The following is a 196,162-nucleotide window of genomic DNA, read 5'->3' on the forward strand; positions in this document are numbered from 1 at the left end:
GTTTTTAAAAGCTGTATTTCTAAAGTGTAATTTTTGCTAGTTGCACTATAATTGTTGACTCCGATCTTTAAAGCAACACTATCCAAGATATCACACCAAGTTCACCTTCCATTAAGCTTCTTAAAACAACTTACCTCTTATGAATTTGAAGTTAACTCTTCAGGGAGAAGTTGATTTATTTATATAATTCATAATAAATCTGCGAAATTGTTTAAAATATAAACATTTGGTTCTTACATAGTAACATATTGCTTTTCACTCTAAATTTAATAACCTTGTTAATATTAATATAAGATAACGGACCAATACAAATTACACACAAAAATATACGGGATTAAATTTTGCAATTAAGAGGAAAACTCAACTTCCTGAGTTATTTCCACCCAAGACTCCTGCATCATAGTTCAGCTTTTCACCAGAATTTAAAATGCTTTAGTAGTAAATACCGCCAAGCTTTATTATGCATTTAAACTTGATGATTTAATTGAAAGGCAGATTATGACGAGAGGCAGTTTAACCGCTAGACCACTTGTACAATGCGCACCTATAAACTCAAATAATTCTATGTAAAATTTCAACAATACCCCCATGAAAAAAAGCGACCTTCTACTGTTCTTCTTTTTATTTTTTATGGGGATTAGTCCCATATATGCTCAAAAGCCTGTCTACTTAGGCAAAACGAAAGACATGGTTACATCTTTCAAAAACAAAGGATTGAAATCAGGCAACAACGCAGGAAGGTCTGAGGTAAAAATCAGCCATTTACTACCTGGCGAAAAGCCCTTGGTACTACAACTAAACTCAAGTAAAAAGGAAGGTACTGCAGAACATTTTTTTGGAAAAATTGAGAGTAGCCCCTTAAGTAATTTCTATCTGAAAATAAACGGCAAAGAGGCAACGGGGGCAATCATTGATCTTAAACAAAAGAAATTTTACAGGTACTCTTCCAACGCTGAAGGTTCTGTCTTTTTAACCGAAGAAGACATTAACAAGGTACTCTGTGTGGATTTTCAGCATAAGGATCCTTCTCCTGCCTCATCAGAAGTAGAAACAGGGACGGTGGCAGCTGCACCACCTTCCCTTGAAAGCTTGCCAGGGGCTGGGGCTGTTCTTTACCTAGATTTTGATGGGCAGACCGTCATCAACACTTTTTGGAATTCATCTTTCAACAGTGGTAATCCAATTGTGGCCGCCCCTGCTGATTTATCTCAGACAGAGATGGTAGAGGTGTGGAAAATGATGAGTGAAGACTTTAGGCCTTTCAACCTGAATGTAACTACAAGTGAAGCAGTTTTCAATAACGCTCCTATCAACCGTAGAATGAGAGTAATCTTTACTCCCACAAAATATTTTTATCCAAATGCAGGAGGCGTAGCGTACATAGGTTCTTTCACTTGGGGAGGTACCTCGTATGGTGAAACTCCCTGCTGGGTATTTAACCCAACCAGCAAGTATGCAGGGGAAGCAGGGTCGCATGAAGCTGGGCACACCTTTAATCTAGCACATGACGGAAGGATCTCACCTGCTGAACCCTACTACCAAGGCCATGCCTCCTGGGCTCCCATCATGGGCACCGCTTATTACAGGCCACTTGCCCAATGGAGTAATGGCGAATACCTGTCGGCCAACAACAAGGAAGATGATGTGGTGAGAATCGGTACCTTGAATGGTTTCGGGTTCCGGCCAGATGACCACGGAGACGTGAGTAGCACGGCAACCTCCCTAACGGTAGATACCAACGGCAACGTGTCAGGGGCTGCAACCAAAGGCATTATCACCACCAGAAATGATGTGGATGTGTTTTCTTTTAAAACAGGCAACGGTGTTATGGCGCTCACTGTTACTCCTAATCCAGATTATCCAAACCTTGATGTACTGCTCACCCTCCGGGATGGCTCTGGTAATGTAATTGCAACGGCTGATCCTTCCAGCATGTCAGCCTCCCTGAATGTAACCCTTACCACCGGAATGTATTTCCTGACCATAGATGGCACCAAGGGAAACTTGGGAGCAGATTCTGATTATTCTTCGCTTGGGGAATACACTATTTCTGGAACTACCCCCATCAACCAGCCCCCAGTAGTGGCACTGACCTCGCCTGCTGATGGGGCCACCTTCACTGCGCCAGCCTCCCTCATCCTAGCAGCCCAAGCCAGTGACGATGGCGGTATTGTGAGGGTAGAGTTCTTCCAAGGCACCACTAAGCTGGGCGAAGACACCGATGCGCCTTACTCCTTCACCTGGTCTGGGGTAGCCGCCGGCACCTACAGCCTCTCCGCCAAAGCCATAGACCATGGTGGCCTGACTACCGGCTCTACGGCCGTTCAGGTAACGGTCAACGCAAGCGCGATAGCCTGCGAGAACACGGGCTCCATCACCCGGGAATACTGGGCGGAGGTGGCGGGCACCTCCATCTCCGACATTCCCCTGGGCACTCCCCCCACCTCCACAAGCCAGCTCCCCTCCTTCGAGGCGCCCTCGTACGTGGCCGACAACTACGCCCAGCGCCTGAGGGGCTTCCTCTGCGTGCCCGCCACCGGCGAGTACACCTTCTACCTGGCCGGCGACGACCAGTGCGAGCTGTGGCTGGGCACGGGGGCCGACCCCGCCTCCCGCCAGCGCATCGCCTTCGTCAGCGAGTGGAACCACCCCCGCGAGTGGGAGAAGTACGCCTCCCAGCGCGCGGCCACCCTCACCCTGCAGGCCAACACCAGGTACTACCTAGAGGCCCTGCACAAGGAGGCCGGCGGGGGCGACAACCTGGCCGTGGGCTGGCTCACCCCCGGCTCCTCGGCCATCGAGGTCATCCCCGGCTCTAACCTCGCCCCCTTCCACTCACCCGGCAATCAGCTCCCAATTGTCGCCTTAACTTCTCCTAGCCAGGGAGCCACCTTTAACGTGCCGGCTTCCATCACCCTTGCTGCCGAGGCCAGTGACCCAGACGGCACCATTGCCAAGGTGGAGTTCTTCCAGGGCACCTCAAAGTTGGGGGAGGATACGATGGCGCCTTATACCATTGACTGGTTGGTAAATACCACCGGAACCCACGCGCTCATGGCCAGGGCCACTGACAACCTAGGCCACACAAAGGACTCTGAAGTAATCTGGGTGAACACCGTTAATCCAAGCTACTGCATCCCTGACTATGCTTTCATTGGTTGCAACTATTTAACCATCATCAACAACTTCAGCTTTCACACCTTGGCCAACAACGGGTCAGGTTGTAGCAATGGAACAGCCGTTGCTTACACTATCTATACCCCTACGGGTTCCCTAACCACTACGGTAAACCAAGGGCAGAGCTATCCTATCAGTTTGCAAGCGGGAACGGAACATCCGCAGTCCTTTGGGGTATGGATAGACTTTAACCAGGACAAGGACTTTGATGATGCGGGTGAATTTGTGTATGCCTCGCCCACTTCCTCCAAAGACCAGTACACCGCCACTATTTCTATTCCCACCTCTGCAACGCTGGGCGCTACCCGTATGCGGGTGAGAAGTAAGTATGACGGCACCTTTACCAATACTGAATCCTGTAGCTCAGCCCTTTACGGCGAGGCAGAGGATTACACCATTACCATAGCTCCTGCCCTACCTACCGTAGCCTGCGAGAACACGGGCTCCATCACCCGGGAGTACTGGGCGGACGTGGCGGGCACCTCCATCTCTGACATCCCCCTGGGCACCGCCCCCACCTCCACGGGCCAGCTTTCCTCCCTCGAGGCGCCCTCCTACGTGGCCGACAACTACGCCCAGCGCCTGCGGGGCTTTCTCTGCGTGCCCGCCACCGGCGAGTACACCTTCTACCTGGCCGGCGACGACCAGTGCGAGCTGTGGCTGGGCACCGGCCCCGACCCCGCCTCCCGCCAGCGCATCGCCTTCGTCAGCGAGTGGACCCACCCCCGCGAATGGGAGAAGTACGCTTCCCAGCGCTCCGTCTCCGTCACCCTGCAGGCCAACACCAAATATTACATCGAGGCCCTGCACAAGGAGGCCGGCGGGGGCGACAACCTGGCCGTGGGCTGGCTCACCCCCGGCTCCTCGGCCATCGAGGTCATCCCCGGCTCTAACCTCGCCCCCTTCCACTCCCCCGGCAACCAGCCCCCAACCGTCGCCCTCACTTCATTTGCTAGCAAGGCAACTAGCTTAGGAACTGGAAAAACATTCATTAGTCATCCTAATCCATTCTCAGACAAAGTCACTTTCCAGTTTCCTTTAAAAAAGGACGAGGAATACGCATTGAAGATCTATCATGTAAATGGCACCTTGGTCAAAAATCTCACCTCTGGTAAAGCAAAAGCGAACAGCTTAACAGAGGTGGATTGGACAGATGAAAAAATACCCGCAGGGGTTTATCTGGCGCGCCTGATTAGTGCCAATAGGATACAAACCATTCGCGTTATCAGGCAGTAATTATTGATACTCCTTAAAAGTAAAAGCCCCTTGCTCAACCAGCAAGGGGCTTTTTGTTCTGCTTTTCCCAAACAATGCTGGAAATGGCTTAGCGGTTCTATTTTCATTCTGAAGCGCCTTTCTTAATAACAGGCTATTAATGCCACGCTTTCACCATCTGGTACACCAAAGAGGCAGCCAGCTTGGCGGTTTGATGGTCCAGGTCAAACTTGGGGTTCAGCTCTACCACGTCCACAGACATGACTTTGCCTGAGCCGATGATTTCCTTCAAGAGCTGCACCACCACCGGCGGCGTAAGGCCCAGCGCGTTGGGGGCGCTTACCCCGGGGGCGTACGCGGCGGCGAACACATCCAAGTCAATGCTGAGGTACAGTTTGTCTACCTTGGCCATGAACGCCTGAAGCCGTTGCTGCACGTCTGGCGTAATGCCCCCGTGCAGGTCATCGGCTAAGATATAGTCCACCTGGCGTTCCTGGGCGGTCTGGAAAAGCTTGCGGGTGTTGCCCTGTTCCTGTATGCCCAAGCACAGGTAATGGAAGTCACGCCCGGCTGCGGCCAGGTCATCCGCGATCTGCAGGAAAGGCGTGCCCGAGCTGGAATGTTGGGCGTAACTGCGCAGGTCAAAGTGGGCATCTAAATTGATGATCCCAAGTGTCTCCTCTGGTCCTAATCGGTGGCGCAGGCCCAGAAAATGACCGTATGCCGTTTCATGCCCCCCACCCAATACAATGGTTTTGTATCCTTTCCGGAGGAGCATCTCTACTTTCCGGCCCAGTTGTTCCTGGGCCTCTTCCAGGCGCTGGTTCGCGCAGATTACATCACCGCCCCCGTACAGGTGCACGTCTTCGGGCAGATGGTCAGCGAAGCCGGACATGGCTTGCCTGATGGCGGCCGGACCGCCCGCGGCCCCTACCCGGCCCTGGTTTCGCCGTACGCCTTCATCACAACTGAAGCCCAGGAAAGCGAAGTTCCCTTCGCCATCGGTTACTTCTCTGGAAAGGTCTACCATATGCACCACCTGGTGCCACCGCAGGCCCAGTTCCCCATCCTGCGGGTCCATTCTGCCCTGCCAGGTTGTTTTATCTGATGGTTTGTACATGCCGGAAGTTACTCAATGATTTAGAAAGGTGACCTGCCCCAGGGTTATTTTTGGTTTTGCAGTTGCCCGCGCTTCCAGATGAACTGGGGTTTTAATTGGCCCTGGTGGTACAGGATTTCCTGGTAATTATCCGCTGGGAAGGCGATCATATCCGCTAAAGAAGCCGGCACCAGTTGCCCCCGGTCTTCCAACCGAAGGGCGTGGGCCGCCCGAAAGGTGATGCCGGCCAAGGTTTCTGCCAGGGTGAGTTTCTGGCCAGCGCCCAGCAAAGCAGCCTGTAGCAGCAAATCCCCCATGGGTGCTGAACCGGGGTTCCAATCCGTAGCGATGGCCACGCAAAGCCCGGCATCCAGCATCTGGCGGGCAGGCGCATAGTGCATGCCCAGCCCCAAAGAGGCTCCGGGCAAGACCGTGGCGACTACGCCTGCCTCTTTCAACTGAGCCATCTCTGGGGTGCCGCTGGCCTCCAAATGGTCGGCACTGGTAGCTTTTACTTTAGCGGCTATGCTGCTGCCGCCCGTGCTGAACTGATCTGCGTGCACGGTAAGGGCAAAGCCCAATTCCTGGGCGGCGATGAGGTAGTGTTCGGCCTCTTCTTCTGAGAAGGCGGTTTCTTCAATGAAGATATCCACCCGCTGGGCCAACCCTTGCGCCTTGACCTGGGGCAAAAGCTCTTGGATCAGGTGCTGGAGGTAAACGCCAGCCTCAGAGAATTCTGGCGGCCGCATATGGGCCGCCAAACAGGTTGGGATCAAATCAAGGGCGTGCTGGCGGTTCACCTGGTCAATGGCCTGCAACATTTTTAGCTCCTCTTCCACGGTGAGACCGTAGCCGCTTTTCACCTCACAGGTGGTTACGCCCTGGGCCAGGTGCCGGTCGCACCGGGTTTGGAGGGAGGCTACTAGGTCCGGTAAAGAAGCGGCCCGGGTTTTGGACACGGTGTCCAGGATGCCGCCGCCGCTGCGGGCAATCTCCAGGTAGCTTTTCCCCGCCACCCGCAAGGCATAGTCGTTGGCGCGCGAGCCGGCAAAACACAGGTGCGTATGGGCGTCAATGAACCCAGGTACCAGCACCAGGGGCTGATCTATTTTATGGAGGAGGTACTGGTTGGCTTCGGCTTCCTGCAAAAGCGCTTGATAAGGCCCCACCTGCACCACCTTTTCTCCTTGAATGACAACCCCTGCCTCCGCTTTTATTTCCAGTTGATCATCGGTGAGAGGTCCTGCCAGGGGTAAACCGGCCATGGTCAGGACTTGGGAAAAGGGACCTACCAGCGTGCGTGGTTCAGGAGTTGAATTCATTTGGTCAGGTTTCAGAAAGCGTGGAGAGCGGTAATTTATACCAGGCGAAGATACCCGGCTTTTGGGTTGTTTCCCGAAAAACAGACCAAAAGCCGGGTATCAAAAATCTTACTTGGGTTAAAGGCTTAAGCCAAACGTGTCGCTGTTTTCCTGGGCGGTCTCATACCCGGCATCGGCGTGCCGGAAGATACCCATGGCCGGATCATTGTGCAAGACGCGCCGGATGCAGCGGTCGGCCCGGTCAGTGCCATCTGCCACGATTACCATGCCCGCGTGCTGGGAATAACCCATGCCCACACCTCCGCCGTGGTGGAAGGAAACCCAGGTGGCCCCGCCGCTGGTATTGGCCATGAGGTTGAGCAGCGGCCAGTCAGACACAGCGTCAGACCCATCCAGCATGCCCTCGGTTTCGCGGTAAGGCGAGGCTACCGAGCCGCAGTCCAGATGGTCGCGGCCAATGACAATGGGGGCCTTCACCTTGCCCTCGCGCACCAGCTGGTTGAACAGGAGACCGGCTTTCTCACGGTCGCCCATGCCTAGCCAGCAGATGCGACTGGGCAGCCCCTGAAAGGCTACTCTCACCGCTGCCTGCTGGAGCCAATGAATCATGTGCTTGTCCTGGGGGAAAAGCTTTTTGAGGGCCTCGTCGGTTACTTTGATGTCCTCCGGGTCACCGGAAAGGGCTACCCACCGGAACGGCCCTTTGCCTTCGCAGAAAAGGGGTCTGATGTACTCGGGAACGAAGCCAGGGATCTGGAAAGCCTGGGTTTCCCCGCCCTGCTTGGCGAACTCCCGCAGGTTGTTGCCATAGTCAAAGGTGCGGCTGCCGCGGCGCTGCAATTCCAGCATGAACCCCACATGGCGGGCCATGCTTTTAAGGGAAAGTTGGCGGTATTGCTCCGGGTCGCTTTTCCGGAGGGCGAGCGCCTGGGGCAGGCACATGCCATGGGGCACGTAGCCGTTGATAGGGTCATGCGCCGAGGTCTGGTCGGTGAGAATATCTGGGGTGATGCCGTCCTGGAGGAGTTTCTCCAGCACGTCGCCTATGTCGCCCACCAACCCGATGGACACGGCCTCGCCTTTGTCTTTGGCGGCCAGGGCCAGGCGCACGGCCTCCCGGTAGTCATAGGTCATTTTGTCTATGTAGCGGGTCTCCAGGCGTTTCCTGATGCGCTCCGGGTCAATGTCTACCCCCAGAAAAGTGGCCCCGGCCATGGTAGCCGCCAGCGGTTGGGCCCCACCCATGCCGCCTAAACCGCCGCTCACCAGCAGTTTGTGGCGTAGATCCCCGTTGAAGTGAATCCGGCCGCAGGCGGCAAAGGTTTCATACGTGCCCTGTAATATCCCCTGCGTGCCAATGTAAATCCAGGAACCGGCGGTCATCTGTCCGTACATCATCAGCCCCCGCTCGCGCAGCTGGTTGAAATGCTCCCAGGTAGCCCAGTGCGGCACCAGGTTACTGTTGGCGATGAGGACGCGGGGCGCCTCGGCGTGGCTCCTGATCTTGCCCACCGGCTTGCCCGACTGGATCAGCAGGCTCTCGTCCTCTTCCAGGGTGAGCAACAGCTCAACAATCTTTCGCGCATCCTGGGGGGTACGAGCCGCTTGCCCTATGCCCCCGTACACCACCAACCGTTCCGGGTCTTCGGCCACTTCCTCGCTCAGGTTGTTCAGGAACATTCTGAGCGCGGCCTCTGCCTGCCAGCTTTTGGCGTGCAGCTGCGGACCCCGGGGCGCCAGGTACATGGGGTGGTTGGCGTAGGTCTGAATGAACTGGTCTGTTGTGAGCGCAGACGGAAGGGCTACGTGGGGTTGGGCAAGGGTATCCATAGACGAAGCTTCTGAGGGTTAAGGGTACAAGGCAGAAGGAGCCAAAAAGTTCTTTAAGATACTAAATAATCTTTACAGGATGCCACTTCTTAAGAGGAAATTGCTCCTCTCCTGAAAAGGACCCGGTTTTTGGATTCTAACGTAAAACCAGGAGGTTCTGGTGGAAGCTTTCCCGGATAAGGATAGGGTAAAAAGAAGGTACTTGCGGCGTGGCCTTCTTCCCTCGCGCCAGGCCAGTGCCTCCCGCCTCCAGGCCATGCAGGAAGTTGAGCACCTCTTGGCGGGCTGCCGCGTAAAACTCAGGGAGAAAGACTACCTTTGTGGCTGGAACTATGGAAGAACAGAAAAATAATCCACTGCACGGCAAAACCCTGGAGATGATTCTGGTGCAGTTGGTAGACCACTACGGATGGGAAGAACTGAGTGAGCGCATCAGGATCAACAGCTTTACCCATGACCCCACCATCAAGTCAAGCCTCACGTTTCTGCGCAAAACGCAGTGGGCGCGCCAGAAGGTGGAAGACTTGTACGTGCGCACCTTTGCCTGAGGCGTCCTTTTTTCCAGCGCCCGCCCCCTCCTGCGGGGCGTATTCTTAGCAGGGCACGTATCGTATTCAGAATCAGCAACCACATGTCAACAGATAACAGCATCCGGCTTAACAAATTCATCAGCGACTCGGGCTTCTGCTCGCGCCGGGAGGCCGACCAATACATAGAAGAAGGCCGCGTGACCATCAACAACCGCGACGCCAGGAAAGGCGCCACCGTGAAACCCGGCGACAAAGTAGCCGTGGACGGCGAGCCCATCAAGGCGAAGAAACCGAGTGACCGGCCCATTTACCTGGCCTTCAACAAGCCCACCGGCATCACCACCACCACTGATTCCAAAGACAAGAAGAACATCATTGACTTCATTGGTTTCCCCAAGCGCATCTTCCCTATTGGCCGTTTAGACAACGCCTCTGAAGGGCTTATCTTCCTGACCAACGACGGCGACATCGTGAACAAGATCCTCCGCGCTGACAACAACCACGAGAAGGAATACGTGGTGATGGTGGACAAACCGGTGACCGAGGAGTTCATCAGGCAAATGAGCAACGGTGTGCGGCTGTTTGAGGGGATGACCAAAAAGTGCTTTGTGCAACAGCAGGGCCATAAGGTATTCCGGTTGGTGCTCACCCAAGGCTGGAACCGCCAGATCCGGCGCATGTGCGAGGCCCTGGGCTACAAAGTGGAAAAGCTCAAGCGCGTGCGCATCATGAGCGTGAAGTTAGACGATCTGCCCACCGGCCACTGGCGTTACCTTACCCTGGAAGAGATCAAATCCATCAATGAACTGGTGGCCGGCTCTTCCAAAACCGAGGAAGCCTCTTCCAAAGCCCGGGAATCTTCTAAAGCCGTCAAGAAAACCGCCGACGAAGAGTACGAAGACCTGCTCACCGATGAGGAGTTTGGGGTGAAGGTGCACAGCGTGAAGAAATCTGCGCCCAAAGAACCCCGTGAAGCCCCCTTGCGCGATCCTAAACTTCGCCGGGCCGAGCGGTTCAGCAAACCCAAAGCAGATGGTGACGGACCTGCCAAGGCAGACCAGGCCTCAACGGGCAAACCCATGCGCAAGACAAAACCGGCCAGCGGCAAAAACCTGAAGACCAAATCTGAGCACGTTTCCAAGAAAACCGACCGGTCGCCCAAAGGCTCACTCGCGCCCAGGAACGCCAAACCCGGTGCGGGCAGAAAACCGAAACCCGGTGGCAGCGAAGGCTCCAAGAGAACGGCTGGCACCCGCGGCAAAGGCCGCCGCTAGTCTAAAGCATCAATTCAATCCACTTTCTTTGGGCTGGAACGGAGGGATTTGGGTTTGTTTTTATTAAAACGCGCCCGAATCCCTTCTTCTGTTTTGGCGAGCCCGGAATGACTATGAGGGGGTTTTCCCCTAACCGGAGAAGAGAACCCATTTCTTAGCCCTTTTCCCAAAAACAGGACAAAATCTGCTGCTAACAAAGAAATCCTACCATTGCCTTAACCAAACCGGGATCAGCCCGAAGGTTTCAGGCTTCTTTCCTAAAAAGAACATTGAAACAGAGCCTGACGAACTGCCGGCAGGTTTAGGCTCTAAGGAAGTTGCGGCTTCCGGCAAGAAACCCGTTCTTCGTGCAGAGAGAACCTACCCTAATCCCGTTCCCTATGGCCCTGACCGCTTACGAAGAAAGAATTCTGCTGGAACTTCAGGAGTGGAAGCTGCAAATGCAGAAGGAACCGTCGCTCATGAACCACCTTTCCAGGGGCATGCAGCAGAAACTGAACAGCTATATCCCGGAGAAGGTACACCAGGCTCTTACCGCCACCATCAAGCAAATGATCAGGGCAGTGCTGTTTGGGGCCACCCACACCACGGGCAAGACCCTGGCTCCAGTCACGCTGGAACAGAAAGAGGCGACGGTGCTGGACCGCATCGCCTTCTACAAGAAAACCGCCGCCGCCGAAGGGGGCATCACTGGGGCGGGCGGCTTTTTGCTGGGCCTGGCCGATTTCCCGCTGCTTTTAGGAATCAAGCTGAAAATGCTCTTCGACATTGCGGCGCTGTACGGCCACTCCGTGGATGATTACCGCGAGCGGCTCTACCTCCTGCATATCTTTCAACTGGCGTTCAGCGGGCAGCAGCAGCGGCGCGAGGTGTACGGGCAAATAGCAGATTGGGAAACTAAGAAAGACCACCTGCCCCAGGACATCCATGAGTTTGACTGGCGCACTTTCCAGCAGGAGTACCGTGACTACATTGACCTGGCCAAGATGGCCCAACTCATCCCCATCATTGGGGCTCCGGTGGGTGCAGTGGTCAATTACCGGTTGCTGCAGAAACTGGGCACCACCGCCATGAACGCCTACCGCATGCGGTGGCAGGAGACAAGGCTTTTACAATAAGTAACCTCATAGGCCCACCCGCCAGAAAGGCCTTCTCCTTTTGCCCCAAACCTGCAGCACCTTTGCAGCCAAATTATTTTGAATCGCCTCTGATTTCTTAAAAACAGTCACTTTTCGGCCCTACCTCCCTTATTTGAGGCTCCTTGGTTTTATCCAATTACCAGGCCATGCAACCAACTTTTCCTAAGCACGTTGCTATGAGCACTCTGAAACAGTTTGGCCTGATTTCTGAGTATGTACCTACGCCCCTAAACCTTACCTCTATGAGACAACTACTTTCATGCAGCCTGGCTACCGCAGCCCTGCTTTTATTCAATTCCTGCGCTACCAATCCGGTTACCGGGAAAAAGAACCTCAACTTCATGTCTGAAGAACAAGAGGTGGCCCTGGGCCTGCAATCTGACCCGCAGATTGTGGCGCAGTTCGGGCTGGTGGAGAACCCTGCCCTGCAGCGGTTCATCCAGGAGAAAGGCACCCAGATGGCGTCCATCTCGCACCGGCCTAACCTTAAATACCAGTTCAAGATCGTGGACTCCCCCGTACTCAACGCCTTTGCCGTGCCCGGTGGGTTTGTGTACTTTACCCGCGGCATTATGGCGCACTTCAACAGCGAGGCGCAGTTTGCCGGGGTGTTGGGCCATGAGATTGGGCATATCACTGCCCGGCATTCGGCGCAGCAGCAAAGCAAATCTACCCTAGCGCAGGTCCTGCTCATGGGTGGTATGATCGCCTCTCCTACCCTGGCGCAATACGGCAACGAGTTGTCTCAGGGCGCGAGCCTGCTTTTCCTCAAGTTCGGGCGTGATGACGAGCGCCAGTCAGATGAACTGGGCGTGGAATACTCCACCAAGATTGGCTATGACGCCACCCACATGGCCGACTTTTTCCAGACCCTGCAACGGCAGTCGCAGCAGAGCGGCCAGGAGGAATTGCCTAATTTCCTTTCCAGCCACCCCAACCCCGGTGACCGGTACAACACGGTGCACCAACTGGCGGCCCAATGGAAAACCCAAACCAATGCCACCAACCTTAAGGAAGGCCGTGACAGTTACCTGCGCATGATTGACGGCTTGATCTACGGCGAAGACCCCAAGCAGGGCTTTGTGGAGAACAGCATATTCTACCACCCAGAGCTGAAGTTCCAGTTCCCTATCCCGGCGGGTTGGCAACACCAAAATACGCCCCAGCAGGTACAGATGGCGCCGCAAGACGGCAAGGCCATGATGTTCCTGCGCCTGGCCCAAGGTACCTCTCTGCAAGCAGCGGCCCAAAAAATGCTTACTGATAACCAACTGCAGGCCATAGAGTCTAAGCAGGTGACCGTGAATGGATTGCCTGCGCTGGCGGTGATCGCGCAACAGGCGCCCCAACAACAGCAGCAACAGCAGGCCCAGCAGCAGCAAGCGCCCCCCATTCAGGTGTTGAGTTACTTTATCCAGCACGGGGGCAACATCTACAACATCACCGGGGTGACTGCCGCTACTACGTTTAATGCCTATTTCCCGGCTTTCAGCGCCACCGCGCAGAACTTCAAGCCGCTCACCGACCCAGAGAAAATCAACCGGAAGCCAGAGGTGGTGAGAATCAAAACCATAAGAACGCCCACCACCCTGCAACAGGCGCTGAGAACCTACAACGTTCCTGACAAACGGATGGAAGAAATGGCAATCCTGAACGGCATGACCCTAACTGACCGCCTGGAAGCCAACACGCTGATCAAGGTGATAGAAAAATAAGCCTTAAATAATCAGGCATTCACCAAAAGAGCCACTCCTGTGAAAAGGGGTGGCTCTTTTGGTTTGGCATATTCTCAGTTCCTGAAATTCTGGGTGATCATGAGGCGCCGGTCACTGCCTTGCAGAACACCAATGCCCACCCGCCCGAACCGGTCGCGGAGGATGTTGGCCCGGTGGCCGGGTGAATTCATGAGTCCGTTGTGGGCAATCTCCAAGGTAGGAGCCAACGCCAGATTTTCTCCCGCCAGCCGGAAGGGTACTTTGGCTTTTCTGATGCGGTCAAAGGGACCATAACCCTCTGGCGTGTAGTGGGAGAAATAGCCGCGCCGGAACATGTCTTCTGAGTGCAGGCGGGCCACCCGCCGCAAAGATGTGTCAGCGGCCAAAGGGGCCAGATTGGCTTTGGCCCGCTCCTGGTTCAGCAAGGTGAGCATTTCGGCTTCCAAGTCAGGGCGGGGTTTCATGGAGGTGACTTTATAGGGCAATTGGATGACCTCGTCAGATCCCGGCCGTACCGTCAGTTTGCTCATGGTACGGTTCAGCGCTTTGTCAAAGACGGGAGAGAGCGCCATCTCGGCTTTTTCTGCGTACCTGGAAAACCGGGGCGCGAAGGCGCTGCCCTGCACCTCGTCCTGTACCCACAGGGGCAGCGGGAAAGCCGTCAGGAGCACCACCACCAGCATGCCCGTCACCAATCCGCTCAGGAACCCCGGCAGCAACCCTAGTACCTGGTTGCCCTTGTGGGCATGCACCCTGGCGGGAAGCCTGGAAATAGCCCAGGTACCCAGAGCCTGCAGCAGCACACTGGCCAGAACCGCCACCAGAAAAAAGGAGATAGGCAAAAGCCAGAGCTCGTTCCAGTCAAACACCTTTCCCAGTCCTTCGGCCACCAGCGGGTAAAGGCTCAACCCAATGAGCAGGCTCCCCACCCAGCGCACCAGGTCCAGCACACCGTAGATAAAGCCCCGGTGCCATCCCGTGAAAAGGCTGGTGGCCATGATGAACAGAAGCAGTAGGTCTACAAAATTCATAGAATGGGGATTAGATCTGTGGGAGGATAGGTTCCGGGGAATCCTGCCTGCTTCCTTTTACCGGCCCATTCTGTATTCTGTTACCGGCTTCCTTAGGTTTCTGCGCGGGAAAACTACTGAATTCCACCTCTTTTACGTGGGGCTGCGTATACCCTCTCCCACCTGAACCAATCTTTATCTTATGACCAAGCCAGAAATAATACACGACGCAGATGACCTCCGTTTCTATGCAGACCTGAACGGCGAAGAAGCAGAGCTCACGTATTCCCTCACAGACAAGGAAGAACTGGACTTAGACTACACCTACGTACCGGAAGAACACCGGGGCCAGGGCATTGCCGACCAGTTGGTGAACACCGCCCTGGAATACGTGAAGCAGAACCAGCTGACTTTTGTGGCCTCCTGCCCCGTGGTGGAAGCCTACGTGAAACGGCACCCGGAATACGAGCCCTTCATGGTTCAATACTAAGCGCTTTCCTCCGTAACGGTGCGTCCCGGTTTCCGGGTTATTTTGCAGAATTGCCCGGTAAACCGGGACGCACCGGTACTATTCCTCCTTCCTTGGAATTTACCCCCAGTCCAACTACCGCTGTGGGCCATTGCCGTATTCAACCGGACCTTGCCTGCTACCAGAGGACTTCCCAGCCGGTTCAGGTCCAAATACTGGTTTTATCGGCTTGCTACTTGCCTCTTCCTTAGTACCTTCGCCGGGCCAAAGGGCGTACTTTTACCGCATGCACACCATTACCATCATTGGAGCCGGGCTTATAGGCGGTTCTGCCGCATTAGACATCAGAAAAGCAGGGTTCGCGCAGGAACTTATTGGGGTGGAACAGAACCCTGAGAATGCCACCCGCGCCGTGGAATTAGGCCTGGTAGACCGCGTGCTGCCGCTGGAACAGGCCGCTACCCTGTCAGATCTGATCCTGGTAGCCATTCCGGTTACCGCCATTCAGCAATTGCTGCCTTCCCTGTTAGATTTGGTGCCGCCGCACACGGTAGTCATTGACCTGGGCTCCACCAAAAGCCTTCTGTGCGAAGCCGTGAAAACGCACCCCAACCGCGCGCAGTTCGTGGCCGCGCACCCCATTGCCGGTACGGAGAACTCGGGCCCTGCCGCCGCGCTGGAAGGTTTGTACCAGGGCAAGATGAACATCATCTGTGAGAAAGAGCTTTCCTCGGCCCACGCCCTCTCCACTGCGGAGGAGTTATTTTCCCTACTGGGTCTGAAAACCATTTACATGCAGCCCGAGGAGCACGACAAGCACGTGGCCTACGTGTCGCACCTCTCGCACGTGAGCTCGTTTCTGCTGGGCTTGACCGTACTGGACGTGGAGAAAGACGAGCGCAATATCTTCGCCCTGGCCGGCTCTGGGTTTGCCTCTACGGTACGCCTAGCCAAGAGCTCTCCTGATATGTGGGCACCCATTTTTGAGCAGAACGCCCATTTCCTGAGCCACGCCCTGGAAGAATACATCAAGCACCTGCAGCACTTCCAGCAGTGCCTCCAGAACGGCCAAACCGACCAGCTTTACCAGATGATGCAGCAAGCCAACCAGATCAGACCTGTGCTGGACGGTATCGCCCAGATTGCGCCCGGGAAGTAAGCATTTAGGAGCCTTTTTATCGAAAACAGCCCGGAAAAGTCCTTTCCTTCTGCGCCTTTCCTTAGCCGAGGAAGGTTCCTGGTTAAGCCATAGCCTCAGTTGCCTTTTAGGCCTGTTTTATCAAAAACAGCTTTGAAAAGCCGCCTTTCCTCCTTCCCCAAATGGGGGTTTCAGCTGTGTTTTTCTGATTTCAGGCGTTTTTGCTGGATCAGCTTTTGGTAGGTGGCCATCAGCGTGTGCTGCGGGAAACCCAGGTAATACATGACCAGAATGAGGGAGAATACCAGTTGCAGCCGGATTACCCCGTTCTCCAAGTATTTTCGAGCCGAGGAGATTACGCGTTGCGGCAGCACCACAAAAGTCGTCTTCCGGTGCAGGCGCCACACAATCTCCTGGTCTTCCATCACCCGCAGCGTTTCTTGGAACCCGTTCACTTCCCAGAAAAGCGCCCGTTCCACAAACAGGCTCTGGTCCCCGAACCGGAAAAACGTAGTAGTCAGCCGCGTACACCAGCCCATGAGCTTCAGAAACCAGTGGGGGTGGTCAAATTCAAGCCGGAAACAGCCCGCTTTTTTCCCTGCTGCTATTGGTGTAAGAATGGCCGCGGCAAAGTCGGCGGGCGGGTACGTGTCGGCGTGCAGGAAGTACAGCACCTGGCCGGTGGCCTGCCGGGCGCCTTCGTTCATCTGGCGGGCTCGGGAGGTATGCTGGCTTGTAAGAACGGTGGCCCCCGCTGCCTGGGCTAGGGCGGCCGTGCCATCAGGGCTCTGGGCATCTACCACCAGAATCTCGGTGGGAATTCCCTGGGTCTGGGCCCGCAGGTACGTCACCAGGTGGGCAATGCCCCTGGCCTCCTGAAACGTGGGAATGATGATGCTGAGGGTCATGCTGGAAGGTGTGGTCCTAGGCGCGCCAGGCGAAAGCCACCGGGCGCCGCTTCTGAAGGTACGAAACTTTTCTGCCTCCGTATTTCCCCTGAATTCACTAAATAAGGCCAAAAATCACCTCATTTCGCCTTACGGGACTTAACCTCGGCCCTGCCAGCCCGTACGTTTCATGGGAACACCTATTTACACCACTTAATCTGCAACACGATGGCTCTCACTGATTTTCTGAACAAGATCAAAAAAGAATGGGAAGTACTGAAGGGGGAGAACTCCAAAGACAAGTTCTTCTACAACGAGAACACCTACCCAGATGAAGCCACCGCGCAGCGGGAATTCGCGCGCACCAAAGAGAAACTGTTTAACGTGAACAGCTGGTCTTTGCTCACGGGCATCAACTCCACCTTCCAGCTTTTTGATGCGCAGGGAAACCCCTCAGACGCGCCCAGAATCCAAGAGGGCGATTACATGCAGATCATTTTACCCGCCACCTCTATTGAGAACTGGGTGACCGCCATTGAGGTGACGGAGGAAGAAGAAGCCGCCCAATTGGTGGTGCGCCCCTGCCCCAAACCCGAGGCGCAGAAAAACGACCAGGAAGGCAATGAGGTGAAGCATTTCTTTTCTGAAGAGGCGACCAGTACGTTCAGGGTGGTGCGCGAGGGCACCAAGATCATGGGTATGGAGATAGGCCGCAATGAGGTCATCAACAACACGGGAGAACAGGCCGGTAACCGCCCTATCCTGAACACGCTCATCTCAGAAGGCGGCTGGGCCGGATTCCAGGCTTTGCAATGGGATAAGATCACGCGGTACTACGTGCACCTGGAAGAAGCGAAGGCATAACTGGGCAGCTAGTTGCCTAATGGGCTCCCTTAGTTGGACACCGCTCTCCCGCCTATAATAATGCCCAGGTTCAAGCCCCAGGAGGTGAGTTTCCGGTTCCAGTGCACCAACCCTCCCACGCTCACGCCAATGTTTTTCTCATAGTTGCTACTACTCCCCTGGGTTCCCAGTTTTATAGGAAAAAAGGCAAAATCGGCTTGGGCGGTCCCTCCTAACATGAGGTAGGTTCTGGTATCATAGGTTAAACCTGTGGAGCCCCACCAGCCGCTGGAAGGCGTCTGCGTGATGTTGTAAGGCATATCATATTTGACAAACGAAGGCCCCACAAAGAAAGACCCAAAGGAAGTCTTGCCCATGCTGGCTATTTTCCCCACAGAAAAGTAGAACCCGCCTAGTTCATGAATAGGCCTTTGTTCATCTCTGTACTTTAGCCCGGAAAGGTGCCGGTCTGTAAAACTCAACCCGTATAGACCGGTGGAAAAATCCAGGAGGTTCTCCTTGCTTCCCGTTTTGATAGAGCCAGTAATAGAAAGCTGGAAGATATAGGTTTGATCTGAGGCAAGAGGTACCGTGCTGCTTACCTGAAAATACAGCCGTTGCAAAGCTGTGGAGGTAGAATCCTGGGCAGAGACAACCTGGATACTACAGAACCATAAAAACACAAGCAGGCTAGGCTTCATCTATTCCTTGTTTGGTGAAACGCATGGAAAAGGCAGGTGCTTGGCGGTTATTCCTTTTTGGCAGAAAATCGATCTCCTCTTGAAATCTCTTGGTTTAAAACCAGCTAAACCAAGAGGCACTACTTACCCTGGCAAAAGGCAAACTAACAACAGAAGCAGGAACTCACTTCTTTTTAGGGCCCAATTTCCCTACCAGAAAGTTCAGGTTCAGGCCTCCGTTGGGCATTTTGCTATTGTAGTTGAACACGCCTCCAATACTCAGGCCAAAGGCATGGTTGGCCGCTAGAACCATATCACCTCTAATGCTCCAACCAGGCAGCCAATACGTCCTGACGTCATATTCATAATAGCTACTGTTGAGAATACCTCCCCACCCGCCGCTGGTCACTGTTTTGATATTGTGTGGCATCTGGTACCGCACCAGCGAAGGTCCGGTGGAAAGGGAAAGGGCGATTCTTTGGTGGACGTCCCTGGATTTTCCTACGGTGAGGTTGAGTTCCTCCACGTTGTGCATGGGCAGGTTGCTGCCATACCAGGCCGTATTCTTCAGCTGCCCATCATCGGTTTCCTCATATCCGTGGCTGTAGCTCCTCAGAGCCAGGAGGTAGTTCTGCCGGGTTTCTACCACCAAAGAACCGTTTACCACCCAATGCGATGCCTTGGTAACAGGAATAGCAGCGCCTGCCATGAGGTAAAATTTCCTGATAAGCACAGAATCCGGGGCCGTTTGCCCCCTAGAAGAAAGGCTATAAAGAAGAAGAAGGGCAAAAAAGGCGGAAGTTTTCAAGGCTTATCCAGTTTGAGTACACGCATATACTTCCTCACCCCATCAGCCAAGCGCTCTACAAGATAGCGTTTTTCCACCCAAAACCTATCATTCCCAATAAGTTAGCTTATTGCACCACCCGCAACAAGAGGAGCGTTTAGAGGCTGTTTTCAGAGAAACATTCCTCAAAGGCACGACTTCTCCTGCTCATTTAATCATAAACTGCCGCCAAAAGCTTCTGCAATTCCTGGAACAGCACCGCATTTCCCTCCTGCCGGTACTCCTTCAACTGCTCCTGAAAACGCGGCACCTCATACAGGAACGCCTTCAGGCCGTCTGGGGTGAATTCAGGGAAGTAGCGACCGAAGCCTAGTTTCTCCACGTAAGCGGCATTCAGGTACTGTTCAAACTGTTTGGGAATGGGCACCGAGCAGATGGGTTTGCGCAGGTACACCGCCTCACTCAGCAAAGAAAAGCCCCCATTGGCTACCACGGCCTTGGCCGAAGCCAGGTCCTGGATAAACCCGTCTTCGCTGAAAGCCTTTAGGTAGACGTTGCCGTGCTGCTCTTCTTTGTTGAAGCCATAGACATAGAACGTTTCCTGCGGCAGCGCCTGCAATACCTGCAACAGGTTTTTCTGGTTCGTGCTGGACTGGTACACCAACACGTGGTTTCCCTGCCGGGGCATAGCTTGGAGAATAGCCTCCCGGATGATGGGCGGCACCACCGTGGTCTTCTCCTTGCAGGGAACGGCTTCAAAAAACGAGGCCACCAGATAATGCGCCGAGCGCGGCACCTTTGCCTTCACCACGCTCTTGGCCACCTGGTAACTGCCTTTCCACTCGGGCAGGACGGGGATGTCCAGTTGGCAGCGGTTGATCACCTGCATGTTGTCTATGCTGATGATGGGCAGGCCGTGGTGCTTCGCGAAGAAATAGCTGAACGACTCAAAATCAGAGATCACTACCTGGGGGCTGAACTGTTCCATGAGTTCGCGGTAGCGGGTGAAGTTCATCTTGAGGCTGGCCGGAGCCGTGCGCAGCGTGAGCATAGCGGTGTTCACGGTAGAAACGGCGGCGTTGCGGTAGGCAATGTGGAAGCCTTTGATCTCGTGCACCCGCCCCGGAAACGCCTGGTGCAGGAATTGGAAAGCGCGCGCACTGGACACCACCTGCACGTCATGCCCCTGCGCCAGCAGAAACGAGATGATCACCTTGCTGCGGGTGGCGTGGCCCATGCCCTCACCGGGTACTCCGTATAGAATTTTCATGCTTAGGAAGAAAGGTTAACAGGGTGGGTAGCCTCCCGGAAGGCCTTGCGCAACACCCCTGACAAAGAAAACAAATAGGCCAGCAACAACCCCACCCCAGACCCTAAGGTGACGTCCAGTTCTGAGTGCACGCCCAGCGCCACCCGTGACAGGCATACCAGCACCGCCCACACCAAAGGCAGAGCCAACCACGGCCGGTGTCTGCGCGGTACCTGCAGACCCAACCACATGGTGAGCAACGAGCCCAGCAGGAAGGCATTCTGGGAATGGCCAGATGGGAAGGAATATCCGGCTTCGTTCACCCAATGCTCCAGCACCAACGGCGAGATCTGGGCGTACTTTTCGGGCTCCTTTTTCAAAAACTCGGCTAAATAAGCCCGGCGCGAGGGGGCATCCTGCAGGTAGAAGGTATCCAGCAAAGAGGCTTCCTCCCCTTTGGGCCCCAACAGGAACTGGTGGCTGGGGCGCGGCACATGGGCCAAAGGCTTGATGACGTACTCGTTCAGCAAGGCCATGCTGCCCAAGGTGGCCAGCAGAAACAAAAAAGCGACGGTAAAGGATTGCACCCGCAATTTAAGGCCGGCCTGCCGTTTGGCTACCAATAAACACAGCAGCACGCCTAGCACCGGCGTGCCGTACACGCCCCCAGACTCCGACAAGGCGTACCAGAAAAGGGTATCCGGGTCATGTTGCAGGTAACCGCTGAACGAGACGGGTAAGAGCCAAACCAACAGCACCATCAATAGCCAACTTGCGCCGGTGAGCAGCAAGGCAAACCTGTTCAGGCCGTAGTGTTTCCTCATAGGTGAAGCTTCGCGGAAAAGGGGATGAATGATTGGCTACAAAAGGGCAAGATACGGTTTTGCTACATGATACCTAGCTTTTCTCCTGCACCCTTCCCTGCTCCAGCCGCAGCACCTTGGTCACACAGTTGGGGATCTCGGCCGGGTAATGGGTCACGTACAGCAAAGTGGTGGAACTATGGGCGCAGATGGCCTCTAACAGCTGCTTGAACTGGTGCTGTTGCTGCGGGTCAAGGCCCTGGCAGGGCTCGTCCAGGATGAGCAGCGGCGGATGTTTGATGAGCGCCCGGGCCAGGAGGCAAAGCCGTTGCGTACTGGCTGAGGTCTGACGGAGCTTGGTACCGGCGTGCTGGGCAATTTCCAACAGCTCTAACCAGCGCATGGCTTTCGCTTCTTGCTGAGGCTGGCTTTCTTTGAACAAGCCCAACGTGTCATATAGCCCAGACTCTACCACCTGCAGGCAAGTGTTCTGGTACGGAAAAAACTGGAACAGCTCCGGCGACACGAACCCGATCTTCTTTTTCAAGTCCCAGATGGTTTCACCGGTTCCGCGCCGGCGGTCAAACAGCGTGATGTCCTGCGCGAACGCCTGCGGGTTGTCGCCGTTGAGCAGACTCAGCAGCGTGGTTTTGCCCGAGCCGTTCGGGCCCAGCAAAGCCCATCGCTCGCCGGGGAATACCAACCAATTCACCCCGTCCAGTACGGTCTTGTCGCCGTACCGGATGGTCACATTTTTCAGGTCCAGAATGGTCTGGAATGAAGTAGGCACCGGTGCAGATTCAGCGAGTAAGTTGGCAATCTCCGCCGCCTGGCGCTCAGGGTCTTCGCTTAGATGCGTGGCCCGGGGGATAAACTCTTCTTTGGTTTGCGTGGATAGGAGGCGGCCCTGCTGAAGCACCGCCACATGGGTGATTGCCTTGGGTATTTCCAGCGCCGAGGTAGCCATGACCACCGTGATGCCAGAGGCGGTAATCTCGGCTAGTATTTCTTCAAAATGGGCGCGAGCTTCTCCGTCCAGACCCGTAAGGGGCATATCCAGGAGCAGCAATCTGGGGTTCCGCAGCAGGGCTGCCGCCAGCAGCAACCGCTTGGTCTCGCCATTGGAGAGTTTAATCAGTTGCTGGGAGCCTAGCTCCGCTAACCGGAATGTCTGAACCAGTTTCTCGCGAGTCCAAACCGGACTTTCCTGCGCCGGGGCACCCAGCGCCTCCAGGTACTGGTCTACTGTGGGGGCGTCTGCCGCGTCTGCCGCGTGGTACCGCTGCTGGTAGTAAAAGTCTGCTGTGTTGGAAGAAACGTTTCTGAAGGAGTGCTTCTGCCCCACTTCGGCCACCAGGTTCTGGAAAGAGAAGAAAACATCTGGTTTAGGGTGCGTTTTCAGAAAATCGTCATAGAAACCGTATACCACGTTCCCGCCCACAATGCTCAACCTACCCGCCATGGCCTGGAGCAAACTGGTCTTGCCCGCGCCGCTTTCCCCTACCAGCGCCCAGTGCTGCCCGCGTTTTACTTCAAAATCCAGGTTGGTGAACAAGAGCTGGTCCCGGTGCCAGGCGGTGACGTTCTGGAAGGAAAGAAAAGAAGAAGTCATACGAGCTTTACTGATTCAGGTACCCAAGCCGAAGCCCATGGAGTGGGAAATTTACTACTCCAAGGGTGGCTAATCAAGTTTATTGTCAGCCTTTGTCTATAAAACAAATCCGGCCTGCTTTGGGAAAAGCAGGCCGGATTCAGGACAGATAGGTGCCTAGAAAAACACAGGATTTAGTACTGCAGGAAGCGCATCACCCAGTTCTCCTTTTGGGTTTTCCGTATTTAATTGTCCCCTGCAAGGGCAGAATAGTAGGATAGGTGAACGTTCTAACCCCATAAGGTCACCCCCAGGTTGCCCATTGGCTAATGGCAGTAGGACAAGAGGAAAAAAATCCAATCCTTCTACTTCACCTAGGCTCCCCCCTACTTACACTGACAACGCGTCCACATACACTTTCCCAAACCTGTCTGTCACTTCTATTTTGATTTGCTTGGCTCCCGCTGATGGCTTGGCCCAGAACAAATGGTCTGTAAGCGTAGTATCCACGAATTTATGTTTGGCGGGTAGATCAGGTCCGGCATGCAGCTGCACAGAGAGCGGGTCATACCCCATTTCCTGCTTCATCTCGCCTTTGCGCACACCGTCTTCAAACCAAACCACTTTCCAGGCTGAGTCCCAGTTCCAGACATTGGCCACCACTTCCTCGGGGCGTTCTTTCACTGTTCCCTTGGGGTACATCCTGAACTGGTGTTCGCGGTCATGCCCTACAGATTTGTAATACCATTTCATTTCTGAGCCGTCCACCTCGTACACGCCGTAGCCGCTGGGGGAGCCGTCTGTGCAAATAGGGCCCGTCCACCAGGCGCCGCACACCGCACCATGGGTGTGTTCTATGATGTCGCCCTCTATCACCTTTTCACAGATGTGCGTATGGCCCGACATGATGTGCGCTTTGAAAGGTTTGAGCAACCGGTACAATTCCTTACGGTTAGACACCACCCCGCCCAGCGAATCGTCTTTCAATCTGGCCCTTCTTTTCTCCCCGCTGTTCACCGGAATATGCACGGACACCACCACCATGCTGCCTGGCTTCACGTAGGCCAGATCCTGCTCCAGCCATTGCAGCTGTTTTTCTGTGAGGTAGCCAATGTACCGTTTGGCCGTGCCAAGGAAGAAGACATCATCCAAGACCACGTAATGCACCTCGCCCCGGTTGAAGGAATAATACGTTGGCCCAAACAGCTTTTTAAAGGTTTCAGCAGACCCTTCATCCGTACGGGCCGTCAGATCCATGTCATGGTTCCCGATCACCTGGAAAAATGGAATACTGGAGACTTCCACCGCTTTCTTGTAGTCTTCAAACAACTCAAACTTATCCCATACCAGATCACCGCACCCAATACCATGGAAGAGCGAGTCTTGGCCGTACCCATCCACCAGTTTCTTCAGATCATGGGCCGAGGTCTTGACCAGCTCATCCGCGTCATTCTTATTGATCATCTGGGGGTCTGCCCACACCACAAAATTATGTCTGGTATCATCTTGCGGCAGTTTCTGCAACTCAAAATCAGCGGTAAAACTGGATTTGCCTTTGGGCATTGGTTTAAAGAATTGAGCCACACCTTTCTCCTGCGGAATGGCATAGCCCCTGGGCACGGAGAGGTACACAAAATCAGCGGAAGTATTGCTTTCCAGGCTGTATTTCCCGGCTTTGTCTGTGGTTACCAACGTATGGCCATCAGTTACCACCACCCCGGCAACCCCTTTGCCGCCGGACTGTACTTTTCCTTTAATGGCAATAAGCGAAAGTCCGGTTTTCTGATCAGTGGATTTGCCAAGGTTCTGGGCTTGTACGGCACCAATGGGCAAGGTGATTCCTACCCCTAAGGTACCAAGGCTTTGGAGGAATTTTCTTCTAAACATGAAGGTATGGGATGATTAAGAGAAAGTATTTTGGAGTAGTTCAGGCAAAACCTGACGGGATCCTGGCTTCTTTTGCCGCTTACGTATGAGGGGTGATTTAATGGATTCAGGCAATAAACGGAAGTAGCCCCTGGTAGAAAACTGATCTAGTTGGCTACAAGGCCTTTCCAGAAGGACAAAAGGGAAAGGAGGTTTGAAAAAAGAAATGAAAAAGATATGATATGGTGAACAGATAATAGGAGAGTTCACAAAATTGAAAAATGTCAGAAGGAAAAAAGGGAACGCAGAGGAAGAAGGATTGTTTTAGGGTTCACCTTTCCTTTTATGCTTCCTTTTCGGTTGATTTCTCCTGAGGCCAAGGGTTATTTGGTTTTCAGCTTCTTTACCTTTTCCAGCAGGATCTCGGGCTCGTTGGTAGTGATAAAGTCAGCCCTGCGTTCCAGAAGCCAGTCCATCATCTCTGGGGAATTCACAGTCCAGGCGTTCACGGTTAGACCAAGGCGGTGGGCCTCCTTTATCCAGTGTGGGTTCTTTTGCAACACGGCCAGGTTGTAGTCAAGCCCATATAGGTTGTCTTTGGCCAGTTCAGCAGGGGCTTTTTCTCCGTTCAGGTACGCCACCTTGGCATACGGCTCCAGTTCCAGCACTTTCTTCAGGATGTCATAGTCAAAGCTGATGTAATCCACCCAGCCCTGGGCCTGGTGTTTCTGCACCAGTTCCACCACTTTTTGCGCCAAAGCCTGTCCGCGTGCTTTACTGATGGCCGAGGGCTTGATCTCCAGAATCAACTTGGTTTTGTTTTGGTTAAGCCCGGTTAACAGATAGGCCTTTAAGGTGGGCAGATATTCTCCGTTAGGTAACTTCAGTTTGGCCAAATCTGCAGCCGGGGTTTTCTCGATATGAATGCCGTTCACGTCGTGGTCATGGTGCACAAACAGCACTGAGTCTGATGACATGTGCACGTCAAACTCACTGCCGGCGCAGCCTAACCTGATAGCGTGTTGCAAAGCACCAATAGAATTCTCAGTGGCCCCGGTATTTTTGAAGGCGCCCCGGTGGGCAATGACGCCGTTGGCTAAGAACTCGTCTTTCACAATCCGGAAGGTTTCTTGCCTGGTGCTTTGTTCCTGCTCTATGGCCAATACCACGTCTACCCAAGGTTCAGAAAGGGGTTTCTTTGCTATCAGGGTATTGTCTTTATCTAGCGTGAACGAATTAGCAGAAGCACCTTTCAATATAACCTTCCCCTTGGTACCAGGCAGAACGACTACCTTACCAACCTCTATTGAGCCGGGTTTAAAGGTATAATTGGTAAGGGTGATTTGCTGTTGAGCCATAGCCTGAGGAAATAAGCCTATGAAGAAGAAGCAGAATAGCAACGTGAAAGGTGTTACGGTTCTCATAGTTGGCTTGGTTGATATTGGTAGTTGGTTCTTAAAACTAGGAAAAATTCTTAAGCCTTCTGGCACTAAACTTCAGGCCCTACAGGCTGACCCACTTTCCATTGGTCTAATCAGAAAACAAGCCGAGGAAGCGAGGGAAACCGGTTCTCCTCGTTTAAAGCCCCTTTTCCGAAAAGCAGGCTCTAAAAGGGAGAGCACCCCCACCGGTCTTCAGAGGATCTATACTCTGTAAGACACCTGGCGGGGAGAGTCCCAGCCCCCTTCTTTTGCTTGTGGCTTCCAACCGGTACCTTGTTAGGGTGGCTTACTCCATAACAAAAATCACCGTGAGGAAGCTGCAGGACACCTCCCCAGGCTTATTTTTCCCACCAAACTTTGGTGTTGATGTCATCTCCACCCATCATCGCCACGGCTTGCTTGTAGTTCTCCCCGTTGTGGGTTTGCACCGAGGTAGGGTATCTGAAGCGGACTGGTACCACTTTGTTGTTCATCATGGCATTGGAGGTAGGAAGTACCGGAAACCCAGTCCGGCGATACTCAAACCATTGCTGATAATCCACGAAGAACAAAGCCAGGTACTTCTGCAGCATGATCTGCTCTAAGGTTCCCTTGTAAGCCGCGGCTGGGTTGGTAAAGTAGTCAGCGGGCATCACGGCTCCCCACTGCTCTATGGCGGCTTTCACTCCTTTTTCATACGCGGCTTTGGCATCACCTGCCACCACTCCTTTCTGTGCAAGTTCCGCTTTGATAAATTCCACCTCCGCGTAAGGCATGATCACCGTGACCATTGGTGCGGTAACCAGGGCAATGTTGAAGGTAGAAGGAATATAGTTGAATTGGGTATCACTTCCTTCATACCCGCCAGGTATACCCTTGTACCCTACCTGCGTTCTTCCGTCTTTTGAGGTGGCTTGGGTAAAAAACTTTGCCCGGCGCGGGTCATTCAGGGCATTCAGGTGGTCAATGAAGAAAGAAGAGGCAGCCCGGCCGGTTCTGAAATCCACGGCCCTTCCCCAGGGGGAAACCATGGGCGGAATACCTGATATCTGCAGAATGGCCGCATCTGCGTTGGAAGTAAAAATGGGATATTTTGCAGGGTTGTTGAGCATCTCTGCCATTTTAGCACCAGCGTTCATCTCTTCTCTTTTTGATACCCGCAGCAGTAATCTCAGACGCAGGGAATTGCAGAACTTGCGCCATTTGTTAACATCTTTCCGGTACAGGATATCATCACCGTAAACCATGGCTTTGGCAGGATCAAACTTGCCGTTAGCAGTTTCAAGGTCGGCCAGGATCTTGGCGTAAATTGCTTTCTGCGGATCAAAAGTAGGATACATGATGCCCTCATCCCCGCGGGTGGCCTCTACCATGGGTACGTCACCGAAGCTATCCGTGAGCAGGGAATATCCCCAGGCGTTCAAGGTAAGCGCGATGGCCTCATAATTGGGGTCATTCGCTTTTACTGCTGCGGCGTGCATTTCCTTGATGTTGGTTAACCAGCGGTAGTAGGTGTTCCAGGTGGAGCTACCGGCGTTCTCCGTCACGTCATAGCGGTGTATGCCGCCGGAAGCACTTGGAAACGGCAGGGCCACCTGCATGAGGTCAAAGGTGAAGTCATCGCTCCGGTTCGCGTTGAAGCTGCTCATCTCATAGATGATAGGGTTCAGCAACGTTCCCGGACTGATCAGCTCTATTCGGTTGGGGTCTGTGTTCACCTCCTCAAAATCATCGGTACAAGCGGTGGTGAAACAGCCAAGGGCAACAAGTAAAACAAGGGTTTTCTTTATGGATAACATGATTCTTAATTCTTTGGGTGGAGTGCCGGCAGACGAAGGAGGCCTGCCGGCAGTTGTGACACGTAGAGGGAGAATGGATATTCTGTGGGATGCTTAGAATTTAAGAGTCACGTTCATGCCCATGGTTCTGGTAGAAGGCATCTGGCCCATTTCAATACCAGGCATGATGTTGTTCCCGTTCAGGGCAGCCGTTTCCGGATCAAACATGGGGAAGTTGGTCAGCATGGCCAGATCACGACCATAGAGGGCAATGCTGGCGCCGTTGAAGAATTTGGCCCTAGCCAGAAGCGCAGGCGGAAGGTTGTATTCCAGGCGGACTTCTCTCAGTTTCAGGTAAGAAGCATCAAAGGAGTTGGATTCCACGTTCGCGCGGCGGTAGTATCTTCCATAATAATCAGCAGGATTCACTTTCTTGGTATTCTGGGTGTAGGTACCATCCCCGTTCAACACCACCCCGTCGCCAATGATAAAGCCGTCTTCCCGTCCCATCAGGGTGTGCTCTAATTTCCCTTGCTCAGACATTTTGTGGTGGGTCTGGGAGTAGATGATGCCTCCGTAAGAACCATCCAGCAGGAAACTGAACCTGAAATTCTTGTAAGAGAACTCATTCAGGAAACCGCCTTTCCAGTCGGCGTAGGCGTTCCCAATGTATTGTACCTCTGCCGGGTACGCGGGCAAACCGCTGTTGTCATACACAATCTCCCCTTCTGGGCTTCTCACAAACCCGAAGCCGTAGATGTCACCGGTGGTTCCACCCACTTTGGCAATGATAGAGGCCTGACCACCTACGCCCAATACCTGCTGATCATCCATCCCATCAGCTAATTTCAGCACCTTGTTGCTGTTTTTAGACCAGGTAACGGTAGATCTCCATTTGAAATCTGCAAAATCAATGGGCTTGGCGTTCAACACCAACTCTACCCCTTGGTTTCTTACTTTACCCGCGTTCAAGACTGCTCTGGAATAGCCGGTGGTAGGGTCTACCGGAATCTCCAGGATCTGGTTCTTGGTGTAGTTCCGGTACACGGTTGCATCTACCCCAATCCTGCCCTTGAAGAGCATAAATTCCATACCTGCCTCATAGCTGGTGGTGATCTCGGGCTTGAAGTCTATGTTGTGGAGCGTGGTAGGAACCGAGCCCGAGCCTGCAAAATCGCTTTGCCCGTAGTATTTCCTGGTTCTGTAAGGATCGGTGTCACTCCCCACCTGCGCGGCAGAAAGTCTGAGCTTGGCAAAAGAGATAGCGGTAGGCAGCCTGAACAGATCGCTTAAGATAAAGCTGGAGCTGATAGACGGGTAGAAGAAGGAGCTGTTCTGCAACGGCAACGTACTAGACCAGTCATTACGGGCGGTAAGATCCACAAAGATCTTGTCTTCATAAGAGAAGGCTGCCAGCGCATACAAACTGTTGACTTTTCTGTTTCTGTGCCGCGTGGTCATCATGGCGTTGCCCACCCCATTAGACAGTTTGTACACTGCCGGAATCACCAATCCATCCACTACCCCATCGGTAGCCCGGAATCTCTGGTTTCTCAGGTTCCCCCCCACCGAAGTCCTTAAATCAATCTTGCTTCCTAACTTCTCCCTGTAAGTAAGCAAGGCGTCTGTGTTGATCTCATAATCAAAGATGTTCTGCTCCTTGTAGTACCCGTATGGGAAGTTGGCCGTGTTGAAAGGCCGCCGCATGGCCCGGTCTTCTGAGGTTAAATCAATTCCGGAACGCACCATTAGGTCTAACTTGGGAGAAAACTCGTAGGTAGCGGCCATGTTACCCACCATTGAATAGTTATTCAGGGAGTTGGTCATCTCGTAGGCAATCACATACGGGTTGTCTATGAATGAACTGAACGGGTGGATTTGCTGAAGTTGTTCTTGCCCGGCTTTCCACCGGGGCTTGTACCAGGCCAGGTCTACATTGGGATTCTGGAAGATCATGAAGTAGGCAATAGACTGGTTACTGTAGCCAGTGCCCGGCAGGTTATCGCTCTTCTTGTTGGTGAAGTTAACTTTAGAGGAAAGCTTTAATCTCTTGGAGATGTTTTGGTTAACGCTCAAAGCGGCTGTCAGGCGCTCAAACCCTGTATTAGGCATGATCCACTCGTTTTTAGAATGGGTAAGGGAAGCTCTCACTGAACCATTCTCGCCTCCGCCTTCCAGGGCCACGTTATTGGTAAGGGTATAGCCGGTTCTGAAAAAGCCCTTGATGTTGTCTTTGTATGGCCTCCAAAGCTGCCGTTCAGCCGACTGCCCTTCCAGCGTTGGGTCATACTGGTAAAAAGATTGGCCATCAAACCTAGGCCCGAAGGCGCTGCTCGTTCCTCCCGTATTGGCTCCGTCTGCAGACGCCCCATACGAGTAATAGGGTTGCCCTGCCGCGTTAAAGGATTTACCGGTTCCCTGGCCATATTCATACTGGTAATCAGGCCATTTCAGAACATCGTTGAAACTGAGGTTGGTATTCACGGTCACGCCAATTCCTCTGTCTTTCCGGGCACCGGATTTGGTGGTGATAATCAGGGCCCCGTTGGCCGCGCGGCTTCCGTAAAGGGCGGCGGCGCTTGGGCCTTTGAGTACGGTTATGCTTTCAATATCATTGGGGTTGATGTCGGCAATGCCATTCCCGAAGTCAACGGGGATATCATTCCCGGAACCGGCTCCATAGGCGTTGTCTACCCCGGAGCTGGTCATTTCACTGCTCATTGGTACCCCGTCCAATACAATCAGAGCATTGTTACCGCCCGGATTAAGCGAGTTATCCCCTCTCAGGCTGATCCTGGTGGAATTCACGGGTCCAGAACCCGGAGAAACCAGGTTCAAACCGGCTACTTTCCCAGATAAGGCCTGCGCGAAGTTATTGGGCATGGCATCTGTCAAGGCTTCGCTGTTGATGGTTTGGGTGGCGTACCCCAGCGCTTTCTGCTCTCTTTTGATACCAAGGGCCGTCACCACTACCTCAGAAAGCTGCTGGCTGTCTTGCACCAAAGTCACGGCTACGTTTGACTCCTGCTGGGCGAAGGTTTTTTTAAGGGAGGTGTAGCCCACAAAAGAGAAAATCACTTCCGCCCCTTTAGGTACTTGAATGGAGAAAGTCCCGTCACTGTTGGTAGCACCCAGGGCAGTTCCGTTAGACGTGATCACCACGCCTGGCATCACGCCCATCTCCGCGGAGGTCACGGTACCCGTAATCTTTACTCTTTCGCTTTCCTGGGTTCGTTCGTTTGCCGTGGATGGGGTCATGGGCAACATCTTGCCTGTTTCTTTCATCCCATCGTGGCTGGCTAAGACCTGCGCTTCGGCCATTGGCCCCAGCGTCAACAATGAAATTCCCAGAAGCATCTTTCTGGGGAAATGGATTAACCTCTTCTTAGCGGGAGGCAGTAAAGGTGTTCTCATAGTCATGGTTTCTGTGTAGGATGTAGTGCAGTAGAAGTTCGCGCGGGAATGGGATTCCCGCTGAAGTGGACGGCGTGCGTAAAGCGATTTGTCAAGGCGTTTTCACCTTTTTGCCCTGAGGTTGGGTACTCTTGCGTCAACATGTCTTGAACAAAGTTTTTGCTGTACAAAAGTACCTTGCTTGTTCCTGAGACGGGGCAGACAAGGCGTTACCTTATCATCAACCTTTCGTTACCGCATTGTTTTGTGGAGCACGAAATGGCTTTCTGATTTCAGCCTATTTCCCAGAAAAAAGGCTGAAATCAGAAAGCTGCGGCGTGAGTTCCTTAGAGGAGGAGCTTCCCTGCAGGAAAACCTAGCCTACTATTTACAAGCCCCCTTTGACGAGTAGGGCTGATTCATTCACCTCCAACTATGGTTCAAGTTTTCAACTTAGACCTAAACTTTTTGGAAGGTTGAAACTTCCGGGAGGCAAATGCTACCAATCAGGTTCTGGAGACGCCACCAAACAAGTATCTTCCAGAATGACAAAACCCTGCCTTTGAAATGGCAGGGAGATGACAATGCAGTTGAAAGAAGCAATAGCAGTTGCTAATGGGTTTATTGAAAAAAATCTCGGGATACTTGATCAGCAGGAGCAATACTGCTCCTATAAAGGGGACGCAAGGCGTTTAACATGTTTTGCGAAGAACTAACAACTTAAAACTGAAGCAGGGAGAATCCTCCTATCTAAAACAAAGGCCTTTTCTAAAAAAGGGGCTAAAAACAGAATCTACCTAAAAAGCGAATGCCCCGCCACCTTCACAGGGGCGGGGCACTCAACTTGGACAAACAAAACGAACTATAAACTAATTAAAAAGCCTCTACACAAACAGGTTTAGGAAGTCTTGCCGGCCATTGAGGTACTCAAAGGCGAAGCCTTCCTCCAACATGCGGGCTTTGATGGTCTCCACATCATGCGGGCGCTTCACCTCTACCCCAATAAAGACCGGCCCCTTTTCCTTGTTGTTTTTCTTGATGTACTGGAAATGGATAATGTCATCTTCGGGGTGCAGCACCCGGTTCACGAAGGTGCGTAAGGCCCCAGGCTTCTGGTTGAACGTCACCATGAAATAGTGCTTGAGGCCCTGGTGCTGCAGGGCGCGCTCCTTGATATCTTCCATGCGGGTGATATCATTGTTGCTGCCGCTGATGATGCACACCACGTTTTTGCCTTTGATCTCCTGGGCAAAGCCCTTCAACGCCGAGATGGACAACGTGCCCGCCGGTTCCAGCACCACGCCTTCCTCGTTGTACATCTTCAGGATGTCTTCACAGACCTGGCCTTCGGGCACCAGCACAATGTCATTCAGCAGCTCGCGGCAGATCTCAAAGTTCAGGACGCCCGGGCATTTCACCGCGGCCCCGTCTACAAAAGAATCAATGGTTTTGAGGGTTTGGCGCTGGTTCGCCTTGATGGAGTTGAACATAGACGGCGCCCCCAAAGGCTGCACGCCGATGAGTTTGGTCTGTGGGCTCAATTGCTTGAACACGCTGGAAACGCCAGAGGCCAGTCCGCCGCCGCCTATGGGCATGAACAGGTAATCAATGGCAAAATCCGCGTCTTTGAACACCTCCAACCCCACGGTGGCCTGGCCTTCAATCACCGCCAGGTCATCAAAGGGAGCAATGAAGGTACTGCCGCGACCGTCGCAGAAATCTTTGGCTGCCGCAAAGGTGTCATCATACGTGGCCCCAGTGAGCACCACCTCTACCCATTCCTTCCCAAACAGGCGCACTTTGTTCACCTTCTGGGCCGGGGTTTGGGCAGGCATAAAGATGTATCCTTTGATCCCGAGGAGCTGGCAGGCATAGGCCACGCCTTGCGCATGGTTTCCGGCACTGGAGCAGACAATCTCCCGGCCGCTTTCTTCTTTGGTAAGGGAGGAAAGCTTGTGGTACGCACCCCTGATCTTGTAAGAACGCACCACCTGCAGGTCTTCCCGCTTGAGGTGAACCTCGGCCCCGTAGGTCTGCGACAGCCACATGTTCTTCATCAAGGGCGTCTTGTAAATCACTCCTTTGAGGATGTTGGCCGCCTTCTCTACGTTCCCCAGGGCAACCACGGTTTCTAAGGAAGCTGTCTCTTTCTGCATGATGTCAACCATTAATCTATAAACCCGCCCAGAGAAGCCCGAAGGTTCTTCCAGGCGGGGTATTTCCGGCCTGTTTTCAGAGAAACAGGCCCGAAAAGCAATCTATTTAGAGCGCAGTTTTCTTACTACCGCGCCGGTCTGCCATAATTCTGACTCACGTACTTCTTTCAGTTCGGCTTCCAGCTCCTGGCGGTAGCCGGGGGTAGAACCACGCTGAATGGTACGGGCCGCTTCTTTACCAGAGGCCACGCTGTCATACAGGTCGTTCAGTACCGGAAGCGTGGCCTCACGGAACTTGCCTTTCCAGTCCAGGGCGCCCCGCTGGGCGGTTACGGAGCAGTTGCTGAACATCCAGTCCATGCCGTTCTCGCCTACCAAAGGCACTAGGCTCTGAGTCAGTTCTTCCACGGTCTCGTTGAACGCCTCAGACGGAGAGTGGCCGCGCTGACGCAACACCTGATATTGGGCCTCAATGATTCCGGCCAAAGCCCCCATCAACACGCCGCGCTCCCCGGTCAGGTCAGAGTACACTTCTTTTTTGAAATCGGTCTCAAACAGGTAGCCGGAACCTACGCCAATGCCCATGGCAATGGCTTTCTCGTAGGCCTTGCCCGTGGCATCCTGGAATACTGCGAAGGAAGAGTTCAGTCCACCGCCTTCTAAGAACAGACGACGCAGGCTGGTGCCGCTGCCTTTAGGGGCCACCAAGATCACATCCACATCGGCTGGGGGCACAATCTGGGTTTGCTCTTTGAACGTGATCCCGAACCCGTGCGAGAAGTACAGCGTTTTACCGGCGGTCAGTCTTTCTTTCAGGGTAGGCCACACGGCAATCTGGCCGGCGTCTGACAACAGGTTGCAGATGATGGTTCCGCGCTCAGCGGCTTCCTCAATGGAGAAAAGGGTTTCTCCTTCCACAAAGCCGTCTTGCTTGGCTCTTTCAAACGAGGGGGAATCTTTACGCTGGCCAACAATCACGTTGAAGCCATTGTCGCGCATGTTCAGTGCCTGGCCTGGGCCTTGCACGCCGTAGCCGATCACGGCTATAACTTCGTCCTTCAGGGTTTCCTGGGCTTTCGCCAACGGATATTCTTCGCGGGTTACCACGGTTTCTTCTACACCGCCGAAATTGATCTTTGCCATTTTACTTTTTGTTAATATGGGTTGTTAGTTAATTTTCTGATGTTCTGTTTTTGGAGCTTATTTTGAAAACAAGCCCCAAAACAATAGTTGTTTTCTTCTCCTTCCTTATTCGCTGGCTAAAGTTTGCAACTCGTCAGGGAGAAGACCTCGCAGCGTCCAGAGGACCTGCGAGCGTCTGAAAGCTTTTCCCCTTAGTTCCCGGTGAGTCTTTAGACTCGCGCCAGAGGAAAGCCATGTTTCAAGGCTCCTTTTCAAAAAAACAGCCTTGAAACACCGTTACATAGTGAACACCTTTTCCCTACTATTCAGGTACTCGTTCTCCACTACCTCGTGGCCTGGCTCAGTGCGCTCAAACTCGCGCAGTTTGCGGTTGAAACCGTCGCTGTCTTTGATGATGGCGATGCGGGCGCTGCGCACGAATTCAATGAGGCCGTAAGGTTGCAGGATCTTGATCAGGTTGTCGGTTTCCTCGCGGTGGCCGGTGGTCTCAAACACGGTGTAATCTTTCCGGATCACCACCGCCCGGGCGCCGTTCTCGCGCAGCAGGCGCTCTACCTTCACCTTCTCAGCGATCACATCAGTTGGCACTTTGTAGAGGGCCATCTCCTGCCAGATCACGTCTTCGTTGGTGTTGTAGTAGACCTTTAGCACCTCTACCTGCTTCTCAATCTGGCGGGCAATCTTGCTCACCACCTCCTCGGTCTCGTTGATCACGATGTTGAAGCGGTGGATGCCCTCAATCTCAGAGGGCGAGGTGTTGAGGCTGTCAATGTTGATTTTGCGGCGGGAAAAAATCATGGCGATCCGGTTGAGCAACCCTATGTGGTTCTCAGTGTACACCGTGATGTTGTGTTCTTCCCGTGCTATGGGCGCTTGCTCAGGCATATTCTTGATTTGTTAGGCACCGTTATTTCAATCTGATTTCGCTCACGCTGCACCCCTGCGGCACCATGGGGAACACGTTGTTCTCTTTGGTCACCATTACTTCCAGCAGGAAAGAGCCGGGGTGCGCCAGCATCTGCTGCAAGGCATTGGTCAGGTCTTCGCGTTGGTCTATCTTGCGGCCCGAGATGCCGTAGCCCTGGGCCACCATCACGTAATCTGGGCTGGTGATGTCCACGAAGGAGTACCGGCGCTCATGGAACAGTTCCTGCCACTGGCGTACCATGCCCAGGAACTGGTTGTTCAGGATCAGGATTTTCACGTCAATGCCGCTCTGCATGATGGTACCCAATTCCTGGATGGTCATCTGCACGCCACCGTCGCCAATCACGGCCACTACGGTTCTGTGGGGTGCCCCGAACTTGGCGCCAATGGCAGCCGGCAAGGCGAAGCCCATGGTGCCCAAACCACCGCTGGTGATGTTGCTGCGGGTCTGGTTCAGTTTGGCGTAGCGGCAGGCCACCATCTGGTGCTGCCCCACGTCGGTCACAATGATGGCCTCGCCCTGGGTGAGTTCGTTCAGTTGCTGAATCACCTCGCCCATGGTCATCTCAGCGGAGGTAGGGAACAGTTCTTCTCTGATGACGGCGTCTATTTCCTTCTGCTCAAACTCGCGGAACTTGGCCAGCCATTCTGAATGCTGCTTTTGTTCTACCAGTTGCGTGAGCAGCGGCAGGGTCTCTTTGCAGTCTCCCCACACCGGCACGGTGGTTTTCACGTTCTTGTCAATCTCGGCGGGATCAATGTCCAGGTGGATGACTTTGGCTTGCTTGGCGTATTTGTCCAGGCGGCCGGTCACGCGGTCGTCAAAGCGCATGCCTATGGCAATCAGAACATCACACTCATTCGTCATCACGTTGGGGCCGTAGTTCCCGTGCATGCCCAGCATGCCCACATTCTGCGGATGGTCGGTAGGCAAGGCGCCCGCGCCCATGATGGTCCAGGCCGCCGGAATACCTGATTTTTCCAGAAACGCCTTGAATTCCTGTTCCGCAGAGCCGAGCATCACGCCCTGGCCCCACAGCACAAACGGCTTTTGGGCACTGTTGATGAGGTCTGCGGCCTGCTTAATGTATTCCTGGCGCACAATGGGCTTAGGCCGGTAACTGCGGATGTGGTCACAAGGGGTATAGCCCTGGAAGTTGAATTTCTGTAGCTGCGCGTTCTTAGTGATGTCAATCAACACCGGGCCGGGTCTACCCGTGCGGGCAATATGGAACGCCTTGGCCAGCACCTCCGGAATCTCCGTGGCGTCTGTGATCTGGTAGTTCCATTTGGTGACCGGGGTGGTGATGCCAATCACATCGGCTTCCTGAAACGCATCAGTGCCCAACAGGTGCGCGAACACCTGACCGGTGATACACACCAGTGGCGTGGAGTCAATCTGGGCATCGGCGAGGCCGGTTACCAGGTTGGTGGCCCCGGGGCCGCTGGTAGCGAACACCACGCCCACTTTGCCCGAGGCTCTCGCGTAGCCTTGGCCGGCATGGATCCCGCCCTGCTCATGGCGCACCAGCACGTGCTTCAGGTCTCCCTCAAAGTCATAAAGGGCATCATAGATGGGCATGATGGCCCCGCCCGGATACCCGAAAATGGTATCTACACCCTCTACCTGGAGGGCATGCAGTAAGGCTTGGCTTCCGCTGATCACGGTGTCCGTCTCAGGCAAGGTGGGGGCTTGTTTCTCTTGCGTTAACATAGGCTTCCTCTTGTAAATCTGTGATACAACCGTGGCTGGCATCACTCACGGTTCTTAAATATTTCAGCAACACTCCCTGTGAAGCATTGGGTTTTGGTCTCTTCCAGTTCTCGCGCCGTACGGTTAACTCGGCTTCAGATACCTGCACGTTCATGGTGTTGTTGGCGGCGTCCAGTACAATCCAGTCTCCGTCTTCCACCAGCGCTATGGTGCCGCCCTCATATGCCTCAGGGCACACGTGCCCGATCACAAAGCCGTGGGTTCCGCCCGAGAAGCGGCCATCGGTAATGAGGGCCACTTTATCGCCTAAGCCCGCGCCAATGATGGCCGAAGTCGGTTTCAGCATCTCAGGCATGCCCGGGCCGCCTTTGGGGCCCACGTACCGGATCACGACCACGTGACCGGGCTGGATTTTACCCAGCGTGATGCCTTCGTTCAGTTCTTCTTCAGAGTTGAACACCACCGCCGGACCTTCAAACCGGGTGCCTTCCTTGCCGGTGATCTTGGCCACGGCGCCTTTGGTGGCCAGGTTGCCGTACAGCACCTGAATGTGGCCGTCGGGTTTCATGGGGTTGGAAAGCGGGCGCAGCAGGTCTTGTTCCTCACCCAGGGGTTGCACGTTCTCGAGGTTCTGAGCGATGGTATTTCCCGTCACGGTGAGCAGGTCACCGTTCAGGAGGCCTTCGTTCAGGAGGGTTTTCATCACGGCCGGTATTCCGCCCACGGCGGAAAGGTCTTCCATGAGGTACTTGCCGCTGGGTTTCAGATCTGCCCGGAAGGCTACTCTGTCGCTCACCGCCTGGAAATCTTCCAGGGTCAGGGACACGCCGGCCGCGTGGGCAATGGCGATCAGGTGAATGACCGCGTTGGTAGAACCGCCCAGCACCGTGATGAGCACCATGGCGTTCTCAAAAGCTTCGCGGGTTAAGATGTCACGGGGCTTGATGTCTTTCTCCAGCAGGTTGCGGAGGTATTCGCCGGTGTGCAGGCATTCTGCTCTTTTCTCCTCACTAACCGCCACCAAAGAAGAGGAATACGGCAGCGACATGCCCAGCGCCTCGGCCGCCGAGGCCATGGTATTGGCAGTGTACATGCCCCCGCAGGCCCCCGGCCCCGGACAGGCGTTCCGGATGATGCCGCGGTAATCCTCGTCTGAGATGTTGCCGTTCAGCTTCTGGCCGTAGGCCTCAAAGCAGGACACGATATTGAGCTTCTGGCCTTTGAAGTTGCCGCCTTTGATGGTACCGCCGTACACCATCATGCCTGGTCGGTTCAGGCGCGCCATGGCGATCAAGGCACCCGGCATGTTTTTGTCGCAGCCCACCACGCAGGCCAAAGCATCATAGTAGTGGGCGCCGGCCATAGCTTCAATAGAATCAGCGATGATCTCCCGTGACACAAGCGAATAGCGCATGCCCGCGTTGCCGTTGGTGATGCCGTCACTCACGCCAATGGTGTTGAACCGCAAGCCTACCAAATCCTGCGCCTGCACGCCTTCCTTCACCACATCAGCGAGGTCATTGAGGTGCATGTTACAGGTGTTGCCTTCAAAACCGGTGGAGACAATGCCCACGAACGGTTTCCGGAGATCAGCCTCTGGGATACCTGATCCGATCAGCATGGCCTGGGAAGCCGGCAGGCTGTCGTCTTTGGTATAGATGCTGCTAAATTTATTTAAAGCCATGGTGTACTGGTTTGTTTTTCTGGTGATTACAAAAAAAAGAGCCTTTCTTACCGGGTGGTAAGAAAGGCTCTATAAGGATATAGGGAACCGATCCTAACTACCCGGTGGTAGAGGAGAGATGATAATGCTAATAATGACTAATAGGTGGTACATAGCGTTGGAATGAGCCCTAAAGGTATGTGTTCATCACAACTCCTGCAAAAACTCCACCGCCTTTGCCTGTTATTTTTTATCATGCTCTGCTTTCATCTATCTAATTTCAGGCCCTGAAAAAGGCCGATTCTCTGTCTTGGCCTGGCTTTTTCGGCCTCTTCCCTCCTATGCCGTTTTCTGCGTCTTTTCGCAAAACAGGCGGTAAACCTGGTGAAGGAAGGTCCATCTGTTTAAGGCCTTTTCCTGTTTTCAGCCCCTTTGTAAAAAAGCCGGCCAAAAACGTTTTTATACTCTGGTGCAAGTCTGCAGACTCGCGCTAGTTGGTTTCCAGACCTGTGAGGTTTTCAAAACCTCACAGGTCTTCGTTCCGTGCTTTCAGGCATTCTCTGTTTGAAGGCTGCTTTGCTGAAAACAGGCCCAAAAAGCCCCTCCTAGATAATGGTGCTCAGACCAATTTCCAGGTTCTTCAGGTGCCGGAAGCATTCCCCGCCCTCCTGCACGTAGTCAGCGATGAAGCCGCCTACCTGCTCGGTTCTGAAGGGGTTCTTCTGGTTCAGCTCCGGGGTAAGCACTTTTTTGTCTAAAGCGTACTGCACAGCTTCTTTCACCAGATTCGCCTCTTCCTGCATGCCAAAATGCTCCAGCATCATGGCCACCGACAGGATGGTGGCAATTGGGTTGGCGATGCCCAGGCCTTTGCCCTGCGGGAAAGAACCATGGATGGGCTCAAATAACGCAGCGGTCTCGCCAATGGAGGCCGAAGGCAGCAAGCCCAGTGAACCGGCAATCACAGAGGCTTCATCTGAGATAATATCCCCGAACATGTTCTCCGTGAGGATCACGTCAAATTGCTTGGGGTTCAGGATCATCTGCATGGCGGCGTTGTCCACGAACAGGAAATCCACGGCCACACTGGGGTATTCCAGCGCAATCTCCTGCACCACTTCGCGCCACAGGCGGGAGGTTTCCAGCACGTTGGCCTTATCTACCAGGGTTAGTTTGTTCCGGCGGGTGGTAGCTGCCTGAAACGCCACATGCGCCACCCGCGTGATCTCCTCGCGGGAGTAGAAGCAGTTGTCAAAGGCTCCGTCTGCGGTGCGGCCTTTCTCCCCGAAGTAGATACCGCCCGTCAGTTCCCGGTAAATGAGCATGTCGGCGCCGGCAATGCGGTCAGCTTTGAGCGGGGAATGGCTCAGCAACACATCATAGGCGGTTACAGGCCGGATGTTGGCGAACAACCCCAGCGATTTGCGCAGGCGCAGCAGCCCTTGCTCAGGGCGTACCTGGGCGGCAGGGTTGTTATCATATTTAGGATCCCCGATGGCGCCTAAGAGAATGGCATCTGCTTCAAAGCAGGCTTGCAGGGTAGATTCTGGCAAAGGATCGCCGGTGGCGTCAATGGCGCAGGCACCCATGAGTTGCACATCCAGTTCAAATTGGTGCCCAAAGCGCTCCGACACGGCTTCCAGTACTTTCAAGGCTTCGGCCACCACTTCTGGTCCAATTCCGTCGCCGGGTAATACAGCTATTCTTTTCGTTAATACGCCCATGGTCTGCTCTTTTCGTATTGCTCTATCGCGTCTTTCTGATTCGTTAAAAAATCAATGTCATCATAGCCATTGATCATGCATTCCTTTTTGTAAGCATCAATGGCAAACGGAATGCGGGCTTCCCACACGGGCACCTGTAATTCCTGGTTTACCAGATCCACTACCAAGGTGGTCTGCGGGTCTTCCTCTATCTGGGCAAACAACCGGGCCAGCACGTCATCACTCACCTGTAAAGGCAACAGGCCGTTGTTCAGGGCATTGCCTTTGAAGATATCAGCGAAAAAGCTGGAGATCACTACTTTAAAGCCCGCATCATGAATAGCCCAGGCGGCGTGCTCGCGGCTAGACCCGCACCCGAAGTTCTTTCCAGCCACCAATATCTGCCCGCTGTACCGGCTATTGTTCAGCACGAAATCTGCCTTGGGCTGACCTGTGTTGTCAAAACGCCAATCCCGGAACAGGTTCTCCCCGAAACCCTCGCGAGAGGTAGCCTTTAAAAAACGGGCCGGGATGATCTGGTCGGTATCTATGTTCTCAATCGGGAGCGGAACCGCGGTGGATTGAAGTATCTCAAACTTTTCCATTCTCTCTCTTTTTAGTCCTCCTTGGAAGGGGGGATGATTACTCGTGCTGATTAAGCATTCCCGAGAATCATCTTTGTACTCTTTTTTTTTTGCTCATCCGGATTTATAAAACCGGATGTCACCTGTTGGGGATTTATCAATCCCCGTTTTTGTGCATCTCATGTCTTGGGGATTTAAAAATCCCTGACAGAGTGGTTCGGGATTGGTAAATCCCGAACAGCATTAGGATTCATCTTTTATAAGGTTCGTAGCTGTTGTCTTGGCTACTTTTCACGTCCTTTTCATCCCCCTACCCCCTTCAAAGGGGGACGGAATGCGCTCCTTTTTCTAGTTCAGGTATTGGGTAATGTCCACAATCTTACCCTCCACGGCTGTGATGGCGGCTACCAGCGGACTGGCCAGCAAGGTGCGGGAACCAGGACCCTGACGGCCTTCAAAATTGCGGTTAGAGGTAGAGACGCAGTAGGCTCCGGCCGGGATCTTGTCTTCGTTCATGGCCAGACAGGCGCTGCAACCGGGCTCTCTCAGTTCAAAACCGGCGGCGGCCAATACTTTGTCAAGCCCCTCTTCCATGGCCTGTTTTTCTACCAGTTTAGAACCGGGAACAATGATGGCCTCTACATGCGGTGCCTTCTGCTTGCCTTTCACGTAGTTGGCAACCTGGCGAAGGTCTTCAATGCGGGAGTTGGTGCAAGACCCGATGAACACGTAATCAATCTTCTTGCCCAGCAAAGATTCGCCGGGGACGAACCCCATGTACTGCAAAGACTTGCTGTAGCTCGCCTGCTCACTCGCCGGAACCTGGGTAGGAATCAGCGCATCAAGGGCCATGCCCATGCCGGGGTTCGTACCAAAGGTGATCATGGGCGCGATGTCCTGCGCGTCAAAGGTGTATTCTTTGTCAAACGTGGCGGTCTCGTCGGTATACAGGGTAGACCAGTAGGCCAAGGCCTGCTCCCACCGCTCGCCTTGCGGCGCGAACGGACGGCCTTTCAGGTAGTCAAAGGTGGTTTGGTCTGGGGCCATGGTGCCGCCGCGGGCGCCCATCTCAATGCTCATGTTGCACACGGTCATGCGGCCTTCCATGCTCAAAGCCCGGAACGCGCTGCCGGCGTACTCCACAAAGTAGCCCGTGGCCCCGCCGGTACCCAGTTTAGAAATCACGTACAGGATGAGGTCTTTGGCCGTTACGCCGGGTCTCACCTCTCCTTCTACCGTGATGCGCATGCTCTTTGGCTTGCTCAACAAGAGACACTGCGAAGCCATGACCTGCGCCACCTGGCTCGTGCCAATCCCGAAGGCGATGGCCCCGAAAGCGCCGTGCGTAGAGGTGTGGCTGTCGCCGCACACGATGGTCATGCCGGGTTGGGTGATGCCCAGTTCCGGCCCTATCACGTGCACGATGCCCTGGCGCTGATGGCCCAGGCCGTAGAGCTCTATGTTGTGTTTGGCGCAGTTCTCTGTGAGTTTATCTACCTGGAAACGGGAAAGCGGTTCCTGAATAGGGAGATGTTGGTTTTTAGTGGGTACATTATGGTCAGCGGTAGCCACCATCTGCTCTTTGCGGAACAACGGCAAACCACGCGCTTCAATCTCGTCAAAGGCCTGCGGGCTGGTAACTTCATGTATTAAGTGTCTGTCAATGTAAAACACATCTAATCCCGCCCCCGGAATGGGCTTCACTACGTGGGCATCCCATATCTTATCTACTAATGTCTTTGCCATAGCATGTTCTCTTTGGTCAATTCTGATGGTCTTGGACTATCTTACAAGCCCTCACCTTTCAAAAAGACAGAGAAGGGTTAATTATCAGTTTGCCGAAACCAGGTTGTCTTGTTCTACCAATAAATGGAGGTCGGCGTCTACTACTTCTTTCTTTTTGTCGGCCACTTCTAAAAAAGCGGCGTAGGCTTTGTCTAAGGTGAATTTATCAAACGCGTAGCCGATCTTCTGCAACCTATAAGCCAAAGCGGCACGGCCAGAACGGGCCGTTAAAACGATGGAAGAATCCTCGGCGCCCACTTCTTTGGGATCAATGATCTCATAGGTTTCGCGGTGCTTGATCACCCCGTCCTGGTGAATGCCGCTGGAGTGCGCGAAGGCATTGGCGCCCACAATGGCCTTGTTAGGCTGCACGTGCATGCGCATCATGTGCGACACCAGGTGCGACGTCTCGGTTAACAGACGGGTATTCACGCTGGTATCCAGGTTCAGGTACGGGTGCTGGCGCAAGATCATGACGACTTCCTCCAGGGCTGTATTGCCGGCGCGCTCTCCTACCCCGTTGATGGTACACTCAATCTGACGGGCTCCGTTCACCACCCCGGAAATGGAATTGGCCGTAGCCAGACCCAAATCATTGTGGCAATGGGTAGAAAGGGTCACGTTCTGGACGCCGCGCACGTTTTCATAGAGATATTTGATTTTCGCGCCGTATTCCTGGGGCAGGCAATAGCCCGTAGTATCTGGAATGTTGAGCACCGTGGCTCCGGCTTTGATGGCGGCTTCGCACACCCGGGCCAGAAACTCATTGTCGGTGCGGCCCGCGTCTTCGGCGTAGAATTCCACGTCTTCCACAAAGCTTTTGGCGTATTTCACGGCCCAAACGGCGCGTTCCAGCACATCTGCCTGGGTGGTGCGCAGCTTGAACTTGATATGGGATTCTGAAGTACCGATGCCGGTATGGATTCTGGGATAACGGGCGGGTTTCAAGGCCTCGGCCGCTACTTTGATGTCGTTTTCCACGGCGCGCGAAAGGCCGCACACGGTGGCTTCTTTGGTTTGGGCCGCAATGGCCCGGATGGCCTCAAAGTCGCCGGGACTTGATACCGCAAAGCCCGCCTCAATCACGTTCACGCCCAGAAGTTCCAGTTGCCGCGCGATTACCAGTTTCTCGTCCATGTTTAACTTGCAACCGGGCACCTGCTCGCCATCGCGCAACGTTGTATCAAATATTTGTATCTTCTGAGCTGACATCGTTATTTTGGCTTCTTTCTTAGATACAAAGAAGGACGTATTAGTACGCAACCAAAAAACTTTTTTTGCGGTGTCTACTATTTCCAACGGTCTACTTTTTTCTTTCAACCTGCTGAAAATCAATATTTTACCTGTTTTTCTTTTACAATGCCTAACCAAAATATTGATCCTATATTTCAGTTAATAAAATCGCTGACCCCCTCTGAGAAACGCCATTTCAGGCTGTTCACCAACCGGAGCGGCTCCAGCGAAGACTTGAAATTCCTGCAGTTGTTTGACGCCCTGGACCAGCAGGAGACCTTGAACGAGGAGAAGATCCTGAAGCAGGTGCCTAGCCTGAAGAAGGCCCAGCTGGCCAACTTGAAGAACAACCTGTACAAGCACCTGCTCTCCAGCCTGAGGGCCTACCACACGCCCCAGAACCTGGACATCCAGCTCCATGAGCAATTGGATTACGCCCGCGTGCTCTATAACAAAGGCTTTTACCAGCAGAGCCTCAAGATGCTGGACAAAGTGAAGGTGACGGCACAGGAGTACGAGCTGCCCCATATTGCCCTTACTGCCCTGGATTTCGAGAAGCTGATTGAGTCACAGTACATCACGCGCAGTTTAAGTGGCCGGGCCGAAGACCTGAGCCAGGAGGCGACGGCTCTTTCAGCGCACCTCTCGCAAATGCACCAGCTTTCTAATGTGGCATTGCGGCTGTACGGTCTGTACCTGAAGGTGGGTCTGGCCCGCAACCAGGAAGACTATGACTCTATCACTGGTTTCTTTCAGGAGAACCTGCCGCCTCTGGACATCCGGCACGCCAGCTTTTATGAGAAGCTTTATTATTACCAAGCGCACGTGTGGTATTACCTCATGATCCAGGATTTCAAGGCCTGTTACCGCTATGCCCAAAAGTGGGTGGATCTTTTTGACGAATACCCCCACATGAAGGAGCGGCGGCCGGTGCTTTACATCAAGGGCATGCACAACCTGCTCAACGCGCTCTACAACCTCTTCTACCATTCCAAGTTCACGCAGGTACTCCAGCAACTGGAAGCCTTTGCCGCTGATCCCTCGCGGCGGTCAAACCCTAACATTGACACGCTCCTGTTCCTGTATATCTACACGAACAAGATCAACTCCTATTTTCTGGAGGGCAAGTTCACCGAGGGCCTCCAGGTTATCCCCGGCATCCTGAAAAACCTGGAGGGATTTCAGGCGCAGTTAGACCCGCACCGCATGCTGGTGTTCTATTACAAGATCGCCAGCCTGTACTTTGGCAGTGGTGATTTCAAGAAGGCCATTGAGTATCTGAACAAGGTGATCCACCATCGCAATACCAGCCTGCGCGAAGACCTGCAATGTTTTGCCCGCATCCTGAACCTGATTGCCCACTATGAAGCCGGCTACGACGATGATACCCTGGATTACCAGATCAGGACGGTGTACCATTTCCTGGGCAAAATGGACAACCAGCAGCAAATGCAGGTGGAGATCTTCAAGTTCCTGCGCACCGTTGGCAACATTACCCCCTACCAATTGAAAGACGCGTTCACCACCCTCAAAGAAAAGCTGATCTCCATCTCCCAAAACCCGTATGAGCGGCGCCCCTTCCTGTACCTGGACATCATCTCCTGGCTGGAGAGCAAGATTGAGAATGTGCCCGTACAGGAGATTATGCAACGAAAAGTAGGAAGGCTGAAGTAACAAGCCGTTTTAAGGTTGTTTTTGTATAAAAGCGCTTGAATCCTGTTTCATGCGCTTTTTATTTTAATTAGGTAAGAACTATATAGTATATTCGGTAGTCCAGTTACGGTTATCTGTCAAAAACGACAATAAACCGTAGGTTTACCTCCGCCCATAGTGCAGATAAGCGTAAGTTCACGTTTATCCATTAGTTAGGGGCAATTAATAATAATTAAATGAATAAAAAGCTTCAACTAGTTTTGTTTAACCTTGGACTTGCATTGGCGATTTTCGGAGCTTTATATTGGTTTGGCCAAAAATGGGATAGAGATATTCAAGCAAGAATCGATACAGTCAACAAAGATTACGGTTATGGAAAAGGAATAATCACCGATTTACACTCATACAAGGGACGTAGTGTTGAAATTAAATACTTCGTTAAAAATAAACAGTTTAAATTTTCTGGAGGCTGGGACAAAAATCCCAGTGGACTAGGAGAAGGAGACTCGATAAGGTTTAGATATTCGACAGAAAACCCAGAATTAATAATATCTGAATTAGAAGAAGAGTATTAATAAATCATTAGAAAAATAACTGCCCCTAACCACGTGTAAACGTCACCCTTCGGCCGACGGCCTTGCACATCTTTTACACGAGTCCGTTGGGGTTAATTAAAAATATAAATGTTCGGACTATTTAATAAAAGAACTTATAAAACAGAATTCACAGAAGAAAATAAAGAGAAGTTCAACGACCTGTTGACAGAAATTTATGTAATCCTTCGTGATTCAGCATATACATCTCAGGCGAACTGGATAAAAGAAATATTGTTCGCGGTTCAAAAAGAGAACCCCGATTTATTTAAGCAAAAAGTAATTTCTGCAGGACTACTTGGCGGTGCTGGTTCTGTAGTGGACGTTTGGATTGAAGAAGAAGAGAAAAGGAACAGATTAGATTCTTTAATTAACGACTTCTTTGAATTGACTTTTAAATCGGGATTGACACACAGTGCTTTAAAAGCAAGAATGACTAGAATAATAAAAAAATAACTAACCCCAACATTGTGTAAAAGTCATGCTACGGCCGACGGCCTTGCACATCTTTTACACGAGTCCGTTACCCGCAATTGAGAAAAATTAAAATATTAACGTTTGTAAAGAATATTTCTGTTAGATAAAAAAAATATAATTAGTAAGGTCGTGGAATATATAATGAACTCTCAAAAGTTATTAATCGGGATAATTATACACTTCTTTTTCTATTTATTTTATTATTGGTTATTAAAATCAAGCAATCAGCCAACTATATTCCATAACTTTATTTTTGAAAACCCAAACTTTGCAAGGATTATCCATATTGGATTAGCACTTTGTATGCTGTATTTAAATAGGTTTATAAATTTATTTTTTTTACAATTACTACTAATTTTGATTATAGTATACGTTTTTTTTCATGGATTTATTAGTACTTTTTATTTTAATTTTAACTATGATTTATAGTGAGATTTTCAACTGGCATATCGGGAAATCTAAACCAATTATTGCCTTAAAGCCGTAATATTATCTAGCTGTTTTCCGCAATTGAAAAATAAAAATCTAAAGTCACAGCTGAAATAATAATCGGCTGGAGCAGCAAAAAACTGGAAATACGGAAAATAGAATTGCGTTTCCGGCATGTTTACCTGAAAACGTAGCAAAAACAAGATTTAGATAAAACGGCTATAGAAGCAGAAGCAAAGAAACAACAGCGGGTAACATGGTATAAACATCATGCCACGGCCGACGGCCTAGCACGTTTTTTATACTAACCGTTGTATGGTATTATTAACCAATTAAGATTATATTCTTAAAATTAAACCCCCTAATGAATCATAATATCCTTCGAGTAAGTTCAGAACCCAAAGTAATTGGTGTTAACAATGGGATTTATCAAATCGAACTTGACAAGTCCTGTTTTTCTGACTACAAAGAACTTGAAAGATTTAAACTAGGATTTCCAGAAGACAGTACAATTGACCTCAACTATCCACAGCCACTGATATATAAAGTTCTAAAGAAGGCTAAACTTACTGACTTCATGGGGTATTCACAGTACCTTAAAGGAGTTCCCTTTGTTTTATCAGGAAAGGCCGTAAACGTTTTCAAGGAGTTTTCCTTAAAAGAGCATTCATTAATTGAAATCACATTAAGGGAAAATCAAGACGTCTGTTACTACCTCTTTAGGTATCCTTTTACAGAGAACAGCAAGATAAATTTTGAGGAGTCCGTGTTTTACACGCAAATACCAGGTCAAGACAAGGTCTACCACAAAATCCATGACGAAGATGAGTTTAGGGCTTTCTGGAAGCAGAACGCACTTTGGAAGGCTGAGAAGTTTGTGCTTGATGAAGCTGAAGCGAAATATGATTGCATAAGATTACGGATAGGTGGAGTTTTCATATCAGAAAGGCTTCAGAAAGCAATAGAGACAAGCAATTTAATCGGACAAAATATCCCAAGAACTAATGCACCTTTTATAACATTTAGTTAATAATAGTAAGGCTGAATGTTTTCTAGGCTAATCATTGAGATAAGAATAACACCATACAACAACAGCTAAACGTCATCATCGGCCGGCGGCCTCGCCCGTCGTTTAGCCAAGAACGTTGTATGCAAGCTTAAAAATGGAAGAATCTGCAAGAAAGGTAAAATCGAATATTTTTGAGACGGCTCTTGCAGTTTTGGTTCTGTTTGCCATCATCTTCTCAATAATCGACTTCATTGATACAGGAAGCCCGAATACACGGATAGGCAATCCGTTTGCTGAATACTACTCAAATCCAGGAATAAAAAGAATCTTGACTCTCAAGTTTATTTCCTATTGTAGCTTTCTGGTATTCTTTATACTTCTATGTTTTGACAAGTACAGAAAGAAAATTACCGTTCTAATAACCTACTTGGCATCAGCTCTTACAATTGCGACATTGCAATGGTATGAATTATATTATGGTTCAACCTTTTATTATGGGGAAGTAAGAGACAAGCAAGGTTTGGGGTTTCCTGTTCTCAGCACGTTCATGGTTACTCTAATAATTTGGAAAATAAATTACTCCAAAAGCAGAGATAAAGATTTAACTATAAAGCTCATATTGACAGGAATTTTGAACTTTGGTTTGTACCAGTTCTACGGACAGGTTTACGAATCATGGAATTTATCGCAATCGTAAAAAAAAGCCTACAAACAACATTGTATAAAAATCATGCTACGGCCGACGGCCTCACCCGTCGTTTAGCCCAGAACGTTAGCAACAGTTTAAAAACGAACCTACAAATCATCACCTACAGAAATCCAGATAATGAACAAACTAAATATTCAAACAGAACGGCTTAAAATTCGGCACATCGATTTAGCAGACCTTTCTGACTTTCATCTATATCGCTCAAACCCAAAAATTACAAAATACCAAGGTTTCGATGTGATGACAATTGAGCAAGCTCAGGAGTTTATTAAGGACAATTCTACAAAGCATTTTGGAAAAGCTGGAGAATGGGTACAATATGGAATTGAAAATAGTGAAACAAGCCAACTTATTGGCGATTGTGCCATCAAACTCGATTCCTATGATACAAGAATTGCAGAAATTGGTATTACTATTTCACACCTTGAACAGAAAAAGGGTTATGCGAAAGAAGTGATGCTTAGTGTTTTGAGTCTTCTTTTTGACAAAAAAGAAATACACAGGGTAGTTGAAATTGTAGACGCTGAAAATATTGCTTCGATTAATCTATTGAAAAGCATAGGGTTTAGGCAGGAAGGACATTTCATAGAAAACATTTTTTCAAAGGAAAATGGGGAAGCGAGTTCCAGTATGCCATGTTGAGACGGGAGTGGGAAGAGACCAAGATTGGGTAGAACAGAAGCATGGAACTCACACCTAGATAAGAACAACAGCAGCTAACAGCAACTAAACGTTAGTCTTCGGCCGACGGCCTTGTGCGTCGTTTATACGAGACCGTTAGAAGGCATTTGAATTGACAGCTTTAACATACTCAGGCTTAAATGTTCATGTAACTTTTGACGCAAATAACATATTTTTTACCGTGATTACACCTTATATTATTTTATTGTTTAGCAGTACGTTTGGACCCTAAAGACCCATTTAATACTTATGGCACTAATCAACCCTCACATTAACTTCAACGGAAATGCTGAAGAAGCATTCAATTTTTACAAATCAGTATTTGGCGGAGAGTTCGTAAAGATTTTGCGCTTCAAAGATATTTCAAATCCCGAATATCCAGTAACTAAAAATGAGGCAAATAAGGTTATGCACATTGCTTTGCCAATTGGCAAAAACGTTTTAATTGGCAATGATGTCCCCGAATTTATGGGAAAAGTTAATGAAAATGAAAACAGGTCTAAAATATCTATAAGTGCGGAAAGCCGTGAAGAAGCTGAAAAATTATTTAATGGACTTTCTGCAGGTGGGAGTATAGAAGTTCCCATTGGAGACAACCCTGAAGGTGCATGCTTTGGAATGTTTAGAGACAAATTCGGTATCGAATGGATAGTGGATTTTGATTCAAAGTACTAGAGAAAATATAAAAAGCACCGAACGCCTAACAATGGCTAAAAGGCAGCTGGGGTTACTCCAGGCCGACATTCCATAGCAATCTGCAAGCAGTCATCCAGTCAACAAGTCCTGCGGACTGTCGCCCCAGCCGACCGTAAAGACCACTTCATTGCATTTAGGATGAAACGTCACAAAAAAAAGTTAATTGAGAGGTACTAACAGGTCTTGAGTCATAAAGGTCAAATAAATACCAGCACAGTATCGCCATCACAGCTTATTGGTGAGCCATCTAAATGACCTTAAATAATCGGGTTTTTTCACTTAAAATAATTTTATGTTTAAAGTACATAATACCCTTTTGTTATTGGTGACTTGCTCGGTGGTGATGTGGGCATGCTCAAACAACCGTATGAGCAGAATTAAGAATACAGTCTCCGCTGCTGTGGTAGATGAAAAATCTAACAGGAAAGCCATTGCCCAGGCAGCCATCTACACGGAGTGGTTTTTTACAGGGCAGGTGGATAGCCTGTGGCATTCAGTAAGTGAGAAAGGGCGTAAACGTTTCCCAAATACTGAAAGCATTTCCACCCTCCGGCAACGGGTTATTCCGGTAATCACAGGCTTCGAAAAAGTGCTCAGCGACAGCGTCGTGCAAAATGATACGCTCGTAAGCGTTTGGCGCTATGGTATCAATAAAGGAGATGGAGTGATCTACTATGTAAAATGGAGCTTGACTCCAAATGATCATCGCATAGTTGGCTTTTCTGCTTCTGATGCTGGGCGAGTGGCAGTAAACCCAAAGAAAAATTACAAGGTACGAACGAAGCTGCAGCTACCTGTCAAAGGGGAATGGATCGTCTTTTGGGGTGGCCCCACGGTTAAGCAGAACTACCATGCCGCCTACTCCACGCAACAATTTGCCTTAGACCTGATGCCAGCGGCGGACAGTGCAAGAACATGGCAGGCAGCTAAAGGTGAGGCTTTAGCCTTAACCGACTTCGCCTGTTACGGCTCCCCTGTTTTTGCACCTGCGGCAGGCAAAGTTGTGGTGGCAATTGACTCTATCCCAGACAACCAGGTAGGTAAGTTTCACCCTACTTCTGAGAAGGGGAATTATCTGATTATTGAGCATCAGAAGGGGGAATTCTCCTTACTCGGCCATTTAAAACAGAACAGTATTAAAGTGAAGGTCGGGGATGAAGTAAAAGCGGGCGCTGAGGTGGCCCAGTGTGGGAATAGTGGCCGTACAACTTCGCCACATCTACATTTCGACCTAATTGATAAACCGAATATTGGGCGAGGCACCTTAAGCCTTCCTGCAAAATTCTACCATTACAAGGCTGATTCTGTACTTATCAAAATTGGACAGCCCCTTCAATGGCAAAGGATTAAACCTGCCTTTGAATAGAACTGATGAAATATGGAGTAAAGTACTTAGAACGTAAGACGTCCATTTTGACTAAAACGACATCTAGAATGCCCAATACTAAATAATCATCCCTTGTCGCTCTGCTCTGGACACGGAGAGGAAATTATCAGCAAAATAAAATCCGCGAAACCAGAGGAGAGTTTTTTCTACAAGGAACAACAACCCTACTTGCTATAACCCGACTTCAGCCTTATTGGCTTGCTTTTCATAAACCAGGGCAAAAACAGATGGACTTTAAAATATTTGATTTGGGTCTGGAGGGTGTTTTCGGGCTCTTTTGGTTACATCAGGCTAAGAACAGAAAAGGACAAGAAGTCTTTGTAGAGAAAAACTAGACCTAACATCAGCTAAACAGCATCTCGGGCGACTGCCTCCGCCGCCGTTTTGCCAAGTACATTGTAAAGAATCTCTAACTGAATGAAAAACCTGTGCATCACCTTTTTTCTTATTACTGGGCTATTTATAGGCATCTCTTACAAAATCAAGAATGACTACTTTCACTTACCTTACCCAAATGCCATGGAGTATGCATTGGCTTTGCTACTACTGCTATTCACAGCAGTTGCTTTGATTTGGAAGAAGCATCGGCGAGAAAAAATGCTTCTTGGCTTGGCATCAGCAGCCACTTTATTGATAGTAGTCAATGGCCTGAACTATTTCCTGGAATGGCATCCGCTCAACCTGTCACTTCCCTTTACAAAATCCCAGTCTTTTGAAGTCAGCCATGAGCCTTACAACTGGCCGACTGCCACTCCAGTAAGTGCAGGATATAAAGAGGAAGAAATAGAGCAGTACCTTAAGGAAATTGAGAACTGGGAGAGGCTAAGGGGACTGGTAGTGATCAAAGATGGGAGTTTAGTGGTGGAGAAATATCAGAAAGGCGCTACCAGGTTTAGTGCGTTCAATGTTCATTCTGTTACCAAGAGCATTACCTCAGCCCTGATGGGCTTATCCATTCAAGAAGGTTATCTGGAATCCGAAGACAATTATGTGATGTCCTTCTTCCCACAGTACCAGAAGAGCGAACAAGGCCTACATAAAGAGAAATTAACGGTAGCCCATCTGTTGTCCATGCGGGGTGGCTTTACCGGTTGGGATGGACCACAGAACGTGGAGCAAGTGCTATTGAAGGAAAAAGTTTCTGAAAGTAAACTTGGGCAGGAATTCAACTACTTCACAGGCGCTCAGATGGTTCTTTCGGCTTTAATCACGAAGGCTTCCAAAACAACTACCAAAGAATTCGCCCAGGAAAAGCTGTTTAAGCCGCTTGGCATCCAATGTGGCTTCTGGCGGAAAGTGGACGGCTACTATGCCGGCGGAGACGAGACGTATTTCACGGCCAGGGACCTCGCCAGATTCGGAGAGTTGTACCTTAACAAGGGAAAGGTCAATGGGGCACAGCTGCTGGATTCTTCATGGGTGGAAAAGAGCTTCACCAATTATACACGTGCAAGTAACGCTTTCCGGACCTTAGATTGCTATCAGGAAGTTGGGTATGGCTACTCCTGGTGGTTGTTAAACTACAATAATAAAACAGTGTACACCGCGAGAGGGAAAGGGGGCCAATACATCTTGATATTGCCCGAAGAAAAAGTTGTGGCTGTTATTCTGCAGGAATGGAATCTGCAGAAAGACTTTGGAAAGGAAAATGCCTATTTATGCAAGTTACTTTCTATTTTAACGAAAGGAAATAAAAGGACTTCTTACCAAATGGCACATAAGTAAAGCTGTGGCTACCCCTCGCTCTCCTCATGTACCAGGCCTTTACTATTCCTTTTGAAGCAACACTCAACCCAGGCAAATCATAAATCTGAAATTTATGCTCCTCGACGATTTTAACAATACCATTGATAAATGGCTTACCGATTTACAACGTTATGACCTGGATAAATTACGCACAAAGCCTGACACTGCAGGTTGGTCAATGGGACAACTATACATGCACCTCATAGAAGAAACCACTTGGTACCTTGAACAAATTGAAGTGTGCTTTATCAGCAAAGTGAACCCTGCATTAACCATGAAAGAAAATGCAAAGCCCATCTTTTACAACAACTCCTTTCCAAATGAAATAATCAAAGGAGACCCCTTCATTTCTGACCATGTAAAGCAACCAACTGACTGGAAGACGGTACAGGCAGACTTTCAGAAATTAAAAGAGGAGGTAAATGAAATTTGGTTGAAAATTGAAACGGCGGAGTCTCCAGGTAAGGCAGAGCATCCGGGCCTTGGATTTTTTAGCCCAGTAGAGTGGTTTCAGTATGCTGAAATGCACATGCAGCATCACTTAAAACAGAAAGAACGAATCCATAACTTTTTGAGCACAAAGACTGCCCAGTGACTTACTAGTATGACCTGGACCAAATGGAGAACAACATAATCCGCCATCTGGGGTCTTCCTTGAAGCGGCTTCCATGGCAACTTAAACCTTTTTTCAGCGATCCAGACGCAGGAGGGCAAACAGGTTCGGTTCTAAAACCTAGCAGAACAAAATACTAAATCCGTTGATACTATACGTTAGACTAAGATGGTAGAACAGGGTTAACCATCTTATCTGAAAATATCCCTAGCGACAAAAGAAGAACAATGAGTATACAGATTGAACTTGCATTATTGGTGTTATCTGTTCTGTTTTTCCTGAGTATCATGGCAGGAAAAGCTAGTTCAAAATTTGGGGTTCCTGCCTTACTCTTATTTTTAGGGGTAGGCATGGTCTGCGGCAGTGACGGCTTGGGCATCCAATTTGAGAACATTCACATAGCCCAAACCATTGGCACCATCGCGCTTTGTATCATCCTGTTCTCTGGCGGCCTGGATACCAAAATATCAGAAATACGGCCTATCATGGCCCAAGGCGTGGTACTGGCAACGGTTGGGGTACTTTTGACGGCCATTCTTACGGGAGTGATTATCTGGTGGGTGTTTGACATGACCATGATGGCCAGCGGTATTGGGCTATTAACGGCTTTGCTGTTGGCTTCCACCATGGCCTCCACAGATTCCGCATCGGTTTTCTCAATTCTGCGGTCAAAGGGATTACACCTGAAAAATAACCTTAGGCCTATGCTGGAGCTGGAAAGCGGTAGCAACGACCCAATGGCGTATGTGCTGGTGATTACCTTGATTGAGATAATCAAGCTGGATAATGTGCCAAACTATTGGCTAACCGCCGGCACCTTGCTCTTGCAACTTGGCGTGGGGGCTGTTTTAGGCTTTGTTTTAGGGAAACTGGCCGTAAGGGTAATCAACCACATCAAAATAGGGAACGACTCTTTGTACCCTATCTTGGTGTTCACCTTCTGCATCTTTATTTTTTCAGTTACCTATTTTGTCAAAGGGAATGGCTTTCTCTCTGTGTACATAGCAGGCCTGGTGATTGGGAATTCCAAGTTTGTACATAAACGGTCTGCCCTCAATTTCTTTGATGGGTTGGCCTGGATGTCACAGTTAATCATGTTTTTGATGTTAGGGTTGCTGGTAAACCCCCACGAGCTATTACCCATCATGGTGCCTGGGCTGTTCGTTAGCTTTCTGATGATTTTTATTTCCCGCCCCCTGTCGGTCTTTTTAAGTTTGCTTCCTTTCCGCAAAATGCCCTTTAAGGATAAAACCTATATTTCATGGGTTGGCTTAAGAGGCGCGGTACCTATCATATTTGCCATATTCCCACTGGTAGAAGATGTGCCCCATGCCAGGTTCATTTTCAATATCGTTTTTTTCTGCACCTTAGTGTCTCTGATTGTGCAAGGCACCTCCCTTTCCTTAGTAGCTAAATGGCTTAACCTGGCAGAAAAACCAAAACATATAAATAAATTGAGAGCTTTTGATGTAGATTTCTCAAATGATATAAAATCTGCCACCACAGAAATTGAAGTCACCCCTAAAATGCTGGAGAAGGGAAATCAGCTAATGAACCTGGCTTTCCCTGAAAAAACCCTCGCCGTTCTGGTCATGCGCGATGATAAATATTTCGTACCCACCGGGAAAACTATCCTAAAAGAGAAAGATAAAATCTTGATTATTACCGACGACCAGGAAGCGTTAATTGAAACGTATAAAAATCTGGGAATAGAACCTGCTTGAAAAGAAAAACACCAGACGTCAATAAAGAAGATAATCGATAAATGGCACAGGGTTAATTTGAAAAGCTTATCCAATTATGAGCATTTAATACAGTAAAAATTATTGAAGGCTCTTGCTCTTCTCCATTAGTAGTAGAAATAAAGAAAAACTTCCCCACCTTACATATTCCTTCTGCTATTGCTGGAACCCAAGGTTATTTCTTCACCTGTTGGCCAACGTCAATGGGATTGGGAAGCAGTTTGCAAAGTTGGTTGAAATACAAAAAAGGCCTGCCCTTAAAAAAGGATAAACGCCAGCGTCGGCGGCCGTCCCAAGGAAGGCGTCTATCTATAAGTTAATGGACCATGAGGTTAATATGGCTTTACTATAAAGAAATCCTAAGTTTCAATCTCCCCTTCTCTTTGTTCATGGGGATGTTAGGAGCTAAGAATGGGTTCTTGCAGGGTTTCTTATTATCCTTCATGACCGGAGGGTTCCTGCTTTCCTTGTACTTTTATGAAAAGAGGTACAAAGCCAGGTATTACTTCTATTTTAACAAAGGCCTCTCCCGGCCTTTTCTCATTGGGGCTATCTATGCAGTAAATACGCTCTTGTTGCTGACCTACTTTATTTTAAAGAAATCCACCGGATGGTAGTACATGAATTAGAAGTAGACAGCGTTCTCAAGAGCTACGGGAATGTAAAGATATTGTCTAATGTCTACCTGACCTGCAAAACCGGCGACGTGGTGGGAATCCTGGGCAGAAACGGCTGTGGCAAGTCTACCTTGCTGAAAATCATCTTTGGGTCAGAAGACACGTATGATAAAAGTATCAGGATTGATAAAGAAGTGTATGCCAAGCCGTACCAGCACAAAAACCTGATCGCCTACCTGCCGCAACATGACTTCCTGCCCAAGAGGGTTCGCCTGAGAAAGATAGCTGCGCTTTTCCTTGAAGACCACGAAGCCCGGGAACGGGTACTTCTTGATCCCCGCATCAAAGAACACCTGGACAAACCCATCACAGAATTATCGGGCGGCCAGCGCCGGTATTTTGAAGTACTCTTGTTGGTGAACCTACCGGTGAAATTCATCCTGCTAGACGAACCCTTCTCTGGCATTGAGCCCCTTTACAAAGATGAAATCAAGGAGTTGATAAACCGCCACCGGCCAGAGAAAGGGTTTATCATCACAGACCATGACTATTCCAATATCATATCGGCCAGTGACCGCCTGCTATTGATCGTTGACGGGGTCTGCAAACCCGTAAGCAGGCTGGAGGAGTTGGAGGAATTGAATTACCTGCCCAAAGGAACCTTGACTGCGGAGGGTGATACAGAATTGGGGGATCAGGCAACTGAGGAACACCCCCCTTTTGAGGCAGACACCCAAACCCTGAAGGATTTAGATCTGTTTGACCCAAACAAAGCGGGTTCGCTCTATTCCATTTTTGAGAGTCCGCAGACCAAGGGCGGCAAGTACAAGTTAGATGAGTTGCTCAAGTCCCCCGTTCAGCAGCCAAGGGTATTGGAAGCCCGAAGGGACGCGATCCGTTATCTACAGGAAAGCGGGATAAGGCTACAGATAGACCGGAAACAGGTAGATTTTGCAGAGTACTACCTTACTTCCACCATTACCTCTGCCCGCCGGAATTACCTTGACGCGGCCTTGTCCAGTATCAGAAGGAGCTACAAGCCTTCCAATGATGATTATATCATAGAAACGGGCATCAAACAGACGGGGGGCTTCCTAACGTATTTGACCAGCTTGCTGCCCGTCCTTCAAAATGGAAGTGCTCCCCTGTATCTGTCGCAGCTATGTTTCAAGGTAGCAGAAACGCTTGCTAAGCCGGAGATAAGGGAGGTTATTCAATCTACTACTAACCGGAAAACGCTCTTCTTCCGCACAGGCGAATATGACCATTTATTCCGAAAGTTGGTTAAAAACGACCTTCTGGAGCTTCTCAACATCCTCTATGAATTGGATGCCTATGCCGCTGTGGCCAGTACGGCAGAGAAGTTGGGCTTCTCGTATCCTGACTACCTAAGGAAGGAAGAGCCAGAAGTGGAGATCAAGGGGTTGTTTCATCCATTGCTGGACAAGCCGGTGGCCAATGACTTTGCCATAGACCAATGGCACAACGTGTGCTTTTTGACCGGGGCCAACATGTCTGGGAAATCCACCTTCCTGAAGGCCTTCGGGATATCTATGTACCTGGCCCATGCCGGGTTCCCTGTGCCGGCCGCTAGCATGAAGACGACTATTTTCAGCGGCATAATTACCACCATCAACCTAGCAGACAATATCAACAAAGGCTATAGCCATTTCTATAGCGAGGTAAGAAGGGTGCGGGAAACGGCTCTGAAAATCAAAAAAGACAAGAAACTGATTGTGATTTTTGATGAGCTCTTCAGGGGCACCAATGTAAAAGACGCGTCAGAAGCCTCTTTGCTGATTACCTCCGCCTTTTCAAAAATCAACACCAGTCTGTTCCTTATCTCCACCCATATCGTAGAAATAGCAGAAGAGCTGAAAGGCCAGCAGAATATTTTTTTCAGCTGCTTTGACACGAAACTACAACAAGACATCCCTGTCTATGACTATCAGCTGGTGCCAGGGGTATCTAAGGAAAGTCTAGGCCTCTATATTGTCCGGAAGGAGGGGATAGTTGATATACTGGGGGAAGCGGTGAAGGAGCAGATTTGTAAGGTAGAAAGCGCGCCCCTCCATTAACAGAAATAGGACCCTTGACCAGCCAGTATCCTATGCCAAGGCCTTATCAAAGAAGAAAATTAAATTTGCGGTAGAAAAGGGTAATTACAAGGAGGCAGACAATCAACTCATGTTTCCATGGCTAGCAGTAGCCTGTAAAGAGGGACTTAAAACAAAAGCGGAGAAACCTTTCCTAAACTCAACCAGATCAGACAAATAGCACCTAACGCAAAAGGCCCTCCCTTCGGAATGCGTCCTACCCCAGCCGAATAACGACTGCTCCCCACCTCTAAACGGCCACTGGGTTTTCTCGGGCTCCCGCTCCCTTGCTCGGCCGCATTAAATCCCAAAGGCAGGTGTCGTAGGCAATGTGTAGTACTGTAAGTCATAGCCCCTACTAATATGAAACGAATCCACTTGTTTGAATTCGAAGACCAGCCTTGGTTCCCTGATTGGATTAGGATTAGTTTGACCAGACTCATAGTGGTCATGCACGGCCTTTTAGGCACCACCAAAGATGTAGCCCAGTTGGTGCATAAAATCCTCAGGTATTCTCCCAACCCCTCTATCATAGATCTATGCTCAGGAAGCGGAGGGCCCATGGTAGAAGTTGCGGAGACGTTGAAGGAAGACTACCAGGTAAAGGAGGTAACCCTTACGTTAACCGATTTATACCCCAATCTGGATTTAGCTGACAACATCAACCGGCAGGGAACTACTGCCCTATCTTATCTAACCCAGCCCATAGATGCCGCCAACGTACCCTCTGCTCTAACCGGTATCAGAACCATGGTCTGTAGTTTTCATCACATGAAACCTGCTACAGCCAGGCGCATTCTGGTCAATGCCAAGGAAGCGAAGCAGCCCCTCTGCATCTATGAAATAAGCGACAACAGCTTCCCTACCTTTTTGTGGTGGATAGCCCTGCCCTTGAACTTCATCATGGCCTTTCTGATCACTCCCTTTGTGCGGCCCTTGACCTGGAAGCAAATCGTTTTCACCTACCTGGTACCCCTTATCCCCGTCTTTTTTGCCTGGGACGGGGCTGTCTCTAATGTCAGGACGTACACATTGAAGGATTTGGATGTGCTTTTAGAGGGCTTGACCTCTGAAGAGTACCAGTGGGAGAAAGGAACCCTCCCCGGCAAAGCAAAAAAGCTCTACCTCCTTGGCTTTCCCACGGCACGCCCATAAAGCACCGGCTACTAACCCCTTACACTGAATAATTCAAATCCTGTTTAGCCCCTCTTTTCAGGAAAGACTCCTAAAACCAGCTTCAGGAACACAGGGAATAAACTAACCTTTCCCTTAAGAACTTGGATTCTCTCCAGGGCCGCCCTACTTTTTTTGTCAATTCTACACTTAACTTTCTTCGGAAGGCGCTAACGCTGAATGGATTTCTTATATTGATCCGTAATTTAAAGACGGCGGACAACCTGAAGACATTCCTGCACCATCCTAACCCAAGAATATAGAATCCTATGACTGCAAAAAAATGGAGGCTCGCCCTGCTGCTCCTGCTTTCCCTCACGCTGAATCTTTCGGCCTCCCCAAAGGAAGTTTTTCCGGACGGAACCCCCATTCCAGACTGGTTCCGGCAAAACAAACTCACTGACATTACCAAACTGGGGAAACAGTACCGTATCACGGACCATAACCTCAGAAACGACAGTACCCTTATCCAGACAAGCCTCTTACAGGCTGTCATAGACAAAGCCCACGAGAATGGCGGCGGCGTGGTCATCGTGCCCAAAGGGACGTTCCTGAGTGGTTCGCTGTTTTTCAAGAAGGGCACGCACCTGCACCTGGAAGAAGGCGCCAGACTGAAAGGCAGTGATGATATCAGCAACTTCCCCCTGGTTATGACCCGCATGGAAGGCCAAACCCTGAAATACTTTGCCGCCTTGGTGAACGCTGATGGCCTGGATGGCTTTACTATATCCGGAAAAGGAACCATAGACGGCAACGGGCTCCGCTACTGGAAATCATTCTGGCTCCGGCGGCAATTCAACCCAGCCACCACCAACATGGATGAAATGCGGCCCAGGCTGGTGTACATCTCCAACAGCAAGAACGTGCAGCTGTCGGGCGTGAGGCTGGTGAACTCCCCTTTCTGGACCACCCACCTGTACAAATGCGAAAACGTGAAGCTGCTGGACCTGTACATCTACTCGCCCAAAGAACCCGTGAAAGCCCCCAGTTCTGATGCCGTGGACATTGACGGCTGTAAGAACGTGCTCATCAAAAACTGCTACATGTCAGTGAATGACGATGCCGTCGCCCTGAAAGGCGGAAAAGGGCCCAAGGCCGACAAAGACCCCAACAACGCAGGCAACCAGAACATCATCATTGAAGACTGCACCTACGGTTTCTGCCACGGCGCCTTGACCTTCGGCAGTGAGTCTATCCATAACCGCAACATCATTCTGCGCCGCATCAAGGTCAACCACGCTGAACGGTTGCTTTGGCTTAAAATGCGCCCAGACACTCCCCAGAATTATGAATATGTGCTGGTAGAAGACATAGAAGGCAAAGACATTGGCAATTTCATCTTCATCCGCCCCTGGACCCAGTTCTTCGACCTCAAAGGAGAACAAATAACCGGAACGTCTACCGCTCACCACATTACCATGCGCAACATCAAACTGGAATGTGATAACTTCTTCAACGTAGGCATTGCCGACAAGAACAGCCCCGCCCAAGGGTACAAAGCCAAGTTATCTGACTTCCGGTTTGAAAACATTGAGGTAACCGCCAAGAAATTCCTGGAGATAGACACGTCTCTTATTGAGAACTTCCAACTGAAGAACGTAAAGGTTAACGGGAAGAAGATTTTTTAACCTCATCGAATCCCCGTAGCCTAAGTCGGCTGAAAAGAACCAGGCGTCTCTTTTCAGCCGACTTTTTTGTTGGAATTAAAAACGCATCTACCGTTCTTGAGTTGGTTTAAAGACGAAGCTCCTTCCCGCCTATGGCCTTCCGCCTCGTTTACCAGAAGCGGTTGGGTTGCCAAAAGAAAGGCGGGGTTAGTTTTGTTCCCTACATGTGTTCACAAAGCCTACTATCGCCTTATGAAACCAGGAAATACCTCCGCCTTAGCACCAGAACAAAGGCAAGAACTCTTCCAAATTCTAGAAAAACGGTTTGAGAAAAACATGCGCCGCCATAAAGGGCTCACCTGGGTTGAGGTACAGGCAAAGCTGGAGGCGGCTCCGGGAAAACTATGGTCCTTGTTTGAGATGGAAAGAACGGGAGGCGAGCCAGATGTGGTGGGGCAGGATGAGAAGACAGGCGAATACCTCTTTTTTGACTGTGCCTCGGAAAGCCCCAAAGGCCGCCGAAGTGTCTGTTATGACCAGGCTGCGCTAGACGCCAGGAAAGAGCATAAACCAGCGAATAACGCCCTGGAAATGGCCCGCGCCATGGGCATTGAGCTCCTCACCGAACAGCAATACCGGGACTTGCAGCAACTAGGCCAGTTTGACGCCAAGACTTCCAGCTGGATTGCCACTCCACCAGCCATCAGAGAACTAGGGGGTGCCCTCTTCGCGGATTTCCGCTACGGCCAGGTCTTCGTGTACCACAACGGAGCCCAATCTTACTATGCCGCCAGGGGATTCAGAGGTGTTCTGCGGGTGTGATGATTCCTCTAAAAACCTGCTGGGTACGGTAGAATAGATAACAGACGTCTGGAAACTTACCACCCACCCAAGGGGCAGTTTTTGCCTTTATTCTGTAAAAGAGGCCTGAAACCAGCAGGTGTGGGGTCTTTCACAACTCCTGCCCCACCCGGTTCCTACCTGTTTTCCTCCTATCTTTGCCCTACCGTTTAAAAGGCCAGGTGATAGCACCTTAAGGCCAGGAAAAGAATCCTGCTTTCCTGCCATTGCCCAGCCCCCCGGAGAAAGCTGTTTTGCCCATAGGGCGAGGAAGAAAAAGAAACCGTACCACCTGCACGCGCGCCCATGTTGCCCAAGAAGAAAGAACACCCCAGAGAGAAAGCGGGCCTGCACCCCAGAAACCGGCACCGGGAGCGGTATGATTTCCAACAACTGATCAAAACGTACCCACCCTTGGGTTCCTTAGTCCGGCTGAACGAGTACCGGGACGCGTCTATTGACTTTTTCAACCCGGAGGCGGTGAAAACCCTGAACAAGGCCCTGCTGAAGCACTTTTACGGCATCCAGTACTGGGACATCCCGCCCAACTACCTATGCCCGCCTATTCCCGGCAGGGCAGATTACCTCCATTACCTCGCCGACTTGCTGGCTTCCGGAAACCCCAAAGGCAAAGGCAACCAGGTCCCCAAGGGAGCCCGCATCAAATGCCTGGACATTGGCGTGGGGGCGAATTGCGTTTACCCTATTATCGGGGTTAAGGAGTACGGCTGGTCGTTTGTAGGCGCAGACATTGACCCTGTCTCTATTGCCTCGGCCCAAAAGATCATTGACCAGAACCCTACCTTGAAAGGACAGATTGAGTGCCGTTTACAGCCCAACCACCAGAACATCTTCCAGGGCATCATCCAGCCAGGCGAACAGTTTGACCTGACGCTGTGCAACCCGCCTTTCCATGCCTCCCGCGCCGCGGCCCAGGCCGGCACCACCCGCAAAGTCCGGAACCTGACCCAGGGAAAGTCTACCAAGCCGGTGCTGAACTTCGGGGGGCAGTCCAATGAGCTATGGTGCGAAGGCGGGGAAGCCGCCTTCATTGCGAACATGATCCGGCAAAGCAAAGACTTTGCAGACTCCTGCTTGTGGTTTTCCACCTTGGTCTCTAAAAGCGAGCACCTGAAAAACACCTACAAAGCCCTGGAAAAAGCGCAAGCCGCAGAGGTCAAGACCATTCCCATGCACCAAGGGAACAAGAGTAGCCGCCTGGTTGCCTGGACTTTTCTGGACCCGGCCCAGCAAAACGACTGGCGAAGCAGCCGGTGGTAGCAAGCCTTGCTCTTTCAAAGCTACTTTTCCAGAAACAGACCTAAAACACCTCTCCTGGTCTTCCTGCATTTATCTGGCTAGATCCCATTCTTATCGCTTCGTCCTTTTCTTTCCTAAGCCGCTCCTTCTCCAGGGAAACAGATTTCCTGTTACCTTAGGGTTCTCATACCGCCCATTACAGGAGCGGTTTTCTGTTCTACCCTTACCCAACGATTTATGGCACAAGCACCCATTGTGGTCACCTGCACCTTACCCGCCTCCCCGGAAAAAGTCTGGCAAGCCCTCACTGACCGGGATCAAATGAAAGAATGGTACTTTGATCTGGCGGCCTTCAAACCAGAAGTAGGCTTTACTTTCCAGTTCACAGGAGGTACGGAAGAAAACAGCTACCTCCACCTGTGCGAGGTCACCGAGGTAATCCCCCGGCAGAAACTGACCTACAGTTGGCGCTATGAAGGCTACCCCGGCATTACCTACGTCACCTTCGCCCTCTTGCCCGTGGAAGGAAAAACCCAGTTAACCCTTACCCACACCGGCCTGGAGACGTTCCCCCAAGACAACCCAGATTTCGCCGCGGAGAATTTTGTAGCGGGTTGGCAGGAGATCATTGGCCAGTTGTTGCCCGCCTATCTGGAAAAAGATCCTTCCCCTGCCTCCTGAGGTGGCACATTCGGTAGCCGCTTCTGTTTTTCCGGTACTTTTCTAAAAAAGCCTCTAAAACCGCTTACTTCCAGCTGCCCAATATTTCTTTTAGAAAAAAATGGGGCAGCTTTTTCATGGGCTTCAGGCACGCATGATTCCAAGCCTTGCCAGGGAGCCCTGGAGGTCAGCCTTCACCCACCAGGAAAGTGGATTTAAAATTTCAGCCTTAGTGCAATCCGTTTAAAAAAGCCCGTCGTAGGTCTTGCTTTCAACCTTTTAAACGATGACGGCATGAAAAACAACCACCAATTTCTGTTATGGGCTTCCGGCCTGCTTTGCCTCTCCACCCTTTTCACTTCTTGTAGCCAAGATATCCTGGAGTCTGAAGACCAGCTTCCTTCCAGCCATATCACCCAAGAAGCAAAAGCGCCCGCTAACCTGACTTTTTACGCCCTCACAGACAACAACCAATTGGTGGAATATTCCACAAACAAAATCGGGAAGGAAACAGATGTGGTCTCTATCACGGGCCTCAAAAGTGGCGAGAGGCTGCTGGCCATTGATTTCAGACCGGCTACGGGGCAGCTCTATGGGGTGAGCAACCAGAGCAACCTGTACGTCATCAACCAAAACACCGGGCGGGCCACGCAAGTAGGTACTGCTCCTTTCTCCCCAGCTTTAGAAGGTACCCAGGTGGGCTTTGACTTTAACCCTACCGTTGACCGCATCAGGCTGGTGACCAATACCACGCAGAACCTGCGCCTGAACCCAGAAACTGGCGCCGTTGTGGCCATTGACGGCAACCTGAACCCCGGCAGCCCAGAGGTAGTGGCGGTTGCCTATACCAACAGCATGGCCGGGGCCACTTCTACCGCCTTGTATGACATAGACGTGGCCACCGACAAGCTTTACCTCCAGAATCCGCCCAATGCCGGTACTTTGGTAGAAGTGGGCCGCTTAAACGTGCAGGCCGTTGGGGAAGGCGGGTTTGATATTTCCCCAGATAATTCGCTGGCCATTGCGGCTTTGTTTGGCCGGGGCGGGGGCACAGAAAACCAGAAAGAAGATTCACCCGGAAACAAATACCGTTTTTACCGCATTGACCTGGCTTCCGGCAAAGCAACTAACCTGGGCAAGACAGACCGCACCATCATTGGGGTGGCCATCCCCACCAATCCGGTGGCCTATGGCGTAGACGCGGCGAACAACTTGCTGATCTTCAATCCTTATGCGGCGGGCACCATCCTGACCAAGGCCATTACGGGCCTGCAACCCGGAGAAAGGGTGCTGGGCATTGATATGCGCCCGGCAACTTCCCAGCTGTATGCCTTGGGCAGCACCAACCGCCTGTACACCGTGAACTTAGCCACCGGCGCGTTTACCGCGGTGGGCGGTCCGTTTACCCCGGCCCTGTCTGGGGAATTCTTCGGCTTTGACTTCAACCCCACCGTTGACAGAATACGGGTAGTAAGCAATACCGGGCAAAACCTGCGTCTGAACCCCATCACCGGCCAAGTGGCCGCCGAAGATGGACCTTTAAACCCGGGCAGCCCGCAGATAGATGCAAGCGCCTATACGAACAATTTTGCCGGGGCCACCTCTACCGCCCTGTATAATATTGATTTTGGAACGGATGCCTTGTACCTGCAGAATCCACCCAATACAGGCACGCAGGTGCTGATTGGCCGTTTAGGGGTAATGACCGGCCCGAATAACGGATTTGATATTGGTGGTGTAAGCGGCAACGCCTTGGCTCTGCTTCAGGCGGGGAGTCAATCTGGAATTTACCAGATCAACCTGAGCACGGGCCAGGCAAGTCTGTTGTCTTCTTTATCCAGAACCCCCTTGAGTTTCGCCCTAGGCTTAGGCTTCTAAGGGTCGTGCCCACCGTAGTTTTTGCAGGTCCTGCCATGCGTTCCCGTGGCAGGACCTGCTGCGTTTTAGGGGTTCTGAAAACAGGTCGTTTTCAGGAAAACAGGCCATAAAACCCAGATGAGAAGCCCTCTGAAAGGATAAGGTTCTAGAACACCTTTCCATTCCTGCGTATATTTGGGGCCTGCGGGTAGACCTTTTGCCTGTTAGCGCACCAAGCTCCCTTCTTGCCTTTATGATCAACTACAACCCCAAAGACTGGTTCATCTTCATTTTCAGGTTCTCCAAATCAGATACGTTCAGGCGGTTACTGCCGCTGTTAGGGGCTGTGGGTCTCTATGCCGGACTGGTAGCCTACGTGGAATTGAATTACCTAGCCAAGTCTGAGTATTATGACAGCATCAAAAATGTGGGGCTCATGCACAGTGTATTGGGGTTCGTGCTATCGTTGCTGCTGGTGTTTCGGACCAATACGGCTTACGACCGGTGGTGGGAAGGCCGCAAAGTCTGGGGCAGCCTCACCAACAGCTCGCGCAACCTGGCCCTGAAACTGAGCGCTTGCGTCCCCGACTCCCAGGACCGGCTCTTCTTCCAACAGATGATCCCGCAGTATGCCTACGCCCTCAAGAGCACCCTGCGCCACAACGAGGACTTCCAGCAGCTGGACCCGGTTCTGGACCTGGACCGTGAGGCCCATCTTCCTAACCAGATAGCCGCCGCCCTTTTCCAGCGGGTACATGCCTTGCATCAGGCCGGCAGTCTCACCATGGCCCAGTTCCTGGTGCTGGACCGGGAGATAAGCACTTTCACGGAAGTCACCGGCGCCGCCGAAAGGATCAAGAACACGCCCATTCCTTTCACCTACAGTGTATTCATAAAGAAGTTCATCTTTTTCTACGTCATGACCCTCCCCTTCGGCTGGGTGTTCAGCATGGGGTATTTTGTGGTGCCGGTGGTCATGCTCATTCTGTACGCCATGGCCAGCCTGGAGCTTATTGCCGAGGAGATCGAGAACCCCTTCGGCACCGATGACAATGACCTGCCCCTGGACCAGATCTGCCAGAACATCAGAAAGCACGTGGGTGAACTCCTGGGTTAGCCCGGTTTTTTTACAGGGTTCTCTTTAGGGCGAAGGGGCTGCCAGGCGTTTCCGGCCCCTTTTTAAGAAAAAGCGGGTAGAAGGCAATGAAGAACCTCATAAGGCTACCCATTTCCTCCTAACCGCTTTGGCGCTGTTTGGCCTATAACGGCCCTGAATCTTTGTCTATGTTTCTGGTAAGGTACCGGGTGAGCAAGCTGCCTACGGCCCCTGAACCCGCGTATTTGGCCAGGTTATCCAGCAGGCCCACCTGCTCTTTGTCCAGCCATTTGTATTCTTCGGCGGCAATCAGGTGGAAACCCCGCACCGCAATGCAGACCGCAATGATGAACCCTGCCACAATGATGTTGCCCTGAATAGCCCAGTGGATGATGGTACGGGCTCCCTGCTCGCGTTGGTGTTCCCGCTTGCGGCGGTCACTGGCAAACCATTCATCTTCTTCTTTGGCCTTCCGTAGCCCGGCCGTGGGTGGTGGCGAGGCCCTGATCGCGTCCAGGTCCAGGTGCGAGGAGGGACTGCTAGGCGGACTGGACTGCATGGGGGGCATTGACTAGCTTTTCATAGTACTCTTTGATCAGGTCATTGGGGATGATCACGTTATTGCTGTGCTTTCCTTGGCTGTCCCAGACCTTTTTCCAGGGAGTATGGTCTTGATGGGTCATGGCAGACAAGTCAATGCCGGAGAACTGGCCATACACTTCCCAGATTTTCTCCAGGAACGGCACCAACTCCGGATCTGTGAGGGTGACCGGTGCCAGTTCATTCGTATTGGAGGCAGTGGCCATTTGCCTTATCTCATCGCCCCCAAAATCCTTGAAACTGTAATACACCGAGGGCACCACCGGCCCGTATTTCCAGGCTTCTACCGGTTCACTCAACAGCGGCTGGCCCGATAAACCCAGGTACCACCCATGCGCAATGTAGACCAGTTTCACCAGTTTCATATTGGTCACGGGTTCACCGGTATCAAAAGACTTCTTGATGAAGAAGTTGGCAATTGCGAGAGGACTCTCCATGAATGTAATTAAAAGTACTTCCTATAATGGTACGCCCCGGCAAAAAAGAAAGTTGGGCAGGAACCAGTACAAAAATAACACAAAGGGCTGGTTTAACCAACTCCTTTTCCATCATTAACCCCTCAAACACAAAGAGATACACCCGCCCTACCAAAACCACGGGCCCTGCCTCTACCAGGAACAGGTGATGCCTTTACACGCCAAAGCCTGAGAAACAAGGTCTCTCAGGCTTTGGCTTTAGACCTGCCACAGGATGGCGGCCAGAAGGGGAATAATGGATTGCGAAAGGGGGAAACTGGTGATCAGGCCTGGGCTTGGGAGTAGAGGTGGCATTTCCAGAGCTCCAGTTCATCCATGACCAACTGGCCCATGTATTCTAAGGTGATCTGGTCATCTGCTGAGAACTCTCTGGGTTCTTTGTCTACAATGCACACCGAACCCAACATAAAGCCGTCATGGGTTTTCAGGGGAACCCCGGCGTAAAACCGAAGACCGAATTCGCCCGCCACCAAGGGATTGGCCAACAGGCAGGGTTCATTTAAGGCATCATTGAAAACGGTGATTTCTTCCCGCATGATGGCCAGAGAGCAAATACTCTCCCCACGGCTGATTTCCTTCACTCCTTCCATGCCCACATTGCCCTTGAACCACACCCGGTCGGCGTCAACAAACGACACCAAGGCAATGGGCACTTTGAAAAGATGGGCCGCCAAGGCCGCTATGTGCCTAAAAGGCCCTTCGGTTTCTGAATCTAAAATCTTGTAATTATGAAGCTTTTTAACCCGGTCTTCCTCATTTCCGGGGATGATGTTTATCCCAAAGCTATTCTTTGAATTCATACGCTACGCTCACTATACTTAAGCTACCTACTTAAGCAGATGTACACTATACGTACACGTTTTTCGCTAGTTAATGAAAAATATAACTAATTACCGGATTCTTTATAAAATACCAAACTCTGCTGTTGTCCCGTCCCAGCGCCAGAAAAAGTGCTATTTTTGGGAAAATACTGATAAAACACTCGCAAGCAACCGTATAAATATCTGCTTTTGAAACAGTTAAAAAGGAAATTCGCCCGGAAGGAAGCCACCTACATAATGAATCTACAAGTACGTTTTTAGGACGAAAGACAGGGCGGGCGCTGGCAGGAAGGGGAAAGCTTCTTGATTTAAGACTTCTTTTAATTTTATAGCCTGAAAAGGCTTAGCCCTTTCCCGGAAAAGCGCTAAAAGAAAGCTACTATCCAGGAAAGGGCTAAGAAAGGAAGTTAATTCTGTTTCACCAGCTGGATCTCAGCTTGCAGCCTGATGTCATCGCTAACCACCACGCTACCGGCCTCGGTCACGGCGTTCCATGTAAGGCCAAACTCTTTGCGGCTGATCTTGCCAGACACGGTGAAGCCGGCTTTGGTTTGCCCATAAGGGTCTACCACAATGCCCCCGAACTCCACGTCAACCGTCACGGGCTTAGAAACGCCTTTGATGGTGAGCGTACCGTGCAGTTTGGCAGCATCACTGCCGGTTTGCTCATAGTTGGTTCCTTCAAACCTGATATCTTCATGGGTGTCTGAATCAAAGAAATCAGCGGACTTAAGGTGTGTGTCGCGCTGCTCATTGTTGGTGCTGATGGAATTCACATCAGCGGTGAACAGGATACGGGTAGCCTTGGAGAAGTCTTCGTCCTCGGTCTCCACCTCTACGTGAAAGGTTTGGAAGTATCCGGTCACGGTGGTGATCATCAAGTGCTTTACTTTGAACTGCACTTCTGAGTGCATGGGGTCAATGGACCATTTGGTAGTTGCCATAGGTTTTTCGTTAATGGTAAAAAAGCGCCACTTTTTCAGGAGGTATACGCAGGGCTACCGGAGGGGTTAAGCCGCGATACTTACATTAAATGTATCTACATATAGGCAAAAACCAAACTCTTTCCGGGGTGTTTTTCCATTTTTGACGCAAAACCGGCCTGAAAAATAATCAAACGGTGGCAGCGGCAACGGCCTTCCGCTTGCCTTTTCCTGGCAGGTCCCCTTGGAGCGCATGGGTGGTTTTAAGGATCTCAGCGCTTATTTTCCTGATCAGCTCCAGCTGGTCCCTCAGCAACTGGTCCTCTGAGGAAAGCTCCTTTTTCTCCAGGATCTCTGGTTCCGGGCCTTTCTGCGCCGCCTCCGGAGCCTTAAAGGACGGGTCCAGGGTCTGGAGGGCTTCCGTTAGGGAAAGGGTAGCGCGCCGCAAGGGCCTGAGGAAGCCCCGAGGGAAGAATTCCGGCTCCCGTCCTATCCTGGCGTAGACTATGGTGGCGATGTACGAGGGCAATATGTGGTTGAGCACCACAAACTGGTAAATGTCTTCGCCGTGGAGCTGTTTGCTCTTTGGTTCACCGGTCATGCGCTGGAACGCCGCCGACAGGTTGGCCGAGCTCACATACACCTCTTTGCGAGCCAGCTTGTAGTCCAATTCTGAGATGCGCTTGCCGCTGAGCAAATCCAGGAGCACGTGCAGGTACTGTTGGTTCGCTTTGAGCACCGCCTGCATGAACTGCCCCACCTGCTTAGACTCCCAGTTAGGGAACACCACATAAGTAGCCGCAAACGCGATGCTACAGCCCACCACCGTATCTATGACCCGCTCCTGCACAATGGATAGGCTACCGCCCCCCAGAAAATGGAAAAGGATGAGCATGAAAGGCGTCATGAAGATCACACTGAGCACATAATTGATCCGCTGCACACTGTAGAACCCGGTCATGAAAAGCAGCATGAACACAAACTGCCACCGCTCATCCCGCACCACATACAGCACCAAGAGCCCTACCGCGCCGCCCACTACCGTACCAATAACCCGCTGGATATTGCGTTGCTTGGTCAGGCTGAAGGCGGGCTTGAGCAGGAAGATCACCGTGAGCAGGACCCAGTAGCTGTGCTGCCCATAGGGGAACAGTAAGGTAAGGACATACGCGAACAAGGCCACCAGGGCCACCCGCACAGAGAACCGGAAGATTGAGGAAGCCATGGTGAGATTGCTCCAGAACAGCTTGGGATCCACCGTCTGCCGTGAGACAAACTGCGAAAGCTCCAGCTCCCGTACCCGCCGGTGCACCAGTTCTGAATGCGCCTTGAAGTACGACAGGATATCTGACAGCCGCTGGGCGATGGACCTGATGTTCACGTAGATTTTCCTGAGCACAAGGTTTCCTTGCTGGCCTCCCTGCTCCCCTACCGCTTCAATTTTGGCTTTGAGGGCTTCCAGCCGGGCGGTGGTATCTACCCGGTTCTTGGGCCTCAGATTCCCCTGCACGGCAAAACCCAGGTGGTCCAACTCTTCGGCCAGGTACTCTACCAAATGGGCTATTTCAAGGAGAATGCCAGAGCTTCCATACCGCTCCCTGATGGCATCATAATCATAATGGATGGCGGTCACCTGCTCATATAAGTCTACCAGGTCTACAAAGGTCATCACCAGGGTACGACCGGCCTGGGTAGACTCCTTCACCATTTGCCGGCTTCTGAACAGGAGTTCGCGCACGGCCGCCTGTTTCTCGTTCACCAGAATCTGCTGGGAGATCAACTGCCGGTACCCTTCGTCCAGATCAGTGTTGGGTTGGTAAAAGGCGGCTTTGAGCCGAAGGAACTTGGCTACTTCCCTGATGCACTCCCCCAAGGCCTGCTGGGCCGGTCGGTAAGGCATGACCTTGTTGGTAAGCAGACTCAGCAACAGGTACCACACCCCACCGGCCATGGTCAGACCGCTGTTCACCAGCACCAGTTCAGGGGGCAGGGGTTGGTCCATGGTCAAAACCAGCACCAGCAGACCGCCCATGCCAATAAGCGAGGCCCGCATGCCATAGACCAGGAACATGGAGAACAAAAAACTGAGCACGAGAATCTCCAGCCCCATGGTCACCACGTGCATGCGTGCAAATCCCGTGATCAGGGTTACCAGGGTACACACGCCAATGCCCACCAGCATGCCGTTGCGCTTGTGGAGCAGCGGCCCCGGCGAATCGGCCAGGCTTACCCCTATGGCTCCCAATGACATGGCAATTCCTCTTTCCAGGTGCCCAAAGTAAGCGAACACCAGGGCCGGCAGAAGCGCCGCCACGGTCACCCTTATGCCATCATGGAAGTTCTGGCTGTAGAAAAAATACTGTAACTCCCGTACTTTACTGTTCATGCCGCTAAGACGGATTGTTGTGTTTGTAAATGGTCCCTCCCTATACGTACTACCGCTTTTAAGGCTGGTTTTAGAAAAACAGCCTCACAACACCAGAACCTTCCCTTTTATTTTTAAAGGTAAAGGATCATTTTCAAACTCAAAGGAACCTGCCTCCGCCGGGGCGTGAGTTTCGGTCTTCCCCAATGGAACGGATTCTCTGAAATCACTTCCATAGATAAGCTTTCTACCTAGGCCTACCACGAGCGTTTCCTGCCTACAAAAGAGAAGCCAGCCCGTCTCTCCTAGACAAGCTGGCTTTTAATTACAGGTACCAAGCAGTGGGCGGCTTCTGTACCTGGGCAGGAATATCCTGGGTGGTCCGCTTAGTCGGTGCCCTGGGTTCTCACCACCACTATTTCCACTCTTCTATTCTGTTGCCTTCCCTGGGCGGTTGAATTAGAAGCGATGGGGTCCTGCTGGCCTTTGGAGATGACTTTGATGCGGTCGGCGTCAAAACCGGCGGTAGAGGTTAGCCATTCTTCTACTGCTTTGGCCCGTTCCCGCCCTAGTTCCAGGTTGTGTTCTTTGCTGGCAGTGGAGTCTGTGAAGCCAAACACCCGTATCATTCCCTCGCCTTGGGTACGGCTTTTTATGTTGTCAGCTATTTTCTGCAGACTTTCTTTCCCTGTGGCCTTGATCTCGGCTTTGTCTATGTCAAAAAGGATGTCCTGGCTGGCCTGGTAAATGGTAACGGAGTCGTTGCCGCGCACCGTCACGTTGGCGCTAACCAGTTCCGGTACCACTACAATAGGAGCATCAAAATCAATGTTGTCCCACACGGCATCGTCGCGGTAAAGCACGGCGGTATCATTGGTGGCCATCTCAGCCACAGAATCGGCGTTTTCAATTCGTTTACCAGATTCGCTGCACGCAACGGTAAGTCCAGCTAACATCAGAAGGAAAAAGACGGTATTGTTTTTCATAGCAAGTAGCATATGGTAGTTTAGTATAAGTACGAAGTGCATGAGTATTAGTTAGTTGAACAGCCTATACCTCCGCTACAAGACCCCATCTTTGCGTCATCGGTTGCTACTCTTTGCATTATCCCTCGTAGATTTGCAGCATGGTTACTTCCTCTGCACTGGACATTGTCATAATTGGCGCGGGCCCCATTGGCCTGACGTGCGGCATTGAAGCCCAGAAAGCCGGCCTCTCTTACGTGATCCTGGACAAAGGCGCCCTGGTGAACTCGCTCTACAACTACCCGGTGACCATGACCTTTTTCTCCACGTCTCAGAAACTGGAGATTGGCGGCGTGCCTTTTATCTCAGACAACCCCAAACCCCGCCGCAACGAGGCCCTGGAGTATTACCGCCGCGTTGCCCTGGCTTTTAACCTGCACGTGCGGTTGTTTGAGGAGGTGTTTTCGGTGCAGAAAAAAGAAAACGGGTTTGAAGTGCAGACCGCCAAGGGAACCTACCTGGCGCGCAAAGTCATCATCTCCACCGGGTTCTATGACCTGCCCGCTACCATGGAGGTACCGGGTGAGAACCTGCCGCACGTGACGCACTACTACAAAGACCCGCATTACTATGCGTTGCAGAAAGTGGTGGTGGTAGGCGCCAGCAACTCCTCTGTAGATGCCGCCCTGGAAACGTACCGCAAAGGCGCCCAGGTGACCATGGTGGTGCGTGGCCCCGCGATAGGCCGGCGCGTGAAATACTGGGTAAAACCGGATATTGAGAACCGCATAGCCGAGGGCAGCATCACGGCGCATTTCAACTCCTGTATTACCGCTATCCGCCCGGGCGAAGTGGATATTGTCACCCCCGATGGACCGCTCACCCTGGAGAACGACTTTGTCCTGGCGCTCACCGGGTACAAACCCAACTTTGACCTGCTTCGGAAGTTTGGGGTTCGCCTGTCAGAAGATGAGAAACTCTACCCGCAGCACGACCCCCAAACCATGGAAACCAATGAACCGGGCCTGTACCTGGCGGGCGTGGTCTGTGGCGGTATGGATACCCACCTGTGGTTCATTGAGAACTCCCGTGACCATGCTGAGAAGATAGTACGCCATATCCTGGCCCAAGACCAGGCCTGACCTTCTTCCTGTTTCAAAAGTGAATTTCCAAAAACACCCCTGAAATACCGCTCTAACCAAGGGGGCTCCTTCCTCTTTCAACGCTTAGGCTTTATTCAAGGCCCCCGGTTCTTATTGTGCCCTGGTAGGTTTCCTGAAGGATACCTTAATCACATACTAACCTGCAATTAGCTTATAATCAGTTATTTATAGCTTACATTATTTTATTGTTATCAAGGACAATTCCCATTTTCTCACACTTTTCTCCTTCTGTCTGGGCTAATATCCGTTACTTTGCACCACCGAATGAACGTTCATAACAAAGAAAAACACTGACTTGGAGATAATTGCAGAGAAGAAAAAGGCTATTCTGGAAAGTACGCTGAAGCTGATCAAGGAGAATGGGTTCCATGGCACCCCTATGAGTCTGGTCGCCAAAAAAGCGGGAGTAGCCGCCGGCACCATCTATCATTACTTTGATAGCAAAGACACCCTCATCATGGAGTTGTTTGAGTATACCCAGTTCCGGCTGCAGCAGGCCATGCTGAAAAACCTTCGCGAGGACATGGATTTCAAGGAAGGCTTTTTCCTGCGGTGGACCAGCCGGTACCATTTCTTCATTCAGAACCCAGACGTCTTGTTCTTCATTGAACAGTTCGTGAACTCCCCTTACTTCCCAAGGTGCCCGCAGGAACGGAATGAGCGCATCCAGAATGAAATCAAACAATTTATCGGGATCGGTAAAGAGCAGGGCGTCTTCCGGGACCTGGACCAGAACCTCATGTCCATCATGGTCCATAGCAGCATAATCACAGCCGCCAAAATTCAGATTGACGGCAAATTGGTTTTAGGAGAAAACGAGATTTCCCAACTGGCCCAGATGATGTGGGACAGCATTCGCAAACAGTAACCCAGAGAATACACCCTTTCACCAGATTAGAAAAATTACCAGGACCTATGAGAAAAAACAAATACCTGCTTCCGCTGCTGCTGAGTTGCCTGCTGGCACCTTGGGCGTTGTGGGCCCAGGTAACCCCAGATAGCACCGCTGGCCGGTTATCACTGGAGCAATGCGTGGAGTACGCGTTGAAAAACCAGGCCCAGGTGCAGCAGGCCCAACTAGAAGAGGAAATCGGAGAGCGCCAGATCAGAGCGCAGTTGTCGGGTTGGCTGCCGCAGGTATCAGCCAATTATGCATTGACCCACAATTTGAAAAGACCCCAGACCGTGTTTGGGGATCAGGTCATTACCGTAGGCCAGAAATATACCTCTAACCTCAACCTGCAGGCGAACCAGACCCTGTACAGCAATGACCTGCTATTGGCCAGCCGGGCCGCCCGGTTCACCAGAACCGCGCTGGACCTTAATACCCAATCCACCAAAATCAACACGGTGGTAGAGGTGAGCAAGGCTTTCTACAACGTGTTGCTGAGCCAGGAGCAGCTGCGCATCCTGAACGAGAACATCACCCGGCAGGAAAAGCAGTACCGTGACGCCCGCGCCCAGTATGAGCAGGGCCTGGTAGACAAAACCGACTACCAGCGCGCCAGCATCACCCTCAACAGCATCAAAGCCGACCGTAAAAGAACCCAGGAAGCCATCAAAGCCAGTACCGCCCTGCTTCAGGAGCTCATGGGCTTACCGCTGGGTTCATCGCTCTCCCTGGCCTATGACTACAACCAGATGCAACAGAACATCCTGGTAGACACCACGCAGAACGTGACCTTCGCCAACCGGGTAGAGTTTCAGCAGCTGCGGACCCAACGGCAGATCCAGGACCTGAACACCCGTTATTACCGCTGGGGCTTTCTGCCCACGGCTTCGGCGTTTGTCAACTACAACCCTACCTATTTCAGCTCCACCTTCTCAGACATCTACCGCCAGGCCTACCCCACCTCGGCCGTAGGCCTGCAAGTAGGCATCCCTATTTTTCAGGGAGGGAGAAGGCTGCAGAACGTGCGCATCTCTGAACTGCAGGCCCAAAGCCTGGACGTGGAACTCACCAACATCCAGCGCCGCATCAACACTGAGTACCAACGGGCTCTTGCCAACTACAAGAGTGATTACAATGACTGGCTCACCCTGCAGGAAAACGTGCGGCTAGCCGAAGAAGTCTACAACGTGATCCGGCTGCAGTACAATGAGGGCATCAAAACCTACCTGGAACTGATTGTGGCCGAAACTGACCTCAGAACCGCCCAGCTCAATTATTACAATTCCCTGTACAACGTGCTGGCCAGCAAACTGGACGTGCAGCGCGCCCTGGGTACCATAGCAGTTAACTAATCAGCGAGAAAAACCATTAGCACCATGAAGTTACATCTATCCATCGTGGCGGGGCTATCCCTGTCTACCGCTCTGCTGGTTTCCTGCGGCAAGAAAGAGGCGCCCCAGCAGAATCCCATGAACGCCGCCGTCCCCGTGAACACCTATACCGTGACCCAAGAGCATGTCACGGGCACCGACACCTACCCTGGCACCGTGGTTCCGCTGAACGAGGTGGAATTACGCCCCCAGGTAAGTGGCTACATCAGCCAGATCTTTGTCAAAGACGGCCAGAAAGTGACCAAAGGGCAGAAACTATACGAGATTGACCGCTCCAAATACCAGGCCGCCTACAACCAGGCCCAGGCCAACGTTCGCAGCGCCCAGGCCAATCTGAACCGGGTACAGAAAGACCTGGAGCGGTATGAGAACCTGGCCAAGCAAGACGCCATTGCCCGCCAACGCGTAGACTACGCCCGCGCCGATGTGGAGACCGCCCGCGCCAATGTGGCGGTAGCCCGCGCCCAAGTAGCCAGCGCCTCCACAGATTTAGGGTATTCCATCATCAAGGCGCCATTCAGCGGTACCATTGGCATTTCACAGGTACGGGTGGGCTCTCAGGTGTCTCCGGGGCAAACGCTCCTGAACACTATTTCCTCAGAAGGCCCTACCGGCGTGGACTTTGTGATCAATGAGCAGGAACTGCCGCGCTTTAACCGCCTGCGCCAGGGCAAGCAGCCTGATTCGCTGTTCACGCTTACTCTTTCTGGTGGCTCCACTTATCCGCATACCGGTAAACTTACGGCCATTGACCGGGCTGTTGGCTTGCAGAGCGGTACCATTACCGTACGTGTCAGCTTCCCTAATCCAGACCGCCAGCTGGTGGCCGGCATGACCGTGAGCGTGAACGTGCTGAACCAGGACATTGGGCAGCAACTCACCCTGCCTTACCGGGCCGTGACCGAGCAATTGGGCGAATACTTTGTGTACAAGGTCTTAGGAGACTCCGTGCAGCAGCAGAATGTGTTACTGGGAACCCGCTTCCAGGATAAGATCGTGGCCCGCGAAGGCTTGAAAGAAGGCGATGTCATTGTGGTGGAAGGCATCCAGAAGCTGCGTCAGGGGTCAAAAGTGCAGGTTGGCGCTCCCCAGGCCGCCGGAGGAGCCCCAGCAGCCGGAGCCCGATAATTACGTTTAAAGCAGCTTTTTCAGAAACAGTATGATATCTGATGTATTTATAAGACGGCCCGTTACTTCCATCGTGATCTCCATTGTGATCGTGTTGGTAGGTACCCTGGCTATGATGAGTTTACCCGTCACCCAGTACCCTGACATTTCTCCGCCTACGGTGTCAGTGTCAGCGAATTACACGGGGGCAGATGCCCAGACCGTGGAGCAGACGGTGGCCACGCCCATTGAAACCCAGATCAACGGTAGCCCCGGCATGGCTTACCTCACCTCTACCAACACCAGTACCGGCCAGATGAACATGACCGTGACCTTTGAGGTGGGCACCGACATTGACATTGCCACCCTGGACGTGCAGAACCGGGCCAGTATCGCAGAGCCCAGCCTGCCGGAGGAAGTACGCCGCTTAGGGGTAACTGTCCGGAAGCGGAACCCCAGCATCTTGATGGTGATCGGGATTTACTCGCCCAATAAAAGCCACAACGTCCAATACCTGGACAACTACGCCAACATCTATGTGAAAGACGCGTTGCTGCGCGTGCAGGGGGTGGGTGACGTGACCGCCATTGGCCAGGACTTCAGTATGCGCCTGTGGCTGCAGCCCGACAAGATGGCCCAGTATGGACTGAGCGCGAACCAGGTGGTGGCTTCCATTCAGGAACAGAACATGCAGGTGGCCGCCGGTACCGTGGGTGCCCGGCCGCAGTACAACACCCAGGCCTTCCAGTACCCCATCACGGTGAGTGGCCGTCTGGTGACCAAAGAGCAGTTTGAGAACGTGATCATCCGCACCAACCCCGAGGACGGTTCTTTGGTGTACCTGAGAGATGTGGCCCGCGTGGAGTTCGGTCAGTTTGACTATGGCCGCCAAGCCACCATCAACGGAAACCCGGCCTCCATGATGCTGATCTACCAGTCGCCGGGCTCCAACGCGGTGGCTACCGCCGAAGGCATCTACTCCACCCTGGCGGAGATGAAGAAATCCTTCCCCGCCGACGTGGATTACATTGTCTCGTTTGAGTCGGTGACGGTGGTAGAGGTATCTATCAATGAGGTAATCGTGACCCTGTTGGAGGCCTTGGTTCTGGTAATCATTGTGGTGTTCCTGTTCCTGCAGAGCTGGCGGGCTACCCTGATTCCAATTCTGGCCATTCCCGTGTCTATCATTGGTACCTTCATCTTCTTCATTCCGCTGGGCTTTACCATCAACACCCTGACTCTCTTTGGGTTTGTACTGGCCATTGGTATTGTGGTAGATGATGCCATTGTGGTGGTGGAAGCGGTGCAGCATTACATTGACCATGAGCGGCTTTCGCCGAAGGAGGCCACCCGAAAGGCCATGAAAGACATCACGGCGCCGGTGATTGCCATTGCCCTGATCTTGGCGGCGGTGTTTATCCCGGTGGGCTTTATACCGGGTATCGTGGGCCGGCTGTACCAGCAGTTCGCCATCACCATCGCCATCTCGGTGCTGATCTCCGCGTTTGTGGCCCTTACCCTTACCCCAGCGCTTTGTACGCTCATGCTGCGCCCCATGAACGTGAACCGCGAATCCAGGGGCTTGAACAAGTTCTTCTACAAATTCAACAACTGGTTTGCCAGAACCACGGAGTCCTACTCGGTGGGTGTGCGCAAATCCATCAAAGCCGCGCCGCTGGCTTTGATCCTGCTGGTCTGCCTGTATGTGGGCACGGTGGGCTTGTTCGCGAATAAACCTACCGGCTTTATCCCTACGGAAGACGAGGGCCGCCTTTTCATCTCGGTGGAATTACCGGAAGGCTCCTCGGCTACCAGAACCCAGGCGGTGCTGGAGAAGATGTCGGGCATCATTAAAGAAGTACCGGCTATTCAGAACGCGACCTCCATCTCCGGTTTGAATGCCATCAACTTCTCGTTCAAGTCCAACAGCGGTACCTTCTTTGTGCAGATGAAACCCTGGGACGAGAGAAAGGAAGAGTCTATGCAGTTGCAGGGCGTGATGGCAGATCTGAACAAGCGCTTCTCCGCCATCAAGGAAGCCAACATCATTGTGGTGGCTCCGCCGGCCATTCCGGGTCTGGGGCAATCTGGTGGTTTCAGCTTCATGCTGGAGCAACGCTCTGCAGGTGACATCAAAGACATGGAGCGGGTGATGGGTGAGTTCCTGATGGCCGCGAACCAACGGCCCGAGATCGCCATGGCCTATAGTTTCTTCAACACCCGCACCCCCGGCTACCACGTAGACGTGGACCGCGAGAAAGTAAAGAAACTGGGCCTGAACCTCAGCGATGTCTTCTCTACCATGTCTTCTTACATGGGGAGCCGCTACATCAATGACTTCACGCGCTACGGCCGTAACTACCGGGTAGTAGCCCAGGCAGATACCTCCTTCCGGATGGACATCAAAGACCTGAACCAGTTCTACGTGCTCAACCGCCTGGGTGAATCAGTGCCTTTGAGTGCCGTGGTGTCTACCAGAGTAGTAGAGAACCCCGCTGTTATCTCGCACTACAACCTGTTCCGGTCTGTGGAGATCTCAGGAAGCGCGGCCCCAGGCTACAGTAGCGGCCAGGCCTTAGCGGCGCTGGAAGAAGTGGCAGCCCAGACCTTGCCCGCCGGGTACGGCTATGACTTCTCTGGTTTGAGTCGTGAGGAACTGGCGGCAGGCAACAGCACGGTGTACATCTTCGCGCTGTCTATCTTGCTGGTGCTGCTGCTGCTGGCTGCTCTCTATGAAAGCTGGTCGGTGCCGTTCTCCATCCTGTTTGCCATTCCGTTGGGTATGTTTGGCGCCATCTTAGCCTTGACGTTCCTGCCCAAGCTGGACAACAACGTGTACGCCCAGATCGGGATGATCACCCTCATTGGCCTGGCCGCTAAAAACGCCATTCTGATTGTGGAATTCGCCAAAGAGCGGGTTGACCGCGGCATGGAATTGGTTGAAGCCACCATTGAGGCGGTACGCCTCCGCCTACGGCCGATCATCATGACCTCGCTGGCCTTTATTCTGGGGGTTGTGCCGTTGGTACTGGCCTCAGGGGCGGGCGCCGTTTCCCGCCAGACCATTGGCTGGGTGGTGATTGGCGGTATGTTGGCCGCTACGTTCCTGGCTATCTTTATTGTACCGGTGTTGTACGTGGTGATCACGCGCCTGGCCTACGGTAAAAAAGGCCTGGCCGAGCTGCGCGAAAAGCACGGTGGTATTGACTATGACCATGAAGTGTAAGTAGCGTCACTTCCTTTATAGAAAAGCCCTGGCCCCTAATGCCAGGGCTTTTTACTAGATTTAGAGCCTCTTTTTATGAAAACACGTCAAAAAAACTCGGTCCAGGGCCGCACACCCCTGGTGCTTTTTCTGGCCTTGTACCAACTGGCCGGGGGACTGGTGGGCCTGGGCCTTTGCCTGAAGATGATTCCGGCCTTGCAGCAGCCTTCTACCTCTACCTGGGTGGGGATTGTGCTGGCGGCCGTGCTCTATACCTTCTCTATTCTGTGCGGCTTTCTGCTGTTCCAGGTTACCCGGCAGGCGTTCCTCTTTTCCCTGGCGAACCAGATCTTGCAGGTCTTCAGCTTCGGGGTGACCGGTTTGGCGTATAACTATGTGGCAGGCCTCAAGGTGGGCGTGGGAGTAGATTTTCTGACGAGCTGGGTGTTCAAGCTCAAGTTCTCCCTTTCTTCTTTCACCTTCAGCGTGGGCACCCACACCGGGGCGTCGTTTGTGGCAGTCAACCTGCTGGCCCTGGTGCTGCTGTATCTGTTAGAGCGAGCCAAGGAAGCGGCCAACGTATAACCCCCCTGTTTTTTACCCAAAAGCCAGAAAGTACCTGAAAAACGGGCTCTCTGGCTTTTTTTGCTTCTACCTGGGTTTAAAAAGGCGCTCTTTTGGTCTGTACTAGCTGCGTTTTTACCGTTATTTTCCCAAAACAGCAGAAAAACCTGTTCCTTCTCCCAAAGCTTTTCTTTCTCCTCCCGCAGTTGCCCTGCCCTGACTCTCAGACCGTTACTTAGTTAAATTTTTCATTTCACACCCATTATGAGATTCACAACACAGGCTATACCAAAAGGATTAGAAATAACATAACTTCAACGATTCGATAATTTATATTATAATTCATCAAACCTAACGCTTGTTTTGCATAAATTTTTCAAAATAAGGGTTGATTTATTGAGTTTTTTTCTCCAATTTCCTGATTCACCCTTACCCGAACGAACAAACAAAGGAATGAATCAGGCCGACGAATTTGGTAAAGGGCTTTACACGCCCGAATTAGAGCACGACGCTTGCGGTGTTGGATGTGTGGTTAATTTAGATGGTCAGAAAACCCACGCCGCGGTAAAAGACGCGTTGACCATGCTCAAGAACATGGAGCACCGTGGGGCTACCGGCAGTGACCCCGAGACGGGAGACGGCGCCGGTATTTTGGTACAACTCCCCCATGAGTTTTTCAGGAAAGAACTAGCCGAGTTCGCCATTACCCTTCCGGCCCAAGGGAGCTATGGCGTAGGCATGGTGTTTTTCCCCTCGGTGTACGAGGTACGCGAGAAGTCACGTAAAGTCTTGAACAACTGCCTGCGCAAGCTGGGCCTCAGCCTCATTGGGTACCGCCTGGTGCCCGTGAATGGCCAGGTACCCGGCCACGGCGCCAAAGCAGTGGAACCCTACATAGAGCAGGTGTTTGTGCAGCCGGTAGACCCCACCATTCAGGGCGAGGACCTGGAGCGCAAATTGTTCGTGCTGCGCAACCTCATCAGCAATGAGACCCGCAAGAGCGTGCGCGGCGAGAACGGCACCTTTTACATTGCCTCCTTCTCTTCGCGCACCATCATTTACAAAGGTCAGCTCAAAACCGACCAGCTGGAACGCTATTACCATGACCTGCGCCACCCTGAGTTCAAGTCGGCGCTGGCGGTGGTGCACTCGCGCTTCTCCACCAACACGTTCCCTAACTGGCGCCTGGCCCAGCCCTTCCGCTTTATCGCGCACAACGGCGAGATCAACACCATCAGGGGCAACGTGAACAAGATGAAGTCCAAGGAAGCACTCATGTCCTCGCCTCTGTTCACCCCAGAGGAGATGCAGTGGCTGATCCCCATCACCAACCCAGAAGATTCAGACTCTGCCAACCTGGACGCCCTAGTGGAACTGCTTACGCTCTCTGGCCGGCCGCTGCCGCACGTGATGATGATGCTGGTGCCCGAGGCCTGGCAGAACAACGCGCACATGGACACCTATAAAAAGGCGTTCTATAAATTCCATGCCTCGCTTATGGAGCCCTGGGATGGCCCGGCCGCCCTCTTCTTCACCGACGGCACCCAGATTGGCGCTACTTTGGACCGCAACGGCCTGCGCCCTGTACGTTACTGCCTCACCAAACAGGGCCGGCTTATCATGGCCTCTGAGGCGGGAGCGCTGTGCGTAGACCCCAAAGACGTGATCAAGCGCGGCCGCCTGCAACCCGGCAAGATGCTGCTCGCGGATATCTCCCAGGGAAGGATATATGAGGACGAGGAGATCAAGCAGCTGGTGTGCAATGACAAGCCGTATTTTGACTGGATTCAGAAAAACCGGATCAAACTGCGCCTGCGCCCAGAGCCGAAAGTGCTGCTGCAGCCTTGCTCACCAGAAGAACTTCGGCAGCGCCAGAAAGCCTACGGCTACACCCGCGAAGACCTGAAGATGCTGGTAGAACCCATGGCGGCAACGGGTTATGAACCGGTGGGCAGCATGGGATCAGATACCCCGTTGGCGGTGCTCTCGCAGCACAGCCAGCACGTATCCAATTACTTCAAGCAGTTCTTCGCGCAGGTGAGTAACCCGCCCATTGACTCCATCCGGGAACGGTTGGTGATGTCGCTGTTCACCCGCGTGGGCGAATCACTGAACATTTTAGATGAAAGCGAGGCGCACGTGCGCCAAATCCATATCTCGCAGCCGGTCATGGACCCCGTGGAATTCCAGAAGCTGGTGTTCCTGAAAGAAGAGGGCTTTGAGCACGAACTGCTGGATGCTACCTTCTCTACCCGGGAAACCGGTAACCTGCAGCGCGACATTGACCGCATCTGCCAAGAGGCCGAAGCCGCGGTGCGGGCAGGCAAGAAAATCCTGATTATCTCTAACCGCAACGTAGAGGAACAGCGCGCAGCTATTCCGTCTTTGCTGGCAGTGGGCGCGGTGCACCACCACCTGGTGGAGAAACGCATCAGAACCAAGGCAGGGCTGGTGGTAGAAGCCGGTGATGCCTGGGAAACCCACCATTTCGCCACTATCATCGGGTACGGGGCCAGCGCGGTGTATCCGTTCCTGATCTATGACACCATCAAGAGCCTGCATGACCAGCAGAAGCTGGACAACGCGAAGCCGTACACCCATTATTTCCAGAACTTCATTACCGCGGTAGACAACGGCTTGCTCAAGATCCTGTCCAAAATGGGCATAAGTACGCTGCAGAGTTACCAAAGCTCCCAGATCTTTGAGATTCTGGGGCTGGGCCAGGAAGTGATTGAGAAGTGTTTTAAAGGCACCACCAACCGCCTGGAAGGCCTCAACTTTGAGGATCTGGAACGGGAGGCCCTTACCAAGCACCAGAGCGCGTACCTAGACCTGGAGAACCTGCTGGAGTCCGGTGGTTTCTACCAGTGGCGCCGCGACGGCGAAGAGCACCTACTCACGCCCAAGGTGATCCACCTGCTGCAGAAATCCACCCGGCTCAACGACTTCCTGTTATATAAGGAGTATTCGCGGTCAATCCGGGAACACCAGCAGAAAACGGCCATCACGCTACGCAACCTGTTTGAGTTCCGGAAGCGGCAGTCGGTGCCCTTGGAGGAGGTGGAGCCGGTAACCGCTATTCTGAAACGCTTCGCTACGGGGGCCATGTCGTTTGGGTCTATCTCGCATGAGGCGCACAGCACGTTGGCCATTGCCATGAACCGCATTGGCGGCAAAAGCAACAGCGGTGAGGGCGGCGAAGATGAGGCGCGTTACATCAAACATGCCAACGGCGACTCGGAGCGCTCCCGCGTGAAGCAGGTGGCCTCGGGCCGGTTTGGCGTGACCAGCCATTACCTGGCCAACGCCGACGAGATTCAGATCAAGATCGCGCAGGGCGCCAAGCCTGGCGAGGGCGGCCAGTTACCGGGCCACAAGGTGGACCACTGGATTGCCCGCGTACGTTGCTCCACTCCAGGCGTAGGCTTGATCTCCCCACCGCCTCACCATGACATCTACTCCATTGAAGACCTCAAGCAGTTAATTTTTGATGTGAAGAACGCCAACCCCAAAGCCCGCATCAACGTGAAGCTGGTGGCCGAGGCCGGCGTGGGTACCATTGCCTCGGGCGTGGCCAAAGCCAAGGCAGACGCCATCATGATCTCCGGCGCTGACGGCGGAACCGGAGCCAGCCCGCTGAGCTCTATCCGCCACACCGGCCTGCCCTGGGAGATCGGCTTAGCCGAAGCGCACCAGACCCTGATCAAGAACAACCTGCGCAGCCGCGTGACCCTGCAAACCGACGGTAAGATCCTGACCGGGTATGACCTGGCCGTGGCTACTTTGCTGGGCGCCGAGGAATACGGGGTGGCCACTGCCGCCCTGATCGCTGAAGGCTGTATCATGATGCGCAAGTGCCACCTGAACACCTGCCCCGTGGGCATCGCCACCCAGAATCCGGAACTACGCCAGCTCTTCACCGGTAACCCAGACCACGTGGTGAACCTGTTCACGTTCCTGGCCATGGAATTGCGGCAGATCATGGCCTCCCTGGGCTTCAGAACCATCAATGAGATGGTGGGCCAGTCGCAGATCCTGAAGATCAGGACTGACCTGAACCACTGGAAACTGAAAAACCTGGATCTGTCCCCTATTCTGTACCAAGAGTACGCGCCCCGTAATGTGGGCACCTACAAGCAGATTGAGCAAGACCACGAGATTGCCAAAGTCCTGGACAAAAAGCTGATCAGAGACCTGAAGAAAGGCAACACCGAGGTGGAATACCGCATCAACAACGTAGACCGCGCCGTGGGTACCATGCTGTCATATGAGATATCCACCACCTTCGGCAAGCATGGTTTACCGGAAGATTCCTTCAAAACCACCTTCTACGGCTCTGCCGGACAGTCTTTTGGCGCCTTCCTGGCCCCGGGCATCACGTTCCGTTTGATGGGTGAAGCTAATGATTATCTGGGCAAAGGCTTGTCGGGTGGGAAACTGATTCTGCAGCCGTTCAAGGAAAGCCAATATATGGCCCACGAGAACATCATCACAGGCAATGTGGCGCTGTACGGAGCCACCTCGGGCAAGGTGTACATCAACGGCCTGGCCGGGGAGCGCTTCTGCGTGCGCAACTCCGGCGCCGAGGCGGTGGTGGAAGGCATTGGCGACCACGGCTGCGAGTACATGACCGGCGGTAAGGTGCTGGTGCTGGGCGAGATAGGCAAGAACTTCGCGGCCGGCATGAGCGGCGGCATGGCCTACCTCTACGCCCCAGACCCCAGCTACCTGGAGCAATGCAATCTGGACATGGTGGCCCTGGAAGCCCCTGAAGCCGAAGACCTGCGCTGGATGGAGCAGAAACTACAGGAGCACGTGGCCTATACCGGCAGTGTGCGGGCCCAGGAGTTCCTGGCCAACTGGGAGCAAACCCAGCAACAGTTTATCAAAGTAATGCCGCATGACCTGAAGAAGGCCCTGCAATTGAAAGAAATGGAAACCGAAAAAGTACTGGCCTAATGGGAAGAGCAGACGGATTTTTGAAATACCACCGGGAGGTGCCCGCCACCCGCGACCCTAAAGTGCGGGTAAACGACTCCAACGAGATTAACCTCCCTTTTCCGGAAGAGAAGACGAAAATACAGGCCACCCGCTGCATGGACTGCGGCATCCCTTTCTGCCACAACGGCTGCCCCTTGGGTAACCTCATCCCCGACTTCAATGATGCGGTCTCAGAAGGCGATTGGGAACGGGCCATCAGGGTGCTGTACAGTACCAACAACTTCCCGGAGTTCACGGGCCGCATCTGCCCGGCTCCTTGTGAGAGCAGTTGCGTCTTGTCCATCAACAAGCCCGCCGTGGCCATTGAGCACATTGAGAAGTCCATCGCTGAGAAGTCCTTTGAGCTGGGCCTGGTAAAACCCAACCCTCCGTTGCAGCGCACCGGTAAGAAAGTGGCCGTGGTAGGCTCCGGCCCCGCCGGACTAGCTGCCGCCGCGCAACTGAACCAGGCCGGCCATAAGGTGACCATCTATGAGAAAGACGAGAAAGCCGGTGGTTTGCTGCGGTACGGTATCCCAGATTTCAAACTGGAGAAGTGGACCATTGACCGCCGCCTGGCCATTCTGGAAGCCGAGGGCATCAAGTTCAAGTACAACCGCAAGATTGGGCAAGACACCACGCTCAAGAAGCTGTACCGTAAATTTGACGCCGTGCTGCTGGCCATTGGGTCTTCCAAACCGCGCGCCATCTCTATACCCGGCAACCACCTCAAAGGTATCCATTTCGCCATGGATTACCTGGGGCTGCAGAACCGCCGGGTAGACGGCGCGGCTATTGCGACGGAGCAGGACATCAACGCACTGGGCAAACATGTGCTGGTAATTGGCGGCGGTGACACCGGTTCAGACTGCGTGGGTACAGCCAATCGTCAGTTTGCCCAGTCGGTGACCCAACTGCAGTACCGCTACATGCCCAGTTCAGACCGCCATCCGCATAACCCCTGGCCCGAGGAACCGGTTACCCTCTCCTCGTCTTCTTCGCATGAAGAAGGCTGTGAGCGGAGTTGGGGCTGGCTCAACAAGGAATTCATTGCGGATGAGAACGGGCACGTGAAAGGCCTGCGCGTGGTGGAACTGGAATGGAAAAACCAGAGCGAATACACTGAAAAGCCCAACAGCGAGCGCATCCTGCCCTGCGACCTGGCACTGATTGCCATCGGGTATGAGCGCCCGGAACACGAGGCCTTCACCGCCAACTTCAAGTTTGAACTGGACCGCCGCGGCAACTTCAAGCTCAACGACTGGCAAACGAACGTACCGGGGGTATTCTCGGCCGGTGACGCCTGCCGCGGCCAATCTCTGGTGGTCTGGGCCATCTCAGACGGCCGTGAAGCCGCCCGCGCCATAGACGTGTACCTGATGGGGAGCTCTGAGTTACCTTCTAAGGAATTGTCTAAATACCAGCTGTTTTAAGGGCGTATCAAGTAGCTGGTATCAAGTAGCACGTATTTGTTTCATATAAAGCCCTGCGCTTGCCTTTTGGGTGAGGCGGGGCTTTTTGCGTGGGTTGTCTTTGTGTGGTGTTTTGGGAAAAAGAGGGCGGAAACAGATTGGCAACGGCCTTGGCAGAGACACTCGTAGGAGCTGCGCACACTACGAGGTCTTTGGAAGTGCCATTAGGTTGATTTGAGGATTATTTTCTGGAAAGGTGGCAAAAACAGAAGATTTTAAACATAGATGTTTTCCTGGCATCAGATTGACTCATAGCGAAGACTTGTCCTTCTGCAGTTTGGTAATGATTCCCGGTGAGCCTTATCAGACTCATGACTCAAGACTTAAAACTCAACCTGACCTCGTAGTGTGCGCAGCTCCTACGAGTGTCTCTGCCAGGGCCGTTGCCAATTCTCTTTCCGGCTTGTTTTCCTGAAATCTGGCGTAAAATGGAAAGACCTTCCTTATTTCCGTAGACACCCTAGAGAAGGAAGCCAGTATGGAAACGAGAGAAAAGTATTACCGCACCAATGGCATGGAGCTACATACCGTAGAAGCTGGCTCACCTACCGGAAAAGTCATTCTTTTCCTGCACGGGTTCCCCGAATTCTGGTATGGCTGGAGAAAGCAGCTGGCGTTCTTTGCCGAAAAAGGTTTTAGGGCCGTGGCTCCTGACCAACGGGGCTACGGCCTCAGCAGCAAACCACAGGGAGTAAAAGCATATACCATTGACCAGATAACCCAGGACATAGTTGATCTTATTCCCCAAATCACCCAGGAGAAAGTAGTCCTGGTGGGGCATGATTGGGGTGGCGGCGTCGCCTGGAACCTGGCGCTTCATTTCCCTGACTTGCTGGAAAAATTGGTGATTTTGAACATGCCGCACCCAGCTGTCATACATGACCACCTCCGGCATAACCCCAGACAGATGCTGCGCAGTTGGTACGCCTTTTTTTTCCAGGTGCCTTGGGCGCCCGAGGCCTTGAATAGCGCCTTCCACTTCAAACTCCTGGAAACCATTATGACAAGGTCAGCCCTGCCTGGCACCTTCAGCCCGCAAGACATGGCAGCTTACAAGGCGGCCTGGGCTCAGCCTGGCGCCTTAGAGAAGATGATCAATTGGTACCGCGCTTATAAATACAACCCCGTGAAGGCAAGTCACCCAGTGGAAACGCCCACTCTGTTACTCTGGGGAAAGCAGGATACATTCCTTGGATCAGAACTGGCCCTGCCCAGCATGGGCCAGTGCCGGCAAGGCCAACTTGTGTTCCTGGAAGAGGCAACGCACTGGCTCCACCATGAACAGCCAGAAAAAGTAAACGGATTGATCTATGATTTCCTGCAATGATGGGGATTTCCCTAACCTGAAAATCCGCAAGAAACCGTCTAATCTTTGATTCTAGTTCTTCCTCTTTTGCTTAGGGATAGTTAACCAGCACAGGAGAACCCAGGGGCAGCAGAGGTCCTTCTTCATTTTTGAATGCTTTTCTTTATGCCTGCACTGCTGGGGCAGGTCGTCCCCGCAGGCATTTTATTATGTTCACGTTCCATCCTTGAATTTACGTTGAAGGCCTATAAAACATGCGTGGCTAAGGGTTTTCCTTATGGAGTGGAAAGGCGCCTTCTTTTGGAGAATCGATGCGAAAACAGGCAAAAAAAACCGCACCTCAAAGAAGTGCGGCTTTCCTATCATTCATTAAATCAAAAACGGTTTAGTTTCGGCCACTCCGGCTGCCTTCTCTCCTGGTGGGAGAGGATTCCTGCCGGGGAGCCGCTGTGCGCTGCTGGGCAGGTTCCTGGGAAGGAGCCGCTACCTGGCGGCTTCTCGGTTGGTACTGCCCGGAAGAACCCGACTCCTGGGTGGCCGGCTGCCGGTATTGCTCCGCGCTACCAGACTCCTGACGAACCGGTTGCCGATACTGTCCTGAGGAACCAGATTCCTGGCGGGAAGATGGCCGGTACTCTCCTTGCTCTGCATTCTGGCTCCGGCGAGGCGAATATTCTCCTTGCTCTGCAGGCTGGTTTCTACGAGGCGAATACCCTCCTTCCGTTGCCTGACTTCTGCGCGGAGAATACCCTCCTTCAATGGATTCGCTTCTGCGGGGGGAATACCCTTCTTCTGCCCGGCCAGCCGCTTCCTGGGTGGCCGAACGGGTACGGGTGGCCCCGCCTTCTCTGGTGCGGGCAGGTAACTCAGTTCTTTCTGTCCTGGCGGGTGCATTCTCCTCTCCTGCGGGGGCCGGAGAAGCCGTTTGGGCGCTTTGCCGTTCTCTGGTGCGGGCCGTTCTGGGTTCAGTGGTTCTCCGCTGCTCAGAAGAAGGTTCCAGGCTGGTGCGGCTGCGCGCAGAACCGGCTCCTTCCGTTGTGCGGGTTCTGTCTATGTTGCTGCTCCGGTCGCTTCGGCCTGCAGGTCCATTGCTGTCTGTAAGCCGTGAACGGGTCATGCTGTTGTCGCGGGCCTCTACGCGGGCAGGGGTTTCCTGGCGGCGCGAACTTACCTCGGGCCGGTAGATTCTCACGGAGTTATTGGCCACCGCTGTTCTGCCCGGCCGGCTGTCATGGTCAACCCGGTAGACGTTCACTCGGCGGTTGGTGGCGCGCTCTATGTCCTGGTTTCTTGGCCCGTACACGTAGCGGCGGTTGTCGCGCTCATAGTAGTTGTTGATGATGGTGGTGCGGTGGTAGATGTTCACCACCTGCGTTCTGGGCACGCAGTAAGAATAGATGCGCGGTCTGGTGATGTACATGACCGGCACAAACACCCAACGGGCCGGAGCCACTATAATGTTGATTCGGGGTCCCATGGGAGCCCAGCCATAGTAACCGTCGGTATGGCGCCAGTCTACCCAGGCTGGTCCCCATTCATTGCCGGGTACCCACAACCATCCGTAGAAATCATCATAGTACCAGCGGCCGTAGTGGAAGGGGGCCCAGCCCCAGTCATAATCAGACACCCAGGTGTTGCCGTAGTCGGTCATGACCCAGTGGCCGCGGGAGGCATAGGGTTGAAAATCGCGTTCTACGTCTGGCGACCACACATAACCGTACTCTGGGTCGTTGATCCAGCGGCCGTAAGGGTCCAGTTCATCATAGAAGGTCTGGAAAGACACGCGGTCTCCCGGACGGGCCTGCGCCTCAGAGACTCTGAGCAGGGTAAGAGACAAGAGGGCAAGTACCCCCAGCCCCCAAAAGCTTCGTAAAAAAGTCTTCATAAAATGGGTAGTTAGGTTGGGCAGCGGCGCGAAAAAAGATCACGTTTCCTACTCAATTGGGTGAACAGATGAAGAAAACTATTTTCTTTTGTGGCAGTCCAAAGACCTTGCCAAAACCGGGCGTTTTAGACGTCCTTTTTAAATTTTAATCCCACACCTTCAGCGCGTGCCTTGTCCGGGGCGGAAGAATGGTTAAACCACTCTGACTCTGCCCATCATAACGAACCTTTCCCCAGATCATGTCTAGGGTGCTTCGGTTCTCTTCCTCAGAAAAATCCAGGCTCAGATTATTTATATATAAATGCTATAGAGTACATTTGGCCTTAACAACTGGACTTTCACCCCGGCCCTAGTAAGCCCCTTTCCCTATACCAGAGACTACGTTGGATTATTACTTCTTTTCGGCGCCCCAGCATTCCTCCGTTCCGGCTTTACAGCAAGAGTATGCCCGGCAGAATCTAAGAAAGCTTAAACTGGTGGGGTACCTGGCCATGACCGTTTCGTGTGGCATCCTGCTTTTGCCGCTCCTGTTTCCGGTCCTGAACCAGACAGCCCATGTGCAGTTCTTCAGGGGCCTGAACATTGCCCTGGTTTTCGCCTCCGCGTTGTTCCTGTGCCTGCAAGAAAGCCTTTTCCCCGCGGAAGACCTTTCCTTCCGGCCCTGGCTCGCGCAGGCGTTGTGCCTGGCTTTTGCCCTGGTCTTCGTGTCTTGTTGCCTGGGCGTGACGTTCATTGCGCAGTCCAACCCCAAGAACACCTTGACCATGTACCTGCTGGGACTGGTGACCGTGGCCTTTCTCTGGGAATTTGAATATTACCAGACCTTGGTGCTGATGGGCCTTACCACAGCGGTTTTCTCGCAGGTGCTGCGGTTCTGTCACTTAAGCACTGAGCAAATCCTTCTGAACCATTGCCTGAATTTCCTCATCATGGCGTGCTTCTTTGTGCTTTCCCGCTTTATGTACAGCTTCCGGGCGGCCCACTTTATCCAATTGCAGGAGATTGAGAAAAAGAACCAGCGAATACAAGAGATTAGCCAGGCCAAGTCTGAGATTCTAGGCGTGGTGGCGCATGACCTGCGCAGCCCTTTCAACAACATTGAGATGATCATCTCGCTGCTCCAGAAACAGAACAGCACGCCAGAGCAGGAGCAAAAATACCTGGACCTTATCCTGACCAGTTGCCAGTCATCAAGGGACACCATCAATGAATTGCTGTACGTGGCCCGCGAAGACGACCAGCAGGACATACCGCTGGAAAAGCTGGACCTCTGTGCCCTGCTGCAACACGTGCACCAGGAGTGGCAAGCCCACTTGCAAGGCACCCGCAGTCTTCAGCTCCAACATCCGCCCGAGCCCCTGTACGCCCACCTGAACAAGGAACGGTTTTTCCGGGTAATGAATAACCTGGTCTCCAATGCGGTTAAATTCACGCCGGCCAATGGTTCCATCACCCTCAGGGTAGGGCAAAAAAACAGGACCCTGCACCTGGAGGTCAGTGACAACGGCATTGGCATTCCTGAGAAACTGAAGCCGCACTTGTTTGACCGCTTCTCCAAGGCCCGCCGGCGCGGCCTGAAGGGTGAAAAATCTACCGGCTTGGGCCTGAACATTTGCCGGCAACTGGTAGAGCGGCACGGGGGATCACTGGAGGTGGACAGCGAAGAGAAAAAAGGCACCACCTTCCGGGTAACTCTGCCCGCTGCCGTCTAACCCCCTTGGCCACCCCACGACAAGAGAAAGTGGTTTTAGCCTTGGTTTCATAAACCAGGACCAAAACCACTTTCTCACATTCTGCTTGAGTTGGCTCAAGGCTTTCCAACTATATTCTTCCCCCTCGGGAAGGAAGGCCAGATGGCTTGCTTTCCATATGGGAGTTATTTGCTTTTAGCTGTTGCGGACTTTTTTCAGACGGCCGTTTTTACCACCTTCTTTCTCGTGGCGGTCTCCACGGTTGGCCTGCATCTGCTTGCGCTCCTCTTGGTATTTGGCGTATTCCTTAGAACTCACAATGCTTTTGAATTCCTGGTCCCAAGAGGCCTGAAGCTGTTGCATCTGCTGGCGTTGCTGCTGCTTCTGGCTACGGTCACCACTTTGGGTTAATTGGCCGCGAAGGCTTTCCCTTTGCTGGGCGTGCTTCAGGTTCAACTCCTGCAACTTCCTGGTTTTAGAGCTGTTCAGGTCCAGCTTTTTGCTCAGCACCTCGGTGCGTTTGGTGGCCCACTGCTCTGGGGTCAGCTTCTCCTGTTTCTCTCCTCCCCGGCGGAAATCTCCTCTGTCCTTCCGGCCGTACTCTGTTCTGTTCTCTGATTTCTGTCCGCGTTGGGGGGTGGTTTGGGCATACGAAGTTCCGGCTACGGCCAGACCTAAGGCCATCATGGCAAAATACTTTTTCATTTTCGTTTCTCTTTAAGGGTTTCGTTTCAAGTGGGGCCGGGCGGCTTGCCCTGCTTTCTTGACCCTTTGCAAAGCTGATGCCAGAAAAAGAACCACCTCCCCCAGAACTACCCCAACCGGACAAACCCCACCCTTTAACGGCCAGAACCGTCCCTTAACCGGCCAACTTCTTTGTAGGTGGAGAAGGCCTTAAACTTTGAACAAAAAAAGGCAAAGAAAACCAATACCCTACCATCAGGGAAAACAGCAAATGAAATGGCTGAAAGACCCGGATTACGGCGGTTTTGGTCATTTCCTTGCCTTGGCCGCTGCGTGGGGCTGGGAATAAAACCTATTTAGGCAGGAACATATCAGTTGGCACCATTGTTGTAGATACAAATATGAAAACGAAATACGCTTTGACTTTAGGCATTATTGTTTTATTATCGTAAAATCAATTGCAGGTTTCGTCGTTGGTACAGACAGAAGGGAGGGACCAGGCTCTATGAACTTCAGGCGCCTTTTCAGTAAGGGGGTCGCTCCTGACAAATTTCACAGCTTACAAGAATACAAGAACCATGAAAAATAGCACGCTTTCTTCCATTGCTACGTTGATAAAGAATTTGATCTCCAGATTAACCGGCCCCACCTTGCAACCCATTCCGGTTCCGGTTCGGCCGCAGGGTAATCGTTAGAAACAGCAAGCTCTTCCGGCTCCTCTGGCAGCAGAAAACCAAACCGGAAGATATTGCTCTCTTTCACCTCTTTGCCTCCCTGTCACTATCGTGGCAGGGATTTTTTTTACCCTTTGCCCCGGCGCTCAGGTAGCAGCAGAAACCACAGCGTTTAAAGGTTCTTTTTGGCAAAACGGGCCCAAAACCGCCCATCCCGGAAACTGCCCAGAATGAATAGCCTTGGTAAACTGCATTTTAAGGCTGATTCCTGGAAAAGAGGCCCGAAAGACGGTCATTGGGGCAAGGCTTGCTGGGCCCGTCTTTTGTTCGGTTGGTTCTGAGTTATTTTTGTAATTTCCCCACCTAAACCATACCTCCCATGGCACCGTCCTCTGATTCTTCCCGCCGCCGTTTCCTGAAGCACACCGCTTTGGGCGGCATGGCCTCTCTATCCATTCCCGGCATTATCACAGAGGCTCTCGCCGGCGAGAAGCAGGCGCCGGTCACCCTCAAAAAAGACAGCGTGCTGCTTTTTCAGGGGGATTCCATCACTGATGCGGGTCGTAACCGGGAGGCGCAGGAGGTTAACTCCAGCCGCAACCTGGGCGGGGGCTACGCCATGCTGGCCGCGGCCGAACTGCTGCACGCCCACCCCCAGAAGAACCTGAAGATCTACAACAAAGGCATCAGTGGCTTTAAGGTGTACCAGGTGGCCGAGCGATGGGAAACCGATACCCTGGCCCTGAAACCAGACGTGCTCAGCATCCTGATCGGGGTCAACGACTTCTGGCACACCCTCTCCTCTGGCTACAAAGGCACCCTGCAAACATATCAGCAAGATTTCAAGGCCTTGCTGGACCGCACCAAGCAGCGCCTCCCAGACGTGCAGCTCATCGTGGGCGAACCCTTCGCGGTGAAAGACATCAAGGCGGTAGACGAGAAATGGTTTCCGGCTTTTGACGCGTACCGGCACGCCGCCCGCGACCTGGCCCGCCAGTTCAACGCTGCCTTTGTTCCCTATCAGAGCGTGTATGAAAAGGCGCAGAAACAGGCGCCGGGCGTGTACTGGACCTATGATGGCGTGCACCCCACCCTGGCCGGCGCCCAATTGATGGCCCAGGCCTGGCTCAAGGCCGTCAAACCCTAATCTTCTATCCTGATTTCTATTTTCTTACAAATGAACTATAAACTTCTGCTCTGCGGTGCCCTGCTGTTGTCAGGTACCACGTTCGCCCAAAAGCTTTCCCTGGACAAAGACGTTACCAAAAGCCTGGAAACGGTAAAACCCCAAGCCCTGAAAGGGCATATCCAATATCTAGCTGATGATCAACTGAAAGGCCGCCAACCCGGCACCCCTGGCTACCAGATGGCCGTGGACTATGTGGTGCAGCAGTTCAAAGGGCTGGGCGTGCAACCGGCCGGTGAAAACGGCACCTACGTGCAACAGGTGCGAATCAGGAAAGCCTTCGCAGGCAAAGACGCCACCCTTTCCCTGTCTTCGGCTGGCAAAACCACTGCCCTGGTCCCAGGAAAAGACTTCGCCGTTTACCCCAACCCGCAGAACCCGCAGGTGAACCTGGAGGCCCCGCTCGTTTTTGCGGGGTACGGCATCACGGCCCCCGAAGTAGGCTATGACGACTATGCCAACCTGGACGTGAAAGGCAAGGTAGTAGTCATTCTGCGCGGTGCGCCCAAAAATTTCCACTCTACAGTAGCCGCCGCCAGCATGCACTTTTCCTCTATTCTGCAGAATGCGGTCAACCACGGGGCCGTGGGGGTGATCATTGGCAGCAACAACCCCAGTGCCCGGGCCACCGTGCCAGATCTGAGCCGGGGCGTGAACAGCGTCATGACCTCTGACGGAAAGGTAGCGGCCTCCGGCAGCTTTGTCTCTGACCAGTCCAAACTCTTCGCGTACATCAACGCGGCCACCTTCCAGACCCTGCTACAAGGCGCCGGCCTTGACACCGCCCAGGTGGTAGCCAGCCTGAAGAACGGCAAACCTTCCTCGGCGTCTTTGCCTGCCCGCCTGCAAAGCCGCTACACCTCCACCTACCAGGACTTTGACTCCTATAATGTAGTGGGCAAGATCACGGGGGCAGATGCCACCTTGCAGAAGGAGTTTGTGGTGCACAGCGCCCACCTGGACCACATGGGCATAGGCGCGCCCGTGAAGGGCGATTCAATATACAACGGCGCCCATGACAATGCCTCTGGGGTGGCCAGCGTTCTGGAGATCGCCCGGGTGTATTCCCAGTTAAAGCAGAAACCCAAGCGGTCGCTTCTGTTCGTGCTGCTCACCGCCGAAGAAATGGGTTTGCTGGGCTCGGCCTACTTTGCCAAATATCCCACCGTACCCAAGCAGAGCCTGGTGGCCAACATCAATACCGACATGCCCACCATCATTGCCCCGCTTCTTTCAGCGGTGGCCCTGGGGGCAGAGCATTCCTCGTTGAAAGCACCCGTAGCCAAAGCCGCCGCGCATCTGGGTATTGCCGTGGAGGCAGACCCTGAACCGGACCAGAACCGGTTTATCAGAAGTGACCAGTTCAGTTTTGTGGCCCAGGGCATTCCGGCGCTGCACATCAAATACGGGAACAAGACGCCGGACGGGCAGAACAACCTGAACAAGAAGGTGGAAGTATGGCGCGCCGAGTTCTACCACAAGCCGCAGGACGAGCTGAACGATTCCTTTGATTTTGAGGCCGGCCGCCGCTACGTGCAGCTGAACTTCCTGATCAGCTACCAGGTAGCCCAAGCCGCCCAACGCCCCACCTGGAACGCCAATGACTTCTTTGGCGGCCGGTACGGGAAATAACCAAACCTATTGGCCTCTGCTGACCTCCTGTTTCAGGGCTGTTTCCGTAAAAACGGCCCTGAAACAGGAGTTTTTTTTTCCAACCTTAGCTACCTTTTTTTCTTCGGCCGCCCTTGCCCCTGGAATACCTGCCAACCTGAGGCTGAAAGCTAGATTGCACCCATTGACCCGACCGCATTTACAGGCGCATGACCAGGCAGTCAGCCACCTTTTTCTTTTTAGGCTTCTTTATAAAAAGGAGGCCCTAAACCCTTACCTTTGCCTTATAAAATAGAGCCACCCAAGGCTCCCCCCCTCTTTTATCAAACCACATCACCCTGATTTACCGCCCATTACAAGCTATCCTTGAATAGACAAAAATAAATCTTTTATTTGGTTCTCTAAATTATGAACTAAAGAAACTAACGTATACCTTTGTGGTGTTCTTAAACAAAAGAAAGGGACGATAGTGGCACAGTTAACGCAAGAACAAAGACAACTCATTGAGAAAATAGGCATTTACCATGAGCAGCAGGGGTTTCCGCCCGTGACTGGCAGAATCATGGGGTTGCTTTATGTCTCAGACCGGCCTCACCTCAGTTTCGAAGAGATTGTGGAGAGTTTGAACATCAGCAAAAGCGCCACCAGCAATGCCCTGCAACTGCTCCAACAGATGCGGCTCATTGAATACACCACGTACTCAGGCGACCGCAAACGGTATTTTGGGGCCTTGCTGGAGAACTGGCATGAAGAGGTGCTGAACAAGATGGAATCTATTTTGGCCTTCAGTAAACTACTGCGGCAGGCCAATGAACTGAGAGGCCAGTTAAACCCTGAAATGAACGAAAGGGTGCTGGAGCGCATAGAGTTTTTGGAGTTTCTTTCCAGAGAGGTTCCGGCGCTCATGCATAAGTGGCTAAAAGAGAGGAATCAATAATTTTTTTAACCGTTTAGTTCTTTTATTTCAGAACCAAATAAACATACACAAACCAATTACTTTTCATAAAACCGTGAACAAGAAGCACTTATTACTAGGCTTGCTCCTCACTTTGGTAGCCAGGTTTAGTTATGCGCAAACCCAGCCGCAAGGGAGAATACTCTCCCTGCAGGAGGCCCTCACTTTTGCCACTTCCAACAACATCGGCATTAAACAATCTCAGCTGGACGAGGAAAGCGCCGAATACAGAATCAAGGAAACCAAGGGCTCTGGCTTACCGCAGGTGAATGGGGTGGGCCAATTGAGCGTATTCCCGTCTATTCCCACGCAGATCCTGCCGGGCGAGATCATAGGCAAACCGGGCACCACGGTTCCGGTGCAGTTCGGCACCAAGTACAACGCCAACGGGGGCCTGGAGCTTTCCCAGCTGATCTTCAGCAAGTCCTACTTTGTAGGGCTGGAAGCCGCCGCCACCACGCGTGACCTGTACCGCCTGCGTACGCAGATGAGCCAGGAAGACGTGATCTACAACGTGAGCACCGCCTACCTGATGACCCTGCAAACCAAGGAGCAATTCGGCACCATTGAGGCCAATTACAACCGCCTGGTACAGCTAGAGAAGATCCTGACCCTGCAATACAAGAACGATTTCGCCAAGAAGGTAGACGTGAGCCGCATCACGGTGAACAGAACCAACCTGGAGAACCAGCGGCAGTCGCTGGCCGCCGCTTATGAGCAGCAGAAGAATGCCCTCAAATTCTTCATGGGCATGCCCATGGAGCAGGATTTTGAGATCGCTGATTCCACCACTTTGGCTTCTACCGCGCTTCCGCTTTCTACCGATGCCAGTGAGGTGCTGAGCCAGCGGGTAGATTACAAATTGCTGCAAACGCAAGGGAAACTCTACGGCCTGAACGTGGAGAACATCAAAGGCCGGGCCTACCCTGCCCTGGCCGGTTTTGGCCAGTACACCTACCAGGCGCAGCGCAATGAGTTCAACTTCTTTGACACCACCAAACCTTGGTTCAACACCTTCGTGCTGGGCGTACGGCTGAGCGTTCCCATCTTTGACGGTTTCCAGCGCAAAAACCAGATCAAGCAGGCGCAACTGCAGGTGAGCCGGGTGGAACTGGACATGAAGAACCTGGAGCTGGCCACGCAGATGCGCTTAGACAATGCCTTAAAGCAGATCAGTACCAGCCAACTGGCCATCCAGAACCAGGAACGGAACGTGGAACTGGCACGTGAGGTCTACAACACCACCAACAGCCTCTACAAAGAAGGCCTCTCCCCGCTCACTGATTTACTGGAAGCCGAGGCCGCCCTACGCGTGGCGCAAACCAGCCTGAACAATGACAGACTTACTCATAAAATCGCGCAGCTGGATTACATCAGGGCCAGAGGCGAACTCAAAAACCTTATCAACTAAGCACGCACACTCCTAAAAAAATGAAAAAACTGATTTATATCCTCGTGGCGGTTGTCTTGATTGGCGCCGTGGCTTACACCTTGAACAACAACAAACAGGAAATGACGGAAAAGGCCGCGGTGGCCGAGATCAAAAGCGAGGCTATTCCCGTGACGTTAACCAGCGTGCAGAGTGCCAAGCTGGACAAGTCGTTTACCGCCCAGGGTAATTTCAAGCCGGTGCAGAGCCTGACGCTGGTGTCTGAGATTTCGGGTCAGATCCAACGCGTGCTGAAGCGCAAAGGCGACAAAGTGCGCGCCGGCGAACTGCTGCTACAGGTGGAAGACAATACCAGCAACGCTAACCTGGTAACTGCCCAAGCCAACTACCAGAAAGCCTTAAAAGACCTGGAGCGCATGAAAAACCTGATTGCCGGTGAGGCTGTGACCAAGCGCCAATTAGAGGAAGCCCAGATCAACGTAAACGCCACCCGCGCCCATTTGGTAGCCGCGCGCCAATACCAAACCAACACCCGCGTAACAGCGCCTATCAACGGCGAGATCAACGAGATGTACATTGAGGTAGGTTCTTACCTGAACGCGAACGCCGGCACCAAAATGTACGACATCGTGAATGTGGACCGCCTGAAACTGAACGTGAAAGCTTCTGAGGCAGAGGTGTTGCTCATCAACCGTGGCCAGAAAGTGAAAGTGACGGCCAATGCCGGCGGTGCCCAGGAATACGAAGGTACCGTGACCGCCATCGGCGCCGCCGCTGACGCCAGCCTGAAGTTTGACGTGGAGATTGAAGTGAAGAACACCGCCAACAACAACCTGCGCGCCGGTATGTACGGCACGGCTTTCTTCCCGGTAAATGCCCAGCGTGACGCGCTTCTGTTACCCCGCGAGGCCATTGTAGGTAGCATCCAGGACCCTAGCGTATGGGTGGTGAACAACAACAAAGCCAGCCTGCGCAAAGTGAAAGTGGGCATTGTGACCCAAGACCAGGTAGAGATTCTGGAAGGCGTGGAGCCGGGTGAGCAAGTTGTGCGCAGTGGCCAGATCAACCTGCGCGAGGGCATTCAGGTGACGGCCCTTAAGTAATTGCAAAGTCGCTTTTCTATTTACAGAAGAAGTTTAGAAAATGAACATAACCAAAGTATCCATTCAGCGGTCAACCCTGGTGGTGGTGGTCTTCACGGTCCTCACCCTACTAGGTGTTGTTTCCTATAACTCCCTCAACTACGAGTTGCTGCCTAAGTTCAGCCCGCCGGTGTTGACCATTACCACGCTGTACCCGGGCGCCTCCCCTAACGAGGTGGAGAACTCCGTAACCAAGGAAATTGAGGACGCCCTCTCCGCTCTGGAGAACGTGAAGGAGATGAAAGGAACCTCCCTGGAGAGTTTCTCCATCATCACCATCCAGCTGAACCAGGGTACTAACGTGGACTTGAGCCTGCAGGACGCCCAGCGCAAAATCAACGCCATTCTGTCCCGTCTGCCTGAAGACGCAGACCCGCCCACGCTGAACAAGTTTGACTTTGACGACCTGCCCATCATCAAGATGGGGGCCACAGCCAATATGCCGGCCACCGAGTTCTTCGACCTGATTGACAAAAAGATAAAGCCCGAACTTTCCCGCGTTCCCGGCATGGCCCAGATCAAGATCCTAGGGGGTTCTGAGCGCGAGATCAAAGTGAATATCAAAGCCGACAGATTGGAAGCCTACGGCATCTCCATCCTGCAGGTGCAGCAGAAAATCAAGAACTCCAACCTGGACTTCCCTACCGGGAGAATCAAGAACGAGAACGGCCAGACCCAGCTGCGGTTGGCGGGGAAATACCAGAACTTGGACCAACTCCGTAACCTGGTGATCAAATCTGATGACAAAGGCACGGTGCGCCTCTCAGACTTAGCCGAAGTGCAGGATACCCAGAAAGACGTGGACGTGCTGAGCCGTATCAACTCCAAGGCCTCGGTGGGGATTACCATCCAGAAGCAGTCAGATGCGAACGCCGTGGAGGTGAGTGCCCAGACCAAGGCCGCTTTGGCCAACCTGGAGAAAATCTACGCCAAAGAAGGCCTGAAATTCAACATCGCCTCAGACAGCTCAGACTTTACACTGGAAGCCGCCGACTCGGTTATCCATGACCTGGTAATTGCCGTGATCCTGGTAGCTGTGGTGATGCTCTTGTTCCTGCACTCGCTTCGCAACGCCGTGATTGTGATGGTGTCTATCCCGGCCTCCTTGGTGGCCACGTTCATTGTCATGTTCCTGCTGGGCTACTCGCTCAACCTCATGTCCTTGCTGGCGCTCTCGCTGGTGGTGGGTATTCTGGTGGATGATGCCATTGTGGTGATTGAGAACATTTACCGGCACATGGAGATGGGCAAAAGCCCGGCGCAGGCCGCTTATGACGGCATCAAGGAAATCATGGCTACCGTTACCTCCATTACCTTGGTAATTGTGGTGGTGTTCGTACCCATTGCCCTGTCTACCGGTCTGGTGTCTGACATCTTGCGGCAGTTTGCCGTGGTGGTGGCCGTGGCCACCATGATATCGCTCTTCGTGGCCTTTACCTTGATTCCGCTGCTGGCCAGCCGCTTCTCCAAACTGGAGCACGTGTCTGACAAGAATATGTTCGGTCGCTTCATCCTGTGGTTTGAGCGTCAGCTGGACAACATCATCGATGGTTTTACCAACACCTTGAAGTGGGCGTTCAACCACAAGTTTATCACGTTAGCGGTGACCTTGCTGCTGTTGGTAGCCTCGTTCATGCTGGTGCCCTTCGGATTTATCGGGTCTGAGTTTATCCCGGCCGGTGACCGTGGGGAGGTAAGCCTGCAGCTTGAATTGCCCAAGAACTCTACCGTAGAGCAGACAAACTTCGCCACCAAACAGGTGGAGGAATACCTGCGTGGCATTCCGGAGGTATCCCGGGTGTTCACCACGGTAGGGACTACGGCTTCCTCGCAGGCCGGCCAGACCTCGGCCTACCAGGCCGAACTTTCGGTGGCCCTGGTAGACGTGAAAGAGCGGTCCTTCAGCACGCAGCAGTTCAGCCGTCAGGCCAAAGCCGATATTGAGAGCAGACTGCCCAACGTGGAGGTTTCCCCGGTGCCGGTAGGTCTGGTAGGAAACGCCCAGGCGCCTATCCAGGTAGTGCTATCGGGTTCTAACCTGGATACCCTAATTGCTTTCTCCAAGCGCGTGACCAACGTGGTGGAAGGCGTGGAAGGAACCGTAGACGTGGAAGTATCCGTGGAAGGCGGTAACCCTGAGATTGAGGTGATTGTGGACCGCGACAAGATGGCCAGCGTAGGCATGTCGCTGGAAAGCGTGGGAGCCGGCATGCAGATGGCGTTCTCCGGCAACACAGACGCCACCTTCCGTTCCGGCACCGAGGACTATGACATCAACATTAGGCTAGATGAGTTTGACCGCCGCAACGTAACCGACATCGCCAACCTTTCCTTCATCAACAACCAAGGCAAGGTGGTGCGTCTGGGTCAGTTCGCGGATGTGAAACAGTCTACCGGACCGTCTCAGTTGGAGCGCACCAACCGGGTGACGTCTTTGAACGTGAACTCACAGGTCATCGGACGTCCGTCCGGGTCGGTGGGTGCTGACATCCAGGCCAAGATGGCCGAGGTGAAAGTACCCAACGGTGTGACCATTGACTACGCCGGGGACCTGAAAAACCAGAGCGAGGGTTTCGGTACGCTGGGGATTGCCTTGCTGGCGTCCATCATCTTCGTGTACCTGATTATGGTGGCCCTGTATGACTCCTATGTGTATCCGCTGGTGGTATTGTTCTCTATTCCGCTCGCCATCATTGGGGCCTTGCTGGCCCTGGCCCTGGCCGCCCAATCGTTGAGCATCTTCTCCATCCTGGGGATTATCATGATGATTGGTCTGGTAGCCAAGAACGCCATTATGGTGGTGGACTTCACGAACCAGATGAAGAAGGAAGGCCATCACGTGAAAGAGGCCCTGGTAGAGGCTGTGCGCATCCGTTTCCGCCCCATCTTGATGACCACCCTGGCTATGGTGATTGGCATGTTACCGATTGCCTTAGCCGGCGGTTCCGTGGCCGCGACCAAGAACGGTCTGGCCTGGGCTTTGATTGGCGGGCTGAGTTCTTCCATGTTCCTGACCCTGATTGTGGTACCCATCATCTACTATGGCTTTGACCGCATCCTGGCCAAGTTCGGGTGGGACAAGAAGACCGAGATCATCTTGGTGGACAAAACCGCTGAGGAACTGGAGCGCGAAACCGCCGAGTTGGAAGCCAGGAAAGAGCAACACCAGGGGCATCCGGCCTTGGTATAAGACTTGAACCATACTACCTGAATAATGAATGATATCCAAAGGCGGGCGCATCTTGTGCCCGCTTTTATCACTTTCATGCAGGATACTGACCCAGGCAGTGAAATCGACGAACACCCTCGTACTTTTGCACCCCTGGTTAGGTCTTCGAATAGAGCGTGCTTTTTGAAAAAGAGGCCCGAAACAGAAGACCTCTAGTTAAACCGTTGTTAAAACCGCTACCATAGCACACGTTTACAGACTTATATGATACCTGCAGCAGTGCCTTCCGTTACCCAGAAGGTGGTAAAAATCATCAGCAAAGTAAAGAGCATCCAGCCTTCCCGCCTCCGGATTTCCTCTAACCTCAGCAAGGAGTTCGGCCTTGACACCGTAGACCTGGTCCGCATCATCTGGGAATTGGAAAAAAGTTTTCAGATTGAGATCCCAGACGAGGTGCCGTTGCACACGGTTGGCCAGTTGGTGGAGTACGTTTCCAGCCAAACGCAGAAGACCAGATAACCCACCCCGTGTATTTCAAACAGCAAAAGGCAGGCATTCCCTGCCTTTTGCTGTTTTTGGCCTGTTTCCCAAAAGGAAGCACAAAACTGAATTCCTAAGGCAGAAGCTTCTATACCGGTTCTTTCCCTTGCTCCCCTCGGAGAAATAAAGTGGCCTTGATGGTTAAAAGCTTATTTTCCTTAAAACAGCTTTAAAACGCCTTCTTTCCACTATAGAAGCACCCCTCATCTTCGTTACCACCTTCCCAGCCACCCAGTTGGCTTCCCACTTCCAAAATAAATTTCTTTTATAGTGCGTTTTTCAGCTACTTCTCTCAAAAGGGAGTACTACACTAAAGAACAGTTGTTCTGGGGAGCTGCCCGCCCATCTTGAAAGTCGGCTGAGAGACCGCCAAAACCCAGCTGCCCACGGAGGTCACCTTCATCACCCCAGTTTGCGCAACCCTTGGTCTTCTGCCTTGCTAGTCAAATAGGCTTTACCAATTAGATTACCTCTTATCTCCAACAACTTTTGACCGTTGCTAGCGGCCCCCGGGCAGAATTCCTGCAGCCCCTCTCACCTGTACAAGTACCTCAAATGATAGACACAAAAAATGCAATTCTGGTCCAGAAAGTAAAAGCTGCGATTTCAGATTTAGTGCAAAACAAAGTAGAGCTTCTAACCACCAAGAATTCAGAGTATCTTAGCGATCGGCTTAAATACGATTATTCTGTCCTGGCCAAAGTCTTCTCAGACGTGACCGGCACTACCGTGGAGCAATACATCATCAGCCAGAAGATTGCGCAGATCAAAGAACTTCTGGTAGCCGGAGAATTGACTCTTGCCCAGATAGCCTTTCAAATGAGGTATAGTAGTGCGGGGCATCTATCTAACCAATTCAAAAAAGAAACTGGTGTAACCCCCAGTTTTTACCGGAAAAGAGGCGCCGACAAAATCACCGTCTAAAGGAGAATCCAGATATATTACTTTTTATATAATTGTGTAAGTTTCAGGGTGAAGGGAAAGGTACCTTTAAGGCAGCGAACTGTTTCTGCGCCTTATCCCCACTTAATGAAAATCACCTTACTCACCTTCTTCTTTCTTCTATCCTACTTCAACCTTGCTTTTGCCCAGGCACTAGCCCCTAATCTAGGAACGGCCTCCACTTTTACCTTATTCACGGCAGTTGGCGCCTTCACCAATACCGGGTATACCAGAATCACCGGCGACATAGGCTCCAATACCACCCAACCAACCGGCGATCCTATTACCATGTTGAATGGAACTCCCCATTTTATGGATAGTACATCTGGGAAAGCAGCCCGTGACCTGCAAGTCGCCTATGACAGTTTGGGCTTAAATACCTGCACCAATACCTTAGCTGCCGAAATGGGTGGCCAAACCCTGACAAAAGGGGTATACTGCACAGTAGGAGCCGCCACTTTGAATGGCACCTTGCTTTTAGATGGGCAAGGAGATACCACGGCGCTCTTTATCATTAAAGTAGACGGTGCCTTTGCCACCGCCCCAAGCTCGCAGGTGGTTCTTTTAAATGGGGCTTCCCTGGAGAACGTATTTTTCTATGTAACCGGACAGGTTGATATAGGACCTACTTCCACCTTCCAAGGGACTATTTTAAGTGGAGGAGCCATCTACCTCTTACAAAGTGCCACCCTAAAGGGAAGGGCCTTAACCACCGCTGGGGCCATCAACACCTATGGCAATACGGTGATGACCTTTGAGGGAGAAGAAACAACCTTGCCCGTTGTCCTCACCAATTTCAGCGCGGTGGCCAAATCAAAAGGCGTCACCTTGGTTTGGACCACGGCCTCTGAACAAGACAACGAGCGCTTTGAGGTGGAACGCAGCCACAACGGGAAAACCTTCTCCAAGATTGGGGAGGTGAAGGGCTCCGGGACTTCTGCCGTTCTGATGACGTACACCTTCCTGGACCTGGCCGCCCCTACCGGAACCAGTTACTACCGCCTACGCCAGGTGGACACTGATGGCCAGCACCAGTACTCCCACGTAATTTCGTGTCACCAGACTGTAGCCTCTTTTCAGCACATAGGCAAGGTCTATCCCAATCCCAGCACCGGCATGTTCATGTTGCCCGCCAGTGGCGGAGCCGTGCAGCATTATCGGGTGTTGAACGTGCTGGGCTACGCCTTGGCACAGGGCACCCTCAAAAACGGAAGCCTGGACCTGTCACACCTTTCAGCAGGCACTTATCTCTTGGAGCTCACCGGAGCCTCTGGCCGAAGCATTCAACGGATAGTGAGGCAGTAACCTGTACCAGGCAAAAGCTATAAACAGAAATGCCCTCTTCCTAGAACGGAGGAAGGCATTTCTGTTTATAGCATGTTATTTTGAAAAGCGACAGGAAACGGAAGCCTCCTCAGGTTGGCTTGTACATTTCAGCACCATCTTCCGAAGATTTCCTCTATTTTAGGGCAACTTTTTCAGAATCCGCCCTAAAACGAATGATCCTCCGCCTGAAGAATCCCTTGCTTGTCCTGGGTCTTGTCTTGCTTGCTTTGGCGCCCGCCGCCGCCCAGAAGAAAAGCGTTCCTGCCCTCTCTCCCGTAGACTTGGTGAACCCGCTCATGGGCACCGACTCCAAGCCCGAACTCTCCAACGGCAACACCTACCCGGCCGTGGCCGTGCCCTGGGGCATGAACCTGTGGACCCCGCAGACCGGCACCATGGGCAACGGCTGGGCCTACACCTATACCGCCGACAAGATCAGGGGCTTCAAGCAGACGCACCAGCCCTCGCCCTGGATGAACGACTACGGGCAGTTCGTGATCATGCCCGTGACCGGGAAGATGAAATTTGACCAGGACGGGCGGGCCAGCTGGTTCTCACACAAGTCGGAGACGCCCAAACCCTACTACTACGGCGTGTACCTGGCTGACCATGACGTGACCGCCGAACTCACCCCCACCGAGCGGGCCGCGCAGTTCCGTTTCACTTACCCCAAGTCAGACAGCTCGTTCCTGGTGGTTGACGCCCTGGACCGGGGCTCCTACATCAAGGTCATTCCCGGGGAGCGGAAGATTGTGGGTTACACCACCCGCGCCGCCCGCAGCAACCCCAAGAACTTCAAGAACCACTTCGTCATCTACGTAGACAAACCCTTCACCCTGGCCCGCACCTTCCGGGGTAAAACGCTGGCCGGCAAAGACTCGCTGGAACTCACCTCCACCCATTCCGGGGCCGTGATCGGGTTCAAGACGGTTAAGGGCGAGAAAGTGCACCTGAAGGTAGCCTCTTCCTTCATCAGCCTGGCCCAGGCCGAGCTGAACCTGAGCCGCGAGCTGGCCCAGGACGGTTTTGAGGCCACCAAGGCCAAGGCCCGCCAGCGTTGGACAGAGGCCCTGGGCCGCATCAAAGTGGAGGGCGGCACCGAGGAGCAGCAACGCACTTTTTACTCCTGCCTCTACCGCACCCTGTTCTTCCCGCACAAGATGTATGAGATCAACGCCGCCAACCAGGTGGTGCACTACAGCCCCTACACGGGCCAAACCTTGCCGGGCTACCGCTTCGCCGGCACCGGTTTCTGGGACACGTTCCGGGCGCTCTACCCCTTCCTGAACCTGGTCTACCCCGGCATCAACAAAGAGATGCAGGAAGGCCTCATCAATGACTACAAAGAGGGCGGCTGGCTGCCCGAGTGGTCCAGCCCCGGCTACGCCGACATCATGGTGGGCAACAACTCGGCCTCGGTGGTGGCCGATGCCTACCTCAAAGGCCTGCGCGGCTACGACATCGAGAAGCTCTACGAGGCGCTGCTGCACGGGGCCAACAACGAGGGCCCCATCACCGCCATCGGCCGCAAGGGCGCCGAGTACTACAACCGGCTTGGCTACGTGCCCTATGACGTGAAGATCAACGAGAACGCCGCCCGCACCCTGGAGTACGCCTATGACGACTTCGCCATCTACCAGCTGGCCAAGGCGCTGAAAAGACCGCAGGCCGAGGTCGACCTCTACGCCAGGCGCAGCCAGAACTACCGCCACCTGTTTGACCCGGCCACCGGGCTCATGCGCGGCAAGAACCAGGACGGCACTTTCCAGACACCCTTCAACCCCTTCAAGTGGGGCGACGCCTTCACCGAGGGCAACAGCTGGCATTACTCCTGGAGCGTGTTCCACGACGTGCAGGGGCTGGTGGATTTGATGGGCGGCAAGGAGAACTTCGTCAAGAAGCTGGACTCGGTGTTCACCCTGCCGCCGGTCTACGACGAGAGCTACTACGGCAGCGTGATCCACGAGATCCGGGAGATGCAGATCGCCAATATGGGCCAGTACGCGCACGGCAACCAGCCCATCCAGCACATGATCTACCTCTACAACTACGCCGGTGCGCCCTGGAAGACGCAGTACTGGGTGCGCCAGACCATGGACCGCATGTACAAACCCACCCCCGACGGCTACTGCGGCGACGAGGACAACGGCCAGACCTCGGCCTGGTACGTGTTCAGCGCCCTGGGCTTCTACCCCGTGTGCCCCGCCACCGACCAGTACGTGCTGGGCGCCCCGCTCTTCCCCAAGGTGACCATAACCCTGGAAAATGGCAAAAAAGTGGAGATAGAGGCCCCTAAAAACAGCGCCCAGAACCTGTACGTGCAGGACCTGAAGCTGAACGGCAAGAAGCACGACCAGAACTGGGTGGGGCACTTCGAGCTGATGAAGGGGGCCAAGCTGACGTTTGACATGACTGACCAACCCAACACCAAGCGTGGCACCCAAGACAGTGCCTTCCCCTACTCGTTCTCCAACCAGAAATAAGCCTTCTCTTCCATTGGAGGCTGGGGAAGCTATCTTTAACCTTTTATTGGTTTAAGATATTTTTTAAGGTACTGGTTCAAGTTTTCAACTTGGACCCACTTTGGACTGAAGTTTTTAACTTCAGTGAGGCCTAAGCCTCAAAAATGGCTCCTTTGCTTACCTTTACCCCTTGCTTTTGTCAAGTAACACAGCACGCGGCACAAAATGAAACGGCCCTGCCCCTAATTAGTGGGCTGGGCCATTAAGTACGACTTTGAAGGCTTAAACTGGGGGTAAGTTTGTTACCATTCTTGTATAGTTTGAGGCTTTCGCCTCACTGAAGTTGCAAACTTCAGTTCATTTTAGGTCCAAGTTGAAAACTTGAACCAGCTATATTTTTAGAACTTAACAGCCGTGCGGCCTTAGAGGGAGAGAAAAGGTTCTTTTCCTCTGAGGCAGGGTAAAAAGCAGCAACCAGAGCCACGCCCTAAGGATTGGGAATGCCTTTTTAGGCCTCTTTTCTAGAAAAGGCCAAAAAAACGTAAACCCCCATAAAAAAGCAGCAAGGCGAAAACGCTTTGCTGCTTTTTCATGGGGGTTTTCTGAAAAGGACGCGTAAAACGGCAGAGGCTCTTACTTCAGAATATCCTCAATATGCGCCAGTTCATCTGCCGTGAAGTGCGAGTTGTGCATGCACTGGAGAGAATCTGCCAGTTGCGCCGGGGTGCTGGCGCCAATCAGGACCGAGGTCACGCGGGGATCTTTCAGCAACCAGGCCAGCGCCATCTGGGCCAGGCTCTGGCCACGGTCTTCGGCCAGGGCGTTGAACTGCCGGAGTTGGGCCAGCCGCTCTTCGGTGATATCGCCTTCTTTGAGGAATCCGTGGGGTTTAGCGGCGCGGGAGTTTTCTGGAATGCCTTTCAGGTACTTGTTCGTGAGCAAACCCTGGGCCAGCGGCGAGAAAGGGATGCAGCCCACTCCTTCCTGGGCCAGCAAATCCAATAAGCTCTCTTCCACCCACCGCACAAACATGGAGTACTTTGGCTGGTGGATGAGGCAGGGGGTGCCCAGTTCCTTCAGAATCTGAATAGCCCGGGTAGCCTCTGGAGTTTCATAATTGGAAAGGCCCACGTACAGGGCTTTTCCCTGGCGCACGATGGCATCCAACGCGCCCATGGTTTCTTCTAAAGGGGTATCAGGGTCTGGGCGGTGGTGATAAAAAATATCCACATAGTCCAGCTTCATGCGCTTCAGGCTTTGGTCCAGACTGGAGATCATATACTTGCGTGAGCCCCATTCCCCGTAAGGCCCTTCCCACATCCGGTAGCCGGCCTTGGTGGAGATGATGAGCTCATCGCGGTACCCGCGGAAGTCTTCGTGCAGGATTTTCCCGAAATTCTCTTCGGCCGAGCCGGGCGGCGGCCCGTAGTTGTTGGCCAGGTCAAAATGGGTAACGCCAGCGTCAAAGGCATCTTGCAGGATCTTACGGGAATTAGAAAGCACGTCTACGTGCCCGAAATTATGCCATAAGCCCAGCGACAAAGCCGGCAACTTTAAGCCACTGGTGCCGCACCGGCGGTATTCCATGGTAGCATACCGCTGGGAAGAAGGTGTATAGGTCATCTGGTTGTTACTTTGGTAGGGGCGTAAAATACGGCTTAATGACGGATTGCCAAAAAGGAAAATGCCTGGGGCTGCCCGGCCCTTTCTCCCTTTGAAATTCCAACCAGCGGCTACCATGGTAACATCCGGAACCCCAGGAAAAAACTAACCCCAAGTAAACACCTAAAGCGGCACCAGAAATTTTTGGCCTTCCCCACAAACGCCTTGACCAACCATTTCAACTGAAGCACGTATCAAGTAGGTTATCCTGAAAGAAACCCAGAAAAAGAGCGAAGACAAAAGTTTTGGCCCATCGCTAAAACCTGCTTTGATGCTTCCTTTTTATGCGTAGATTTCCCACCGAAATTATCCCGGCACTCCTGAACAGGCACAAGTATCCTTGGCTTTTAATACTATGATAAACGTAGCACCAGACACTGTTTCTGCTGATTTCGCCCTACACACCTCTGAGGATCTTTACCGCTTACTGATTGAAAGCATCACAGATTACGCTATTTATTTCTTAGATAGCAAGGGCAACGTGGCCACCTGGAACACGGGGGCGAAAGCCTTGAAACAATACGAGCCAGAGGAAATCATAGGAAAGCATTTCTCCCTCTTCTACTCCCCTGAACAGCAGAGAAACCAGTATCCGGCCTATGAACTGGAGCAGGCCCAACTGCACGGGAAATTTGAGGACGAAGGCTGGCGCATCCGCAAAGACGGCTCGGCCTTCTGGGCCAACGTCATCCTCACGCCCGTGTACAACCAGGAAAAAGAGCTGCTGGGGTTCTCTAAAATAACGCGTGACCTCTCTGAAAAGAAAAAAGCCGAGGACGACCTCTTCAAGGCGTATGAAGAACTGAAGGAAAGCGAGGAAAAGTACCGCCTGCTGGTGGAAGGCGTGGGCGATTATGCCATTTTCATGCTGGACTCAGCGGGCCACGTGGCCACCTGGAACCAAGGCGCCCAAAAAATCAAAGGGTATCAGGCGGACGAGATCATAGGGAAGTATTTTGCCAAGTTCTACAGCCGGGAGGCCGTACAGGCCTGTTACCCGGCCTATGAATTACGGGAGGCCAAGAAACATGGCCGGTTTGAAGACGAAGGCTGGCGGTTCCGAAAAGACGGCTCCTCTTTCTGGGCCAATGTGGTGATCACGGCCATCTACAACGCCAAAAAAGAACTTATTGGCTTCTCCAAGATCACCCGCGACCTCACCGAGAAGAAACAACTGGAGGAACAGCTCTTCCAGACGCATGAAGACCTGCGGGAAAGCGAGGAAAAGTCACGCTTACTCATTGACAGCGTGCAGGACTATGCCATTATCATGCTGAACACCGAAGGGCATATTGTGAAATGGAACCTGGGGGCCCAGAGAATCAAAGGTTATACCGCAGAAGATGTGTTGGGCAAGCACTTTTCCATGTTCTACCCCCGGGAGGCCATTGAAGACGGCTTTCCGCAGTTTGAATTAAACCAAGCGCTGGAGAAAGGACGCTTTGAAGACGAGGGCTGGCGTATCAGAAAAGACGGTACCGCTTTCTGGGCCAATGTGGTCATCACCCCGGTGTACAACTCAGACAAACGCCTGCTGGGCTTCGGCAAAATCACCCGTGACTTAACAGAACGCCGGCGCAACGAGGAACTGATGCGGAAAAACCAGGACCTGGTGCGCATCAACAATGAACTGGACAACTTTGTCTATACGGCCTCCCATGACCTCAAATCGCCTATTGCCAACCTGGAGGGCCTCCTGGGGGCTTTGCAGGAAGATCTGGGCGCAGACCTGGAGCAGCACAAGCAGATCATCTCCCTCATGAATGGCTCCATCACATCGCTCAGAAGAGTGGTCACTGACTTGTCTGAAATCACCAAACTACAGCAGAACATTGAGGAAAAGCAGGAGATAAACCTTCTGGAACTGGTAACGGAAGTAGAGGAAAGCCTACGTGACCTCATCCAGACTTCCGGGGCCCGCCTTAAGAAAGAGGATTTCGGTTTCACCCACCTGCAGTACTCCCGCCGCAACCTGCGCAGCATCTTGCACAACCTCATCTCCAACGCCATCAAGTACGCCGCTCCCCAAAGAACCCCGGAGGTAGAACTCAAGACTTACGTTACTTCGGCCGGCACCCGGGTGCTGACGGTGGCAGATAACGGACTGGGCATACCAGCAGGCCAGACCAAGAAAATCTTTGCCATGTTCAAGCGGGGGCATGACCACGTGGAAGGCTCAGGCATTGGCCTGTACCTGGTCAAGAGAATCCTGGAGAATTCAGGCGATGAGATCAGCGTAGAGAGCCAGGAAGGCAAAGGCTCTGTGTTTAAGGTCAGTTTTCACCCATAAGCCCTCAAAACACCTTTCCAGATAAAAAGAACGGGGTGGCACCAGGCTTTTGAGGCCTGGTGCCACCCCGTTTGCTTGAGGCCAACGCCTGGGATAAATATGCGCTCCGCAGTAAAACGGAATTCTCTTATTTCAGCTTGCGGCCAAACAGATCAAGGGTGCGTTGCCAGGCCAAGGCAGCGGCTTCAGGGTGGTAGCGGGTTGGGGAGGTATTGTTGTTGAACGCGTGGTTGGCGCCTGCATACACATACAGTTGAAACTTGGTACCGGCTTCTTTCAGGGCCTGCTCAAAGGCTAGTATGCCGGCATTCACCCGTTCATCCAGGCCGCCGTAGTGGAGCAGCAGTTCGGCTTTGATCTTGGAGACGTCTGCCGCCTCTGGCTGGCGTCCGTAGTACGCCACCGCCGCGTCCAGGTCAGGAGAATGGATGGCTAACTGCCCTACCAGGGCCCCGCCCCAGCAGAAGCCTACCGCGCCGGTTTTCCCGTTCCCGTTCTGGTGTTTTTGCAGGTACTCCAGCCCTTTGAGGAAGTTGCCCAGGTTCTGCTTCGCATTCAGCTTAGCAAACATACTGCGGGCCTCGTCTTCATTGGCGGGCGTGCCTCCCAGCGGCGAGAGCGCATCTGGCGCCAGGGCAATATAGCCGGCCTGGGCCACCCGCAGGGCCACGTCTTTGATATGTGGGTTCAACCCCCGGTTCTCATGGATCACCAGCACCGTTCCCAGTTTCTTCTTCCCCTTCGGCTGCGCCTGGAACCCTTTCATGGTGACCCCATCAGCCCCCGGGAAAGTGACGTCTCCGCTTTGGATGCTGGGGTCTTCTACCGTGGCGGCGTGGGCGTAATTGTTCTCCAGCAGGGGCAGCAGAGACAGAGCCAGGGTGAGGCTGCCCGTCAGTTTGGCCAGCCGGGTAATGAACTCCTTGCGGGAAAGCGGGGCGTGGGTGTACTCATCGAAGAGGTTGATGATGCGCTGGTCCATGGGCTTTGTCTTGTTAAGGATAGATGGGAAATGGGAATTCCCTTCCCCCAAATTGCTGAATAATCCCGCAGCATGCAAATCTTCTTTTCCCTCCTCCTTTTTCAGAACCCCCTCTTTTTCAGGGCAATCTACGCTTCCTCTTCCAGGAAGAAGGAATGGTAGTTGGTCTCCTGGAAATAGGCTTTCAGCTCCGCAAAATTCTGGATAAGTTCTGCCAGCGGCTCAGGGTTCTGCCGGGCCAGCAAAGTCTCCAGCCGTTCCCGCTTCACGCCCAGAAAATCCTGCACGCGGTGCAGCACTTCCTGCGGGCGTTGCACCAGCTCTTCATAGAACACCTCCAGTTTAGCCTGTTTGGCGAAAAACGCGTCAAAAACCGCTTCTTCCTCTTCCATAACCGTGAAATGGCGCAGGCATTCCTGCGGAGTCAGGAAAATGGCTTTCGCCGAGGCGGCCTCCGGGACATCCAGGAGCGGTTTAGACCACTTCTGGTTTTTCTGGGCAATCTTCAGCGACACCAGGGACCGTAGATGGTTGCGCCTTTTCAGGTGAATGACTTTAAGGCTGGCATCTTGCTGAAAAACCTCCCAAATGGGTTTCTGAAAAGACTCCTGCTGCCAGCCATAGAACAACTTGAACCCCACGGCCTTGATCACCGGACTATACGGTTTCAATCCGGTAGTGTGCAGGTAGTCCAAGAGTTGTTCTGGCCCCAGGTGCTGGGTTCTGGAAGGGTGCAGGAACTCATCTAAGGAGAGAACGCGGGTATGGTTGTTCAGGTAGGTATGCAGCAAGGTAGAGCCGGTGCGCGCCCTGCCCAACAAGGCGAAAGCCACGTACTTCTTACCCCTGAACAAAGGGACGGCGTTTAGGAGGCGTTTACCATAAATCACCAGTAAAGTGCGTACGTACGCCGGCAACACCTTCATTTCCATACGGGGGCAAGGCTAAAAGAGAACATCAGAATAAATGAATGACCACCATTCCGGTGGCTGGTGAAGGCTGTTTCCGGCAGCCACTCCGCTTAGGAAAAATACCCGAGGCAGCTTCCAGCTGATCCTACCCTACTTCTTCGGTTTGCTGCCCATGTAAAAGGTCAATTTGCCGCCTTTCACCAGATCAGCGTGGTCCAGGAAGGGTTGGGCCAGCGGCTTTCCGTTCAGCTCTACTTTCTGCACGTACACGTTCTTCTCACTTTGGTTTCTGGCCTCTATCTCAAAGGACTTTCCGTTTTCCAATCGAACGGTGGCCTCTTTCACGGCCGGGCTTCCTAACGCATATTGCGTAGCCCCTGGGGCCACGGGATAGAAGCCCAGCGAGCTGAACAGGTACCAGGCACTCATCTGGCCACAGTCGTCATTACCGCCCAAGCCGTCTGGGGTGGCCTGGTACTGCTTTTTGAGGATCATGCGCACACGTTCCTGCGTCTTCCAGGGCTGGTCGGTCCAATTGTAGAGGTAGGCCACGTGGTGGGCGGGTTCATTGCCGTGCACGTAATTGCCAATGATGCCCTCGCGGGTGATGTCTTCGGTGTCTTTGAAAAACTCGTCGGGAAGGTGCATGGTGAAGAGCGAGTCCAGGTGCGGCACAAATCTGGCGTTACCGCCCATGACCTGAATCATTTCCTGCGGAGCGTGCGGCACGTAGAGGCTGTAGTTCCAGGCATTGCCTTCAATAAAGCCCTGGTTGTGGGTACTAAGCACGTCAAACTCCTTCTTGAAGGTGCCGTTGCTCAGCTTGGGCCGCATGTACCCTATGCTTTTGTCATAGACGTTCTTCCAGTTTTGGGCCCGTTTGCTGAATTCCTGATAAATATCCTGGCGGCCTAACTTCTGAGCCACTTGCGCAATACACCAATCGTCATACGCATATTCTAAGGTTTTAGAGACCGACGAACTGTTCTTGTCTTCGGGCACGTACCCCAATTGCATGTAGTATTGAAGGCCGTCGTAATACCCTTGCCGCGCAGTGGCCACGCAGGCGTCCAGGGCGCGGTTGGCATCCCCTTTATAGGTGCCTTTCATAATGGCATCGGCAATCACTGACACGCTGTGGTACCCGATCATGCACCAGTTCTCGTTGGCGTGGTGCGACCACACCGGCAACATGTTGTGCACGCTCTGATCATAATGGGCCAGCATGGATTCCACCATATCGGCGTTGCGTTTGGGTTGCACGATGTTGAACCAGGGGTGCAGGGCGCGGTAGGTGTCCCAGAGTGAGAAGGTGGTGTAGTTGGTGAAGCCCTGGGCCTGGTGGTTGTTCTGGTCCAGCCCGCGGTACTGGCCGTCAACGTCCTGGTAAGTGGTGGGCCCCAGAAAGGTGTGGTATAGGGCGGTGTAGAAATTGATGTAGTCGTCTTTGGTGGGCAGCACGGCGCGCACCTTGCCCAGTTCCTGGTTCCAGAGCGCCTGACTTTCCTGCTTCACGCGATCAAAGTCCCAGTGCGGGATCTCGGCGCGCATGTTGGCCAGCGCCCCTTGGGTACTCACCGGTGACAGCGCAAACTTGACCTTGATCTTCTCCCCTTCCTCCGTTTTAAAATCAAAATAGGCGCGCAGTTGCTTGCCCGCTACCTCTGGGAAGTTCCTGGTCTGGTCAAACTTGCGCCAGAAGCCTTTGTACACTTGCCCCTTGCTGTAGTCTTTGTTGCCGTATTGGTAAAAAGGCTTGGAAAACGCCATGGCGAAATACACGGTGCGGGTGCGGGCCCAGCCGTTGGTTTGGCGGTAGCCGGTGATGAGCGTGTCGTTCTCAATGCGCAGGAAAGTCCAGGTGTTCTTGTCTTCATAGTTATAGATGCCGTGCATGAGGTCCAGAATCACGTGCGCCTCGTCAGATTTAGGGAAGGTGTACTGGTGCATGCCCACGCGGTTCGTGGCCGTGAGCTCCGCCAAGATGTGGTGGTCGTCCAGTTTCACGCGGTAGTAGGCCGGCTCAGCGCGCTCATTGTTATGCGAGAACCGGGACCGGTAGCCGCTTTCGGGCTTGGCCTCTGTGCCGGGGTTCAACTGCAGCTTGCCGGTGGTGGGCATGAGCAGGAAATCGCCTAAGTCTGAGTGGCCGGTGCCGCTGAAATGGGTGTGGCTGAAGCCCACAATGGTGGGATCATCATACTGGTAGCCCGCGCAGTATTTGTACACGTCTTTGTTGTACCCGCCGTTCACCTCATAAGGAATGGTGTCGGTATCGGGCGAGAGCTGCACCATGCCGAACGGGGCGGTGGCGCCGGGGTACGTGTGGCCCATCTTGTGCGTGCCGATCATGGGGTTCACCCACCGCACCAGGTCAAAGGCCGGCTTTTGGGCAAACACAGGGACCTGGAAAACCAGGAAAGCGAGCAGGAGCAGTTTTCTCATGGGCGGGCGAAGGAGAGGTTCAGAAATTCGGTTTTCAAAGATAAGGGAGAATCCAGAAGCACAAAGGCAGCGGCCCTTTTTCGCCCGCTTTTGGAAAAACCCGCCTGAAACGCTCTTCGCTATTTAAGGTAAAAAAGGCCCGCTTCTCTCTCAGCCCTGGAGGAATTCGGATAGCCCAATTCCGTTTAGGGGCGTACACTAGATTTTCTGGCTTCGGCTATAAACAAAACGGTTATGGTGTATAGAGAATTAGGAAATACCGGTGAAAAGCTGTCGGCCATTGGATTGGGGTGCATGGGCATGAGCCAAGCATATGGCACCCGCGACGATGCGGAATCCCTGGCCACCCTGCACCGGGCGCTGGAACTGGGCATCAATTTCTGGGACACCGCCGATGTCTACGGTCCGCACCACAACGAGGAGCTCATCTCCCAGGTGCTGGTGCCCCACCGCGACCAGATCTTTATCGCCACCAAATTTGGGTTCAAGGCGCACGCCGACGGCAGCACTTCCTTTGATGGCTCTCCGGCTTATATGCGCACCGCCGTGGAAGGCAGCCTCAAACGGCTGAAGGTAGAGACTATTGATTTGTATTACGCGCACCGCATAGACCCCAACGTACCCGTGGAGGAGATGGTGGGTGCCATGGCCCAACTGGTGCAGGAAGGCAAGGTGCGGTATCTGGGCTTGTCAGAAGCATCGGCGGCCTCCATTAGGAAAGCGCACGCCGTGCACCCCATTGCCGCCGTGCAGTCTGAGTACTCCCTCCTCACCCGTGATGCCGAGCAGGAAGTACTCCCGCTTTGCCAGGAACTGGACATTGCCTTTGTGCCGTTCAGCCCGCTGGTGAGCGGTTTGGTCACGAATACCGTAGCCCTGGAGGAACTGCCAGAAGGCGACATGCGCAAGTCTTTTCCCCGGTTCAAGAACCAGGACAACTGGGACAACAACCAGAAACTGGCGCAGGCCTTTGCTTCGTTCGCGGCGGCGAAGGAATGTACCCCGGCCCAATTGGCCCTGGCCTGGGTTCTGGCGCAGAGCGGGAACATTATCCCCATTCCCGGCACCAAACGCCGGAAGTACCTGGAAGAGAACGCCGCTGCCGTTGACCTCCAACTTGCCACAGAAGATCTCCACGGCATAGAACAACTCCTGGCGCAATACCCGCACGTAGGCGACCGCTACAGCCCAGAGCAGTTTCGGTTGGTGAATAATTGAAGAGTGCAACCTTCAAAAAGCTTTAGGTAGGCTTTCCGCTTGTGGGAAGATAAAGGAAAATTTTCCTCGGGGGAGGTGTAAAAGGAGATTCTCCCCTTGAGGGGAGATAAAGAGGGGTGTTTGCAGAGGCGATAAAAAGAAAAGGGCCTTTCCCTAGGTATATGCCCGGCCACACATTACGCCATGCATGTGGAGGCGTTTTTGCGGACAGGCAGTGGATAGGCCGGGAAAGGGGGCTTCAGATTTAGAGGCTGTTTTCCTAGAACCAACCTCCAAGTAATGGGCTCCAACGAGTCTGGAGACTCGCTTCCTCCTATGTCACGAGACTTTAGTCTCGCGCCAGTTGGTTTTCTTTAACTAGAAGGAATAAAAAAACCTGTGAGGTCTTTAAGACCTCACAGGTTTACTCCGTTAGGGCTCGCTTTCCTCAAAACAGGACCTAAACGCAGCAGAAAGGCTTTCCCTCCGCAGAAAATACTGCGGAGAGAAAGCCTTTCTTTATAACGTCAAGCGCTTATGCCGCTAAGGCACCACCACGATTTTACCGGTGGTGTGGTGGCTGGCAATCTGGCGAAGGGCCTCGGCGGCCTGGTTCAGGGAGTAAACCTGGCTCACGTGGACTTTCAGGCTACCGGCCTCGGCTAGTTCCCGCAGGTGTTCCAGTTGCCGGGAATTGGGTTCCACAAACACATATTGGAAATCGATACCTGGGTCCAGGTCTTCCCCGGTGTTCAGTATGGAAACCAGTTTACCCCCGGGTTTGAGGGCCTCCAGGCTCTGTTGCAGGGTCTCGCCGCTGGCTCCATCAAAGATCAGGTCTACGCCTTCGGGAAATAACTCTTTGACCGCCTGCCCCACGTACGTGTTTTTGTAATCTACCGTATGGTCGGCTCCCAGGTCTTTCAGGAAGGCGTGGTTTTTCTGGCTGGCGACTCCAACCACGGTGGCTCCTTTCCATTTGGCCAGCTGGATGCCCAAACTCCCTACCCCTCCTGAGGCACCCAGGATTAGCACCGTTTGGCCATGCTCCAACTGCCCGGCGTCAAACAGCGACTGGTAGGCGGTCAGGCCCACTAATGGGATTCCGGCCGCGGCTTCCCAAGCCAGGTTCTTGGGCCGGTGCGCCAGGTAACTTTCCGGCAGCACAATGTAATTCGCGAAGGTACCATGCTGCACCGTGGGCCTACGGGCATAGGCGTACACCTCATCCCCCACATGGAAGCGGCGGGCACTGAAGCCCCGGTCTTCTACCACGCCCGCTACATCCCACCCCGGAATGGCCGGGAACTGCACCGGCAGTTTGCTATTAAGCCAGCCGGCCAGTACCGCATTGTCAACAGGGTTCACGCCGGCTGCCATGACCCGCACCAGCACCTCCCCTTCCTGCAGTTCGGGCACTTTCAAGGTGCCCACTTCTATGTTTTCCGGCCCGCCGAATTCATGGTAATACGCTGCTCGCATGTGTGTTGCCATCTTCTTGTCCTTAGTTAAGTAGGTTCTACCCTTTCCGGTTTATTATTACTTGAAAACCCGGCAACAGGTTCACAGGCCTAGGCGCCTGGGGCGGATAACGCCAACGCCCGCAATGGGTTTTAGGGGTCTTTTCCTGAAACAAGGCCTTAAACCGCCACAGTTTTCCAGAACCCGCCACCGCAGTAGTCCGTTGAGTTTACTACCTTTACCAAAGTAATAAGTACTCTCACTGCCCAAGAACAGAAGCCTTTGGTGTTTCTCTCCGGCACTCACCCCGAGTTATTATGAGCACCCAGATAGAATCTTTAGAACCCCAGGCCTTGTGGCAACATTTTGCGGCCTTGAATGCCGTACCCCGTCCGTCTAAGAAAGAAGAACGGATCATCAAGTTCATCCAGGACTTCGGGAACAGCCAGGGTTTTGACACCCGCACCGACGAGGTAGGCAACGTGATCATCCGGAAACCGGCCACCAAAGGCATGGAAGACCGGCAGACGGTGGTGCTGCAAAGCCACCTGGACATGGTACACCAGAAAAACGCTGACACGGACTTTGACTTCACCAGCCAGGGCATTCAGATGTACGTAGACGGCGACTGGGTCAAAGCCAAAGGCACCACCCTGGGCGCCGACAACGGCATTGGCGTAGCCACCATGATGGCCTTGCTTACGTCCAGAGACGTGGCCCACCCGGCGCTGGAATGCCTTTTCACCATTGATGAGGAAACCGGTATGACCGGGGCCATGGGCCTGAAGGGAGGTTTGCTGGAAGGCACCATCCTGCTGAACCTGGACACGGAAGACGACCGCGAACTCACCATCGGCTGTGCCGGCGGGGTAGACGTGACCGCCACCGGTTCTTACAACGAAGAGAACATTCCCTTCGATTTTGCCGCCTACCGGGTAAGCATTAACGGCCTCACCGGCGGGCACTCAGGCATGGATATCCACCTGGGGCGCGGCAACGCCAACAAACTCATGAACCGCATCCTGTACCAGGCCGCCGATAAATTCAACGCCCGCATCCATAGTATTGACGGGGGCAGCCTGCGGAACGCCATTCCGCGCGAATCTTTTGCCGAGATTGCCGTTCCGGAAGCCAAAGCCGAGGTTTTTGAGCAGTTTCTCCAAAAACAGGCCGAAATCCTGCAAGCAGAATACGCTTTCACCGACCCCAACCTGCAACTGCTCGCGGAGCCTTCTGATTTGCCGGAGGCCGCTATCTCCTATGATTTCCAGAACCAGCTGCTCCGGTCATTGTATGCTTGCCCCAACGGCATCCACCGCATGAGCCCAGCCATTGCCGGATTGGTGCAGACTTCTAACAACCTGGCCCGGGTGCAGGTGCAAGACGGCACTTATTCCGTGCAGTGCCTCACGCGCTCTTCCGTAGACTCCGAGAAAGCAGACCTGGCCCAGGCTATCCAAAGCACCTTTGAACTAGTGGGCGCCAGCGTGGCCTTGAAAGGCTCTTACCCTGGCTGGACCCCTAACCCAGAGGCCAGCATTGTGCAAACCATGCGTACCCTCTACCAGGACTTGTTCCAACAAGAGCCTCAGGTGAATGCCTGCCACGCCGGTTTGGAGTGTGGTATTTTGGGTACCCATTACCCGCACATGGAAATGATCTCTTTTGGCCCCAACATTACCGGTGCCCACTCCCCAGACGAGAAAGTGCAGATCAGCTCAGTGCAGAAATTCTGGGGCTTTTTACTGGAGACCCTGAAACAGATTCCGGCAAAGGCCTAGGCTGACCTGCCTTTGGTTTCCTCACCCTCCCCATTGCCTCACTGGTTCTAGCAACCAGTGAGGCCTTCTTTATCTGATAGTTCGGTAAAGAAAACTAACTTAAGGAATAAGGCTTTTGTTATGACTGCTGGCAATGGAAAAGAAGGCCCGACAGTACATCCCCGCAATAGAGTTGAGAAAACCTGCACTGTGGTGAGCCAAGACCTCACAGGTTTTCAAAACCTGTGAGGTCTACCACCGTCTATTCCCGCATTGCCGTTTCCAGCCTTCCGCTTGAGCGCCTAGGCCTCGGCCGCCCCTGAGCGAGAGCGAAGTGGGCGGAGTAGAGGGCACAGTGTGAGGGCGGAAGGCGGGGCCTCGCGGCCGTGAGCGCTTAGCGGCAGCTATGGAAAATGCCGTACTTGGATCAATGCTGAAAGCGGTCAATCCTAGGGAGTAGCGAAAGGCATTCCAAAGGGCCAATTATGAATCCATTCTAAAGGAGTCGCTTAGGCAACTGCAGCAGGCATGGCTTCAACCCCAATAAGCAACTAACCAAAGAAACCACTCTCCCAAGTTCCTAGTAAAACAGAACCCACCCACTCACCCTTTATGTCACCAGAAGAAACCCACCTCCCGCAATTCGTTCCCCAGGCAAAAGCCACCTTATCTGAACTGCAACACCAGTTCAACGCCAGCATCCAGACCATTGACCACCTTAAAACCAAGTTGGCAAAGCGCGCCAAGGTGATTGAGACGGCGCGGGTACGGGTACAAAAGGAAGTGCAGCCTTTGGTGCAGGAAATGGTGGCGCGCCGGATGGCGTTGGTGTACCTGCTAGATGAAACCTTGCACCAGGAGGACCTACCGCGGCTGGAAAAAGAAAAGCTTACTGCCTTTGTGAAAGACCAAGCTTCCACCTTGGTGCACCACTACGGAGCCGAGGAACTCACCTCCCTGCTGCATCGCTACCAGGAACCCGCTCCGGCATCTGCCGCAGAAGCGCAGGTAAAGGCCGAAACCCAGCACCTGCTCAAGAACGTGCTGGGGCTGGAGGTGAACCTGCAAGACCTTTCTGACCTGGAAGCCTTTCAGGCCCGGTTAGACCAGCAAATGCAGGAAGAACAGGAGAAACGCGAAGCCCAACGCGCGCATCGGCAGAAAGCCAAGGCCCAGCAAGCACAGGCCGCCAAAGCCAAAGCCCAACTACAGAACATCAGCAAAGCCAGCCGGCGCCTGTACACCACCCTGGCCAAATTGCTGCACCCAGACCGGGAGCAGGACCCGCACGCCCGGATCTGGAAAGAGGAAGCCATGAAAAAAGTAACCCTGGCCTACCACCAGGATGATTTCTTTGAGTTGTTCCGGCTCCAGTTGGAGTTCATGCAGGAGCAGGAGCAAGTGTTGACCCAGGTGCCGGAAGAGCAGCTCACGTACTACGTGCACCTGCTGGAGGAGCAGATCAAAGAGATGGAAGATGAGCACAGTACCTACTACATGGGACCAGATGCCCACCTCTTCCATGAGTTTGGGGGTACGCCCAAGCAGATGGAAACCAAGTTCAGGAGCGCCAAGAAAGGCCTCCGGGAGGAAATAGAGCAGTTGGACTTCGCACTGGCAGATTTCAAAGATCCTGTTGCGGTGCGGGAGTTTCTTAAAAGGCTTTAAGGCTGTATAGAGGATGCCCTTAGCCTTCAAGGCAAATGAATAAGGTCTGTTTCAGGAAAATCAATTGAAAAATATCTCCAGGTATAGAGGTAATTTCTTAACTTAGTTAACCACAACATGTCAGCCTGCGTATATACCTACATATCTATATGTATCCACTCAAATACAACGGCCATGCACGAAGCAGAATATAGAGCAAGAGGAAACTGGAACGAAGTTAAAGGCAAGATGAAACAAGCCTACGGCGATCTTTCAGATGATGATCTCACCTATGACGAAGGTCAGGAGGACGAGTGGCTGGGGAAACTCCAGCAAAAGATAGGGAGAGCCAAGCATGAACTGAAATCTTGGATTGATTCTCTCTAGTCTCCAATAAAAGTGTTAATCCCTTGCTCAGCCTGTTCGGTAGAGCGGGGATTTCTTCATTTTAGGGGTTTAAGATTGTAGTTCCTTTGGCGGCTCCTACCCTACCTTCACTTTAGCCCACTGCTTGTTCTCACAAAACCTGATTAGCCAGAGCCCAGCTCCATTTCGGCTTTTGGTGGTAACCTCCCTTTTTCCTTGCTTTTTCTCACGATTAGCAGATAAACCCAGGTGCAGGCGCAGGCTTTCTTAGCCAGGTTCTTGGCTAAGAATAGGCACAAAAAAGACTTGCCCTGTAAAAGGGCAAGTCCGGGTAAACCAATCACACCTCTATTTGGTTTATGTCAGGCTCTATTTGGTTTTGGCCAACTGCGAGATAGGATTCTCCTTAACAAACGCATGAAAAGCCTTTTGCTGGTCGGCATTCAGGGTTTGAAGAAGTGCGGCCGTGAATTTCTCATTGATGGCAGCCTCATTAGACTTGTCTCTTTTGAGTTCTTCCCTGCGGGCGTTCTCCAGTTTAGTTACCTTCAGGTACTCTGCCTCATTCAATTTTAAGGCATTGGCAATCTCCCGGGCCACGGCGGAGGCCGAAGGCGTGGTTTGGGCTGTTGAAACCCCTAGTAAAGAAAAGGACAGCACTAGGGCTAAAAGAGTAGATTTTATCTTCATATAACATTGGGTTAGGTTAGCCAGTAGGAGATCTTCAAATATTACTTTAAAAATATATTTTTTGATTCCTTTGTGACAAAAGTATATTCTTTTTAGATAATTACATAATTTTCTTAAAAAAATACTTTTAAAGGATAAATCCTAGCTTTTTCTAAGTCCGTTGATGGATCTTATTTAACCCAACCTCACTTTTGCAACAATTTTCAATTAATAAGGAATAAAAAGGAAAGCGCATAGTTAGGCTTAATGCCATGGAAGTACTTGCCCCAGCATGAAATAGGTTAGCCCTGAATAGTTATTCCAGGAACCTCCCTCCGCTTTCAATGGATAATTTAGGGGCCAAGGCACCTCAGAGCAGGTCAAGTCATAAGCTTAGCAGTGCTTTCAATTAGCTTACTTCGGTCCCTGGATCAATTATGCGGGGACAGAGGACTTGATGTTTGAGTTACCAACTTCCAATACAACCCAAATGGAGCCTGAAAGTCGTTTCTTTGGGGTTGTAGGCTCTGCAGGAAAGAGTGGTTTGGGTGCACTACGGCTGCCTATTCCAGACAGCAGCGCAAACGATTAATAAGGCAGGAGTTCACCATGGTCTGACAAGCCGCCTATGAAACCTTGGATAGGATCTTTAGACTGTAAGAGGCCCCAGGCGAAGACCAATTCTAGCTTTGATAGATTTAGCCTACTTTCCTCTGGTGGCTTGGGTATTCTTTTATCCAAGCCACCAGCAGGAGACCAAGCGATTCTACAGAATAGTCAGCACGTTCTCTGGCGGCCTGCCTATAACGGCCTTATCCCCATTAACCACGATAGGCCGTTCCAGTAGAACCGGGTGTTGGACCAATACCTGAAGCCACTCCTCAGAGGTGAGGTGCTGTCCCACGTAGACCTCCTTGTATAGCTTTTCGCTTTTCCGGAGAAGATCTTCGGGGCCTAATTTCAATTTGTGCAGAAGTCCCTTCAGTTCCTCTATAGTTGGGGTGTCAGAAAGGTAGTGGATGACGTTGACTTCCTGCCCGCTGTTCTGGATCAATTCCAGGGCCTGCCGGCTCTTGCTGCAACGGTTATTGTGGTAGATGGTGATCATATTCAAAGTTTACTCATGTTTTAGCACCTAAAGCAGGTAAGAAACTTCTCCTCAGCCTGTAAACGTCCTGCCTCCCTGCTAAGGTAGAGTTCTGGTGCCTCCTGTCCAACTCCCTGGTAAATGTAAAGAGCCAGAAAAGCGTGGGTTTGTAAGAATGCCTTCTTATGTAGCTGCCATATTTTCTTTGATTTTAGCTCCTGCCTACCACTTATTTCATCAAAGGCTCTTTGATAAAGAAAACTTCTACCTTAAATCAACGCAAAGCATAAACTAGATTGATTTATTCCTACATCCATCTTTCACCTTGTCATTGCCTGCATCTCTCACCCAAAGCATCTTTCTCGTCATTCTGCTTTACATAATTCTAATTTTGCAAAAAATAAACGCATCTTCCATATCTTTTTCTATAAGCAAGTAGTATAACTCAAGAGTAGTTCATACTTGCCGTAAAAGGATAATTCCAATAAATATACACTAAACACAAATGCATTCTTTACCCAAATACCCACGATACATGCTATAATTTTTACTAAAAATCTTTCAAAAGAACAGCACCATGGATCCCAAGGCCTCTTTGCTACAGCACACCTCCCTGTACGAACTCAATCTGTATCCCCTGGAGCAAATTCTGCAACTAACCTGGCTTCAACCGCCTTCTTCTAAGGAATATGAAACCGGTACCTTGGCCTTGCTGGAGACCCTGAAACAACACCCTCTCAAAAAATTGGTCGTGGATTGCAGTAACCGGGGCAATCCTGCCCCACAGGATTTGTTATGGCTTACCCACCGGGTGTTTCCTTTTTTTTGTGCCATGGAAGTGAAGTACCTGGCCCTGGTAGTGCCCCAAAACCCCGACCATGCCCGTAACCTGGAAAGCTGCATCATGACGGCCCAAGTGACCTTTCTCCTGCAATTCTTCCATACCACTAAAGACGCGACAAAATGGTTGGCCCAGGTAAACGAACCCATGGAAAGTAAACCTATGGCCCAAGTGGAAGACTGAATACCTATTCCTTTCAGGAAGGGAACACGTACTGAAGGCAACTTCCTTTAAGGTCAAATCATCCTTACCCCAAAGAGCTACTTCGTTGCGAAACATGTCCCTGCGACCAAGGCCGAAAGACCATCTGCCGGGGGAAAGTTTGTTTTTAGGGAGATTTGGCAAAAGGAGCCGAAAATCAGGTGGAAGCTTTATTTAGGGATAACCTGTAAACAAACGGCAATTGCGTTAAGGGAGTGTTTTGGTGAAAACAGCCGAAAAGCAGGAAGATTGGCCTCTTCTTACCGCCGTTTCCGTTTCAAATCCGTTATACCCCAAACAAAACTCAATTCCACCGGATTATGACGCAAAGGGAAGTAACCGATCAAGACAACCTCACCTGGACCTGCGTGCAGGCCTACGCAGGACTGGAAGGCAAAGCCGCCGAGAAAGCCACTGAACTCTCTGAAACAGATGAAGGCACCGTGACCGTGGTGTGCACCCCCAGCGGGCAGGCCCAGACCGTGCGGCTGCAACTTCCCACAGATTGGCTGGATGAAACCACCGACGAGGAACTGGTGCACGAGATTGAGCAAGCCCGTTAACCCCCATCATGGTTACGGCTTGTACCCAACCAGCTTGCTTAACACTCTAGGAAAACCGCTGCCTCTCGCCTGTACCTCGGCTAAATGCCGGCCGGGATTCTAGCAAGGAGCGGCGGTTTTTATTTATCTGAATACCTGAATTTATGCCAATCCCGTACATCTTCTTATGGCCAACGCCTTGTTAGATGTATGGAACGCAACGAGTACCAAACCCTGACAGTGAATTCTGAGGTACCTGCCCACCTGGTGCCGGAAAATGAAGCGGAAAGGCTCAAAGCCCTCTACCGCTTTGAGATCCTTGACACTCCCCAAGAAGCTTTCTTTGACAAGATTACTGCCTTTGCCGCCAAGATCTTTGACGTTCCCAGCGCCTTCATCTCCCTGGTAGACCTGGACCGGGTGTGGTACAAATCCAATAAAAGCAACTTACAGGTGGCAGAAGTGCGGCGCGAAGACAGCCTCTGCTCCATCACCATTCTGGGCCAAGACGAAGTAACCGTTTTCTCTGACACCTTTCAGGTACCCAACCTGGTTACCAGCCCTTATGTGAAGGCCGAGGGAGGCATCCGGTTTTATGCGGGCGCTCCGCTCACTTCCTTTGACGGGCACAACCTGGGCACCGTATGCGTGGTAGACAGCAAACCGCGGGGCATCAGCGCAAAGGAAAAGGAGATTCTGCAAGACCTGGCCCAAATGGTGGTAGCGCAACTGGAGTTACGGTCGGTTTCCCTAAAAGCAGCCCGAAAACATGATGAACTCCTTTCCAGCCTTGGAAACGAGGTGGTACCTGCCCAGGAACACGTCACTAATCTCCTGGCGGGAATAGAAGTAGAGGACGGTTTGCCCGCTGCCACCAAGGCCCTGGCCGCGGAAGCCCTGGAAAGCAGCCTGGCCCTGCAAGACACCCTCCAAAGTCTGCTACTGGAATCTGCCCGGGACGAAGTCTCTTTCCTGCTGCACCCCACCGTTACCTCCATTGCCGAGGTAGCCCGCAGCACCGTGAAAGAAATGGAGGCCCTGGCCGCCGAGAAACAGCAGGACATTTACTTCATGGTGGCCACCGGCCGCGAGATGCGCATTGACGCCCAACTCATGCACCAGGCCTTCAGCAACCTGGTCAAGTTCGGCATTGTGTATTCACCGCCGGGTTCTTTCATTGCCCTGGATATTTTTGAGGCCGACCACCTCCTGCACGTGGACTTCACCTATGAAGGCCTGGTTTTACCGGACCATGAGCTCCGCAAGCTGTTTTTGCGGCAATATTCTGTTCCGACCCAAAGCCCCCAACCCGTGGCCATTTCGGGTGATGAACTGCTGGAGGCAAAAAAAATCATTGATGCCCACAAAGGCACCGTCACGGCCAAATGCCAGGAAAAAGGCAAGTCCTGCAAAATCATGGTGGCATTCTCCATTACCTAAACCAGTTAGGAAAACTAGTCTTGCTCACTGCCTTGCGTTTACCTGCCTTTTCCCAAAAACACCATAAAACCAATACTTACTTGGCAGCCGGTCCTTCCAAATCCTTACTGGCAATAACGGCTTTCCGGCCTTGTTTCTGTTCCTGGCAACCAGCCCACCCTCCTCTTCCACGGGAGAAAGACGTTGTACGTAACTGATAGACAGCTCTGCCCCCTTCTTCAGCCAGGAAAAAGACAGGAGAGATCAGGCAAAAATGTATTTCCTTGAACAGAATAAATCTTAGCTTTAAGCTACGGCTGGCATCTTGCCCAGTTCCTATTATTTCCTTACCGCAACACCTCATGAACAAACAACTTCCGGCTGTCCTGCTGCTGTGGCTGGCCAGCTTTTCCTGGGCATGGGCCCAACAACCACAGAACCTGGTTCAGGTAACCGACCTGCTCAAGATCAAACAAGTAGGCACGGTGGCGCTGGCACCAGACGGCAGACAGGTGGTGTACACCGTCACCGCCATTGAGCCCGACCCCGAGAAAAAGAACGACTACCGCTATACCACCCAACTGCACCTGCAGCCCTCCAGCGGCAATGAGCCGGCGCGCCAGCTCACCTACGGCAGCAACGCCAGCCAACCAGCCTGGAGCCCAGATGCTAAACAGCTGGCCTTTGTGCGGGTAGTGGACGGGAAACCCCAGATTTTCCTGCTGTCTTTCGCTGGCGGCGAGCCGGTGCAGCTCACCAGGTTCAAGTACGGGGCCAGCCAACCGGTCTGGAGCCCCAACGGCCAGCAGTTGCTGTTCACCTCGGGTATCGCCCTAAATGAGTTGCTCTCAGATTCCACCCTGAACCCGGGCCGGGAACTACCCAAGTGGTCGTATGAGAAACCAGGGTTCTTCCAGAATGAGAACCTCCGTACCAACCCGGCCAAACCTAACCCAGACGGCACCCTGGCAGAAATCAGGGGCTACCTGGACCAGAACGAGAAAGACAACAAAGCCAAGGTCATCAACCAGCTCCGGTTCCAGGAAGAATCCACCACGTCCTCCAACCTCAACCTCTCGCACATCTTTCTGATAGACGCCAAACCCGGGGCCACGCCCAAAGACCTTACGGCCGGGTTCGTGTCCAGCAGCAACGCCAGCTTCCTGCCCAATGGCCGCCAAATCATCTTTGACGCGGACGCTGATGCCGCCGAGAACCCCACCCGCTCCCAGGAAAGCGCTATCTACCTGGTGAACACAGACGGTACCGGCTTAAAGCAGCTGCTGGGCAAGAAAGGCATGTCTTATTCCGGCAGCACCGTGTCCCCGTCGGGTAAATGGCTGGCATTCCAGTACAGTCCTTCTAACCGGGTGGCCATTCCGGCGCTGGGACTGGTGCCAGTGAACGGCAGTCCCACAGAAATGGTGACCATTGCCCATGACCGCAACAAAGGCAACCTCACCTGGAGCGACAATGACAAGTACCTGTACTTCAACTCCCCTTCCAACGGCGGCATCCTGCTGAACCGGGCAGATGTGCAGAAGCGCAAGGTGGAGCCCCTCACGGAGGTGACCAAAGGAATTGGAGCTTTCGACCTGAAGAAAAACCAGCTGGTGTACGCCCTCACGGAGGTGGCCAACCCCAATGAGCTGTATGCGGCTACCGCCGAGGCGAAAAAGCCCGTGCGCCTCACCTCGCTCAACCACGATTGGGTAAGCCAGAAGAAACTGAGCCAGCCCGTAAAACACACCTTTACCAACACCAAAGGCCAGACCGTGGAATATTGGGTCATGAAACCCACTAATTACGTGGAAGGCCAGAAATACCCCCTGCTCCTGGAGATCCACGGCGGTCCCACGGCCATGTGGGGGCCCGGCGAGAGCAGCATGTGGCATGAGTACCAGTATTTCGCATCCCGGGGCTACGGCGTGGTCTATGCCAACCCCCGCGGCTCTGGCGGGTACGGCGAGGAGTTCATGCGCGCCAACATCAAGGACTGGGGTGCCGGCCCAGCCAGCGACGTACTCACCGCCTTGGATCAAACCGTGGCCCAAGGCTGGGCCGATACCGCCCGCCTGGCCATTACCGGCGGCTCTTACGGCGGCTACCTGGTCTCCTGGATTCTGGGTCATGACAAACGGTTTAAGGCGGCCTGTTCGCAGCGGGGCGTGTATGACCTGAGCACCTTCTTCGGGGAAGGTAATGCGTGGCGCCTGGTGCCCAACTATTTTGGGGGCTACCCTTGGGAAGAGGCGCACAAAGGCCTTATCCAAAGCGAATCTCCGCTGACGTACGTGCAGCACATCACCACGCCTCTTATCATCTTCCACGGGGAAAATGACCTGCGCACCGGCGTAATCCAAAGCGAGATGCTCTACAAAAGCCTGAAGGTGCTCAACCGACCGGTGGAGTACGTGCGGCACCCCGGCGCCACGCATGAGATCACCCGCACCGGCAACAACCGCCAACGCATAGACCAGATGCTGCGCACCTATGAGTTCTTTGAGCGTTACCTACAGCAGAATAAAGAAATCAGATAAAGGATCCTGACCGGATAGTGTAGAGACAAGGCATGCCTTGTCTCTACGGTGGTGGCCTGATCGCCTTCTCCAATGCAATACCTTCCTTTAAAGGCAGTTTCACCAAAAACATCCACAAAACAGAAGAGCGGCCCAAAGGCCGCTCTTCTGTTTTTTTAGATTGCCGGATCAGGCGGTGTGTTAGGGTTGTTCAGGCGTTCCTGATCTGGGTACGGGTAGAAATTGCGGTTACGTTCAGCCGTGGAGGCAGGCGGCCCCGGACGGTTGAACCGGCGGCTGTCTTCCCATTTCATGCCCGTGAGATAGAGTTCAGCAGAGCGCTGTTTGTAGACTTCCAGCAGAAGGGCTTCTCTGGTCACGGCACCGCTGTAGGCCGGCAAGGCCGCATGCACCCCAAAGGGATCACCAGTGGTCTGGGTTCTTACCTGATTGATGAGCGCCAGGGCTTCGGTCAGAGAACCATTGCTCCGCAAGGTGGCCTCGGCCTTGATCAGCTTCATCTCGTCTGGGAGGTACACCGGAATGGGGGTAGTCTGGGTGTTGAAAAAGCCGCGCAAGGTCTTCACCGGGTCGCCATTGACCACCGCATCCGGGGTGGTGAGGTAGAAGTTGTAGCGGGCATCACCTGCCTCAAACAACTCGGCGGGCAGCCCAAACCTATCACGGGGCTTGAAATAACTCAGGATAAAGATGGTGTTGTAGATAGGATTGGGGCTCAAGGTGCTGTACACGTATTCTGACCGCTTGGTAAGGTCTACCAGGTTGGCGTTAGAAATGGCCGCGGCGTGGTTACCGGCAAAAAGGTTGTACCGGGCATTGTACGCATACAAAGTGTTTTTCAAATCAAAGGAAGAACCGGCTACCAGGGTGGTGAATTCCGGTGAAACCGGAGTGGCGTCTAATAAAGCGATTCCGGCATTCAGATGGGAAATGGCTGCCGCCAGCACCTCAGTGCGGGGTTTGAAGGTGACCTTCTCTGTGCTGCTGGTTTCGGTGTTGGCTTGTTCAAAAGAAGTAGCCAGGGTGCCCAACGCCATGGCCTTGAACAGGTGAGCCTGGGCCATGATCCCGCTTAAGGTCCCTCCCGTGAGGGTAGAGATGGTGGGAGCATTTTCTATTATTTGCTCGCTCATACTCATGGTGCGCTGCATCCTGGACCACAGGTTCAGGATGTTGCCGTTGAAGGAAGGCAGCGCAGAACCACCCGCCTCCAACTCCAGGATATTGGTAAAGGTGGCAATGCCTTTCAACTCGCGGCCCGTGACCCCGGGGTACAGGTAGGCCGCTTCAACCCCAGCGGTGGAGTAGAACTGCCGAAGCCCCACGCTGTAGGCGATGATGCCTTCACGGGAGGTAAGCACCTCCAGGTCACTGGCGGCGTTAGGGTTGGCTAAATCCAGCTCGCAGCCGCTCATCACCAGCAGGCCGCCAGCCAGAGCCCCTATCTTTAGATATGATCTTATACTTTTCATGGATGTTCTGATTTGGAGGTAAAACGCTAAAAAGACACCTGAAGCCCCAGAGCATAGGTCCTGGGGATAGGGACTTCCACAAAATCAAACCCGCGTACGGCATTCGTCTGGCCGGCCGCATTCACCTCTGGGTCATAGCCGCTGTAATCATCAATGGAGAACAGGTTACGGCCAGCCAGGGTCAACCGTACGTTTCGGTTGCCCAGGAAGGCCGGTTTCACGTCATAGGCCACTGAGAGTTCCCTCAGCTTGATGAACGAACCGTCTTCAATGTAATTCTCAAAAATGCCGAACAGGGCCGCCGAGGTTCCTTTGGGAACCTCGCCCCGCAACTCTGGCTCATACCCGGCTAAGCCGCCGTAGAAGTCGCGCTCGCCTACCCGGCGGGTGAAGTTGAACACGTCAAACCCATACGATGCATCTACCTGCGCCCGGAAAGACAGATTGCCCCCAATGGTGATCTCATTGGTAAGAGAAGCAGTCCAGTCGGGGTTGGGGTCGCCTATCACTTTCGGCTTGGTGGCCCCGGTGGGTTGACCTGCGGCGGTGCGGCCCACCCGCTCCGCCTGCGGCAGGCCCGCCGGGGTCAGCAGCAAAGACCCATCTTCATTTCGGGCAAAATAGGTACTGTAAAATGCTCCCAACGGGTACCCGTTTACCGCCGCCACCTGCCCAAAGCCGCCCGGGAAAGTGAGCACACCGCCCGGGATGTTGTTCACCTCGTTCTTGTTCCGGGAATAGATGAAGGTAGAAGTCCATTTAGTGTTTTCCTGGAAGATGGGGGAACCGGTCAGCAGGAGTTCAAACCCTTTGTTGGTGAGGGTACCCACGTTGGCATACTGCACGCCAAACCCGGTAGAGGGTGCCAGGTTGATGTCCAGGATGAGGTCTTTCACATTTTTATGGTACACCGAGAACTCGAACCCTAACCGGCCCTTCAGGAAGCTCATGTCTGCCCCAATCTCTGTTTCTGTCTGCCGCTCAGGCTTGATGCCGGAGTTCCCCAACCGCGTGGAGGCCACTACCCCGGGCTGACCGGGCAAGGAAACCGGGTTGTAATTGGTATACCGGGAATAAGCCCCAATGGCCGACAAGTTACCGGCCTGGCCGTAAGAGGCGCGTAGCTTCAGGATGGGGATGATATCAGCCAGTCCCTGCCAGAAGGTCTCGTTGGAGATCAGGTAGCTGCCGCTTACCTTGGGGTAAAACTGCCACCGCTCTTCGCTCCCGAACACCGAAGACACATCATACCGGCCGGCCCCGGTGATAAACAGCCGGTCGCCTAGCCCAAAGGTCTGCTGCGCGAAGAAGCCCATGATGTTGGCCTCGCTCCGTTCTTCGCCGGGTACAATGGTAGCGCCGCTGTTGATGGTCTGGGCAATGGGCCCCAGCTGGGTTGCGTTGATGCCAGTGCGGTAGGTCTTATCCAATTGTATAGTCCCTCCTACCCCGGTGGTAGACTCCAGCCAGTCCGCCAGAAAGACTCTATAGGAAATGTTTAGATCATTGTTGAGCAGAAAACGGGTCTCGTCTGCCCGCCGGGAGAACCCGGTGGTGTAAGAGGGCGTGGTGTTGCCCACCGGAATGAACCCCGTGGCAATGGTGGTGGAATTGTCATACCCCAGCACGTAGTTGATGTTGAGGTTCTCAACGGGCGTGACCTGCATCTGGAAATCCCCGATGAACCGGCTGGTCCTCTGCTGGAAATCAAAGCGGTTAATGGCCTCTAGCGGGTTGGTACGGGTTACGATCCCGGTAACCGTAGTAGACGGGAACACCCCGTTCACCGGTTCGGGATTAACGAAATTGTTACTGAAAATAAAACCGGTCAAGGCCCCGTAGGCTTCGTTCAGGCCGCCATTAGGTACCTCCTGGCTGGTGCTGATCACATAGTTGGTACCCAGCGAGATAGAAAGCCAGTCGGTGAGGGTTTGGTCCAGGCGCAGGCGGCCCCCACCCCGGGTGAAGTCCGTGTTCTTCACAATGCCCTGGTTCTTCAGATAACTCCCGCTAAGGAAGTATTGGGTGTTGGCGCTCCCCCCAGAAACCGATACGTTGTTGTCAGTACCGTAGGCCGTCCGGAAAATCTTGTCCTGGTAATCATAGCGCTGCACGGGGACCTGGGTCAGGTCGGTGGGCGTGGTGTTCACAAACCGGAAGGGATAGTCATTGTACTCCAGCTTTTTGCGCAGCTCACTTACCCTGAACTGAGTGGAGACGTCTACTTTGGGTTTGCCTTCCTTGCCGCGTTTGGTGAAGATCTGCACCACGCCGTTGCTGGCCCTGGAACCGTAAATGGCCGCTGCCGCCGCGCCTTTGATGATCTCTATGCGGTCAATGTCATTGGGATTGATGTCTACCAGACGGTTCTGGCTGTACCCGCCCAAGTCAATGAGCTCACTGGAGTTGTTGTTGATCACCACCCCGTCCACAATGTACAGCGGATCACCGGAGCCCACTACCGTACTGGTGCCGCGCAGGCGAACGCTGATACCGCCCGCTGGGTTACCCGAGTTCTGCGTGATCTGGGCACCTGCTACCTTTCCGGCCAGGGCCTGGTCAACTGACGTGACCACGCTGTTCTCAAAAGCCTCTGCAGACACCGTGGAAATAGCATTGCCCAACTGCTTCTTACTCGTGGCCACTGACGTACCCGTCACCACCACCTCGTCCAGGCCTACAATGTCCTCATTTAGCTGGGCATCCAGGGCCACGGAAGAGGTTGCGCCCAAAGAGATTTGTCTGGTAAGGGGCTTGAACCCCACAAAGGTGAACTCCAACTGGTACGAACCGGCGGGCAGGTTGGCCCTGAGGGTATACCTGCCGGTGGCATCTGTGGCTGTGGCGTTGGCGTTGTTACTGCCCTGCATTTTCACTACCACCCCCGGCAAGGGGCTTTTAGTCCGGGCATCGGTCACCAGGCCGGTAATGGTGTACCCCGCTTGGGCTCTGGCGGGCAACTGCGAGAGCAGCGCCACCAGCAAGGTGCACAGGAAGGTTGCCTTCCTGGCCCTATCTTCAAAGTAAATCTTTCTCATATCGCCTTGAATTAAAAAGGAATATAGAAAGATTAATTTTACCTTTTCCTATTGAGGCAGACTAATTTTCCCCATCTGCACCGCAGGGATTCGGAGCCTTCCTGCCCCGAAATCAAGCCGCTCGCCTACCAGGCATTCATTGGCCAGCGTGGCAAATAACACCGCTTCCTTGGCATCTGGTGAAACGCCCAGTTCTGCCGTGTCTCTGATCACCACCCCGGGCAGCAGGGTCTCAATGTTCCGGCGCAGCAAGGGATTGTGCATGCCTCCACCGCTCACAAAAATCTCAAATTCCTCTTCTTCCATGGTCCGGCGCAGCGCGTCACAAATGCCGTGGGCGGAGAAGCGGTTAAGGGTGGCCATCACATCCTGGGCCGAAAGCGCGGTGGTGCTGGATGCTTCCTGCGCCCGCGCCAGATAGGCCAGGTTAAAGACCTCGGGCCCGGTGGTTTTGGGAAAATCCCCCTGGAAAAACGGATGGGCCAGCAAAGCCGCCAGCAGCCCCTCATGGATAGTCCCTTGCAGGGCTACCGCTGAACCGGCATCATAGAACGTTCCCGGAAAGTTGGCTTGCATATAAGCATCCATGATGGTGTTGCCAGGCCCTACATCAGTAGAGAAGATCCGGCTGGTGTCCAGGTCGCCGGGCAGGAAGGTGAAGTTGGCGATGCCGCCAATGTTGAGCATGATCCTGTTCTGCCCTTTTTCAGAAAACAGCAGGAAATCGCCGTACACCGCCAGGGGGGCGCCTTCGCCCCCGGCCGCAATGTGCTTCTGCCTGAAATCACTCAGCGTGATAACGCCGGTTTTCACCGCGATATGGTCACCGTCGCCAATTTGCAGGGTGGCATTGGGCATACCCGCCACCTGGTGCTGCGAGGCCGGGGCGTGGTAAATGGTTTGGCCGTGGCTGGCAATAATGTCAACGTCCTGGGCAGTAAGCCCCCATTCCTGCAGGCAGGCGTTGATCAATTCCGCATGGAAACTGCCAATATAGGCGTTCATTAAGGTCACTTTCTCCAGGTCTACCGCCCGCTTGGAGAAAACCTCTTTGACCTGCTGCTTGAATTCGCTTCCGTAGGGCATGGTAGCGAACTGGCGCAACACCAGTTGGGTTTGCAGCCCATGCCCGGTGAATTCGCAGAGGGCGATATCCAGACCATCCAGGGAAGTACCTGACATAAGACCGATGATGGTTCTTTTTTCTTTTTCTGCTATGGTCAGCAGACGACGGAGACCTGTATTCATATCTTTTGGGAGAAAGGGGAAAGGTAAAGCAGAAATCTGAGAGGCGAAACTGTGGCCCCCTTTTTTGCAAAGGTATTTCCTGATCTGGTACGGATAGAGACAAGGCAGTGCCTTGTCTCTACCAATACACCCTACGCAATACAATTTCTGAATGCAAATATTGGAACCCGTAGAGATAAGGCATTGCCTTGTCTCTGACGTTTGCTGGTTAGCAATTTCCAAGGGAATGCATTGATCTGCATGAGTAGATCATCCCCCTACCCCCTTCAAAGGGGGACGGAATGCGTCACTTTCCTTCAGGAACTCCATCTACAACCTGCTTCCATGGTTTAAGTTTTTAACTTGGGCCCAACATGACCTGAAGTTTGTAGCTTCAATGCGGCGAAAGCCTCCACGCAAGCCTGCTGAATTTTAGCACCTTCCCTGGCCTAAAGAGACGCTTTTAACTTCCTTTTCCAAAAACCAGCCCTAAAACACAGAACCCCCGCGTCCAATAAAGAAGCGAGGGTTCTGTAGGAAACGAAAGGTAAAGCCTCTTGGCTTATGAGAGATTTACCGCTGCACCATGACCGGCTGAAGGGCCAGTTGCCGCAAATGCGAGATATGCGAAAGGATAGCGGTCCTGGTTTTAGGGTATTCATGGTAGGTGACCCCAAACTCTTCGCAGGCTTCTTTGATGATCTTGCTGATGGCTGGGTAATGCACGTGCGAGATGCGCGGGAACAAGTGGTGCTCAATTTGGAAATTCAATCCGCCGGTCAACCAGGAAACCACCTTGTTCTCCGTGGCGAAATTGGCGGTGGTCTTCAGTTGGTGCAGGGCCCACTCGTCTTCAATGCGGTTGGTGGCCGCCGTAGGAACCGGGAAATGCGCGTGCTCTACCGTGTGCGCCAGCTGGAAGACAATGCTCATGACCAGGCCGGTGAACATGCCATACACCAGAAAGCCTACGAGCCAGGGCAGAAAACCAACGGTGTAGATGGGCAGCACCACAAACAGGAAGAAGTGCATGACCTTGAAGCCCCAGAATGAGAAATGGTCTTTGCGGGTCATTTTCTTGATGGGAATATCGCCAACTTTCTGGGTGAAATACTTCAGGTAATCAGTGAAGAAGATCCAGTAGATGTAGAGCATGGCGTAGGCTCCCCAGAAGTAATAATGCTGGTACTTATGGATCTTGAGGTGCGCTTGGTTTTCACAGAGCCGCAGGAACGGTCTGGCGTCCAGGTCATCATCAACGCCGTCAATGTTGGTGTAGGTATGGTGAATGATGTTGTGCTTGGTGGTCCACATGTGAATGTTGGCGCCCAGCACATTCAAGGAAAGGCCGGCGGCTTCGTTCACCCATTTCTTGCGGCTGAAACTGCCGTGCCCCCCGTCGTGCATCACGTTGAAACCAATGGCGGCTGTCACGCCCCCAAACAGGAGACATTCCAACAGGGCCAGCCAGGCGGTAGGCGTAAAAAACACCAGGTGCACGTAGAGCAGCACCAGGCTGGTAAGCAGGATAGCCGCTTTCAGGTACAGTTTATAGTTGCCGGATGGGTGGCTACCTTTCTCTTCAAAGTAAGCATTTGTGCGCCGTTTCAGTTCTGCATAAAAGGAAGTGGTAGGCGCTATGAATTTTGGGGTGGCCATAAAGACGATTAAGTTGAACAAAAAGCTACAGAGGCTATCTCAACGGGAATCGTCAATCAAAATCCATAACATCTTGGAAAGGTAACGCTTTCCTGCTAAGTATTAATTCAGTTTCCTTAAAAACAGCTCGTATATTTTCCTTCTATACGTCTTCGGTTAATACGTATGTTGCCTTTCTTAAAAATAAAATAAACCAAGTGCCAAAACTGCCCTTTGTGCCTACTTGACCGCGTTTGCCATCAACTTATTGGCCTCCAACCAATTAACCAACCGGTCAAACCACTGATCTTTGGTGGTTTTGTTGTTTAGCCCGAAACCATGGCCCCCGGCCTGGTAGAGGTGCAGTTCAGCGGGTATTTTATGGCGCAACAGGGCCTGGTAGAAAAGCACGCTGTTCTGGGCCGGTACGGCGCGGTCATCTGAAGCATGCACCAAAAAGGTGGGCGGCGTTTGGGCCGTTACCTGCAAATCATTGGAATAAGCCCGCAGTTTTTCAGGGGAAGCCTTTTTGCCTAGCAGGAGCTCAAAAGACCCTTTGTGCCACACCGTGGAATCACTGCTGATGACCGGGTACACAAGCACCATGAAATCTGGCCGCAACGACAGGTTCTCGGGGTTAGGGATCGTGGTCTGGGTAAAATGCGTTCCGGCCGTGGAAGCCAGGTGCCCACCCGCCGAGAAACCCATGATGCCTACCCGCTGCGGGTTGATGTTGTATTCCTTCGCCCGTTGGCGCACCAGGTACAGGGCCTGCTGGGCATCTTGCAAGGGGGTAATCTCTGGCTGCGAAGAAACGGCGGGGTGCGGTAGGCGGTATTTCACCACAAACGCGGCCACGCCCTGGTCTGCCAGCCGCTGGGCCACGTCGGTGCCTTCATGGCTAAAGGCCAGTTTGGCGTAGCCGCCGCCGGGGCAAATGACCACCGCCGTACCGTTGGCTTTGCCTTTGGCCGGCAGAAACACGGTGAGCGTGGGTTGCCGCACCTTGGTCAGGCTGATAGATTGATTCGGCCGCACCTCCCTGGCCTCCTCGTTGGGCCCGGGAACTTCATTGGGGACTTTTCCCGCATAAAGCGGGATTTCCAGGGGTTTGGTCTGGCTGGCAGCCGAAAAGCCCACGGCGACAAATGACAACAGCAGAATCAGTTTTTTCATTGGTTCTTTGGTTAGAGGGGACGGTTCCCTACGTTTAGCGGCTGTTTCTGTGAAAAGGGCCTTAAAACCGGCTTCTTTCTTCCGTTGGGTTATTTCTTTTTTGGGGTTAACCACCAAACCCTTCATCAGCGGTGGGACCGTACATGCCGGGCACCGGTACGTCCAGCAGGCGCAGGTACACGCTCAGCTGCCCGCGGTGGTGGATAAAATGGCTGATGGCGATGTTGCGGATGACGGCCTGCCGCGGCATGGTGAAGAGGGTGCGGTCACCGCTTTTCAGGGACCAGGGCTTTTCAATCTCCTCAGCGGTGGTTTGGGAAAGAGCCTCCACCGACCGCTGGTAATTATCCTCAAAAAACTGCATCAGCTCTTGATGGGTGGTTCCGGCAAAAGGCCGGTAGGTTCCTTTACTGAAATCAAACTCTTCCAAAGTGAGCACCTTGGCTATGAACAATCTCGGTAATTCGGCAATGTGCGCAGCCAGTTCTTTCAAGGTCATGCTTTTGGCATGTGGGCGCCAATCAAAATGCTCCTCCGGCACGCGTTGCAGCATTTTCCGGGTGTTGGCGGCTTCATGCTCAAATTGCCGCAGAAGTTTCAGGTGCAAGTCCATGGTCTGTGGGTGTGGTAGTGAGTGGTAAGTTAGAAAAAAGAACGGGAGCAGGAAATGCCCTGCTCCCGTTCCGGGGTTTTGTATTTTCTGGCCACGCTTAGCGCACTTCGCCCATCCAGCCTCTGATAACCCTACTGAACAGCACCAGCACCACGCCAATCACCAACGACCACAGCCCTATCTGGTTCAGGATCTCGGCATAATACGGCAAGGAAAGTACCGGATTGTCCACTACGTCTTGGGGCACGCTCATGAGGGCTCCAATCTTGCTGGCCAGGAACTCGCCCACGGCACTCGCAAAAAACCAGATGCCCATCATCATGGCCACAATACGGGCCGGCGACAGCTTGGTGATCATAGACAAACCAATGGGCGAGATGCACATCTCACCGCAGATGATAAAGAAGTACCCGGCAATAAAGGTTAACAGCGGAATCAGGCCACTGCCCTGGCTAGTGACGCAGCCCAGGTAGAAGACGTAAAAGCCCAGCCCCACCAGCACAAACGCCAGCCCGAACTTAGTAGGCGTGTTGGGTTCAATGCCTTTTCGGTTGAGGGCGGGCCAAAGCCAGGCAAAGAAGAAGCTGAGGATCACCACCCAGGCCGGCGGCAGAAAGTTGTTCACCGCCAGGGCCGGAAGCTCCACGCCCCCCACGTGCATGTCCACGTTGCGCATGGCGAAGAGGTTCAGCGAGCCCGCGTTTTGCTCATAGAATGCCCAAAACAGCGCCGAAAACATGATCATCACCAACGCGGCAAACAGCTTGAACCGCGCCGCCGCCTCCATCTGGAATGCAATGAAGAGGATGTACGCAATGGACAACGCGCCCAGCCCAAACATGATGAAGTCCATGATCTCATAGCGGTTGAACAGTGCCACGATCAGGGGAATAAGGCCCAGGGTGGCTACGTAGATCACTACCTCTTTGCTGATGCCCGCGAAAACCGGGGCTTTGAGGTCTTGTGGGTTAGGTGGCAGGCCATTGGCCCCCAATGACTTCTTGCCCACCGCAAACACCACCAAACCCAGCACCATGAAAATACCCGCCAGCCCAAAGCCGTAGTGCCAGTCTATCTGCTGCCCTACGTACCCGCAGAGCAAACCGCCCAACGCCGCACCAATGTTGATGCCCATGTAAAAGATGGAGAAGCCGCTGTCTCTGCGGGGGTCATTTTCGGCGTAGAGGGTGCCTACCAGGCTGGAGATGTTGGGCTTGAAGAACCCGTTGCCGCAGATGATGAAGGCCATGCCATAGAAAAAGCTCCAGTCCTGCGGTACCGCCAGCACCAGGTGCCCTATGGTCATGAGAATACCACCGTACATCACAGCCTTGCGCCCACCCAGGAACCGGTCGCTCATCATGCCCCCGAACATGGGCATGGTGTACACCAACGCTGCGTAGGAGCCCAGAATAGCGTACCCTTTGGGTTCATCAAACTTGAGTTCTGAGATCATGTAGGCCAGCAACAGGGCTTTCATGCCGTAGAAAGAGAAACGTTCCCACATCTCGGTGAAGAACAGCATGTAAAGTTGCTTGGGGTGGCCGGTAGCCGCGGGTGCCTCCGGAATCTGAGGTTCGGTTAAATCCATAGCAGGTGCAAAATGAGGCGTTTTAAGTAAATGCGAGCCAATTTAGCGGTTCTTGCCGGTATTTGACGCTGCCCGCCTTAAATCTGTTCCTGCGCTGATTATAGGAAAAGGGCCGAAAAACGCTTGAACCTATCTGTCATGCCTGCCTTTCTCAAAAAGCACTAGCCTGCGCTATACTGCCCCACCGCTTCAGTTTGAAATGGGTTTTATCAAGGGCGGTAGTGTTAAATTTGTTGTTGTTGTTGTTGTTGTTGTTGTTGTTGTTGTTGTTGTTGTTGTTGTTGTTGTTGTTGTTGTTGTGCGTAGAGGTAGCGCCAGCGCTCTACGCACTTACCGGACAGCCAATCTCCCGATTGGCGTTAACCGCACACACCTGCCTTACTCCATCAACTTACCCAATCAACACCACCGGCACCAATCCTTGCGTACCGGCATAATCCCGGGCGCTACTGTAGAGGTAATGCTCTGGTTCTTCCACCCAACCTTCTTTCACTGGGTTATCATGGATGTACTGCAACTTCTGGTCTATGAATTTTATGCTGAGCAATTCCATGGCATGGTTATTCTGTTGCCAGAATTGATACTGCGAGTTCCGGCTGTTGCTCTTTGCGGCAAAGGCAAATTTATCCAGTAGCCATTCTTGACGGCTCTCAAATCCACTTTCCTCTATCTCCCGAATTATCTGTTGGGCGGTGTATTTCTTCAGATCGCGCAGAATGGAGGATAAATTGGTCTTTTCGGGTTCTTTGGCGGAGATAATCAGGTGGGCATGGCTGCTCATAAGGCACCAGGCATGCACCTGCAGTCCTTTGTTTTCAATGCAGAACCTCAGGCTTTCCACAAAGATTTCTTTGTACCGAGCCCTGATGAACACGTCTATCCAAAACACAATGGAGAAGGTGACAAAATACATCCCTTCAGGGTTCTGCATGTGGTAAGGACGCGGGTTGATCTTCATGGGGGAAATGCCATTGGACGAAGTGGGTTTACGGGTAACGCCAATCGGGAGATTGGCGAGCCGGTAAGTGCGTAGAGCGCTGGCGCTAACTCTACGCATAACAAAAGCCAAAAATTACTTATTCAGAACACGATTTATCTCTTTGTACTTAACCAGCACCGCAAAAGTAAAAGCTAAAATCATTGTTATAAAGATACCGCTTCCTTTATTGAAGTTAGAGCCTCCTTCATAGAGCACATATAGATGTACCAGTATACTGATTAAGGCGCCTCCTAAACAATACCTAAGATACCATCTAATATCTTCTGCTTGCTCAAAATCAAAATTCTTACTTTTTTGCTCTTCTAAGGCTTTTTCCCTTGGCGTTGCCAATTTCCAATTTTTGCTTACCCTCAAGACAAAAAGGTGAGTGATCAAACCTTCAATTTCTCTAAAATTACCAATCTCAAAATCTAGAAATTGGAAAGTTCTTCCATCAGAGGCTTTTAATTTCAATGATTTATAGCCCACTTTTCCATTCACATAGGCCCATTGAAAGCCTACAATTTCAGTAAAATGATATCTCCTGGTTTGAAGCAGAAAAGGATGCCAAATGGTCAAAATCTCTTGGTCTTCATCAAATGATATGACTTTAACCCATCTGATTATGGCAGCAATTCCTCCAAGAAATAACCACAATAGGATAAATGCAGCTACAGTGGCTACATTCAATTCCAAGTTCCCTTTTTCAATTGCTTCTGCAAAAACAAAAAATGGAACAGCCCCAAAACCAGCCAGCATACAAATACTGAACACTATTGTCAAAAGCCTGAACCTCGTTTTCACCATACAATTAATTTATGGTCTAATTTGACATTGGACCCGCAGGCGGCACTAACACCTGCTCCGGCTTCATTTCCCCCAACACCTGCTTAATTCCTACCAATCCGTCAGAAATGTTCTCCATCTGGGCCAGCACCTGCCCCACCTGGTTACCATCCCCGAAACCTTTGAGCTTGTTGTTTCTAACAAAGGCTGCTTTAATGTCTGCCCAGCGCTGGGTTTCTTCTGGGGTAGCCACACCTATGAGCTGCTTGAACTTGAGCAGGTTGGCCTCGGCCCCGGTGGTCAGGGTTTGGGATTCAGACTGGTAGTGCGACAGGATAAGCGTGTGCAGTTCCTGGTCGTTCATGATGGGCATCACCTTTTCGGTCAGCTTGTTCATGTTACGGTACGAGCCCTGCAGTTTGAACGGCGGTTCAGTGCGGTACTCGTCGGCTTGGGCGGCGGACCGGATGTACTCCAGGTTCACCTTCAAGAGGACATCGCGCACGTGCAGGAGCTTTTTCAGGACTTTGGTGTACTCGCCGACTTCGGCGGCGGTGTGATTGGCTTCCAGCTCCATGCCTTCGCTGTTGCCGGTCTCGGCTAGTTTCACCAGCGCGTACACATCTTTCTGGCTTTTGGCGGCCAGTTTGGCGAGCACCGCGTTGGAGGTAAGGGCGTTCTCCAGGTAACTCAGCTTGAACACGTCCTCGGTGTCCCCAATGATGTCGCCCAGGTTGTAGATATCGGCGCGATTGGCTAACATGTCCGGGATGCGGAATTTGTCGCCGGTCTCGGTGTAGGGGTTCCCAGCCATGATCACGCACACTTTCCGGCCCCGGAAATCATAGGTTTTGCTGCGGCCTTTGTAGACGCCCTCAATCTTGCGCTGGGCATCGCAGAGCGAGATGAACTTCTGCAGGAACTCAGGGTGGCAGTGCTGGATGTCGTCCAGGTAAATCATGACGTTGTCGCCCATCTCAAAGGAGAGGTTCAGCTTCTCCAGCTCCTCACGGGCGGCGGCGTTGGGGGCTTCGGTGGGGTCCAGCGCCGTAACCTGGTGCCCAATGGCGGGGCCGTTGATCTTCATGAAGATGATGCCCAAGCGGTTGGCGATGTACTCCATGAGGGTGGTTTTCCCGTAACCGGGCGGCGATAACAGCAAGAGCATGCCCATCAGGTCGGTGCGCTTGGTTTCGCCGGCCGTGCCCATCTGTTTGGCCAGGTTGGCCCCTATGAGCGGCAGGTACACCTGGTCAATCAGCTGGTTGCGCACAAAGGACGACAACACGCGCGGCTTGAACTCCTGCAAACGCAGCTCCTCTTCAAACCGCACCGTCATCTGGTGTTTCAGTTCATGGAACGCTCTGAACTGCTGCACCACCTCTGCCTCATACCGGCTCAGTTTCTGCTGGAATTGGTGAAAATGCAACGGATACTGCTGCTCCTGCAGCAAGGGGTGTGTTCCCTGCATGCCTGCCAACGTCTCCCGCAAGTTGGCATGAACCACCTGCTTAGGCTTCAGCTCCTGCAAGAGCAAAAGCACCGCGGCTTCCGGAACATATTCAGTTTCTGAGGCCAAATTAGCCTGCGACAGGTAGGCATAGAGCCATTGCTGAAACAACTCAAACTGTTCTACCTTGTTTTCTTCCAAGGCTTTGGCCGAGGCCTCAAACATGGCCCAGGCGTTTTTCTCAGAGAGGTACTGGTGAAAGTTCTGCACCAACTCAGCAGCCTGGGAACTGGAGATGAAGGAATCGCCGCGGGTGAGTTCAGCGAACAAGTACTCCCCTGCGGCTAAGGCACTGGCCTGGGGCAGCAACCCAGTCTCCCGCTGAAACTCCTGCAGTTCACCTTGTAAATCAGCTTTGATGTTGTCAAACTGGTGGGTTTCAGGGAAGACCTGCAGGATGGCACTCACGCCTTTGAGTTGGTGATAGAACAGCTGTTTCTGGCCTTCTTTGGCGAAAACAACCCAGAAAAGACGGGCACTGGCCCGGTCCACCGCCGTATAGCGGAGCAGGTCAGCGGTTTTGAAGAGGCGCACCAAGGCACTCAGGATCACCCCCGCGTCATGGTCGTGCACGCCTTTAAGGTACCCTTCGTTGAAGCGGGCGGCCATGAATTTCTGCACGTATTCTACCAATTCCTGCTGCGATAGCTGGTGCAGTTGGTCTAGCGTTAGAAGTTGCAGGCTTCCCTCAGTAGCATCGGCCGGGGCAGTAGTACTCTTCAAGGAATGGGCGGCCTGCAGAATCTGGAACGCCAAGTATTCAGCGCGGTATACCTGGTGGTTCTCAGAAATAAGCGCCTGTTCCCACACGGGCCGGTAGCTCAGGAAACGTTCATCCGTGATCTTCTCAAAGAAGCTGGTGCCCGTGAGGTGGTAGTACATGGCGCCGTCACGGTGCACGATGCTGAGCTCCAGTGGCTGGGTGTTCACGGTGAAATGGTGCGTCCCGAATCTGAGCACGTTCTGCCCGCCTACGAACAGCTCGCTTTTGTCTTTGAGCTGGCGCACGGCGTCTTCGCGCAGCGTTTTCAGGCGGCTCTGGATAGAATCGGCTTTCACGGTATCGCCCATGGCCAGGAGCTCGTCCACGGTGGTGCGCACCTTCTCCATCATGAGGTCTGAGGCGAAGTAGCCGTTGATGTCGGCCACGGTGTCCAGCTTGCCCAGGCGGCTCTGCACGGCTTTGAGAATGCGGTCGGCGGCCTGCTGCAGGGTGGTGGCGCGTTTGTTGCGCGCCTCCTGCAGCGCCACTTTCTTGCTTTCAAACGCAGAGTACACCTCCTCGCGTTTATCGGCGATTATTTCCAGAAAGGCGTCAAACTCAGAAAAGCGGCCCTCCAGTTCCTCCAGCTGCACCATGAGCTTGGTCAGGTATTCGTCGCACTTTGAAGGCGTGTCGCAGACATCCAGGAAGTTGATGACGCTCTGGCTGATGAGCTTGATCTGGGCGTTGAACTCCGCCTGGCCTTCGGCGCTCAACAGCTCCTGCCGCTTGCGTTTGAGGGTGGCTTTGGTTTGGTTGAACGTGCCGTAGATGGTGGAAATGGCATCTACGATGCGCGTGGTCTGGGTAGCGTCTTCAATCTTGAGGTTGCTCACAATCTCAATCAGCATCTCCAGCTCCGTGCTCAGGCCTGAGATTTCCTTCTCCGTAGCATCGGCCTCCACTACTTTGGCAATTTTGTCAATGCCCCCCGTGATGTGCGCCACGCGCTGTTCATACGGCACCAGCGCATCAGGCCTCAACAGGAAGTCCACGGTTTGGTTTGAAAGGTCTTGGCTGAAGCTCTGCAACTGTGCCTCGTAGGTTTCTATCCTTGCCACGTCCGCGTAGCGCAATTCCTTCAGGGAAATCACCTCGCCACGCACCGACCTTACCTCTGCCAATGCCTTCACATAGTCATTGATGTGCCCATTGGATTGCGTTTTGAGCCTGGTGAGCAAGGCATCGGCGGAGCCAAGAACCAGTTCTACCTGCGCCTGTGTGCTTTTTCTGATGCTGATGACTTTCTCAAACTCCTCTACGGCCGCGGTAGCCGTCTGGCGGATAGCGCTGATGGGTTCCGCCAGTTCAAACGACTCCTTTTTGCCCAGCCAATGGTAGGTATCCAGCAAATCAGTGGTGGACTTGATGAGATCCAGGTAGAGGTTGTCATAGGAGTCTTCCTTGTGCACCAGCGTCAGAATCTCAGTACATTCGGCCATGGCCCGCACAATCTCCTTGTTCCCTATTTTGTACAGGAACGAGTCTTTGGTGACCGGAATAGTATAGTTGCTTCCTATGTAAGGCGTCTGCCAAATCTGGAGGGCGTGGTGCTTTTTGGGTTCTTCATCTGCCCGGAAATAACACAGTTCCCCGTTCTCATAGATGGCATAGCCGTGGCAGATGATGGGGTTCTCAATCTTCTGGGTGATGAGGTTGTAGCTCAGCAGCAGGTACACCCCAGATTCCTTGTTGTAGAAGATGTACAGGAAATCCTCGCCGTTGGGCGAGGCAATGCGCTTCTCGAACAGCATTTCCTGCAGGCCGTTGTCAAAGGACTTGAACTCGCCGGTGTGCAGGTAGTAGCCGTAGGCGTAGATGATGCCCTGGTCTTCGGGGAGGAAAACGCAGCAATCCTGAATGGCATCAATCCTTCGCGCCTCTTTCAGTTTGGCGTTGTAGACAATGTAGCGGTAGTGGTTCTCGCGGTAGGGCTTTATCTTGAGCAGAATCAGGTTCCCGATGATAGAGTAGTACAGCTCTGAGTCATCCAGGGTCTGGTCTTTGTCTTCTACCGGCTCAGAGTAGATACCCTGGCCCGTCTCGGTGTTATCTTCTACCTTAATGGTCAAGTCACCGCCTATGGTTTCCACAAACACCTTGTCTTCAATGGAGATATGCGGGTGTTTGCCTTTGCGGTGCGCCTCTCGGGCTACGCGCCGCCAGGCAAAATCGTGCTGGTTAGGAAACGTGTATTCGTGGTCAGAGCGGTTGTCCAGATACGTCAGTTGGCTCCCCTGCAAGGCCCACTTGAACGTCTTTATGTCGTTCACGCCCTTACCTACCCGGAACACCATGAACAGGTGCACGCCTTGTACGGCAAACTTCACAAACTGCGTGTTCTTGTAGTATTTGTAGAGCTTCTGAAAATCGTCCTGGAAGGTGGCGTTCTGAATCAGGTGAAGCGGCTGGTGGTGGAACTGGTGGTGCTCATAGGTGTACACGCTGAACACGTCGCTGAGTTCTACCTCGGTTTTCAACCCCAGGTGCACGTTGTAGCCAAACAGCAAGTGCTCCCCTACCGGCACCATGTCATAGGGCACACAGTTGTGCTCCGTGGTGACCCGCTCCGTGGTCAGTAACCTGGTTTCTATCGCCCCGAAGACTTCTTTCCGCTCCTGGTTCAGTTGGTCCAGCAGCCCGCGCAGCTCAGCCCCGCTCTTGGTTAAGCGGTTGCGCAGGATTTCATAGGTACCGCCTTCCAGTTGCACAGAGGATGATGCTGGAGAAGCAGAGGTGGCAGGTTCTTGGGCCATGATGGATTGAGGTGAAGCAGTGGAACGGGTGATCCTGTTTTGCAGTTGATTTTTGGAAAACAAACTAAAAACAGGGGTAGCTAATGCGTAAATTATGGGGTCTTCTTCTGACCATAGGAGCCGGCATATGGACCCCTATGATAGAACAGGTTTTACCTCAGGCAATGGGTGGACGGTTGCTTCTGATTTTTTCGGCATTTGTTTGTTCAGGAACCACATTCCGGCCACGCCTACTAGTAAAGAGGCTGCCACCAATAAATAATAGGAAAAAGGCGTCATGATTCCCTGCAGGGAAGTGACTTTATCTCCCCAAGCTAACCACGCAAAATAACTGAGGGCATTATTGACAAAGTGGATCAAGATACCGGGGTAAATGGACTTGGTTCGGTGGTACACCCAGCCAATAAATAAGCCCAGCACCAATCCGGTGAGGCCTTGCCACGGGTTCAAATGCATGGCGCCAAACAAGACAGCAGACCAGATGATAGCCTTGGTGGGCGAATACCGTTTCAACAACCCTTCCAGAATGATGCCCCGGCAAAGAATCTCCTCCAAAATGGCGGGAGCAACGGCAATAGCCAGAAAAGAGAGGAAGTTAGGTTTGAATAAGTCTCTGAAGATTTTATTCAGGAACTCAGGAGGGGCTGGTAACAGGTTGATAAGAGGCTCCAGCAGAACCCCTACAAAGGGGGTTAAGATGAAAACCGTCCCTACTATTCTGTAATCAATTCTTGAGAACTCCTCCTTCATACCAGAAAGAAGGTCTTTGTTTATTCCTTTCAGCCCAACTTTGATTACCAGCACAAAAGGAATGGCATACATCAGTAATGACCCAAAAGATGTCACCAACGGATGCAACAGATAGCCAGTGGTAAGCATTTTGCCAATTACCAATGGAATAGAAAGTGCTATTGAATAAGCGAAATACTTAAGAAGTAAGTACCCAGCTTGTTTCACTGACAAACCTGTGTTTTGATGGGATTCCATTTCTAAAGAGAAGTTGTTAACAGGAGAGACTTCATCTACTTTTAGCTGCTTGAACCTGATTTCCAGAACATCTTATTTTAATGATGCAGCTGCCTTTCGTGGCTTTTTGTAAAAACTCAAAGCCTTGCCAGTACCTCTGCGCCAAAGTTGTTGGAAGGCCCTGTTCCTGCCCATCAAGGGGAAGTGCCCAGCAGATAGTCTCTCCTGTTACTTCTCCTTAGTGCCGCAGTTGGGCCAGTTGTTGTTTCAGTTCCTCTACCTTGTTGGCTTCAGATTGCTGTTCGCGTTTTAATTTGATTTCCCTTTCGCGGGCCAGTTGCTTGTGAGCTTTGAATTCCTCGGTGAGTTCATCATAGGCTTTTATTTTCTCCTCGGTCACGCGGTTGCTGTTCTTGTACATAGAGGCAAAGATGGCAGCTACTATACCCAAGGCCGCGATAATGGCCAGGCTTAGCCAAACGTACACTTTCTTGTCCATGTCAATGCCCAGCACCGTCAGGGAGGCCACATCATGCGCGCCCTGCTGGATCTGCTTTTCCTTCTGGGCGTTCACCTCCTGCAGCGCCTGCACCTGGGCCTTTTGGTCAGCCAGCTCTTTCTGGGTTCTCGCCAGGGCCGCCGCCGTTTCCTTTCCAGCGTTCTTGATGCTCTGCTGCCGGGCCCTGAGCGTATCCTGCACGTTTCTGAAGAAAGCATCCAGGCTGGCCACCTTCACTACCTTGTAGGGCTGGTTGTACTCTGTATGCGTAGAGGACCGGTATTTGAGAGAACTGAACTGTTGTTCCAGGGTATAGGCGGAGCGGGGTTTAGCCGGGGCTGCGGTTTGGGCCTGGCCCGAGGTTACCACCAGAACAACCAGGAATAAAGAAAGGGAGATAGCTTTCATACGGGGACTTTTAAATCAGTAATTTTACTTAGAAACTAAAATTACTGATTTAAAGCCAAGGGAGAAAGTTATAGGCAAAGAGTTTGGGCAAACAGTCAAGGCGCCCTTCCAGTATAGGCAGGGCCTTGCAGGCGCCTTTCCCCTTCATTTACAGACCGTTTTCTTCCAACCAGCCTGTAAATAAAGGCGTTTACCTTGTGGTCTTTGCCGGCTCCCCACAACTGGCCCCAACCCTTCCCCGGGATTCCCTCTTCCGGTGGTCAGGAGAGGGAATCCCGGGTGGATCAGTTCAGGGTATACACCGGCTTATCGCCTAACCCCAGGGCCGAAGCCGTGGAGGTCAGTTCTCTCAGGGTATTGGTGGTGTCCTCGTCCAGGGTCTTTTGCTGCATCATCTTCAAAAGCAGGGCCGAAACGCTGAGGTTACGCACATCTTCTGAGTTCATGTTGAACTGGTGCATGAACCGCTGCAGGTTGGCTTTGAAATCAACGTGGCCGTTGCTGCCTTTCTGGAAGAAGGTGTCTTTCATGGTACCCAGTACTTCACTGTTGGTTACCAGGCGGTCCACCTGCTTGCCTTTGGTGATGGAGTGCACAATCTGATCAAAGAACATGGTCTCCCCGCCTACAATATCAATCTTGGCTGCCTTGAGGGCTTCCGCCAATACCGCGGCCTGGGAGGCGGCAATGTCTTTCTGGATGTCAATCTGAGCCAGTTCAATGGCTTTGTCTTTCTCCAGGCGCAGCTTGAACTCTTCGTGCTCTTTGCCCACGCCGTCCAGTTTCTTCATGGCATCGGCTTTCTCTTCTATGCCTTTGGCCTCCACGGAGAATTTCTCACCGCTCACGCGGGCCTCGGCCAAGCCGCGACTTTCTTCGGCGGCAGCCATATTGGCCACGATGGAAGCATCTGCCATGCCTTTCTCCTGGGTTACTTTGGCCGCTACCAAGCCTAATCTCTCGTCGGCTTCGGCCTGGGCCTCAGCTTGCACGCGGGTGGCTTTGGCGGTGGCTATCGCCTGGCGCTCAGTTACGTTGGCTTCGGCTTCGCCTTCTTTCTGGCGGGCGGCGGCTTTGGCTTCCATCACCTGGGCTTCAGACAATCCTTTGGCGGCGGCTTGGGTCGCCTCGGCCTCGGCCATCATTTTAATGGCCTGGGCGCGGTTCACCGACGAGGTTTTCTCCGCCTCCGCGTCAATCAGAAGCTGTTGGGCTTTGAATTCAGCGGCTTGGCGGGCGGCCTCAGCGCCTTTGATTTCTTTCACCAGGGCTTCTTCGGCTACCATGGTGGCGGTGGTGATGGCTACTGATTTCAGACGCTCGGCTTCAGCAAAGGCTTTGGTGTCTTTGATTTTTTCCTCTTCCTCTACCACGGCTTTCTCCACGGTGATCCGCTCTCTGATAATGCCCTGGATGTTCTTGCGCTCTTCTTCAATGGCCTTTTCCTTCTCAATCTGGGCCAGGGCTACAATGCGCTGCATTTCGTTTTCCTCCAGCATTTTGGCTTGCTCTACGCGCACGGTTTCCACCGCGTCGGTGCGTTGTTTGCTGCGCTCGGCTACCAATACCTGGCGCTCGCGGTTCTGCTCAGAGATCATCACTTCCTCGTCGGTGGCAATGCGGGCGCGTTCAGAAATCATGCGTTGTTCCTGGCGTACTTTCTCAATCTCTGCGGCTTCCCTAGACTTGATGGAGGCAATCTCGCGGCGTTGTTTTTCCTCGTTTTCAGCCAGCTGCTTCTCTAGTTCCAGAATGGTTTCCTGCGCCTCTACGTTCTGTTTCTTGATGGTTTTCTCGCGCTCGCGCTCAATGAGGTTCGCCTGTACTTTCTGGCGGGCGGTGAGGTCTATGATTTTCTTGATGCCTTCGGCGTCCAGGATGTTGTTTTCGTTCAATTGGGTCAAAGGCGTCTGCTCCAGGTAATCAATGGCGCAGTCGTCCAGCACATAGCCGTTCAGGTCGGTGCCGATGGTCTGGAGGATCTGGCGTTTGAAGTCGTCACGGCTTTGGTATAATTCCACGAAATCAAAGTGCTTGCCTACGGTTTTGAGGGCTTCTGAGAATTTGGCGTCAAAAAGGCCCTCCAGAGCGCCCGGGTCTGAGGCTCTTTTACAGCCAATGCTTTGGGCTACCTGCACCACGTCTTCCTGGGTTTTGTTCACGCGCAGGAAGAAGTTCACCTTGATGTCGGCGCGCAGGTTGTCTTTACAGATCAATCCCTCGGCCCCGGTGCGGGCAATCACAATGGTTTTAAGGGTGATGTCCATGACTTCCAGCTTGTGGATGATAGGCACCACGAAGATACCGGAGAATGAGACTTTGGTATCGCCCATGCCGGTGCGCACCATGGCTTCGCCCTGGATGGCCTTGCGGTACATCTTGATGATGACCAACAGCACCCCGAAGACAAAGACCGCCAGCAGAAGGGTGGTTGCGAGAGTAAGGGATTGAAACATAGAATAAAGGATAGAAGGTTAAAGAGATGGATAAGGTTCTATGATATAAAGATTGGTTTCTGGCAGATAATTGATCACCAGGGCGGTATCACCTTTCATTACCAGGCTCTCGTGGGCCGTTTTCACGTTCAGCAACACAGGAGAGCCATCGGTTTTCAAGGCTGCCTGCCCCACCTGGGTGTTGGTGGCGGGCAGCAGCACCGTACACATCTGCCCAATAAAAGCGGAGTTAGGGGCTTCTTCCTGCTCCATGGCCTGGAACAGTTTCACGAAGGGATAGGTGAGAAACTTGGCCACAAAAAGGCAAAAAACCATCAGTGGCAGCAGGAGCAACAAGCCCACCCAACTGGAGGTGGTTCCCAGGGCATAGTTTACCCCCACAGAGACCGCCCAGTACGGCAGCGCAAAAAACGACAGAAAAATCATAAGCGGCACCCGCCCCAGATGAAAGAAGGCGAGCACGGCGTCAAGTCCGGCCAGGGAGGAATCTGCCTCCATGTCCGCATCCAGGTCCAAGTCCAGGTCCAGGGAACTGATGTCCAGCAGGCCTACCAACACCGTAAGCCAGTAGAGCAGCACGAATACGAGCAGCCCCGAGGCGAAGACGTTGGCGGTAGAAAAGGAGGCTTGTAGAAGTTCTTGCATTTCAATAGCACTTGTCTAAAAGTACAAAATTTGGCGTTACCGGAACGAATAAGTCTAGTCAGAAAAAGAAATTTTTCAATTTTTAGCCTACTATGGCTTGAAGAGCAAGTTAGATGGCATTAATCCAAGGCTAACGGTCTGCCCTACTTTTTCTTTCACATCTTGCCAGGAAGGGGTGCTGTCTGCCAGAATAGGCACCGCCGCCTGGGCGAATTGGCCCACCTCTTCCACCCCATCTTTCACCAGCCAGAAGGCCACGGCGGCGCAGAAGATAAATCCTAATTGTCCCATTGTTCTAAAAGAGTACTGTGTCTGGAGTCCTGAGTCCTGCGTCTGGTATGCGGCGGCGTTTCGAGGCCGGTTCTTAGAAATTGAGCCTAAAACGGACGAGGGTGCTGCTTCTCCCGCGCCTAGCAGATTCAGGCGAAGGAGCATTTTCTTTTTCAGGCCTATTTTCAAGGAAAGAGGCCTGAAAGGGCTTTTCTTCTAAGGCTGCGTAGCAGTGGGCGCGTCTGGGGCAGGCGTTGGGCCTAAACGGTCATTCAAAGCATCTGCCTTCTGGGAAAAAGCCTGCGCGGTACAGCTGGCCTGCGGTTTCTCAGTTGCCTTAGCAGGCTCCTCCTTTCCGGAAAGACTTCCGCCGGAGAATTGGGCCTGGGCCGAGGCCTCCTTTTCCTTCAGGTTCTCCAACAAGGTAAGGGAGCCGGGCGAATTGAGCTGGGCCATTTGCCGGTTAATGGTCTTGGTGGCATTGCTCACCGTCACTCTGGCTTTCAACACGCGCAGTTCCATCTCCCATTTTCGGAGGCTCACCTTCAGGGCGTTGATCTTCCCCTCCAGGTCGGCCCGGTCTTGTGGCGCAGGTGCCCATGATTCAGGGCCTATGGCCTCTCTTGCCAGCGTCTCCAGGGCGCGTACGTTCTTCTCCAGTTCCAGTCGCATTTCCCGGATACCTTGCTCCGTTCTTTTGATAGGCTCCTTGAGTTCCTCCACTGAAGGATGCGCCTCAGGTTGGCCTAAGGTAAAAATGCGTTGCAGGATGGTCATATTTTCCGAGGTTAGTTTTTTGAGAATCGGGTCAGGTGCTCGCCGTACTCACTCAGCAGCAGGGCCAGCGAATTGAGCGAGGCTTCCAGCTCGTGCAGGTCCAGTTTGCTCATCTGCAGGGTATCCCTGAAAATGAGCCGTCTCCCAGACTCGTCCAGCACGAAGGCGCCGTGGATGATGTCGCGGTTCTTCTGGAGCAGGTTCTGGCAGATCTCCACCGTTACCTGGGGTAGCTCCAGGATGTACTGCTCCATGATCAGGAGCGGGTCTGTACACCCAATCACCAGGTTCTTGATGCCCAGGTTTTCCTTTTCCACCACCAACACGCAATCCCTGGGATCTTCATGGGTGATGCGGAAATCCAGTTCCACCAGGTATTCTTTCACTTTCAGAAAGTAGTTGTTTTCCATCTTTTAAGTTTAAGTGCGGCTTCTGCCACTGAAAAGCGTTTCAAGCCTGTTTTTTTCAATCACCCAAAGAAAAGCCTTCTTACTCCCATCACCTACTCCCCTACTGAATTGCTCATAATCCTGACCGTGGCTTCGCGCTCCTTATCGTTGGCCACCTTGGGTCAACCAGGAACTTGAGGCTTGCTTCTGCTCTAATTTGTAGCAACTATCAAAATAAGTCGTTATCTTGTCCTGATTTCTTTGACAATTATACTACAAAAAATAGATAAGCTCAAAATTGTAGCACAATTATTTTCAAAATATTTTTCATGTCGTGCATCGGGAAGAACATTAAGAAGATCAGGACGGTCAAAAATTTGAGCCAGGCGGCTTTTGCGCAACTCTTTGATCTGGCGCGCCCTAGCGTGGGCGCCTATGAAGAAGGCCGGTCGGAACCCAAGATTGACACCTTGGTACAGATAGCCAGGCACTTTGGCATCAGCCTGGACCTATTAATCACCAAAGATCTCACCGTCAATGATTTATACGGGTTTGACATCTTTAAGCGGGACCTGCACCCAGACCACCTGCTCAAAAAAGTAGCAGACCCGGCCGATACTCTGCGGTACCGCTCTCCCTTGCTCATGGCGGCACAGCAAACGGATTATTTTTCCCTTCGCCAGGAAAAGCATTTCCTGGACGGTCTCCCTTTCCTCGTTCTGCCTGGCGAGGGGCAGGTATTACACCGTGCTTTTGAGCACACCGGCTCTGAAATGCAGTACCAGCAACACGGCCTCCGCCACGGCGACATCCTCTACTGCTCGGCGGTAGCCTTGGAAGCCACCCAACTCAAACCCAGTGAGGTCTACGTGGTCCTGACCCAGCACAGGCTGGTGTCGCGCCGCTTCCAGGGCCTGACCCAAGACGGTGCCCTCCTGCTCAAAGCCGACAACCCTGATTATGACCACCTTACCATTGCGCTGGCGGAAGTAACCGAACTATGGCACGTAGATGGAGTGTACAGCACCTACCTCAAGTCCCCGTCGTCTCTGGAAGAACGCCTCACCCGCCTGGAAAGCCTGGTGCAGAAACTGACGAGTGAGTGAGTGAGTGAGTGAGTGAGTGAGAGGATAGAGAGGGGTTTCGTGATCGCGAAAGCTGAACCTGATTTAGCCTTGTTATCAGGAAAACCTGCCTGAAACTAGCTGATCAATCCCTTTAGATTTCGGCTGCCATTTAAACGCAGCTCAATGGCTTCAGGAGGATAACTAAGGACAGAAACCCCTCCGGAAGCCATCTAAATACAGAAAAGGCGCAGGCCGGGTTGGAGTACAAGGCTCTTTTCAGGCTAGCCAATTGGTTGCGGACGACCTCCCAGCCTTTGCTTAAAACAGCTATTACTTTCTTCCTACAGGAATCATTGACGTGGCTATTCCCTGATCCGGGCGGTTATTGGCGAAACTGCTGATGTTCGTGAAACTGGGCTACCACTTCCTTTAAGGAAAACGCCCCATAAACCGCCTGCGCTTCCCCTCAAGGCGAAGGAGGCAACTCAATACCAGATAAAAAGCTATCTTTCCCCGTTACATCTTACCCTCCTTACCTTGAAAAACGTCTTTTCCCTCTTCAAGAGTTCGCCCCATATCAGAAGCACGGCCTATTTCAGCCCCGGCGATGACTGCCTCAACGCGATCCTGGCCTTCATTGGGGCGGCCACCTCTTCGCTAAAGATCTGCGTGTTCACCATCTCTGATGACCGAATCACCCAGGCAATCCTGGCGGCGCACCGGAAGGGCATCTCTGTGCAGGTACTCACCGACAACGAGAAGCTGTTTGACAAAGGATCAGACATCAGGCAACTGGCCAAGGCGGGCCTGCAGGTGAAGGTAGACCACACGGCCAACCACATGCACCATAAATTCGCCCTGGCAGACCAGCGGCACGTGCTCACCGGTTCCTACAACTGGACCAGAAGCGCCGCGCTGTACAACCATGAGAACGTATTGGTTTCCTCAGAACCTCAGGTAGTGGCTGATTATAGCCGGGAGTTCCAGCGCCTTTGGCAAGAGATGTCTTTCTTTAAGGACGTAGCGGGCCAGACGCCTCGGACTTGATCTGGCGCAGTTTCATCTGGAGCAGGTACTCGCCTGCCAGGGCATTGCCGTAGGTGGAACAGCAGTCTATGATCACCCCTTTGGTGCCGTCCTGGACACTGACCTGGTACAGCACGGCCACTTTATGGGCCCGCCGCCACCGCTGAAAACGGTGGCATCTTTCCAAGGCAACCTGGTCTGGGGCATAAACCTGGCCGGTTTCCTTGCATTTCCATCCGTTCTGGTCGCAATGGAACGTATGGGTATATCCTTGGCTTTGCAGGAACGCCAGGGCCTCTTCCAGGTCATTGAACTCTTCAAGTTCCATGGTATCCTCTCCTTCTATGGGTCCTTCTTCTGCACTTGCTTCCACTATCCCACCAGATAACCGTCTCCCTTCAGGGTTAGGTTAAGAGGCTTGCACCAGTTGATAGGCCTGCTCAAAATCAGGCACTACCCGAAACAGCGGTTCTACCTGTAGTAAACGTAAAAGCTGCCGTTGGTGGTCATCTAAGTTCAAGAGGATGATATTGTTCTGGGTCCTTTTGAGCAGCAGTAACTGATTAATGAAATGGCAGACACCGTAGGCTCTTACACATTCCAGGTGGGCGCAGTCTACCCAAACCAGGAACTCCTGGTTTGTCTGCCGGGGGCTCTGCAGCCGGCGGGTGAGGCGGTGGTCTGAGGCGTCCAGGTCTTCCTGCAACAGGATTATTACTTTATCGCCTATCTTCTCTGTGATGATCTTCTGCATACGGCTTCTCCTCAGTTGGTAACCTTCTTCCCGCTTTTATCCTGCACCAAAGGGGGCTTTGCCCGAGCTATACGCCAGCTAAAAGCCGCCTCTGGAGGGGCGCCTATGTTTCGCTGGGGCTCAGGGTGCCATATTTTCTTCCATTTAGGGTGCTGTAGCATGCGCTTTCGGGTTTGAAATCACCAGCAGGCAGCAGGCACAACCATCTTTTGAAAATGCAGTTCGCGTGGGTGCCGGCATAAATATGCATACGTTTTGCACTCTGTTAGAAGCCCTTGAAAAAACACGTGAATCCTTCTGATAAAATACTGAATTTTAGGCGAATACTTTCACTAAACCTTCAAAAACGGCAACATTTCCCTTTTCCCCGCCCCCGTCAGGGCGCGTCTTCAGAAAAGCCCAGCGCTCCTTTTTCCCGTACATACCCTTTCTGGGATTCCGTATTTATCAGACCAACGCTGCCCCGCCTGGCACGTACACCCTAGCGCCAGGGCACGTACGCCCAGGCCAGAGACCACCACTATTTAAAGACACCACCGTTATGAAGAAAAATTGGGTCATCGCTATTCATGGAGGAGCAGAAAACAAAAGCCGCGAGGAGATAGGCGAAGCCAAAGAGGCTGCCTACCGGCAGGGGCTAGACAACGCCCTGATGGCGGGCTGGCACGTGCTGGAGGCCGGAGGCAGTGCCGTTGATGCCGTGGAAGCAGCCGTGAGAAGTATGGAAAACAACCAGCTTTTCAATGCCGGGCGCGGCGGCAGCCTTACCAAAGACGAGAGCATTGAGTTTGATGCCGCCATCATGGACGGGAAAAACATGCAAGCCGGGTCTGTGTCTGGGGTAAAGCACGTGAAGCACCCCATTACCCTGGCCAAAACCATCATGCTCCACTCCCCCCATGTGCTGCTCACCAGCGTGGGTGCCGAAAAGTTTGCCCGGGAACAGGAACTGGAGATGAGAGGCGAGGACTACTTCAAAACCGAAGAAAAGATAAAGTCCCTTAAAAAGGCGCAGAAGAAGGAAAAAGAGGAATTACAGAAGGACACGGTGGGCGCGGTGGCCCTGGACATGCACGGCAACCTGGCCGCAGCCACCTCTACCGGCGGCCTGGAGAACCAATACCCGGGCCGCGTGGGCGATTCGCCTATCATTGGGGCTGGCACCTACGCCAACAACGAGGTCTGCGCCGTCTCCTGCACCGGCGACGGCGAGGGCATCATGCGTGCCAATGTGGCCCATGAGGTGTACGCGCTCATGAAATACAAAGGCCTGGCCCTCCAGGAAGCCGCGCAACAAGCCATGGAAGTGTACAAAGACCGCATTGAAGGTGACCGCAACTTCATTGCCCTGGACCCCGAAGGCAACGTAGAGTTCAGCTTTGAGACCAGCCTCATGTTCAGGGCCTGCAAGAAAGCCCACGATCCCACTTACCTGGCCATCTGGAAAGACGAAGAAGGCAACTGGGAAAGGGAAGACTGATCTACCTTCCCAACTTAAATGATAAGGGCTGTTTGAGGCTTTAGAAGACCAGTCAGGGGAAACTGATCCTGGTAAAGAGAGGGGGAAATCAAATAACCGCTCTTTTTCCCCTTTTCCTATAAAATAGACCGAAAACATCTGGAAACCCGCCCCCTTCCTACTCAGGGGAAGGTTTTAAAACGAAGGCAAAGCTGTACCTTGGCCTCAGAAAAAACATCCCGTCTAGCCAATGGAACAACCCTCCCTCTCTACCCCTTCTAACGCCACCATACTGGTGCACGGTGGCTGTGGCAATGTCTACCCAAGGCCTATGGCTCCGGAAAGAAGAGCCGCCTATGAGGCAACGCTCCTGCAAGCGGCCCAGGCTGGGTTTGAGGTTTTGCAGGCGGGAAAAAGCAGCGTAGAGGCCGTTGAGGTCAGCATTAAGGTTTTGGAAGATTCTCCCCTCTTCAACGCGGCGCACGGCGCTGTTTTCTCCAATGACGGGGGCGTTGAGCTGGATGCTTCCATCATGGACGGCGCCGCCTTTCTGGCCGGAGCCGTGGCGGGGGTGAAAACCATCAGGAACCCTATCTCCGCCGCCCGCCAGGTAATGGAAGCGTCGGCGCATGTGATGCTGGTGGGTACCGGAGCCGAGGCTTTTGCCGAAACCGTAGGTCTGGAATTGGTTTCTCCCGCGTACTTTGAAACCGAGGAACGCCGGGCCCAGATACGGCAGGTCAAGGAAGCCGAGGCGCAAGGCCACCCCTTCCAAGAAACCAAGTTAGGAACGGTAGGCGCGGTAGCGCTGGACCAGCACGGGAAACTGGCGGCGGGCACATCCACCGGCGGAATGCTGAACAAACGGTTCGGGCGGGTGGGTGATTCACCTATCATAGGGGCAGGCACGTACGCGAACCACATTTGCGCGGTTTCAGGCACGGGCCACGGCGAGTTCTTCATGCGCCACACCGTAGCACATGACATTGCCGCTTTAATGGAATACAAAGGCCTGACTGTGGAACAGGCCGTGCAGGAAGTGATTCATGGAAAAGTGCACCAGGCGGGGGGCCAAGGCGGCGTGATTGTGCTGGATGTCCATGGCAACCCAGGCATTACCTACAGCACGCAGGGTATGTTCTGGGCCAGGATCTCTCCAGACGGGGCCCAGCAGGTACACGTAGACAACCTCGTCATAGAATAAAGCCTGTGAAGGAAATGACCTTCCCACAAAAAAACTCCCTGTTTACAGCCGATTTTGAAAAAATGGCCTGTAAACAGGGAGGAAGGTATGTATTGAAAACGGCTCTCGCCTAATAACTGTTTCTAGCGGATATACCTGAGCTGTTGAACAGGTACAAGGGGAGGCTGGGATTCAATGCTTCTTTTATGCCGGCTTTGGTGATATAGTAATACCGTACAATGGCCCGTACGCGGCTGCTCATGACGTACCCATGGGCTTCCAGGGTTTTGCAACAGGCGTGCACCTGTTCTAATGGAACTCCTGAGACCTCACATATAGCCTCTGGTGACACTGGTAAATGTACCGGCGATTTGTCCCCGCTAACCAACCTGTTAATTGCTTTCAGCACCTGCTCTTCCTTCTTCATATCAACTTTCTTTGTGCTTGAATATCAACGCATAAAAATCCAAGGAGTTGTATAAATACGCTAAAAAACACTAAAAAAGACCGTACTTTTTCATAATCCCCAGAAAACCCCTCCCCACCAATAAACCCAATACCCCTTACCACTGGATGCAAACGCAAGGATTGGCTGGGGGTTTACCTCTGTTTTCGCAGAATGAGACACCTAACGACCTACCCCTTAGGGCTTGTGCCTTATTAGGAACTTGGATTATAAGAAGCGGAAGAACGCCTCCACCTTTCCCAAGCGGAGGCTGATGACGGATGGTTCTTCCTTTTCTAGAAGCGATAAGTGAAAACCGGTGGGGGTAGTAAAAGACCGAAAGGTGAGCCCATGCTCTTATGCGAAGAAACTGCCCGTTTTAAAAGAAAACAGGCTCTTAGCATCAGATAGGTCATTGGGGAAAAGGGCGATGGCACTGGTGGCTGGGGGCCGCTTAAGAATTAAGCTTCCTGAAACGGGATGATCAGGTAGTACCCTGCTCAATATTATCCATTACCACAGAGGCTAGGTTTTCCAGCACCCGTCGGTCCGCCTCAGAGAACTCCCTGGGTTCAGTGTCTATCAGGCAGAGGGCGCCGATGTTGAAGCCATCTTTGGTTGTGAGCGGGGCAGCCGCGTAGAACCGTAGCCCCATGCCACCCGTCACCATGGGGTTGGCCAACAGGCAAGGCTCTTGCAAGGCGTTCTGGAACACGGTGGCCTCTTCCCGAAGTACCGCCAGGGAACAGAGGCTGGTTCCCCGGGGCACGGGCGAAGTGGTTTCCATGCCTGCGCTGCCTTTGGTATACACATATTCGCTTTCTACCAGATTAACCAAGGCAATGGGCACGTTGAACATGCGCGCGGCCATGCTGGCAATGTGCTTAAAGGGCCCTTCTTCTTGATGGGTGTCCAGGACAGGAAGGCTGCGCAGCTTCGCCAGCCTCTCTTCTTCATTGGGTGGGATGATGGGCATCCCGAAGGTGTTCTCCATTTTAAATGGTGCAGGGGAAAAAGGTGTTGCCCCTTCAAGCAAGTGTACCTGCTTGGCTCTTTAATTGTTTCATAAAATAGTACAAAGGTGCTTCTGAATTCCAGCGGGTGAGCAAGAAGTGCCCAACCCATCACCCACACCTACTTCTACCTTCAGGGATTAGAGCCATGGCCCGGAGATACGTTTGAAACCCTCTGATTCTCCCCAGAAAAGGCCTAGGGAGAACCGGGAAGCTTATTGCCCTGAAAAAGGCTCGCTGATGGGCGTTAATTGAGCTTTGCAAGGCCCTCTCCTTCGTACCCCGGCTCCTGTCAGGTTAGAGTGCCGAAGTGTCTTTTTTGTCTTGTTGTATGCCCGCAAAGAAACGGACCTCCTGTACATGAGCCGGACACCATCAAGTCCAGGATGATACTAGGAAAGGAACTCCGCGGCCTAGAATCAAAACGGTCTTTGTTATTTAAGCAATCAGTTTTTGGAGCTGCTTTTATAAAAAGGCGCCGAAAAAGGGTGGCACAACGGCTCAGGAACCCAGCTAACTGTACGCCGCGGGAAACGCGAAAAGAGCAAAGACCTCTAACGCTCATAAATAGCAGTTTTCAGCCCTTTTTACCATAAACAGCCTTAAAACAACCTGCCTCAGCCTACCTCCCTTTCTTCTGAGCCGAAACGGTTTTGCGCGTTGGCATTGGACATAAGCAGTTGCCTGATGCGGGCAATATGCACCTTCAGCTCGTTCGCCCGTTCCTCCTGCGACTCTGACCAATGGAAATGGCCTTTTCTCCGGTCTTGTTCGGCCATGGCGCTGAGCATGGTGCGGCGTTCTTCCAGCATGCGCAGGGCAATCCAGAGGGTTTCCTCAATGGATTCCACGTTGGCGTTCAGAAAGGCTTCTGGGGTAAAGGCGTGGCCCGCGTGGCACCGGAAATGGTTCACATGCCCTTTTTTCACTTCCCAAAGGGCGCCCCCGCACGAAGGACAGGAATAGGGCGCGCGCGCCCCCAGCAGTTCCGTGTCCTCAATCTCCCCGGCCTCCAGCATGAGGCGTTCGGCAATGCCCGCCTCATACGTAATGTCTTCGGGGACCTCGGCGGTGGCCGAAGCAGGCACGAACACCAGTTCCTGGAGCAACTCCCCCATCTCGGCTACCGGCACCACATAATCTACCTCTATCTCATTCAAGACACTCTGCGGCATGTCTGGGTATTCAGCGTCTTCGGGCTTCTGCACCAGGGTGATGCCGCCGCTGCGCTTGATCATCTCCATGCCTACGGTTCCGTCTTGCAGCATGCCGGTTAACACAATGCCTATCACCCGCGGGCCATACGCCGCCGCCGCTGACCGGAACAAAGGATCAATGGCTGGTCGGAACAGGTTCTCGCGGGGGCCTTTGGTCACCAGCATCTTGCCTTTCTGCAGGAGCAGGTGGCAGTCCTGCGGCACAAAGTACACCTTGCCTTGTTCCATGACCTGTTCATGCTGGGCTACCTGACACTCCATTTGGGCGGATTTGTTGAGACGGTCTACCAAGTTCTGGGCGCAGGAGTCGCGGGCAAGGTGCTGCACGATGAAGATAGACGCAGGCAAGTTGGCGGGCAGTTGCTCCATAAGGGTACAAAGCACCACCATGCCACCGGCCGAAGTCCCTATCACAATGATATCATGGTGCGGAAGTTTCATAAAAAGCAGGGTTGGGGAACTAGTACTTACGCACCAGTGGGCAAAAAGTCCGGTTTAAGCGGTAGTAAGGCGTGGTTCTTAAGCTGTAGCCCTTCTTTCTGCAATGGTCCGTATAAATGCGGTTAATCAGTTCTGGACCGCTTTTTCACCAAGAGTATAGGGTAATTATTGTACCTTGTTGAGTTGGTGGCATGGCCCCTGCAACGCCCGAAAGCCCCGGCAGGAAACCCACCCTCCTGGCACTGCTGTCTGGCAGGGCAACGCCCTCCTGCCCAAAGACACGGCGCCCCGTTTTACGTACAACTTATATGGAGATAACACAAATAGAAAGGGTTGGGATACCCAATGCCCCGGCGCCTGCTGATCCCAAAAACAAAGGGTCAAAAGAGGTGAATAGCCCAGACAAACCCAACCTTGATTTCCAGATCGTAGGCCTGGGCGGATCAGCTGGTTCTCTTGAGGGGTTTGAGATTTTCTTTCAGCACTTACCCCCGGCCACTGGCATGGCCTACGTGGTGGTTCCGCACCTGGACCCTACCCAGAAAGGCATGATGACCGAGATCATCAGGCGCTACACCTCGTTGCCCGTACTGGAGATCAAAGACGGCCTCAAGGTAGAGCCAGACCACGTGTACGTAGTTCCCTCTAACAAAGAGACGGCGCTGGAACGGAGCCACTTCAAACTGGTGTCGCCGGAGCAACCCAACGGCCAGCGCATGCCCATTGACTTCTTTTTCCAGAGCCTGGCGGTCAACCGCCGGGAGCACGCCATTGGGGTGGTTCTCTCCGGCATGGGCGCAGACGGCACCCTGGGTCTGAAGATGATCATGGAGAACTTTGGCATGGTGATGGTGCAGGACCCAGACACCGCCCGGTTTGACGCCATGCCGCGCAACGCCATTACCTCTGAGTTTGTAGACCATATCTTGCCGGTAGACCAAATGCCAGAGAAACTGCTGGCCTACGCCAACATGCCGCCTATCAAAGGCAAGCACCTGGTAGAGGCGCACAAGTCTACCCAAATGCTGCAGAAGATTTTCACGCTCATCCGCAACAAGACCGGGCATGATTTCTCGCTGTACAAACGCAACACCATCTTCCGGCGTATTGAACGCCGCATGAACAGCCACCAGATCCTGCAGTTCTCAGAGTACGTGCGGTTTCTGCAGGAAGACCCCCAGGAGGTGGAGGCGCTCTTCAAGGAACTGCTCATTGGCGTGACCAAATTCTTCAGAGACGCGGAGGCGTTCTCGCTTCTGGAAGAGAAGTACCTGCCGGAGGTGGTGCAGACCAAGAAAGACGGCGACTATCTACGCGCCTGGGTGGCCGGTTGCTCTACCGGTGAAGAAGCCTACACCGTGGCCATGCTCCTGCAGGAAGCCATGGACAAGGCGGGCCTGCACCTGAAGATCCAGGTCTTTGCCACTGATATTGACCCAGAGGCCATTGAACGGGCCCGCGCCGCCTGCTACTTAGATAACATCACCGCCGATGTGTCACCCGAGCGCCTGCGGCGGTTCTTCAACAAGGTAGACAACCACTACCACGTCAAGAAGGAACTGCGGGAGATGGTGGTTTTTGCCGTGCACAACCTTAACCGTGATGCACCTTTCACCAAACTGGATCTGCTCACCTGCCGCAACCTGTTGATTTACCTTTCCGCGGAGCTGCAGAAAAAGCTGTTCCCCGTGTTCCACTATTCGCTCAACCCCAATGGGCTGCTGTTCCTGGGTTCGTCAGAGACCCTATCCGGCTTTCCAGACATGTTTACTACCCTTGATACCAAATGGAAGATTTCAAGGCGGGCAGAAACCACCGTTCCTCTCATGCGCCTGGCTGAGTTCCCGTTTACCTTTACCTCCTTTGAGACCGTGAAACCACACCCAGAGCCCCCCACCGCCATTAAGAAAGAAACCAACATGGGAACCGTGGTCCAGCGCATGATGCTGCAGCATTTTGCCCCCGCGGCACTCATCATCAACCCCAAAGGAGACATCTTCTACATACACGGGCGCACGGGCAAGTACCTGGAACCCGCTCAAGGCCAAGCCAACCTCAATGTGTTTGACATGGCGCGCGAAGGGCTCACCTTTGAACTGAACAACCTGGTAAGCCGGGCCGCGGTCTTGAAGGAACCCGTGAAGGCCGATAACCTGCAGGTGAAGACAGACCACGGCCTGCAGTACGTGAAGCTGTCGGTGACCCCCTTGCAAGAGCCGGCCCAGCTGAAAGACCTGCTCATGGTGGCGTTTGAAGACATGCCCCCGCCCAAACCCCGCAAAAACCGCAAAGAAACGGCAGAAGAAGCCTCTAAAAAAGATGAGCGCATTGCGGAACTGGAAAAAGAACTGCTGTACACTAAGCAACGGCTGCAAACCACCATTGAAGAGATGAATTCCTCTTTAGAGGAGCTCAAATCCACCAATGAAGAGCTACAGTCGGCTAATGAGGAGCTGCAAAGCACCAATGAGGAGTCCATGACCAATAAAGAGGAGATGCAGTCGCTGAACGAGGAGCTCATGACCATCAACCTCCAGTTCCAGACCAAGGCTGAGGAACTCACCAACTCCAACAATGACATGAAGAACCTGTTGGACAGCACCGAGATTGCCACTATCTTCCTGGACAACAACCTCAACATCAAGAACTTCACCCCACAGGCCACCCAGATCTTCAACCTGATCAGGGCTGACGTAGGCCGGTCCATCACGCACATTGCCTCTAACCTCAGGTACCAGAACATTGCTGATGACGTGCGGGAGGTACTAGACCGGCTGCGCAGCAAAGAAGTGCACCTCCAAACCGCAGACGGGCAGCAGTGGTACTCCATGCGCGTGCTCCCCTACCGCACCGCCGACAACTTCATAGACGGCGCCGTGGTTACCTTTACCAACATCACCAACTTCAAGAACCTGGAAGCCAGCGTGGCCGCTACCAGCCTCTACGCCGCCAACATCATTGATGTCATTCAACAACCGCTGGTAGTGCTAGACGGGCAACTGCGCGTGGAGTGCGCCAGCAACGCCTTCGCCCAAACGTTTCAGCTGATCCCAGAACAATTGAAGGGCCAGTGGCTCTACCACCTGGGCAACGGCCAATGGGACATCCCCGTGCTGAGGGAACTCATGGACCGGGTGCTGCTGGAGGGCATTGAAGCCAAAGACGAGGTGTGGGAACATGAATTCCCGGTGCTGGGTTACCGGCGCATCATCCTGAACACCCGCCGGGTGGAACAAACGGAGAGCAAGCCTTTCAAGATCTTACTGGCCATGGAGGTTTTTGAGAGGTGACAGGCAAAGAAGAATTTACGGCAATAGCCCTTGAACGCATTCCTTTATGAACGAAGAGAAGAGAGAGCCCATAGGAATGGCCCATGACTTTTCACTGCTGCGGCAGGAAGCCGAGAAGTTGCAGAAACCGATAAGTGCGACGGAGGTGGGCACTATGACCCCGCATGAGGTGAGCCGGCTTATTCAGGAGCTGCAGATCCACCAGGTAGAGCTGGAGATGCAGAACCACCAAATGCAGTTAGTCACCCAGGAACTAGAGGCTGCCCGCGCCAAATACCTGGACCTGTACCAGCACTCGCCCTTTGGATACGTGACCTTAGATGAGCACGGGGTGGTGGAAGAGGCAAATAAAAAAGGATTAGAGCTGCTGGGCACTTCCCGGGAACACCTGATAGCCCGGCGCTTCAGCCAATTCATCCATCAAGACAGTCTTGACGCCTTTTACGGTTTCTTCCGGAAGGTGCTGCTCTCTGACCAGACTAAAACAGTAGAGCTACAGATACTCTCTAACAACGGCGGGGTGTTTTACGCCCAATTGGAAGGGCTTCTCCTGCGCCGCCAGAATGACACAGACCAGTGCCGCATCGCTTTTCTGGATGTCACCGAGCGCAAAACGGCGCACATTGAGCTGGCCAACAAAGAAGCCTTGCTCTCCGCTATCATCAACTCTTCCCTGAATGCGGTGCAGGTCTTCAAAGCCAACCGTGACCGGCAGGGCCACATCATAGACTTTGAGTGGATCCTGCTCAACAGAACCGCTGAGCTGTTCCTTGATTTCACACTGCCCCAGTTACGGCGCCACCGGCTCAATGAGATCTTGCCCAGCTTTTTAACCGAGGGCCATTTCTTCACCTTTGTGAACGTAGTGGAAAATGGGCACCCGGCCACGTTTACGGCCCATTTAAAGAGAAATGACTGGGAACACTGGCTTAATTGCGTGGCCGTGAAGCTGGAAGACGGTTTCGTGCTCACCTTTGAAGACGTGACCCAACCACGCCAGGCCAATGAAAAGCTGCAGGAAAGCCAGTTGCTGGTCAAGAAGATGGCCGAAGCCATGCCGGATTTCCTGTACGTGGAAGACCTGCAACAAGGCCGCAACCTCTACAACAACCGCGATTTCCTGGCCTTTCTTGGCTACAAGCCGGCCGACATCAAAGGGCACCCGCGGGAACTGCTAGACACCCTCTACCACCCGCAAGACGCCCACCTGCTGCTGGACCGGGCTGCCCGCTTCGCGGAGAAAGAAGACGGGGAACTGCTGGAGTACCAGGTGCGTATCAAAGCCAAAAACGGCACCTGGCGCAACATCCTTTTCCGGGAAACGGTCTTTAAACGGGGGGCTTCTGGCGTGCCGGTGCAGCTGGTGGGCATGGCCCAGGACATCACCAAGAAGTTGCAATCAGAGAATGAACTGCGGCAACTGCATGAGACCATGTCTGCCATTCTAGACAACCTCCCGGTCACACTCTGGCGCATTGGCACAGACGGCCACGTACTGGAGTCTAAGGGCGCGGGCCTGAGAGCCTTGGGCCTGAAAGAAGACCAGATGGTGGGCCAGTCCTTCGCCACCGTGCACCAGGCCCTGGACCGTCAGATCAGGCAAGCCCTGGCTGGGAACCAGATCAACACCCTGGCCGAATTTGAGGTGGAGGGCAGGAAAGTACACAAGCAGGTATACCTGTTCCAGGACACAGGAACGGGCGAGGCCATTGGCTTCTGCCTGGACGTGACGGAACAGAAGCAGGCCGAGGAGAATGCCCGGTACCAGACCATGCTCCTGGACCAGCTCCTGGAGAACCTCCCGCTGGTGCTGGCGGTGCTAGACCTCCAGGGTACCTACCTTGACATAAGAGGCAACGGCCTCAGAAAGCTGGGAATCCAGGACGGCCAACTTCGCGGGGAAAGCATTTTCAAGGTGTTCCCGCAGCTGGAAGGCAACATCAGAGACGTATTGGCTGGGCAGGTGAAAAGCTTTCCGGCTGCGTTCCCCCACCAGGGGCGGCAACTCCATTTCCAGAATTACGGGTTCCTGGACCAGGACAAAAAACGGGGCATCGCCTTTGGCATTGACATCACTGACCTGAAAGAAGCGCAGGAGGAAATGGCCCGGGCCAAGGAATTCTCTGAAAACCTGCTGGAAAACAACGTCAATGGCATTTTCGCGCTGGACCTCCATCTCCAGATCACGGCCTGGAACCGCGCCGTAGCCAAATGCACCTCCCTGGAACGCGCGCAAGTACTGGGCAAACCCATCCACGCCCTTACCCCGGCTAAAAGCAAGACCCGGTTGGGGCAGTACCTCAAGCGTGTGCTGCTGGGCGAAGAGGTCACGTTGACCAGCCTCCCGTTTTTGCCAGAGGGCCGTTATTTTGAGATCCAGTTGACCCCCATCTACGGCACAGACCGCGAAATCACGGGTGTGCTGGGCATGGTACGCGACACCACCGCCCAGAGAAGGCGCCACAGAGAGGAAACCAAGATCAAACTGGCCCAGCAGAAAGACGTGATGGACGTGATCATCACCACCCAGAACGAGGAACGCAAGCGCATTGCCGAGGCTCTGCACAACAGCCTGGCCCAACTCCTGTACGCTGCCAAGCTGAACATGGAAGAAATACAGACCGAAGTAACCCATGAAGAAAAGCTGGAGAAAGTGTTGGTGCCCATCCGGCGGGTCTCCCGGTTTCTGGAGGAAGCCATCAAAGAAACCCGCACCCTGGCCCATGAGTTGATTCCCAGGGTATTGGTTGATTTCGGGTTGAAGTCAGCCCTCAAAGACCTGGCTACCCGGCTTTCCACAAATACTTTCTCGGTGCAGTGCGTGGTGACAGGCTTTGACCAGCCCAAGAACTATGAGTTTGAGACCTACCTGTTCCGGTTTGTGCAGGAACTCCTGAACAACGTGATGAAGCATGCCGAGGCCACTGAGGCCCTGGTACAGGTGGTAGACAAAGGGAAGACGGTACGGGTACGGGTGCAGGACAACGGCAAGGGAATGCCTAAAAACTGGGCCAGCAAGGCTGCTAACAAAGGCATGGGGCTCATGACCCTGCGCAACCGGGCCAAACTCCTGCAGGGCGACATGGAGATTGACTCTACCCCTGGCGAAGGGACCACCATCACCATTGAAATTCCTCACTAACCGTTTCCTGAGTTGCTTTTGGCCTTCTTTTGAAAAAACAGGCCCAAAGCAACTTCCCAGGGACCACTTCCTGCCTTACGCTTTTGAACAAAGCAAGGTGCGCCCGTTCCCTATTACTCTTAGTCTGGTTGCCTGCTGTAGGATAACCTACCCCGCCCTGCTTCCTTCAGACTTACCTATGACCTAGGGTGGCACCCCGCACCTACCCCAAGCGTCCGCTACTTCCGGAGGCGCCGGTCTCCCACCAGCTTTTGCTGACACACCTAGCAGAAATGACTCTGAGATGGAAGCAGTCCTTTTCCTTACCGGCATTCCTTTAAAAGCCTCTTCAGCTCAGCGTCTTGCTTTGGCTATGCCATTTGCCAAAAGCGTTTCTGCGGCCTTTTCACTAAAAGACGTCTGATTCAGCTGAATTGCCTCCTGGCACCTGTTGCAGAGCAATTCCGGGTACCAAGGTCTGTTTTGCGTCTATTTTCATAATAACAGGTAAAAATCCTGTCAACCTTCTCTCTGCTCCGTAGTTCCCGCATTTATTTAAGGTAGTCTCTCATTATCAGGGGCTTTGGGAGCAAACTGGCACTTCTTTTGGTAAAGAGGCCAGAAGACGTAAAAAGATGGATGCTATGTGGAGGACGGACCTGGAATGCTCTTTGAACCTGCTGGAGAACAGCGCAGACGGAATGGTAGCCTTTGACACACAGTTTCAGGTAACGGCCTGGAACACGGCCATGGGGCGCATCATGTCCAAGACCAAGGAAACCATGCTGGGAAAATCAGTGCTCTCCCTTTTCCCGGAGGAGAAGAGACGGTATCTGCAACACCACCTGGCGCGGGTGTTGCAAGGCCACGGCATCACTACCTATGGATTGCCGGGCCTGCCGGCAGACCGCTCCTATGAGATCCATCTGGAGCCGGTTTCCACCGCCGCTTCTGAGGTAGTGGGAGGCCTGTTCATTTTACATGACATCACGCGCCGGCGGATGCGCCAGAAGGCCTATGCTTGGCCTATGCCTGACGAGCAGAAAGAGCTCGCTCCTGAACTGTACCCTGAGCAGGAAGAAAAGCACTCACTGGTTTCCAAGGCCTTGCCCCACAGCCTGGGGCATCTTCTGCACGCGGCTAAACGCCATCTGGCAGACCTTATGCTGAAAGACCAGACCAGGCCACCCTCCAAGGCTTCCCCACTCCACCGTATTAACGGTTTACTGGAAGACGCAATCAAGGAAACGGACCTGTTGGCCCACGACCTAATGCCCACCACCTTGCAAAATCAGGGCTTAAAAACCGCTTTACTAGACCTGGCCCAACGCTGGTCTACTGAACATTTCTGCGTACAAAGTGTGGTCATTGGTTTTGGGCCGGTCCAAGATACTCCCCTGGAAACCTCCCTGTTCATCATTGTGCAGGAACTCTTGGGCAATACCAGGCAGCAGCCCTGGGTCACCGAAGTATTGGTTCAGGTCATAGACAAAGGCCCTCAGGTAATGGTACGGGTAGAATACAATGGATCAGATGCCGCGCTGGGCCTCAGAACCAGCGGCAACGAGGTGGGGCTCTTTACCCTACAGGACCGGATACAACTCTTGCAGGGGACCATGCATGTGTCTTCCACCTCAGAAGAGGGTACCGTGGTCACCGTTCTTCTACCTAAGAAAACAGAGGAAAAATCGCCCCCGCAGGAACGCGCAATATCCTAGCACCTTGCTCCCCATCCACAAGGCCATCTTTATAAAAGGCAATAAATATTCTGTTTTAACGTATTTTACTCAAAATAATGATATAAATAGCTAAAAGGAGCAGATGAGATTTGGGCGGGCTTAAAAATATAACAATAAGATGGGATACTAGAAGGATGCTACGGCAAGGCTTTAGCCTTTGACACCACCAAAGACTTATTTTTCCTGTAGGGAAGCTTCTTTTTTAGAGGGCACAATAGTCATGACCATGTGCAGGCCCAGCAATTCAAACACATCACGCACGTGGTCACTCATGCCATAGAAAACCAGGCTGATGTTCCTTTCCTGCAGGGTGCCCATGTGTGAGATCATCACCCCAAGCCCCGCTGAGGAGATATAAGAAAGCTCCTCACAGTCTATCCAGAGCTGTTCAATGGGCTTTTGGAGGGCCAATTCAATTTCCCGGTCAACATCAAGGCAGGTAGAGGCATCCAGCTCGCCGCAAAGGTGCAGAATGTAGGCCTGTGATTCCTCTTTTACGGTTATAGTCATTGCTTTTTTTATATAATTTAGGAAAATTCTCTAAAAAAAGCAGGTAAAAGCCAGGTTATCTTTTTGTTAAATTCTGCTGGTTCACATACTTAATAGCAGTTTCTAAAGAATCCACCACTTTCACCAGAGAATCAAAACCAGAAGAGTTGATGAGTCCTTGGATAGGAGCCTCCAGGTTAAATAAGATAAGTTCTTTCTTTTGCTGTTGCACCAGCTGCACATACGGGAGCAGGCTACGCAAGCCCGCGGGCGTAACGGAGGTTACTCCCGAGAAATCCACCAGCAGGTATTTCCTGTCTAACCGCAACACAGACCTGAACTGAGCCTGTGCGGTCGCTTCGGTCAGGTCTTCTAAGGCCCCTCTCAGGTACACCAGTAAACCTACATTCGTTAGCTGCGTAGAGATTTCCATTGGTTTATATACGCCTATACTCTTGAGGCTCAACCATTACCACCCGTTTATAACTCTAATGTAGGCAAGAACAGGCCCTGAAGAAAGGTCTTTTTTACTCTTTTTGACAAATACGTACAAATACTAGGTTTTCGGCTTTAACAACAATAATCAATGGGGGTTAAGACCAAATTGAGCCATCTCCGTACAAATACTCAATCTTACGCCTCTATTCCAGGATCTCCCGCAAAAATTAGATTTAATTAGAAATTCTTAACTTCTTTAACTCCCGAGTCAATTAACAAGTCAAGTGATGATAAAAGTAATTCTAGTAGATGATCATACTCTGATCAGAGATGGGTTGAAGTCTTTACTTAAATCAGAAAGAACCGTTCAGATCATAGGAGAAGCCGAAAACGGGCAGCAACTTCTGGAACTCCTTGAGACCGTTACGCCAGACGTGATCATGCTAGACCTTAACATGCCCGTGATGGATGGTTTTGAAACGCTGCAGCACCTCAAGCAAAAGTACCCCGACATCAAGGTGCTGGTGTTAACCATGCTGGATCAGGAAAGTTACGTACACAAGGTGCGTACCTCCGGGGCCATGGGCTACGTACTGAAAACAGCAGGCAGAGATGAGCTGGTGCATGCCATCAAAACTGTGGCCAATGACAATTCCTTTATCTCTTCTGAGGTAGCCCTTAACCTGCTCAACAAAGCCAACAACCCAGAAGCGGCCACCACCGGTGCTGCCTCTAAGAATAACCCAGAATTGTCTAAACGCGAGATGGAGGTCCTCAAACTTATCGCGGAGGGCTATACCAACGCAGAGATTGCTGACAAACTATTTGCCAGCAAGCGTACCATAGAGTCTCATAGGCAGCACTTGATAGAAAAGACCAAGGCCCGCAACACTGCCACCTTAATCAAGTATGCCCTCAAAGAAGGATTGATAGAATAGCTATACCCTTTCCAAGAGAATGATAAGGCCTCCTTTACGGGCTGTTTTTACAAAAACAGCCCGTAAAGGAGGCCTTTTTTATAGTATCCTTGTCACTCCTCTCTCAAGGAGAGCAATTGAGTGAAAGGTGGAAAACGTGAGAGAGCACTAAAAGAAATCTGACCTTCCAAGGGGTGTGGGCAGGGAGATCAAGAGAGGGGAAGTTTCAACAATGGTTATTTCTTCAGCGGGGGCAACTTGAAGACGCTCTTTCCGGCTGTGGGGGCCTGCATGTACTGCAGCCGCAGGTCTTGCAACCGGGTGAGCGAATCATTGATGGTGCCCTTGTCTACAGGAAGCAACGAGCTGTTTTTCAACAACTTTTCAATTGGCTTACCTGCCACCATCTTTTTAACTGGGGTATTCATACAAGTACCGTCTAACCTTAAGGAACATTTATGTAGCAACAACGAAATTATGGGATTGCCATGGCACCTACAATAGCTAGTATATGAATGATCTAAGGTATTTGTTGCATTAATTTTTAATTTTTATCTTTACTTAACTAAAGCACGCCATTATGCACCCTATTCTTGGTTTCCTGTTCTTCTTTTTAGGCCTGCTGGCCACTTTTGTATCTTGGTTGCTGTCATTGCTGTTTGAATAGGGACTCTTTTCCAGGTCCTGGCCAAACTAAGCGTCCTCCTTCCCTTCTGTCCTCGGCTCTAGCCGGGCAAGTCTCTTCTTGCCTGGTATTGTAGCGGGTTAAAAAAGCAGTACTTTTGCCCCCTTTTGCCTCTCTTCTCGTTTGATAGGCAGAAGTTCCTTTAATCTGCTTTCTATGCCCACCACCACTTCGGCGGTATCGTCTATTCGTATCATGGGCCTGATGCTGGTGCTGGCCCTGGTCTTGCTGAGCATCAAGTTTGGCGCCTATTTCCTCACCAACTCCAATGCCATCCTGACGGATGCGCTGGAATCCATCATCAATTTCGTGACGGGTGGGGTAGCCCTGTACAGCGTTTTTCTGGCGGCTAAACCCAAAGACCAGGACCACCCGTATGGGCACGGCAAGATAGAGTTTATCTCCTCTGGTCTGGAAGGCTCCCTTATTACCCTGGCGGGGGTGGCCATCATCATCAAATCAGTCTACAACCTGCTGTATCCGCAGCCTATCTATAAAATGGACGTGGGTATTTTGCTCACCCTGGTTACTGGGGTGGTGAACTTCATAGCAGGCCGTTACCTGGTGCGGCGCGGCACCACCCACCACTCCCTCACCATCATCGCCAACGGCAAGCACCTGTTATCAGATGCCTATTCCAGCCTGGGTCTGGTGGTTGGCCTGGGCTGTATCTACTTCACCCAGATCCTATGGCTTGATTCGGTGGTAGCCATCATCTTTGGCTCTTTCATTACCTATACTGGCTACGGCATTGTCCGGAACTCCATTTCCGGGGTCATGGATGAGGCCGACCACCACCTCCTGGAGCGCATCATCACGGTGCTGAACCAGCGCCGCCGCGAGAACTGGATAGACCTGCACAACATGCGCGTGATCAAGTACGGCAGCATGCTGCACATTGACAGCCACCTTACCCTGCCTTGGTATTTCAACCTGCAGGAGGCCCACAGGGAAGTAGAACTGCTTCAGGAGATCATCACCCAGGAGATGGGCGACGTGGTAGAACTCTTCGTACACCTGGACCCTTGCCTACCCCCGCTCAGTTGCCGCCTCTGCACCAAATCAGATTGCAAGGTACGCCAGCATGACTTTGTGGGACGGGTGGAGTGGTCCCTGGAAAACGTGATCGAGAATCAGCGCCACTCCCTGTAACCCGGGAACCAAGCACTTTTCTTAAAGTCCAGTCATTCAGAGACGACTGCCCGGACTGGCAGCCCCTGAACCCACTTCCTAGGCTCTCGTTTCTAATGGCAAGCATAAGGTATTGTCTCTCCTTCGCCTCACACGCGCTCAGGAGCAAAGCCGTTTGTTACATTTTTTCTACCCTTTAAGACCCCACAAAGCCCCTCAAGGAAGGCAAAAGGAAGAACCGGCAATCCTTCAAATGGAGCAAAGTGAGAGTGAATGGAGGCAAGAAGGAAGTGTTTTTCAGGAATGCCTGCTCAGCACGGGAACCTTCTCTGCATTTTAACAGCCTTTTGAAAGAAGGTATTTGACGGGAGGGATTGACGGTGCGACGGCAGGAAGAACCAGATCATGCTTTGGCAAAAAGGGAATCCACTTGGGAGATGTCTCTGGTCCTAGCCTTGGCTTACCTGAGGATTGCCCTGTTGCCTTGGGGTAAATTTGAGTACTAAACCAGATAAGAGAAAACCAAGAAAGCCTGTTCAGCAGCCCCTGGCACCCTTTCCCTGTAATATACTATTCCCCCTTGCCCGGAACCTCCTTTTTCAGCCATAAATCGCTCACGATGGCGTAATGGTCAGAGAGGTTTTTCTTGATGGTTTTGTAGCCGGTTCCTACCAGGCGCGGGTCATGGAGCAGGTAATCTATCCGGAGAACGGAGAACAAACCGTTGAAGGTGTTGCCCAGGCCCCACCCGCTTTCCACGAACGCATCTTGCAGGCCTTTGCTAATTTTATTATACGTGTAGGAGGCCGGCGGGTCATTGAAATCGCCGCACACGATCACCGGGTAGGGCGAACTGGCGATGTGGTCCGCGACTACTTTCACCTGGTGCGCGCGCTTCACGGCCCCCACCTGCAACCGCCTGATGATGTTCCGGGAGGCGATGATCTTCTCATCATTGGAAGGCTTGGCGTTGGGGTTACCCAGGAACTCATAGTCTTCGCGCTTGAACCGGTTAGACTGGAAGTGTACGTTATAGACCCTGATGGTGTCTTCCCCTACCTTCAGATCCGTGAAAATGCAGAGGTTGTTCGTTTTCTCATTGAAGAGGATGCTGCCTTTCCTGACCACGGGATAGGTGCTGAAGGTGGCAATACCCCAGTGGTCACTTTCGCGCAAGGTCTCTGTGTAGGCCACGTGGTGGTTCGTTGCTTTTTGCAGCTGCAGCAGGGTGTCCAGGTTATTGCGGCGGGTGGTTTTAGAGGTGGTGTAGAACTCCTGGAAACACAGAATGTCTGGTGCCTCTTCCTGCACCATCTCAAAGATTTTATCGCGGGTACGGGGGTTGCCCGTCCAGTCATACAGGTCAAACAGGCGGGCGTTGAAACTGAGTACCCGCAGCTTCTGGGCATGAGCCGGGGGCTCCGTTTTGAAGAGGTTCAACTGGATCTGGGTACGCAGGTTATCAAACCCCACAAGTACCGCGAAGAGCGAGATGAACAAGGCCCGGCTTTTCACCAGGAGCCAGTACAGGATAAAGAGCAGGTTCACCAGCAACAGCCCCGGGTAGGCAAGTGCCATCAGGCTGGCCAGCCAGAAAAAGCTGGGGCTGACATAAGAAGCCACGTGGGAGAGCACCAACAGAAAAGCAGCTCCTATGTTGATAAACACAATCAGTTTAAACAAGAAGCTTCTTCTGGTTTTCTTCCCTGCCACAGTACTTGTTTGAGTAAGGGTGTTGGTGTTCCCCATGCCTAAAGATACGAAGAGCCTGTCTTTAAAGAAAAGTAATCCTGAGAAAGAAGTGATCCCGGCGGTGGACAAGAGGATACCTCTTACAACCACCCCCGGCCCATTGCCGTACAACTGGTAAAACGAAACTTCTCCTTTTAAAGTCTTTTCCCGGCTACTTTCTTACTACCTAAAGCACAGCTGGAGATACGCCTATTTACTTCCCTGAGGCTTTCTGTTTTATAAAGCACTAACTACAGAAAGGCATAAACTGTGGAACGTTCCCGGACACTTTTTTAGGGTTAGAAAAGACGCAATAATTGGAAAGTATCCTCTACTTCGTTTGCCTGCAGCTTTCCAGTTAAGCTGGAGTAAGACCTATACCGTGGCCTTTGCGGTATTAACTTTAAACCAACAGGTTCTTTGGGCAAAGATCAGCCCTTCTATCCAACAACAAAGCACCTGACAAGCTGTCACCATCACTACATGAACATTTATGAATCAGGGATTTCCCTTAATTCACTTAAAGCACCGCTTAAATTACCTTCCATTAGATCTAAATTTGCTGAAGCTGGATTTCAGGGCCTTTCTTAAGAAAGCAAGCTTAAAACATAGTGAGCTGTTTTCCTGCGCGAGGGGTAAAGGCAGTAAGGTCATATGGGGGCATGGCGCGGCCTTTAAAATGTTTGTGCAGCGATATCTTGAAGAGCGCCTTGATGGTTTCGGCCCATCTCCCCTCCCCTGACATCCTTCTGCCAAAGGTACTGTCGTTGAGGGAGCCTCCGTGGCAGGCCTTGATCTGGTCCAGGACTTTGGCGGCCTTATTAGGATAAGCCTTCTGCACCCAGTCTTCAAAGATCTCACCAATAGCCCCGTTCAACCGCACAATGGTATAGGCCGCTGACAGGGCACCCGCCGCCGCCGAGGCCTCCAGGATAGCAGGTATCTCATGGTCGTTCAACCCGGCAATAACCGGGGCCACCATCACATTGACGGGTATGCCGGCCTCGGCCAACTGCCGTACCACCTGCAGCCGTTTGGTCCCGGTGGAGGTACGCGGCTCCAGCTTTTGCCGAAGCTCTTCTTGCAAGGTGGTGATAGAGATGTTCACGTGCAGGAGCCGGTGCTGGTGCAACTGAGTAAGCAGATCCAGGTCGCGTAAGATCAGGGCATTTTTGGTAATCATGCTCACCGGATGCCGGTACTGGAGCAGCACTTCCAGGAGGCGGCGGGTGATCTTCTCTTTGGCTTCCACGGGTTGGTAGCAGTCGGTGTTGCCGGCCAGCATGATGGGACGCACCTCCCAGGTGGGGCTCTCCAGCTGGGTGCGAAGCAGGGCCGGGGCGTTCTCTTTCACTATCACCTTCTGCTCAAAATCCAGCCCCGCGCCCAGCCCCCAGTAGGCATGGGTATTGCGGGCGTAGCAGTAGACACACCCATGCTCACACCCCTGGTAGGGGTTCATGGAATACATGAGTCCCAGGTCTGGGGAGTTCACCTCGTTCACAATGGATTTAGGGTACTCCCTGAAAAATTGGGTGGCGGCCTTCTGTTCCCATGGTTCGTCAAGGCCTTCCAGATGCTCTACCACGTACTCCTTTTTCAGGTAGGGATTGGTTGGGTTGTACTGTGCCCCTCTGCCCTTTGTAAGCTCCCCTTCCTGTCCGGGCCTGGGTACTTTGCCCTCTTCTGCCGCCATGTTTTCCATGGCTAAATTTATTAGCTTCTTTTTACAAATCCCAACTAATGCTATATTTTTTAGCCTTCCATCGCATCCCAGCTGACCAGAGAACGCTTCTTTATAGGAACCCCATCATTGGTGGATTTCTTACCTGGGAGCATAATTTAGTTTCAGACCACTCCGTCTTTTCACCAGTTGGCCTATAAGGGTAAATACCTATTTTTATAAAAAATATAGGTTAATTCCTTTTAGCACCAGCTAAATAAATTGCAATCTCGTAGGAAGATTCATACTGATAACCATCCACCTTAACATTTCACGTAGCTATGAAAATTACCGGATTAAACTTTGGCGCAGCTTGCGCTCTTGCGGCCATGATGGCATTCACTTCTTGTGGCGGCAGTGGCAACAAAGAAGACCAGGCCAATGGTACCACCACAGACAACACCTCTGTTGACAGCAACAACATGGATGATGGTACCAGCACCACCACAGACATGAGCGGTTCTGACACCATGGGCACCACCACCGGCACTACCGGAACCACCATGGGCACTACAGGTACCACTGGCACCACCGGTACCACAGGAACAACCAGTGGCACCGGCACCACAACTGGTACTACTACCGGTACCACCGGCTCTACCGGAACCACCATGGGCACTACTGGTACCACCACAGGAACAACCGGCACCACCACCGGCACCACTGGCGGAACCACTGGTACTACTGGCGGAACCACCAGCCGCTAATCCCCCACGCACTGGCAAAACCTCCTGGTCTTGCCACCCGATATTCCCCAAAAAGAAAGAGCAGCCGGTATACCGGCTGCTCTTTCTTTTTGGGGAAGTATTACTATGGTCAAGGACAATTGGCGACCTGCTCTCTGACCTGGCCAAAAGAGACCCGCTCCTTAGGCGATTTGAATTCCTTGTGCAGGTAGTTGATGATATTGGTGATGTCTGCCTCTGACAACTGGGGGTTGCCAGGCATGGGCTGGTTGTACTGCTTGCCATTCACCATGATGGGCCCCTGTATTCCCTGCCGGATAAGGCAGGCCAGGTAATCGCGGTTCTTCTCTGAGTAGTCTGAGTTCACCAGCGGCGGGATCACACCCCGCAGGCCTTCCCCGTTTTCCAGGTGGCAACTGGCGCAATGGCGGCCATAGAGCAATTCTCCTTCATCGCCTCTTTCTGTAAAACAGCCCGCAAACGAGAGGCTCACCCACAGCAGCACGCAAAGGCTTTTCTTTGGCAAAGACATAACGCTATTTCTTTGTTTCGGCCAGGAGCACATCCATGTCCTGCAACAGTTTGTCTACATCCTCGGCCTTGGTGCCGTCATAATGCCCCCGCAGCCGGCGCTGCTCATCTACCAGCAAGAAAGCGCCACTGTGCTCAAAGCCGCCGGGCATGGCCTTGTCTACCATGGCAGTGGTGAAGTAGTGCTTCTGCGCCATGTCCAGGATGGTATCGCGGTCCCCGGTCAAAAAGTGCCAGGAAGCGCTCTTCACGCCCAACCGCTGGGCATAATCCCGAAGCACGGCAACGGTGTCATGGGTGGGGTCTATGGAGTGCGAAAGCAGGGTCACCCGCGGGTTGTCTTTGTACTTCTCGTACACCCGCAGCATCTGGCTTTTCATTTTAGGGCAGATAGACGGACAGGAGGTGAAAAAGAAATCAGCTACGTAGATCTTTCCGGCCACCGTCTCTTGCGTCACCTTTTGACTGTCCTGATCCACGAAGGCAAAATCTGGGATGGCATGGTACACCGTGTCTACCTGCGGTTTACCGTCTACCACGGTCACCTTGGGTTCTCGGGGGCCTAAAATGGGCAATTGCTTGCTTTCAGGGGGGGCGGTACAGGCTGTGGCCAGAGCCATGCCCAGGCATAGGGCTAAAAAGGAACGTTTCATTTGGGCGTGTTGCTGTAAAGGGTGTTCAAGGAATCTGCGGCCCTGAGACTTTGGGTAATACTTTCCTGCACCTGCGCGATCTTCTCTTTCTCCTGCTGCAGGTACTGGAGTGCTTCAGGGGCGGGTTTGCCCTCCGGGGCCCGGTAGGCGCGCATCCACTGCATCATCTCCTCGTCGGCTTTCACCAGGTGGGTGATGCCGGTGGTCAGGCTTTGCCGGGCCAGGGTATCCTGCACCTGCACAGAGTCTCTCAGGTAGGTGAGTTGTTTTCGGTTGGAGTACAGGGTTCCCATGTTGGCCATGGCCGAATCATGGAGTGCCATCACCTCCTGCTGCAGCAATTCCACCTTCTTTTCCGGCGAAGGCGCGCAGGCAGCACCTAACAGCACCAAAGAAAGCAGCGGTAGCAAAGGGTTCTTCATGAAGGATTGCGTTTAAAACCACAAAGGTAGCCTCTTCCTGGTAGAACGCCCAGCCTTCGGCCGGATTATGCTGAATTCTCCTGTTTTAGTTGCCCTTTCCCAGAATCCCTTCTTTTCTGACCTGCTGTACCCTTGTCTTTTCCCCCTGCCAAGGCAAAAGGTTCGCACATCTACAACCGAGCATACCGGTTACCTGAGCAAGCACTCCTCCAGGACAGCCACCTCCACACCCTTCCGCCCGGCTTCCTCCCCTAACCTCCTTTTCAGAAAACAGGCCTTAAACAAGAAGAGGAGCCACCCTTGCAGGTAGCTCCTCTTTTAGTTTATAGATTAGAGAGCGGCCGGCTTACCAGTTAAAGTCCTCCCGATTGCCTGGCTGCGATCCTTGGGAACGTACGTGTCCGCTCATGGGGTCGTAGCGGCGTTCCCGGCCTTCCTCGGCCCGGAAGTCACGGTCATAGCCCCAGCTCAAAGAACCGGCCATATTGCCGTTGTTCTCCCCATTGCCGTAGCGCTCACTGCGGGCTCCTTCGCCTTGTTGGTCAAAGTGGTCGCGGCGAGCCTGGTTGTAGCCAAACTGGGAGCTGTTCTCGGCGCGGGTGCGGCGGTCATGGCCACTATTGAGCTGGCCTAGCTGACGGCCCCGCTCATATTCTCCGCGGTTGTAGTGCGACTGGGCATCATCATAGATCTCATAGCGGCTGTCATCATCACGGCGCGCATTGTGGTTGGCACTAGTGCGGGCACTGTCTCTGGAGCCGGACCGGCCAGAGGGCTCCCACCCTCTAGTGTTGTCGGCGCCTTGGGTGCCGTAGCGGCCTGTGCCGTCATATTGCTCGCGTTCGCCCGGGGCGAAGCTGTTGTGGTCGCGGTAGGCGCCGTACACCTGGCGGTTCACGTGCTGCTCTTCTCCGCGGCCATGGCCGCTGGCCCACTGGTTTCCGCCGGAGGAGTTTTGGTGCGAGCCGTTGCGGGAAGATCCCCAGCCTTGAGCCCCACCGTAGCTGCCCATGTTGCCAAAGTTGCGGGCAGAGTGCTCAAGACCATTATTGTCTTCATGGGCCCCCAGGTTGTCAAAGCGCTCTCCGCGGCGGTGAGGGTCTCTGCCGTAGTCGCGGGGCAACTCGTGGTCGCGCTCGCGGCGCCGGTCTTCATGGGAGCCCTGGTAGTTTCCGCTGCGGTAGTCGCGGCTGCTGTCACGGTCGTTGAAGTTCTGGTGGTCCAGCCTTTCATACTCCCGGCCCCGGTCGTTGTCCAGGCGGTAGGAACCGCGGTACTGGTCCTCGTCCTGCTGGTGCCGGTTGGCGGAACGGTTCTGCCCATAGTCTTTTGATCTCTGATTTCTATCCATAGTCGTAGACGTTACGTGAAACAAAAAACAGCTTATCTTAACGACAAGGGAGGCGTTGCGGTTTTGGGGTGTTTCTGCAAAAACACCCCAAAACCGCAACGCCTCCCGTCTCAGGCCTTCTTCAGACCTCTATTTGGTGCGGAGGTTGTTCGCGTTGCTGCCGTCCAGGCGGGTAGTGTCTTCCTCGTCTTCGGCGGCTACGTTGCCTTCGGCCAGGCGGCCTTCGGGCTCACTGTCTAGGTGGTCGGCCTCTATGGCCTCCAGCGGACTTCCGCCCAGATCGGGCTTTCCTTCAGGATAGTCTTTCTTCGCCCCCTTCATAGGCGTGGGGTTCTCGTCTGGCAGGCGTCTGCTTTCATCAGCGTTGGTGATGTTGTCGTTCTCAATGGGCATAACGTTGATCTCTAATTATGGAAGGGGACCCTTGTAGTCCCTTTTACCTATGTACGTATATTAGAGAAATTGTATGTTACTAAATAGTAAAGAAGCCCGTTTGGGGGCTGTTCCAAAAAACGGCCCCCAAACGGGCTTCGGGCATTTTAAACGGCGGGGCCTAGTTCTCGCTGAAAGGCTCCATTTTAATTTTCTCAATCATGAGGTATTTCTTGAACTCATGCAGCATGCGGGCCATCTCTTTGTCCTGCTCCTCCATCTGAAGTTTCTCGGTGTCTGCCGAGGTGATGGCGGCTCTTAGCTGTTCCAGGCTCACGGCCATGTGGTCACGCGCTTCCTGGGCTCGGGCCCGGAGTTCCTCCTCCGTTTCCAGGGAGGCAATATTGGTGTCCAGCTCCTGCAGGCAAAGCTCCAGGAAGGGGATCATGTCCCAGGGGTTGTTGGGCCGGTTCCAGGTGAACTCAATGTTGCAGCGGCGGCATTTGTACCGGTTAGATTTCCAGCCCAGCTCATTGGTGGCCACGGTGGTTTTCTTGAGCTGGTCTACCTTGCCGCAGGACGGGCACTGGGCATGGTCTTCTATGATCCCTTTCAGGGTGTTGTGCTTCTCCAGCACCTGCTGCCTGAAATCAGCGTGGCTGTAGATTTTCTCGGTGAGGCGCTCACAGGCAGCATTCAACTCCTGGTGCTCCTGCGTCAGGGTGCCTTCGGCGGCCAAACGCTCTCCCCGCTTCTTGAAAAAGGAGATGAGTTTGATGACCTCGCGCTCATTTTCCGTGATATTCTGCTTCATGTAGTCTCTGCTGGATTTTAATTATTCCAAAGATACGAAAAAGAGGCCGTACCCTGGCAGCCGGCTCCAGGGCAAGCTGAGCATTCGGGCCAAGGGCCTTCCGGGGCCATTCTCCTTTTATGCATTTCAGACGCTAGAGAGACCCATTTGTTCTGGATCTGCCTGGGGAGGAAAACAAAAAACCTCTTCTCCCAAAAGGAAGAAGAGGTTATAAAAAGAAGGGGCAGGCGGCCCAAGATGTCATCAGCATCTGTAGCATATCCCCCAATAAGCACCAGAACTTTTGACGCTTCTGCAAGCAGAAGTGTTCCGCCGCCCCTTTATGTCTTTCTGTTTTATCAGCTACAAACTGTCTTTGTTGCTTTAACTGATTCAAAGGTACCAGCTATTTTTTAACCTGCCCCTAGAATTCGGTGAGTCAGGGGTTTTACCGGTTAAAGCTTTGCTTTCTCCCGACCAACGCTCTTTCCCAGGTTTATCCTATTGATAACTACCTCCTTTTTAGGCACCTAGCGGTAGCACCTTCCAATTATTACGCAATATAAAAGGAATAATATATATAAACTAATATGTATAATCCGGGTCATATTACACCTATAAATATTTATAATCATATTTTAGAGATAATAATAGAATTATCTCTATTGAATTGAACTAAAGATTCTAAAACAATTGTTGCCGCCCTGAAAACCAGCTTTAGAACATCATTTTTCTTGAGGCATTGGTTCCCATCACTGTCTATGGATACTGACAGAATAACAAGTAAATACAAAAAATAAACTGAAGACGATATGGCCAAAAATTACTCCTCCAGTAGCCTAGTGCGCATTTCTTTCTTATTTCAAGGTTTTCAGGACAAAACTTACTGGTACAGAGGCCGCTACACGCCTGGCACCATAGGCCAAACCACGCCCTGGGTAGGGTAACCCAATGCGACCGCACCAGACGCCTGGCAGAGACTGTCAGTGCTTTCTAGTTGCCTTTCCTCAATTCTTCCTGTAACCAATTACCTTCTTTTTTGGCACTATGGCGCCTTTACAAAAGTTTTTCCATTCACTGGGCTTTCTGTTCCTGCTGAGCTTTGTCTCCTATGCGCAGACTTGTCCAGACAAACCGCATGCTGCCCTGACAGATGCCAACGAGGAGAACTTCACCAGATGTTCTTCCGTTGGCGGATCAGTGAGTTACACCCTGGTGGTCAACAATGCCTCCTCCACCGCCTCCACCAACAAAGAGTACACCATTGAGTGGGGAGATGGCACCTCTGATACCTACCCCGCTTCTTTCTCCACCGCTTCGCACACGTACCGCACGCAGGGTAGCTTCAACCTGAAGTACACCATCACCAGCCAGTCTGGTTGCACCAGCAGCCAGACGTATTCTGTATTCAACGGCAGTACCCCCGGTATAGGGATCCAAAGCCCTAACAACACCTCAGAATGCGCCCCGGCGGCTTTTACCTTTGGCATTACCGGTACCGAGGGCAACGCCCCCAACACCACGTATGCCATCTGGTTTGATGACGGCACCGATACCTTGCGGTTCACCCAGGCCAACCTTCCCTCTACCATTACCCACGCCTTCACAACTTCTTCAGAGAAAAAACCAAGGGGTTTTTCTATGTTTGCGGTCGCCTACGGCTGTATCCCTAAGCAGGCCGAGGTAAGCGGGATCATTATTTCCACCAAGCCCGTGCCCGCCTTCAGCGTGGACCCTGAAGGGCTCATTTGCCCGGGCCAGGTAGTGAAGCTGAACGACCAGACCAAGGGAGGCTTCAACGGAAACAACATTGGCGGGAATACCAGTGGCTACCGCCGCTTATGGACCGTTTCTCCCAGCACCGGATGGGAGTTTACCAATTCCACCAATGCGTCTTCTATCAGCCCGTCTATTCGGTTCTCACGTCCAGGTGAATACAAGATCACTTTGGCGGTGACGCCTTCGGGCACCAGCTCTACCTGTTTAGGAGACTCTATCAGCAACACCATTGTGGTGCAGGACCTTCCTGCCCCGGCCACTGCTTTACCGGCTACCATCTGCGCCGGAACTACCGCCACCCTGGAAGCCCAGGGAACTGCGCCCATCTTCAGATGGTATGCTTCGGCCACCGCTACTACGCCTTTGGCCACGGGTAAAAGTTTCACCACCCCGGCCTTGACCGCTACCACCACTTATTATATTGAGACGGCGCTTAATAACAGTTGCCCCAACCCGGTCCGCACGCCGGTCAAGGTGACGGTCAATCCGCTACCAGCCCTTCCCGCGGCTCCTGACGTGATTACCTGCGCTGGCAGCAACGCCACACTCAAGGCTACCACTACAGCGGGCAAAGTGTATTGGTATGCCCAGGCTACGGAAGGAGACACCCTGGCCACCGGCCCTACCTTTACCACCCCCGCTTTAACAGAGACCACCACCTATTACGTGGCTACCCTTTCTCCGGAAGGCTGTTTTTCTGCCACCCGTAAAGCCGTGAGAGTGACAGTGCAGCCAGCTTTGGTGGGTAACACCATCAGTCCGGCCCAAACACTTTGTGCGGGTGAACCCGCCGCTACCCTTTCTGGGGAAACCCTGACCGGCGGAAACGGTGCTTTCACGTATCTCTGGGAAAGCAGCACCGACGGCACCACCTTCACCAAAGCCGCCGGAACCAGTACTGCCGCCACGTACGCCCCCGGCGTGTTAGCCCGTACCACCTGGTTCAGACGCACGGTAACTTCCGGCAGTTGCGCCAGCACTTCAGAGCCCGTACAGATTACCATTGTGCCGGTTGTGACCAACAACACCGTTGCTGCCCCGGCGGCCCTTATCTGCTACGGCACATCTACCACTTTAACCGGCTCTGTTCCGGCTGGTGGAAATGGCGGCGCCCCGGTGTTCCTGTGGGAAAGCAGCACCACCAGCGCTACCGACGGATTCACCCCTGCCGCTGGCATCAACAACCGCCAGGGGCACCAGACCGCGGACTTAACGGCCAATACCTGGTTCCGCCGCAAGGTGGTGATTGACGGCTGTACCCAGACGTCGCCGGCCGTGTTAGTATCCATCATCACCATTTCCTTCCCGCCCACCGTAGCCAATGCCACCATCTGTAGCGGCGGCACCGCAACGCTTACCGCCACGGCTCCTGGCGGACCCTACGCCTGGTATACCAGTCCCGAAGGCGGCTCCCCTATCTTCACCGGCGAGCGCTTTGTCACCCCGGTCCTGTTCGCCAGCACATCTTACTTTGTAGAGAGCAAAGCCCCCGACAATTGCTCTGAGGTACGCACCGAAGTGAAAGTAACGGTTCAGCCGGTCATCACGAACAACACCATTGAAAGCGTCCAGGAAGTCTGCTCCGGCAGCGCCCCTGCCACCTTGGTGGGCACCCGCCCATCCGGAGGCAATGACGTAGCCGTTTTTGCCTGGGAAATCAGCCAGAATGGGGTAGATTTCACTCCAGCCCCGGGCACCAAGACGAACCAGAACTACGTTTCTGCCCCCTTAACCAAGGATACCTGGTTCCGCAGAAGGGTGACCATGGGTGCCTGCGAGGAATACTCCAATGTGGTGAAAGTGGTAGTGACGCCTAGCCTGGTACCTGTGACCATGCCAACCGACATGGTGGTGTGCGACGGATCTACCGCCCCGGTGATTGTGGCCCCGGCCGCTACCGGCGGAAACGGCACGTTTACCTATAAATGGGAAAGAAGCGCCACCAGTTCTCCGGCAGGTTTCTCAGATGCACCTGGAGACAACACGGGCGTGACCTACACCCCTGGCATCCTGGAAAGCACCAGCTGGTTCCGCCGGATCACGTATTCCGGCTCTTGCCAGATCACCAGTTCATTGGTGAAGATCACGGTGCTTCCGCTGCCTGCCCTGCCCATTGCCCGCGATGTGGTCACGTGTGAGGCTTCTACCGCCACCCTTACCGCTACTCCAGCCTCTGCCGGCCAGAAAATCCAATGGTTTGATGCACCGGTGGGGGGCACCCTACTGGCCGAAGGAAACTCCTTCACCACCCCGGTTTTACGTAGCAACACCTCTTATTTTGCCCAAGCCACTACTTCCAACGGCTGTCTTTCTCCCCAAAGGGTGGAAGTGAAAGTGAGCGTCACGAAGATGCCGGCAGCCCCGGAGGCGTTTGCCCCAACCGTGTGTCACTCAGAGAAAGCGGTGCTACAGGTGAAAAACCCGGGTACTGACATTACTTATGAATGGTTCTCGGTGGCTACCGGTGGCACTGTTCTGTTCAGAGGCCCTTCTTACACCACGGTTTCCCTTACCCAAACCACCACCTACTATGTGCAAGCCACGGTGGGCGGTTGCGCCGGTCCCCGGTCAGCGGTATTGGTTACGGTACAGGACCCCATTGGCAACAACGTGCTCTCGGGTGCCCAGGAAATCTGCGCCGGCACCAACACCGCCCCTATCACCGGCTCACAGCCAACGGGAGGAACAGGCGCCTATACCTTCCAGTGGGAGAGCAGCACCGACGGCATCTCGTTCTACCCCGCGCCGGGCGTGAACACAGAAGAAACCTACGCACCGGGCATCATGCACCAGACCACCTGGTTCCGCCGGATTGCCAAGTCGGGTACCTGCGTGCCGAAGCCTAGTGCCCCGGTGAAAGTCACGGTGAGCGAGTCCATCATCAACAACTTCATCCAGGACAACCAGGTTATCTTCATCAACACCAAACCAGCCGCCTTCACCGGCACCACCCCTACCGGTGGTACCAAGACCTACCGCTACCAGTGGGAGAGCAGCCAGGACGGCGTCACCTTCACCGCCATTTCAGGTGCTACGGGCAGAACGTACGCGTCTGGCGCCTTAAGCCAAACCACCTGGTTCCGTAGAGTAGTAGAATCTGGGGGCTGCCAGGTAATCAGTAACGTAGCCAAAGTGACTGTGAACGGCGACATTTCGCAGAACGCCATCTTTGAAGACCAGAACATCTGCACGGGCACCGCTCCGCTGACCTTGTCGGGTACGGACCCGATTGGGGGAGACGGCCACTTCAGTTTCTTCTGGGAAATGAGCACCGTGGGGCCTGAGACAGGTTTCGTGACGGCCGCTGGCACCGCCAACAACAAGAATTACGCCCCGCAGCCGCTGACCCAAACCACCTGGTTCCGGAGAAAAGTAAGCTCTGGCTCTATCACGTCTATTTCTAATCCGGTGAAGGTGACCGTGTTCACCACCGTGACCAGGAATACCATCTCCACGGATCAGACGGTCTGCATTGGTTCTGCCCCAGCCCGGTTAACGGGTACGGAGCCCGCCGGCGGAAACGGCACCTATTCCTACGTGTGGGAAAGCAGCACCAGCGGCCCTACTACTGGCTATGGTACCGCCTTCGGCTCCAGCACCGAAGCGACTTACGCCCCGGGTGCCTTGCAACGGACTACCTGGTTCAGAAGGAAAGTGGTCTCTGGCAGCTGCGCGGAGAGCGTGAGCAACGTGATCCTGGTGACCGTGACGGCACCACAGCCGCCTACCGTGCGGGACGCCTCTATCTGCGCGGGCTTTACCGCCACCCTCACGGCCGTGCCGAACGCCACTGCCAACGTGATTGAATGGTTTGATCAGCCCGAAGGCGGCAGATTGCTGGGCTCCGGCTTGTCTTTCACTACGCCTATATTAAAGGAAACCACCACCTTCTATGTGCGGTCTGTGAACCAGAACTGCGCCAGCGTACGGGTACCGGTGACCGTGCATATTCCGGCCCCTACCGCCAAGGCAGGACCAGACCAGAGCATTGTGCTGGGGAACTTCGCGGAGTTGGAAGCTACCGGAGGCCTCTCTTACAGCTGGTCACCCAGCAGAGGGCTTAACAATGCCCAGATAGCAAATCCGGTGGCGAAACCCACAGAGACCACTATCTACACCGTGACGGTGACTACCCAAGACGGCTGTACTTCCTCAGACCAGGTGACCATCACGGTGCTCAATCCTATTGAGGTACCCAACGGCTTCACCCCCAACGGGGACGGCATCAATGAAACCTGGGAAGTACTTCACCTAAAGAGTTACCCTAATTGCCAGGTAGAGATATTCAACCGCTGGGGCAACCGGGTGTTTGAATCAAAAGGGTACCAAACCCCCTGGGATGGGCGCATGAACGGGCAACCGCTTCCGGCCGCCACTTATTATTACATCATCCGCTTGGGTGAGAAAGAGACACCAATCACCGGAAACGTAACCCTTATCAAGTAAGCCTGTATGAAAAAGCTTGCCACTCTTTTATTTTTCCTGGTGCTCCTGTCACCGGCCATGGCGCAGCAGAAGGCGCAGTACAGCCAGTACCTGTTCAATAACTTTCTGTTGAACCCGGCCCTGTCTGGCATTGAAAGCTACACCGATGTGCGCATGGGGACGCGCCGCCAGTGGGTGGGCGTAGACGGCGCCCCGGTCTCTTACTACATCAGCGGCCACAGTTCTTTTGGTATGAGTGAGGGCAATGGGCCGGTTGGTCCCGGCGCCGGCCGCGGGTTTATCCCGAAGCTTCCGTCCAAGAACCCGCGTTCTACCAAGTACCGCAAGGCCCGCCCGCACCACGGGTTTGGGGCCATGGCACAGGTAGACAAAACGGGTCCGCTGAGCACCACCAATGCGAGCCTCACCTACGCCTACCACCACCCCATCACCCGTCGCATCAACATGTCAGTGGGTTTAGCAGGTGGAATTATACAATCACGCTTAAACGGGCACGAGATCAGGCTGGCCAACAAGGGAGACATGGCCGTTTACCCAGGGGTGATGGCCAGAACCAACTTTGACCTGGGCCTGGGCACCTGGATCTACGCCCAGAATTTCTACGTGGGCGCCTCGGCCTCCCAGCTGCTGACCAACGTGGTAGCGCAGAAAGAAGGTACGTTCGCCCCGGAGCAGAAACTACAGCCGCACTTCTTCCTGACAGGAGGCTACCGCATCAGAGTCCGGTATGACCTTTCCATTGACCCCTCTGTGATGCTCAAACTGGCCAGCCCCAGCCCCTTGGCCGTGGACGTGAATTTCAAGGCCGTATATGCGAACCGGCTTTGGCTGGGAATGTCATACCGGCACGGCGACGCGGTGGCAGCTATGACCGGCATGAACGTGAACCACGTGCTGGACTTCGGGTATTCCTATGACCTGACCACCTCGGGCCTCAACAGCGCCAGCTCTGGCAGCCATGAACTGATTGTAGGTATCAAACTGGCCAACAAGAAGCGGATGCTTTGCCCGGAGTGGCTCTGGTAACCTAGGCTGGTCCAATTCAACAGGAAGCCCCTTTTACGCCTCTTTTTTCAAAAAGAAGGCGTAAAAGGGGCTTCCTGTTTTCACTCTTATTTGGTGGAACAAGTCACCTCCTGAAAACCTTAAGGGGCGCCACTGCAAGTTTGTTTACAGGGCCTCCCGTGCGCTTCCTCTCCCCGACTTTGGTGGTGTTTTGCCTGTACTTCTTCCAAAAGAAACCAGAAACGGAAACAGCACTAAACATAGAATATAGTCTATATCTATTCCCTTTCCCCAACCACTGCAAGAACCTCCCCAAATCACGTTTTCAGCCTGCCGGTTTAAACCAGCTGCAATTTTACTACAAATAGGTTCTTTTCACGAAACCTACTCCTTAGGTTTCCGTTAAACTCCCCAAACAGCATATTAGACAATCCTAAGAAACACCACCCATCCTCCCTTTGCCTCTTACTCAAAAAATCTAAACCCATGAAAAACTTTACTCTTTCTGTTAGCTTATTTTTCGCTTTGGCTTTCACTGCTTCCGCCCAGGTGGCACCTGCCAACCCATCGGTTGAAAAGGCCACTATTTCTATCAGCCGCCTGATGGTGCAGGAAATGGGGTTGAACGAGGTGGAGTACATTCAGGTGCGTAACCTGAATCAGGAACGCCTTTTGAAAGCCGCTGAGGCGACAAGACAATTCCAGAACGACGCCCCAACCCTGGAGGCTTCGCTGGAAGAGATTGACAGAGACTTCGAAAACAAACTCTTCAAGATCCTGAACAACCGCCAGGTAGAGGCCTACGCTGAATTCAAGACTAAGCCAGAGGCTAATTTCTTGTCCTTGGTGCAACAGGTTTCTCCGCGTAACAAGAAAAAAGACTAAGGTATATTTCCCCTATATACAGAAAGAGGGCTTCCGCAAAGAAGCCCTCTTTCTGTATATAGGGGCCTCTGACCAGGAATACCCTTTACTTTACTAGCTTATATTCAGTCTGTTACCTACCAGGTTGGCTTTTGGTCAGCTCTACTGACAGGTGCTGCCTGATTTTACCCTACTTTTTCAAAAACACGTTAGAAAAAGAAAGTACCACCACCTTTCTCCGGGAAAGGAGGCACCTTGCTTCCAGGTGGTAAGGCACTCCTGCGGCTGCCCACCCTTTTTGGGCTTATTTTTTAAAAACAGGCCTTAAACCGGCCCCTGAAACCAACCCGGCCCCTGTGGGTGCTGGTTAAAACTGTTACCTTTGTGGTATGTCGCACACAGTGATTATTGGCAACGGCATTACCGGCATCACGGCGGCGATCACGCTGCGGCGGCAATCCCCGCAGGAGCACATCACCATCATCTCCTCTGAGACTCCTTACCCTATTGCCCGCACCGCCCTCATGTACGTGTACATGGGCCAGTTGCTGCCGCAGCACCTGGATCTGTATGAGAACTGGTTCTGGCATGAAAACAAGTTGAACCTGCTGCAGGCCGAGGTAGTGGGCATCACCCCCGAAGACAAACACCTTTCCCTGGACAACGGCACCACCCTGCTTTATGACCAGCTCTTGCTGGCCACCGGCTCTACTTACCACCGCTTTTACCTACCCGGCCTGGAGGCGAAAGGGGTGCAAGGCCTGTACAGTTGGCAAGACCTGGGCCTGATGGAAGAGAACACCAAAGGCATTCAAGAGGCGGTTGTTGCCGGTGGCGGCCTTATTGGTGTGGAGATGGCCGAAATGCTGCGCACCCGCGGCATAAACGTCACCATGCTGGTGCGCGACGCCCATTACTGGGGGAACAACCTGCCGCCCGAGGAAGCCTCTATTATTGCCCGTCACTTACAGGAACAAGGGGTAACCCTGCTCCTGGAAACCGAAATGACCGAGGTTCTGGCAGATGACCAGGGCCACGTGCGCGCCGTTCTCACCTCCAGGGGCGAGGAGGTGCCCTGCCAGTTTGTAGGCATGGCCATTGGAGTTAGGCCCCGGGTAGCCTTGGCCCAGGAAGCAGGCCTGGAAACCAAGCTGGGCATTCTGGTGAACGACTACCTGGAAACCGACCTTCCTTACATCTATGCCGCCGGCGACTGTGCCCAGTTCCGAGACCCATCTCCCGGCCAACCTGCCGTGGAACAGCTCTGGTACACCGGCCGCATGCAGGGCGAAACCGTAGGCATGACCCTGAGCGGCAAGCGAACGAAGTATGCCCGGGGCATCTGGTTTAACTCAGCCAAATTCTTTGAGGTGGAGTACCAAAGTTACGGGCAGGTACCCGCCCGGCATCCGGCCGGCATTGCGTCTCTGTTCTGGCAACACCCATCTAAACATCAGAGCATCCGTCTTTACTTCCGGCGCCATGACCAAGCAGTCACGGGTTTCAACCTGCTCAATACCCGTTTTCGGCAGGCCGTCTGCGAAAAATGGATCAAGGAAGAGGCTACCCTCCAGGAGGTCCTGCCTCAGTTAGGGCAGGCTGCCTTTGACGCCGAGTTTCACCGGTTGCCGCTAAAAGAGCTTTTATCCGTATACAATCAATATCTTCAACACCACGCTCTTTCTTGACCCAGGGAGCCGGGCCAAAAACACCGCTTATGGAATGGTATAAAATCTATAACCCCAAGGCAATGAACTCCTTCCAGTTCGTGGCCATTACTGGAATTGTCATGTCTGCGCTGGCGCACCTGTTGTTGCACCTGTGGGGCAAGGAAGTAGACTCTTTCAATTACTTGTATGTTTGCTGGGGTGTTTTGTTTGTCTTTGGCTCTATCCAGAACCTGCGCCACAACCCTGAGGAAGATGATCACCACCACCACCACCATCATCATTAAGCGAGAAAAAGCCTCAACCACTGGAAGGTAACACCTAAAACATGCGGCTCATGGGAAGAAGAAAGGAATTGCCCGCCCCGTCAGTGTCTGGCCCTGTTTCTAGCCTGAATCTGTTCTATCAAAGACGCTCTGCCTACCGGATATTTTCAGCAGCGCGCACATGAACCGCAGACGTCTGCCCCATGGTGGGTGAGAATACCAGCCCTGGGGCAGATGGCATTCCTGCTCTTCTGTTGTCCTAAACTTTTTTACGCCATTGGTCACCCTTAACGTCACCAGTTTGTGAAAGATTATTCCTTTGCCTTAGGCCACTCTGAAGACCCTACCCTTCCGCTTACGGAGCGCCTGGCTTTGCTGCTGGTAGTGGTGGGTCTTTTGGTGGGGCTACTTCCTCTGGCCATGCCCACGGCAGGTCTGTCCGCTTTAGGTTCGGGCCTGGCCTTACTTACCGGCGGCAGCCTGTGGTACTACTACCTGCGCTTCGGCCAGCGGCCGCACCTGGTCAATACGGGGGTATGGCTCCAGAAACAGACCTCCCGCGGGTGGACGGCCTGGCTGGTGGCGCTCCTGCTCACGGGCTTCTACGTGCTTCTGTACTGGTTTCCCTGGGTCTTGGAGGGGCTGATCAGGCCATTTGACGGCCTGAGCCACCTCATGCGGAACCGCCCCGCCGACCATTGGTTTCTGTACGGGGCCTTCTATACGTTTGCGGTGCTGCTGATGGGCGTACGCGCGCTGCTCAAATACCGCCACAGCCGTTACCAGGTGCTGCGCACGCTCTCGGTGATGTTCTTCCAGTTGGTGTTCGCCTTCATTCTGCCCCATCTCATGGTGCTGTTCCAGGGACCAGAGTTCTACTTCAGCTATTTCTGGCCTTTGAAGTACGAGTACCTGTTTCCTGGCACCCTGGCAGACCTTTTGAAGCAACCTTTGGGGATAGGCGTTTTCCTAGTGTTCTGGAGCGTCACCTTCTCACTTATTGCCACGCCCATTCTCACGTATTTCTACGGCAAGCGCTGGTATTGCAGCTGGGTCTGCGGCTGCGGCGGCCTGGCGGAAACCGCCGGCGATCCCTACCGCCACCTCGCCGACCGTTCCCGCAAAGCCTGGCGGCTGGAAGTCAACCTCATCTACCCCATCTTCGGGGCCATTATCTTGCTGACCCTTTTGTTGTGGATTAACAGCTACCTGAAAGGCGATCTGCTGGGCCAGTTTTCTGGGGTGTACGCGCAGTGGTACGGCTTTTTGATTGGGTCTATTTTTGCCGGGGTCATTGGCGTGGGCTTTTACCCCTTGCTGGGGTCCAGGGTTTGGTGCCGCTTTGGGTGCCCCATGGCGGCTTACCTGGGATTGTTGCAGAAGCACTTCTCGCGCTTCCGGATTACCACCAACGGCGGCCAGTGCATCTCCTGCGGCAACTGCTCTACCTACTGTGAAATGGGCATTGACGTGCGCCACTACGCGCAGCAAGGACAGCCCATCATCAGAGCGGCTTGCGTAGGCTGCGGCATGTGCGCCACCGTTTGTCCACGCGGGGTACTTAAATTGGAAAACGGTCCGCGCGAGGGCCGGTACGAGGCCAGCCAACTCATTCACCCCGACAACCTTCGCCTTTTATCTTAACTCTTGTAGTTACTTACAGGCTGTTTTCCTGAAAAGGACCCGAAAACCGGGGCTGGCCCCTTCTATGGCTTGTGCGTCTGGTGCGTGCCGGCTATCTTACTGGTTTAAAATCCGTTCCCATGACCAGAGAAGAAGCCTCCCAGATCTTACACCAATATACCAAAAGCGAAAGCCTTTTACGCCACGCCCGCACGGTGGAGCTGGTCCTGCGCGCCTACGCCCAGAAAATGAACCAGGACCCTGAGCTCTGGGGCAATACCGGCCTTCTCCATGACGCGGACTACGAGGCCTACCCAGACCGTCACCCCCAGGTGGTCGTTGCCCTGCTGCGCGAACGCGGTGAAGAGGAAATGGCCCACGCCATCTCCGGCCACTACAGCCACTGGGGCGTTCCCCACCACAGCCTCCTCGACAAAGCCTTGCTGGGCTGCGATGAGATCACTGGCTTTGTGGTGGCCTGCGCCCAGGTGCGTCCGCAGCGACTGTCTGGCTTGGAAGCCAAATCGGTTCTGAAGAAACTGAAGCAAGCCAGCTTTGCCGCCTCCGTTGACCGCGGGGAAGTGCGTTTAGGAGCTCAATTACTGGAAGTAGACCTAGCTGCCCACATTGACTTCATCATCCAAACCTTACAGCCCCATGCCGAGGAATTGCAGTTGACACCCGTGTCTTCAGAGGCTTCCTGAGGAGGAAAGATACTTCAACTATAGTGCAGATAAGCGTATGTTTACGTTTATCCAGTAGTGCCTGTATTGGCTCGGCCAATGTTTCCGACATAACAACTTGTGCATAGTTTTTAGGCTGAGAATTTGGGAAGACAGTAGAATTAGTTACAGGAGCTTTTGCAGCGAGACCTTTCCTAACATTGAGTGGATGAACTCTACCA

General features: G+C 53.0%; 145 protein-coding genes. 74 read left to right on the forward strand and 71 right to left on the reverse strand.

Annotated elements, in window-relative coordinates:
* Window positions 1-1,566 precede the first annotated feature (1,566 nt).
* The gene (locus FOE74_RS19590) at window positions 1,567-4,413 is read left to right on the forward strand and encodes an Ig-like domain-containing protein (protein ID WP_192576640.1); all 2,847 of its coding nucleotides are present in this window, start codon (window positions 1,567-1,569) and stop codon (window positions 4,411-4,413) included.
* 136 nt (window positions 4,414-4,549) lie between these two features.
* Here FOE74_RS19590 and hutG read toward each other — a convergent pair whose 3' ends face one another.
* The 3 genes from hutG to hutU all read right to left on the reverse strand — a co-directional run bounded on the left by hutG (window position 4,550) and on the right by hutU (window position 8,643).
* Window positions 4,550-5,512 carry a formimidoylglutamase gene (gene hutG, locus FOE74_RS19595; RefSeq protein WP_149100333.1) on the reverse strand — a complete coding sequence of 321 codons (963 nt, stop codon included), beginning with the start codon at window positions 5,510-5,512 and terminating at the stop codon, window positions 4,550-4,552.
* Between the two features lie 44 nt (window positions 5,513-5,556).
* A complete protein-coding gene (gene hutI, locus FOE74_RS19600) occupies window positions 5,557-6,813 on the reverse strand; it encodes an imidazolonepropionase (protein ID WP_149100334.1) in 1,257 nt (418 codons plus the stop codon).
* 117 nt (window positions 6,814-6,930) lie between these two features.
* Entirely contained in the window at window positions 6,931-8,643 is a 1,713-nt protein-coding gene (hutU, locus tag FOE74_RS19605) for a urocanate hydratase (protein ID WP_149100335.1), read from the reverse strand.
* 332 nt (window positions 8,644-8,975) lie between these two features.
* On the opposite strand from hutU, the gene FOE74_RS19610 reads away from it, so the two are divergent.
* The 4 genes from FOE74_RS19610 to FOE74_RS19625 all read left to right on the forward strand — a co-directional run bounded on the left by FOE74_RS19610 (window position 8,976) and on the right by FOE74_RS19625 (window position 13,301).
* Window positions 8,976-9,191, forward strand: a complete 216-nt coding sequence (locus tag FOE74_RS19610) for a VF530 family protein (RefSeq protein ID WP_149100336.1) — start codon at window positions 8,976-8,978, stop codon at window positions 9,189-9,191.
* 83 nt (window positions 9,192-9,274) lie between these two features.
* The gene (gene rluF, locus FOE74_RS21600; protein WP_149100337.1) at window positions 9,275-10,447 is read left to right on the forward strand and encodes a 23S rRNA pseudouridine(2604) synthase RluF; all 1,173 of its coding nucleotides are present in this window, start codon (window positions 9,275-9,277) and stop codon (window positions 10,445-10,447) included.
* 386 nt (window positions 10,448-10,833) lie between these two features.
* Window positions 10,834-11,565 carry an EcsC family protein gene (locus FOE74_RS19620; protein ID WP_149100477.1) on the forward strand — a complete coding sequence of 244 codons (732 nt, stop codon included), beginning with the start codon at window positions 10,834-10,836 and terminating at the stop codon, window positions 11,563-11,565.
* A gap of 263 nt (window positions 11,566-11,828) precedes the next feature.
* Window positions 11,829-13,301, forward strand: a complete 1,473-nt coding sequence (locus tag FOE74_RS19625; protein WP_149100338.1) for a M48 family metalloprotease — start codon at window positions 11,829-11,831, stop codon at window positions 13,299-13,301.
* A 74-nt stretch (window positions 13,302-13,375) separates the two neighbouring features.
* Here the strand turns inward: FOE74_RS19625 and FOE74_RS19630 are convergent, their stop codons facing one another.
* On the reverse strand, window positions 13,376-14,332 hold the full coding sequence (locus FOE74_RS19630) for a CvpA family protein (RefSeq protein WP_149100339.1): 957 nt from the start codon (window positions 14,330-14,332) through the stop codon (window positions 13,376-13,378).
* Between the two features lie 181 nt (window positions 14,333-14,513).
* Here FOE74_RS19630 and FOE74_RS19635 point away from each other — a divergent pair, with 181 nt between their 5' ends.
* Window positions 14,514-14,801 (forward strand): GNAT family N-acetyltransferase, encoded by a 288-nt coding sequence (locus FOE74_RS19635; RefSeq protein WP_149100340.1) that lies wholly within the window; start codon window positions 14,514-14,516, stop codon window positions 14,799-14,801.
* A 265-nt stretch (window positions 14,802-15,066) separates the two neighbouring features.
* A complete protein-coding gene (locus FOE74_RS19640) occupies window positions 15,067-15,939 on the forward strand; it encodes a prephenate dehydrogenase (RefSeq protein ID WP_149100341.1) in 873 nt (290 codons plus the stop codon).
* Window positions 15,940-16,109: 170 nt separating this feature from the next.
* Here FOE74_RS19640 and FOE74_RS19645 read toward each other — a convergent pair whose 3' ends face one another.
* Window positions 16,110-16,826: a TIGR04283 family arsenosugar biosynthesis glycosyltransferase gene (locus FOE74_RS19645; protein ID WP_149100342.1), complete on the reverse strand. Its 717-nt coding sequence runs from the start codon at window positions 16,824-16,826 to the stop codon at window positions 16,110-16,112.
* Window positions 16,827-17,033: 207 nt separating this feature from the next.
* Between FOE74_RS19645 and FOE74_RS19650 the strand changes: the two genes are divergently transcribed.
* The gene (locus tag FOE74_RS19650; protein WP_149100343.1) at window positions 17,034-17,669 is read left to right on the forward strand and encodes a hypothetical protein; all 636 of its coding nucleotides are present in this window, start codon (window positions 17,034-17,036) and stop codon (window positions 17,667-17,669) included.
* 29 nt (window positions 17,670-17,698) lie between these two features.
* On the opposite strand, the gene FOE74_RS19655 is transcribed toward FOE74_RS19650, so the two are convergent.
* The 7 genes from FOE74_RS19655 to FOE74_RS19685 all read right to left on the reverse strand — a co-directional run bounded on the left by FOE74_RS19655 (window position 17,699) and on the right by FOE74_RS19685 (window position 25,982).
* A complete protein-coding gene (locus tag FOE74_RS19655; RefSeq protein WP_149100344.1) occupies window positions 17,699-18,349 on the reverse strand; it encodes a hypothetical protein in 651 nt (216 codons plus the stop codon).
* 163 nt (window positions 18,350-18,512) lie between these two features.
* A complete protein-coding gene (locus FOE74_RS19660; RefSeq protein WP_149100345.1) occupies window positions 18,513-19,061 on the reverse strand; it encodes a hypothetical protein in 549 nt (182 codons plus the stop codon).
* A 265-nt stretch (window positions 19,062-19,326) separates the two neighbouring features.
* The gene (locus FOE74_RS19665) at window positions 19,327-20,385 is read right to left on the reverse strand and encodes an MJ1255/VC2487 family glycosyltransferase (RefSeq protein ID WP_149100346.1); all 1,059 of its coding nucleotides are present in this window, start codon (window positions 20,383-20,385) and stop codon (window positions 19,327-19,329) included.
* Between the two features lie 2 nt (window positions 20,386-20,387).
* Window positions 20,388-21,188, reverse strand: a complete 801-nt coding sequence (locus FOE74_RS19670) for a phosphatase PAP2 family protein (protein WP_149100347.1) — start codon at window positions 21,186-21,188, stop codon at window positions 20,388-20,390.
* Between the two features lie 73 nt (window positions 21,189-21,261).
* Window positions 21,262-22,779, reverse strand: coding sequence for an ATP-binding cassette domain-containing protein (locus FOE74_RS19675; protein WP_149100348.1), 1,518 nt, complete (start codon window positions 22,777-22,779; stop codon window positions 21,262-21,264).
* 369 nt (window positions 22,780-23,148) lie between these two features.
* A complete protein-coding gene (locus tag FOE74_RS19680; RefSeq protein ID WP_149100349.1) occupies window positions 23,149-24,645 on the reverse strand; it encodes a calcineurin-like phosphoesterase C-terminal domain-containing protein in 1,497 nt (498 codons plus the stop codon).
* A 362-nt stretch (window positions 24,646-25,007) separates the two neighbouring features.
* A complete protein-coding gene (locus FOE74_RS19685; RefSeq protein ID WP_225840902.1) occupies window positions 25,008-25,982 on the reverse strand; it encodes a glycerophosphodiester phosphodiesterase in 975 nt (324 codons plus the stop codon).
* 19 nt (window positions 25,983-26,001) lie between these two features.
* Here FOE74_RS19685 and FOE74_RS21335 point away from each other — a divergent pair, with 19 nt between their 5' ends.
* Window positions 26,002-26,280: a hypothetical protein gene (locus tag FOE74_RS21335; protein ID WP_188687074.1), complete on the forward strand. Its 279-nt coding sequence runs from the start codon at window positions 26,002-26,004 to the stop codon at window positions 26,278-26,280.
* Between the two features lie 124 nt (window positions 26,281-26,404).
* On the opposite strand, the gene FOE74_RS19690 is transcribed toward FOE74_RS21335, so the two are convergent.
* From FOE74_RS19690 to FOE74_RS19740, 11 genes are all read right to left on the reverse strand, one after another.
* The gene (locus tag FOE74_RS19690; protein WP_149100351.1) at window positions 26,405-27,844 is read right to left on the reverse strand and encodes a SusD/RagB family nutrient-binding outer membrane lipoprotein; all 1,440 of its coding nucleotides are present in this window, start codon (window positions 27,842-27,844) and stop codon (window positions 26,405-26,407) included.
* Window positions 27,845-27,937: 93 nt separating this feature from the next.
* Complete coding sequence (locus FOE74_RS19695) at window positions 27,938-31,237, reverse strand: SusC/RagA family TonB-linked outer membrane protein (RefSeq protein WP_225840903.1); 3,300 nt, start codon at window positions 31,235-31,237, stop codon at window positions 27,938-27,940.
* 863 nt (window positions 31,238-32,100) lie between these two features.
* Window positions 32,101-33,372, reverse strand: a complete 1,272-nt coding sequence (gene ilvA, locus FOE74_RS19700) for a threonine ammonia-lyase IlvA (protein ID WP_149100352.1) — start codon at window positions 33,370-33,372, stop codon at window positions 32,101-32,103.
* A gap of 102 nt (window positions 33,373-33,474) precedes the next feature.
* A complete protein-coding gene (ilvC, locus tag FOE74_RS19705; RefSeq protein WP_149100353.1) occupies window positions 33,475-34,515 on the reverse strand; it encodes a ketol-acid reductoisomerase in 1,041 nt (346 codons plus the stop codon).
* Between the two features lie 276 nt (window positions 34,516-34,791).
* Entirely contained in the window at window positions 34,792-35,400 is a 609-nt protein-coding gene (ilvN, locus tag FOE74_RS19710; RefSeq protein WP_149100354.1) for an acetolactate synthase small subunit, read from the reverse strand.
* Window positions 35,401-35,422: 22 nt separating this feature from the next.
* Entirely contained in the window at window positions 35,423-37,156 is a 1,734-nt protein-coding gene (ilvB, locus tag FOE74_RS19715; protein ID WP_149100355.1) for a biosynthetic-type acetolactate synthase large subunit, read from the reverse strand.
* Window positions 37,119-38,840 carry a dihydroxy-acid dehydratase gene (ilvD, locus tag FOE74_RS19720; protein ID WP_149100356.1) on the reverse strand — a complete coding sequence of 574 codons (1,722 nt, stop codon included), beginning with the start codon at window positions 38,838-38,840 and terminating at the stop codon, window positions 37,119-37,121. The genes ilvB and ilvD overlap by 38 nt, the downstream gene beginning before the upstream one ends.
* A 584-nt stretch (window positions 38,841-39,424) precedes the next feature.
* Window positions 39,425-40,543, reverse strand: coding sequence for a 3-isopropylmalate dehydrogenase (gene leuB / locus FOE74_RS19725; RefSeq protein WP_149100357.1), 1,119 nt, complete (start codon window positions 40,541-40,543; stop codon window positions 39,425-39,427).
* Entirely contained in the window at window positions 40,531-41,127 is a 597-nt protein-coding gene (gene leuD, locus FOE74_RS19730; protein ID WP_149100358.1) for a 3-isopropylmalate dehydratase small subunit, read from the reverse strand. The genes leuB and leuD overlap by 13 nt, the downstream gene beginning before the upstream one ends.
* A gap of 327 nt (window positions 41,128-41,454) precedes the next feature.
* Window positions 41,455-42,852, reverse strand: a complete 1,398-nt coding sequence (gene leuC, locus FOE74_RS19735; RefSeq protein WP_149100359.1) for a 3-isopropylmalate dehydratase large subunit — start codon at window positions 42,850-42,852, stop codon at window positions 41,455-41,457.
* 84 nt (window positions 42,853-42,936) lie between these two features.
* On the reverse strand, window positions 42,937-44,103 hold the full coding sequence (locus tag FOE74_RS19740) for a 2-isopropylmalate synthase (protein WP_149100360.1): 1,167 nt from the start codon (window positions 44,101-44,103) through the stop codon (window positions 42,937-42,939).
* 147 nt (window positions 44,104-44,250) lie between these two features.
* Between FOE74_RS19740 and FOE74_RS19745 the strand changes: the two genes are divergently transcribed.
* From FOE74_RS19745 to FOE74_RS19835, 19 genes are all read left to right on the forward strand, one after another.
* Window positions 44,251-45,798: a hypothetical protein gene (locus tag FOE74_RS19745; RefSeq protein ID WP_149100361.1), complete on the forward strand. Its 1,548-nt coding sequence runs from the start codon at window positions 44,251-44,253 to the stop codon at window positions 45,796-45,798.
* A 215-nt stretch (window positions 45,799-46,013) separates the two neighbouring features.
* Window positions 46,014-46,352, forward strand: coding sequence for a DUF3592 domain-containing protein (locus FOE74_RS19750; RefSeq protein ID WP_149100362.1), 339 nt, complete (start codon window positions 46,014-46,016; stop codon window positions 46,350-46,352).
* 108 nt (window positions 46,353-46,460) lie between these two features.
* A complete protein-coding gene (locus FOE74_RS19755) occupies window positions 46,461-46,826 on the forward strand; it encodes a hypothetical protein (protein ID WP_149100363.1) in 366 nt (121 codons plus the stop codon).
* An 814-nt stretch (window positions 46,827-47,640) separates the two neighbouring features.
* On the forward strand, window positions 47,641-48,306 hold the full coding sequence (locus tag FOE74_RS19760) for a hypothetical protein (protein ID WP_149100364.1): 666 nt from the start codon (window positions 47,641-47,643) through the stop codon (window positions 48,304-48,306).
* Window positions 48,307-48,439: 133 nt separating this feature from the next.
* The gene (locus FOE74_RS19765; RefSeq protein WP_149100365.1) at window positions 48,440-48,982 is read left to right on the forward strand and encodes a hypothetical protein; all 543 of its coding nucleotides are present in this window, start codon (window positions 48,440-48,442) and stop codon (window positions 48,980-48,982) included.
* 129 nt (window positions 48,983-49,111) lie between these two features.
* Entirely contained in the window at window positions 49,112-49,636 is a 525-nt protein-coding gene (locus tag FOE74_RS19770; protein ID WP_225840904.1) for a GNAT family N-acetyltransferase, read from the forward strand.
* A gap of 288 nt (window positions 49,637-49,924) precedes the next feature.
* A complete protein-coding gene (locus FOE74_RS19775) occupies window positions 49,925-50,350 on the forward strand; it encodes a VOC family protein (RefSeq protein WP_149100366.1) in 426 nt (141 codons plus the stop codon).
* A 313-nt stretch (window positions 50,351-50,663) separates the two neighbouring features.
* Window positions 50,664-51,737, forward strand: a complete 1,074-nt coding sequence (locus FOE74_RS19780) for a M23 family metallopeptidase (RefSeq protein ID WP_149100367.1) — start codon at window positions 50,664-50,666, stop codon at window positions 51,735-51,737.
* Between the two features lie 540 nt (window positions 51,738-52,277).
* Window positions 52,278-53,483: a serine hydrolase domain-containing protein gene (locus FOE74_RS19785; RefSeq protein ID WP_188687041.1), complete on the forward strand. Its 1,206-nt coding sequence runs from the start codon at window positions 52,278-52,280 to the stop codon at window positions 53,481-53,483.
* Window positions 53,484-53,577: 94 nt separating this feature from the next.
* Complete coding sequence (locus tag FOE74_RS19790; protein ID WP_149100369.1) at window positions 53,578-54,099, forward strand: DinB family protein; 522 nt, start codon at window positions 53,578-53,580, stop codon at window positions 54,097-54,099.
* A gap of 245 nt (window positions 54,100-54,344) precedes the next feature.
* The gene (locus FOE74_RS19795) at window positions 54,345-55,841 is read left to right on the forward strand and encodes a potassium/proton antiporter (protein WP_149100370.1); all 1,497 of its coding nucleotides are present in this window, start codon (window positions 54,345-54,347) and stop codon (window positions 55,839-55,841) included.
* 628 nt (window positions 55,842-56,469) lie between these two features.
* Entirely contained in the window at window positions 56,470-58,554 is a 2,085-nt protein-coding gene (locus tag FOE74_RS19800; RefSeq protein ID WP_149100371.1) for a MutS-related protein, read from the forward strand.
* Window positions 58,555-58,935: 381 nt separating this feature from the next.
* Window positions 58,936-59,727: a hypothetical protein gene (locus FOE74_RS19805; protein WP_149100372.1), complete on the forward strand. Its 792-nt coding sequence runs from the start codon at window positions 58,936-58,938 to the stop codon at window positions 59,725-59,727.
* 287 nt (window positions 59,728-60,014) lie between these two features.
* Window positions 60,015-61,373 (forward strand): rhamnogalacturonidase, encoded by a 1,359-nt coding sequence (locus FOE74_RS19810; protein ID WP_149100373.1) that lies wholly within the window; start codon window positions 60,015-60,017, stop codon window positions 61,371-61,373.
* Between the two features lie 231 nt (window positions 61,374-61,604).
* Window positions 61,605-62,174 carry a DUF4256 domain-containing protein gene (locus tag FOE74_RS19815; RefSeq protein WP_149100374.1) on the forward strand — a complete coding sequence of 190 codons (570 nt, stop codon included), beginning with the start codon at window positions 61,605-61,607 and terminating at the stop codon, window positions 62,172-62,174.
* A gap of 324 nt (window positions 62,175-62,498) precedes the next feature.
* Complete coding sequence (rlmF, locus tag FOE74_RS19820; protein WP_149100375.1) at window positions 62,499-63,473, forward strand: 23S rRNA (adenine(1618)-N(6))-methyltransferase RlmF; 975 nt, start codon at window positions 62,499-62,501, stop codon at window positions 63,471-63,473.
* 216 nt (window positions 63,474-63,689) lie between these two features.
* Window positions 63,690-64,133: an SRPBCC family protein gene (locus FOE74_RS19825; protein WP_149100376.1), complete on the forward strand. Its 444-nt coding sequence runs from the start codon at window positions 63,690-63,692 to the stop codon at window positions 64,131-64,133.
* Between the two features lie 273 nt (window positions 64,134-64,406).
* On the forward strand, window positions 64,407-65,990 hold the full coding sequence (locus FOE74_RS19830; protein WP_149100377.1) for a DUF4394 domain-containing protein: 1,584 nt from the start codon (window positions 64,407-64,409) through the stop codon (window positions 65,988-65,990).
* 232 nt (window positions 65,991-66,222) lie between these two features.
* Window positions 66,223-67,086 (forward strand): bestrophin family protein, encoded by an 864-nt coding sequence (locus tag FOE74_RS19835; RefSeq protein ID WP_149100378.1) that lies wholly within the window; start codon window positions 66,223-66,225, stop codon window positions 67,084-67,086.
* 142 nt (window positions 67,087-67,228) lie between these two features.
* Here FOE74_RS19835 and FOE74_RS19840 read toward each other — a convergent pair whose 3' ends face one another.
* The 6 genes from FOE74_RS19840 to FOE74_RS19865 form a co-directional block, all read right to left on the reverse strand.
* Window positions 67,229-67,624 (reverse strand): hypothetical protein, encoded by a 396-nt coding sequence (locus tag FOE74_RS19840; protein WP_149100379.1) that lies wholly within the window; start codon window positions 67,622-67,624, stop codon window positions 67,229-67,231.
* Window positions 67,605-68,102, reverse strand: coding sequence for a Panacea domain-containing protein (locus tag FOE74_RS19845; RefSeq protein ID WP_149100380.1), 498 nt, complete (start codon window positions 68,100-68,102; stop codon window positions 67,605-67,607). The genes FOE74_RS19840 and FOE74_RS19845 overlap by 20 nt, the downstream gene beginning before the upstream one ends.
* 302 nt (window positions 68,103-68,404) lie before the next feature.
* On the reverse strand, window positions 68,405-68,941 hold the full coding sequence (locus tag FOE74_RS19850; RefSeq protein ID WP_149100381.1) for a GAF domain-containing protein: 537 nt from the start codon (window positions 68,939-68,941) through the stop codon (window positions 68,405-68,407).
* A gap of 428 nt (window positions 68,942-69,369) precedes the next feature.
* A complete protein-coding gene (locus FOE74_RS19855) occupies window positions 69,370-69,906 on the reverse strand; it encodes a YceI family protein (protein ID WP_149100382.1) in 537 nt (178 codons plus the stop codon).
* A gap of 169 nt (window positions 69,907-70,075) precedes the next feature.
* Entirely contained in the window at window positions 70,076-72,271 is a 2,196-nt protein-coding gene (locus FOE74_RS19860; protein WP_149100383.1) for an FUSC family membrane protein, read from the reverse strand.
* Between the two features lie 365 nt (window positions 72,272-72,636).
* Window positions 72,637-73,236, reverse strand: a complete 600-nt coding sequence (locus FOE74_RS19865) for an OmpA family protein (protein WP_188687044.1) — start codon at window positions 73,234-73,236, stop codon at window positions 72,637-72,639.
* A gap of 140 nt (window positions 73,237-73,376) precedes the next feature.
* On the opposite strand from FOE74_RS19865, the gene FOE74_RS19870 reads away from it, so the two are divergent.
* The 9 genes from FOE74_RS19870 to FOE74_RS19910 all read left to right on the forward strand — a co-directional run bounded on the left by FOE74_RS19870 (window position 73,377) and on the right by FOE74_RS19910 (window position 89,316).
* On the forward strand, window positions 73,377-74,357 hold the full coding sequence (locus FOE74_RS19870) for a YpdA family putative bacillithiol disulfide reductase (protein ID WP_149100385.1): 981 nt from the start codon (window positions 73,377-73,379) through the stop codon (window positions 74,355-74,357).
* Window positions 74,358-74,673: 316 nt separating this feature from the next.
* On the forward strand, window positions 74,674-75,246 hold the full coding sequence (locus tag FOE74_RS19875) for a TetR/AcrR family transcriptional regulator (RefSeq protein WP_149100386.1): 573 nt from the start codon (window positions 74,674-74,676) through the stop codon (window positions 75,244-75,246).
* Between the two features lie 47 nt (window positions 75,247-75,293).
* Window positions 75,294-76,622: a TolC family protein gene (locus FOE74_RS19880; protein WP_149100387.1), complete on the forward strand. Its 1,329-nt coding sequence runs from the start codon at window positions 75,294-75,296 to the stop codon at window positions 76,620-76,622.
* Window positions 76,623-76,646: 24 nt separating this feature from the next.
* Window positions 76,647-77,789: an efflux RND transporter periplasmic adaptor subunit gene (locus FOE74_RS19885; RefSeq protein WP_149100388.1), complete on the forward strand. Its 1,143-nt coding sequence runs from the start codon at window positions 76,647-76,649 to the stop codon at window positions 77,787-77,789.
* A 31-nt stretch (window positions 77,790-77,820) separates the two neighbouring features.
* Window positions 77,821-80,994 (forward strand): efflux RND transporter permease subunit, encoded by a 3,174-nt coding sequence (locus FOE74_RS19890; protein ID WP_149100389.1) that lies wholly within the window; start codon window positions 77,821-77,823, stop codon window positions 80,992-80,994.
* Between the two features lie 75 nt (window positions 80,995-81,069).
* Window positions 81,070-81,558, forward strand: coding sequence for a hypothetical protein (locus FOE74_RS19895; protein ID WP_149100390.1), 489 nt, complete (start codon window positions 81,070-81,072; stop codon window positions 81,556-81,558).
* Window positions 81,559-81,990: 432 nt separating this feature from the next.
* Window positions 81,991-86,496, forward strand: a complete 4,506-nt coding sequence (gltB, locus tag FOE74_RS19900; RefSeq protein ID WP_149100391.1) for a glutamate synthase large subunit — start codon at window positions 81,991-81,993, stop codon at window positions 86,494-86,496.
* Window positions 86,496-87,950, forward strand: a complete 1,455-nt coding sequence (locus FOE74_RS19905) for a glutamate synthase subunit beta (RefSeq protein ID WP_149100392.1) — start codon at window positions 86,496-86,498, stop codon at window positions 87,948-87,950. Before gltB ends, FOE74_RS19905 begins: the two co-directional genes overlap by 1 nt.
* Window positions 87,951-88,467: 517 nt before the next feature.
* Window positions 88,468-89,316 (forward strand): alpha/beta fold hydrolase, encoded by an 849-nt coding sequence (locus tag FOE74_RS19910; protein WP_149100393.1) that lies wholly within the window; start codon window positions 88,468-88,470, stop codon window positions 89,314-89,316.
* A gap of 364 nt (window positions 89,317-89,680) precedes the next feature.
* Here FOE74_RS19910 and FOE74_RS19915 read toward each other — a convergent pair whose 3' ends face one another.
* A complete protein-coding gene (locus tag FOE74_RS19915) occupies window positions 89,681-91,180 on the reverse strand; it encodes a DUF6600 domain-containing protein (protein WP_149100394.1) in 1,500 nt (499 codons plus the stop codon).
* Window positions 91,181-91,563: 383 nt separating this feature from the next.
* Here FOE74_RS19915 and FOE74_RS19920 point away from each other — a divergent pair, with 383 nt between their 5' ends.
* A complete protein-coding gene (locus tag FOE74_RS19920) occupies window positions 91,564-92,892 on the forward strand; it encodes a sensor histidine kinase (RefSeq protein ID WP_149100395.1) in 1,329 nt (442 codons plus the stop codon).
* 174 nt (window positions 92,893-93,066) lie between these two features.
* On the opposite strand, the gene FOE74_RS19925 is transcribed toward FOE74_RS19920, so the two are convergent.
* On the reverse strand, window positions 93,067-93,576 hold the full coding sequence (locus tag FOE74_RS19925; RefSeq protein ID WP_149100396.1) for a hypothetical protein: 510 nt from the start codon (window positions 93,574-93,576) through the stop codon (window positions 93,067-93,069).
* Window positions 93,577-94,608: 1,032 nt separating this feature from the next.
* Between FOE74_RS19925 and FOE74_RS19930 the strand changes: the two genes are divergently transcribed.
* The 10 genes from FOE74_RS19930 (at window position 94,609) to FOE74_RS19975 (ending at window position 108,973) form a co-directional block, all read left to right on the forward strand.
* Complete coding sequence (locus FOE74_RS19930) at window positions 94,609-95,376, forward strand: SGNH/GDSL hydrolase family protein (protein ID WP_149100397.1); 768 nt, start codon at window positions 94,609-94,611, stop codon at window positions 95,374-95,376.
* Window positions 95,377-95,406: 30 nt separating this feature from the next.
* A complete protein-coding gene (locus FOE74_RS19935; protein ID WP_149100398.1) occupies window positions 95,407-97,047 on the forward strand; it encodes a M28 family peptidase in 1,641 nt (546 codons plus the stop codon).
* 448 nt (window positions 97,048-97,495) lie between these two features.
* Window positions 97,496-97,963 carry a GbsR/MarR family transcriptional regulator gene (locus FOE74_RS19940; RefSeq protein WP_149100399.1) on the forward strand — a complete coding sequence of 156 codons (468 nt, stop codon included), beginning with the start codon at window positions 97,496-97,498 and terminating at the stop codon, window positions 97,961-97,963.
* A gap of 73 nt (window positions 97,964-98,036) precedes the next feature.
* Window positions 98,037-99,392 (forward strand): TolC family protein, encoded by a 1,356-nt coding sequence (locus tag FOE74_RS19945; protein WP_149100400.1) that lies wholly within the window; start codon window positions 98,037-98,039, stop codon window positions 99,390-99,392.
* A 20-nt stretch (window positions 99,393-99,412) separates the two neighbouring features.
* Window positions 99,413-100,474, forward strand: coding sequence for an efflux RND transporter periplasmic adaptor subunit (locus FOE74_RS19950; RefSeq protein WP_149100401.1), 1,062 nt, complete (start codon window positions 99,413-99,415; stop codon window positions 100,472-100,474).
* Between the two features lie 40 nt (window positions 100,475-100,514).
* Window positions 100,515-103,703: an efflux RND transporter permease subunit gene (locus FOE74_RS19955; RefSeq protein WP_149100402.1), complete on the forward strand. Its 3,189-nt coding sequence runs from the start codon at window positions 100,515-100,517 to the stop codon at window positions 103,701-103,703.
* 243 nt (window positions 103,704-103,946) lie between these two features.
* Entirely contained in the window at window positions 103,947-104,201 is a 255-nt protein-coding gene (locus FOE74_RS19960) for an acyl carrier protein (RefSeq protein ID WP_149100403.1), read from the forward strand.
* 576 nt (window positions 104,202-104,777) lie between these two features.
* The gene (locus FOE74_RS19965) at window positions 104,778-105,146 is read left to right on the forward strand and encodes a helix-turn-helix domain-containing protein (protein WP_149100404.1); all 369 of its coding nucleotides are present in this window, start codon (window positions 104,778-104,780) and stop codon (window positions 105,144-105,146) included.
* Window positions 105,147-105,251: 105 nt separating this feature from the next.
* Complete coding sequence (locus tag FOE74_RS19970) at window positions 105,252-106,469, forward strand: ice-binding family protein (protein ID WP_149100405.1); 1,218 nt, start codon at window positions 105,252-105,254, stop codon at window positions 106,467-106,469.
* 194 nt (window positions 106,470-106,663) lie between these two features.
* The gene (locus FOE74_RS19975; RefSeq protein WP_149100406.1) at window positions 106,664-108,973 is read left to right on the forward strand and encodes a GH92 family glycosyl hydrolase; all 2,310 of its coding nucleotides are present in this window, start codon (window positions 106,664-106,666) and stop codon (window positions 108,971-108,973) included.
* A gap of 612 nt (window positions 108,974-109,585) precedes the next feature.
* Here FOE74_RS19975 and mgrA read toward each other — a convergent pair.
* On the reverse strand, window positions 109,586-110,575 hold the full coding sequence (gene mgrA / locus FOE74_RS19980; protein ID WP_149100407.1) for an L-glyceraldehyde 3-phosphate reductase: 990 nt from the start codon (window positions 110,573-110,575) through the stop codon (window positions 109,586-109,588).
* A gap of 394 nt (window positions 110,576-110,969) precedes the next feature.
* Between mgrA and FOE74_RS19985 the strand changes: the two genes are divergently transcribed.
* Window positions 110,970-112,904, forward strand: coding sequence for a PAS domain-containing sensor histidine kinase (locus FOE74_RS19985; protein ID WP_149100408.1), 1,935 nt, complete (start codon window positions 110,970-110,972; stop codon window positions 112,902-112,904).
* 127 nt (window positions 112,905-113,031) lie between these two features.
* Here the strand turns inward: FOE74_RS19985 and FOE74_RS19990 are convergent, their stop codons facing one another.
* The 3 genes from FOE74_RS19990 to FOE74_RS20000 form a co-directional block, all read right to left on the reverse strand.
* Window positions 113,032-113,886 (reverse strand): dienelactone hydrolase family protein, encoded by an 855-nt coding sequence (locus FOE74_RS19990; RefSeq protein ID WP_149100409.1) that lies wholly within the window; start codon window positions 113,884-113,886, stop codon window positions 113,032-113,034.
* Window positions 113,887-114,014: 128 nt separating this feature from the next.
* The gene (locus FOE74_RS19995) at window positions 114,015-114,818 is read right to left on the reverse strand and encodes a sulfotransferase domain-containing protein (RefSeq protein WP_149100410.1); all 804 of its coding nucleotides are present in this window, start codon (window positions 114,816-114,818) and stop codon (window positions 114,015-114,017) included.
* A gap of 129 nt (window positions 114,819-114,947) precedes the next feature.
* Window positions 114,948-117,242, reverse strand: a complete 2,295-nt coding sequence (locus FOE74_RS20000) for a GH92 family glycosyl hydrolase (protein ID WP_149100411.1) — start codon at window positions 117,240-117,242, stop codon at window positions 114,948-114,950.
* Window positions 117,243-117,476: 234 nt separating this feature from the next.
* Here FOE74_RS20000 and FOE74_RS20005 point away from each other — a divergent pair, with 234 nt between their 5' ends.
* A complete protein-coding gene (locus FOE74_RS20005; protein WP_149100412.1) occupies window positions 117,477-118,460 on the forward strand; it encodes an aldo/keto reductase in 984 nt (327 codons plus the stop codon).
* A gap of 522 nt (window positions 118,461-118,982) precedes the next feature.
* Here the strand turns inward: FOE74_RS20005 and FOE74_RS20010 are convergent.
* Entirely contained in the window at window positions 118,983-119,921 is a 939-nt protein-coding gene (locus tag FOE74_RS20010; protein ID WP_225840905.1) for an NADP-dependent oxidoreductase, read from the reverse strand.
* A 296-nt stretch (window positions 119,922-120,217) separates the two neighbouring features.
* Here FOE74_RS20010 and FOE74_RS20015 point away from each other — a divergent pair, with 296 nt between their 5' ends.
* The 3 genes from FOE74_RS20015 (at window position 120,218) to FOE74_RS20025 (ending at window position 123,694) form a co-directional block, all read left to right on the forward strand.
* Window positions 120,218-121,681 carry an aminoacyl-histidine dipeptidase gene (locus tag FOE74_RS20015; protein ID WP_149100414.1) on the forward strand — a complete coding sequence of 488 codons (1,464 nt, stop codon included), beginning with the start codon at window positions 120,218-120,220 and terminating at the stop codon, window positions 121,679-121,681.
* A gap of 591 nt (window positions 121,682-122,272) precedes the next feature.
* A complete protein-coding gene (locus FOE74_RS20020) occupies window positions 122,273-123,328 on the forward strand; it encodes a J domain-containing protein (protein ID WP_149100415.1) in 1,056 nt (351 codons plus the stop codon).
* Between the two features lie 174 nt (window positions 123,329-123,502).
* The gene (locus FOE74_RS20025) at window positions 123,503-123,694 is read left to right on the forward strand and encodes a CsbD family protein (RefSeq protein ID WP_149100416.1); all 192 of its coding nucleotides are present in this window, start codon (window positions 123,503-123,505) and stop codon (window positions 123,692-123,694) included.
* A 348-nt stretch (window positions 123,695-124,042) separates the two neighbouring features.
* Here the strand turns inward: FOE74_RS20025 and FOE74_RS20030 are convergent, their stop codons facing one another.
* The gene (locus FOE74_RS20030; protein WP_149100417.1) at window positions 124,043-124,363 is read right to left on the reverse strand and encodes a hypothetical protein; all 321 of its coding nucleotides are present in this window, start codon (window positions 124,361-124,363) and stop codon (window positions 124,043-124,045) included.
* Window positions 124,364-125,108: 745 nt separating this feature from the next.
* Window positions 125,109-125,450, reverse strand: a complete 342-nt coding sequence (gene arsC / locus FOE74_RS20035; protein ID WP_149100418.1) for an arsenate reductase (glutaredoxin) — start codon at window positions 125,448-125,450, stop codon at window positions 125,109-125,111.
* A 556-nt stretch (window positions 125,451-126,006) separates the two neighbouring features.
* Between arsC and FOE74_RS20040 the strand changes: the two genes are divergently transcribed.
* The 4 genes from FOE74_RS20040 (at window position 126,007) to FOE74_RS20055 (ending at window position 130,972) form a co-directional block, all read left to right on the forward strand.
* Window positions 126,007-126,453, forward strand: coding sequence for a hypothetical protein (locus FOE74_RS20040; protein WP_149100419.1), 447 nt, complete (start codon window positions 126,007-126,009; stop codon window positions 126,451-126,453).
* Between the two features lie 338 nt (window positions 126,454-126,791).
* Window positions 126,792-127,034 carry a hypothetical protein gene (locus FOE74_RS20045; RefSeq protein WP_149100420.1) on the forward strand — a complete coding sequence of 81 codons (243 nt, stop codon included), beginning with the start codon at window positions 126,792-126,794 and terminating at the stop codon, window positions 127,032-127,034.
* A 189-nt stretch (window positions 127,035-127,223) separates the two neighbouring features.
* The gene (locus tag FOE74_RS20050; protein ID WP_149100421.1) at window positions 127,224-128,453 is read left to right on the forward strand and encodes a GAF domain-containing sensor histidine kinase; all 1,230 of its coding nucleotides are present in this window, start codon (window positions 127,224-127,226) and stop codon (window positions 128,451-128,453) included.
* Window positions 128,454-128,794: 341 nt separating this feature from the next.
* Window positions 128,795-130,972: a S9 family peptidase gene (locus FOE74_RS20055; RefSeq protein WP_149100422.1), complete on the forward strand. Its 2,178-nt coding sequence runs from the start codon at window positions 128,795-128,797 to the stop codon at window positions 130,970-130,972.
* Between the two features lie 155 nt (window positions 130,973-131,127).
* Here FOE74_RS20055 and FOE74_RS20060 read toward each other — a convergent pair whose 3' ends face one another.
* The 17 genes from FOE74_RS20060 to FOE74_RS20140 all read right to left on the reverse strand — a co-directional run bounded on the left by FOE74_RS20060 (window position 131,128) and on the right by FOE74_RS20140 (window position 154,952).
* Entirely contained in the window at window positions 131,128-132,444 is a 1,317-nt protein-coding gene (locus FOE74_RS20060) for a RagB/SusD family nutrient uptake outer membrane protein (RefSeq protein WP_225840906.1), read from the reverse strand.
* A 26-nt stretch (window positions 132,445-132,470) separates the two neighbouring features.
* Window positions 132,471-135,482, reverse strand: a complete 3,012-nt coding sequence (locus FOE74_RS20065; protein ID WP_149100423.1) for a SusC/RagA family TonB-linked outer membrane protein — start codon at window positions 135,480-135,482, stop codon at window positions 132,471-132,473.
* Window positions 135,483-135,530: 48 nt separating this feature from the next.
* Entirely contained in the window at window positions 135,531-136,730 is a 1,200-nt protein-coding gene (locus FOE74_RS20070) for an anhydro-N-acetylmuramic acid kinase (RefSeq protein WP_149100424.1), read from the reverse strand.
* Between the two features lie 552 nt (window positions 136,731-137,282).
* Window positions 137,283-138,368, reverse strand: coding sequence for a fatty acid desaturase family protein (locus FOE74_RS20075; protein ID WP_149100425.1), 1,086 nt, complete (start codon window positions 138,366-138,368; stop codon window positions 137,283-137,285).
* Window positions 138,369-138,587: 219 nt separating this feature from the next.
* Window positions 138,588-139,523 carry an alpha/beta hydrolase gene (locus FOE74_RS20080; RefSeq protein ID WP_149100426.1) on the reverse strand — a complete coding sequence of 312 codons (936 nt, stop codon included), beginning with the start codon at window positions 139,521-139,523 and terminating at the stop codon, window positions 138,588-138,590.
* Window positions 139,524-139,629: 106 nt separating this feature from the next.
* Entirely contained in the window at window positions 139,630-140,136 is a 507-nt protein-coding gene (locus FOE74_RS20085; RefSeq protein ID WP_149100427.1) for a DinB family protein, read from the reverse strand.
* A 97-nt stretch (window positions 140,137-140,233) separates the two neighbouring features.
* Complete coding sequence (locus tag FOE74_RS20090; RefSeq protein WP_149100428.1) at window positions 140,234-141,727, reverse strand: peptide MFS transporter; 1,494 nt, start codon at window positions 141,725-141,727, stop codon at window positions 140,234-140,236.
* Window positions 141,728-142,118: 391 nt separating this feature from the next.
* A complete protein-coding gene (locus FOE74_RS20095) occupies window positions 142,119-142,784 on the reverse strand; it encodes an REP-associated tyrosine transposase (protein WP_225840907.1) in 666 nt (221 codons plus the stop codon).
* A 15-nt stretch (window positions 142,785-142,799) separates the two neighbouring features.
* On the reverse strand, window positions 142,800-143,489 hold the full coding sequence (locus FOE74_RS20100; RefSeq protein WP_149100429.1) for a hypothetical protein: 690 nt from the start codon (window positions 143,487-143,489) through the stop codon (window positions 142,800-142,802).
* Between the two features lie 40 nt (window positions 143,490-143,529).
* On the reverse strand, window positions 143,530-148,521 hold the full coding sequence (locus FOE74_RS20105) for a DNA repair ATPase (RefSeq protein ID WP_149100430.1): 4,992 nt from the start codon (window positions 148,519-148,521) through the stop codon (window positions 143,530-143,532).
* Between the two features lie 135 nt (window positions 148,522-148,656).
* Window positions 148,657-149,508: a CPBP family intramembrane glutamic endopeptidase gene (locus tag FOE74_RS20110; protein ID WP_149100431.1), complete on the reverse strand. Its 852-nt coding sequence runs from the start codon at window positions 149,506-149,508 to the stop codon at window positions 148,657-148,659.
* A 217-nt stretch (window positions 149,509-149,725) separates the two neighbouring features.
* Window positions 149,726-150,394: a hypothetical protein gene (locus tag FOE74_RS20115; RefSeq protein ID WP_149100432.1), complete on the reverse strand. Its 669-nt coding sequence runs from the start codon at window positions 150,392-150,394 to the stop codon at window positions 149,726-149,728.
* A gap of 284 nt (window positions 150,395-150,678) precedes the next feature.
* A complete protein-coding gene (locus FOE74_RS20120; protein WP_149100433.1) occupies window positions 150,679-152,850 on the reverse strand; it encodes a flotillin family protein in 2,172 nt (723 codons plus the stop codon).
* An 18-nt stretch (window positions 152,851-152,868) separates the two neighbouring features.
* Window positions 152,869-153,495, reverse strand: a complete 627-nt coding sequence (locus tag FOE74_RS20125; protein WP_149100434.1) for an OB-fold-containig protein — start codon at window positions 153,493-153,495, stop codon at window positions 152,869-152,871.
* 90 nt (window positions 153,496-153,585) lie between these two features.
* Window positions 153,586-153,786: a hypothetical protein gene (locus FOE74_RS20130; RefSeq protein ID WP_149100435.1), complete on the reverse strand. Its 201-nt coding sequence runs from the start codon at window positions 153,784-153,786 to the stop codon at window positions 153,586-153,588.
* A 195-nt stretch (window positions 153,787-153,981) separates the two neighbouring features.
* Window positions 153,982-154,542, reverse strand: a complete 561-nt coding sequence (locus FOE74_RS20135; protein ID WP_149100436.1) for a PspA/IM30 family protein — start codon at window positions 154,540-154,542, stop codon at window positions 153,982-153,984.
* An 11-nt stretch (window positions 154,543-154,553) separates the two neighbouring features.
* Window positions 154,554-154,952 (reverse strand): YbjN domain-containing protein, encoded by a 399-nt coding sequence (locus FOE74_RS20140; RefSeq protein ID WP_149100437.1) that lies wholly within the window; start codon window positions 154,950-154,952, stop codon window positions 154,554-154,556.
* A gap of 308 nt (window positions 154,953-155,260) precedes the next feature.
* On the opposite strand from FOE74_RS20140, the gene FOE74_RS20145 reads away from it, so the two are divergent.
* Together FOE74_RS20145 and FOE74_RS20150 are read left to right on the forward strand one after the other, a co-directional pair.
* Window positions 155,261-156,037: a helix-turn-helix domain-containing protein gene (locus FOE74_RS20145; protein ID WP_149100438.1), complete on the forward strand. Its 777-nt coding sequence runs from the start codon at window positions 155,261-155,263 to the stop codon at window positions 156,035-156,037.
* A gap of 498 nt (window positions 156,038-156,535) precedes the next feature.
* On the forward strand, window positions 156,536-157,045 hold the full coding sequence (locus FOE74_RS20150; protein ID WP_188687051.1) for a phospholipase D-like domain-containing protein: 510 nt from the start codon (window positions 156,536-156,538) through the stop codon (window positions 157,043-157,045).
* On the opposite strand, the gene FOE74_RS20155 is transcribed toward FOE74_RS20150, so the two are convergent.
* Together FOE74_RS20155 and FOE74_RS20160 are read right to left on the reverse strand one after the other, a co-directional pair.
* Window positions 157,011-157,352: a hypothetical protein gene (locus tag FOE74_RS20155; RefSeq protein WP_149100440.1), complete on the reverse strand. Its 342-nt coding sequence runs from the start codon at window positions 157,350-157,352 to the stop codon at window positions 157,011-157,013. The genes FOE74_RS20150 and FOE74_RS20155 overlap by 35 nt on opposite strands.
* An 81-nt stretch (window positions 157,353-157,433) precedes the next feature.
* Entirely contained in the window at window positions 157,434-157,778 is a 345-nt protein-coding gene (locus FOE74_RS20160; RefSeq protein ID WP_149100441.1) for a hypothetical protein, read from the reverse strand.
* 541 nt (window positions 157,779-158,319) lie between these two features.
* Between FOE74_RS20160 and FOE74_RS20165 the strand changes: the two genes are divergently transcribed.
* Together FOE74_RS20165 and FOE74_RS20170 are read left to right on the forward strand one after the other, a co-directional pair.
* Window positions 158,320-159,258 (forward strand): isoaspartyl peptidase/L-asparaginase family protein, encoded by a 939-nt coding sequence (locus FOE74_RS20165; protein ID WP_149100442.1) that lies wholly within the window; start codon window positions 158,320-158,322, stop codon window positions 159,256-159,258.
* A gap of 229 nt (window positions 159,259-159,487) precedes the next feature.
* Window positions 159,488-160,441: an isoaspartyl peptidase/L-asparaginase family protein gene (locus FOE74_RS20170; RefSeq protein ID WP_149100443.1), complete on the forward strand. Its 954-nt coding sequence runs from the start codon at window positions 159,488-159,490 to the stop codon at window positions 160,439-160,441.
* Between the two features lie 109 nt (window positions 160,442-160,550).
* Here FOE74_RS20170 and FOE74_RS20175 read toward each other — a convergent pair whose 3' ends face one another.
* The 3 genes from FOE74_RS20175 to FOE74_RS20185 all read right to left on the reverse strand — a co-directional run bounded on the left by FOE74_RS20175 (window position 160,551) and on the right by FOE74_RS20185 (window position 163,536).
* The gene (locus tag FOE74_RS20175; RefSeq protein WP_149100444.1) at window positions 160,551-160,847 is read right to left on the reverse strand and encodes a hypothetical protein; all 297 of its coding nucleotides are present in this window, start codon (window positions 160,845-160,847) and stop codon (window positions 160,551-160,553) included.
* 502 nt (window positions 160,848-161,349) lie between these two features.
* Complete coding sequence (locus FOE74_RS20180; RefSeq protein ID WP_149100445.1) at window positions 161,350-161,859, reverse strand: GAF domain-containing protein; 510 nt, start codon at window positions 161,857-161,859, stop codon at window positions 161,350-161,352.
* Between the two features lie 636 nt (window positions 161,860-162,495).
* Window positions 162,496-163,536, reverse strand: coding sequence for a chemotaxis protein CheB (locus FOE74_RS20185; RefSeq protein WP_149100446.1), 1,041 nt, complete (start codon window positions 163,534-163,536; stop codon window positions 162,496-162,498).
* Between the two features lie 308 nt (window positions 163,537-163,844).
* On the opposite strand from FOE74_RS20185, the gene FOE74_RS20190 reads away from it, so the two are divergent.
* The 3 genes from FOE74_RS20190 (at window position 163,845) to FOE74_RS20200 (ending at window position 171,665) form a co-directional block, all read left to right on the forward strand.
* Window positions 163,845-166,826 (forward strand): CheR family methyltransferase, encoded by a 2,982-nt coding sequence (locus FOE74_RS20190; RefSeq protein ID WP_188687054.1) that lies wholly within the window; start codon window positions 163,845-163,847, stop codon window positions 166,824-166,826.
* 46 nt (window positions 166,827-166,872) lie between these two features.
* On the forward strand, window positions 166,873-169,968 hold the full coding sequence (locus FOE74_RS20195; protein ID WP_149100448.1) for a PAS domain-containing sensor histidine kinase: 3,096 nt from the start codon (window positions 166,873-166,875) through the stop codon (window positions 169,966-169,968).
* Window positions 169,969-170,591: 623 nt separating this feature from the next.
* A complete protein-coding gene (locus tag FOE74_RS20200; RefSeq protein WP_188687057.1) occupies window positions 170,592-171,665 on the forward strand; it encodes a sensor histidine kinase in 1,074 nt (357 codons plus the stop codon).
* 195 nt (window positions 171,666-171,860) lie between these two features.
* On the opposite strand, the gene FOE74_RS20205 is transcribed toward FOE74_RS20200, so the two are convergent.
* Window positions 171,861-172,196 carry an STAS domain-containing protein gene (locus FOE74_RS20205; protein WP_149100450.1) on the reverse strand — a complete coding sequence of 112 codons (336 nt, stop codon included), beginning with the start codon at window positions 172,194-172,196 and terminating at the stop codon, window positions 171,861-171,863.
* A 55-nt stretch (window positions 172,197-172,251) separates the two neighbouring features.
* On the reverse strand, window positions 172,252-172,608 hold the full coding sequence (locus FOE74_RS20210; RefSeq protein ID WP_149100451.1) for an STAS domain-containing protein: 357 nt from the start codon (window positions 172,606-172,608) through the stop codon (window positions 172,252-172,254).
* 292 nt (window positions 172,609-172,900) lie between these two features.
* Between FOE74_RS20210 and FOE74_RS20215 the strand changes: the two genes are divergently transcribed.
* A complete protein-coding gene (locus FOE74_RS20215) occupies window positions 172,901-173,551 on the forward strand; it encodes a response regulator (RefSeq protein WP_149100452.1) in 651 nt (216 codons plus the stop codon).
* A gap of 215 nt (window positions 173,552-173,766) precedes the next feature.
* Here FOE74_RS20215 and FOE74_RS20220 read toward each other — a convergent pair whose 3' ends face one another.
* Window positions 173,767-173,958, reverse strand: a complete 192-nt coding sequence (locus tag FOE74_RS20220; protein ID WP_149100453.1) for a hypothetical protein — start codon at window positions 173,956-173,958, stop codon at window positions 173,767-173,769.
* A gap of 413 nt (window positions 173,959-174,371) precedes the next feature.
* Here FOE74_RS20220 and FOE74_RS20225 point away from each other — a divergent pair, with 413 nt between their 5' ends.
* Complete coding sequence (locus FOE74_RS20225; protein ID WP_188687060.1) at window positions 174,372-175,367, forward strand: cation diffusion facilitator family transporter; 996 nt, start codon at window positions 174,372-174,374, stop codon at window positions 175,365-175,367.
* A gap of 549 nt (window positions 175,368-175,916) precedes the next feature.
* Here FOE74_RS20225 and FOE74_RS20230 read toward each other — a convergent pair.
* Both FOE74_RS20230 and FOE74_RS20235 read right to left on the reverse strand, forming a co-directional pair.
* A complete protein-coding gene (locus tag FOE74_RS20230; protein WP_192576642.1) occupies window positions 175,917-177,029 on the reverse strand; it encodes an endonuclease/exonuclease/phosphatase family protein in 1,113 nt (370 codons plus the stop codon).
* Window positions 177,030-177,678: 649 nt separating this feature from the next.
* Window positions 177,679-178,773, reverse strand: coding sequence for a PA0069 family radical SAM protein (locus tag FOE74_RS20235; protein WP_149100455.1), 1,095 nt, complete (start codon window positions 178,771-178,773; stop codon window positions 177,679-177,681).
* A 356-nt stretch (window positions 178,774-179,129) separates the two neighbouring features.
* Here FOE74_RS20235 and FOE74_RS20240 point away from each other — a divergent pair, with 356 nt between their 5' ends.
* Window positions 179,130-179,507 carry a hypothetical protein gene (locus FOE74_RS20240; RefSeq protein WP_188687066.1) on the forward strand — a complete coding sequence of 126 codons (378 nt, stop codon included), beginning with the start codon at window positions 179,130-179,132 and terminating at the stop codon, window positions 179,505-179,507.
* Window positions 179,508-179,616: 109 nt separating this feature from the next.
* On the opposite strand, the gene FOE74_RS20245 is transcribed toward FOE74_RS20240, so the two are convergent.
* The 6 genes from FOE74_RS20245 to FOE74_RS20270 form a co-directional block, all read right to left on the reverse strand.
* Entirely contained in the window at window positions 179,617-180,018 is a 402-nt protein-coding gene (locus FOE74_RS20245; protein ID WP_188687069.1) for a c-type cytochrome, read from the reverse strand.
* A 4-nt stretch (window positions 180,019-180,022) separates the two neighbouring features.
* Entirely contained in the window at window positions 180,023-180,670 is a 648-nt protein-coding gene (locus tag FOE74_RS20250) for an SCO family protein (RefSeq protein ID WP_149100458.1), read from the reverse strand.
* Complete coding sequence (locus FOE74_RS20255; RefSeq protein ID WP_149100459.1) at window positions 180,667-181,092, reverse strand: hypothetical protein; 426 nt, start codon at window positions 181,090-181,092, stop codon at window positions 180,667-180,669. The genes FOE74_RS20250 and FOE74_RS20255 overlap by 4 nt, the downstream gene beginning before the upstream one ends.
* Before the next feature lie 346 nt (window positions 181,093-181,438).
* On the reverse strand, window positions 181,439-182,443 hold the full coding sequence (locus FOE74_RS20260; protein ID WP_149100460.1) for a hypothetical protein: 1,005 nt from the start codon (window positions 182,441-182,443) through the stop codon (window positions 181,439-181,441).
* Between the two features lie 129 nt (window positions 182,444-182,572).
* Entirely contained in the window at window positions 182,573-182,836 is a 264-nt protein-coding gene (locus FOE74_RS20265) for a hypothetical protein (protein ID WP_149100461.1), read from the reverse strand.
* 160 nt (window positions 182,837-182,996) lie between these two features.
* Entirely contained in the window at window positions 182,997-183,629 is a 633-nt protein-coding gene (locus FOE74_RS20270) for a hypothetical protein (protein WP_149100462.1), read from the reverse strand.
* 1,026 nt (window positions 183,630-184,655) lie between these two features.
* Between FOE74_RS20270 and FOE74_RS20275 the strand changes: the two genes are divergently transcribed.
* The 7 genes from FOE74_RS20275 (at window position 184,656) to FOE74_RS20305 (ending at window position 195,962) form a co-directional block, all read left to right on the forward strand.
* Window positions 184,656-189,833 carry a gliding motility-associated C-terminal domain-containing protein gene (locus FOE74_RS20275; protein ID WP_149100463.1) on the forward strand — a complete coding sequence of 1,726 codons (5,178 nt, stop codon included), beginning with the start codon at window positions 184,656-184,658 and terminating at the stop codon, window positions 189,831-189,833.
* A 6-nt stretch (window positions 189,834-189,839) separates the two neighbouring features.
* Window positions 189,840-190,859: a PorP/SprF family type IX secretion system membrane protein gene (locus FOE74_RS20280; protein WP_149100464.1), complete on the forward strand. Its 1,020-nt coding sequence runs from the start codon at window positions 189,840-189,842 to the stop codon at window positions 190,857-190,859.
* Window positions 190,860-191,324: 465 nt separating this feature from the next.
* On the forward strand, window positions 191,325-191,723 hold the full coding sequence (locus tag FOE74_RS20285) for a S46 family peptidase (RefSeq protein WP_149100465.1): 399 nt from the start codon (window positions 191,325-191,327) through the stop codon (window positions 191,721-191,723).
* 368 nt (window positions 191,724-192,091) lie between these two features.
* Window positions 192,092-193,390: an NAD(P)/FAD-dependent oxidoreductase gene (locus FOE74_RS20290; RefSeq protein WP_149100466.1), complete on the forward strand. Its 1,299-nt coding sequence runs from the start codon at window positions 192,092-192,094 to the stop codon at window positions 193,388-193,390.
* A 29-nt stretch (window positions 193,391-193,419) separates the two neighbouring features.
* On the forward strand, window positions 193,420-193,656 hold the full coding sequence (locus tag FOE74_RS20295) for a hypothetical protein (protein ID WP_149100467.1): 237 nt from the start codon (window positions 193,420-193,422) through the stop codon (window positions 193,654-193,656).
* A gap of 282 nt (window positions 193,657-193,938) precedes the next feature.
* A complete protein-coding gene (locus FOE74_RS20300) occupies window positions 193,939-195,279 on the forward strand; it encodes a 4Fe-4S binding protein (protein WP_225840908.1) in 1,341 nt (446 codons plus the stop codon).
* A gap of 119 nt (window positions 195,280-195,398) precedes the next feature.
* Window positions 195,399-195,962 (forward strand): HD domain-containing protein, encoded by a 564-nt coding sequence (locus FOE74_RS20305; protein ID WP_149100468.1) that lies wholly within the window; start codon window positions 195,399-195,401, stop codon window positions 195,960-195,962.
* Window positions 195,963-196,162 lie beyond the last annotated feature (200 nt).

Source organism: Rufibacter glacialis (assembly GCF_008271745.1).
In the GTDB taxonomy this organism is placed as follows: domain Bacteria; phylum Bacteroidota; class Bacteroidia; order Cytophagales; family Hymenobacteraceae; genus Nibribacter; species Nibribacter glacialis.

Bases quoted from the DNA above. Each gene is read 5' to 3' on its own strand.
- FOE74_RS19590 (WP_192576640.1), top strand. From the start codon at position 1,567: ATGGGCACCGCTTATTACAGGCCACTTGCCCAATGGAGTAATGGCGAA.
- hutG (WP_149100333.1), bottom strand. From the start codon at position 5,512: ATGTACAAACCATCAGATAAAACAACCTGGCAGGGCAGAATGGACCCG.
- hutI (WP_149100334.1), bottom strand. From the start codon at position 6,813: ATGAATTCAACTCCTGAACCACGCACGCTGGTAGGTCCCTTTTCCCAA.
- hutU (WP_149100335.1), bottom strand. From the start codon at position 8,643: ATGGATACCCTTGCCCAACCCCACGTAGCCCTTCCGTCTGCGCTCACA.
- FOE74_RS19610 (WP_149100336.1), top strand. From the start codon at position 8,976: ATGGAAGAACAGAAAAATAATCCACTGCACGGCAAAACCCTGGAGATG.
- rluF (WP_149100337.1), top strand. From the start codon at position 9,275: ATGTCAACAGATAACAGCATCCGGCTTAACAAATTCATCAGCGACTCG.
- FOE74_RS19625 (WP_149100338.1), top strand. From the start codon at position 11,829: ATGAGACAACTACTTTCATGCAGCCTGGCTACCGCAGCCCTGCTTTTA.
- FOE74_RS19630 (WP_149100339.1), bottom strand. From the start codon at position 14,332: ATGAATTTTGTAGACCTACTGCTTCTGTTCATCATGGCCACCAGCCTT.
- FOE74_RS19635 (WP_149100340.1), top strand. From the start codon at position 14,514: ATGACCAAGCCAGAAATAATACACGACGCAGATGACCTCCGTTTCTAT.
- FOE74_RS19640 (WP_149100341.1), top strand. From the start codon at position 15,067: ATGCACACCATTACCATCATTGGAGCCGGGCTTATAGGCGGTTCTGCC.
- FOE74_RS19645 (WP_149100342.1), bottom strand. From the start codon at position 16,826: ATGACCCTCAGCATCATCATTCCCACGTTTCAGGAGGCCAGGGGCATT.
- FOE74_RS19650 (WP_149100343.1), top strand. From the start codon at position 17,034: ATGGCTCTCACTGATTTTCTGAACAAGATCAAAAAAGAATGGGAAGTA.
- FOE74_RS19655 (WP_149100344.1), bottom strand. From the start codon at position 18,349: ATGAAGCCTAGCCTGCTTGTGTTTTTATGGTTCTGTAGTATCCAGGTT.
- FOE74_RS19665 (WP_149100346.1), bottom strand. From the start codon at position 20,385: ATGAAAATTCTATACGGAGTACCCGGTGAGGGCATGGGCCACGCCACC.
- FOE74_RS19670 (WP_149100347.1), bottom strand. From the start codon at position 21,188: ATGAGGAAACACTACGGCCTGAACAGGTTTGCCTTGCTGCTCACCGGC.
- FOE74_RS19675 (WP_149100348.1), bottom strand. From the start codon at position 22,779: ATGACTTCTTCTTTTCTTTCCTTCCAGAACGTCACCGCCTGGCACCGG.
- FOE74_RS19680 (WP_149100349.1), bottom strand. From the start codon at position 24,645: ATGTTTAGAAGAAAATTCCTCCAAAGCCTTGGTACCTTAGGGGTAGGA.
- FOE74_RS19685 (WP_225840902.1), bottom strand. From the start codon at position 25,982: ATGGCTCAACAGCAAATCACCCTTACCAATTATACCTTTAAACCCGGC.
- FOE74_RS21335 (WP_188687074.1), top strand. From the start codon at position 26,002: ATGAAGAAGAAGCAGAATAGCAACGTGAAAGGTGTTACGGTTCTCATA.
- FOE74_RS19690 (WP_149100351.1), bottom strand. From the start codon at position 27,844: ATGTTATCCATAAAGAAAACCCTTGTTTTACTTGTTGCCCTTGGCTGT.
- FOE74_RS19695 (WP_225840903.1), bottom strand. From the start codon at position 31,237: ATGAGAACACCTTTACTGCCTCCCGCTAAGAAGAGGTTAATCCATTTC.
- ilvA (WP_149100352.1), bottom strand. From the start codon at position 33,372: ATGCAGAAAGAGACAGCTTCCTTAGAAACCGTGGTTGCCCTGGGGAAC.
- ilvC (WP_149100353.1), bottom strand. From the start codon at position 34,515: ATGGCAAAGATCAATTTCGGCGGTGTAGAAGAAACCGTGGTAACCCGC.
- ilvN (WP_149100354.1), bottom strand. From the start codon at position 35,400: ATGCCTGAGCAAGCGCCCATAGCACGGGAAGAACACAACATCACGGTG.
- ilvB (WP_149100355.1), bottom strand. From the start codon at position 37,156: ATGTTAACGCAAGAGAAACAAGCCCCCACCTTGCCTGAGACGGACACC.
- ilvD (WP_149100356.1), bottom strand. From the start codon at position 38,840: ATGGCTTTAAATAAATTTAGCAGCATCTATACCAAAGACGACAGCCTG.
- leuB (WP_149100357.1), bottom strand. From the start codon at position 40,543: ATGGGCGTATTAACGAAAAGAATAGCTGTATTACCCGGCGACGGAATT.
- leuD (WP_149100358.1), bottom strand. From the start codon at position 41,127: ATGGAAAAGTTTGAGATACTTCAATCCACCGCGGTTCCGCTCCCGATT.
- leuC (WP_149100359.1), bottom strand. From the start codon at position 42,852: ATGGCAAAGACATTAGTAGATAAGATATGGGATGCCCACGTAGTGAAG.
- FOE74_RS19740 (WP_149100360.1), bottom strand. From the start codon at position 44,103: ATGTCAGCTCAGAAGATACAAATATTTGATACAACGTTGCGCGATGGC.
- FOE74_RS19745 (WP_149100361.1), top strand. From the start codon at position 44,251: ATGCCTAACCAAAATATTGATCCTATATTTCAGTTAATAAAATCGCTG.
- FOE74_RS19750 (WP_149100362.1), top strand. From the start codon at position 46,014: ATGAATAAAAAGCTTCAACTAGTTTTGTTTAACCTTGGACTTGCATTG.
- FOE74_RS19755 (WP_149100363.1), top strand. From the start codon at position 46,461: ATGTTCGGACTATTTAATAAAAGAACTTATAAAACAGAATTCACAGAA.
- FOE74_RS19760 (WP_149100364.1), top strand. From the start codon at position 47,641: ATGAATCATAATATCCTTCGAGTAAGTTCAGAACCCAAAGTAATTGGT.
- FOE74_RS19765 (WP_149100365.1), top strand. From the start codon at position 48,440: ATGGAAGAATCTGCAAGAAAGGTAAAATCGAATATTTTTGAGACGGCT.
- FOE74_RS19770 (WP_225840904.1), top strand. From the start codon at position 49,112: ATGAACAAACTAAATATTCAAACAGAACGGCTTAAAATTCGGCACATC.
- FOE74_RS19775 (WP_149100366.1), top strand. From the start codon at position 49,925: ATGGCACTAATCAACCCTCACATTAACTTCAACGGAAATGCTGAAGAA.
- FOE74_RS19780 (WP_149100367.1), top strand. From the start codon at position 50,664: ATGTTTAAAGTACATAATACCCTTTTGTTATTGGTGACTTGCTCGGTG.
- FOE74_RS19785 (WP_188687041.1), top strand. From the start codon at position 52,278: ATGGAGTATGCATTGGCTTTGCTACTACTGCTATTCACAGCAGTTGCT.
- FOE74_RS19790 (WP_149100369.1), top strand. From the start codon at position 53,578: ATGCTCCTCGACGATTTTAACAATACCATTGATAAATGGCTTACCGAT.
- FOE74_RS19795 (WP_149100370.1), top strand. From the start codon at position 54,345: ATGAGTATACAGATTGAACTTGCATTATTGGTGTTATCTGTTCTGTTT.
- FOE74_RS19800 (WP_149100371.1), top strand. From the start codon at position 56,470: ATGGTAGTACATGAATTAGAAGTAGACAGCGTTCTCAAGAGCTACGGG.
- FOE74_RS19805 (WP_149100372.1), top strand. From the start codon at position 58,936: ATGAAACGAATCCACTTGTTTGAATTCGAAGACCAGCCTTGGTTCCCT.
- FOE74_RS19810 (WP_149100373.1), top strand. From the start codon at position 60,015: ATGACTGCAAAAAAATGGAGGCTCGCCCTGCTGCTCCTGCTTTCCCTC.
- FOE74_RS19815 (WP_149100374.1), top strand. From the start codon at position 61,605: ATGAAACCAGGAAATACCTCCGCCTTAGCACCAGAACAAAGGCAAGAA.
- rlmF (WP_149100375.1), top strand. From the start codon at position 62,499: ATGTTGCCCAAGAAGAAAGAACACCCCAGAGAGAAAGCGGGCCTGCAC.
- FOE74_RS19825 (WP_149100376.1), top strand. From the start codon at position 63,690: ATGGCACAAGCACCCATTGTGGTCACCTGCACCTTACCCGCCTCCCCG.
- FOE74_RS19830 (WP_149100377.1), top strand. From the start codon at position 64,407: ATGAAAAACAACCACCAATTTCTGTTATGGGCTTCCGGCCTGCTTTGC.
- FOE74_RS19835 (WP_149100378.1), top strand. From the start codon at position 66,223: ATGATCAACTACAACCCCAAAGACTGGTTCATCTTCATTTTCAGGTTC.
- FOE74_RS19840 (WP_149100379.1), bottom strand. From the start codon at position 67,624: ATGCAGTCCAGTCCGCCTAGCAGTCCCTCCTCGCACCTGGACCTGGAC.
- FOE74_RS19845 (WP_149100380.1), bottom strand. From the start codon at position 68,102: ATGGAGAGTCCTCTCGCAATTGCCAACTTCTTCATCAAGAAGTCTTTT.
- FOE74_RS19850 (WP_149100381.1), bottom strand. From the start codon at position 68,941: ATGAATTCAAAGAATAGCTTTGGGATAAACATCATCCCCGGAAATGAG.
- FOE74_RS19855 (WP_149100382.1), bottom strand. From the start codon at position 69,906: ATGGCAACTACCAAATGGTCCATTGACCCCATGCACTCAGAAGTGCAG.
- FOE74_RS19860 (WP_149100383.1), bottom strand. From the start codon at position 72,271: ATGAACAGTAAAGTACGGGAGTTACAGTATTTTTTCTACAGCCAGAAC.
- FOE74_RS19865 (WP_188687044.1), bottom strand. From the start codon at position 73,236: ATGAAAAACAATACCGTCTTTTTCCTTCTGATGTTAGCTGGACTTACC.
- FOE74_RS19870 (WP_149100385.1), top strand. From the start codon at position 73,377: ATGGTTACTTCCTCTGCACTGGACATTGTCATAATTGGCGCGGGCCCC.
- FOE74_RS19880 (WP_149100387.1), top strand. From the start codon at position 75,294: ATGAGAAAAAACAAATACCTGCTTCCGCTGCTGCTGAGTTGCCTGCTG.
- FOE74_RS19885 (WP_149100388.1), top strand. From the start codon at position 76,647: ATGAAGTTACATCTATCCATCGTGGCGGGGCTATCCCTGTCTACCGCT.
- FOE74_RS19890 (WP_149100389.1), top strand. From the start codon at position 77,821: ATGATATCTGATGTATTTATAAGACGGCCCGTTACTTCCATCGTGATC.
- FOE74_RS19895 (WP_149100390.1), top strand. From the start codon at position 81,070: ATGAAAACACGTCAAAAAAACTCGGTCCAGGGCCGCACACCCCTGGTG.
- gltB (WP_149100391.1), top strand. From the start codon at position 81,991: ATGAATCAGGCCGACGAATTTGGTAAAGGGCTTTACACGCCCGAATTA.
- FOE74_RS19905 (WP_149100392.1), top strand. From the start codon at position 86,496: ATGGGAAGAGCAGACGGATTTTTGAAATACCACCGGGAGGTGCCCGCC.
- FOE74_RS19910 (WP_149100393.1), top strand. From the start codon at position 88,468: ATGGAAACGAGAGAAAAGTATTACCGCACCAATGGCATGGAGCTACAT.
- FOE74_RS19915 (WP_149100394.1), bottom strand. From the start codon at position 91,180: ATGAAGACTTTTTTACGAAGCTTTTGGGGGCTGGGGGTACTTGCCCTC.
- FOE74_RS19925 (WP_149100396.1), bottom strand. From the start codon at position 93,576: ATGAAAAAGTATTTTGCCATGATGGCCTTAGGTCTGGCCGTAGCCGGA.
- FOE74_RS19930 (WP_149100397.1), top strand. From the start codon at position 94,609: ATGGCACCGTCCTCTGATTCTTCCCGCCGCCGTTTCCTGAAGCACACC.
- FOE74_RS19935 (WP_149100398.1), top strand. From the start codon at position 95,407: ATGAACTATAAACTTCTGCTCTGCGGTGCCCTGCTGTTGTCAGGTACC.
- FOE74_RS19950 (WP_149100401.1), top strand. From the start codon at position 99,413: ATGAAAAAACTGATTTATATCCTCGTGGCGGTTGTCTTGATTGGCGCC.
- FOE74_RS19955 (WP_149100402.1), top strand. From the start codon at position 100,515: ATGAACATAACCAAAGTATCCATTCAGCGGTCAACCCTGGTGGTGGTG.
- FOE74_RS19960 (WP_149100403.1), top strand. From the start codon at position 103,947: ATGATACCTGCAGCAGTGCCTTCCGTTACCCAGAAGGTGGTAAAAATC.
- FOE74_RS19965 (WP_149100404.1), top strand. From the start codon at position 104,778: ATGATAGACACAAAAAATGCAATTCTGGTCCAGAAAGTAAAAGCTGCG.
- FOE74_RS19970 (WP_149100405.1), top strand. From the start codon at position 105,252: ATGAAAATCACCTTACTCACCTTCTTCTTTCTTCTATCCTACTTCAAC.
- FOE74_RS19975 (WP_149100406.1), top strand. From the start codon at position 106,664: ATGATCCTCCGCCTGAAGAATCCCTTGCTTGTCCTGGGTCTTGTCTTG.
- mgrA (WP_149100407.1), bottom strand. From the start codon at position 110,575: ATGACCTATACACCTTCTTCCCAGCGGTATGCTACCATGGAATACCGC.
- FOE74_RS19985 (WP_149100408.1), top strand. From the start codon at position 110,970: ATGATAAACGTAGCACCAGACACTGTTTCTGCTGATTTCGCCCTACAC.
- FOE74_RS19990 (WP_149100409.1), bottom strand. From the start codon at position 113,886: ATGGACCAGCGCATCATCAACCTCTTCGATGAGTACACCCACGCCCCG.
- FOE74_RS19995 (WP_149100410.1), bottom strand. From the start codon at position 114,818: ATGGAAATGAAGGTGTTGCCGGCGTACGTACGCACTTTACTGGTGATT.
- FOE74_RS20000 (WP_149100411.1), bottom strand. From the start codon at position 117,242: ATGAGAAAACTGCTCCTGCTCGCTTTCCTGGTTTTCCAGGTCCCTGTG.
- FOE74_RS20005 (WP_149100412.1), top strand. From the start codon at position 117,477: ATGGTGTATAGAGAATTAGGAAATACCGGTGAAAAGCTGTCGGCCATT.
- FOE74_RS20010 (WP_225840905.1), bottom strand. From the start codon at position 119,921: ATGCGAGCAGCGTATTACCATGAATTCGGCGGGCCGGAAAACATAGAA.
- FOE74_RS20015 (WP_149100414.1), top strand. From the start codon at position 120,218: ATGAGCACCCAGATAGAATCTTTAGAACCCCAGGCCTTGTGGCAACAT.
- FOE74_RS20020 (WP_149100415.1), top strand. From the start codon at position 122,273: ATGTCACCAGAAGAAACCCACCTCCCGCAATTCGTTCCCCAGGCAAAA.
- FOE74_RS20025 (WP_149100416.1), top strand. From the start codon at position 123,503: ATGCACGAAGCAGAATATAGAGCAAGAGGAAACTGGAACGAAGTTAAA.
- FOE74_RS20030 (WP_149100417.1), bottom strand. From the start codon at position 124,363: ATGAAGATAAAATCTACTCTTTTAGCCCTAGTGCTGTCCTTTTCTTTA.
- arsC (WP_149100418.1), bottom strand. From the start codon at position 125,450: ATGATCACCATCTACCACAATAACCGTTGCAGCAAGAGCCGGCAGGCC.
- FOE74_RS20040 (WP_149100419.1), top strand. From the start codon at position 126,007: ATGGATCCCAAGGCCTCTTTGCTACAGCACACCTCCCTGTACGAACTC.
- FOE74_RS20045 (WP_149100420.1), top strand. From the start codon at position 126,792: ATGACGCAAAGGGAAGTAACCGATCAAGACAACCTCACCTGGACCTGC.
- FOE74_RS20050 (WP_149100421.1), top strand. From the start codon at position 127,224: ATGGAACGCAACGAGTACCAAACCCTGACAGTGAATTCTGAGGTACCT.
- FOE74_RS20055 (WP_149100422.1), top strand. From the start codon at position 128,795: ATGAACAAACAACTTCCGGCTGTCCTGCTGCTGTGGCTGGCCAGCTTT.
- FOE74_RS20060 (WP_225840906.1), bottom strand. From the start codon at position 132,444: ATGAAAAGTATAAGATCATATCTAAAGATAGGGGCTCTGGCTGGCGGC.
- FOE74_RS20065 (WP_149100423.1), bottom strand. From the start codon at position 135,482: ATGAGAAAGATTTACTTTGAAGATAGGGCCAGGAAGGCAACCTTCCTG.
- FOE74_RS20070 (WP_149100424.1), bottom strand. From the start codon at position 136,730: ATGAATACAGGTCTCCGTCGTCTGCTGACCATAGCAGAAAAAGAAAAA.
- FOE74_RS20075 (WP_149100425.1), bottom strand. From the start codon at position 138,368: ATGGCCACCCCAAAATTCATAGCGCCTACCACTTCCTTTTATGCAGAA.
- FOE74_RS20080 (WP_149100426.1), bottom strand. From the start codon at position 139,523: ATGAAAAAACTGATTCTGCTGTTGTCATTTGTCGCCGTGGGCTTTTCG.
- FOE74_RS20085 (WP_149100427.1), bottom strand. From the start codon at position 140,136: ATGGACTTGCACCTGAAACTTCTGCGGCAATTTGAGCATGAAGCCGCC.
- FOE74_RS20090 (WP_149100428.1), bottom strand. From the start codon at position 141,727: ATGGATTTAACCGAACCTCAGATTCCGGAGGCACCCGCGGCTACCGGC.
- FOE74_RS20095 (WP_225840907.1), bottom strand. From the start codon at position 142,784: ATGCGTAGAGTTAGCGCCAGCGCTCTACGCACTTACCGGCTCGCCAAT.
- FOE74_RS20105 (WP_149100430.1), bottom strand. From the start codon at position 148,521: ATGGCCCAAGAACCTGCCACCTCTGCTTCTCCAGCATCATCCTCTGTG.
- FOE74_RS20110 (WP_149100431.1), bottom strand. From the start codon at position 149,508: ATGGAATCCCATCAAAACACAGGTTTGTCAGTGAAACAAGCTGGGTAC.
- FOE74_RS20115 (WP_149100432.1), bottom strand. From the start codon at position 150,394: ATGAAAGCTATCTCCCTTTCTTTATTCCTGGTTGTTCTGGTGGTAACC.
- FOE74_RS20120 (WP_149100433.1), bottom strand. From the start codon at position 152,850: ATGTTTCAATCCCTTACTCTCGCAACCACCCTTCTGCTGGCGGTCTTT.
- FOE74_RS20125 (WP_149100434.1), bottom strand. From the start codon at position 153,495: ATGCAAGAACTTCTACAAGCCTCCTTTTCTACCGCCAACGTCTTCGCC.
- FOE74_RS20130 (WP_149100435.1), bottom strand. From the start codon at position 153,786: ATGGGACAATTAGGATTTATCTTCTGCGCCGCCGTGGCCTTCTGGCTG.
- FOE74_RS20135 (WP_149100436.1), bottom strand. From the start codon at position 154,542: ATGACCATCCTGCAACGCATTTTTACCTTAGGCCAACCTGAGGCGCAT.
- FOE74_RS20140 (WP_149100437.1), bottom strand. From the start codon at position 154,952: ATGGAAAACAACTACTTTCTGAAAGTGAAAGAATACCTGGTGGAACTG.
- FOE74_RS20145 (WP_149100438.1), top strand. From the start codon at position 155,261: ATGTCGTGCATCGGGAAGAACATTAAGAAGATCAGGACGGTCAAAAAT.
- FOE74_RS20155 (WP_149100440.1), bottom strand. From the start codon at position 157,352: ATGGAACTTGAAGAGTTCAATGACCTGGAAGAGGCCCTGGCGTTCCTG.
- FOE74_RS20160 (WP_149100441.1), bottom strand. From the start codon at position 157,778: ATGCAGAAGATCATCACAGAGAAGATAGGCGATAAAGTAATAATCCTG.
- FOE74_RS20165 (WP_149100442.1), top strand. From the start codon at position 158,320: ATGAAGAAAAATTGGGTCATCGCTATTCATGGAGGAGCAGAAAACAAA.
- FOE74_RS20170 (WP_149100443.1), top strand. From the start codon at position 159,488: ATGGAACAACCCTCCCTCTCTACCCCTTCTAACGCCACCATACTGGTG.
- FOE74_RS20175 (WP_149100444.1), bottom strand. From the start codon at position 160,847: ATGAAGAAGGAAGAGCAGGTGCTGAAAGCAATTAACAGGTTGGTTAGC.
- FOE74_RS20180 (WP_149100445.1), bottom strand. From the start codon at position 161,859: ATGGAGAACACCTTCGGGATGCCCATCATCCCACCCAATGAAGAAGAG.
- FOE74_RS20185 (WP_149100446.1), bottom strand. From the start codon at position 163,536: ATGAAACTTCCGCACCATGATATCATTGTGATAGGGACTTCGGCCGGT.
- FOE74_RS20190 (WP_188687054.1), top strand. From the start codon at position 163,845: ATGGAGATAACACAAATAGAAAGGGTTGGGATACCCAATGCCCCGGCG.
- FOE74_RS20195 (WP_149100448.1), top strand. From the start codon at position 166,873: ATGAACGAAGAGAAGAGAGAGCCCATAGGAATGGCCCATGACTTTTCA.
- FOE74_RS20200 (WP_188687057.1), top strand. From the start codon at position 170,592: ATGTGGAGGACGGACCTGGAATGCTCTTTGAACCTGCTGGAGAACAGC.
- FOE74_RS20205 (WP_149100450.1), bottom strand. From the start codon at position 172,196: ATGACTATAACCGTAAAAGAGGAATCACAGGCCTACATTCTGCACCTT.
- FOE74_RS20210 (WP_149100451.1), bottom strand. From the start codon at position 172,608: ATGGAAATCTCTACGCAGCTAACGAATGTAGGTTTACTGGTGTACCTG.
- FOE74_RS20215 (WP_149100452.1), top strand. From the start codon at position 172,901: ATGATAAAAGTAATTCTAGTAGATGATCATACTCTGATCAGAGATGGG.
- FOE74_RS20220 (WP_149100453.1), bottom strand. From the start codon at position 173,958: ATGAATACCCCAGTTAAAAAGATGGTGGCAGGTAAGCCAATTGAAAAG.
- FOE74_RS20225 (WP_188687060.1), top strand. From the start codon at position 174,372: ATGCCCACCACCACTTCGGCGGTATCGTCTATTCGTATCATGGGCCTG.
- FOE74_RS20235 (WP_149100455.1), bottom strand. From the start codon at position 178,773: ATGGCGGCAGAAGAGGGCAAAGTACCCAGGCCCGGACAGGAAGGGGAG.
- FOE74_RS20240 (WP_188687066.1), top strand. From the start codon at position 179,130: ATGATGGCATTCACTTCTTGTGGCGGCAGTGGCAACAAAGAAGACCAG.
- FOE74_RS20245 (WP_188687069.1), bottom strand. From the start codon at position 180,018: ATGTCTTTGCCAAAGAAAAGCCTTTGCGTGCTGCTGTGGGTGAGCCTC.
- FOE74_RS20250 (WP_149100458.1), bottom strand. From the start codon at position 180,670: ATGAAACGTTCCTTTTTAGCCCTATGCCTGGGCATGGCTCTGGCCACA.
- FOE74_RS20255 (WP_149100459.1), bottom strand. From the start codon at position 181,092: ATGAAGAACCCTTTGCTACCGCTGCTTTCTTTGGTGCTGTTAGGTGCT.
- FOE74_RS20260 (WP_149100460.1), bottom strand. From the start codon at position 182,443: ATGGATAGAAATCAGAGATCAAAAGACTATGGGCAGAACCGTTCCGCC.
- FOE74_RS20265 (WP_149100461.1), bottom strand. From the start codon at position 182,836: ATGCCCATTGAGAACGACAACATCACCAACGCTGATGAAAGCAGACGC.
- FOE74_RS20270 (WP_149100462.1), bottom strand. From the start codon at position 183,629: ATGAAGCAGAATATCACGGAAAATGAGCGCGAGGTCATCAAACTCATC.
- FOE74_RS20275 (WP_149100463.1), top strand. From the start codon at position 184,656: ATGGCGCCTTTACAAAAGTTTTTCCATTCACTGGGCTTTCTGTTCCTG.
- FOE74_RS20280 (WP_149100464.1), top strand. From the start codon at position 189,840: ATGAAAAAGCTTGCCACTCTTTTATTTTTCCTGGTGCTCCTGTCACCG.
- FOE74_RS20285 (WP_149100465.1), top strand. From the start codon at position 191,325: ATGAAAAACTTTACTCTTTCTGTTAGCTTATTTTTCGCTTTGGCTTTC.
- FOE74_RS20290 (WP_149100466.1), top strand. From the start codon at position 192,092: ATGTCGCACACAGTGATTATTGGCAACGGCATTACCGGCATCACGGCG.
- FOE74_RS20295 (WP_149100467.1), top strand. From the start codon at position 193,420: ATGGAATGGTATAAAATCTATAACCCCAAGGCAATGAACTCCTTCCAG.
- FOE74_RS20305 (WP_149100468.1), top strand. From the start codon at position 195,399: ATGACCAGAGAAGAAGCCTCCCAGATCTTACACCAATATACCAAAAGC.